The 230,686-nt window shown below is 56.6% G+C and carries 213 protein-coding genes, 3 tRNA genes and 1 other RNA gene (2 of these 217 only partly in view); 74 read left to right on the forward strand and 143 right to left on the reverse strand.

Annotated features, from left to right (window positions below; translation table 11 throughout):
* Positions 1-939 carry the 3' end of a LuxR C-terminal-related transcriptional regulator gene (locus tag Q675_RS20590; RefSeq protein WP_023010341.1) on the forward strand. The gene continues 1,812 nt to the left of window position 1, outside the view, so the window shows 939 of its 2,751 coding nt (coding positions 1,813-2,751); its start codon lies off the left edge, out of view; its stop codon occupies positions 937-939.
* Between the two features lie 250 nt (positions 940-1,189).
* Here the strand turns inward: Q675_RS20590 and dinG are convergent, their stop codons facing one another.
* From dinG to Q675_RS20615, 5 genes are read right to left on the reverse strand one after another with little or no spacing between them, the layout of a single operon-like run.
* Positions 1,190-3,367 (reverse strand): ATP-dependent DNA helicase DinG, encoded by a 2,178-nt coding sequence (gene dinG, locus Q675_RS20595; protein WP_011785070.1) that lies wholly within the window; start codon positions 3,365-3,367, stop codon positions 1,190-1,192.
* Positions 3,367-4,125: a general secretion pathway protein GspB gene (locus Q675_RS20600; RefSeq protein WP_023010342.1), complete on the reverse strand. Its 759-nt coding sequence runs from the start codon at positions 4,123-4,125 to the stop codon at positions 3,367-3,369. The genes dinG and Q675_RS20600 overlap by 1 nt, the downstream gene beginning before the upstream one ends.
* Positions 4,126-4,128: 3 nt before the next feature.
* Positions 4,129-5,817: an ExeA family protein gene (locus Q675_RS20605; RefSeq protein WP_023010343.1), complete on the reverse strand. Its 1,689-nt coding sequence runs from the start codon at positions 5,815-5,817 to the stop codon at positions 4,129-4,131.
* A gap of 6 nt (positions 5,818-5,823) precedes the next feature.
* On the reverse strand, positions 5,824-7,311 hold the full coding sequence (locus Q675_RS20610; RefSeq protein WP_031210938.1) for a DUF3336 domain-containing protein: 1,488 nt from the start codon (positions 7,309-7,311) through the stop codon (positions 5,824-5,826).
* Between the two features lie 23 nt (positions 7,312-7,334).
* Entirely contained in the window at positions 7,335-8,117 is a 783-nt protein-coding gene (locus tag Q675_RS20615; protein ID WP_022991148.1) for a VacJ family lipoprotein, read from the reverse strand.
* Positions 8,118-8,205: 88 nt separating this feature from the next.
* Between Q675_RS20615 and Q675_RS20620 the strand changes: the two genes are divergently transcribed.
* The gene (locus Q675_RS20620) at positions 8,206-8,613 is read left to right on the forward strand and encodes an acyl-CoA thioesterase (RefSeq protein ID WP_014421347.1); all 408 of its coding nucleotides are present in this window, start codon (positions 8,206-8,208) and stop codon (positions 8,611-8,613) included.
* A gap of 6 nt (positions 8,614-8,619) precedes the next feature.
* Here Q675_RS20620 and Q675_RS20625 read toward each other — a convergent pair whose 3' ends face one another.
* The 3 genes from Q675_RS20625 to Q675_RS20635 form a co-directional block, all read right to left on the reverse strand.
* A complete protein-coding gene (locus Q675_RS20625) occupies positions 8,620-9,741 on the reverse strand; it encodes a beta-ketoacyl-ACP synthase III (protein WP_022991147.1) in 1,122 nt (373 codons plus the stop codon).
* 126 nt (positions 9,742-9,867) lie between these two features.
* The gene (hrpA, locus tag Q675_RS20630) at positions 9,868-13,788 is read right to left on the reverse strand and encodes an ATP-dependent RNA helicase HrpA (RefSeq protein ID WP_031210939.1); all 3,921 of its coding nucleotides are present in this window, start codon (positions 13,786-13,788) and stop codon (positions 9,868-9,870) included.
* 127 nt (positions 13,789-13,915) lie between these two features.
* Entirely contained in the window at positions 13,916-15,592 is a 1,677-nt protein-coding gene (locus Q675_RS20635) for a long-chain fatty acid--CoA ligase (protein ID WP_023010345.1), read from the reverse strand.
* 223 nt (positions 15,593-15,815) lie between these two features.
* Between Q675_RS20635 and Q675_RS20640 the strand changes: the two genes are divergently transcribed.
* Positions 15,816-16,301 (forward strand): MaoC/PaaZ C-terminal domain-containing protein, encoded by a 486-nt coding sequence (locus Q675_RS20640; protein ID WP_023010346.1) that lies wholly within the window; start codon positions 15,816-15,818, stop codon positions 16,299-16,301.
* Between the two features lie 13 nt (positions 16,302-16,314).
* On the opposite strand, the gene Q675_RS20645 is transcribed toward Q675_RS20640, so the two are convergent.
* The 21 genes from Q675_RS20645 to Q675_RS20740 form a co-directional block, all read right to left on the reverse strand.
* Positions 16,315-17,280 carry an AgmX/PglI C-terminal domain-containing protein gene (locus Q675_RS20645; protein WP_023010347.1) on the reverse strand — a complete coding sequence of 322 codons (966 nt, stop codon included), beginning with the start codon at positions 17,278-17,280 and terminating at the stop codon, positions 16,315-16,317.
* Positions 17,273-17,761 carry an ExbD/TolR family protein gene (locus Q675_RS20650; RefSeq protein ID WP_011785081.1) on the reverse strand — a complete coding sequence of 163 codons (489 nt, stop codon included), beginning with the start codon at positions 17,759-17,761 and terminating at the stop codon, positions 17,273-17,275. The genes Q675_RS20645 and Q675_RS20650 overlap by 8 nt, the downstream gene beginning before the upstream one ends.
* Entirely contained in the window at positions 17,758-18,288 is a 531-nt protein-coding gene (locus Q675_RS20655; RefSeq protein ID WP_011785082.1) for an ExbD/TolR family protein, read from the reverse strand. Before Q675_RS20655 ends, Q675_RS20650 begins: the two co-directional genes overlap by 4 nt.
* Before the next feature lie 40 nt (positions 18,289-18,328).
* Complete coding sequence (locus Q675_RS20660; RefSeq protein ID WP_022991140.1) at positions 18,329-18,979, reverse strand: MotA/TolQ/ExbB proton channel family protein; 651 nt, start codon at positions 18,977-18,979, stop codon at positions 18,329-18,331.
* A gap of 26 nt (positions 18,980-19,005) precedes the next feature.
* A complete protein-coding gene (locus Q675_RS20665) occupies positions 19,006-19,377 on the reverse strand; it encodes a hypothetical protein (protein WP_023010348.1) in 372 nt (123 codons plus the stop codon).
* Positions 19,374-19,862 (reverse strand): tetratricopeptide repeat protein, encoded by a 489-nt coding sequence (locus Q675_RS20670; RefSeq protein WP_031210942.1) that lies wholly within the window; start codon positions 19,860-19,862, stop codon positions 19,374-19,376. Before Q675_RS20670 ends, Q675_RS20665 begins: the two co-directional genes overlap by 4 nt.
* Positions 19,859-22,633, reverse strand: a complete 2,775-nt coding sequence (locus Q675_RS20675) for a tetratricopeptide repeat protein (RefSeq protein ID WP_023010350.1) — start codon at positions 22,631-22,633, stop codon at positions 19,859-19,861. The genes Q675_RS20670 and Q675_RS20675 overlap by 4 nt, the downstream gene beginning before the upstream one ends.
* Before the next feature lie 41 nt (positions 22,634-22,674).
* Positions 22,675-24,315 (reverse strand): tetratricopeptide repeat protein, encoded by a 1,641-nt coding sequence (locus Q675_RS20680; RefSeq protein ID WP_023010351.1) that lies wholly within the window; start codon positions 24,313-24,315, stop codon positions 22,675-22,677.
* Positions 24,316-24,333: 18 nt separating this feature from the next.
* Positions 24,334-24,798, reverse strand: a complete 465-nt coding sequence (locus tag Q675_RS20685; protein WP_224848565.1) for an AraC family transcriptional regulator — start codon at positions 24,796-24,798, stop codon at positions 24,334-24,336.
* 428 nt (positions 24,799-25,226) lie between these two features.
* On the reverse strand, positions 25,227-26,405 hold the full coding sequence (locus Q675_RS20690; RefSeq protein ID WP_011785089.1) for a vWA domain-containing protein: 1,179 nt from the start codon (positions 26,403-26,405) through the stop codon (positions 25,227-25,229).
* Positions 26,406-26,427: 22 nt separating this feature from the next.
* The gene (locus tag Q675_RS20695; protein WP_011785090.1) at positions 26,428-27,270 is read right to left on the reverse strand and encodes an AAA family ATPase; all 843 of its coding nucleotides are present in this window, start codon (positions 27,268-27,270) and stop codon (positions 26,428-26,430) included.
* An 18-nt stretch (positions 27,271-27,288) separates the two neighbouring features.
* Positions 27,289-29,424: a vWA domain-containing protein gene (locus Q675_RS20700; protein WP_023010352.1), complete on the reverse strand. Its 2,136-nt coding sequence runs from the start codon at positions 29,422-29,424 to the stop codon at positions 27,289-27,291.
* A 39-nt stretch (positions 29,425-29,463) separates the two neighbouring features.
* Complete coding sequence (locus Q675_RS20705) at positions 29,464-29,808, reverse strand: hypothetical protein (protein WP_023010353.1); 345 nt, start codon at positions 29,806-29,808, stop codon at positions 29,464-29,466.
* A complete protein-coding gene (locus Q675_RS20710) occupies positions 29,808-30,254 on the reverse strand; it encodes a YcgN family cysteine cluster protein (RefSeq protein WP_023010354.1) in 447 nt (148 codons plus the stop codon). Before Q675_RS20710 ends, Q675_RS20705 begins: the two co-directional genes overlap by 1 nt.
* The gene (locus tag Q675_RS20715) at positions 30,251-30,544 is read right to left on the reverse strand and encodes a YcgL domain-containing protein (protein WP_023010355.1); all 294 of its coding nucleotides are present in this window, start codon (positions 30,542-30,544) and stop codon (positions 30,251-30,253) included. The genes Q675_RS20710 and Q675_RS20715 overlap by 4 nt, the downstream gene beginning before the upstream one ends.
* Positions 30,541-31,692, reverse strand: coding sequence for a ribonuclease D (locus Q675_RS20720; protein WP_023010356.1), 1,152 nt, complete (start codon positions 31,690-31,692; stop codon positions 30,541-30,543). Before Q675_RS20720 ends, Q675_RS20715 begins: the two co-directional genes overlap by 4 nt.
* Positions 31,693-31,709: 17 nt before the next feature.
* Positions 31,710-32,312, reverse strand: coding sequence for a recombination mediator RecR (gene recR, locus Q675_RS20725; protein WP_011785096.1), 603 nt, complete (start codon positions 32,310-32,312; stop codon positions 31,710-31,712).
* A gap of 33 nt (positions 32,313-32,345) precedes the next feature.
* Positions 32,346-32,669 carry a YbaB/EbfC family nucleoid-associated protein gene (locus tag Q675_RS20730; protein WP_011785097.1) on the reverse strand — a complete coding sequence of 108 codons (324 nt, stop codon included), beginning with the start codon at positions 32,667-32,669 and terminating at the stop codon, positions 32,346-32,348.
* A gap of 4 nt (positions 32,670-32,673) precedes the next feature.
* Entirely contained in the window at positions 32,674-34,587 is a 1,914-nt protein-coding gene (dnaX, locus tag Q675_RS20735; protein WP_023010357.1) for a DNA polymerase III subunit gamma/tau, read from the reverse strand.
* Positions 34,588-34,711: 124 nt separating this feature from the next.
* Positions 34,712-34,808: signal recognition particle sRNA small type (gene ffs / locus Q675_RS37780), an RNA gene on the reverse strand.
* A 71-nt stretch (positions 34,809-34,879) separates the two neighbouring features.
* The gene (locus tag Q675_RS20740; RefSeq protein ID WP_023010358.1) at positions 34,880-35,641 is read right to left on the reverse strand and encodes a 2OG-Fe(II) oxygenase; all 762 of its coding nucleotides are present in this window, start codon (positions 35,639-35,641) and stop codon (positions 34,880-34,882) included.
* Positions 35,642-35,750: 109 nt separating this feature from the next.
* Between Q675_RS20740 and Q675_RS20745 the strand changes: the two genes are divergently transcribed.
* From Q675_RS20745 to Q675_RS0118930, 9 genes are all read left to right on the forward strand, one after another.
* Positions 35,751-36,671, forward strand: a complete 921-nt coding sequence (locus Q675_RS20745; RefSeq protein ID WP_023010359.1) for a D-hexose-6-phosphate mutarotase — start codon at positions 35,751-35,753, stop codon at positions 36,669-36,671.
* Between the two features lie 30 nt (positions 36,672-36,701).
* Entirely contained in the window at positions 36,702-37,517 is an 816-nt protein-coding gene (locus tag Q675_RS20750) for a lysophospholipid acyltransferase family protein (protein ID WP_022991126.1), read from the forward strand.
* Positions 37,517-38,464 (forward strand): SDR family oxidoreductase, encoded by a 948-nt coding sequence (locus Q675_RS20755; RefSeq protein ID WP_011785102.1) that lies wholly within the window; start codon positions 37,517-37,519, stop codon positions 38,462-38,464. Before Q675_RS20750 ends, Q675_RS20755 begins: the two co-directional genes overlap by 1 nt.
* A gap of 124 nt (positions 38,465-38,588) precedes the next feature.
* The gene (gene prsK / locus Q675_RS20760) at positions 38,589-40,727 is read left to right on the forward strand and encodes an XrtA/PEP-CTERM system histidine kinase PrsK (protein ID WP_023010360.1); all 2,139 of its coding nucleotides are present in this window, start codon (positions 38,589-38,591) and stop codon (positions 40,725-40,727) included.
* Between the two features lie 135 nt (positions 40,728-40,862).
* Positions 40,863-42,233: a PEP-CTERM-box response regulator transcription factor gene (gene prsR, locus Q675_RS20765; RefSeq protein ID WP_014421323.1), complete on the forward strand. Its 1,371-nt coding sequence runs from the start codon at positions 40,863-40,865 to the stop codon at positions 42,231-42,233.
* Positions 42,234-42,283: 50 nt separating this feature from the next.
* Positions 42,284-44,986 (forward strand): tetratricopeptide repeat protein, encoded by a 2,703-nt coding sequence (locus Q675_RS20770; protein WP_031210947.1) that lies wholly within the window; start codon positions 42,284-42,286, stop codon positions 44,984-44,986.
* Between the two features lie 120 nt (positions 44,987-45,106).
* Complete coding sequence (locus tag Q675_RS20775; protein WP_023010362.1) at positions 45,107-47,071, forward strand: PA14 domain-containing protein; 1,965 nt, start codon at positions 45,107-45,109, stop codon at positions 47,069-47,071.
* Positions 47,072-47,219: 148 nt separating this feature from the next.
* The gene (locus Q675_RS20780; RefSeq protein WP_023010363.1) at positions 47,220-47,900 is read left to right on the forward strand and encodes a PEP-CTERM sorting domain-containing protein; all 681 of its coding nucleotides are present in this window, start codon (positions 47,220-47,222) and stop codon (positions 47,898-47,900) included.
* Positions 47,901-47,967: 67 nt separating this feature from the next.
* Positions 47,968-49,038 (forward strand): glycosyltransferase, encoded by a 1,071-nt coding sequence (locus Q675_RS0118930; protein ID WP_031210948.1) that lies wholly within the window; start codon positions 47,968-47,970, stop codon positions 49,036-49,038.
* Here Q675_RS0118930 and xrt read toward each other — a convergent pair.
* From xrt to Q675_RS20950, 35 genes are all read right to left on the reverse strand, one after another.
* Entirely contained in the window at positions 48,980-50,533 is a 1,554-nt protein-coding gene (gene xrt, locus Q675_RS20785) for an exosortase (RefSeq protein ID WP_031210949.1), read from the reverse strand. The two genes, Q675_RS0118930 and xrt, sit on opposite strands and share 59 nt — an antisense overlap.
* Before the next feature lie 12 nt (positions 50,534-50,545).
* Positions 50,546-51,667, reverse strand: coding sequence for a GNAT family N-acetyltransferase (locus tag Q675_RS20790; protein WP_023010366.1), 1,122 nt, complete (start codon positions 51,665-51,667; stop codon positions 50,546-50,548).
* Positions 51,664-52,563: a glycosyltransferase family 2 protein gene (locus Q675_RS20795; protein ID WP_023010367.1), complete on the reverse strand. Its 900-nt coding sequence runs from the start codon at positions 52,561-52,563 to the stop codon at positions 51,664-51,666. Before Q675_RS20795 ends, Q675_RS20790 begins: the two co-directional genes overlap by 4 nt.
* A 35-nt stretch (positions 52,564-52,598) precedes the next feature.
* Positions 52,599-53,480: a glycosyltransferase family 2 protein gene (locus tag Q675_RS20800; protein ID WP_023010368.1), complete on the reverse strand. Its 882-nt coding sequence runs from the start codon at positions 53,478-53,480 to the stop codon at positions 52,599-52,601.
* Positions 53,459-54,526: a GNAT family N-acetyltransferase gene (locus Q675_RS20805; RefSeq protein WP_023010369.1), complete on the reverse strand. Its 1,068-nt coding sequence runs from the start codon at positions 54,524-54,526 to the stop codon at positions 53,459-53,461. Before Q675_RS20805 ends, Q675_RS20800 begins: the two co-directional genes overlap by 22 nt.
* On the reverse strand, positions 54,519-56,450 hold the full coding sequence (gene asnB, locus Q675_RS20810; RefSeq protein WP_023010370.1) for an asparagine synthase (glutamine-hydrolyzing): 1,932 nt from the start codon (positions 56,448-56,450) through the stop codon (positions 54,519-54,521). Before asnB ends, Q675_RS20805 begins: the two co-directional genes overlap by 8 nt.
* Positions 56,451-56,453: 3 nt before the next feature.
* Complete coding sequence (locus Q675_RS20815; RefSeq protein WP_023010371.1) at positions 56,454-57,968, reverse strand: oligosaccharide flippase family protein; 1,515 nt, start codon at positions 57,966-57,968, stop codon at positions 56,454-56,456.
* Positions 57,965-59,095: a glycosyltransferase family 4 protein gene (locus tag Q675_RS20820; protein WP_023010372.1), complete on the reverse strand. Its 1,131-nt coding sequence runs from the start codon at positions 59,093-59,095 to the stop codon at positions 57,965-57,967. Before Q675_RS20820 ends, Q675_RS20815 begins: the two co-directional genes overlap by 4 nt.
* Positions 59,096-59,475: 380 nt before the next feature.
* A complete protein-coding gene (locus tag Q675_RS20825) occupies positions 59,476-60,840 on the reverse strand; it encodes an O-antigen ligase family protein (protein ID WP_023010373.1) in 1,365 nt (454 codons plus the stop codon).
* On the reverse strand, positions 60,840-61,901 hold the full coding sequence (locus Q675_RS20830; protein WP_023010374.1) for a polysaccharide deacetylase family protein: 1,062 nt from the start codon (positions 61,899-61,901) through the stop codon (positions 60,840-60,842). The genes Q675_RS20825 and Q675_RS20830 overlap by 1 nt, the downstream gene beginning before the upstream one ends.
* A gap of 6 nt (positions 61,902-61,907) precedes the next feature.
* Positions 61,908-63,029, reverse strand: a complete 1,122-nt coding sequence (locus Q675_RS0118935; protein ID WP_031210952.1) for a glycosyltransferase — start codon at positions 63,027-63,029, stop codon at positions 61,908-61,910.
* Positions 63,029-63,919, reverse strand: a complete 891-nt coding sequence (locus Q675_RS20835) for a glycosyltransferase family 2 protein (protein WP_023010377.1) — start codon at positions 63,917-63,919, stop codon at positions 63,029-63,031. The genes Q675_RS0118935 and Q675_RS20835 overlap by 1 nt, the downstream gene beginning before the upstream one ends.
* 25 nt (positions 63,920-63,944) lie before the next feature.
* Complete coding sequence (locus tag Q675_RS20840; protein WP_023010378.1) at positions 63,945-65,216, reverse strand: glycosyltransferase; 1,272 nt, start codon at positions 65,214-65,216, stop codon at positions 63,945-63,947.
* A gap of 47 nt (positions 65,217-65,263) precedes the next feature.
* On the reverse strand, positions 65,264-66,613 hold the full coding sequence (locus tag Q675_RS38035; protein ID WP_152525337.1) for a hypothetical protein: 1,350 nt from the start codon (positions 66,611-66,613) through the stop codon (positions 65,264-65,266).
* 244 nt (positions 66,614-66,857) lie between these two features.
* Positions 66,858-67,841 carry a glycosyltransferase gene (locus tag Q675_RS20855; protein WP_023010381.1) on the reverse strand — a complete coding sequence of 328 codons (984 nt, stop codon included), beginning with the start codon at positions 67,839-67,841 and terminating at the stop codon, positions 66,858-66,860.
* 1 nt (position 67,842) lies between these two features.
* The gene (locus tag Q675_RS37655) at positions 67,843-69,000 is read right to left on the reverse strand and encodes a sugar-transfer associated ATP-grasp domain-containing protein (RefSeq protein WP_023010382.1); all 1,158 of its coding nucleotides are present in this window, start codon (positions 68,998-69,000) and stop codon (positions 67,843-67,845) included.
* Complete coding sequence (locus Q675_RS0118940) at positions 68,997-70,259, reverse strand: CoF synthetase (RefSeq protein ID WP_152525338.1); 1,263 nt, start codon at positions 70,257-70,259, stop codon at positions 68,997-68,999. Before Q675_RS0118940 ends, Q675_RS37655 begins: the two co-directional genes overlap by 4 nt.
* Positions 70,256-71,389: a glycosyltransferase family 4 protein gene (locus Q675_RS20865; RefSeq protein WP_023010384.1), complete on the reverse strand. Its 1,134-nt coding sequence runs from the start codon at positions 71,387-71,389 to the stop codon at positions 70,256-70,258. Before Q675_RS20865 ends, Q675_RS0118940 begins: the two co-directional genes overlap by 4 nt.
* Before the next feature lie 53 nt (positions 71,390-71,442).
* A complete protein-coding gene (locus tag Q675_RS20870) occupies positions 71,443-72,504 on the reverse strand; it encodes a glycosyltransferase family 2 protein (RefSeq protein WP_227499480.1) in 1,062 nt (353 codons plus the stop codon).
* A 92-nt stretch (positions 72,505-72,596) separates the two neighbouring features.
* The gene (locus Q675_RS20875) at positions 72,597-73,496 is read right to left on the reverse strand and encodes an XrtA system polysaccharide deacetylase (protein ID WP_031210958.1); all 900 of its coding nucleotides are present in this window, start codon (positions 73,494-73,496) and stop codon (positions 72,597-72,599) included.
* A gap of 28 nt (positions 73,497-73,524) precedes the next feature.
* The gene (locus Q675_RS20880) at positions 73,525-74,757 is read right to left on the reverse strand and encodes an outer membrane beta-barrel protein (protein WP_023010387.1); all 1,233 of its coding nucleotides are present in this window, start codon (positions 74,755-74,757) and stop codon (positions 73,525-73,527) included.
* 46 nt (positions 74,758-74,803) lie between these two features.
* Positions 74,804-75,709 carry a polysaccharide biosynthesis protein gene (locus Q675_RS20885; RefSeq protein WP_023010388.1) on the reverse strand — a complete coding sequence of 302 codons (906 nt, stop codon included), beginning with the start codon at positions 75,707-75,709 and terminating at the stop codon, positions 74,804-74,806.
* Entirely contained in the window at positions 75,709-77,226 is a 1,518-nt protein-coding gene (locus Q675_RS20890) for an XrtA system polysaccharide chain length determinant (protein ID WP_023010389.1), read from the reverse strand. The genes Q675_RS20885 and Q675_RS20890 overlap by 1 nt, the downstream gene beginning before the upstream one ends.
* Before the next feature lie 39 nt (positions 77,227-77,265).
* Positions 77,266-77,868, reverse strand: a complete 603-nt coding sequence (locus tag Q675_RS20895) for an XrtA/PEP-CTERM system exopolysaccharide export protein (RefSeq protein WP_223268763.1) — start codon at positions 77,866-77,868, stop codon at positions 77,266-77,268.
* 106 nt (positions 77,869-77,974) lie between these two features.
* Entirely contained in the window at positions 77,975-79,387 is a 1,413-nt protein-coding gene (locus Q675_RS20900; protein WP_023010391.1) for a TIGR03013 family XrtA/PEP-CTERM system glycosyltransferase, read from the reverse strand.
* 143 nt (positions 79,388-79,530) lie between these two features.
* Positions 79,531-81,009: a 2-methylcitrate dehydratase gene (prpD, locus tag Q675_RS20905; protein WP_023010392.1), complete on the reverse strand. Its 1,479-nt coding sequence runs from the start codon at positions 81,007-81,009 to the stop codon at positions 79,531-79,533.
* Between the two features lie 33 nt (positions 81,010-81,042).
* Positions 81,043-82,221 carry a 2-methylaconitate cis-trans isomerase PrpF gene (gene prpF / locus Q675_RS20910; RefSeq protein ID WP_011785146.1) on the reverse strand — a complete coding sequence of 393 codons (1,179 nt, stop codon included), beginning with the start codon at positions 82,219-82,221 and terminating at the stop codon, positions 81,043-81,045.
* 73 nt (positions 82,222-82,294) lie between these two features.
* Positions 82,295-84,919 (reverse strand): Fe/S-dependent 2-methylisocitrate dehydratase AcnD, encoded by a 2,625-nt coding sequence (acnD, locus tag Q675_RS20915; protein ID WP_023010393.1) that lies wholly within the window; start codon positions 84,917-84,919, stop codon positions 82,295-82,297.
* Between the two features lie 8 nt (positions 84,920-84,927).
* Positions 84,928-86,061 carry a 2-methylcitrate synthase gene (gene prpC, locus Q675_RS20920; protein WP_023010394.1) on the reverse strand — a complete coding sequence of 378 codons (1,134 nt, stop codon included), beginning with the start codon at positions 86,059-86,061 and terminating at the stop codon, positions 84,928-84,930.
* Positions 86,062-86,108: 47 nt separating this feature from the next.
* Positions 86,109-86,996: a methylisocitrate lyase gene (gene prpB / locus Q675_RS20925; protein ID WP_023010395.1), complete on the reverse strand. Its 888-nt coding sequence runs from the start codon at positions 86,994-86,996 to the stop codon at positions 86,109-86,111.
* A 17-nt stretch (positions 86,997-87,013) separates the two neighbouring features.
* Positions 87,014-87,694 carry a GntR family transcriptional regulator gene (locus tag Q675_RS20930; protein WP_023010396.1) on the reverse strand — a complete coding sequence of 227 codons (681 nt, stop codon included), beginning with the start codon at positions 87,692-87,694 and terminating at the stop codon, positions 87,014-87,016.
* 92 nt (positions 87,695-87,786) lie between these two features.
* Positions 87,787-89,892: a glucans biosynthesis glucosyltransferase MdoH gene (gene mdoH / locus Q675_RS20935; protein WP_023010397.1), complete on the reverse strand. Its 2,106-nt coding sequence runs from the start codon at positions 89,890-89,892 to the stop codon at positions 87,787-87,789.
* Complete coding sequence (locus tag Q675_RS20940) at positions 89,885-90,142, reverse strand: hypothetical protein (RefSeq protein ID WP_023010398.1); 258 nt, start codon at positions 90,140-90,142, stop codon at positions 89,885-89,887. Before Q675_RS20940 ends, mdoH begins: the two co-directional genes overlap by 8 nt.
* A 14-nt stretch (positions 90,143-90,156) precedes the next feature.
* A complete protein-coding gene (locus Q675_RS20945; protein WP_023010399.1) occupies positions 90,157-91,695 on the reverse strand; it encodes a glucan biosynthesis protein G in 1,539 nt (512 codons plus the stop codon).
* A 120-nt stretch (positions 91,696-91,815) separates the two neighbouring features.
* Positions 91,816-93,021 carry a ShlB/FhaC/HecB family hemolysin secretion/activation protein gene (locus tag Q675_RS20950; RefSeq protein WP_023010400.1) on the reverse strand — a complete coding sequence of 402 codons (1,206 nt, stop codon included), beginning with the start codon at positions 93,019-93,021 and terminating at the stop codon, positions 91,816-91,818.
* A 319-nt stretch (positions 93,022-93,340) separates the two neighbouring features.
* Here Q675_RS20950 and galU point away from each other — a divergent pair, with 319 nt between their 5' ends.
* On the forward strand, positions 93,341-94,177 hold the full coding sequence (gene galU, locus Q675_RS20955; RefSeq protein WP_011785155.1) for a UTP--glucose-1-phosphate uridylyltransferase GalU: 837 nt from the start codon (positions 93,341-93,343) through the stop codon (positions 94,175-94,177).
* Between the two features lie 16 nt (positions 94,178-94,193).
* On the opposite strand, the gene Q675_RS20960 is transcribed toward galU, so the two are convergent.
* A complete protein-coding gene (locus Q675_RS20960; RefSeq protein WP_023010035.1) occupies positions 94,194-94,610 on the reverse strand; it encodes a helix-turn-helix domain-containing protein in 417 nt (138 codons plus the stop codon).
* Between the two features lie 118 nt (positions 94,611-94,728).
* On the opposite strand from Q675_RS20960, the gene Q675_RS20965 reads away from it, so the two are divergent.
* Positions 94,729-95,595, forward strand: coding sequence for a RibD family protein (locus Q675_RS20965; RefSeq protein WP_023010034.1), 867 nt, complete (start codon positions 94,729-94,731; stop codon positions 95,593-95,595).
* On the opposite strand, the gene Q675_RS20970 is transcribed toward Q675_RS20965, so the two are convergent.
* The 4 genes from Q675_RS20970 to Q675_RS20985 are packed head-to-tail and all read right to left on the reverse strand — an operon-like array spanning position 95,596 to position 99,847.
* Entirely contained in the window at positions 95,596-96,567 is a 972-nt protein-coding gene (locus Q675_RS20970) for a lysylphosphatidylglycerol synthase transmembrane domain-containing protein (RefSeq protein WP_023010033.1), read from the reverse strand. It abuts the gene before it with no gap.
* Positions 96,549-98,468: a glycosyltransferase family 4 protein gene (locus Q675_RS20975; RefSeq protein WP_023010401.1), complete on the reverse strand. Its 1,920-nt coding sequence runs from the start codon at positions 98,466-98,468 to the stop codon at positions 96,549-96,551. The genes Q675_RS20970 and Q675_RS20975 overlap by 19 nt, the downstream gene beginning before the upstream one ends.
* Positions 98,455-98,853 (reverse strand): 6-pyruvoyl trahydropterin synthase family protein, encoded by a 399-nt coding sequence (locus Q675_RS20980; RefSeq protein WP_023010031.1) that lies wholly within the window; start codon positions 98,851-98,853, stop codon positions 98,455-98,457. The genes Q675_RS20975 and Q675_RS20980 overlap by 14 nt, the downstream gene beginning before the upstream one ends.
* Positions 98,831-99,847 carry a zinc-dependent alcohol dehydrogenase gene (locus tag Q675_RS20985; RefSeq protein ID WP_023010402.1) on the reverse strand — a complete coding sequence of 339 codons (1,017 nt, stop codon included), beginning with the start codon at positions 99,845-99,847 and terminating at the stop codon, positions 98,831-98,833. The genes Q675_RS20980 and Q675_RS20985 overlap by 23 nt, the downstream gene beginning before the upstream one ends.
* Before the next feature lie 111 nt (positions 99,848-99,958).
* Between Q675_RS20985 and Q675_RS20990 the strand changes: the two genes are divergently transcribed.
* The 6 genes from Q675_RS20990 (at position 99,959) to Q675_RS21015 (ending at position 104,816) form a co-directional block, all read left to right on the forward strand.
* Positions 99,959-100,714, forward strand: coding sequence for a CDP-alcohol phosphatidyltransferase family protein (locus Q675_RS20990; RefSeq protein WP_023010403.1), 756 nt, complete (start codon positions 99,959-99,961; stop codon positions 100,712-100,714).
* The gene (locus Q675_RS20995) at positions 100,695-101,297 is read left to right on the forward strand and encodes a YceI family protein (protein WP_023010404.1); all 603 of its coding nucleotides are present in this window, start codon (positions 100,695-100,697) and stop codon (positions 101,295-101,297) included. Before Q675_RS20990 ends, Q675_RS20995 begins: the two co-directional genes overlap by 20 nt.
* A gap of 129 nt (positions 101,298-101,426) precedes the next feature.
* Entirely contained in the window at positions 101,427-102,491 is a 1,065-nt protein-coding gene (locus Q675_RS21000; protein WP_023010405.1) for a hypothetical protein, read from the forward strand.
* Positions 102,492-102,531: 40 nt separating this feature from the next.
* The gene (locus Q675_RS21005) at positions 102,532-103,620 is read left to right on the forward strand and encodes a hypothetical protein (RefSeq protein ID WP_011785165.1); all 1,089 of its coding nucleotides are present in this window, start codon (positions 102,532-102,534) and stop codon (positions 103,618-103,620) included.
* Between the two features lie 116 nt (positions 103,621-103,736).
* A complete protein-coding gene (locus Q675_RS21010) occupies positions 103,737-104,696 on the forward strand; it encodes a DMT family transporter (RefSeq protein WP_023010406.1) in 960 nt (319 codons plus the stop codon).
* 43 nt (positions 104,697-104,739) lie between these two features.
* Positions 104,740-104,816: transfer RNA gene (locus Q675_RS21015), tRNA-Val, on the forward strand.
* Between the two features lie 185 nt (positions 104,817-105,001).
* Here Q675_RS21015 and Q675_RS21020 read toward each other — a convergent pair.
* The 12 genes from Q675_RS21020 to Q675_RS37785 all read right to left on the reverse strand — a co-directional run bounded on the left by Q675_RS21020 (position 105,002) and on the right by Q675_RS37785 (position 115,121).
* Positions 105,002-105,277: a hypothetical protein gene (locus Q675_RS21020; protein ID WP_023010407.1), complete on the reverse strand. Its 276-nt coding sequence runs from the start codon at positions 105,275-105,277 to the stop codon at positions 105,002-105,004.
* A complete protein-coding gene (locus Q675_RS38180; protein WP_023010408.1) occupies positions 105,274-105,414 on the reverse strand; it encodes a hypothetical protein in 141 nt (46 codons plus the stop codon). The genes Q675_RS21020 and Q675_RS38180 overlap by 4 nt, the downstream gene beginning before the upstream one ends.
* A gap of 3 nt (positions 105,415-105,417) precedes the next feature.
* Entirely contained in the window at positions 105,418-105,960 is a 543-nt protein-coding gene (locus Q675_RS21025) for a hypothetical protein (protein ID WP_023010409.1), read from the reverse strand.
* Positions 105,957-107,366 carry a hypothetical protein gene (locus Q675_RS21030; protein WP_023010410.1) on the reverse strand — a complete coding sequence of 470 codons (1,410 nt, stop codon included), beginning with the start codon at positions 107,364-107,366 and terminating at the stop codon, positions 105,957-105,959. Before Q675_RS21030 ends, Q675_RS21025 begins: the two co-directional genes overlap by 4 nt.
* Complete coding sequence (locus Q675_RS21035; protein ID WP_023010411.1) at positions 107,363-107,722, reverse strand: hypothetical protein; 360 nt, start codon at positions 107,720-107,722, stop codon at positions 107,363-107,365. The genes Q675_RS21030 and Q675_RS21035 overlap by 4 nt, the downstream gene beginning before the upstream one ends.
* Positions 107,723-108,166: 444 nt before the next feature.
* The gene (locus tag Q675_RS21040; RefSeq protein ID WP_023010412.1) at positions 108,167-110,980 is read right to left on the reverse strand and encodes a hypothetical protein; all 2,814 of its coding nucleotides are present in this window, start codon (positions 110,978-110,980) and stop codon (positions 108,167-108,169) included.
* Positions 110,980-111,153 carry a hypothetical protein gene (locus Q675_RS38185; RefSeq protein WP_023010413.1) on the reverse strand — a complete coding sequence of 58 codons (174 nt, stop codon included), beginning with the start codon at positions 111,151-111,153 and terminating at the stop codon, positions 110,980-110,982. The genes Q675_RS21040 and Q675_RS38185 overlap by 1 nt, the downstream gene beginning before the upstream one ends.
* A complete protein-coding gene (locus tag Q675_RS21045) occupies positions 111,150-111,350 on the reverse strand; it encodes a hypothetical protein (protein ID WP_023010414.1) in 201 nt (66 codons plus the stop codon). The genes Q675_RS38185 and Q675_RS21045 overlap by 4 nt, the downstream gene beginning before the upstream one ends.
* Positions 111,347-111,697 (reverse strand): helix-turn-helix transcriptional regulator, encoded by a 351-nt coding sequence (locus Q675_RS37660; protein WP_023010415.1) that lies wholly within the window; start codon positions 111,695-111,697, stop codon positions 111,347-111,349. Before Q675_RS37660 ends, Q675_RS21045 begins: the two co-directional genes overlap by 4 nt.
* Before the next feature lie 230 nt (positions 111,698-111,927).
* Complete coding sequence (locus tag Q675_RS21050; protein ID WP_023010416.1) at positions 111,928-113,373, reverse strand: tyrosine-type recombinase/integrase; 1,446 nt, start codon at positions 113,371-113,373, stop codon at positions 111,928-111,930.
* Between the two features lie 349 nt (positions 113,374-113,722).
* Complete coding sequence (locus tag Q675_RS0118950; protein WP_023010417.1) at positions 113,723-114,676, reverse strand: hypothetical protein; 954 nt, start codon at positions 114,674-114,676, stop codon at positions 113,723-113,725.
* Positions 114,677-114,947: 271 nt separating this feature from the next.
* Positions 114,948-115,121, reverse strand: coding sequence for a DUF2897 family protein (locus Q675_RS37785; protein ID WP_011785168.1), 174 nt, complete (start codon positions 115,119-115,121; stop codon positions 114,948-114,950).
* A 157-nt stretch (positions 115,122-115,278) separates the two neighbouring features.
* Here Q675_RS37785 and Q675_RS21055 point away from each other — a divergent pair, with 157 nt between their 5' ends.
* Positions 115,279-116,082: an RluA family pseudouridine synthase gene (locus Q675_RS21055; protein WP_023010418.1), complete on the forward strand. Its 804-nt coding sequence runs from the start codon at positions 115,279-115,281 to the stop codon at positions 116,080-116,082.
* A gap of 53 nt (positions 116,083-116,135) precedes the next feature.
* On the opposite strand, the gene Q675_RS21060 is transcribed toward Q675_RS21055, so the two are convergent.
* Genes Q675_RS21060 through dapA form a run of 5 tightly spaced genes read right to left on the reverse strand, consistent with a single transcriptional unit; the run spans position 116,136 to position 120,723 of the window.
* Positions 116,136-117,143, reverse strand: coding sequence for an NAD-dependent epimerase (locus Q675_RS21060; protein ID WP_011785170.1), 1,008 nt, complete (start codon positions 117,141-117,143; stop codon positions 116,136-116,138).
* 52 nt (positions 117,144-117,195) lie between these two features.
* The gene (locus Q675_RS21065; RefSeq protein ID WP_023010419.1) at positions 117,196-117,933 is read right to left on the reverse strand and encodes a TIGR04219 family outer membrane beta-barrel protein; all 738 of its coding nucleotides are present in this window, start codon (positions 117,931-117,933) and stop codon (positions 117,196-117,198) included.
* Positions 117,934-117,966: 33 nt separating this feature from the next.
* Positions 117,967-118,680, reverse strand: a complete 714-nt coding sequence (purC, locus tag Q675_RS21070; RefSeq protein ID WP_031210967.1) for a phosphoribosylaminoimidazolesuccinocarboxamide synthase — start codon at positions 118,678-118,680, stop codon at positions 117,967-117,969.
* A 41-nt stretch (positions 118,681-118,721) separates the two neighbouring features.
* On the reverse strand, positions 118,722-119,813 hold the full coding sequence (gene bamC, locus Q675_RS21075; protein WP_023010421.1) for an outer membrane protein assembly factor BamC: 1,092 nt from the start codon (positions 119,811-119,813) through the stop codon (positions 118,722-118,724).
* Positions 119,814-119,844: 31 nt separating this feature from the next.
* Complete coding sequence (gene dapA / locus Q675_RS21080) at positions 119,845-120,723, reverse strand: 4-hydroxy-tetrahydrodipicolinate synthase (RefSeq protein ID WP_011785174.1); 879 nt, start codon at positions 120,721-120,723, stop codon at positions 119,845-119,847.
* 74 nt (positions 120,724-120,797) lie between these two features.
* On the opposite strand from dapA, the gene Q675_RS21085 reads away from it, so the two are divergent.
* Positions 120,798-121,265, forward strand: a complete 468-nt coding sequence (locus tag Q675_RS21085; protein ID WP_011785175.1) for a peroxiredoxin — start codon at positions 120,798-120,800, stop codon at positions 121,263-121,265.
* Positions 121,266-121,269: 4 nt separating this feature from the next.
* Here Q675_RS21085 and Q675_RS21090 read toward each other — a convergent pair whose 3' ends face one another.
* Positions 121,270-122,346 carry an AI-2E family transporter gene (locus Q675_RS21090; RefSeq protein ID WP_023010422.1) on the reverse strand — a complete coding sequence of 359 codons (1,077 nt, stop codon included), beginning with the start codon at positions 122,344-122,346 and terminating at the stop codon, positions 121,270-121,272.
* A gap of 15 nt (positions 122,347-122,361) precedes the next feature.
* Complete coding sequence (locus tag Q675_RS21095) at positions 122,362-122,589, reverse strand: sulfurtransferase TusA family protein (RefSeq protein WP_011785177.1); 228 nt, start codon at positions 122,587-122,589, stop codon at positions 122,362-122,364.
* A gap of 156 nt (positions 122,590-122,745) precedes the next feature.
* Between Q675_RS21095 and Q675_RS21100 the strand changes: the two genes are divergently transcribed.
* Positions 122,746-124,218 carry a M48 family metalloprotease gene (locus Q675_RS21100; RefSeq protein ID WP_023010423.1) on the forward strand — a complete coding sequence of 491 codons (1,473 nt, stop codon included), beginning with the start codon at positions 122,746-122,748 and terminating at the stop codon, positions 124,216-124,218.
* Positions 124,219-124,235: 17 nt separating this feature from the next.
* On the opposite strand, the gene nadA is transcribed toward Q675_RS21100, so the two are convergent.
* The 14 genes from nadA to aspS all read right to left on the reverse strand — a co-directional run bounded on the left by nadA (position 124,236) and on the right by aspS (position 135,492).
* The gene (nadA, locus tag Q675_RS21105) at positions 124,236-125,297 is read right to left on the reverse strand and encodes a quinolinate synthase NadA (protein ID WP_011785179.1); all 1,062 of its coding nucleotides are present in this window, start codon (positions 125,295-125,297) and stop codon (positions 124,236-124,238) included.
* A 191-nt stretch (positions 125,298-125,488) separates the two neighbouring features.
* Positions 125,489-125,564 (reverse strand) — tRNA-Lys (locus tag Q675_RS21110).
* Positions 125,565-125,626: 62 nt separating this feature from the next.
* Positions 125,627-125,702 (reverse strand) — tRNA-Lys (locus Q675_RS21115).
* Between the two features lie 113 nt (positions 125,703-125,815).
* Positions 125,816-126,592 (reverse strand): tol-pal system protein YbgF, encoded by a 777-nt coding sequence (ybgF, locus tag Q675_RS21120; RefSeq protein ID WP_023010424.1) that lies wholly within the window; start codon positions 126,590-126,592, stop codon positions 125,816-125,818.
* Positions 126,593-126,615: 23 nt separating this feature from the next.
* Entirely contained in the window at positions 126,616-127,185 is a 570-nt protein-coding gene (gene pal, locus Q675_RS21125; RefSeq protein WP_023010425.1) for a peptidoglycan-associated lipoprotein Pal, read from the reverse strand.
* Between the two features lie 54 nt (positions 127,186-127,239).
* Positions 127,240-128,562: a Tol-Pal system beta propeller repeat protein TolB gene (tolB, locus tag Q675_RS21130; RefSeq protein ID WP_051995584.1), complete on the reverse strand. Its 1,323-nt coding sequence runs from the start codon at positions 128,560-128,562 to the stop codon at positions 127,240-127,242.
* 14 nt (positions 128,563-128,576) lie between these two features.
* A complete protein-coding gene (tolA, locus tag Q675_RS21135; RefSeq protein ID WP_206769660.1) occupies positions 128,577-129,605 on the reverse strand; it encodes a cell envelope integrity protein TolA in 1,029 nt (342 codons plus the stop codon).
* Positions 129,606-129,623: 18 nt separating this feature from the next.
* A complete protein-coding gene (tolR, locus tag Q675_RS21140; RefSeq protein WP_011785184.1) occupies positions 129,624-130,070 on the reverse strand; it encodes a protein TolR in 447 nt (148 codons plus the stop codon).
* A 33-nt stretch (positions 130,071-130,103) separates the two neighbouring features.
* Positions 130,104-130,793 carry a protein TolQ gene (tolQ, locus tag Q675_RS21145; protein ID WP_011785185.1) on the reverse strand — a complete coding sequence of 230 codons (690 nt, stop codon included), beginning with the start codon at positions 130,791-130,793 and terminating at the stop codon, positions 130,104-130,106.
* A gap of 38 nt (positions 130,794-130,831) precedes the next feature.
* Positions 130,832-131,251 (reverse strand): tol-pal system-associated acyl-CoA thioesterase, encoded by a 420-nt coding sequence (gene ybgC, locus Q675_RS21150; protein ID WP_011785186.1) that lies wholly within the window; start codon positions 131,249-131,251, stop codon positions 130,832-130,834.
* The gene (ruvB, locus tag Q675_RS21155; protein ID WP_011785187.1) at positions 131,244-132,275 is read right to left on the reverse strand and encodes a Holliday junction branch migration DNA helicase RuvB; all 1,032 of its coding nucleotides are present in this window, start codon (positions 132,273-132,275) and stop codon (positions 131,244-131,246) included. Before ruvB ends, ybgC begins: the two co-directional genes overlap by 8 nt.
* Before the next feature lie 160 nt (positions 132,276-132,435).
* The gene (ruvA, locus tag Q675_RS21160) at positions 132,436-133,065 is read right to left on the reverse strand and encodes a Holliday junction branch migration protein RuvA (RefSeq protein ID WP_031210969.1); all 630 of its coding nucleotides are present in this window, start codon (positions 133,063-133,065) and stop codon (positions 132,436-132,438) included.
* 30 nt (positions 133,066-133,095) lie between these two features.
* On the reverse strand, positions 133,096-133,623 hold the full coding sequence (ruvC, locus tag Q675_RS21165; protein ID WP_011785189.1) for a crossover junction endodeoxyribonuclease RuvC: 528 nt from the start codon (positions 133,621-133,623) through the stop codon (positions 133,096-133,098).
* 69 nt (positions 133,624-133,692) lie between these two features.
* The gene (gene aspS, locus Q675_RS21170) at positions 133,693-135,492 is read right to left on the reverse strand and encodes an aspartate--tRNA ligase (protein WP_014421259.1); all 1,800 of its coding nucleotides are present in this window, start codon (positions 135,490-135,492) and stop codon (positions 133,693-133,695) included.
* A 204-nt stretch (positions 135,493-135,696) separates the two neighbouring features.
* On the opposite strand from aspS, the gene fabR reads away from it, so the two are divergent.
* Positions 135,697-136,323, forward strand: coding sequence for an HTH-type transcriptional repressor FabR (gene fabR / locus Q675_RS21175; protein WP_014421258.1), 627 nt, complete (start codon positions 135,697-135,699; stop codon positions 136,321-136,323).
* An 11-nt stretch (positions 136,324-136,334) separates the two neighbouring features.
* Here fabR and Q675_RS21180 read toward each other — a convergent pair whose 3' ends face one another.
* The 4 genes from Q675_RS21180 to tadA are packed head-to-tail and all read right to left on the reverse strand — an operon-like array spanning position 136,335 to position 139,643.
* A complete protein-coding gene (locus Q675_RS21180; protein ID WP_023010429.1) occupies positions 136,335-136,745 on the reverse strand; it encodes an HIT domain-containing protein in 411 nt (136 codons plus the stop codon).
* Between the two features lie 18 nt (positions 136,746-136,763).
* A complete protein-coding gene (locus Q675_RS21185) occupies positions 136,764-138,110 on the reverse strand; it encodes a UDP-glucose dehydrogenase family protein (RefSeq protein WP_023010430.1) in 1,347 nt (448 codons plus the stop codon).
* Between the two features lie 33 nt (positions 138,111-138,143).
* A complete protein-coding gene (galE, locus tag Q675_RS21190) occupies positions 138,144-139,133 on the reverse strand; it encodes a UDP-glucose 4-epimerase GalE (protein WP_023010431.1) in 990 nt (329 codons plus the stop codon).
* A gap of 6 nt (positions 139,134-139,139) precedes the next feature.
* On the reverse strand, positions 139,140-139,643 hold the full coding sequence (gene tadA / locus Q675_RS21195; protein ID WP_011785195.1) for a tRNA adenosine(34) deaminase TadA: 504 nt from the start codon (positions 139,641-139,643) through the stop codon (positions 139,140-139,142).
* A gap of 272 nt (positions 139,644-139,915) precedes the next feature.
* Here tadA and Q675_RS21200 point away from each other — a divergent pair, with 272 nt between their 5' ends.
* A complete protein-coding gene (locus tag Q675_RS21200) occupies positions 139,916-140,947 on the forward strand; it encodes a zinc-dependent alcohol dehydrogenase family protein (protein ID WP_011785196.1) in 1,032 nt (343 codons plus the stop codon).
* 67 nt (positions 140,948-141,014) lie between these two features.
* Here Q675_RS21200 and guaA read toward each other — a convergent pair whose 3' ends face one another.
* Together guaA and guaB are read right to left on the reverse strand one after the other, a co-directional pair.
* A complete protein-coding gene (gene guaA, locus Q675_RS21205) occupies positions 141,015-142,592 on the reverse strand; it encodes a glutamine-hydrolyzing GMP synthase (RefSeq protein WP_023010013.1) in 1,578 nt (525 codons plus the stop codon).
* Between the two features lie 65 nt (positions 142,593-142,657).
* Complete coding sequence (gene guaB, locus Q675_RS21210) at positions 142,658-144,121, reverse strand: IMP dehydrogenase (RefSeq protein WP_022991076.1); 1,464 nt, start codon at positions 144,119-144,121, stop codon at positions 142,658-142,660.
* Between the two features lie 190 nt (positions 144,122-144,311).
* On the opposite strand from guaB, the gene xseA reads away from it, so the two are divergent.
* The 3 genes from xseA (at position 144,312) to Q675_RS21225 (ending at position 148,202) form a co-directional block, all read left to right on the forward strand.
* Positions 144,312-145,691 carry an exodeoxyribonuclease VII large subunit gene (gene xseA, locus Q675_RS21215; RefSeq protein WP_036192778.1) on the forward strand — a complete coding sequence of 460 codons (1,380 nt, stop codon included), beginning with the start codon at positions 144,312-144,314 and terminating at the stop codon, positions 145,689-145,691.
* Positions 145,692-145,753: 62 nt separating this feature from the next.
* Positions 145,754-147,679 (forward strand): propionyl-CoA synthetase, encoded by a 1,926-nt coding sequence (locus Q675_RS21220; RefSeq protein WP_264673077.1) that lies wholly within the window; start codon positions 145,754-145,756, stop codon positions 147,677-147,679.
* 313 nt (positions 147,680-147,992) lie between these two features.
* On the forward strand, positions 147,993-148,202 hold the full coding sequence (locus Q675_RS21225; RefSeq protein WP_011785214.1) for a cold-shock protein: 210 nt from the start codon (positions 147,993-147,995) through the stop codon (positions 148,200-148,202).
* Between the two features lie 100 nt (positions 148,203-148,302).
* Here Q675_RS21225 and leuA read toward each other — a convergent pair whose 3' ends face one another.
* The gene (leuA, locus tag Q675_RS21230; RefSeq protein WP_011785215.1) at positions 148,303-149,997 is read right to left on the reverse strand and encodes a 2-isopropylmalate synthase; all 1,695 of its coding nucleotides are present in this window, start codon (positions 149,995-149,997) and stop codon (positions 148,303-148,305) included.
* Positions 149,998-150,139: 142 nt separating this feature from the next.
* Here leuA and Q675_RS21235 point away from each other — a divergent pair, with 142 nt between their 5' ends.
* A complete protein-coding gene (locus Q675_RS21235) occupies positions 150,140-150,637 on the forward strand; it encodes an Lrp/AsnC family transcriptional regulator (protein WP_023010434.1) in 498 nt (165 codons plus the stop codon).
* Here the strand turns inward: Q675_RS21235 and Q675_RS21240 are convergent.
* Positions 150,625-151,248: a TetR/AcrR family transcriptional regulator gene (locus tag Q675_RS21240; RefSeq protein ID WP_023010435.1), complete on the reverse strand. Its 624-nt coding sequence runs from the start codon at positions 151,246-151,248 to the stop codon at positions 150,625-150,627. The two genes, Q675_RS21235 and Q675_RS21240, sit on opposite strands and share 13 nt — an antisense overlap.
* 126 nt (positions 151,249-151,374) lie before the next feature.
* Here Q675_RS21240 and Q675_RS21245 point away from each other — a divergent pair, with 126 nt between their 5' ends.
* Positions 151,375-153,108: a proline--tRNA ligase gene (locus Q675_RS21245; RefSeq protein WP_023010436.1), complete on the forward strand. Its 1,734-nt coding sequence runs from the start codon at positions 151,375-151,377 to the stop codon at positions 153,106-153,108.
* A 65-nt stretch (positions 153,109-153,173) separates the two neighbouring features.
* Here the strand turns inward: Q675_RS21245 and murB are convergent, their stop codons facing one another.
* From murB to Q675_RS21290, 9 genes are all read right to left on the reverse strand, one after another.
* A complete protein-coding gene (gene murB / locus Q675_RS21250; RefSeq protein ID WP_014421246.1) occupies positions 153,174-154,205 on the reverse strand; it encodes a UDP-N-acetylmuramate dehydrogenase in 1,032 nt (343 codons plus the stop codon).
* The gene (locus tag Q675_RS21255; RefSeq protein ID WP_023010437.1) at positions 154,202-154,681 is read right to left on the reverse strand and encodes a low molecular weight protein-tyrosine-phosphatase; all 480 of its coding nucleotides are present in this window, start codon (positions 154,679-154,681) and stop codon (positions 154,202-154,204) included. The genes murB and Q675_RS21255 overlap by 4 nt, the downstream gene beginning before the upstream one ends.
* Positions 154,674-155,459, reverse strand: a complete 786-nt coding sequence (kdsB, locus tag Q675_RS21260; protein WP_023010438.1) for a 3-deoxy-manno-octulosonate cytidylyltransferase — start codon at positions 155,457-155,459, stop codon at positions 154,674-154,676. Before kdsB ends, Q675_RS21255 begins: the two co-directional genes overlap by 8 nt.
* A 20-nt stretch (positions 155,460-155,479) precedes the next feature.
* Positions 155,480-155,668 carry a Trm112 family protein gene (locus Q675_RS21265; RefSeq protein WP_011785222.1) on the reverse strand — a complete coding sequence of 63 codons (189 nt, stop codon included), beginning with the start codon at positions 155,666-155,668 and terminating at the stop codon, positions 155,480-155,482.
* Positions 155,661-156,722: a tetraacyldisaccharide 4'-kinase gene (lpxK, locus tag Q675_RS21270; RefSeq protein ID WP_023010439.1), complete on the reverse strand. Its 1,062-nt coding sequence runs from the start codon at positions 156,720-156,722 to the stop codon at positions 155,661-155,663. Before lpxK ends, Q675_RS21265 begins: the two co-directional genes overlap by 8 nt.
* A complete protein-coding gene (gene msbA, locus Q675_RS21275) occupies positions 156,719-158,488 on the reverse strand; it encodes a lipid A export permease/ATP-binding protein MsbA (RefSeq protein WP_023010440.1) in 1,770 nt (589 codons plus the stop codon). The genes lpxK and msbA overlap by 4 nt, the downstream gene beginning before the upstream one ends.
* Positions 158,488-158,913, reverse strand: a complete 426-nt coding sequence (locus Q675_RS21280; protein ID WP_014421240.1) for an ExbD/TolR family protein — start codon at positions 158,911-158,913, stop codon at positions 158,488-158,490. Before Q675_RS21280 ends, msbA begins: the two co-directional genes overlap by 1 nt.
* Positions 158,914-158,918: 5 nt before the next feature.
* Positions 158,919-159,545, reverse strand: a complete 627-nt coding sequence (locus tag Q675_RS21285; protein WP_014421239.1) for a MotA/TolQ/ExbB proton channel family protein — start codon at positions 159,543-159,545, stop codon at positions 158,919-158,921.
* A 72-nt stretch (positions 159,546-159,617) separates the two neighbouring features.
* Positions 159,618-162,038, reverse strand: coding sequence for a DNA internalization-related competence protein ComEC/Rec2 (locus Q675_RS21290; RefSeq protein ID WP_031210972.1), 2,421 nt, complete (start codon positions 162,036-162,038; stop codon positions 159,618-159,620).
* Positions 162,039-162,121: 83 nt separating this feature from the next.
* Here Q675_RS21290 and Q675_RS21295 point away from each other — a divergent pair, with 83 nt between their 5' ends.
* Positions 162,122-162,667 (forward strand): DUF2062 domain-containing protein, encoded by a 546-nt coding sequence (locus Q675_RS21295; RefSeq protein ID WP_022991069.1) that lies wholly within the window; start codon positions 162,122-162,124, stop codon positions 162,665-162,667.
* On the opposite strand, the gene Q675_RS21300 is transcribed toward Q675_RS21295, so the two are convergent.
* Together Q675_RS21300 and Q675_RS21305 are read right to left on the reverse strand one after the other, a co-directional pair.
* Positions 162,655-163,353, reverse strand: coding sequence for an ABC transporter ATP-binding protein (locus Q675_RS21300; protein ID WP_022991068.1), 699 nt, complete (start codon positions 163,351-163,353; stop codon positions 162,655-162,657). The two genes, Q675_RS21295 and Q675_RS21300, sit on opposite strands and share 13 nt — an antisense overlap.
* Entirely contained in the window at positions 163,346-164,590 is a 1,245-nt protein-coding gene (locus Q675_RS21305; RefSeq protein WP_023010442.1) for a lipoprotein-releasing ABC transporter permease subunit, read from the reverse strand. The genes Q675_RS21300 and Q675_RS21305 overlap by 8 nt, the downstream gene beginning before the upstream one ends.
* A gap of 154 nt (positions 164,591-164,744) precedes the next feature.
* Here Q675_RS21305 and Q675_RS21310 point away from each other — a divergent pair, with 154 nt between their 5' ends.
* The 9 genes from Q675_RS21310 (at position 164,745) to infA (ending at position 171,601) form a co-directional block, all read left to right on the forward strand.
* Entirely contained in the window at positions 164,745-165,329 is a 585-nt protein-coding gene (locus tag Q675_RS21310; RefSeq protein WP_022991066.1) for a PilZ domain-containing protein, read from the forward strand.
* Between the two features lie 104 nt (positions 165,330-165,433).
* Positions 165,434-165,739 (forward strand): hypothetical protein, encoded by a 306-nt coding sequence (locus Q675_RS21315; RefSeq protein ID WP_022991065.1) that lies wholly within the window; start codon positions 165,434-165,436, stop codon positions 165,737-165,739.
* 100 nt (positions 165,740-165,839) lie between these two features.
* The gene (locus Q675_RS21320; RefSeq protein WP_081698825.1) at positions 165,840-166,892 is read left to right on the forward strand and encodes an agmatine/peptidylarginine deiminase; all 1,053 of its coding nucleotides are present in this window, start codon (positions 165,840-165,842) and stop codon (positions 166,890-166,892) included.
* Positions 166,889-167,812 (forward strand): carbon-nitrogen hydrolase, encoded by a 924-nt coding sequence (locus tag Q675_RS21325; RefSeq protein WP_022991063.1) that lies wholly within the window; start codon positions 166,889-166,891, stop codon positions 167,810-167,812. Before Q675_RS21320 ends, Q675_RS21325 begins: the two co-directional genes overlap by 4 nt.
* A gap of 7 nt (positions 167,813-167,819) precedes the next feature.
* Positions 167,820-168,731: an AAA family ATPase gene (locus Q675_RS21330; protein WP_022991062.1), complete on the forward strand. Its 912-nt coding sequence runs from the start codon at positions 167,820-167,822 to the stop codon at positions 168,729-168,731.
* Positions 168,732-168,905: 174 nt separating this feature from the next.
* Positions 168,906-169,859: a thioredoxin-disulfide reductase gene (gene trxB, locus Q675_RS21335; protein WP_022991061.1), complete on the forward strand. Its 954-nt coding sequence runs from the start codon at positions 168,906-168,908 to the stop codon at positions 169,857-169,859.
* A gap of 15 nt (positions 169,860-169,874) precedes the next feature.
* Positions 169,875-170,591: a leucyl/phenylalanyl-tRNA--protein transferase gene (aat, locus tag Q675_RS21340; protein ID WP_022991060.1), complete on the forward strand. Its 717-nt coding sequence runs from the start codon at positions 169,875-169,877 to the stop codon at positions 170,589-170,591.
* On the forward strand, positions 170,588-171,301 hold the full coding sequence (locus Q675_RS21345; RefSeq protein WP_014421227.1) for an arginyltransferase: 714 nt from the start codon (positions 170,588-170,590) through the stop codon (positions 171,299-171,301). Before aat ends, Q675_RS21345 begins: the two co-directional genes overlap by 4 nt.
* 81 nt (positions 171,302-171,382) lie before the next feature.
* A complete protein-coding gene (gene infA, locus Q675_RS21350; RefSeq protein WP_014421226.1) occupies positions 171,383-171,601 on the forward strand; it encodes a translation initiation factor IF-1 in 219 nt (72 codons plus the stop codon).
* 62 nt (positions 171,602-171,663) lie between these two features.
* Here infA and Q675_RS21355 read toward each other — a convergent pair whose 3' ends face one another.
* The 3 genes from Q675_RS21355 to clpS all read right to left on the reverse strand — a co-directional run bounded on the left by Q675_RS21355 (position 171,664) and on the right by clpS (position 175,565).
* A complete protein-coding gene (locus tag Q675_RS21355; protein WP_023010444.1) occupies positions 171,664-172,707 on the reverse strand; it encodes a putative solute-binding protein in 1,044 nt (347 codons plus the stop codon).
* 209 nt (positions 172,708-172,916) lie between these two features.
* On the reverse strand, positions 172,917-175,187 hold the full coding sequence (gene clpA, locus Q675_RS21360; RefSeq protein WP_022991058.1) for an ATP-dependent Clp protease ATP-binding subunit ClpA: 2,271 nt from the start codon (positions 175,185-175,187) through the stop codon (positions 172,917-172,919).
* A gap of 18 nt (positions 175,188-175,205) precedes the next feature.
* Positions 175,206-175,565, reverse strand: coding sequence for an ATP-dependent Clp protease adapter ClpS (gene clpS, locus Q675_RS21365; protein ID WP_011785238.1), 360 nt, complete (start codon positions 175,563-175,565; stop codon positions 175,206-175,208).
* A gap of 432 nt (positions 175,566-175,997) precedes the next feature.
* On the opposite strand from clpS, the gene Q675_RS38550 reads away from it, so the two are divergent.
* The 8 genes from Q675_RS38550 to Q675_RS38515 all read left to right on the forward strand — a co-directional run bounded on the left by Q675_RS38550 (position 175,998) and on the right by Q675_RS38515 (position 182,951).
* The gene (locus Q675_RS38550; RefSeq protein ID WP_011785239.1) at positions 175,998-176,309 is read left to right on the forward strand and encodes a cold shock domain-containing protein; all 312 of its coding nucleotides are present in this window, start codon (positions 175,998-176,000) and stop codon (positions 176,307-176,309) included.
* Positions 176,310-176,467: 158 nt separating this feature from the next.
* Positions 176,468-177,076: a pseudouridine synthase gene (locus tag Q675_RS21375; RefSeq protein WP_022991057.1), complete on the forward strand. Its 609-nt coding sequence runs from the start codon at positions 176,468-176,470 to the stop codon at positions 177,074-177,076.
* Positions 177,073-177,522 carry an NUDIX hydrolase gene (locus Q675_RS21380; protein ID WP_011785241.1) on the forward strand — a complete coding sequence of 150 codons (450 nt, stop codon included), beginning with the start codon at positions 177,073-177,075 and terminating at the stop codon, positions 177,520-177,522. The genes Q675_RS21375 and Q675_RS21380 overlap by 4 nt, the downstream gene beginning before the upstream one ends.
* Before the next feature lie 48 nt (positions 177,523-177,570).
* On the forward strand, positions 177,571-178,749 hold the full coding sequence (gene mnmA, locus Q675_RS21385; protein ID WP_011785242.1) for a tRNA 2-thiouridine(34) synthase MnmA: 1,179 nt from the start codon (positions 177,571-177,573) through the stop codon (positions 178,747-178,749).
* Positions 178,746-179,366: a high frequency lysogenization protein HflD gene (gene hflD, locus Q675_RS21390; protein WP_011785243.1), complete on the forward strand. Its 621-nt coding sequence runs from the start codon at positions 178,746-178,748 to the stop codon at positions 179,364-179,366. The genes mnmA and hflD overlap by 4 nt, the downstream gene beginning before the upstream one ends.
* A gap of 79 nt (positions 179,367-179,445) precedes the next feature.
* The gene (purB, locus tag Q675_RS21395) at positions 179,446-180,813 is read left to right on the forward strand and encodes an adenylosuccinate lyase (RefSeq protein WP_011785244.1); all 1,368 of its coding nucleotides are present in this window, start codon (positions 179,446-179,448) and stop codon (positions 180,811-180,813) included.
* Positions 180,814-180,827: 14 nt separating this feature from the next.
* Positions 180,828-181,979, forward strand: a complete 1,152-nt coding sequence (locus Q675_RS21400) for a cupin domain-containing protein (protein WP_011785245.1) — start codon at positions 180,828-180,830, stop codon at positions 181,977-181,979.
* A gap of 3 nt (positions 181,980-181,982) precedes the next feature.
* Positions 181,983-182,951 carry a GNAT family N-acetyltransferase gene (locus Q675_RS38515; protein WP_011785246.1) on the forward strand — a complete coding sequence of 323 codons (969 nt, stop codon included), beginning with the start codon at positions 181,983-181,985 and terminating at the stop codon, positions 182,949-182,951.
* Here Q675_RS38515 and Q675_RS21410 read toward each other — a convergent pair.
* Positions 182,940-183,950: a LysR family transcriptional regulator gene (locus Q675_RS21410; RefSeq protein ID WP_011785247.1), complete on the reverse strand. Its 1,011-nt coding sequence runs from the start codon at positions 183,948-183,950 to the stop codon at positions 182,940-182,942. The two genes, Q675_RS38515 and Q675_RS21410, sit on opposite strands and share 12 nt — an antisense overlap.
* 227 nt (positions 183,951-184,177) lie before the next feature.
* Here Q675_RS21410 and Q675_RS21415 point away from each other — a divergent pair, with 227 nt between their 5' ends.
* Positions 184,178-184,948 (forward strand): hypothetical protein, encoded by a 771-nt coding sequence (locus Q675_RS21415; protein ID WP_011785248.1) that lies wholly within the window; start codon positions 184,178-184,180, stop codon positions 184,946-184,948.
* 44 nt (positions 184,949-184,992) lie between these two features.
* Positions 184,993-187,341 (forward strand): ATP-binding protein, encoded by a 2,349-nt coding sequence (locus Q675_RS21420; protein ID WP_023010445.1) that lies wholly within the window; start codon positions 184,993-184,995, stop codon positions 187,339-187,341.
* Here Q675_RS21420 and Q675_RS21425 read toward each other — a convergent pair.
* The gene (locus Q675_RS21425; protein WP_011785250.1) at positions 187,292-187,759 is read right to left on the reverse strand and encodes a MarR family winged helix-turn-helix transcriptional regulator; all 468 of its coding nucleotides are present in this window, start codon (positions 187,757-187,759) and stop codon (positions 187,292-187,294) included. The genes Q675_RS21420 and Q675_RS21425 overlap by 50 nt on opposite strands.
* 2 nt (positions 187,760-187,761) lie before the next feature.
* Entirely contained in the window at positions 187,762-188,247 is a 486-nt protein-coding gene (locus tag Q675_RS21430) for a glutathione peroxidase (protein WP_011785251.1), read from the reverse strand.
* Positions 188,248-188,502: 255 nt separating this feature from the next.
* On the opposite strand from Q675_RS21430, the gene Q675_RS21435 reads away from it, so the two are divergent.
* The 3 genes from Q675_RS21435 to htpX all read left to right on the forward strand — a co-directional run bounded on the left by Q675_RS21435 (position 188,503) and on the right by htpX (position 191,178).
* On the forward strand, positions 188,503-189,717 hold the full coding sequence (locus tag Q675_RS21435) for a pyridoxal phosphate-dependent aminotransferase (RefSeq protein ID WP_011785252.1): 1,215 nt from the start codon (positions 188,503-188,505) through the stop codon (positions 189,715-189,717).
* 12 nt (positions 189,718-189,729) lie between these two features.
* On the forward strand, positions 189,730-190,203 hold the full coding sequence (locus tag Q675_RS21440; RefSeq protein WP_011785253.1) for a hypothetical protein: 474 nt from the start codon (positions 189,730-189,732) through the stop codon (positions 190,201-190,203).
* 93 nt (positions 190,204-190,296) lie between these two features.
* A complete protein-coding gene (gene htpX, locus Q675_RS21445; RefSeq protein ID WP_011785254.1) occupies positions 190,297-191,178 on the forward strand; it encodes a protease HtpX in 882 nt (293 codons plus the stop codon).
* A 62-nt stretch (positions 191,179-191,240) separates the two neighbouring features.
* Here htpX and pdxB read toward each other — a convergent pair whose 3' ends face one another.
* Genes pdxB through Q675_RS21460 form a run of 3 tightly spaced genes read right to left on the reverse strand, consistent with a single transcriptional unit; the run spans position 191,241 to position 194,250 of the window.
* Entirely contained in the window at positions 191,241-192,395 is a 1,155-nt protein-coding gene (gene pdxB, locus Q675_RS21450; protein ID WP_022991801.1) for a 4-phosphoerythronate dehydrogenase PdxB, read from the reverse strand.
* A gap of 23 nt (positions 192,396-192,418) precedes the next feature.
* Entirely contained in the window at positions 192,419-193,690 is a 1,272-nt protein-coding gene (locus Q675_RS21455) for a DEAD/DEAH box helicase (RefSeq protein WP_014421207.1), read from the reverse strand.
* Complete coding sequence (locus Q675_RS21460) at positions 193,687-194,250, reverse strand: elongation factor P hydroxylase (protein ID WP_227499482.1); 564 nt, start codon at positions 194,248-194,250, stop codon at positions 193,687-193,689. Before Q675_RS21460 ends, Q675_RS21455 begins: the two co-directional genes overlap by 4 nt.
* A gap of 146 nt (positions 194,251-194,396) precedes the next feature.
* Between Q675_RS21460 and dsbD the strand changes: the two genes are divergently transcribed.
* Positions 194,397-196,274 carry a protein-disulfide reductase DsbD gene (dsbD, locus tag Q675_RS21465; protein WP_152525341.1) on the forward strand — a complete coding sequence of 626 codons (1,878 nt, stop codon included), beginning with the start codon at positions 194,397-194,399 and terminating at the stop codon, positions 196,272-196,274.
* Between the two features lies 1 nt (position 196,275).
* On the opposite strand, the gene tusA is transcribed toward dsbD, so the two are convergent.
* Entirely contained in the window at positions 196,276-196,521 is a 246-nt protein-coding gene (gene tusA, locus Q675_RS21470; protein WP_011785259.1) for a sulfurtransferase TusA, read from the reverse strand.
* Positions 196,522-196,605: 84 nt separating this feature from the next.
* Between tusA and Q675_RS21475 the strand changes: the two genes are divergently transcribed.
* On the forward strand, positions 196,606-196,899 hold the full coding sequence (locus Q675_RS21475) for an antibiotic biosynthesis monooxygenase family protein (protein ID WP_011785260.1): 294 nt from the start codon (positions 196,606-196,608) through the stop codon (positions 196,897-196,899).
* A gap of 9 nt (positions 196,900-196,908) precedes the next feature.
* Here Q675_RS21475 and rlmM read toward each other — a convergent pair whose 3' ends face one another.
* Positions 196,909-197,985, reverse strand: a complete 1,077-nt coding sequence (gene rlmM / locus Q675_RS21480) for a 23S rRNA (cytidine(2498)-2'-O)-methyltransferase RlmM (RefSeq protein ID WP_031210493.1) — start codon at positions 197,983-197,985, stop codon at positions 196,909-196,911.
* Between the two features lie 209 nt (positions 197,986-198,194).
* Between rlmM and Q675_RS21485 the strand changes: the two genes are divergently transcribed.
* Positions 198,195-200,006: a diguanylate cyclase gene (locus tag Q675_RS21485; RefSeq protein WP_227499483.1), complete on the forward strand. Its 1,812-nt coding sequence runs from the start codon at positions 198,195-198,197 to the stop codon at positions 200,004-200,006.
* Here the strand turns inward: Q675_RS21485 and Q675_RS21490 are convergent.
* A complete protein-coding gene (locus Q675_RS21490; RefSeq protein ID WP_011785263.1) occupies positions 199,979-200,626 on the reverse strand; it encodes an alpha/beta family hydrolase in 648 nt (215 codons plus the stop codon). The genes Q675_RS21485 and Q675_RS21490 overlap by 28 nt on opposite strands.
* 234 nt (positions 200,627-200,860) lie before the next feature.
* Here Q675_RS21490 and ccoN point away from each other — a divergent pair, with 234 nt between their 5' ends.
* The 9 genes from ccoN (at position 200,861) to Q675_RS21535 (ending at position 209,541) form a co-directional block, all read left to right on the forward strand.
* Positions 200,861-202,291, forward strand: coding sequence for a cytochrome-c oxidase, cbb3-type subunit I (gene ccoN / locus Q675_RS21495; protein ID WP_011785264.1), 1,431 nt, complete (start codon positions 200,861-200,863; stop codon positions 202,289-202,291).
* Between the two features lie 14 nt (positions 202,292-202,305).
* Complete coding sequence (gene ccoO / locus Q675_RS21500) at positions 202,306-202,914, forward strand: cytochrome-c oxidase, cbb3-type subunit II (protein WP_011785265.1); 609 nt, start codon at positions 202,306-202,308, stop codon at positions 202,912-202,914.
* A gap of 4 nt (positions 202,915-202,918) precedes the next feature.
* Positions 202,919-203,104, forward strand: a complete 186-nt coding sequence (locus Q675_RS21505; RefSeq protein ID WP_011785266.1) for a CcoQ/FixQ family Cbb3-type cytochrome c oxidase assembly chaperone — start codon at positions 202,919-202,921, stop codon at positions 203,102-203,104.
* On the forward strand, positions 203,101-203,991 hold the full coding sequence (ccoP, locus tag Q675_RS21510) for a cytochrome-c oxidase, cbb3-type subunit III (protein ID WP_011785267.1): 891 nt from the start codon (positions 203,101-203,103) through the stop codon (positions 203,989-203,991). Before Q675_RS21505 ends, ccoP begins: the two co-directional genes overlap by 4 nt.
* A 131-nt stretch (positions 203,992-204,122) precedes the next feature.
* On the forward strand, positions 204,123-205,556 hold the full coding sequence (gene ccoG, locus Q675_RS21515; protein ID WP_011785268.1) for a cytochrome c oxidase accessory protein CcoG: 1,434 nt from the start codon (positions 204,123-204,125) through the stop codon (positions 205,554-205,556).
* Between the two features lie 51 nt (positions 205,557-205,607).
* Positions 205,608-206,123, forward strand: a complete 516-nt coding sequence (locus Q675_RS21520) for a FixH family protein (protein WP_011785269.1) — start codon at positions 205,608-205,610, stop codon at positions 206,121-206,123.
* Positions 206,120-208,567, forward strand: coding sequence for a heavy metal translocating P-type ATPase (locus tag Q675_RS21525; protein ID WP_011785270.1), 2,448 nt, complete (start codon positions 206,120-206,122; stop codon positions 208,565-208,567). Before Q675_RS21520 ends, Q675_RS21525 begins: the two co-directional genes overlap by 4 nt.
* A gap of 36 nt (positions 208,568-208,603) precedes the next feature.
* Positions 208,604-208,840, forward strand: coding sequence for a cbb3-type cytochrome oxidase assembly protein CcoS (ccoS, locus tag Q675_RS21530; protein ID WP_014421195.1), 237 nt, complete (start codon positions 208,604-208,606; stop codon positions 208,838-208,840).
* 11 nt (positions 208,841-208,851) lie between these two features.
* Complete coding sequence (locus Q675_RS21535) at positions 208,852-209,541, forward strand: sulfite exporter TauE/SafE family protein (RefSeq protein WP_011785272.1); 690 nt, start codon at positions 208,852-208,854, stop codon at positions 209,539-209,541.
* A 3-nt stretch (positions 209,542-209,544) separates the two neighbouring features.
* On the opposite strand, the gene ttcA is transcribed toward Q675_RS21535, so the two are convergent.
* On the reverse strand, positions 209,545-210,453 hold the full coding sequence (ttcA, locus tag Q675_RS21540; RefSeq protein ID WP_011785273.1) for a tRNA 2-thiocytidine(32) synthetase TtcA: 909 nt from the start codon (positions 210,451-210,453) through the stop codon (positions 209,545-209,547).
* A gap of 73 nt (positions 210,454-210,526) precedes the next feature.
* On the opposite strand from ttcA, the gene Q675_RS21545 reads away from it, so the two are divergent.
* From Q675_RS21545 to Q675_RS21555, 3 genes are read left to right on the forward strand one after another with little or no spacing between them, the layout of a single operon-like run.
* Positions 210,527-211,183: a TetR/AcrR family transcriptional regulator gene (locus tag Q675_RS21545; RefSeq protein WP_022991796.1), complete on the forward strand. Its 657-nt coding sequence runs from the start codon at positions 210,527-210,529 to the stop codon at positions 211,181-211,183.
* A gap of 19 nt (positions 211,184-211,202) precedes the next feature.
* On the forward strand, positions 211,203-211,871 hold the full coding sequence (locus Q675_RS21550; protein ID WP_227499484.1) for a DNA-J related domain-containing protein: 669 nt from the start codon (positions 211,203-211,205) through the stop codon (positions 211,869-211,871).
* Between the two features lie 38 nt (positions 211,872-211,909).
* On the forward strand, positions 211,910-212,944 hold the full coding sequence (locus Q675_RS21555; protein WP_014421192.1) for a polysaccharide deacetylase family protein: 1,035 nt from the start codon (positions 211,910-211,912) through the stop codon (positions 212,942-212,944).
* Between the two features lie 9 nt (positions 212,945-212,953).
* Here Q675_RS21555 and Q675_RS21560 read toward each other — a convergent pair whose 3' ends face one another.
* The 6 genes from Q675_RS21560 to Q675_RS21585 form a co-directional block, all read right to left on the reverse strand.
* The gene (locus Q675_RS21560; protein WP_023010449.1) at positions 212,954-214,027 is read right to left on the reverse strand and encodes a MalM family protein; all 1,074 of its coding nucleotides are present in this window, start codon (positions 214,025-214,027) and stop codon (positions 212,954-212,956) included.
* A gap of 19 nt (positions 214,028-214,046) precedes the next feature.
* Complete coding sequence (locus Q675_RS21565; RefSeq protein ID WP_014421190.1) at positions 214,047-215,672, reverse strand: OmpP1/FadL family transporter; 1,626 nt, start codon at positions 215,670-215,672, stop codon at positions 214,047-214,049.
* Between the two features lie 39 nt (positions 215,673-215,711).
* The gene (locus Q675_RS21570; protein WP_022991794.1) at positions 215,712-216,722 is read right to left on the reverse strand and encodes a hypothetical protein; all 1,011 of its coding nucleotides are present in this window, start codon (positions 216,720-216,722) and stop codon (positions 215,712-215,714) included.
* Positions 216,723-216,777: 55 nt separating this feature from the next.
* Entirely contained in the window at positions 216,778-217,578 is an 801-nt protein-coding gene (locus Q675_RS21575) for a C39 family peptidase (RefSeq protein WP_011785280.1), read from the reverse strand.
* 188 nt (positions 217,579-217,766) lie between these two features.
* Complete coding sequence (locus Q675_RS21580; protein WP_023010450.1) at positions 217,767-219,230, reverse strand: SLC13 family permease; 1,464 nt, start codon at positions 219,228-219,230, stop codon at positions 217,767-217,769.
* A 30-nt stretch (positions 219,231-219,260) separates the two neighbouring features.
* Complete coding sequence (locus Q675_RS21585; protein ID WP_023010451.1) at positions 219,261-219,581, reverse strand: TraR/DksA family transcriptional regulator; 321 nt, start codon at positions 219,579-219,581, stop codon at positions 219,261-219,263.
* Positions 219,582-219,726: 145 nt separating this feature from the next.
* On the opposite strand from Q675_RS21585, the gene Q675_RS21590 reads away from it, so the two are divergent.
* The 5 genes from Q675_RS21590 to glpD all read left to right on the forward strand — a co-directional run bounded on the left by Q675_RS21590 (position 219,727) and on the right by glpD (position 226,831).
* Positions 219,727-220,083: a phasin family protein gene (locus Q675_RS21590; RefSeq protein WP_011785283.1), complete on the forward strand. Its 357-nt coding sequence runs from the start codon at positions 219,727-219,729 to the stop codon at positions 220,081-220,083.
* 70 nt (positions 220,084-220,153) lie between these two features.
* Entirely contained in the window at positions 220,154-221,953 is a 1,800-nt protein-coding gene (locus tag Q675_RS21595; protein WP_023010452.1) for a PHA/PHB synthase family protein, read from the forward strand.
* An 80-nt stretch (positions 221,954-222,033) separates the two neighbouring features.
* Positions 222,034-223,758 (forward strand): diguanylate cyclase domain-containing protein, encoded by a 1,725-nt coding sequence (locus tag Q675_RS21600; RefSeq protein WP_023010453.1) that lies wholly within the window; start codon positions 222,034-222,036, stop codon positions 223,756-223,758.
* Positions 223,759-223,954: 196 nt separating this feature from the next.
* Entirely contained in the window at positions 223,955-225,205 is a 1,251-nt protein-coding gene (locus tag Q675_RS21605) for an ABC transporter substrate-binding protein (protein ID WP_022991788.1), read from the forward strand.
* An 84-nt stretch (positions 225,206-225,289) separates the two neighbouring features.
* Positions 225,290-226,831 carry a glycerol-3-phosphate dehydrogenase gene (glpD, locus tag Q675_RS21610; RefSeq protein ID WP_023010455.1) on the forward strand — a complete coding sequence of 514 codons (1,542 nt, stop codon included), beginning with the start codon at positions 225,290-225,292 and terminating at the stop codon, positions 226,829-226,831.
* Here glpD and Q675_RS21615 read toward each other — a convergent pair.
* The 3 genes from Q675_RS21615 to edd are packed head-to-tail and all read right to left on the reverse strand — an operon-like array spanning position 226,815 to position 230,190.
* Positions 226,815-227,411 (reverse strand): uracil-DNA glycosylase family protein, encoded by a 597-nt coding sequence (locus tag Q675_RS21615; protein ID WP_023010456.1) that lies wholly within the window; start codon positions 227,409-227,411, stop codon positions 226,815-226,817. The genes glpD and Q675_RS21615 overlap by 17 nt on opposite strands.
* The gene (gene glk, locus Q675_RS21620) at positions 227,408-228,373 is read right to left on the reverse strand and encodes a glucokinase (protein WP_011785308.1); all 966 of its coding nucleotides are present in this window, start codon (positions 228,371-228,373) and stop codon (positions 227,408-227,410) included. Before glk ends, Q675_RS21615 begins: the two co-directional genes overlap by 4 nt.
* Positions 228,370-230,190: a phosphogluconate dehydratase gene (gene edd / locus Q675_RS21625; protein ID WP_011785309.1), complete on the reverse strand. Its 1,821-nt coding sequence runs from the start codon at positions 230,188-230,190 to the stop codon at positions 228,370-228,372. Before edd ends, glk begins: the two co-directional genes overlap by 4 nt.
* Positions 230,191-230,465: 275 nt before the next feature.
* On the opposite strand from edd, the gene pyk reads away from it, so the two are divergent.
* Positions 230,466-230,686, forward strand: the 5' end (the start) of a protein-coding gene (gene pyk / locus Q675_RS21630) for a pyruvate kinase (protein ID WP_011785310.1). 1,228 nt of this gene lie beyond the right edge of the window; the window shows 221 of its 1,449 coding nt (coding positions 1-221); the start codon lies at positions 230,466-230,468; its stop codon lies off the right edge, out of view.

The following is a 230,686-nucleotide window of genomic DNA, read 5'->3' on the forward strand; positions in this document are numbered from 1 at the left end:
CCCCTGCTCGATCATGTACGAAAGGGTACCGAACCGGGCCAGCATGTGGTGATCCAGTACGTACGGGGACACCTCGCCTTTACCCGGGGTGACCTGGAAACGGCGGTTGAGGCACTGGAAGATGCCGTGACCACCGGCCGGCGCCGGAGGGAACACATTGTATTCGAGCCCCCGGCCGCTTCCGCGTTGCTGGCAAGGTGCTACCTGAGTTCCGGCCATGCCGAAAAAGCTCGCGCCTGTTTGCAGCCCACCCTGGATCAACCAGCCACCAACCCGCTAAACCGGGAGCAGAACCAGATTGCCCTGGCCCGGGTACAGAATGCACTGGGCGAATATCAGCAAGCCCAGGACACCCTGTCCGCTCTGATTCCAACGGCGGAACGCAACGCCCACAACCGGCATCTGGTGGAGATTCTTCTGGTGTACGCCGAGGCGCTCGCCCACGAGGGCCGTGCCGACGAGTCCGATGCCATGCTGGAGAAAGCACTGGACCGGGCCGAAAACGCTGGCTTTCTGCGCCTGTTCGCGGAAGAGAGCACTGCACTGCGGGAGATGCTACTGGATTTTCCCAGACTACGAACCCCGGGGCGGTGGAACCGGGAGTTGCTCGCAATGCTGCGGGAACTTGCTGCAGAGCAGCCTGGCGAACCGTCTTCCAATGGTGCCCAGGAAACCAGTCGTACCAACGAGACTGCCCGTTCGGGGGGTGAGGCTGCAAATGTTCTGGCGGAACCGTTGAGCCAGCGTGAGCAGGAAGTTCTCGTGCTGATCCACCAGGGGCTGGCCAACAAAGAAATTGCTGAGCGCATGTCCGTTGCCCCGGCTACCGTAAAAGCGCACATCAGGAACCTGTACGGCAAGCTCGGCGTGAGCCGGCGCACCGAGGCGCTGGCGAAAGCACGGGAGGTGGGGTTGCTGGAGGATGTCGCGAAAACGTGATGGACATCACATTTGACACCAATTAAGCCTGGTCACTACGCCCTTTGGACGATCCGTTTACGCCCCTTTAAGCCCTATCATTTAACCATGGTGAGGTTAACGCCTTACCTCGAAATCTGAAATTCAGGCCTTCAGACTTCTTGTTCCGCGTTGTTTCGACGCCCGGGTTCGTTAAGAACCCCTTCCATGAGAGCCACCCCTTGCGGGCTGGCTCTTTTTTTATGGGTCAGTTTACAGGTTTGCGAGAAATCTAGTGTTCAATGATGCGGCGAAACGGCGGGAGTGCATCCAATAGCAACTGCCCGTAGCGTCGAGCCACAATCCTGCGGTCCAGAATGGTGACCCGCCCCGTGTCCTGTTCCGTTCGCAGCAGGCGGCCAACGGCCTGCACCAGTTTGACAGAAGCGTCCGGCACCGTGATTTCCATAAAGGGATTGCCTCCGCGCTGGGTCACCCACTCGGCCAGACTGGCTTCAATGGGGTCATCCGGTACCGAAAAGGGCAATCGGGTGATCACCACGTGGTGCAGATAGCGCCCCGGCAGGTCAATGCCCTCTGCAAAACTGGCCACACCAAACAGTACACTGGGCTTACCTTCGTCAACCCGGCTGCAATGCACCCTGAGCACCTCATTCTTGGCCATATCGTCCTGGGTCAGGATCAGTTCCGGGTATTCAGGCGCCAGCGCATCACGAACCTGCTGCATCTGACGGCGCGACGTAAACAGCACCAGTGTCGCCTTTTCTCCGGCCCAGAGCTCCGGTAAACGCTTAACCAGGGCATCGGCGAAACCATCGTCGGTAGGCATCGCGACCATGGCCGGCACTTCCACCGTCGCCATTTCGGCGTACCGGAACGAACTGGGCACTACCAGATAACGGCTGGCCTCAGGCAATCCGGCCCGTGAACGAAGGCGATCAAAGCGCCCGAGCGCCGTCAGCGTGGCGCTGGTAAGTACCGCTCCGTAAGCCCTCGACCACAATCTCGAATACAGCAGGTTATCGGCCAGTACCGGCGAGCTGAACAAGGTAATGTCTTCAGCATGGTCCCAACGCTGGCGCACTGCCCACCTTGCCGCCGGTGGGCCTTTACGGGCAGGAGCTTCGACCACCGGCTCCTCTTCATCACTGACGATGGCGACACCTTCGCTCCAGGCAATCCACAACCGCAGCTGATCTTCCGCCCTTGCATGAAAGGAACCTACTACCGGATACCAGGAATCTGCTGTGTCCCGGTCCAGCTCGGGATCCTTGCGCTCATCGAATGCGCTCTGGAGTTCATCGACCAATGTTCCGAGGTGCCGACACAGCCCTGCCGTGGCGATTCGTGTTTCCCCAGCCAGTTCGGCCAGCTTCTCGGGCAAGGCACCATCCGGATACCGCCACTGGGCACTGCGGCGCTCTTCGTTGAATTCCCAGCCGGTATTCTGCTCAACCTCTTCGTACACGCGAGTGAGAGCCAGGTCCAGGTCCCGGCCCGCGGTACTGATCTTTTCAACCGCTTTGGCGGCCTGGGAGCCCGCTGGAAGCCAGGGCTGCATCTTGACCAGCGCCTGGGAAAGCTGTTTCAGCCATTGCCGGGTGGAGTTCAACGGCACTGACGCGGCGAAATGGTTCAGGGCCTTGTCTGGCAGGTGATGGGCTTCATCGAAGATGAACAGCGCGTTCTCCGGCTCCGGAAGAATGGCGCCACCGCCCAGGGCCAGATCCGCCAGCACCAGGTCGTGATTGGCCACCACCACATCGGCATCGTCCAGATCCTTGCGGGCATCAAAGAACGCACAACTGTCAAAGTAGGCGCAGTGCCGGTTGGTGCACTGGCGATGATCAGTCGTCACCTGACGCCAGATTTCATCGGGAATCTGTTCCGGCCAGTGATCCCGGTCGCCGTCCCAGTCCCGGGAACCATAACTGGCAAGCATGTTTTCAAAGGTGGCCCGGCTACGGGCTTCGTCGTCTACCGGCTGATCCAACAGGAACAACGGCATGGTATCGCTGTCACCATGGCCCTCATCGTGCAGCCTCGCTTCCAGTCGCGACATACACAGGTAACGACCACGGCCTTTGGCAAGAGTCCAGCTGAAATCCAGCTTGCTGTGTTTACGCAGGTCTGGCAGATCTTTCAGAACGATTTGATCCTGAAGCGCCACCGTGGCGGTGGAAATCACCAGAGTCTTGCCAAGGGCTTTCGCCACCGGAATGGCGGCGATGAGGTAGGCCAGCGTTTTACCTGTACCGGTACCAGCCTCCACCACGCAGGTAGCCGGCGGGGAAGTGCGCTGGCCATCGTTATCGGTGATTTCCCCCATATACCGGGCAATCTCCGCAATCATCAAGCGCTGGCCATAACGGGCACGGATATCCTTGCCCGCCAACACATCCCGATAGGCTTGCTGAATCTGCTGTTTAACGTCCTCTGTCAGCGCCATTATCTCGGGCTCACCCAGTCACGTACGGTACCTACACGGAAAAACTGGCCGTTCTTGCTGAGCACCACGCCGTCTTCGGTAATACGTTCTACCAACAGCGGCCCAAAGCCATCTCCCGGCCTCAGGTAATGGCCATTGATCATGACACGACTGGCAGAGGGATCGGATGCAAATATGTGACTGTTAAAGGTCAAATCAGGGACACTCTTCTGAAAAGAAAGGGGTAGTTCCACAAGGTGAGGCACCCTGCCCTGCGGCACCCGTTCCGTCAAGGCAGATTGTGGCAACGGCTCACTTTCGGACCGACTTGGAACAATGACGACAGGTTCGTCCCAGGACTGCTGGTTGACGCCGGGCTCATCTGACATGGCATCATCACCTGCCTCAGTGACCACGCCCGTACCTTTTGCCTGAGACAGGTCCTGCCCTCCGGAAACCCGGACCGGATCCGCTATTTCAGTCTCTGGAAGCGGCTCAGGCTCAGGCTGAGCCGCCGGCACATCGGGTACCGGTTCGGACTGTTCCTGGGCTACAGCAGGAGCCTCCTGCACCGTCACGATCTTTGCGTCACGCTCCGGCCAGAACAACCAGGCAAGCACACCCGCGTTCACTAACAAGGCCAGTGCAATCCACACCACGGCCGATACCGGCTTACGTTTAGGGCGGTATACCATCTGTACCGGTTGTCCGAGATCAGGCGCTTTGCCCTGTCGGCGCTCCGCTTCGGATTTTCGGAGCGCATCGAGAATATACGACATACGCTACCCGCTCCTGGCCATCACCGACGAAACCAGACGTGGAATATTCTCGGCCAGATCGTTGTTCATCTGGATAATGGTCATGGCGCCTGCAATACCATCCACAGTGAGCCCACGTTTTTCCTGATACCAGCGCACCTGGTCCGTCATCTCCATACGCTTCACCCGGGCCGCCTCCTGCCCACCACTGCTCAGACGCTCTGCCAGCTCCATCATCCGGGCACCGATCCATAACTGCTGGCCAGAGTCATCGCCGTAGAAACCATCGCCGGTCATGAATTCAGGAATTCGCCAAAGTACCCTGAAATCACCGTACCAGTATTCCTCAATCTCGCGAAACGGCACTTGTTGGCTGCCCACCGGCGTCGCAATCATGGCCAGCTCACCATCCAGCTGTTCCACAACTACCTGGCGGGTACGACCGCGTTCATCCCTTAACTGAAGGATGGCCGGCCGATTGATAAACTCCAGGCTTCTCCGACTCCCCTGGCGTTCCAGGCAGGCCAGCCCCACCGTTGCGGCGTAATCACAGGCGATCGGGTTGGCCGACGGTTCATAATTCTTGCCCCACAGATCAAACAAAGCGCCGAAGGCCTCAGCCAACGACTGGGTGTGCTGGTTAAACACGAACCCCGGCGCTGTTGGCTCCGGCGCCACGATTACCGGCTGGTCAGAATCTGATACCGTTTTCGGCTCAGGCTCTGCCTCCCGTTCAATCACACCTTCAACGGACCGTTCTGCCTTGGGCTCGGCGAGTGCCGGGGTCGGTGAGCCAGGAAATTCAAGCAGCCACAAGGTGCCAATGATGGCCAGTATGACCGAGGCGACAACCAACCATACATGACTGCCCCGGCTTCGGAACGTCCCGCCGGCCGGGGCCATCGCCAGCCCGCCATTGACCTCTTTTGCCGCTTTGCGAATGTGGGTGACGGAGATCAGATGATCTCCCTCCGCATAGGCGCCGAGCAGTGCCCGGTCGCTGATCAGATTGATAAGCCGGGGTACGCCCTGACTTTCCCGATACAATCTACGGACCGCCCCGGGGGTAAAAATATCACCCCGCATACCGGCAACATTAAGCCGGTACTGCAGATAGGCAGGCAATTCCTGCCGGTCTATTGCATCCAGGTGGTAGCGTGCCGTGACCCTTTGATTAAGCTGGCGAAGTTCCGGCAGAGCCAGGATCTCCTGCAATTCCGGCTGGCCAAGCAGAACAATCTGCAGCAGTTTCTTTTCCGAGGTTTCCAGGTTGGTCAGCAAGCGCAGCTGTTCGAGCACCTCAGCGGAGAGGTTCTGGGCCTCGTCAATAATCAAAACCTTGTGCCGGCCCGCAGCGTGGGCTTTCAACAAATCCTGGTTGATGCTGTCGACCAGGGTTTTGATACTGGCATCAGGTTGATGCGCTATTTCCAGCTCATCACAAACGGACGACAACAGTTCCCTGGCGGACAGGCGCGGATTCAGGACCAACGCAATATCCACATGTGCCGGCGCGTTTTCTATGAAGCAGCGACAAACCGTGGTTTTACCAGTGCCCACCTCGCCAGTGATCACAATGAAACCGCCCTGCCCCTGCACACCGTACATCAGGTGCGCCAGTGCTTCCTTGTGGCGATCGCTGAGGTAGAGATATCGGGGGTCGGGAGCGATTGAAAATGGCGGCTCACGAAAGCCGAAGAAATCGTAGTACATGGTTCCTCAGGGCCTGGCCGGGGTATCACCGCTTACCAGTTTGAGTTCCGCTGCGCGCCGGTTTTGCTGTTTCAGGCGGCGAACGCAACGCTCCAGGGTTTTCGAGATCCGTGCGTGGGAGCGGATCATGGATATCTTGGGCCAGGTCGCCCGCTCACCTTCCAGAATCATCTCACGAACATACTCAGGGCTCGGGTTGGCAAGCATACGCCGAAAATGTCGCAGGGAATAGTTTGGTGCGATGGTCACATCGCCGGAGTATCGCTGAGCCATAATGGTATACATCTGGCCGGAAAGCTGCCGCAGGATCTCTGGCCGAACACGTTTTCGAAGGTAATCGAATACGCCTTGCCCGTGGAACTGTATCTCGGATTTCAGCAAGTGGGACGGCAGATTGGTCAGCGACAGTTTTTCATCCTGGCCACGATCCGTCAGAAACGGCACCACGTGAGGGTTGGTCTGGCTGACAATGGTGAAATTCACATCATAAAGGTGCATCAGTCGTTCAATAGGCAGATCGCTCACAACAGAGCCGTCTACAAACTTGAGCCGCGGCATGTAGGGCAGCGAATTACCGTTAAGATCTTTTTTCATCAGCGTTACTGGCGGGAAAATACCCGGTACAGCGGCACTGGCCAGGGCGGCACTCCACACCAACAGGTACGGTGACGTGTAACCGCACAGCAAGCGGGCTTTCTGATGCGCCTGCACCGGAGACACACTGACATTAATACTGCGCCCCGTGCGCTGGTAGGCTTCCTCAAAGGTATAGTCGCCAATATTCTCCCGCAGGCATCGGCGCAATGTGTCCTGGTCCATCAGACCGGTTCCGCGCATGGCGCTTAACAACCCCCGCCATTTCCATGCTTTCAGGTTATGGCTTTCAGGCACCAGCATTTCAGGAATTTCAGCATCGGTATGAACCCCCAGAATGCCGGCGATAATGGCGCCGATGCTGGAGCCGGCAATCACCTGCGGCAACAGGCCTTTCTCCCACAGCGCCTTGATAACCCCGAAATGGAACATGCCCAGGCTGGCGCCCCCACTCAACAGCAAGGTGGGCCGCCCGTAGCTTGTCAGGGTGTCGCGGAAAAACTGCAGTTTGTCATACACCGGGAAACCAGGGACCGGGTGGTCACACAGGTAATCCAGCGACTCACAGACCTGAGTGATGTATTCTTCAATTAGGTGTTTGGTACCGACGCGGGAGCGGGTGTACAGCGCCGGATTCCCCATGTTGCCAAGGTCGTGATGCAACCCTTCCCTGAGCGCGCGCTTCAGGCGCTCGAAATCATTCTGTTGGCGATACTGCTTGAGATTGGACAGGCGATCATAGATCAGCTCGTAATGGTAAAGATCGGAGGCAAAATCCTCTTTCCATTCGGCATTGCCCTCAAGAAAATCCAGCTCCAGTGCGGCCGCTTTCCACTGTTCATAATTCGTGGCCTGCGCCAGCATTTTTCGGAAACGGGTTATTCTCGGGTCCTTGATCACCTGTCGCCTCCCGGCTTGTACACTCAGAAATCGTCGAGCATCAGATCGTCATCATCACTCGCGAAAGGATCTTCGGTGATCTTACCATCGTTAATCAGGAATTCACGACGCTGCAGGAAGGCATTGCGCATAAACGTGTACCGATCCCCGGAAATGAAATTCTCCGCCGGGATCAGGTCTGCCCGCTTATCCACAATCTGGAGCATTCGCAGGTAATACCATTCGGGATTCTCGACCGAGTCCCACGCCGAAGGCAGCATGAACCCGTCCGCCGCCATACCCGTGAAATACCGGGGCGTGGACGGCCCAAGCAACGGCAGCATCAGGTAAGGACCGGAATCCACTCCCCAGGTTGCCAGGGTCTGGCCGAAATCCTCCGGCCGCTCGGGCAGCTCGAAGGCGTTGGCAACATCAAAGAAACCACCAAGGCCGAAAACCGTGTTGTAGGTAAAACGGCCAACCGCCACAACCGCAGACTCACCCTTCAGCTGCAGAAGGCTGTTGGTGAAGTTACGGATTTCGGTCAGGTTATTGAAAAAATTGGTAATCCCCCGGTCCACCAGATCTGGTGTGACGGTGCGATAGCCCTTGGCTACCGGCCGGAGAAACCACCGGTCAATAGCATCATTAAAGGCGAAGACCTTTCGGTTCCAGTTTTCATAGGGATCGCCGGTTTCAACCGGCATAGTCTGTTCACCCGGGGGCTCCTGGAGATTCTGGGCCGTGGCCGGATTAAAGACCGCCAGGGCCGGGAAAACTGCGATGACCATCCAGGATGACCAGCGCCGGGACTTACGCTCTTTCATGTCGCTCTCTTGGGTTGTTTAACCTGTTCAGTTTCGTCAACAATACCGGCGCTTTATTATTATTTTTCAACCTTCCGGAGGAAATCCGATGTCAGTACCGGGAAATCCCGTCAGCTCCCTCACCATGGCACTGCGATGGGGTGATATGGATGCATACGGCCACGCCAATAACACAGTTTACTTTCGTTTCTTTGAAGAAGCCCGGATTGTCTGGCTTGCCTCACTGGAACTCGGTGGTGCCGAAGATGCCACCGGGCCGGTCATTATAAAGACCAGCGCCACATTCCTGAAGGAGCTGACTCACCCCGCCAATGTGGTGGTGGAAACTTACGCGGACAAAGCCGGAAATACCAGCCTGGACACTTACCACCTGTTGAAAGACAAGGATACCGGAGATATCTACGCGGAAGGCTATGCGAAAATCGTCTGGACGGACCGGGCGACACGCAAATCCACCCCGCTGCCAGACACCTTGCGGGCGCTGGCAGCGAGATAAACCTGCTCAGCGGTGGCGGACCACAACGCTGCCAATGGAATAGCCGGCGCCGAATGAGCAGATCACGCCCAGATCGCCGGCTTTCAGATCGTCCTTGTATTTGTGGAACGCGATGATGGACCCTGCGGAACTGGTGTTGGCGTATTCGTCCAGAATCACCGGAGCCTCTTCCACAGTGGCATCACGGCCCAGCACCTTGCGCGCGATCAGCTGATTCATGTTCAGATTGGCCTGATGCAGCCACATCCGGGTGAGATTACCCGGGCTAAGGGAAAGGGATTCCAGATGGCCCTGAATGGTCTCGGCCACCAGGGGTGAGACTTCCTTGAACACCTTCCGCCCCTGCTGGACAAACAGTTTGTCTGGCTTGCCAATGCCGGATTCATCGGCACGATTGAGGAAGCCGAAGTTGTTCCGGATGTTATTGGAAAACTTGGTTTTCAGACGAGTACCCAGAATTTCAAAACCCTGGCCGGCTTTGGTGTCTTCCTCACGCTCAACCAGTATCGCCGTGCAGGCATCACCGAAGATAAAGTGGCTGTCCCGATCCCTGAAATTCAAGTGGCCGGAGCAGATTTCCGGGCTGACAACCAGCACCGAACGTGCTGCACCATTTTCGACCGAGTTGACTGCCGCCTGCAGGCCGAAAGTGGCAGAACTGCACGCCACGTTCATGTCATAGGCAAAGCCTTCAATACCCAGGGCTTCCTGAACTTCAATGGCGATGGCCGGATACGGCCTTTGCAGGTTGGAACAGGCAACAATGACGGCATCGACATCGGCCGCCGTTTTACCCGCCTGGGCCAGGGCTTCCTTGCTCGCGGCCACAGCCATATCGCACTGTACCGACGGTTCATCGTTGCTGCGCTCCGGAATGTAGGGGGTCATCCGGTGGGGATCAAGAATACCATCCCGATCAATAACATGCCGGCGCTTGATACCGGAGGCTTTTTCAATAAAGGCAGAAGACGAGGGTTGCAGGGCAGCGACCTCACCACGGGCAATTTCGTCGGCATGCTCGTTGTTGAACAGCTCCACGTACTGATTGAACGCTTCAACCAGTTCATCATTCTCGATAATGGCGGGCGGCGTATACAGGCCGGTTCCGCTGATGACGGCTTTAATCACAATAACCCCACGTCACAATTATAAAAACGGTTTCTGACATCACGATGTCAGAAATACTAACACAGTCCGGCAGAATTGCCCGTGGGACTATCGTCCAGTGGCCCCGTTATAGTGCATCCGAAAACGTTATATACGGGTCTTTTCCCATTGTTTATCCAACCGCTTCGCCGAAACCGTCATTACCGTGCCCAGTTGTTGGGCAAAAAACGACACCCGGAACTCCTCCATCATCCAGCGGTAGGTTTCCAGCTCCGGGTCTCGCACGCCCTGGCGCTTCTGTTGCTCCAGTTTCGCGGCATACCGCGCCCATAATGGCTCAATGGTGTGAAGAAATTCCCGCTCACGCCCCATTTCCCGCGCCATTTTTTCCAACCGGATGTCCGCCGCTTCAAAGTAGGTGCCGAACCGTTCCAGCCACTGAGCCGGGGTATTGACCAGGAATCCCGGGTACACCAGATGTTGCAACTGGAATTTGAGGTCGGCCATGCTTGCCGCCAGCGCCAGATTGATCTTGCCCTTGAGCTGTTTCGCGACTTTCTGGTAGCCGTTCATAGCCTGAAACAGACGCTCGTCAGCAGCTTCCAGAGCAGGAATGAAGTCCCCCCGGTGGCGGTCGAACAGCTCTGCGAACGCCTGTTCGGTTCTGGGCAGTTGATCCGCCAGAAAATGCTGCATAACCGTCGACAACACCAGATCATCCAGCAGTCCCTTTGCCTGGCCGATCGGTGCAAACATCAACGCAGACTGCTTGAACCGGGGCAGCTTTCGTTCAAGATCCGCCAGGGTATTGCCGAACCGGTTCACAATCAGCCGCGCAACGCCGCGACGATGGGTATCCTCTGCGGTGAGCTTGTCCAGACAACGAGAAGCCCGCACCTTATTACCCAGATCTTCCAGAGCCGGGTAAACCGTGACCTGCATACCGCCTTTTTCTGTTTGAACCTGCTCCGGGAAGGTGCCGAATTGCCAGTCGGTGTATTCACCCGCCTGTTTTTTCCCGGGTTCATCTCTCGTCGCCGAGGCCAGCGCTTCTTCGGCCCGGCCCTCCAGTCTGGCCTGGAGCTCATCGGTGTCTCGGCTTTCGGCGATGACCTTGCCTTTATCGCCGGTCACCCTCAGGTTCATCCTCAGGTGGCGGGGCAGTTCCTCCTCCGGCCAGGCATCCGGATCAATCTGGACCCCGGTCATTCGTCGCAGCTGTTCACCCAGTTTGATCGCCAGAGGCTCGTTGCCCGGCTGCAGGTTGGCCAGAGCCGCGTCGACAAAGTCCGGTACCGGCACAAAATTCCGGCGCAACGCTTTCGGCAATCCCTTGACCAGGGCAATGCATTTTTCCCGAAGCAACCCTGGCACCAGCCACTCCAGACGCCGGGCGGGGATCTGTCGCAAAGCCATCAAGGGCACGTTGAGGGTGACACCGTCACGCTCACTGGTGGGTTCAAATTCATAACTCAGAGGGTATTTCACCCCTTCCCATTCCAGGTAGTCGGGGTACTGCTGGGCCGAGGTCTCATCCAGAGGCCTTTGCAGAACGTCGGTCTCTGTCAGCTCCAGCTTCTTCAATTCTTCGGCAGATAATCCTTTCCACCAGGACTCAAAATGTCGGCCACTAACGATATCCGATGGCAGTCTCTGGTCGTAGAACGCCACTAAAACTTCATCATCCACCAGAAGATCCCGCCGCCGGGTTTTCTTCTCCAGATTTTCGACGGTATCCAGCATTTCGCGGTTACGGGCAATAAACGGCGCCCTGGACTGGAAATCCCCCTCAACCAGGGCACGGCGAATAAACAGATTCCGGCACTCGGCGGGGTCTACCTTGGCGTAAGGAATGCGGCGCTTGGGCACCACATCCAGGCCATACAGTGTGACCTTCTCATACCCCATCACCTGCGCACGCTTCTGCTCCCAGTGGGGCTCAAAAAAGTGGTGCTTTACCACGTGGCCGGCCAGCGGCTCCACCCATTCGGGCTGAATGGCCGCCACCATTCGGGCAAACACCTTGCTGGTTTCGACGATCTCAGCCGCCACAATCCACTTGGGTGCCGTCTTGCCGACTTTGGAACCCGGGAAAATCATTACCTTGCGGTTTCGGGTGGCCAGATACTCCCGCTTTTCCACTTTCACCGCCACCTGGCCAAGCAAGCCGGCCAGAATGGCTTTATGCACTGCGTCGTAGTTGGCCGGCTGGCTATTCAATGTCAGCTTCTGCTCCCGGCAGATCAGAGTGAGCTGGCGGTGTATGTCCCGCCACTCACGCATTCGCATCCAGCTCAGGAAGGTTTTCTGGCACAGTTTTTTGAGCTGGTTCTGGGACAATTCCTGGCGCTGCTCTTCGAACCAGTTCCAGATATTCAGCAGGGTGGCGAAATCCGATTCCTTGTCGTTGAACGGTGCGTGTGCCTGGTCGGCCGCCTGCTGCTTGTCCTGTGGGCGTTCCCTGGGGTCCTGAACGCTCAGGCCGGCAATCACAATCAACACTTCCGCCAGACTGCCCTGCTCCGCTGATGTCACCAGCATACGGGCTAACCGAGGATCCAGTGGCAAGCGGGCCATGGTGCGCCCAAGCCTGGTAACTCGGCGTTTGTCATCGACGGCGCTGAGTTCTTCCAGCAGCTTGTAACCATCGTTAACCTGGCGACGATCCGGCGCCTCAAGGAACGGGAAGTGCCGGATCTCGCCCAGTCCGGATGTGGCCATTTGCAGGATAACGGAGGCCAGGTTGGTTCTCAGGATTTCAGGATCGGTGTATTCCGGGCGGTTCAAAAAGTCCGTTTCGTCGTACAGACGGAAACAGATCCCCGGCGCCACACGCCCACACCGGCCTGCCCGCTGGTTGGCACTGGCCTGGGAAATCGGTTCAATCGGCAGACGCTGTATTTTCGAGCGCACACTGTACCGGCTGATGCGGGCAACGCCGGTATCAATCACGTAGCGAATACCGGGCACCGTCAGCGAAGTCTCAGCCACGTTGGTGGACAACACAATCCGCCGGCCCTTGTGGCCCTGGAACACCCGGTTCTGTTCCTGGTTACTCAGGCGGGAATACAGCGGCAACACTTCGGTGTGACGCAGATCTGCGTGACGCAGCACCTTGCTCAGGGCCCGGATCTCCCGCTCGCCCGGCAGGAAAACCAGTACATCGCCCGGAGGCTGCTTTTCCTGCCGTTCATGCTGTTCAATCTCGTCCAATGCCGAGAGCACCCCGTCGGTCCAGCCCTGATCCCGGTCGTCCTCGTCCCCAACCAGGGGGCGATATCGAATATCCACCGGGAAGGTACGACCGCTGACTTCGATCACGGGCGCTTCGTTGAAAAACTCACTGAAGCGTTCCACCTCAATCGTGGCCGAGGTGATGATGACTTTCAGATCTGGGCGCTTCGGCAACAGTTGCTTCAGGTAACCGAGCAAAAAATCGATATTCAGGCTGCGCTCATGGGCCTCGTCGATAATCAGCGTGTCATAGCGATCCAGAAAACGGTCGTGCTGCACTTCCGCCAGCAGGATACCGTCGGTCATTACCTTGACCCGAGACGATTCCGAAGTGTTGTCGGTAAACCGTACCTGGTACCCGACCTGCTGGCCTACCGTCTCACCCAGCTCTTCGGCAATCCGGCTGGAAACACTGCGCGCGGCGATACGCCGGGGCTGGGTATGGCCAATAAGCCCGCGGATACCCCGCCCCAGGTTCAGGCAAATCTTCGGAATCTGAGTGGTTTTACCGGAACCGGTTTCACCGGCAATGATCACCACCTGATGGTTGTTGATGGCATCACTGATGTCCTCGACGCGATCGCTGACCGGCAACCCTGGGGGAAAGGTCGCCGGCTTGTGCAATGCCTGACGCTTACGCACCTTGTCGAGCCCCTGATCCAGCCATTGCGCCATCTTTTCCAGGTCCTTGTTACCAGGGTTACCCTTGCAACGGCTTACACGGCGAATGATGCGGGCGGCCTCCTGCTGGTTGCAGGCGTCCAGCTGGCTCATCATCGCTTTGACGGCGGCCCGGGGATCAACAGGAGTATCGGAACGAGTGTTGTCAGTCATTAACAGCTGCAGGCTCATCAATGGATAGGTGGAACATCAGGGCGAAACAGTCTAACGAAATCCGGAGCCAAGAAACACAAAGACCCCGCCGAAGCAGGGTCTTTGGTTGGCATGAGGGCCTCGCCTGTTACTTGGCGTTAGCCTCGTCCCGCAGTTCGCGGCGCAGGATCTTGCCCACGTTGCTCTTGGGCAGTTCATCGCGGAACTCAAAGTGCTTGGGTACCTTGTAGGCGGTCAGCCGCTCACGACAGAACTCCTTGAGTTCGTTGGCGGTCACGCCCTCTTTGGTGGGTACCACGTAGACCTTCACCGCTTCACCGCTCTTGGCGTCGGCAATACCCACGGCCGCACACTCCACCACTTTCGGGTGCGTGGTGACCACATCTTCGATTTCATTCGGGAACACGTTGAAACCGGACACGATGATCATGTCTTTCTTGCGATCCACAATGCGGATGTAACCGTCTTCCTGGATCAGCGCCACATCGCCAGTTTTCAGGAAACCGTCATCGGTGAACGACTTCTGGGTATCATCGGGACGCTGCCAGTAACCGCGCATCACCTGCGGGCCTTTCACGCACAGTTCGCCCGGCTCGCCGACCGGTGTTTCGTTGCCGTCGTCATCAATGGTTTTAACCACAGTGGACGGAATCGGCAGACCAATGGTGCCGATCTGGATGGCGCTGCGGGGATTGAAGGTAACCACCGGAGAAGTCTCGGTCATGCCGTAGCCTTCGCTGATTTCGCAACCCGTCACACGCTGCCACATTTTAGCGGTATCGCTGGTCAGGGCCATACCACCAGAGGCAGTCAGCTTGAGGCCAGAGAAGTCCAGATCCTGGAAGTCCTCGTTGTTGCACAGGGCCACAAACAAGGTATTCAGGCCAATAAAGGCAGAGAACTTCTGCTTCTGCAGCTCTTTAACGAAGCCGGGGATATCACGCGGGTTCGGAATCAGAACGTTATGGGCACCTGCTTCCAGCATAATGCCGCAGTTCAGGGTGAAGGAGTAAATGTGGTACAGGGGCAGCGGTGCAATCACCACTTCCTTGCCCTCTTCCACCTGATCTTCCAGCATCGGCCGGACTTGCGTCAGGTTGGCCACCAGGTTGGCGTGAGTCAGCATGGCACCCTTCGCAACACCAGTGGTACCGCCGGTGTACTGCAGCACGGCCAGATCATCCAGCTTGATATCGACCGGGGTAAACTTTTCACGGGCACCGGCGCTGAGTACCGCCGGCAGCTTATGAGCACCCGGAATGTTGAACGCCGGAACCATCTTCTTGAGGTGCTTCACCGCGGCATTCATCAGGGTACGCTTGATGGGAGAATGCATATCGGCAATCTCGGTCACGATCACGTGCTCGATGCCGGTATGGGGCAACACCTTCTCCGCGTTGTCCGCCATATTAGCCAGAACAACCAGTGCCTTTGCGCCAGAATCGTTAAACTGGTGCTCCATCTCACGAGTGGTGTACAGGGGGTTGGTGTTCACCACAATCAGGCCAGCCCGCATGGCCCCGAACACAACCACCGGATACTGGGTTACGTTCGGCATCTGCACCGCAATGCGGTCGCCCGGTTTCAGGTCAGTTTTGTTCTGCAGCCAGGCCGCGAAGTTACGGCTCTGAGTATCAAGATCCCGATAGGTCAGGGTAACGCCAACTGCTGTAAACGCAGGCTTGTCTGCAAACTTCTGTACCGCCTGCTCAAAAACATCCACCATGTTCTTGTATTTATTGAGATCGATTTCCCGGGGGATGCCAGCTGGGTATTTGTCTTGATAGAACTGCTCAAAATCCATCACCATCTCCTGTCTGATTGGCGCTGTGGGGTATTACCGGATGGGTTCAGAAGCCCCCTGATTGTAATGTTTTGCCAAGACCGATCGCTCGGGAAAATCAACCCGACGAAAGTATCAGCCTCAAAAAAGTGGGGAGAGAATAGCAGTTTTGTTAACGATGAGGTAGTTTTCAGATCAGCAAACGGTACAACCGTACTTGAACACTGAATCACCGGAGCCTGTGATGAGCGACACCCTGGATACGCTGGAAAACATTACCTACGACGAACTGAACGAAGGCGATTCAGCCACCTTCACACGCACCCTCACCGAAGATGAGCTGGTGCTGTTTGCTGCGGTATCCGGGGACGTAAACCCGGTGCACCTGGATTCGGAGTTTGCCGCAGAATCCATGTTCCGGGAGCGCATCGCTCATGGTATGTGGAGTGGCTCACTGATTTCTGCCGCCCTGGCCACGGTCATGCCCGGCCCCGGCACCATCTACCTGGAACAGAGCCTGTCGTTCAAACGACCGGTCAAGCTGGACGACACACTGACCGTCACCTTGTCGGTGCTTAGCAAGGAACCTAAAAACCGTGTCTCTTTTGGCTGCGATGTGCGCAATCAGAACGGTGATCAGGTGGTTACCGGCGAGGCCAAGGTGATTGCCCCCACCGAAAAGATTTCGTTGCAAAAACCCCGCTTGCCGAAAATCACCATCGAAAGCTGAGTTTCGGCCGACATTACCCCGGAAGGAAATCGATGGGGAATCGTACCTTCCGGGTTTCCACATTGGCTGCCCCGAAATTGAACATCTGTACGCGCAAAGCAATGCGCTTCTCCAGCATCGGGTGGCCCAGCTCCGAGCCCACCACGTCACAGGCTGAGACACTGCCATCCGGCTCAATCACCAGTTCCAGGGTAACCTTACCCTCAAGGGTTGGATCCTGCCTTAACTCCCGCTGGTACAGGGAATAGAGCACGCTCTTCTGGGCATCAAATACCTGCCGGATATTGCTCATGGCACGCTCGCCCACTGACGGCCGGGCGGGTTCCGGCTGGCTTGCCACCTGAGGTGCGGTTTCCCGGGGCGCGGCTACGTCACTGGTTTCGTGCTTAGCCAGTTCGACTTCCCTAACTGGCCCTTCGCGGGTTTCAACACCGCCGCTGCCTTGCAGTACCGAATCATTCGGCGTTTCCGGTGCCAGGCCAACCGCCTGACTGTTATTGACATTCGCGACACGCTGCACCTCAGGTGCCGGAGTGTCCACAGACGTCAGAGCGCTGAGCCGGTCTTTCATGGCAAACAGGCCGGAACGTGAGGCGGTTTCGCGAGCCTGCTCGGTCGTCTGCGGCGCTGGCTTCGGCTCCGTTTTTGCGACAGTCGGCTCAGGCCGGGTCTGTGGCGGCTCATCAACCTGCGTCGGTTCCGGCTCTGGCTCTGGTTTGGGTTGCTCAGGCTCTTGCTCCACAACCGGCTCGGGTGGCTCAACCGGCTTCGGTGGCTGTACCAGCTTCGCCAGCCGAGGCGGCAATTGCTCCGCCTGTTCTCGCTCAGGTTCCGGTACCTGCAGGCCCGGAATAATGAGGGCAGGAATCAGAAACAGCGCCAGCATCAGCCCGGTTATCAGGCCGAAGCGGCCTGACTCTGCTCTGTCCCTGGACCAGGGCAGCCGGGAAGGTTGCGACAGCTCCCTGTGATCAACCATTACGAACCTCCGACTCCACCGCCAGTCGTACCTGCCGGAACTGCTCATCGACACAGGTCTGCATGATCTTTCTCAGCAACCGGTAATCGGTATCTTTCGCTGCCATAATCGTAACTTCAAGACCGTTTTCCGGTACCTCAGCCCAACGGTTCCTTCGGTACGCCAACTCTTCGGACAAGCCGGCAATGCGAGTATCCGTAGCTTCGATGCCGTCCAGGCGCGCCACTTCCCGGCCCTGGACCAGAATGGACTGGCCGACCACCTGTACCGTCAGATTTTCCACGGCTTCCTGTTGGGCGGTCGAACTGGGCAGGGGAACATCCGCAGTGTTCTGCATGACCTTAACATCCGAGGAATTCACCATCAGGAAGAACACCAGGATGGTAAAGATATCCATCAGTGACACCAGGTTCAGGCCACCCGCCTTGTGCATCCGGCCATAGTGTCGCTGGCGCAGTCGGGCTCGTCTCGACAACTTCACGCGCCTTCTCCTTTGCCTTCCATCGGTCGCGCGGCCAGATTGCGATCCTCACCAGCATCCATCAAAGACACATCCGGAAAGAGCTCTGCTTCCACAACGCTCGCTGCCACCACCGCCTGGTAAGAGCGCACCGTATCCATAACCGACACGAGAGTCTGGTAGTCAACGTCTGGTCCGACTTCCAGGATCACGTCCGTCTTGTCGGGCATCCGGGATTTAATCCGCTGCAACAGTTCACTCAGCCGTGAATAGGCCTGGCCCTGCCCGGTAACAGGCAACACATCAATGAGGCCGCGGTCGCTGTCCGCCACCTCAATACCCTCCGGGAGGACCGTCACCACCAGCCGGAACGATTCGGCATCCGGCGCCTGGCCGGCTTCCATGCCCGGAAAGTTCAGCTCGATCATCCGGATCTGGCTGAACACCATGCCCAGCAGCAACACCGGTACCAGCACAATCATCAAATTGAGAAAGGCGGTAATGTCGAGGTCTGCCGAGGCCGTCAGCCTGCGATGTCGACGTCTCATGTTCGGCTACTCCTGATCAGATCCTGGAATGCCGGCACAATCAGGCGGCCGCCGCCGGCCGGTTTGCGGGCTCAGACACCATATTAAGGAGCTTGACCCCCGCCATTTCAAAACTGTCGACAATCTCGTTGGTGCGGGTCTGCAGTACCGCATGGAACAGGAGCAGCGGAATGGCCGACATCAGGCCAAAGGCGGTGGTATTCATGGCCACGGAAATACTTTCCGATAACAGCGATGCCTTCTGCGCGGGGTCTGCGGCAGCAACCGCGGTGAATGCCGCAATCAAACCAATGATGGTGCCAAGCAAGCCCAGCAAGGTGGCGATGTTGGCCAGGGTGGCAAGATACTGCGTGCGCTTTTCCAATCGGGGCAGCACTTCCATCAGCCCCTCTTCCATCGCGTATTCGATATCTTCACGCCGGCAGTTATTGATCAACCGGGCAATGCCAGCGCCAAGCACTGAGGCAATTGCGCTGTCTGAGCTGGACGCCGCCTTCATGGCGCGCTGGTAATCACGTTTTTGCAGGGCGGGCAGAATGCCGCGCTCAAATGCCACCCGGTTTCGACGGCGAACCGCTCCGAGATACAGGAAACGTTCCAGAGTGATCGCCAGCCCCAGTGCAAGCACAATGGCAATCGGGTACATGAAGGGACCACCCTCCTGGAAAAAGCGGATAACGGTATCAAGCATGGTGTAGTTCTCCATCTACTGCGACGTTAGGGTTGCGACTCGACTGGTGCGGCGCCCTGCCCTGCAGAAAGCGTTGGTGTCAGCACAAGGGGGTTAAGGGTTTCGCGGAACTGGCGATGGTTCTCCAGAACCGGTTGAGGTACCGGATGCAAGAGTTCCGGTGCCTGTTGATTGAGTTCGGTTCTCGGGCGCCGGGGCAGGCTCGGCGTTTGCCAGGGCAATATGTACAGAATTCTCGGATCGTCTTCGCCGGTGCCAGCGGAGAGCCCCCGTACCTGCAGAACGTTCTGTTGGCTCTGCCCACCGTTACTGATGCCTTCTGCGGAATAGCCGATGACCGGCCAAAGCAACAGAACAGACAGGGGGAAACCGCAGCACGTTAACCTGGACAGTATCATTCCAGCCTCCTTTCAAGATCTGCGATCCAGCCGGCAACCTGCGAGCCTTCCTCCCCCACCAGGGACTGATATTGCTGGTAATGTTCCAGCGCCTTGTCGAGGTCCAGCAGGTAGAGCTCCGATATCACCGCCAGGTTGTAATGCAGTTCCGCCACCTTCGGCGTCACCTTCAACCCCGCTTCCAGCATCTCGGCGGCTTCCTCAAAGCGCTCCTGCTCTTTAAGAAGCAGTGCCAGATTGTTGCGGACCCTCACGTTGGCAGGATCCGCCGCAACCGCCTGGTGCCAGGCCTCCAGCGCCATCTTCCGGTCACCGGCTTCGTAGGCCTGCCGGCCCTGCCGCTCCCACTCTTTTGACTGTTCCGGCTGATACACCGGCGCCACTTTTTCAGGTGCCGGCGCTTTGGAAGCGCAGCCAGCCAACCCCGCAAGAACCAGAAGAAGTAAAAACCGGAAAACCTGGGGTATCCCTCTCAACCTCATCATGAGCCTCCCTGATTGGTGTCCGTCGTCCAACTCATCCAGCGAAGCTGTCGGTCGTAGCGCCCGGGGTGCATGGTGGCCAGGGCCTCCAGGCTGCGCTGAATCCACTCATCGAAACCCTCCGTGGGGATACGTTCGTGGTTGCGGGCGTGCAGCGCCATGGCCTCTTCCTCAAGTGGAAACGCTTCCTCTTCCAGGAGCATCTGATACTGCATGGCTTCCATTTCGTTCAGTTCCGCAGGTACTTCAGAGGACATGAGGTCAGACGCCAGTGTTCGATAGAGTTCAGCACGGCGATATAAAACCTCCGAACGTACTCCATCGCCGGCAAAGGACTCTGCCTCCTGGAGATACTCCTGAGCCTGCTGCATGGCCGCCTGTTTTCGTGCAAGGGCCTGCTCCAGCGGGTGAACCAGTGCAATGCCGGCAAAACGCTCTGCCGTCTGGGCACCAAAGAACAGTGCAGCATCGGCAGCCCATTTCAGGGTGCCATCGGAATGCCACTGGCTGGCTCTTTCCCGAGCCAGCAGTTGTTCACGTACGGCAATCACCGAGTCTCCCGATTCGATCAGCCGTTGGCGCATGGTCTGATGTTGAACATGCTCGTCGGCGGAATCGGGCGTGGGTGCAACCGCCAGCCAGTTTTTGTAGAGCTGGTTTCTGGAAGCGCTGTCACCCTCTGCGTGGAAAATGGCCGCAGCACGCAGTCTGGTGGGCCACGGGTCCGCAAGCGTTTCTGAGCGATTCAGCAGCTCCTCCGCTGCTTTTAGACCCTGGCCAGATTCCTGATAGGCAAGAACCAGCTTCTCACTGGTTTCAGGCGTAAGCTCATGACTCGGATAATCTATCCGGAAGCGTTGGAGTTCGTTGATTGCAGCCAGCCAGTCGGATGCCCGAAGCAGGGTATTCGCGGCATCATAACGAGCCTTGATCGCAATTTCAGAGCCCGGCATAACGCCCTCAACCCTCTGGAAATGCGCCACGGCCAAAGTTGCGTCGCCGGCGCGAGCAGCCTTTTCACCCTGCTGATAGATGGCGGACGCAAGTTGTTCCAGAAGACTGCGCCTCTGGCTTTCTGCATCCTGGCTGGCTTCGTCAGCCAATGGCAAAGCCTGGCGCCACGCACGTTCAGCTAGCCCAAATTCGTTGTTTTTCTGTCGAATACGCGCGGTCACCAACCACGCGGCATAACGCTCGGTAACCCCAGCCCGCTCCCAGGTCAGTGTAGAACTGGCGTAATGCAGGGCACGCTCGAATTCGCCCAGGTCGTACCAACGGTTGGCAAGGTCGGCACGGAGCCCCGACAGACGTTGATCCGGGCCAAACGCCTCTGCATATCGCTGCTCTTCGTTGCTCAGGACGAGCAGCGTCGCGGTTCTGTTCTCTCCTGATGCCAGCTCAAGATCCTCACGAACAATTCGGATAGCGGCCCAGGCCGAATCCCGGGAATCCCCATGGCGATGGTCGTAGGCTGCGGCCCGGAAATTCCTGACGGCTTCAGTCCGATCGCCAGCCAGTAACCGGGCATCGCCTGCGAGATGGAGCAGTTCCCCGGCTTGTTCCGAGCGAGGTGCAAGCCGCTCGTAATAGTGGGCGGCTTTGGCCCAGGCTTCACTGGCGGCAGCCGTTTGGTTCCGGCTACTGAGATCTGTACCGGTGGCGTAGTAGTGATCAGCGAGGAAGCGGCTGTATTGCGCCCAAAGCCCCTTTTGCTCAGGAGTCATCGTCTGGAATCGGGCCTCTGCCCCCAAACGCTGGATGTAATCATCCCGCGCCGCCAGAGCTTTTGAGGTATTACCGGCCAGTTGCCAGTAGGACACACTCTGGGCCAGGAAATCCGGGCTCGCTGTGTGGCCCGGAAACTCGGACACAAAGGCGTTGTTGACCAACACCGCCCGTTCATAACGGCGTTCCACCGCATGCAGATCCGCAAGCCGGTCGTATAACAGATGCTGCCATGCTGATGACTCACGACCATCCAGCCAGTCGGCAAGGGTCCGGGCATCACTCTGGCGGGACGCCATCAAGGCCAGCACCCGGAAGGTGTCCTCCAGCATATCCATGGAGTGCGCCGGCGGGTTGGCCAGGGCGGAGTGGTCTGGTAACTGCTGGTCCAGTACCGCCGTGAAGCTGGCTGACGCACGGGCCCAAGCGGGATTACCCTGTTTGAACTGACTCCAGCCGAGCATGTAGCGAGCTTTGGCGGCGAGTTCCTGATGGCTGTCATGCTCCAGCAACTGTCGGTAACCGGCCTCTGCCTCCGCGTAGCGCCCGGCCGAGAAAGCCGCTTCCGCAATGCGGAAGCGGGCCTCAGGTACCAGTCCCGAGTTCGGGTAAAGCCCAACAAGCTGTTTCAGTCTTGCGATGGACTGCTCCGGTTGCCCGGTCAGCGCGTGGGCCTTGGCCATCTGGTACAGCAACTCGTCGAGACGCCCGGAAAAGGACCCTTTTGCCAGAATGCTTTCGTAGCTCTCGAGCACTTCCTCATAGATGGCCGCTTCCCGCTCTTCGGAGAACCCGACGTCCTCTCCCGACCTATCACGGATGTTGTTGAGCCGGTTCAGGGCGTCTATCCGCACTTCAGGCTCATCCGAGGACTCAAACAGCTTCTGATAACGGCGAGCCACTTCCAGAGGCGAAATCGCCGGCAGTGGCCGGCTCTCAAATTTCAGAAACACCGGGCGCATATCCCCCAGGGTTTCACCATCCCGCCCCAACTCCACGCGGAACGATTCCTGCGCAAAAACCGGCGCATGGGCCAACGTCATAGCCATTACAAGGAGTGCCGCGAAGGACTTCGGAGCAAAAGGCAGATTCACTGTGCACCCTCCCCGAGATTTTCCAGAGCGAGATACTCGTAGAGATGGGCGATTTGCTGCTCGGTTTTGTCCAGCGCGTGAGTCATGCGCTGGGTCTGCGTTTTAACAAACGCCAGTGCCAGTGCATCCAGTTCTCGCGCAGCCTGCTCCCGGAGACTGAGGGTCTTGTAACGTAAATCCTTGGTGGCGTCGCTCAATGCACGAGCTTCGTCCAGAACCGTCTCCAGGCGCTCAGGCCTTTGGAGGATCTGCTGATTCAACGCGCCCATTCGGCGGCCCGCACCTGCCAGGGACTGTTTTAGCTGACGCAACTCTGCGACCTGGGCAGGCGTAGCCGCCTGCTCCACCAACCCATTCAATCTGGATTCCAGATCACTCTGCTGTTGCTCAAGTACCAGGGTTTGTGACGCCGCCCCCCCTGAACCGACCGAGGCCATATAGCCTTCAAGGGCCTGGATGAAAACCTCCAGGTTATACTTGCTCCCATCCAATGTTGCTTCCATCTCATCAAGGCGCGCCACCCTCCGCACCGCCACCTGGGCCCCGGGTTCTTCCATGAAGCGCAGAAGATACGCCATTCGTGGCTGGGTTAACGTTCGGTTATCGGCCAAAAACCATTGAATGTCGTCACTACGGGCATCCTGAACCAGAGCTTTGTAGGCTCCTTCAGCCGTGATCCTTTCGGACAACTTGCCAAGGGTAACCCGTTCTCCCTCATAGGCCGCGTTGGCTGCCAACCAGGATTCTCCCGCCTGGCCCGGGTACCCGGAAAGATCGTAACCACGGCCCATACCAATCCACGCATCTGAAACACCGGGAAACGCCAGCGGAAATTTCTTGGCACGGTGCCAGCTCTGCATGGCGGCACGGTGGTTACCTTTGCGCGACAGCGCCAGTCCATGAAGGTAGAGAGCCTGAGGTGTGTGATAGCTTTCCAGAGAGACCTTCTCCAGGAAATCAATCGCTTTGTCGTAATCTTCGCTACCCAATGCAAGATAGCCGGCCCGGAGATTGAGCTGATCTAGCAGTGCCCGGCTCCGGCTGGTGTCGGTATCCTTGGCAGCCATGGCCACGGCAACCCGGAGCGAAACCAGGGCCCGTGACGAATCGAGATCATCGCGGGCGAAATCCGCCGCCAGGTTCATATAGCCCACGGCCGCCCAGTAGCCATCTTCCATACGCGCAAGGTATTGACCGGCCGCGTCGGTCTTCCCTTGTATTCTCGCCAGCTCCGCCAGACCAAGAAGCGCTTTTTGAGCCACTTCGCCATAGCCGGTTCGGCGCGCCTGTTGGTACCAGTTTTCCGCACCGGTGAGATCGCCATCTTCCTGTGCCATTTCAGCCAGAGCCAATGCCGCTTCGCCACGGTGAGACGCACCGTTAAATACACCCTCAAACCCAGCCCTGGCCTCGTCATGCTGCCCCGAGGCCAGCATAAGCCGGGCCTGAAGGTAATCGGCCGATTCGCCTTCGAGCTTCATTGCCAACCCGACAACCGAGGAAGCCTCACCGGTATCCAGCGCAAAGCGAACCACACCAGATGCCAACGAGTTATCCATGGCATTTGCTACCGGCGTTGCCACACCTGCCAGCATCGCTGCCATGACACCAATACTGTTTCGGAGGAACAGAGACATGCGCCCATTCATGGCCGGTTATTTCCACTCAACAAATGAGACTTCCGGTTCATAGTCCGGTGCCTTGGCGTTCAGCGTCATCTGCAGGCGCAAAGTGCCGGGCTGTTTCCGGAAATCGTGGACAATCTCCCGGCGCACGAAACGATTGTTGGCCGCCCGGGCGTTGATCACGGCCTTGAGAGTATGTCTTCCGTCCGCGAGGTTGCCGATAAACAGTTGATGTACACCGCCCTGGCCCAGTGAGCTCCGTTCGTTTTCTGTGTACAGATGAGCGGTAACCGGCTGCTCATTGACGAACAGTTCTACCGAATCCAGCTCAAGGGCTTGCCTGTTCGCCAACGACAGAAAGACCGCCACCCGGGTATTCACCGGGTGCAGCAGTTTCTGCTCGAGGGCATGCACACTTGCGGTATGCCGGGTAATGTCAGCGTTCAGACGCTCGATCTGCTCATCGAGCGACGATGCGTGGGAGGTTGCCGCCATCGCGGCAATGATCATTCCGGATATACAAAGCCCCCTGATCCCTGGGGCAATCCGGCACTTTTGTGGTTTTTGTCTGCCGAACATCACTTTCCTGCCTTGCCGGGCCGCGCTGGTGAGCGGCTCAGGTAACATTTCGAAATAAAGAGTAACACCCGCTAACAACCAAGAACGGTATCCATTTCACCAAATGAGCATTTGGCCGGGTATCGGCAACGAAAAGCGTCGACTAATTTGACAGAAACAAAGAAAAGGGAGGCGGATCACAAAGGACCGGACGGCCCTATGACGAGGCAACTTATTGATATTAAAAGCAGATACAGGGGCATGGCCCCGGAATTGCTCTACCAGAGATGGCGGGAGCGCCTTTCGGGCAACCCCCGCTTGAATATGCCGAGCTTTGCCGATGCCCTCAACCGCATCGGCTTTTTTTATTTACTCAACTGCCTCATGGCCGATTCGAGCCCCTCAATGGTCAAAGGGTACATATGATTATTGACCAATTGCTGGGTAATGCCCAATGAACCACCCGATCCCCAGTAGCTTTCCGGTAACGGGTTGAGCCACACCACCTTTCGGAAATGCTCGGTCACACGCTGGAACCAGGTGGCGCCTGCTTCCTCATTCCAGTGCTCGATCGAGCCACCGGGATGCGTGATCTCATAAGGCGCCATGGTGGCATCCCCGACAAAGATCACCTTATAGTCCGGCGTATATTTATGCAGGATGTCCCAGGTGCTGAGCGTCTCGTTCATGCGACGGATGTTATTCTTCCACACGCTTTCATAAATGAAATTGTGGAAGTAGAAATACTCCATGTGCTTGAACTCAAGACGTGCCGCGGAGAACAGCTCTTCACACACCCGAACGTGAGGATCCATTGAACCACCCACATCAAAAAAGATCAGAACCTTCACGGCGTTGTGCCGCTCCGGAACCATTTTCAGGTCCAGGTATCCGGCATTGCGGGCCGTTGAGCGGATGGTGTCATCCATGTCGAGCTGGTCTGCCGCGCCCTGTCGGGCGAATTTACGCAGCCGGCGCAAGGCGACCTTGATGTTGCGGATGCCGAGGGTGATGCTGTCGTCCAGATCGCGGAATTCACGCTTTTCCCAGACTTTAACCGCCCGGCCGTGGCGACCTTTGTTCTGGCCGATGCGGAAGCCTTCCGGGTTATAGCCGTTGGCACCAAACGGTGAGGTTCCGCCGGTACCAATCCATTTGTTACCACCGGCGTGACGTTCCTTCTGCTCTTCCATGCGCTTCTTGAAGGTTTCGATCAACTCTTCCAGCCCGCCGAGAGACTCGATCTTGGCTTTCTCTTCATCGGTCAGGTGTTTCTCGAATTCGGCGCGCAGCCAATCGTCCGGAATCAGCGCCTCGAGCAGATCATCGAGATTCTCGATGCCTTCAAAATAGGCCTGGAAGGCGCGATCAAACTTGTCAAAGTGCCGCTCATCCTTAACCAGGCACACCCTGGCCAGGTAATAGAACTCCTCCATGTCTGCGAATGCCAGGCGCTGCTGAATGGCCTCCAGCAGGTCCAGGAATTCCCGCAGACTGGCCGGCACCTTGGCCCGCCGTACTTCGAGGAAAAAATCAATCAACATAAAGCAGGGCTCTTGTCGGTGATCAGTTTCGGCGACGCGCCATGAAAGCGAGCTTCTGCAGCAAATGAACGTCCTGCTCATTCTTCACCAGGGCACCATAGAGCGGTGGCAGAGCCGAGCTGGAGTCTTTCTCCTGCAGCGCTTTGGCAGAGAGCTCATCCGCCATCAGCAACTTGAGCCAGTCGATCAGCTCGGATGTCGACGGCTTTTTCTTGAGCCCCGGCACCTTGCGAACGTCAAAAAACACTTCCAGCGCATCCCGCACCACCTGCTGCTGAATTCCCGGGAAGTGAACATCCACGATGTTCTTCATGGTGTCGTGATCCGGGAAGCTGATGTAGTGGAAGAAGCAGCGGCGCAGGAAGGCATCTGGCAGCTCTTTCTCGTTGTTACTGGTGATGACCACAATCGGGCGTTTCTTCGCTTTCACAAACTCCTGGGTTTCGTAAACGAAAAACTCCATTCGATCCAGTTCCAGCAACAGGTCGTTCGGGAACTCGATATCCGCCTTGTCAATTTCGTCGATCAGCAGCACCACCTGCTCGTCCGCCTCAAAGGCTTCCCAGAGCTTGCCCTTCACAATGTAGTTGCGAATGTCTTTGACCTTCTCGTCCCCGAGTTGGGAATCCCGAAGGCGGGACACCGCATCATATTCGTACAGGCCTTGCTGGGCCTTGGTGGTCGACTTGATGTGCCAGGGAATCAGAGTCATTCCCAGCGCCGCGGCCATTTCCTCCGCCAGCAGGGTTTTACCGGTGCCGGGTTCACCCTTGATCAACAACGGACGCTGCAGCGCGATCGCTGCATTGACTGCCATTTGCAGGTCATCGGTGGCTACGTATTTATCGGTGCCGGTAAACTTCATGTGTCTGATTCCTGTTGGTTACTTTTTCGGATTCTCTTTCTTGTCCGCCGGTTTGGATTTTTCGTCCCCCGGAGACTCTTCATCATAATCGGGCAAATCGTCGAATTCGGAGAGGTCGAAGTCTTCCAGACCAAACTCGTCCTCATCAATGTCGAACTCCGACTCGCTGATCTCATCAGCTTCAGAAGGATCTGGCTCCGCCTCGGCGCCAACCGTATCGTCTGCCAAGGGGATGTCATCCTCTTCCGGTTCCAGTTCAGCCGATGGCAGCTCTTCCGTTACTTCGGGTACGGCCTCATCCGGAACCTCGTCCGGTTCGCTGTCAGCTTTCGAGAGTTCCGGAATGTCTTCAGGTTCCGGTTCCGGCTCTTCAGCAGACGCCAGCTCTGGCTCTGTTTCCGGGGCGGGTTCAGGTTCAGCCTCCGCTTCCACCGACTCTGCCGCTACCGGAGGCTCTGGCTCCACCACCGGTGGTTCTTCCGATTCTTCAGCCAGGTCCTCCAGGGTTTCACGCTCGGCCGCTGCCGCCTGCTCCTGTTCTGCCCTGGCCTTTTTCTGGCGCCATGCAAACAAACCAAGGCCCACAATAGCAACCAGCAAGGCTGCGCCTGCACCCCAGGCCCAAACCGGAATACCCAGAAGCGTCCCCTTCTCCGGCTCCTGTTCAGCAATCGGCTGTTCGATCGGCGCTTCAGGCTCCGGCTCGACGACCTGCGCTGGTTCTGGTTCCGGCTCAGATTCCTGCACCGGCGCTTCTACGGGCGGCTCGGCTTCCACTGGCGGCTCCGGTTCCGGAGACTCCGTTCCGCCGTCGAAATCCGGCAGCGACTCCACCTGTTCAGACAGGTCGGGCACCATGGGTTCGGTCACCACCTCCAGAGGTGGCTCTTCCCCTGGCACGGTAAACGTCGTCATGGCGCTGAATTTGCGGGAGAAAGTTCCGCCATCCGCCACCACATCAACCTGATAGCGGCCAGGTGCAGGCAATCTGGGTACGGTGTCCCGATATACGCCGTCTTCCGGCGGGGTATCGGGAGACAAAACCTTGGTACCTTGCCGACCATCACTCGCGGTTATCGACAGGCTAACGTCCATGACCGAGAGAAAATCGGACCCGGTAATCTTTTCGGCTTCCTCAAAAAAAGCCACTTCAATGGCCAGAGGCTGCTCTTCGGTAAACTCAGCGGGAATCGGATTCACGGCCATGCGCAGATCACTGACCACCGTCACGCGGCTCCCCTGGCCAAGATCGCCAATGATACGCCAGCGGCCCGAGACCGGTTCAGTAACGGTGATCAGATCATAGCCCGGCTCAGATGCCCAACGGACATTATCCGGAGCGCTCTCCCGGGTGAACGGCTCACCACCAGGCTGTGCAAGTGCCAACGGCTCTTCCCCAGAAGCATCCTGTCCTGAGAAGATCAGTGCCGTAAACTCGCTGATGCCATCATCAACGGCAAAGCCATCGCCCTCAATGGGAACCTGTTCCTGCGGCACTGCGGTATTCAGCGCATTGGCAAACGCCAGATTCAACGCCTCGGCAGATTGCGCCAGTTGGAAACTGCCACCGGTTTCCCGGGCCAGGTTACGAAGAAACCGGATGTCCGCTTTCTCAGACAGACCAACCGTATGAATCGTGGCGCCCTTGTCTTTCAGCGCTGGCAACAAGGAATCGACTATGCGTTTTTCCTCAGCCTGACTTGCGTCGTCACCGCCTGGCACGTCGACCTTGCCATCGCTGAGGACAATAAGATGGGTGTTCTCGAGGGTACCGCCAGACAACCAGTCGTTGGCGGCTTTCTCCATCGCCAAACCGAGGTTCGTATGCAGAGCTACCGAATTGATCTGCTCGGAACGCTCAATAGCAGTGTCGCGCCAGGACTGGTCAACCACACCGTAGGGCACCAGCATGTTAACGTACTGCCCGAAAGTCCAGAGACCGGCACTGGCACCTTCCGGCAATGTCCGGGCCAGCAGACGAACCGCTGGGCGGCGGAGATTCTGTGGATCGGTTTCCTTCATGGAGCCGGAAATATCCACCACAATGCGCACATCTGCATTGCCGGGCAGAGACAGTGCCGGGTCCTGCGCACATACTTGCCAAGAAATCAGCAGCAAAGCTGCAGCCACCCAAATGCGTTTGAACCCGTTCATTGAACTGCGCCCTTATCTTTTGTAGTTCTCAGAAATCGTCTATTTGCGAACCAGCCGGTACCGAACCAGATCAAGTATCCATACCAGTAGCATAACAATCGCGGCGATGCTGAAATTGAACAGCGCGCGACCGGCGGCATCGGTGTCGCCAAGAATCAGCTCATAGCCCGCAAACAGCCAGGCCGGTATCCACCAGCCGGCCACGTCTGGCGATTCCACGGGGGTCAGCACCAGCACCACAAGCGCAGACAAAAGCAGTGTCCGCAGACCGTAAAAGGGCAATACCCGGAACAGTGATTTCATCATGTAGAAAAACACAACGAAAGCGACTGTATAGGCCGCCCAGAAAACTCCATAAGCGAGTGAAGCGTCTGTATCCATCATTACAGAATCCAGTGAATAATGTGTTCTTCCCAATCCTCTTCCGGCACAGAATCTTCCGACACCACGTTTCCCCGCACCGAAACACGGGCTTGATGAACGGTATCCGGATCTCCGCTGCGAAGCGGGTGCCAGTCCGGCAGAGGCCTTCCCTCAGCGAGGGTCCGGTACGCACAGGTGTATGGTAACCAGTGGTAGCTGAGAACCGTATCGGCGGTCAGTACCGTACACCCCGGTACCTTTTTCAATCGTTGCTCATAGACCGAACAGCCACAGGTATCCAGGTCCATGTAACGGCATACAAGATCGGTGTGATACACCTCCCCCGTATCCTCATCCTCCAGCTTTTGTAAACAGCACTTACCGCAGCCATCACAAAGGGATTCCCATTCCGGCTGAGTCATTTCCGCCAATCGTTTGCGCTGCCAGAAAGGAATCTGCGCAATCATTTCCGGTGCTGCTCAATCTTGCGCTTGAAGTCGACGATGTAGGTTTCCTGTTCTTCCGGCATCTGCAGGAAAAAGTCCTTTTCCTCAATTGCCGCCAACACTTCCTTTCCGGTAGTGCGCGCGAGCTTCTTGTCTGGCGTCAGCAGCAGATCCATCGAGTGGATGGGCGAGCCAAAGATACCTCTCAGCGCCTCCGGTAAATCGTCCCACTTTTGCCCTCGGCGGACAAAGAGATAGGTGTCGCCTTTCTTGCTGCTGCGAAACACCGATACAAATTCGCGTTCAGTCATTGGTTGAGCAGTTCCTCAATATCTTGCTTTACCGGCGCGATAATATCCTCACGCCATCCCTCAAAAAACGTCTGGCCCGCCAGGGTGCCATCCTGGATCAGTTTCTCAATACGTTTACGTGGCGCCAATATTTCCATTGGAATATCAAAGCGTTCGGCTGCATTGCTAAAGTAACGCTTAACCTTCTTGTAAAGCGCTTGCTGATCCCGGCTCAGCGGTCTGGGGATGAGCTCAAGCCCGGAATTATCGGTAGCACGGGCGGCCTGCACAAGTTCAACCAACTGCTCGCCATAGCGTTTAACGAACCCTCCGGGTACGCCCTGAACATCCCTGATCACCGCAGCAGATGACGGCAAACGCTCAGCAATGGCAATCAGCAAGCCATCGTTCAGGACCCTGTTGCGTGGCCGGTCCTGGCGTCGGCACTCCTGCTCGCGCCAGACGACCAGTGCCCGGAGAACCGCTTGCTGTTCCCGGTTCAGGGTCCAGCCGCCCCGGAGTTTCAGGTAATGCTGCTCCGGGTCTTCCTGGGTAGCGGCCTCGTTGGCAAATCGCCGGGACTCATCCGCCAGGGCATGTTCCAGGTTACGCTGCCTGAGGTTAGCCAACACCCATCCGTAAAGTGGCCCAAGAAAACGGATGTCGTCCAGAGCGTAGCGTTCCTGGGCCGGCGTCAGTGGCCGTGACACCCAGTCCGAACGGGTGGCGGATTTATCGAGCGCCTCTCCGAACAGGGTCTCAACCAGGCGGGCATAACCAACGGAAACTCCGGCACCGGCCAGTGCGGCACCGATCTGCAAATCCAGCACACCCGCTGGCTCCACATTCAGCCAATGGCGAAATAACTCCAGATCCTCGCTCATGGCATACAGCAGTTTTGGCCGGCCTTCATCGGCCAGCATGGCCCGGAACGACCCAGCGGCCTCGGCTACCTCCGGATCCACCAGCCAGAACTGTCCGTCAGCGCCTAACTGCACGAGGCCTGGAATCGGGTAGAAGGTGGAAACCCGTTCAAACTCGGTATCAAGTGCAACCGGAATGCCGGGGTCAAGACAGCCGAGCCACTGATCCAGTTGCTCGGGTGTCTCCAGCCAGCGAACGGTATCCGGGGCCGCTGGAATGGTTACGGCCGGGTCGGTATGGGTCATAGACAGAACCTGAGGACTTATTCAGACAGGGGTTTGCGACCCCGGAATGCATGGGTGAGTGTAAAGCCGTCAACATAGCCCAGCTCACCGCCAACGGGAATGCCATGGGCCAGGCGTGTGATCAGGATATTCTGGCCATCAAGGCGGTCAGCAATGTAGTGGGCGGTAGCTTCACCTTCCACCGTGGGGTTGGTGGCCAGGATCAATTCGGTTACGCCTTCACGGCGCACTCTATCAAGCAGACGCTCGATCCCGATCTCCTCCGGGCCCACGCCATCGATGGGAGACAGGTGCCCCATCAACACGAAGTAACTGCCTTTGTAATCGCCGGCCTGCTCAATGGCAAGCAGGTCTGAAGGGCTTTCAACAACACACAGGGTGCCATTGCGGCGCTCGGGTTTTTCGCAGATCTGGCAGATTTCGGTATCCGAAAAATTCTGGCAGCTGTCGCAACGGCGCACGCCGTCCATCGCATGATTCAACGCCGCTGCCAGCCGGGTTCCGCCAGAGCGCCCCCGCTCCAGCAGATGAAAGGCCATGCGCTGGGCCGTTTTCTGGCCAACACCGGGCAGACATCTCAGGGATTCCACCAATTCATCAACCAGGGGGCTGAAGGCCATGACTACTCCTCAAAAAATCGATGGCAGGCCGGCTCAGAACGGCATCTTGAAACCGGGCGGCATCCCCATGCCAGACATCATGCCGGACATTTTGTCTTTCTGGTTTGCTTCTACCCGGCGAACCGCATCGTTCACGGCAGCAGCCAGCAGGTCTTCCAGAATTTCCTTGTCTTCTGACAGCAGGGACGGATCGATATCCACCTTGCGGACATCGTGCCGGCCGTTCATGGTGACTTTCACCAACCCTGCGCCGGATTCACCCGTGACTTCAGCTTTGGCGATCTCTTCCTGAGCCTTCTGCATCTGCTCCTGCATCTGCTGGGCCTTTTTCATCAGGTCGCCCATATTATTCATCATCTGCTTATCTCCTGGCTGTTTCTGCGGGGCGGATACTTTCTTCGACGACCCGCCCTTCAAATCGTTCCACAATACTCTTGACCAGAGGATCCTGCCGGATGGACTCTTCCGCGGCTTTCTGGCGCGCCGCTCGCTGGCGCTCCTCAAAGGCGGCGGGCGTATGCAACCCCGGCACACCCTGCTCTATCTTCAACTGTGTGGCGTCGCCGAAGCGTGATCTCAAGGCCGCCAGTATTTTTTCTTCGTGGCGAGCATTGAGCAGCCGCGCATGCCCCTCATCCAGAGTCAGCACAACCGCCTGCCCTTCCATTCTCATGGACGAATAGCTGGCCAGGTTTCCAGGCATGCCGGTAATACCCAGCGAGCGGAAATCACGTTCCCAGACAAACCCGTCGGAGGTAACCGGTTGCTCGGGCTCGGCAGGGGCTGGCTCAGGCTCGTTCACCAGGGCCTGGTCAGCATTTTGCTCTGACTGCACCGTATCAGGGGCCAAAACTGGTTCCGGCGCTGACTCTGGCTCGGATATCGCGTTTGCGTCCGGCTCAATACTGGAATCCGATTGCGGCACCGGCTCTTGCCATTCCGGTGATTCGGCCTGAACGCCGTAGTCTTCTGGCTCCCAGGGTGGCGGGTCATCCACCATGGGTGGCTGTGGTTCAAGTTCAGCTACCGGCTCCGGACTGGGAGCCGGCTGAAGCGCGGGCTCGGGTTGCGGTGCCGCGGCGACAGCCTGGGTGGGCGCGGTTTGCGAAACCGGGCCAGGCTCAGGTTCTGAATCCGCCGGGCCATTGTTGCTGTTGCCAGAGGACAGCGCCGGCGGTTCCCGGCGATCGGTACCCGGTCGAAACGCCAGCATGCGCAACAAGGTCATTTCAAAGCCCATACGGGCATCCGGTGTCACCGACAGATCTTTCCGGCCAATCAACGCGGTCTGGTAAAACAATTGGGCATCTTCGGCACTCAGACGACGGGCCAGTTCCTGCACCTGGGCAGCATCGCCCATGGCGTTGTCGGCACTGCCCGGCACCACCTGCTCCATGGTGACGCGATGAAACAGGGACAGCATATCGGACAGGATGACTCCATAATCCGGGGCAAAATCCGAGATCCGGTTAATTTCAGACAGCAGGCCGGGGCCATCACGCTCAACCAATGCGTTAACAATGCGCTGGATATCGCGCTGATCGATGGTGCCCAGCATATTGCTGACATCACTGGCAGCCAGGTTCTCGTTGCCGAATGCAATCGCCTGGTCGGTCAGGCTGAGGGCATCCCTCATACTGCCATCGGCCGCCCGGGCCAACAGCCACAGAGCCGGGTCTTCAAACGGGATCTGTTCTTCGGTCAGAACGTGCTTCAGGTGGCCAACAATGTGCTCCGGCGTCATCCGCTTGAGATTGAACTGCAAGCACCGGGAGAGCACTGTCACCGGCAGCTTCTGGGGATCGGTGGTGGCCAACAGGAACTTGACGTGTTCCGGCGGCTCTTCCAGGGTTTTCAGAAAGGCGTTGAAGGACTGGTTGGTGAGCATGTGCACCTCGTCGATGAGGTACACCTTGTAGCGGCCGCGCGTGGGAGCGTACTGCACGTTGTCGGTCAGTTCCCGCATGTCGTCTACGCCCGTGCGGGAGGCAGCATCGATCTCGATCAGATCAACAAACCGGTTCTCAAGAATCTCCTTGCAGCTGTCGCACTCACCGCAGGGATTCGGTGTTATGCCGGTTTCGCAGTTCAAACAGCGGGCCAGCAGGCGACCAATGGTGGTTTTGCCCACGCCCCGGGTGCCGGTAAACAGATAGGCATGGTGCAGGCGTTGGTGCTCCAGGGCGTGAATCAGTGCCTGCAACACATGCTCCTGCCCCACCATGTCTTCAAAGGTACGGGGGCGCCATTTCCGGGCTAAAACCTGATAGCTCATGATCCATCAACTGCTCTGAAAAATGGGAACAACTCTAGCATGGACAGGCAATGAGAAGAAGCATGCGCTTGCGCAACAAACGGGAGAGAAAACGGACAAAACAAGGGGCTGGAAATGGGGGTGACCCCACCAGCAATCCCCCGGCACACACATCCACCGCTTCGGCTGCTCCCTTCCGGGCCTGACCGGGTTCACGGTTTCATGTTGCGGAGGCACCAATGGGGCCACCATAACGGCGTTTCGGGGCAATTCCCTCGAAAGCGGCGCGCATATTAACAGAAGGGTATAAGGACTACAACGGCAAAGGGACTTCGTCCTGCCGGAACCAACAGGCAATGCTGTACCGGGTGCGATTGGCGGGCAATACCTCGTGGGGCACATCCTCACTCAAAAACAGAGCCGCACGCCCTGCTTCCGGCCGAACCAGACCAACCATCTGATCTTCGTTGTCGGGGCTGAACACCCGCAACTCTCCCCCGTCTTGCAGCTGCCATCCTTCATTCAGATACAGCACCAGGCTGACCACTCGGGATGCCCTGCCCCGGAAACTGTCCAGGTGGCGCTTGTAGAAATCGCCAGGCTGGTAGGTGGCATAATGCGCTTCATAGCGCTTCAGCCCAAGAAACAGGCGCTGGTTCAGACCAACCCGCAGGGCATCAAAGAACCGGAACAGCTCCGACTGGGCGGCGGTATAGCCATCAAGCCAGGCGATTTTATCCCGGCGGACGCTGCGATCACGGGTCAGATCGGCACCGCGCCCAATCCCTGCTCGCCCCATGGCTTCGGTACGGTCCAGTATCTCCACCTCGTTACGAAGCGCCGCGATCAAGCCGGCGGGCAAATGCCCTAGCAGATCCAGCTCAATCCAGGCTTTCTCGCTCAGGTTATCGGCCAGCTCATCCAGCCAGTCATCAGGCATCGACACCGAATCACAGCGGCCAGCGTCGCCGATCTTGGCGCTGTCACCAGCCACCTTGTCCAGCTGCCCGGTAGACTGCTCAAGCAGCGGTTCCGGCATCGGCAAGACCGACGCTACCGGATTTTCGGATTCCATGTTCAGACCCTCACAATTTTGGCGTATTGTATTCCTAAACTCGCCGCGCGCACGGTTTTAAATTACTCTGAAGCTACGGAGTTTTACCTAAAGGACGCAGTTTCTGAATATGTCGGACAGCAGTAGCAAGCCGCCAGCAACCGGAGGCCCGGGCAACTGGTCATTCACCCGCTGGAGTACCATCGGGCAACTGGAGGCACTTGAGGTTCATCACCCATTGTTCCAGGCCACGGTGTTTCTGCAGGGCGCACATCTCACTCATTTCGCGCCAAAAGATGAACGTAACTGGCTTTGGCTCAGTGAACTCGCCCGCTTTCAACCTGGCCGGGCAATTCGCGGCGGTATTCCCGTGTGCTGGCCCTGGTTTGGAGACCCACTCCGGAACCCGCCGGAGATCCGCAAGCGAATAGTGTCATCCTCACCCCACGGCTTCGCCCGCACTGCCTTATGGCGACTGGAAGATGTTCGGGAAAGCGCCCATGAGGTAGAGATCAGCCTGTCGCTCAGCGCCAACGACGATTTTGAAGAACACTGGGATGGCCACGCCCTGGCCCTGATCACCTTCAGTTTTTCCGTTCGCGGTTGCCAGATTGCCCTGACAACCACCAATCTCTCAAAAGCGCCGCTGGCGTTCAGCCAGGCGCTGCACACCTACCTGCCCACAGACGATATCCAGCGAACCCGCGTGCTGGGCCTGGGAAACAGCCAGTACATCGACACGCTGAAAGACTGGGACTACGTCTCACAGGAAGGGCCAGTGTATTTCGAAGGTGAAGTGGACCGGATATACGAAACCGGCGAAGCACTGACCGTAGTAACACCTTCCGGCAAGCGAAAGCTTACGTCTGTGGGTAGCGATTCAACCGTGGTCTGGAACCCGGGCCCGGGAAAAGCGCAGCGTCTTTCTGATTTTCCAGACTCTGCCTGGCAGAAAATGCTGTGCGTCGAAACAGCCAATGCAGCATCGGATTATCGGGTATTAAATGAAGGCCAGAGCCACACACTGGGCGTATTCATCGGCCGCGCCTGAGCGGCAACTTCTTTGACAAAGGGAGCGGGCATGGGCCTGGCATCGTATCTGAGATCGAAACTGATACCAGCGGAACTGGACGAACAGGTAAACCGCATTCGCAAACCCATCGGCACACTGGGCTACGATCCCTGGGGTTATAACAACGAAGCGGTGAAATACGGCTTTTCCGTTGCCCGGCAAATCTACGAGAAATACTTTCGGGTCAGCGCCTCCGGCGTTGACAACGTGCCTGCAGAGGGCCCGGTGCTGATTATTGCGAACCACTCCGGCCAGTTACCCATCGACGGCCTGCTCATTGGTTACGCCCTCGCCTCACGGGAAAAAAATCCTCGCATTCCCCGCGCCATGATCGAGCGTTTCTTTCCGACGGTGCCGTGGCTTGGCAACCTCCTGAACGAAATCGGCGCCGTGCTCGGAGACCCGGTTAACTGCGCGAAGATGCTCGCCAACAACGAAGCAGTGATTGTGTTTCCGGAAGGCGTAAGAGGCTCCGGCAAGCTCTACCGGGACAGGTACCAGCTAAAACGTTTCGGCAACGGTTTTATGCATCTGGCCATGAAGTACAAGGCGCCCATTGTGCCTGTGGGCGTAGTGGGCTGCGAAGAGACCATCCCAGCCATTGCCAACATCAAACCCCTGGCCAATGCCCTGGGCGTACCCTACGTTCCTGTCGCCCTGCCCGTGGTGCTCCCCGCCAAGGTACACCTGAATTTCGGGGAACCCATGTATTTTGATGATACCGAAATCCCTGAAGAACAGGTCACCGAACGGGTAGAGGCTGTGAAAGCCGAGATCAGCCGACTGATTGACAAGGGACTGAGCGAAAGGAAAAGGCTGTTCTGATGAGCAAGCACCAAAGACCCCGCATTCTGATCACCGGTGCTGCCGGTGCGCTGGCCCAGCAGGTGATCCGCCGCCTGCGAGAAAGCTGCGACCTGGTGGCCGTCGATTTCCGGGAACAGGTTTATCTGGGCGACGACATCCCCAGCTACTGCATTGACTTCAACAAGCGGGTCTTCGAAGACCTGTTCCGACGCTACGAGTTTGATGGCGTGATACATCTCGGCCGCATCCTCTCCAGCCAACTGACCCGCATGCGCCGCTATAACGCCAATGTACTGGGCACCCAGAAGCTACTGGACCTATCCCACAAATACGGCATACGCCGGGTGATTGTGCTATCCACCTACCACGTGTATGGTGCCGTGGCCTATAACCCGGCGCTGATTGACGAGTCCGCCCCCCTCAAAAGCGCGGGCCTGAGTGCCGACCTGGTGGATTCAGTGGAGCTTGAGAACCTCGCCAACATCTATCTTTGGCGCTACCCGGAACTCAACATCACTATTCTTCGGCCCTGCAACATCGTGGGCCCCGGTGTTCGCAATACCATGAGCACCCTGCTCAGCAGTGAGCGGGCTCCCGTATTGGCTGGCTTTTCGCCGATGATGCAGTTCATCCATATCGACGATATGGCAGACGCCATTGTCGCCGCCTGGGCAAAGCCCGTAAAAGGCGTGTTCAATGTCGCGCCGCAAGACTGGGTCGCCTACCAGCACGCCCTGAAGCTCTGCGGTTGCAAAACCATACCCATTCCCTCCATTCCACCGAGCGTGCCGAAGGCCATTGCCCGGGTTCTGAACCTGCGCAGCTTCCCTCCCTACCTTATGGCATTCTTCAAATATCCGGTGGTGATTGACGGTCGCGCATTCGCCCGGGAATTCGGTTTCGAGCCCAAACGGCCATTGAAAGAGATTTTCCGGTATTATCGCGATAACAAAAAACCGGTGTGAAACTCATCGGTAATTTGAGTATTCGAATAGACGAACGGCCCTTTTCGGCGCTACCCTGTACATATTAAATACAGTACCCGGGCACCGGCAGGCCCGGGATTCCCGGTGTTCAAGGAAAGAGCTAATGTTCAGGGATCTCAGCGTGATCAGTCACGGTGCGGCAGCCGCTGTCTTTGCGGTTCTCGCCGTTCTTGTGGCAACCCGTTATCTTCGCCGCGACATTGATCGTGCTCTGTTCCTTGCCGCCATTGTTACCGCCCTGTGGGCCTCCGTCCTGGTTACCCAAAGCCTCTGGGGATCGCCCGGATTCTTCACCCGCTACCTCCTGGAACTGCTCAGAGACACAGCCTGGTTACTCCTGCTGTTCGCCATGCTTCGCGACGGCTTTCGGCAAGGCCGGTTCACCAGTCAAATAAAGAAGGTATTGGGTGCCGCGACGGCGATACTGATCATCACCTTGCTGGCCCTTGGTACACTGGAGTTCGCCCTCCACATCGATCTGGTCAGCGGTAAGACCAAGGTGATTGGCCAGATCGCCCTGTCACTCCTGGGCCTGTCGCTGGTCGAGCAGATCTGGCGAAACTCTACTGTCTTCGGCCGCTCCAGCATGAAGTACCTGTGCATTGGCGTTGCCACCATCTTCGCCTTTGATTTCTTCATGTATGCCGATGCTCTGCTGTTCGGGCAAGTCGCGGATTCGTTCTGGAATGCGCGCGGTTTTGTGAACGCCGCACTCATGCCCCTTTTTGCCATCAATGTTGTGAACACACGCAAACAACCTGTGGACTTCCAGTTGTCCCGTTCGGCCGTATTTCACGCTGGCACACTCATCTTCGCGGGCGGATACCTGTTACTGCTGGCCATCGGCGGTTACTACGTACGCGCCCTGGGTGGTGAGTGGGGCGAAGCCCTGCAGGTTCTGTTCATCACCGTTTCCCTGGCGTTTCTGGTCACACTTCTGCTGTCGCGGCGTATTCGCGGCCGCCTGATGGTCCTCATCAGCCAGAACTTCTTCGACTACAAGTACGATTATCGCGATGAATGGCTCAAGCTCACCAAGGAACTTGCCAACCTGAGCAACGAACCACCCCTGCCCGAACGAGTAGTGCGCATTCTGGCCGGACTGGTGGAAAGCAATGCCGGCGCGCTCTGGATAAAGGGCGAGCAGAAAGATTTCCACCTGAAAGCAAGCGTCAATATCGCGACTCCGAAGTACACCATCATTGACGAAGACTCGGATATGGTGAAGTTCTTTAAAGATCGTGAGTGGATCATTGATCTGAGTGAATACCGGGAAGACCCGGTGAGCTACAACCTGCTGGAAATACCGGACTCCATCACCAAGACCCCGGAAGCCTGGCTGGTCATCCCTCTGTATCTCGATAACGAACTCTACGGCATTGCCATGGTCGGCGCTCCCTACGCCAGGGTGGAGCTTAACTGGGAGAACTTCGACCTGATCAAGGTGGTAGCCCGCCAGACCTGCAACCTCATCGCCCAGAACGATGCCCAGAACCGGCTCTCACGGGCCATGCAGTTTGAAGCCGTCAGCAAGGCCAGCGCGTTCATGGTGCATGACCTGAAAACGCTGATCGCCCAGCTGTCCCTGCTGGTCAAGAATGCGCCCAAACATCGCAACAACCCAGCCTTTATCGACGACATGATTGCCACCACCGATCATGCGGTCCGCAAAATGTCGAACCTCGTGGATCATATCCGCAAACCATCCTCCGGGGCGGACGAGCAACGTGCTCCCATAGACCTGACCCAACTGGTCCGCGAGCTGATTGAAGACAACAGCCGCCGCAGCCCGGCACCGATGCTACTGGGTGCTCCACCCGCCATCCAGGTATGCGCCGACAAAGAACAGCTGCGCAGCGTGCTGGGCCACCTGATTAGCAACGCCCAGGACGCAACGGCTCCAACCGGGGAAATCACACTGAACCTGAAAACGGCCAAAGGCAGCGTGGTGCTGTTTATCCAGGATACCGGCAGCGGCATGACGGAAGAGTTTATCCGCACCCGGCTTTTCAAACCCTTCGAAAGCACCAAAGGGCTTACCGGTATGGGGATTGGAGCCTATCAGGCCCGGGAATACATACAGGAACTGGGCGGTTCGATTGACGTAACCAGCGAACCCGGCCTGGGCTCCTGCTTTTCGGTACGTATTCCGCTGGCCAATGCAGCGACCGGCGAATCAGCCGGGAACAAGCCGGAACCGACAGATTCTGGTTTGCAGGAAGGCAGGCAAGCCGTCAATTAACCGGCGGAGAAGACTATTTTATTAACCGAGCATTGCAAAGTGTCAATGTTCAGTTAAGAATCAGAATCATGGAATCGCGTTCGCCTCATGGGCGTCTATCCGATATGAACACGGAACAAAGGACTGGTTGTTGTTGTGAAGCAGTTATTGATAGTCGAGGATGATCCTGGCCTCCAGAGCCAGATGCGATGGTGCTTCAGTGAAGACATTGAAGTCTCGGTAGCCGCTGATCGGGAGGCAGCGCTAACGGCACTTCGGCGTCTCGAGCCTGAAGTGGTGACGCTGGATCTTGGCTTGCCACCCGACCCCGGCGGCGCCACTGAGGGTTTCGCCCTGCTGGAAGATATCCTTCGCCTGGCGCCCATGACCAAAGTGATCGTGGTGACTGGGCGGGAAGACAAGGAAAACGCCGTCAAGGCCATAGGCATGGGAGCCTGCGACTTCTACCAGAAGCCGCTGGATGCCGACATCCTCACCTTTGTGGTAAATCGGGCATTCCGCCTCGCGGAACTGGAAAAAGAAAACCGCGAACTGTCCTCGCAAGGCAATGGCACCAACATCAAAGGCATTGTTGCCGCCAGCCCCGAAATGCTGGTGATTTGCCGCACGGTCGAAAAAGTTGCGCCTACCGATGTCACCACCCTGATTACTGGCGAAACCGGTACCGGCAAGGAACTCCTGGCCCGGGCCCTGCACGACCTGAGCCATCGCGCCGACAAACCCTTTGCGGCCATCAACTGCGCCGCCATTCCGGAAAACCTACTGGAAAGCGAACTGTTCGGGTTCGAGAAAGGCTCCTTTACCGGCGCGACCCAATCCAAGAAAGGCAAGATTGAGAGCGCCAACGGCGGCACCCTGTTTCTCGACGAGATTGGCGATATGCCGATGGCACTGCAGGCCAAACTGCTTCGCTTCCTGCAGGAACGAGTGGTCGACCGGGTAGGTTCGGTAAAACCGATTCCCGTCGATGTCCGGGTGGTGTGCGCCACCCACCGGAATGTTCAGGACCTGATTGCCCAGGGCGATTTCCGGGAAGACCTGTATTACCGGATCAGTGAAATCACACTGGATGTGCCTGCCCTGCGTGAACGGGATGGCGACCCACTGGTGATCGCACAATCCCTCCTGAAAACCCTGGGGAAACAAATGGACCGCCCTAACCTCACGTTCTCGGACGATGCGGTTCAGGCCATCAATGCCTACAGCTGGCCAGGCAATGTGCGTGAAATGATCAACAAGGTGAAGCGGGCGATCATCATGGCCGATGGCAAGCGCATCACCGCCGAGGACCTGGTTCTGCCGCTCGAAGGCTGCGACACCGACTTTCAGCTCAACCTGCGCCAGGTACGTGAAGCGGCAGAACGAAAGGCGATTATTCAGGCCCTCACCACCAGTAATTTCAACATGGCTCAGGCATCGCGCCTTCTGGGCGTTACCCGCCCGACGCTATACAACCTGACCGACAAGTACCGGATTGAGACCAACACCGCCCCGAACGAGGCCTGAGACACCCAATGCTGGAACAGAACAAGACCCGACGAAGGAAGGACCAGGGCATGAAGATAAGAACTATTGCGCGTGCATCACTGCTATCCGCTGCCATCGCTTTGGCCGTGACGGGGTGCAACAGCGAACCGGACATGTCTCAGGAAGACATTCAGTACATCAGCCATGTAGACCAGGCACGGTTTTTCCAGCGCCAGGGTGAGCTGAAAGCAAGCACCATCGAGGCCCGAAGCGCCATCGATCTCCAGCCGAATCGCGCCGCCCCCTACTTTGTCATCATCCACAACCTGCTAACTGCCGGTGATGCGGCGAACGCTGAACGGCAACTGGACAAGCTCCTTGAGAAGACGAACATTGAGGAGCTGGGCCAATCGGAACGCAACCAGGCTGCGTTGATCCGGGCTGAAGCCCGTATTCTCCAGGGTAAACACCAGGAAGCCCTGGAATCTCTGGACCAGATTTCATCGTCCTCTCCGGATCAACAGTTGCAGGCAGACAACCTGAAAGGTCGCGCCTGGTTGACCAGCGGCGACTTTGACAAAGCCGAAGAGGCCTACCAGAGCGCGTTCGACAAACACAGCAATAACGTTGTTGCCATGGTCGGCCTGTCCCGGGTTGCCACAGCCAAGGGCGACTTCGACACTGCAAAGGAACGCCTTGAGAAAGCCATAGAAATTGACGCTGAACACGAGGACGTCTGGCTCTGGAAAGCGCAATTCGCCCATGCCCGCCAACAATGGGCCGAAGCAGAACAGGCGTACATACGCGCCCTGGAGACCATTGGCCAGTTCGACGTTATGACCTTCCGGAAATACCAGACCATTTCGGCCCTGATCACCGTTCTGCGTGAGCAGGGCAAATCGGCGGAGGCATTTGTCTATGAGGAAATCCTTGCCAAGTCCGGTCCGGGTACGATCAAAAGCAACCTGGAAGCCGCGGCCTCAGCCTATAATGATGGCGACCTGAATACCGCCGCCAGGTATTTGCAGGAAGTCCTTAACCAGGTTCCCAACCATCAACAAAGCGCATTGATGCTGGGCGTAATACGTTATCGGCAAGGCCGCCCAGAGGTGGCGGAGAAACTGCTTGCACCGCTGGCCGATATGGAAAACGCCGATGAAGTACGCAAACTCCTGGCCGCCACCCGCATATCCATGCGCGACCCGGCTGGCGCAAAATCACTGCTGGAAGACCTGGAAGGCAGCGACGCCGATCCACAAACACTGGCACTGGTAGGCATTGCAAGCCTGGCTTCTGGCGATGACCAGAGTGGCCGTCAGCTACTGGAAAAGTCGCTGGAACTGACACCAGACAACCATAATCTGCGTTTGCGCTATGCGGCTTATCTCACTCAAACCCGAGATTTCGCCACTGCCATCAAACAGGCCAGTCAGATTCCGTCGGATGCCACGGAGGCCCTGCAGGCCACAATCCTGACATCCCAGGCCCAGGCGTTGTCTGGCAATTCGCAGGCGGCAACAGACACCCTCGACACCTGGCTTAAAGCCAATCCGGACAGCATGGCGGCTTTGATCGCCCGCGGAAACCTGGCCAGCAGCCTGAACAACACCCAACAGGCGGCCAGCTACTTTGAGCGGGCGCACAAGCAACATCCGGAAGAAGCAGCTCCTCTGGTAGCTCTGGGCAACCTTGCCCGCGAACAGCAGAACACGGAGCAGGCGATTGCCTGGTACCGCCAGGCGGTCGAAACCAACCCGAACAACCTGCCCGCCATTCAGGCCCTTGCCGGTGTGATGAAGCGCGATCAACTTACCGGGCTGATGCAGGAAATCAGCACGCAACATCCTGAGGCAAACGGACCGCGGCTGATCCTTCTGGAATCCGCGCTGATCAACAACGAGACGTTGCGAGCCGATGAACTTACCGCCCGGTTGATGGAAAGAGAGCGCGAAGACCAGCCCTCACCGTCTGAACCGCTGGTCGCTGCGGTGTATGAAGGCATTGCCACTCAAATGGCACAGCGCGACAACAGCGAGCGCGCTCTGGAGATCCTGAGCCGCGGACGAGCGCTCTTCCCAGAGAACGAGGCCATCGCCCTAAAAGTGGCTGCCATCGAATTCAGCAATGGCAACGCAACCGCCGCGCGCAGCGCGCTGCAGGATGCCAAGCAGCATCACCCGGACTCCCCCGCGCCCTACCAGGTAGAAGCCAGCTATTACGAAAACCAGGGCGAACATCAGCAAGCTGCTGAGCTTTATCAACTGGCGCTGGCCAAGCGACAAACGGCGGAACTGGCCATCGCCCATGCTCGCGCACTCTCTAACGCCGGCCGATCTCAGAATTCGATAGAAGCACTGCAGGAAGCCAACAAACAATTCCCGAACAATTCGTCAATTCTGCTTACACTGGCGCTTCAAACCCAGCAAGCAGGCCAGACGGATGCGGCCATTGAGCACTACCAGCAGGTTCTGCAACTGACCCCGGACAACGCCCTGGCGCTGAACAATCTCGCCTGGCTGTATTACGAGGCCGGCAACAGCGAAGCGGCATCACTGGCCAAACGCGCCTACGAACTGGTGCCCGAAAATGCTGCGATTGCAGATACCTACGGCTGGATCCTGTTCGAGGCTGGTGAACACGAGCAAAGCCTGGCGGTACTGGAAAGAGCCCATTCCCTGGCACCGGATTCCCAGGAAATTGCCATGCATCTGGCCGAAGCTTATCGAGCCACCGGCCGCACGGATGCGGCCCAGCAGATCATGGACAAGTTCAGCGCAGGCAACAACGGCTAATCATTACTCACGCTATAACCAAAGAGAGGACATAACGAAACGTTCCTAGCCGCCGGTGGCAGCCCTGACCCACTGCAACAATACTTTACATATTGTTTCCAATAGCAAGGAAGGTGGGTTATGGCTGCTATCAAAGTGTTGAGCGTAGGCACCGTGGTGGTTCTGCTCAGCGGCTGTCAGAACTGGCAGTTCAGGGATATTGAGGATTTGCCACCGACAGCCGCGATACCAGAGACGAGCGAACCGGGAAAGGTCGATGTCTGGTATTTTGACGGTATCTCCGGGAACTACGTTCAGGGCATGCTGGACGCAGAGAAATATCCGGATTCGCCCGATGAAATCACTGAACTCACCCAACTGCGCCAAGCCACCAGCCGAGCCAATAATTACGGCACGCTGATCCGGGGCTTTATCGAGCCCCCCGAAACGGGCGAATACACCTTTTACATCAGTGGCGACGATCAGACACAACTGTGGTTATCTGATTCCCAGAACCCGGACGGTGCGGTTCAGATCGCCTCCACCATGTCCACGCCCCTCGATAATTTCACCCGCTACGCCTCACAAACCTCCGGCGTACAATATCTGGAGGCCGGCAAAAAATATTACTTTGAATTCAGACACAAGGAAGGTGGATGGGACGACCACTTTACCGTTGCCTGGTCCGGCCCCGGCATCTCTCAGCAAGTGATCAGCGGCAGCGCGCTACACAGCTACGCTCAGAAAGCCCCTGACTCGGCCCCCGAGATGACAACCGAAGATGCCTACCATCTGGGTTACCGAATCGGCTACTTTGACGCTGAACAGGGCCTCTCATTCAACAGCCAGTACCCACCACTTGATGCGGACAGTGATGATCTGTACGACAATTGGGAGATTGTGTACGGGCTGGATCCATCCAATGCGGCCGACGCCAAATCCGATACCGACAATGACCTGCTTACCGCCATGGATGAGTTCTGGGCCAGGACCAATCCCGGCACCGAAGATACCGATAACGACGGTATTCCGGATGGATACGAATACGCCTATGGCACGGACCCCACCAACCCGGGCGATGCCAATGTAGATCTTGACGGTGATGGCTACACCATCCTGCAAGAGTACCAGGCGGGCACCAATCCCACCGATGCCAGCGACTTCCCTGCCCCTCAGGAAGTGTACGCAACCGGATTCGTCGGCCAGTACTTCACAGGCACCGAGTTTGACAGCTTCGTTTACAGTCAGCGGGATGCGACGGTCAACTTCAACTGGAATAGTGGAAGCCCGTCAGCGGAGCTTCCAAGGGACCGGTTCAGCGTGCGTTGGCAGGGATGGTTCACACCACCTCACAATGAAGGAACCCGGGACTACACCTTCACCACCACTACGGATGATGGTGTTCGGCTTTTCCTCAACGGCTCTACCGTCATTGATCAGTGGAAGAACCAATCCCCCACCAGCTACAACGCCACAGCGAGTCTCGAAGCGGGGACCCCCGTTGCCATCACCATGGAGTACTTTGAGTTCGGCTGGGGCGCCACTGCACAACTGGCGATTACCGACGCCGCCACTGGAGATGCCATATCCACGACCAACACCGTCCAGCATCTGGCATTGGACAGCGAGTTCGCCGAAAGCACCTTGAACGACGGCATCGACGATCTTTACAAACTTCGCTACGGACTCCCCCTGATGCAACCATCAGCCAGCCGGGTGCTTAACGATAGCGGCGTGACGGTTCTTGAGGCTTATCAATCGGGCCTGCACCCGTACACGCTCGAAACCGTATCGGAACCAGAATCACCGGTCACCAGTCAGCCCGGTGGTACCGGCGATGCCAGCGGCAGTGTGACATTGTCGTGGACGCCTCCCGGCACCAGGGTAGATGGCAGCAGCATTTCTCTGAGCGAAATTGACCGTTACCGGATCAACTACGGACAGGATGCTGCAAACCTGACTCAAACTCTGGAGGTGCCGGCAGGCACAACCTCAACCACGGTTACCGGCCTGGCGCCCGGCACCTGGTACTTTACGATTCAGGTAATTGATATCAATGGATTGAGTAGTGAACCGTCTGATCCGGTAGAGCATCAGGTTAACTAAGTGAGCATTTTAGTTGTCGAGTTATTTTACAACCAAACAGCAGCAAACAGAAAGGTTCATTAATATTCAATGACTTAAGATCTGGCACGAAGCCTGCTTATTAAAGGATCACGTAACGCAAAGACCACTCACTGGAGGAGTGACTCAAATGAAAAAATTGACTCAAGGCTTGGCATTGGCTGCTGCCGTCGGATTTGCCGGAGTGGCTCAGGCTGCTTACATTGATGCAGTCGCAAACGGCAATGCACCTGGCGCCGCCGCTGAGCAAAGCGTTCCTGGAGATAACGATTACGCTACGCGAAATGCTGGTACCTGGACTTCCGATGCGCCGTTGTACAGTGTTAGCGATTCCGTGCTGTTCGGCCACAACTTGAAGTCCACCAGTTCAGATCCTTTCAAGCTTACCTTTACTTACCTGGGTAAAGAAGCTTCAGATAACAACCAATTCTACTGGGGCGACACGCTGGTATTCGATACTAATAGCTCCGTGGATGACCAATACAGCGCCGTATTCTACGGTGGCCTTGACGCTCTGCTGAACTTCAAGTTCGTCAATGGCAGAGGCGTTACCATTAATAACGACGCTAATAATGGCGGGCAGTTCAACGACATTACCAAGCCCAATTCCAGCACAAACTTCAACCTCTTCTATGTTGAAGATGATTACTTTGTAATCAGCCTGGATGACGGTTACGTAGGCGACGATAACCACGACGATATGGTGATCGCAGTTCGCGCTACCAAGGTTCCCGAGCCTGGCACGCTGGCATTGCTCGGCCTCGGCCTCGCAGGCATTGCAGTTCGAATGAAAGGCCGTAAAAAAGCCTGACATGGACTTCTGTGGTACGCTTTAAAAGCCCTGCGAACGCAGGGCTTTTTCATTCCGGGTCAGGTTCATGGATGTACTGATTGTTTATGCCAATAGCGGCAGGGGGCTCCAGAAAGATGCCAGGATACTGGAAGCAGCCCTGCAACGGCTTGGGCACCAGACCAGACAGGTTCGATTGCCCCCTACTCCCCTATGGCGATCCCGCCTTTCAGTTTATCGATTCAAAGCACTGAAACGATTTTGCCCCGGATTTCTCAGCAAACTCTTCTATCGCAGTCAGGTTGCTTCTCTTAGGCTGCTAAAACCGGGTCAACAATCGGATCTAGTCATTCATCTGGAGAATGTCTGGGTATCTCAATTGACCGCTGGCCGGCATCACTGGCTCATTCCGAATCAGGAATGGTTCATTGAGTCCAGGCTTCCCTACCTCAGTTTTATCAATCGTATACTCTGCAAAACAAACCACGCGGTAACGATTTTTTCCGCCCTACATTCAGACACCCAGTACCTGGGGTTTACCGGCGGTGAGATCGGCGCCCAGACCGGCTCGGAAAAGAAAGACTACCGCCTTGCTTTGCATGTAGCCGGCAACAGCCAGTTCAAGGGTACGCAACGTGTTATGGCATGTTGGCAGAGGCATCCCGAATGGCCAGAACTGGTCATTGTCTCCCAGCATCTGGACACCACCCCCGCCGCCAATATCAGGGTAGAGAAAAATCTTACGAACAATGAACTGAACACACTCTGGGCCCAGGCCGGTTTCGCGGTACTACCTTCTGAGGTGGAGGGTTATGGCCAGGTACTGGCAGAGGCCATGGCTTACGGCTGTATTACAATAACAACTGATGCACCGCCCATGAACGAGCTGGTTGGGAAGGACAGAGGCTTTCTGGCACATGTGGAAAGAAACCTGACGTTTCGCCTGGGCACCCGTTACCTTGTCTCAGAGCAAGCTCTGGAGCGGAGCATTCAAGCTGCGATAGACCAGCCGCCGGCCACGCTGGCCCACATGTCCAGGCGGGCAATCGAATGGTATTCAACCAATCACGAACAATTTCTTTCCCGATTAGAGAGCCAGCTCAAAGATCTGGTCGCACCACCTCTTGATCAATCTGCTCAAGAATCACCGGAAAGGTAGACTCGATAAACTCAGCGAGAGTTGCAGCCACCTCACAGCCATCGCACGCCACTGCAGAGATGAGTAAAGAGGCATCATCACGGCCACTGAAGAACCCACCCACTTGAGCAAGCTTCGCGCGCCACTGATCGGTTTCCCACTGCCCCTGAACAAAGTAGCTATACCCCAGATGCACACGTTGTCCGGAAACACGATGTTTCAGGGTGACTCCCTGCACCGGGATATTCAGGCTGTTTTCAACATCAAAGAAGCCTTCCGGAATCCAGAAATCACGGTCATAAAGGCGGTTACTGTACTGGATGAGTTCCGCACGATGCCTTTGATAGTCATAGGTAAAAGCGCCCAGATAGTAGGTTGTGCCCAAACCTTGCCCTGCGCGGGCCTGCAAACGGTCAAACAGGGTCTGCGCATACACCCTGTCTGGATTGAGAACGTTGGGGCGCCACCCCGCCAGTGCAGATCCGAACACCGGTGAATACCTTTCACTTAAATCAATGGCGTACCCTTCGGGCTCAGAAGCAATGTTGCCTCGCTTGTCCGGCAAAGCGATCCAGGTAACCAGCCCCAGCAGCGCGACAACCGTTACAGCAACCGTAGCTTTACCTGCGGGTTTAGCGTGATCTTGCTTCTCGTCATTGTCCTGGCTGGCAACAACCTGGTCGTCCCGTATCTCAAGCTGACGAGCCAGAAAATAGAGGGGAACAAGCGTGCCCGCAAACACCCACCAGCCAAAGTTTTCATGATCCTCGATCAGGCCGGACTGCATGTTCGTTTCATACCCCATGTAGATGATGACGAACACCCGGATCCAGTTGGCAAGTAGAGCGAATGCCACCCCCAAACAGAATAACGTGACGCGGGATCGTAACCTCGACAGGTATAACTCGCCATAAATCAGAACCAGCGCCTGCCCCACCAGCAGATACCGAAGTCCAGAGCATCCATGAGCAACTTCAAAGGTTCCGACACCGATGAGGTAAACGAATACACCCTCCACCTCAAAATCAATATCGAAAAAACCCAACAGGACCTTATTAACGGCAACAGTAATTACCTGTAGCGTCCAGGCCAGGAAGTCCCACACAGGAATGGTCAGAAACAGCAAACCCAGCGGCACAATGAACCAGCGAGCCTGGCGCCACCCCATCAGCGTCGCGCAGGCAGCAAACAAAAGAGGCACCAACGCCAATTGCTGAAGCGCCTGAAGACGAATCAACCCGCCGACCCAATAGGCAAGCAGACAGGCTATCAAAGGAAGAACCCAAACCGGGGCGAAGCCCGGGGCCACCGGATTGGTCTTCGCCTTTCGCCAGATCAGATACAGCGACACGCCGGCTAACAAAAGACCATGGGAGTATGATTCGTCCCACTTTAACCATCGCGTCACGACTCCCTCCAAAGTAGGGAAAGTAACGAATGCCAGCACACATAAGACAAGCAGGAACGGCCACAGGCGACTCATCAGGCTGATAGACGGCATCCTTTCCATATTCATGACAACACCCGCTCAGAGACGAAAGAAACGATTAATTGAGGACACTAAACGGGGCGGCATACAACCCCTTGCCCCATAAGCCATTTTAAGAATGGGAGAACGAACATACTCAACGGTGGTAAACAACACCTGCTCCCCTCTGAAGTGCTGTTTGTAGAACGTGTTTTTCCCGGACCCGGCCAGCAAGTCGTAACTGACAATACTCGAATCCTGAAAGGATCGCTCAATGGCGTAACCCAAATGGAGCGTGCCCAAGGACAACTTGTTGTGGAAATCCTGCATGAACCCCGCCTGCAGGTTGTATACCCGATTCCCGGCGCGGACATCATAAAGTACAGACACAATCTGATTGTCGGCTCTCAGTACCGACATTCTCGCGGATTGGCCTCCAGAGAGCCGGTTCAGAAGTGCCTCATGGAAGCGAACAGCATTATCGTCAAAGCAGGGCTTTCCCCAACGCTCGCAATGAAAACGATTGAGTAATGCCAGAAACGTTTCCGGGGTCTGCCATTCCTCGAAGGAACCATTCAAAGTACCTTCAAACAACTCTCGCCGATTATAGGCTTTCAGACGGGTATTCTTTCCAAGCCTTGATAACCAGTCCGTAAACTGTCCCTGAGTTGGGATCACCACACCTTCCGACTCACTCCGAACCACCCGGGAGGGAGCCAGCGTGTGGCTCAGGCCAGATTCGATCATACTCATTGATCTCGCGGAGGCATCCGCAATAATCATCTCATCCCACCGGGCCTCAGCGAGATAGCTCCCAAGCGCCTGCAGGATGGCCAGTTGCTCACGCCGATCCACAATGACGCCCACATATTCCGTGCGCACCGTAGGCCCCAGCTTCCAGGCATTGCCTACCACATGCAGCCTTCGAACTTTCCATCCCAGCGGCGTGCTGACGGCACTCAGGTAGAGCGGAGCCAGGCCAACCAGCGTATCGCCCGGGGCGTATACACCAAGCAGCAACAGATCAAGGTTCAGTCTATCGCCCCAGGTTTCCCACCAGGACGTCTGCCAGGCCCAGCTCATGAACAGCGGGTCGGCATTACTCTGCTCCAGCAGATGGTCCCAGCTTTCCTGCAGCCCGAAAAACTCTTTCTCAGACAAGCGACGAACGGTATAAGTCACATTCGCCTCCCTCGGCTGGAAGTTAGCAGCATTTTTACAGCGAACCGCCAGGGGCCCATCCAGAACGGGTCCTTCGACAATGACCGAAGCAAAGAACGAAAGGCCTGGCGACGCTGACCAGACGAGTACTCATATCGCCCTTTCCGAATAAAAAAATAACTCAATCCCCGGCGGGCCTCACCCCGGGTAACCGCTGAAGGATAGGCTTTCAGAAAGCTCTGGACCAACTGCTCGTTCGCTCGAAACCGGCTATCCTTGTCAGAGGAAATCTGGTTTTCCATAACCCGGTAATACCCAAGCACCGCTGGAACATATAGAAACTGATAGCGGGTAGAAAAACGCAACCAGAGCCCGTAGTCCTCCGCCAACCGATCAGCGCTGTCAAAGCCCCCCATTTCGTCAAAGCAGCGCTTGCGGGTCATAGTTGTGTTCATGCTCACGAAATTATCCCGGAGCAACTGTGGCGTGATACGGCCGGAATAGCGAGCCATACGATTCACACCATGTTCGTGCCCTTCCCCGTCTATGGTTATGAAATCACCATAGACGATATCCGCCTCGGGATGTTCCTCAAAGGCCTTCAGACTGGTTTCCAGCTTTGTACTGACCCAGGCGTTATCTGAGTCGAGAAAGCAGATAAACTGGCCACGCGCCTCGGCAATCCCGCGATTTCGGGCCACACTCTGCCCCTGGTTCTCCTGCTTAAGATATCGAATGCGCGAGTCCGCCAGATACCGCTCCATCAGCTCGGCGGTGCCGTCCGTGGAACCATCGTCAATAACGATCAATTCGAAATCAGGAACCGATTGAGACAGAACGCTCTCAACCGCATAAGGCAGGTAGTCAGCCCGATTAAATGTTGGCGTGATGACCGACACCAGAGGATTAGAAGACATGACTGCTTACTTCCCTGTCTTATTCATCGTTGTTTTTATTTCAGCGCTACCGCAAGCAGCGCTCGCCAGACGTTGGTTTCTGCCGGCGCATACTTCAGCGCTTTCATGATTTCTTTGATGCCCGCAAGCTTTTTACCCACGGCGCCCAGGTAACGCCCCTTTCTGATGTAGAAATGGGCAAATCCCTTATCGAATTCACTCGCACTGAGGGCCTCAGGATACTCTCGGCGAAAGTCGCGAATGATGGCTTCATTGACCCGGAACCGCTGTGTTTTATCCGACGAAATCTGGTTTTCCATCACTCGATACCAGGCCCAGTATTCCGGCTCATAGCGAAACTGATACCGGGCGGAAAACCGTAGCCACAAATCATAGTCGTCAGCCACACGTCGTTTTCCACTCATGCCGCCCATCTCATCAAAGCAGCGGCGCCTTGCCATTGTGGTGTTCATGGCAACACAGTTGTCCCGAATCATCCTCGCGGCAATGCGTCCTGAATAACGCGACATATTCTTGCGGCTGATCTCAGCACCCTGTTCGTTGATAATCACATTATCGCCATATAGCACATCCACTTCCGGATGCTGTTCAAAAACCCTGACTTGTTTCTCCAGCTTATCAAGCGGCCAATAGTTATCCGAATCCAGGAAGCATATGAAGTCGCCGGACGCCTCCGCCAGAGCCACATTTCGGGCCACACTCTGCCCCTGGTTTTCCTGCTGGAACAGACGGACGCGTTCATCCTGCAGGTAGGGTTCAAGCAGTTCCACCGTGTTATCCGTTGAACCGTCATCGACGATCAGAAATTCAAAGTTTCCGTACGTCTGCCCCATAACACTCTCAACCGCCTGCAGAATGAACTCTGCACGGTTATAGGTAGGAGTGATAATAGTGATCAAAGGGTCTTTAGCCGACATCCGTCATCGTCCTTGTTAATACGTTCTTCATTCCACGCTTCCCGGGCAGACTGCAGCAGTTCGCCATCAGAATCCCCCCCCATAATGAACCAGCCGCTGGTGCAATCTCCGTTTGACGAAACTCGCTTTGGTGATTCCCACACAAAAAATCGGGGTTGCTCACGGCCTTGATAGAACCCGTGCGCTTTCATGACCTGCTTCAGCTCCAAATCGGACGTCATGGCAGAATAAGAGGCTGCATTCGGCCATTGCCGCAGCATTGCCTCTACAACCGCCGACTTCAGCGCTGCTGAAGCTGCTGGCCCGATGTAATCGACCAGCCGAACCTGTCGGTCATCCGCACGGACAACCCCCAGAGCTTTGAGGGAATCATTCTCCTCCCGTACTTCCAGAAATGAATACTGTGCAAACGGATGCCGCTGATAGCGCCAGTCAAGGTAAGGCCAGTCTCTCACAACAACCTTGTCGTAGCCTTGCGCAACTGCCGCCCACAACTCATCAATCTGTTCTCTGGGTGGCAATTGCTGCAGGAGAGACGCACGCATGTGTCGGCTCTGCACTGGGCGATTAACCAGTCGAGTGCAAAATTGCAGTAGCATCAAAGCCCAGTCACGAGCGCTCCGAGGCTGACGGATTTTACGAAGAAAATGCACCTGGTCGCTGGCACGCCAACCCATCCGCTGCAATACAATGGCGGCGACCGGGCTGATGCCAAACGACATAAGAATAGGAGAGCGTTGTGCCAACTCTACTTTGATCAGCCGACCTACGCCCTTTCCGCGCTGGCGCTCAGACACCTTGAAGTCGCAGCTCCACATGGCCTGTGTTGGCCGGCCATTCCATAGAATACTTACCGGCACCACCCCGTTGAAGCCGACAACCGAACCGTTCTCCTCTGCCACCACCGGAGCAAAGCCACGATCACGCGCACCAGGATTCTCCTGGAACTGATAACTCCAGATATCACGTTTGAACGCCACATCAGCAAACAGGTTCAGCACCTGCTCCCGATGGCGTTGATCATCATAGGGTTTGATTTCAGCCACCCGTGCGCTCCAGCCATGCCAGAAACATCAGAATGCCCCATAGCTCTGCAGAGTAATCCTCCCGCCCTTTGAGGTGCTCCTGCCAATAGGCATTCACAACTGAGCGGTCCAGATAGTCCTGCTTGTCAAAGACAGACGGTTGCAGCAGCGCCTCCGCCCAGGGGCGCAGTGGGCCCCGTAACCATTGCCCCACGGGCACCGCAAACCCCTGCTTGGGCCTGTCCACCAAGGCCTTTGGCACGTGGCGGTACAAAACGCTACGCAGCACCTGCTTGCCAACACCGCCATTAAGGTTATAGCTCAACGGTAACGACAGCGCGAAGGAAACCACCTTCGGGTCTAACATCGGTATCCTGGTTTCAAGGCTACAGGCCATCGCTGCCCGGTCGACCTTCACCAGAATGTCATCGGGCAGATACCAATTCAGATCACGCCACATCAACGCTTTCAATCCGTCGGGGGGAATAGCGTGCGGGATTGCCTGAGTCAGACCATATGTGGGTTCCTGAACGTCCCTCCGAAAACACTCGGGCTCATTCCAGAAAGAGACAGACTGCCGATAGAAATCTGACAGATCCGCGGCCGAGGCCAGCGCACGCTCCGCTTTGAGGCGATGACGAATTGCCAGCGTCGACCGACCTCGCTGGGAAGGCACCAGAGCCCGGATCGCCTGAGCCGTCGCCGCCTCTGGTAAGCGGGATAACCAGCGCCGGGCGACACCGGCCGGCTTGCTTCGGCTCCGCCAACGGTTATAAACCGAGGGATACCGAGTGTAGCCACAGAACAACTCATCTCCGCCATCACCTGACAATGCAACCGTGACATGCTTCCGTGTCATCTGGCTGACAAGAAAAGTAGGCAACTGCGAGGAATCCGCGAAAGGCTCGTCATAGAGATCTGGCAAACGCGGCACGAGGTTAAGCGCATCCTCGGGAGTTACGTACAATTCCGTGTGTTCGGTTCCCAGATGACGGGCAACCTCTGCGGCATGTTCTGCCTCATTAAAACCGGGCTCATCAAAGCCAATACTGAACGTTCTCACGTTCTGGCTTGCACGGGCTTGCATAAGTGCAACCACGGTGGAAGAGTCAATACCGCCGGAGAGAAAAGCACCTAAAGGAACGTCCGATACCATCTGGTCTTCGATCACGTTCCCGAGTAAAGCCTCCAACTGGTCACTGGCAGCCTCAAAGCTTTCCGGCGCCCGGCTTTCTGTAAAGCAATCCTCAAGGCACCAGTAGCGTTGCGGTTCCGGTAACGTAGCCGGTGAGGCCCCATCAAGAGGAAAACGAACCAGTGAGGCAGGCGGTAATTTTAAAATCCCTTTGTGAATACTGATCGGTGCTGGTATCACGTTGTGCCGGAGCAACAGTGCCAGCGCCCCTGGCTCTACACCGCCTTGCCATGCGGGATGTACCCGAAGCGCCTTGAGCTCCGAACCAAACAACAGAGTGTTGCCTTGCCATCCATAATACAGTGGCTTTTCACCCATTCGGTCTCGGGCCAGAATCAGATCCCGGCTTTTCAGATCCACCAGCGCAAAAGCAAACATTCCCGAGAATTTCGGTAGACTCTCTTCCAACCCCCAACGCTCAATTGCGTGGAGCATCACTTCCGTGTCTGAGTGGCCCCGAAAGGTGCATCCCTCCTTTTCAAGCTCTGCTCGCAGCTGCCGAAAGTTATAGATTTCCCCATTGAAGGCAATAACAAAGCGCCCGCTCGCTGACGCCATCGGCTGCGCACCCGCCGGTGACAGATCCTGAATGGCCAACCTGCGATGCACCAGACCCAAACCAAGGTCTGCCTTGAGCCAGATACCTGAATCGTCCGGCCCCCGGTGAGCTATGGCAGCCCCCATACACTCCAGGGTGGCCTCCGGGGTTCTACCCACATCCCTGTTTACGAATCCTGCAAAGCCGCACATGGACTATTTCCTTCCTGCGATGCGAGCTACTCGAGCGCCCACGTAATCTCGTTCTTCTCGGTTCAACACCAGCAGCCAGAAGGCTGCCAGCCAGCCAATACTTCCCAGAAGCGCACCCAACAAAATATGGCGGTAACTGTCGTACATCAGATATTGACCAACACCCAGAATAATAACTGCCATTAACCCAGCCGGCACGAAGCCAGGCAGCACAGACGAGCGCAAATACTCTCTGACGGGAAGTTCGAGATGGCGGCAGGTATATCGGAGATATAAAGGGACAAAGATCAACCCGGGAACGACGGAAGCAAAAGCTACGCCCTCAAGGCCATACGGGTGAACAAGAACAAGGCTCAGGCCAATATTCAGTGCGGCTGCCAAAGGAGTGAGGCGTGCAAAAATCCCGTGTTTGTCAATCGCCGTCAGATAACGACTGGCGAACGGATTGATGAAAGGCAGCACCGTAAAGAACACCAGAAACACGATAAGCCATTCCGCCTTCTCACCAAACTCGGGCCCCAACCATACAGAGATAAAAGGCGCCCCCAACAACAGAGCCCCCGTGCCCATGGCCAAAAGAATGCTGACAACGTAACGGGACGAAATCAGAAAAACCCGCCGGATGGTGTCGTTCTCAGCCCTCGCGCTCAAGCCACTAAACAGCGGCATAAAGGCGTGGGTTAACGTCCAGCCCAGTCCGCGAATATGTTGCGTCAGGTTCGCCGGAATACTGTAGAACGGAACCATAGCAGGTCCCATAATCAAACCAATCACCAAAACATCCGTAGCGTTTTCAACTCGGGTGGCAATACCCTGAACGAATGATTTAAAACCGAAAACAATCAGCTCTTTCAAACGCACCCAGGAGTAGGATCGCCAACGGACCCTGATCGCACCAAAGGCGGGGCGGGACAGCAACCACATGAAGAGGATGTACTTTATGGTAATCCCAATGGCGTTGATGCCTGCCAAGAGCACCAGACCGTTTTCAGGAGTGATAAACAGGTAAAGGAGCGTGGAGCCCACGATCGAATTGATAATCGTGATATTGTTTTTAAGGTAGTACTTCTGGAAACCTTCCAGGTAGCTCTCTGCAACATATCCGGGAAACGAGATTAACAGGTGGGCGCCGATAATGATCAGAAACAGCGTGTACTTCTGATATGGCTCTCCCTCCGGGGCGATCGCACCGGAAAACCATATTCCCCAGCATAGGAAAAAGGCGAAGAGGAGCAGACCGACCATCATCATGAACGCAAAGGCGGACATGTACACAGACTCAAGTGCCTGTGAATCCTGCTCGGCGTGGTGTTTCGCGGCATACCGACTGATGGCCGGCCGCAGGCCCAGGTCCAATATCCCCATGTAGCCAATTACAGCGCCAATCATCTCCCACAGACCGTAGTCGTACTTCCCAAGGTTGTGAACGAAAACGGGGGTCATAATGAAGGTGATGACCAGTTTAACGAGCATCACCAGGACATTTGAGCCGGTATTCACCAATAAAGTACGAATCACCTATTGGACTCCGGCTTATCCACAACGTCATTAAAAAGATCAACCAATTTACTGGAGGTTTGGCCGACATCGAATCTCAAAGCTGCTTCCTGCCGGAACCTATCCGATTCAAGTTGAAAACTGTCCCGATTTGCTGCGAACAACCGGATTTTTTCGAGAAGCCCGTCCAACGATCCGACCTCGAAAACCATTGCCGGGGTATCGGCAACTACTTCCTTCATCCCAATACAATTAGATGCGATGAGAGGTCTACCAGCTATCATTACTTCCATCGGCAGAAGCGGGCACGCTTCCCATTTAGAAGGCATGACAACCACATCCACCCCCCTTATGGCTTCAGCCATCAAATCTGTAGCGGGAAAGAAATGAAAGAATGATTCCAAACCACGGGAACGAATGTCAGCCTGCTCTTCCCTGATAAACCCTCCCCAACCGAAGCAGCATACATGAACCGGTTTTTCACTACTCTCTCGGTTCAATCTATCAACGGCATCAACCAACAGACTAAACCCCTTTTGAGCCATGAACCGCCCAAAAAAACCGAGTACCAGGGCATCAGAGGGAATGCCTGCCTCGTTGCGGAGATCCCTGAAACTATCCACGAGAAAACAATCAGCTTCAACTCCATTTCGAATCCATTTCACGCTCCCGCGGGAATCCAAACCGGGAAACGTGTCTATAAAGTTCGAGGCCGCGTCCTCACCAACTGGATTTATCATATCTGCCAAAGAGAACAACCGACCCATTACCCACTTCTTTAGCTTTCCAAAGCGCCCGTGGAAATACCCCGGCATAAAGACATCGTGAGTAGTTATGACATGAGGTATACGGAGTAACCAAAGCGGCAATGCCGCAATCAGACCAGCTGTAAACCCATGGGAGTGGACCAATTCCGGCCTAACCCTAACAACCTGTTTAATAAGCGCAATTAATAACATGGCGGAGTTATCAGAAGACTGAGCAGCAACTTCAACATTTGCCCGTGAAGCAACAATGGCCTGAAGTGCCTCGGACTTTGGTGTTACCAAGCTAAAGGCATTATTTCTCTGGGCTTTATCGCCATAGACATAGGAAAAATACGTCCTAATACCACCGCCTGGGTGCTTGGCAAAAACGACAATTCTCATCAGTAAATCCTTTTAAAATACCACTTTCAACATAGGCGAAGTGCATTGATCAATTTTAATAAATCTAGTGGATGACCGTACCCAACGAATCGGAAACTCTTCAAACTTAATCATTATTTTAAAAATGACTACACAGCCAGAAAACAATACCAATAAATATAAGGAGCATAACCCACCGAAACTCGATCGTCTCTAACTACAAAATTAGGCTATGAAGAAAGACCTTTTTTGGCACATACAGAAAACCAAAAATCATAAAATAAAAGCTGGGAACAAACACCTATCAGGATATGTTTGCACCTCGTAACTCCAGAGCAGACATCAAACCTTTAATAGAAACGTTTCCAATTTTCATTAAATTCCTACCATACTCATACTTCTCAGAGATGCCTATTTTTAAACCTCGAAGCCAGCCTGTAACGGTGATTTACTGCAGCCTCTCCATTCAAACCCTCGTTTCTCTCGATCTCATCGACAGATGGGATTAGCCTTCCGAAAGCAATCACAAGGCCCGCAAACAGGTACCAGTAATACTGAGAAAGCCCCCAGTAATTAATGCTGTATACAACATACATCCAAAAAACACACAAAAGAACCTTATTTAATCGCAAAAAATAGTTCCCGGAATCAGAGACAATGTCGGTCATCTTCTCCCTAACCGACTTTAGTTTTTTAGCGATTTTCACCAAAAACATCATAAATATGATAAAACCAATAAATCCGAGCTCAATTAAAACTTCAGCATACAAGTTATGGCTTGCCTGTCGTGACCCGAGCTTATGTGTTTTGGCTTCGGGAGTTGTTCCCAAACCATGACCAACAATTGGCCTGCTCAACCCCACTTTAAATTCATTAACCATTCCACGAAATCTGCCTTCCGCCGAAGCCCCACCGGCAGTATCCCTATCGATAAGTGATAAATATCTATCTTTTTGGATCGGTGTCATAACGCTGAACGCACAAACAACAACGATGACACCTAGCGCAATCAATCCCGCCTTTCGCCTTGACTCCTTAAACACAAAAAAGGCGACTACCAGCAAAGCAATAAATCCACCGCGAGACATAGTAAGTATCAGCGCATAGAGAAGCAAAGGAATCAGGACTAAATATACCCCCTTACTAAACCAACCCTTAGGCCAAAGCAGATAATGTAGGAATGGAATGACTGTCGCTATAACAAATCCCAATTCATTCGGATTAATTACATCCGCTGGTGCACCTGAAAGCCTGTTCGCAAACTCAGCACCCTGAAGGTGTGTTGCGCTTCCCCAGTATCCCTGGGTTATATTAAGATACAATGGTTCCAGAACACGAAATATCTGACAAAATACGAATACAGCTACAAACCACTTGAGACGTTTTTCGGTATCTATAGTTAGCGCCGTAAAGAACAGAAAAACCACGGCCTTCAGAAAGGTTTCCCAATTACCTCGTATAACGCTCCCAGGCCACTCTACCAAGGGCAAAGTCAGAATAATGTACCCCACCAAAAGGAAAAACCCACGAAAAACTGGATCATTAAAACGCCCTTTGAATTTCTCTCGTTGAACAAACAATAATGTTGAGAGAATCAGAATCCCTATTAAGGTGGGCCTTAGACTACTGTAGCCGGGAATCCTTGCTGGAAACCGTAGGAAGTAATCCACGATAAAATACAGATAGAATAAAAATGTAAAGGTGCTGACAGTTTGCGTCGAAAGTCTCGCCCTAGAGAGAGTTAACGCTCCAACCGCCAGAACCATTACGCATTTCCTCCGCGGCTTGCGATAACAGTAGCGCCTATATGAGAATCTCTCCGCAGTCTTATTTCCCTCCTTAGCCTATGCCCTAGAAATTCAACGCCAGATGTAGCCTTGAAGAATTGAAACATGTCATCGCCACTCACGTGACGACGCATTAAAAACGGATCTTTTGTTCCATTCGCATCAGGGAATGCCGTCACTGCCCCGAGGAACCCTGAATCTTCAACCAACGCGGGCAGGAAACGCTGGAAATCAGAGGGCTGACCATTTGGATAGCAAAAAGTACGCGAGCGCCGCCCAAGGTTTTCGTTCAATGCATTACGACACCCAACTATTTCTGCTTTAGCCTGAGATTCGCTGACCCTCCCCAACGAGGGATGGGTAACTGTATGGCCTCCAATTTCAACACCATTCTGCTGCATCTCCGCAAGCTCATCCCAGCTTAACGGCTCAAACTCCGGGGGAATCGACTCGGGAAAGATCTTCCCGAGCAGGCGGGCCAACTCATCGATGAACCAATGTTTCTCATCATCAGGCAACGACAAGGCGTGATCGTTCCATTGCTGCCAATAGACTTGACGTGTTTCGGCATTCACCGGCCCCGCCTCACTCCGCAGAGTATCGATCTTTACTGCTTCGTGAATATAGTCTACCTGGCTCAGCAACCAGGTAATCTTATCCGGCCACAGCCAGAGTTTACGCTCTATAAACCCCGTGGTAACAAACAGCGTGGCAGGTACCTGGTACTTCTTGAGGATCGGATAAGCATACTGATAAAAATCGCGGTAACCGTCATCCACGGTAATAACGATCGCGTGACGAGGCATGCGGCCGTGCTCACGCTTATACTGCATTAACCCAACCAGCGAAAACGGATTGTAGTTATCCTTGATGTGTCGGACCTGCTGTTCGAAGAACTGTGGACTTGCCCACCCTTTGACCGGCGGATCCGAAAACCGGTGATACATAAGGATGCGTGGCTGGTTCCGGCAGATCTGCCTGGCTAGCTTATAGCCGCCCCAAGGGCCCAGCGTGCGAATGGTTTTCGAGAACAACCCCATACTGCATTACTCCTTGTTCAGCAGAGAGCCATAAACTTCCTGATGCTGCCGAACCATCGTTTCCATACTGAAGCGCTGTCTTGCATTAACGCTGGCATTTTCTCCCAAACGGGCACGGAGATCACCATCAAAAGCCAATGCTCTGAGGCGTTCCGCCAACTCACTCACATTACCACAGCCATACAAAAAACCGGTTTCTCCGTGGGCAATCGCTTCCGGATTGCCCCCCACGGCGCTACAAACCACGGGCAATCCCGCCTGCATATACTCTACCACGGCGTTAGAAAAACCTTCGGATTCAGAACATAACAAACCGATATCCAGGCCGGCGAGACAACCCCTTACATCCCGACGCGCGCCCAGGAAGTGTACCTGCCCTTCAATCCCCAGTTCTTTTGCCATTGCTTTGAGATCCTCGGGGTCCCCATCTCCAATGATAACCAGATGCAAAGCCGGGCTTTGCCCTGACAGCAACCCTAGCGCTCGTATCGCATCTTCCATCCGTTTTATCGGCCGGATGTTGGCCACAATTCCAGCGAATACTGCATCTGGATGCCCGGCTCGCAACTCCTGTAGCTCCGAAGGTATTGAGGGTTGCACGTCCTCAAATTCGTATCCGTTATAAATCACGTGGGTATTATCTGAAGAAACAGGCTCATGCCGAAGCGTCACCTCCTTAACCGCCTGACTGTTGGTGATCGCGGCGGCAACAAATCGACCACTTAGGTTCAACAGAGCCAGATACTTGCGGGTGTACCAATACCCCATATCCCGCCTGGAGATAATCGTTTCGATGCCAAGCAAACGGAAGATCGGCGGACAGACGACGGAGGAATCATTAAAAAACACATGAGCCAAGCGGCCACCAGAAGCCCGAAACCGCCGGGCAGTTCGCCAAAGCGCATACCAGGTAGCCACAGAAAGAATACGATGCTGCCCCAAAACCGAGTAATCACAAGGGAATCCGCCCATCTGAAGAAACTCCGAATCCCGGAAGACCAGCAGGTGAGGTTTGAACCTGGCTCGATCCAGGCCTTTAACCAACTGGAAGAGCTGGCCCTCAGTACCAGCATTGGGATTACGGAAGTGGTCGATAACAAAGAGAATGGGCTGCGGTGCGGAATCCATTAAACCTGTTCTCGCCCTATGAGAACCTTTAAGGCACGGGTGGGGTCAAGTAAACCTGAAGAGACAAGATGCGGTAGCGCCTTGGCCTTACGCCTTTCTCGCCAATAGGTCTGTCCTAATCTGAATTGAAGCACAGCCTTGCGTTTTCGAATTGTGCTTCTCGTGTAGGGATAACGTTCGTTAGCTCGGCGAAGAATTTCCAGCCCAGTAAGCCAGCGACGTTCGAGCCCTTTAACACTAATGGCGTCGTCGTGTTTGCGGTAATAGAAAGCAAGCTTCGGCAAATAAGCGCATTTAGTCGCTTCCATGATCCGAATAGCCATATCGTGATCCTGGCCGGCCCTAAAAGATTCCTCAAATAAGCCAGCCTTCTCAAATACCGAACGACGAACAAGTGACCCCCCTGGCAGCGCCATGTAACAATCCAGCAGTAGCCGGTTAGGATCACTCAGTTCCTGATGACCATCACCAGGAACTTTGAACAGGAAATTACCATCAGCATCTACTGCATGACCTTGGCCATAAACCATACCTGTTTCGGGGTTAGCTTCCAGGAACGCTACTTGATCGGCCAATTTTTCTTTGGCGAACATGTCATCACTGTCCAGGATTGCAATATAGCTACCGGCCGCTTGCTGAATACCCAGGTTAATTGATGCAGACTGGCCCCGATTCCTTCGTTCAGGGTGAGTCAGAAGTACCAGTTTTCCTCGTTCTTCCCATTGTTGTAACTTTTCATAACTGCCATCCGTCGATCCATCATCCACGACAATAACCTCAACCGGACCGTAAGTCTGATCAAGCGCCGATTTAATGGCAGCATCGATATAGGATGCACGATTGTAAGAAGGGATGATTACGGAAACCAGTTCATTCGATGAAGACGTCACGACACTTTTCCTGGAGGGCATGGTATTACGAGAACCTTGGAAACCGGATACCTAACTCAGATAAATACCGATAATCATCTGCCAGACGATCGCGACTATCATCACTGAAATAGTGAAAGTCCAGGCGTTGGCTGTAGAATGGCTCTATATCAACGGTCCAAGTCTTACCATTGCTGATTGACCAGTCGCGCAGCATATCATTAAGTTTACGGGAATTAGCCTGCGCACTGATATTCTCTAACGAAGTCTGACGAACCTGCTCGTGCCCTTCAAAGTTCCTGTACTCCAGTATCTTCTGCCTCAGCTCCCTGACAGATTTCACCAGCGCGCCCGTATCTTCATTGATAAGGCTTTTCGTACCGATATGCGCATTGCGGAACATCAGTACAGGAGTGCCAGACATCAGAGACTCCGCCACGGCTATAAACGAGCCTTCGCGATAAGACATCGCACAGAACATCTTCGCCCTTCGGAAATATCTTCCCAGCTCTTCCTGGCTGGGATCCTCAACGATCGTTACCTGATCCGATACGCCGTATTCCGCAGCCTCCTGACGGATACTCTCTGCGGTTCGGGAACCCAAAGGAACGCCAACACACGTCACCTTGATATCTTCAGGCAGCCCCTTTAATGCCTTGAACAGCAGCCAATGTCTTTTGAAACTGGCAAAGTTGGCAACCATCAGGCAATCAATATCTCTTTCCTGGACTGGCCCTTCAAAGAAAGTTGGATTAACCCAACTGGCTGCGTTAAATGGGAGAGAATGGCAATTAGTACCAAGGGTTGGAACCAGCTCACGCTCATGACTATGAACTGGCATAACAAAAACGGGTTCTTGCCGGGCTGCGGCCACCAACCTGAATAGCTCTCTGGAGTACAGACCACTCCAGGAAGGGATAAAAATAAGCTGATACCGAGCAAGGATCTCATCAACCCGACCAGAGTCAAGCATCTGTGTTAATTGGTTCTCGAAAGAAACCAGCAGTACTCCTTTCTCGTCTTCTGAGACATATTGTTTCAACACAACGCAGTAACTCAGGGACACTGACCTAGCCCCCCTCACCGCACGATTGGCCAAGTCGGCTAAACCAAGCGCTTCAGGTAGCTGACGTTTATACAGGTAATTCCTTGGAAAGTGCGCCAACACACCTGTAATTTCCTGGAGCCTGGAATCGTTTCCCGACGCCCGTCGTCCGCTAACCGCGCCGCGCCAAAACATAGAAACCAGAAATCGCCAGCCGGCGAGATCTGATTCACGAGCAAGGTTAAACAACTCCCGCTTTAACTTCCTTGTCATCTATCGCTCCACTGAGACCGTGCACTTGAGAAGGCAAAAAGTCTGCCTCAGTTGACTTGTAATTGTATGGGTTCGGGCGGCGAGGGACAGTCGACACTTGCACACAGCGAAAATCCATTCTTATTTGGAACCCCGTTTTCGTCGAAAACATACAGATAAAGTCCTGAAGATGAGTCGAAGGCGCCAAGATTCACCGAAAACTCGATCTCATTCCTCCCCCACCGGACAGGCCTCTGCAGCTCATAGTGTGTCAAATCGTCATAGTTTGAAGCGTTCCCGATTACTACTCGCTGAACACTCTTATCCATGTATATCTCGGAAATATACATATTCTGCAATTGATCCTGCTTGGCATTATTGCCAATTAGCGCAATCGTCGGACTATACGCCTCTTGGTATGCTGCCCTAGGATCAAACTTTGCGATTCCGCCCAACTGTCCATTAAACCACGATTTAAGTGTGCCTTTCGCTACATCTAACTCCACCTCAAAGTGATGCCAAACATCTGGAATCATATCTCGTGACTGATAAACCCTATTGGACGAATAGTTCCTATCTGAGTACGCCACCAAAAAATAATCGGTGTGGGACAGGCTAGTTCGTATTCCCCGAGAATCTGGATCGTCCCATATACGAAGAGTTTTTGTTCCAGGCGTTTCATATCCAACCCCACTACCCGCGCGAAATTCATCAGGAAATACCGTTTTTGCGCCAGATTCAACACCAACTAACTGAGCGCCTTTAAGTTTATTAGCATTCGGATGGCCGGGAAAAACAAAATTCAACAACCCCTCTTTATCTTTCCCAATATATTCTCCGATCACCTCACCACTAGATCTAACGACTTCTCTTTCTTGAAAATCTCCTGACATTTCACTGGGAGTAAAGCGCCAGTAATAAAGAGAGTTATAGTCAACTTTTACCCACCAACTAATATAGAGCTGATTATTATTAATCGGCGTGTCCCAACCTCCAGGTCCACCGTATACAACTGGCCTTCCAAGCCATACATTTTCTCCAAACAAATGATAGCGGGCTTTATCAAAAGGATGTCTAGGCTTCGACTTTGTGTCAAAACGAACAGGCAAATCAGAGCTAACTGCAGCCCAAAGTGAATTCGGATTCACTGATGCCGGTTCAATAACCTCTCCATCGACAAACTCTGAGTAGGCGCTATTCAATTTTCCATACTCATAAGCGTGACTCACGTAGTCGACTAACACAGGACTAGACTCTTCCTTTACCCCAAAGTCGGTTCCACTGATCCTAGCGACTACACCTTGTGCTAGCCTGTCTCCTCCTGTGTCTATGCTAAACACTGCCGGGTCAGCGTAAGCAACAGCTGGAAGCAAAGCGAAACAAACAACAAGTCCATAAAATTTCTTCAGTTTCATCATATGAGTCGATCTAGATCTGAGAATAAGCATTCGATAGCTCCCTAACCCTGTCACAGGCCCTGAATGGTCCAGAGCTCATTAATGACAACCAATCTTCTGGCACACACACCTAAGTTTAGGTGTTTTAGGTCACAGAGCCACAATTACAAACATACTGTTACGCTATTAAAGCGTGAACGATCAACCAACACATGCATAAGCTGAATCCTGATGTTTACGCTTCAAATTCACTGGTTAGCATGCGTTAGGTGCCCAAAATTTCGTTAATGAACCTTTTCCATTGCTCTTCCCATCGCCTATTTTGATACGCCGCGAAAGAGTGCATCCGATCGCTAAAATTGTTTACATTCGAGAGCGTCGTCGAGACAGCTTCCGCTATCGCTGCTGGGTTAGGATCAGTATGGCAAGCATTTCCTGCGTAAAACTCGATAAGCGCATCGGTTTTTGACGTAATTAGCGGCTTATGCGCGGCCGCAGCTTCATAACCACCGCAAACAATAACCCATTCAGAAGTTGTCAACACCATAACTACATCACACGAAAAAATGTAAGCATCGTATTCTTCTTTGGAAACAAAACCAAGCAAGTGAACATTTGAAGGCAGCTCTTCTGATGCGGGATTGAGCCCCACCTTACGGTAGTTACCTGTAATGTGGATGTGACAATCGTTAGGGAGAAGTCGTGCTGCAGATATAACCTCCTCATAAGGCTCATCCGGAGCGTATGTGCAGACAAAAAGTACATTAGCGCCTCGTGGAAGCTCTAGCTCCTTTTCAGGTCGCTTCACGTCCGGAATTTTGTCATGTAAAACCAGGCCCCGACCTCCCTTTCTTTCTACCAGGCCTTTCAGGAAATCATTCGTCACCACCGTCAGGTCGGCCACTTTCAGACTGAATTCGCTGCAAAGAATTACAAACCATATTGCGGGATTTATACTGAATCCTTTTCCGAGACGGAAGTTGGTATGTCTGTCCACAACCAACGGAAAACGAAAAATAAGTTTCATCAGTGCAGCAAGCGCTGCAAGAACGCGGCTTGGATTCTGTACAACAACCAGCCCATTTCTATAGCGATAAAGTAAGGATAATGTTTTAAGTGCCTTGAGTAGATGCCTCAGTATAAAAGTCTCATTTGACTTAACAAAGTGATAGTCGGCGCCCAGCTCCTTTGCCAGTTCAATTGAACGACGGTGGTCTTCCCATGTAATCCAGCAGATTTCTCGATTCACATTAACTGCCTTGTTGACTGTGCTTCAGATTTCTTTGATATTTATTGATCAAAAGATCATATTCTGTATAGGCTTCGTATACTTGTAGGTTTCGCAAAATCGGCCCTTGCGCCTGTTCAAGGTCAACGTTGTCGTACCCAGAATTAATTTCAATAATAACCGGGCCGTGTTCTGTCACCGCAATATCCATACCAAGAAGCGGGTAGAATTCAAACGAACTATGAACCTTTTTGGCTAGATTAATTACTCCGTCCCAAAGTGGTATTTGATAACCAATAAAAGCCAAACCGGAGGTCGGGTGCATCTCAAACACGTGACTCAAGCGATCAAACCCTGACGGAGCCAGCTTACCTGTATTTATATCAGCAGCAACGCAGATGCCTCCCTGACTCAGATTGTCTACCTTACTACTCCCAACGCCAAACCTTGCATAGGTGCCTACAATAAGGACTTCACCATTGCTTCTGCGAATTGTAACTGCCCGAATCGTATTGGTAGAGGCAGATATTTTACTCATATCTTTATGCTGGTTGATGAATTCCTGAACAACCATTTCACCCTTGGCTGCAATCCTTGCTATCGATACTTCCTCACCTCTACTTATCGCTTTCACCTTCCCGTCACGAAACTCCGTACAAATGATTCCACCCCCACCTTTACCGAATCTAGGCTTGAATATGAGGCGTTCAACCCCTTCACGCGCCAAGTCGGCGGCAACACCTTCGATCGGCTGTCCATCTTTTACTACTCTCATAATTTTTGGCGTTGGAATCTGATTTGCCTTACACAGCATTTCAGAAACAACTTTGTCTTGGAAAACAATTTCGTAAGCTGCAGGCTGCACAGCTTTACGCAACTGTCTTCGTTGATAGGGATCATAATTCGAACCGTAGTAGTATACCCATTCTGCTTTGCTCTTCTCCCATAATCGGCACGGAGAGTAATTATCCGGAAAATATTTCAATCGAAAAAATATATAAAGGAAGTCAAACGCCACCTCTATTTTGGTCTTGGTGCACTCCTTCCAGTTCACTTTCGAAAAGCAGTAGGGAAGCGCCAGAAAGCGAAGAATTCGTCGAACATAGGGCACGCCGGCATCCACAATTTTGGATGCTTTCGCCTTACAACATTCGGAAAGCACTTCCAGGTCAAGCTTCACGTCAATGCCACCTCCCTGGCTGGTTGCTGAATTTTTTGCACGAAGTAGGATTTCTCCGCTTGCTGCTCCGGATTTACACCAACGTATATATTTATGACGATATTATTTCCTGTTCTACCGCATATCTTGCGCTCTATGTAGTCTTTCAATGCGGCACATCCAGCCAATGGCTCTGCGCTAACATAGATATCAACTTCACCATATTCTGCCTGGATCAGCCGGAAACTAAAAATTTCCCGTTCTAAGCGCTGGTATTCGTTGATTGCATAGGCCAAATCTACAGAATGGAATCGTGTTTCAGGAGTAACGTAGACAAAACGATGTATTGACCGGCCCTCAAGAACCGAAAGATACTCGGCACTGCCGAGGAGAGCACATTCAGAAACTTCAATTGTGCCGGAATCCCCGATTTCATAGTTGACGAGATTGGCTGACCTTCGAGATATATCTGTGACGAGAAGGGTCCCGTGATGATCTCTAACCAAAAGCCAGGGGTTTACCAGATGGCGGTGCCCGTTCCTGCACTCGAATGCCAAGATATCAAACTCTGTAGCTCCATACTCCTCCGCCACCGGGGCATTAAATACCATAGCCAAGTATTCTTTCTGTGCCGGCATTATTGTTTCCGCAGTACAGACTACACATCTTGGAGGTGTAAATTTAATGTTGTACTTTTCAACCAATACTGCCGCTTCCAACAACAAAGATGCATATCCATAAAGATAATCAGGTTTCCAACTCAGTATCTTGGCGACCGATTTGCACGCGTCCTCTCCCACTGGGAAGCACACTTTCCGATTAAGAAAGAAGTTCTTGAGGCGGCTTTTTACTCCTCCGTCCGCCCTAGCCCAAAAACGTGCCTCTCTATCACCCAAGCTCACACCATAGTGACTAAAGCAATAATCTCGTACGCCCAACATACGGGACAACTCTTCCCGGCGCAGCGTTATCTTTGTCGGCTCGCCAGTTGTCCCCGAGGTTTTCCTATTGAACGTACCTGAAGCTGATGCGGTTAGCTCCGATTCCCGGTATGCGGACTTAGTTAATACCGGAGAGGTGTACACATCACCTGAAGCTGATATGGGAACACCATCCGCATTAAGAGGTTTATGGGTAAGTAGGAAGTCATCGAAGGCACGCACCTGTTCTTCTCTCTCTAAATTCCAAAACTCCACTATATGCTTGCGCCACTTCGTTATCCGGAGGCCCGCGATAATATAAAACAGTCGTGTAAAATAATATCTGGGTCCACGCATCACGGAGCATCTCCCAGTGCCGTGATATAGACATCCCTGTAGCTTTTCTGCATCGCTTCCACAGAGTAGTGTGTGGCAACCTTCTTAGATGATCGGTCCGCCTTTAACTCTCGCTCTCCGTCGCTCAGAACATTTACAATATGTGTGCCAAGCTGTTTAAAGTCCCAATCTTGGGGCAGCACGTACCCCCCTTCACCGCGATCAAGAACAGCCGGCATTTCGCCCACTGGGGATACCAGCACTGGTGTCCCCACCGCCATTGCTTCGAGAAGAGTGATGGGCAACCCTTCAGTAAGAGAAGGCATTACGAGTAGATCAGATCTCCGTTGAAGGCAGGGCACGTTGCTACAGTAGCCGGGCATTAAAACATTATTGCTCAACTTAAGTTCAATAATCCTCGCTTCCAGGTTGTCTCTTTGCTTTCCCTCGCCAACAATCACGAGCCCGGCATTCTCAAATCTCTCGCACACCAGCCGAAAAGCTTCCACCAACCGAAGAAAACCTTTCTCCTGAGACAAACGTCCAACACCCAACACGATCGGTGAATGGCTCTCTATAAACTCCTCGGTTGGCCCATCAACTAACTGATCCGCTTGGAAGCAAATTGCTTCTATATCCAATCCGTTCGGAATTACCCTAACCTTTTGGCTTGACGATAGTCTGGCAGGCAGTTCTTTTTTCATCGACTCACCAACAAGAACAACACCTTGCAAAAACCTTATTGCAAACCGGTCGAGTAACTCATAGCACCACATCTTTGTGAACCTTCTGGCATGCACATAACCGTGCAGGGTGGCAATCATAGGGATTCGTCGTAGCGGTTTGGGATAACTGCCTAGCAGTACATTGAACTTGAAACCATGCGAGTGAAGGATGTCGTAGTCATTGGCAACCGCCCATTTCAGGATTTTACGACTCTCACCAATATTGAAACCCGGCTTCATACGCCAAGGTATAACTGGTAGACCCAAACGCGTCGCCTCAATTTCAAGAGGCTTCTGCGGAATAGTTAACTCCCCTGCACTGAGGATCATGGGCTCCAGTCCCTGACTAAGTTGGGCTTTCACCAATGCAAGCAACATCTTCTCCGCACCATAAAGCCCGCCGCTATCGATCAGGTGCAGAACTTTCACAGAGATACTCCACAGCAAACAACTAACGACGCGAATTCAGGACAAACCAACGACTACCCCTTCCTTGGATTCCAGACAACCTTCTTCTCGCCCTTGGAGAAGGCGACAAATGCCTTAAAGGACGCAAGGTTTAACAACACGAAGTAGTAAGGCAGGGCATAAACCGCAGAAAGCGATTGCCCCTGGCTCTCTTTTTGATAACCCGCCCACGCGAAATAGAGAAACAGCCCATACCCCATCGCCGCCAATGCATACAGGCCTTTCGCCGGTGCCAGGTAAAGCGCTGCAATCGCAAGGGTTACCATGGGCGCAAAAGCGGCATAGCGAAGCAGCTTGTGGGAGATAAGCTGCCAGGCAAAAAGCGGGTCGTTGGCCGGGCTCATCAGCTGCTTCATATCTTTCAGCGCCCAAAGTGCGCGCAGGCTTACCCGCACCCGCATGCTGAATTCACTGCCCCCATCGCTTAACGCTTCTTCCTTGAGCAGCGCCCCAGGTTCATAAACAACGCGGTACCCCTGCTCAACCACTTTGAGTGGCTGAACAAAATCCGGCAACTGATCGGCATTCAGCTCGGAATGCAGTTCTTTACGCATGGCGTCAATGCCACCGTCAACGCCCACCACAGAGCCTACCAGAGTCTCCTGTGCCCTGAGCCAGTTCTCATACTTCATGTAAGCGCTGCAGCCGTCGCCAATCAGGGCGCCCTCCGGGTTCACGTAGACCATTTTTCCGGTTACGTATCCCACCGCTGGGTCGTTGAAGTTACTCACCAGTGCTTTAAGGGCTTGTTGATCCCACTCGGAGTTGGCATCCGAAAACGCCAGGATATCCCCCTCCGCATGCTGTTTGAGCATGTTGAGCCCTGCGGTTTTACCCTGACGGGGTACCTGACGAAACAGTTTGACCGGGAAAGGCGCATTCGCAGCAACCGACTGGACAATCTCGTCGGTTCCGTCCTCCGACTCATCGGAAACCACCAGGATCTCCAATTGCTCCCTGGGATAGTCCAACGCCAGCTTGTTTCTGAGCGTAGCCTCAATATCTTTGGCCTCGTTGTAGGCGGCGATAAGAATCGAGACTTTCGGCTGGTCAGCGCCGCTTTTGTTTACGGGCAAAGGTCGTGCGGATGCCAGTAGTCGGATACAGACGGGATAGCCGAAATAGATGTAAGCCAACAATAGGAAAGATATCCAGAATACTGCGACCATCATGCAATCCCTGCCACAGAGCTGGAACCTAGGGTGTTCGATGAGGGCTCAAGAACCCCTTCGCTTTCCAGAACCTGGCTCATGGTGGTAAACCGGAAATCAGACAGTAATCTGGCCAATCTCTGCTCACACACATCCAGATTGTTGTAATGACGGAAGCGGGAGAACCACTTTACATCCAGACACGGCTGGTCCGGATCTACTTCCCAGGGGTGAAGGTAGAACACAAAAGGCCGTCCCTGCCGGTTGATAGAGCCCAGTCCGTATCGACTGAACCAGTACGGGAAAAGCCGGAAATATCCACCACCAGCAATTGGAAGGGTGTAACCCGGCAACTTGAACGTGCTTAGCGGGAACTCCGCCAACTCATATCCTTTATCGGTGGTCAGCCGATGGGGCCAGCGTGGCGTGCCGGGCATGCCATAGCGGTCGTGATGCACTGGAAAGATGGACGAATCCCAGGTAAACCCCTGCTCGGCAAGGATATCCAGCGCCCAACGCGATTGATTGGTGATGGAATAGCTGGCCGCACGATACCCTGTTACCGGCGCACCGAGAATGTCCTCAAGAATAACCTTCGATCGCCGGGTTTCTTCTTTGAAAACGTCCGGCGTCTGGTTATAGATCAACTGATGACTGTAACCATGGCTGGCAACTTCATGGCCTTGAGCCGCAATTCGTTTCACCAGCTCTGGAGAACGCTCAGCGACCCACCCAAGGGTAAAAAAGGTCGCTTTTACACCTGCCCTCTCGAATAACGCGAGAATGCGATCTGTATTCGCTTCAACCCGATACTCCATGGAGGACCAGTCGTCGTAGCGAACGGCCTCTGCCAACGCAGCTACCTGAAAGTAGTCTTCCACATCAATTGTCAGGGCGTTCTGTATCGGTTCTTTCATGGCCATAGCCTCACACTTCCTGTGTTGATCAGCGCAGTCGGTATTCCAGACCAACCAACACCCAGTTCTCATCGTATTCCCGGCTGGAAATATCGCTGGACTTGGTGTCGTGCCCTACCCTGGCCAACAAACTCAAATCCCTGGTTGCCTGGTGCTCAGCCCCGATCACAAGCCGGGCAACTTCGTCCTGGGTGTCGTCGCGTTCATAACTCAGGTGGTCGAAGCCCAGCGCCAGGTATCCGGTGGTCAGTTCCGAAAACTGGCGAGAATAGCGGGCATTAATGCCGGCTTTGTCTTCTTTCTCGTCGCTTTCCAGGTAATCCGAGCGATAAGCATAGAGGTCAAGATTCAGTGAGGAGGCGTCGGAAAACTGCTTGTTGATGCCGGTCGACAAAACGCTGTTTTCAACGGTGATGCTTTCGCGGAGGTTGAACTCGAACTCTCCGAAACGAAGGTCAAGCGTGGACGTGCGGTCTGTCAGCTCCCTTGAGGCATTCAGGTACCATTCGGTACTCGGATTGATTTGCCGGGTCAGGTTTATCTGGCCTACCAGCCCATCGCTCGACTGGTTGGTATTGGCGTAATCCGTTTCGATTTCACTCACGCCAACAGAACCGGAAAGAGAGGTGGTCGCCCAACGGTTCTCGAAGGTGACCTGGGCACTATTCACATCCACTTCTGCGCCATAGTCGAACTCGGTTTGACTGTGGGAAACGCTCAGTCCCCCGGTGAATGTTGAACTGAACAGGTGGTTCCAGGCGATAGAACCGGTATAGCGCTCACTGTCCGTTTCCTCCGGTTCGTCGTACTCGGTGTTGGCGTAGCGGGCAGAAAGATTGAGCCAGTTGGTGTCATTCAGACGCCAGAGGTATCTGGGGCCAGTGCTGAACACGTTTTTTCGGGTTCGGTTGTCCGGTGTGTCACTCTGGCGAGTGTCCTGGTTCACTTCCCTCAGGTTGTTGTCCACTTCCCAGTAAAGCTGGTTGGCGAGCTCGCAATCGCCCTGGAAGTCCATTTCCGCGAAGCTCTCGCTGTCAAAGCTATCGTCCTGCCACCAGGAATACCTCAGAGTGCCCAGGAAATCAGCGTTGCAGCGCCCGGGATCTGTCTGGTAACCGGCGGTAAGGTAGGCACGGGTCTCGAAATCGCTGTCTTCATTCGTATCTGCTTTGCGGGCATTGTCGGTGAAGCGGCTGTCCAGCCCGAACGTGACCTCACTTTGCGCAAACACGGGGAACGAGCAGGCACCAGCCAGTAACATTACTGGTATTGCCTTTATTGCAACGGGTGTCCCTACCCTCTGCCGATCAGCCATTGATCACCGCTCCTACAAACTTGTCCGGATTGAAAGCCGTCGCAGCTTGTTCGGCCGTCGCCGCAGTGATCTTGCCGTGAGGTACCACCAGCATGGCGTAATCGCAGAGTTCGGTCAGAATGCGGGCATCCGGAGATTCGGATATCGGCGCCGTGTCCAGCACGATGAAACGGTCCGGATAGCGACGACGGATTGCCTGCAGGAATTGCTTCATCCGGAAGGAGGTAAAAAACTCGGCCGGTGTTTCACGGCGACTGCCCGCCGGAATCAGCCTCAGCCTGGGAATACCGGTCGGATAGAGAATCCTGGAAATGTCGTAGTCCGGGTCATCCAGAAAGTCGGTCAGGCCTGTCTCGGGCATCACATCCAGCGTGGAGTGCAAAGACGGCTCGCGCAGGTTGCAGTCGATGATCAAAGCCGTCTTGGCCTGATCAAAGGCAAAGGCTGCCGCAAGATTCAGGGCTACAAACGAGGAACCGGCACCAGAGCTGGCACCACTCACGACCAGCGTGAAGTTATTGCCTCCGGAAACCTCGAGCAGCTTGGTTCTCAGATCCCGGAAGCGGTTGACCAGCGCGCGGTTGCGGGACTCGGGATAGATAATCCGACGCTCGTCGAGGTCGTCGTGCGTGAGCCTTCTGGGCTCCTGCATACGCACGATCTGCTTACTGATAACGTATTTATCAACCGCGCCGGGGCCCAGTTCCAGAGAACTTGGCACCAGCATGCGAGAGTCTTCGTCATCCCGGAAATCCAGCTCTTGTTTCAAACGCTCCTTGCGCTTCAGCCAAAAGGAATGCTCTTCACTGCCCGCCGGGCTGCTGCCGGTTGTCTCATTGCCAGAATTCTGGGAACCCTCGGGATCAAATCCGGACCGATCATTTCGTTGTTCTGGCATCAGATCACTCCCATTTGAGCTAGCACAACGATGGTCACATACACTGTTACCGTGAGCACCGCGAAAATTCCGATCAGTAACGTAACCTTTCGATCCCGTCGCTTTTCATAGGGTGTTCGTACCTCCGGAATCTCAACAAGAACCGGCAAACCAATGTCTTCTTCCAGCTGCTTCCTGGCACGAATTCGGGGATCTACCTGTAGTAGACCCGCAACCGCTCCAAAGGGTGCCGCCAGCCCCAGGAACAACCCAGCCGCAGCAAACATGGAGAACTGGGGACCGGAGGGTGTGCGCGGGAACTGAGCGGTTTCATTGATGCGGTAGTTTAGCCCCTGCCCTTCAATGTCGAGATGCATGGAGACCCGCGCTTTTTCCCGGCGTTTGAGCAGGTCATCGTAAATCTCACGGTTCACTTCCATGTCGCGGGTGAGCTCAGAGTACTGGGCCTTGTTGGCCTGGATGCGCTCCATACGCTTTGCTTGCTGTTCCAGCAGACGGGAGAGCGAAGTAATTCTGGTATCCACGGTGGCCATATCCGCCCGAGTGGTAGAGAGGTTCGCCCGCAGTTCCTGGTAGAGCGGGTTAACGGCTTCTTCGCCCTCAAGTGAACTCACGTCGGTCGGCCGTTCTGCCGCCTGATCTCGTTGTTTGCGCAGTTCCGCCAGCTGTTCCCGGAGTATCACGATATCCGGGTAGGTATCGTGGTATTGCAGCCGCAGACTATCCAGGCGCTCTTCCAGGATCCGGATCCGCTCTCTGTAGGTATCCTCAGTTCGGCCTTGCGTGATCGTGGGCCGGATGCCTCCGAGCTGGCTCTGAAGTGAAGCCGCACGGGTTTCAAGTTCTTTTTTCTCGAGTTCGGCCAGTTCCAGCTGATTGCGAAGCTGCGCCATGCGGGCATTGGCTTCTTGCTCCGTTCCATCGGTGTTTTCAGAGAGGAACTCCTTGAGCCGGTTCTCAGCCTGGGCCAGCTGCTGCTCGTAGCTTTTGACCTGTTTGTCGATGAAATCGTAGGCGTTGCGGCTTTCGGCCCGCTTACGGTCTTTGGTTTCTTCTATAAAGACCTGCCCCAGTTTCTGGGCAACGCGGAATGCTTCCATCTGGGAAGTGGAAGAAAAGCCAATACTGAAATAACTGTCGCCCCGGGGCCTGACCGACAAACCCGAGCGAATGTTCGCAATCCGGTACTCAAGTGCCGCCGGGTCAGAGGGCGCATCCGGATAAATTTCAGGATCCAAAGCCACTTTCTCGATCAGGCTCCGGCTCATCAGCAATTCTTTTGCAGCCGAGGTACGGTCGTTAATCTCCGTGGCCACGGCGCGCCCTTCCATCAACGGCGCAATGATGTTGCGGTCGTCTACGAAGATGATGGTGTCAGACTGATACTTATAGGGCCATACAAAGCCTGCTCCAAGCACAGCAAAACTGACAATCACAAACGCAAGAAACGCGAGGCCCTTCCGGCCCCGGACCTCGCGAATGATCTCCTGCGGTAACTGGGATAACGGTAATGCCATAACCTAACCCGCCTTCAGACCTTTTAGCTCTGCAACCACTCAGAAACTGCGCTCTGGAATGGTAAGAATGTCACCCGGCCGCATGCCGTAGTTGGTTTCAACCCGGCCTTTGTTAAGGATGTCGTCCAGTTTTACGGGAATGGCAACCACCTCGCCCTCAAGCTTCCGATACAGCATGGCGTTGTTCAGCGCGGCAAACTCGTTCGCACCACCGGCATTCAGGAAGATATCCAGAACCGTCATGCCGCTCTGGTGAGGCACTGAAATGGGCTGGCGAACCGCACCGGTTACCCGCACCCGGTCTGTGAATTCATGGCTGCCCATGGAGGTCACAACCACACTCACCTGTGGCTCACGAATGTACTCAGTCAGGGACGTACGAATGGAGCTGGCCAACTCTTCGGGCGTGCGGCCACTGGCCTGCACGTCGCCTACCAGCGGTACGGAGATCTTGCCGTCAGGCCGAACCGGAACGGAGATGCTGAGATCCTCGTTGCGCCACACAGAAACCCGTACGACATCGGTTGCGCCCAGTATGTACTGGTCGACGCTATCGCGGGTATCAACGGCCAATGCACGCTGGATCTGTTCTGAAGAGGAAGCGGAAGGGCCGGCACAACCCGTTGCCAAAGCTACCGCCATGAGGGACACAATAAGCCCTTGGATGAGATACTTCCGTGACATCTTTATTCCTCTCTTGTGAGGTCCGTGCTGTATTCCATGTTCCGGGAACAGCTGACTCCCGAAACTACCTTGATCCTTTTTTGAACAATACCACTTCTACTGTCTGAATTATAATCAACAGATCAAGAAGTAAACTCTGATTCTTGATGTAGTAGAGGTCGTAGCGCAGCTTTTCCCGGGTGTCCTCTTCGTTGTCTGCGTAGGCGAAACACAGCTGGGCCCAACCGGTCAGCCCGGGTTTTACCCGATGCCTTTCTGCATAAAACGGAATTTTCTCAGACAGCTGCTCAACAAACACCGGCCGTTCCGGCCTCGGGCCAACAAAGGCCATGGTGCCATTCAGTACATTAAAGATCTGTGGCAGCTCATCAATCCGCACCTTACGGATAAACTCACCAACGCGTGTCACCCGAGTATCGTTCTTCTGAGCCCAGACCGCGCCATTCTTTTCCGCGTCGGTAATCATGGAGCGAAACTTGTGCACCTTGAACACCTGGTTGTTCAGACCCACCCGCTCCTGGCTGTAGATCACGGGTGCTCTAAAGCCATCTTCCAGTTTGATGGCGATGGCGGTGAGAATCATGATCGGGAACGTGGCCAGCAGAAGCGTACCGGAAGCCAGTACGTCCAGCGCCCGCTTGCCAACGCCATACACCGAAGAAACCGTGAATCCGTCAGAGAACACCAGCCAGCCCCGGGTGATCATTTCCAGAGCCACCTTACGGGATTCACGCTCGTAGAAGTTGGCACCGTCGATAATGTGCACACCTTCCATTTTGCATTCCAGAAGGTCTTCCATCGGCAAGCCCCGACGGCGGTCGTCCACCGCCACCACAATCTCCCTCACCGGGTGTCGAAGAACGTAGTCATGCAAGGAGGTTGGAAGATTAATGAGGTACTGCTCATCCACTTCCACCGTGTCATCCGGCATGGGAACGAAGCCGTCCAGTGAAAAACCTTTACGGTTGAAGGGAGTGGTCAGGTCCTCGAACATCTGTTTTGCCCGGCGGCCGGCACCCAGCACCAGAACCCGGCGCTTGAAGCGGTCCTTGCCGACCACAGCAAAGAACACCACTCTGGCAATGCCCAGCGAAAATATCGCCAGCACAGTCGCCGATGTCAGTAACCCGAAGCTGCCCAGATACCAGAGCCAGTCATCGGCCACGAAATAGGCAAAGCCGTGCAGCGGTATGGCGAGAATCATGGCCATGATAGTGCGTAGCATCATGCCGGACATGCCTTCTTCCACACGGGACTGGTGCACGCCCAGAGCGATCATGACGATCAGATTGAACAACGCAAAGATCGTGATGGAAGGTAGGACAAAAACCAGATTATCGAGGAAGAATTCGAGCTCGCCGAAGAAGCGGAAAAACACCGCCAGTGCGAACGCAAGGCCCATGACGATCAGGTCGATCAGGCCGAGAATAACAAAAGGTAAATGTATATAGTGTCTGAACAACCTGACGTGGGCCACGTCGACTCCTTGTGCGGTTCACACTGCCTGTACTGCAAGCATCCTTTGCTACACACTGTAACAAACCGTTACGGGATTGTACGGCAATTCATTGAAACTGCAATGTGGGCCACTCGCCCATTTCGTTCAATTTTACAAATATTTTATAGTTGCGACACAAACTCGTGCACCGGCATCACCTCAAGCCGCCCCAGACTAGCACAACTGTCCATAATGGCGTCGCATTGCTGGGCAGGAAAGCGTGTCTGAAGATTGGCCCGGAATTTCTCCACCAACAGAGGCATGCCTTCCTTGCGCCGGCGTCGGTGCCCTATCGGGTATTCCACGGCAACCTTGTCGGTACTGGAGCCATCCTTGAAGAAAACCTGTATCGCATTGGCGATTGATCGTTTATCGGCCTCGAGGTATTCGCGGGTATATCGTTCATCCTCGATGACCCGCATTTTTTCTCTCAGGCGGTCGATTTCTGGATGGGCCTGGTGAAAGCTGTCTTCGTAATGCTCTGCCGTCAGGTTGCCAAAGATCAGTGGCACCGCCGTCATGTACTGCAGGCAGTGATCCCGGTCTGCCGGATTGGCGAGTTTGCCCTGCTTGGAAATAATGCGAATAGCCGACTCGTGGGTGGTAATCTCTATGCGATCAATGTCTTCCAGCCGGCCCTTCACTTGTGGGTGCAGTGTTACTGCGGCCTCGGCGGCGGTCTGGGCATGAAACTCTGCCGGGAACGAGATTTTGAACAGAATGTTTTCCATCACGTAGGAGCCGAAAGGCTGTGGTAAGGCGAAGCGGCGTGATGATTCGGGTTTCAGGGCCTGATCGCGATTGGTCTTGCTGAACAGGACGTCGTAGAAGCCCCATTGTGGCGCCGTCAGCACCCCGGGAATGCCCATCTCCCCGCGCATGGCAATGTCTGCCAGGCGAACCCCACGAGAGGTTGCATCCCCCGCCGCCCAGGATTTTCGGGAACCCGCGTTTGGCGCGTGGCGATAGGTGCGCAGGGCCTGGCCATCTACCCAGGCATGAGACAGCGCGGAGAGCATCTGTTCCCGGTTGGCGCCCATCAGTTTGGCACTGACGGCGGTCGACGCCACCTTCACCAGCACAACATGATCCAACCCGACCCGGTTAAAGGAGTTCTCAAGGGCAAGCACACCCTGAATTTCATGGGCCAGGATCATGGCCTCTAGAACGGCTTTCATGGCCAGTGGCGCCTGGCCGTTGGCGACGCGTTTTTGCGAAAGATGGTCGGCAACCGCAAGAATGGCGCCGAGATTATCGGAGGGGTGGCCCCATTCGGCCGCCAGCCAGGTATCGTTGTAATCCAGCCAGCGGACGATACAGCCAATGTCCCAGGCGGCTTTCACCGGGTCCAGTCGGTATGGAGTGCCGGGCACCCGGGCACCGTGGGGAACGATCGTGCCTTCCACCAGCGGGCCCAGGTGTTTGGTGCATTCCGGAAAACGCAACGCCAGCAAACCGCAGCCCAGGGTGTCCATCAGGCAATAACGGGCCGTTTCCCAGGCTTCTTCGCTTTCTATGCGGTAATCAAGGGCATAGTCGGCGATTTGTTGCAGTACGTCGTCGTAGTCCGGGCGTTCGTTGAGATCGTAAGTGGCAGACATATTACGGCCCTCCTGTCCCAACTATAGGAGCCATCAGAAGCTGTCGCCAGGTACCCTCACCCAACCTTCCATGATAATCCGCGCACTGCGGCTCATGATCGCCTTGGTGGCAGTCCACTGACCATTTACTTCCTTCGCTTCCGCCCCCACCCGAAGGGTTCCGGACGGATGCCCGAAAGTCACATGGGTACGGTCTCCGCCGCCAGCTGCCAGATTAACCAGCGTACCGGGAATAGCAGAGGCCGTTGCAATAGCCACCGCAGCCGTACCCATCATGGCGTGGTGCAGCTTGCCCATGGACAGCGCCCGAACCAGTACATCGATATCGGCCGCATTGATCTGTTTACCGCTGGATGACACGTAATCCGAAGGTTTGGCCACAAACGCCACTTTCGGGGTGTGCTGGCGACTGGCAGCTTCCGCGATATCCGAGATCAGTCCCATTTTCACCGCGCCATGGGCGCGAATGGTTTCGAACATGGCCAGCGCCTTGGGGTCGCTGTTGATGTCGTTCTGCAGCTCGGTGCCCTTGTAGCCAATGTCTTCGGCATTGATGAAAATGGTCGGGATACCGGCATTGATCATGGTGGCACTCAGGGTGCCGACACCCGGCACTTCCAGCTCATCCACCAGGTTACCCGTGGGGAACATGGCCCCTTCACCATCGGCGGGGTCCATAAACTCGATCTGCACTTCCGCCGCCGGGAAGGTTACGCCATCCAGTTCAAAATCACCGGTTTCCTGTACTTCACCGTTGGTGATGGGCACGTGGGCCACGATGGTTTTGCGGATGTTGGCCTGCCATATACGAACGGTACAGATGCCGTTTTCGGGAATACGCTCTTTGGCCACAAAGCCGCCGTTAATGGCGAATGCGCCTACGGCGGCGGTGAGATTGCCGCAGTTACCACTCCAGTCAACAAAGGGTTTGTCGATGGACACCTGGCCAAACAGATAATCGACGTCGTGATCCGGTTGCGTGGGCGCTGCCAGGATTACCGATTTACTGGTGCTGGAGGTGGCATTACCCAGGCCATCGATCTGCTTTTCGTAGGGATCGGGGCTGCCAATTACGCGCAGCAAAAGCTTGTCTCGCGCTTCACCGGGTACCTGGCAGGCTTCGGGCAGATCTTGCAGGCGGAAGAAGACGCCTTTACTGGTACCGCCACGCATGTAGGTGGCAGGAATACGAACTTGGGGAGCAAAACTCATTGAGCGAGCCTCACTTGAATGAATGTTTCAGGCGGGAGCCAGGAACAGCTCCCGCCTGACCTTGCCATGGCGATCAGGCTGCGCTTTCAGACGCCAGGAAATCCTGGGCAAAGCGTTGCAGTACGCCACCGGCAGAATACACGGTGACTTCTTCCGCAGTATCCAGGCGACAGATCACCGGCACCCGGTCCACTTCACCACTCTTGCGGTGAATGACCAGTTCCAGCTTGGCGCCCGGTGCGGGCTTGCCTTCCACATCGTAGGTCTCGGTACCATCCAGCTGAAGCGTGTGGCGCGTGGTGCCCTCTTCGAACTGCAGCGGCATCACACCCATACCGATCAGGTTGGTGCGGTGAATTCGCTCGAAGCCTTCGGCGACGATGGTCTCTACACCCGCAAGGGCAACACCCTTGGCCGCCCAGTCACGGGAAGAACCCTGCCCGTAGTCTGCACCGGCAATGATGATCAGCGGCTGCTTGCGTTCCATATAGGTTTCAATGGCTTCCCACATGCGCATGGTCTTGCCTTCCGGCTCCACACGGGCCAGGGAACCCTGCACCACTTCCCCGTTTTCGTCCCGGACCATTTCGTTGAACAGTTTCGGGTTGGCCAGGGTCGCACGCTGGGCGGTCAGGTGGTCACCACGGTGGGTGGCGTAGGAGTTGAAGTCTTCCTCCGGCAGGCCCATCTTGTGCAGGTACTCACCGGCAGCCGAGTCCATCATGATGGCGTTGGATGGCGACAGGTGGTCTGTGGTGATGTTGTCCGGCAGGATCGCCAGCGGGCGCATACCCTTGAGCGCGCGCTCGGCGGCCATGGTGCCTTCCCAGTATGGCGGCCGACGGATGTAGGTGGACTGCGGGCGCCACTCGTACAGCGGGCTCTTGGCCTGTTCGGCTTCATCCAGATTGAACATCGGGATGTACACCTGCTTGAACTGCTCCGGCTTCACGTATTCGCCGACAATGCGGTCGATTTCTTCATCAGACGGCCACAGGTCTTTCAGGGTGACGGGGTTGCCATCCTTGTCGTAGCCCAGGGCGTCCTGTTCAATATCGAACCGAACGGTACCGGCGATGGCGTAGGCGACAACCAGCGGCGGTGACGCCAGGAAGGCCTGTTTCGCGTATGGGTGAATCCGGCCATCGAAGTTCCGGTTACCGGAGAGAACGGCAGTGGAATACAGATCCCGGTCGATGATCTCCTGCTGGATTTTCGGGTCCAGGGCGCCAGACATGCCGTTACAGGTGGTGCAGGCATAGGCCACGATACCGAAACCCAGTTTCTCCAGTTCTGGTAACAAACCGGCTTCTTCCAGGTACAGGCGGGCCACTTTGGATCCCGGTGCAAAGGAAGATTTTACCCAGGGTTTGCGAACCAGCCCCAGCTCGTTGGCTTTCTTGGCCAGCAGGCCAGCCGCCACCACGTTGCGGGGGTTGGAGGTGTTGGTGCAGGAGGTAATGGCAGCGATGATGACCGCGCCATCCGGCATCAGACCCTTTTTCTCTTCTTCCAGTGCCTTGTCCAGATTCACGGCAATGCCGCGATCGTGCAGATCGGACGTGGCGACACGGCGGTGCGGGTTGGACGGGCCGGCCACGTTGCGGACCACGGTAGACAGATCAAACTCCAGCACACGTTCGTACTGGGCCTCGGTCATCTCGCTGGCCCACAGGCCGGTTTCCTTGGCGTACTTCTCAACCAGGTCTACCTGCTCTGGCTCACGACCGGTCAGCTTCAGGTAATCAACGGTCTGCTCGTCGATGTAGAACATCGCGGCCGTAGCACCGTATTCCGGGGTCATGTTGGAAATGGTGGCGCGGTCGCCGATGGTCAGGCTCGACGCACCTTCGCCGAAGAATTCCAGGTAGGCGCCGACCACGCGCTCCTTACGCAGGAACTCGGTAATCGCCAGAACAATATCGGTGGCGGTAATGCCCGGCTGGCGCTTGCCAGTCAGCTTCACACCCACGATATCGGGCAGACGCATCATGGACGGGCGGCCCAGCATCACAGTTTCCGCTTCCAGACCACCCACGCCAACGGCGATAACACCCAACGCATCAATGTGCGGCGTATGGCTATCGGTGCCCACACAGGTATCCGGGAAGGCAATCGGGTGACCGTCTTCATCCGGGCGGTTCTGAATCACCGGCGACATCTTCTCCAGGTTGATCTGGTGCATGATGCCGTTACCAGCCGGAATCACGTCCACGTTCTTGAACGCGGTGCGGGTCCAGTTAATGAAGTGAAAACGGTCTTCGTTACGGCGGTCTTCGATGGCGCGGTTCTTTTCGAAGGCATCCGGGTCAAAACCCGGGGCTTCAACGGCCAGGGAATGGTCAACAATCAGCTGGGTCTGAACCACCGGGTTGACCTTGGAGGGATCACCGCCCTTCTCGGCAATGGCATCACGCAGGCCGGCCAGGTCCACCAGGGCGGTCTGGCCCAGGATGTCATGGCACACCACCCGCGCCGGGTACCAGGGGAAATCCAGGTCGCGGCGACGCTCAATCAGCTGCTTGAGGGAATCCGTCAGAGACTCCGCATCGCAACGGCGCACCAGCTGCTCCGCCAGAATCTTGGAGGTATAAGGCAGCTTGGCATAGGCGCCCGGCTGGATGTCTTCTACCGCCTGGCGGGTATCGTAGTATTTCAGTTCCGTGCCCGGCAGGGCTTTACGGTATTGGGTATTCATAGTCTCTCTCAGCTCCGCTTGTCGATGGGCAACCAGTCCTGATGCTCAGGGCCTGTGTACTCAGCGCTCGGGCGGATAATTCGGTTGTTGGCGCGTTGCTCTTTCACGTGGGCGGTCCAGCCGGATACCCGGGACATCACGAAGATGGGCGTGAACAACTCGGTCGGAATGCCCATGAAGTGATAGGCCGAGGCATGGAAAAAGTCGGCGTTACAGAACAGCTTCTTCTCGCGCCACATGACTTCTTCACAGCGAACGGAAACCGGGTACAGCACGGTATCACCCACTTCCTTAGCCAGCTTTTCAGACCACTTTTTGATAATGGCATTGCGCGGGTCGGATTCGCTGTAGATGGCGTGTCCGAAGCCCATGATTTTTTCTTTGCGTTCCAGCATGCCCATCAGGCCGGCTTCGGCCTCTTCCGGGGTCTTGAACTTCTGAATCAGTTCCATCGCCGCTTCGTTGGCGCCGCCGTGCAGCGGGCCGCGCAGGGAGCCGATAGCACCGGTCACGCAGCTGTGGATGTCAGACAACGTGGAGGCGCATACACGTGCCGTGAAGGTGGAGGCGTTGAACTCGTGCTCCGCGTACAGAATCAGGGAGACGTTCATCACCCGCTCATGCAGCTCGCTGGGCTTCTTGCCATGCAGGAGCTCCAGGAACACGCCACCAATGGAATCGCATTCGGTATTGGCGGTATCAATGCGAATGCCTTCGTGGGCAAAGCGGTACCAGTAGGTGATGATGGCCGGGAACACCGCCAGCATGCGGTCGATCTTGTCGTCCTGCTCGCTGAAATCCTGTTCGGTTTCCAGGTTACCGAGCATGGAGCAACCGGTACGCATCACATCCATCGGATGCGCGTCCTTGGGGATCTGCTCCAGCACCAGCTTCAGCGCTTCCGGCAGGTTACGCAGGCTCTTGAGCTTGGTTTTGTAGGCATCCAGCTCGACCTGGTTCGGCAGTTTGCCTCGCAGCAGCAGGTAAGCCACTTCTTCGAACTGGGCGTTATCCGCCAGATCGGTAATATCGTATCCGCGGTAGGTCAGGCCGGTACCGGTTTTGCCAACGGTGCACAGGGCGGTTTCACCAGCTACCTGGCCACGCAGGCCAGCGCCACCGAGTTTCTTTGCTTCAGCCATGTTGGTCTCCCAGATTTTCTGTTTATATTTTGTTCAGTTTAACGCAATCAGTCTTTTTTCTGAGCGAACAGCTGGTCCAGCTTCTGCTCGAAATCGTGGTAGTTGAGGAAATCGTACAGCTCCATACGGGTCTGCATCAGGTCAACCACGTCTTTCTGGTCACCTTTTTCCAGAATATTCTGGTATACCGTCAACGCTGCCTTGTTCATGGCACGGAAGGCGCTCAGCGGGTACAGCACCATCGCCGCGCCGGCATCCGCCAGTTCTTTCCGGTTGTACAGCGGCGTGGCGCCAAATTCGGTGATGTTGGCCAGAATCGGCGCATCGATCGCCTCGGCAAAGGCTTTGTAGTCACTCAGTTCGTGCACGGCTTCAGCGAAGATACCGTCGGCCCCGGCTTCGATACAGGCTTTGGCACGGTCAATCGCCGCTTCCAGCCCTTCCTTCTGGAACGCATCGGTACGGGCCATGATGAAGAAGTCTTTGTCTTCACGAGCGTCGGCTGCGGCTTTAATACGGTCTACCATTTCCTCTTTGGAAACGATTTCCTTGTTCGGGCGGTGGCCGCAGCGCTTCTGGGCGACCTGGTCTTCAATGTGCACGGCAGCGGCGCCGGCACGCTCCATCTCCCGAATGGTACGGGCAATGTTAAACGCCCCGCCCCAGCCAGTATCGATATCGACCAGCAGCGGAACATCAACCGCGGCGGTAATCCGGCGCACGTCTTCCACCACGTCATTCATGGTGGTCATGCCCAGGTCCGGCAAACCATAGGAGGCGTTCGCTACACCACCACCAGACAGATAAATGGCCTGGTGCCCTACCCGCTCGGCCATCATGGCCGCGTAGGCGTTGATGGTACCAACAATCTGCAGTGGCTGGTTTTCTTTCAGGGCTTTACGAAAACGGGCGCCCGGGGAGAGTTTGTTAGCCATGGGTTTTTCCTCTCTTATCAGATGGTGAGAACGCCTTCTTCGATTTTCTTCTCGATGTTCTGGCGTGCTGCATTAATGTGTCGTTTCATCAGGAATTCGGCGAGTTCGCCATCGCGCTGGGCAATGGCCTCGACGATACGGCGGTGTTCACCCAGCGCCAGATGGGGGCGCCCGGCCGAGGTGCTTAACCGGTAACGGTACATCCGCACCATGTAGTAAAGATCACCCAGGAGCATCTGGGCCAGTTTGGTATTGCGACTGCCGGTGGCAATCCGGTGGTGGAAGTCGTAGTCACCCTCGGCCTGGTAGTAGGCCTGACCCTGGGCTTCCTCAATCATTTTTTCATGACTATCGAGCGTGGCCAGGAGATCATGGATTTCTTCATCGGGCATGCGTTCGGCCGCCTGACGGGCTGCCAGCCCCTCCATGACTTCTCGAATTCGGTACAACTCAAGAAGCTCTGCGGCACTAACGGACACCACCTTCACACCAGCGTGAGGGCGCCTGACCAGTAATCCACGGGATTCAAGGCGGCCCAACGCTTCACGCAGCGGGCCTCGGGTAAGGTTAAAGCGGGAACAGAGCTCGACTTCGCCGATTTTTTCGCCCGGCGCCAGATCGCCCTTCACAATCGCCGTTTGCAGACAATCAAAGGCCTCATCGGCGCGGGTTTGGGTTTGCAGCTGTGCCTGAATCATGCTTTGTTAACAATCCAGAGGTTATTGAGCGTGAAACTACGCCTGCATTCCCTGATTGTCAACAATTGTGAGTTAGGCTTAAGTATGATTGTTTACAGATCCTGCAAACCTTGCGCGTGCAGTACGAGATTGCGAACGCGTTGCCCCCAGAATGAGTCCGAAGGCGCACTCCAGGCTCGCCGATGCAGGGCTGTCAGTGCCTGCGGGTCTTCCAGTAAAAGCGAAAGCCGGCCCTTTTCGATTCCCCGGTAGCCTCGGCTGACGCAGGCATCGAGCTCTCCCTCAATGACTTCTTTCTTCAGGCCCTTGGCGCCACGCCCGGCAAGGTGGCGGTGCAGCCGATTGACCTCAGGGACCAGTACCGCCTGTTCCACCGGCGTGAGAGCAACCTCACTCTCTGCTTCCTCTCGAAAGCCCCTTGCATCATCAAGCAACGGCATACGGGTTCGCTCCTCGGGTGTTAACAATAAGCCCCTGCGACTCAGGGACTCACCGCTGCTTGACCGGCTCAGCCAAACCGTTGTTGGCGCTGCCAGTGCCAGAGGGACAGACACGGGTAATGACCATAAAAAGAACATCGGGTCTAGGGTCCAGGCAAAGGCCGACCAGGCGCTACCGATGATAAGTCCGGGCAGATGTCGCATAGCAGCCTCCCGCCAACCGGTCTCCTCGGTACGATTCTGGCCTGCCCAACTCAGCCGAACGTTTAACAGGGCCGAAACGACGGAATGACTGTGGGCAAGCATCCGGATGGGGGCGAGCAACACTGAGACGACGATTTCGAGAAACACGCTGGACAACAACCTGAAAAAGCCGCCAAATCCACTCAGAGCCCGATGGGCGACGACGTCAACAATGGCCAGAAACTTCGGCAAAAACAACAGCGCCATGGTGCTGACGACCAGGGTGATGGCCCATGTCGGCCGCCATTCTGGCCATAAAGGAAAGGGGCTCTCACGCCCGTCCGGAAAATAATCGATAGGCGCGATGGTCAGTTGCACAGCAGCAATCGTTGTCAGTACCAGGAACAACAACCACAACGGTGACGACGCGTACGCCATGATGCCATTCAAAAAGGCAAAACGATGTGCCAGGCGCAATCGAGGCGAGAAGAGCATCAGCGCTGCGTGCTGCAGATTCCCTTTCGACCAGCGCTGATCTCGGGCAAGTTCGTCATCAAGCGTGGGCGGAGATTCTTCATAGCTGGCCCCCAAAGCCGGTTCCAGCCAGACTTCATACCCTGCTCTCCCCAGAAACGCCGCCTCTACGAAATCATGGCTCATGATCGGGCCTTGCCAGATACCAGCGCCTTTGAGCTTTGGCAAACCACAATGCGCCATAAATGGAGCAACGCGTATCACAGCGTTGTGGCCCCAGAATGCAGCATCCCCCATTTGGATGGCAGCCAGGCCCGTGGCGAAAAGCGGCGAGTAAAGCCGATTGGCAAACTGTTGGATACGAGCAAACGCGGAGCGAGCGTTAATAATGGTAGGAGCAGTCTGAAGGATACCAACCTGCGGTTCCCGGTTCATCACCTGTACCATGGTCCGAATAGTGTCACCGGCGAGGAGGCTATCGGCATCCAGAACGACCATATACTGATACTGACTTCCCCAGCGCCTCAAGAAATCAGCCACGTTGCCGCTTTTGTAGTTGAGATTAACCCGACGCCGGCGATAGAAGAGCCGACCGTGAGCGCCGAGCTCTTCCACCAGTTTCAACCAGACCTGCTGCTCTTGCAGCCAGACATCAGGATCCTGACTGTCTGAGAGAATATAAAAATCAAAATCATCCAGGCGGCCTGATCGCGCCAGATCGAGGTAAATGGCTTTGAGCCCCTTCAGCGTCCAGCTTACCGGCTCGTGATACAACGGCATGACAATTGCGGTTTTCGACAGCGGCGTTGCCGCCAGCTCATTCGGCGTATGGCGCTTCAGTAACGATGCCCGATCTCCGCCCAGTAAACGCAGCAGGAAGCCGTATACTGCGATCCAGAAGCCAAAGGCAATCCAAAGGTAAAGCACCGCGAAAACAGCAACAATCAGCCACTCCACCACGTTGCCCCCGTGATAAGGCAGCACCTGGAGCAGAAACCAGGACGCCAGCCCCGTCTGTCCAGCCACAAACGCAGTCAGCACCAGGCGTCGGATCGTCGCCTGCAGGTGCCAGGAGCGGGACGCAGTCGCTGACTCAGTCATCGGTGAAATACCCGATACTGCTGCGGCGAATCGGCGGAGCTACCGGCGGAAGAGTTGGCTCACCCAACTCGAAGTAGTCAGGAATGCGGGCCAAAAGGTCCTCAAACCGAACGCTGTGTTCGTTTCCGGCAACGCCGTCCGCGAGTAAGGCCAGTGCGCCATTGAACGTTTTACGGTCGTTACTGGCGCCACTCAATTCAAGGTACACCAACAGCTTTCCCAGCAACTGGTAGGAGGTTTGTGCGTCCATACGATCCTCCAGGATCAGGGTTCTGCCCGCAGGCCTGTCCCCGGCGGCAAAGAGTAGCTCCACGTCTCCGTGGCGACCTCATCATCCACCATCAGAAAACCCCGCAGCTGAAGTATCTGATCCGGCGCGGGCTTGGCCAGGATCGACAATCGCCAATGATTCTCTGGCGCTACCCACTCGACAAAGTGTTCAAGCACCTCAACACCCTCGCCCCCGGTCACTTTGCTGACTACGGGAGACTCCGCGTTGAGCTCCGACAAGGGACCGCCGGCAAAATCCACCAGGATCCGATAGGCACCGGCCTGATCACCGCCGCCTATACGATCCCCTGCGCCGACGAAGGTGTTTACCACTTTTCCGCCAGGATGTGGCGCCACGCCGGCACCGCCGAACTGAATCGAGTAGTTCAGATCCCGCGACGTGCCTGCGGACACTTCACCTCCCGGACTCCAGAAAGCGACTATGTTGTCATTGGTTTCGTCGTCCGTAGGAATCTCCACCAGAACCACATTTCCTTTCCCCCAGTCCCCCTCGGCGCTCACCCAGGCGCTGGGCCTGCGCTCATAGCGGGCTTCCAGATCTTCGTAGTGACGAAACTCCCGATCACGCTGAATCAGACCAAAGCCGCCGACACGACGGACACTGTGGAAACTTGCGGCAAGTCGATCCGGGTTCATCAGCGGGCGCCATAGCCACTCGCCGGTTGCATCATCATGGATTAACAATCCGTCTGAATCGTGCACCTGGGGGCGCCACTCACCAAGCGGCCTGGGAGTATGTTCCCCGTAATAGAACATCGAAGTGAGTGGTGCGAGCCCCAGCAACTCGATATCTTCCCGCATAAACAGGCGGGCTTTCACATCTACCCGGGTCTGCTCCCCGGGGTAGACCGTGAACTCATAGGCCCCGGTCAGGCTTGGACCATCCAACAATGCGTAGACACGAACATGGTCGCTGTCGGGAGCGGGGCGCTCCAACCAGAACTCCGTGAAATCAGGAAACTCCTCACCGGTCGGCAAACCCGTGTCTACAGCGATACCCCGCGCAGATAGCCCGAAAGAGGTTTCCTTACTGACGCCGCGAAAATAGCTTGCGCCCGCGAACACCAGGAACTGATTGGCTACGTCGGGACCATCAAAAGGGAACGTCAACTTGAGTCCGGCATAGCCTAGATCGGCCGGCACCCGTTTTCTGAGCGCCTCGTCGTCGACATTGAACAGACTCTTATCGAACGACAGTGGATGGACGCCCTCGCTGTCCACTACGTGGATGCTTACTGGACGGGTGTAAAATTTACCAGCGGGAATGAGCATTACCTGGAAACGGGAATCCCCTTCTCGCCAGAGGCTTTTTGAAGGATCAAAGCGGATAGACTGGTATTCGTCGTAGCTCAGGCCTGCCATGAAGTCGGGAATTCCAGGGACCGGCTCGTACGCCGCACTCGCCTTCGATTTCGCTTTTTCCACAACATCCTGAAACTGGAACGCCTGGGCATAAAGGGGAGCAAACAAGAACAATCCCAGAACCACCAGACCTACTTTCCCTGCGTGCATCGTTTCCTTCCTCGGTTCACGGTTTGTCCATTCAATGTAGCACCGCGCCCGAGGGCTGCTACAAGTGACAAGTTCGTAAGCGAATCGAAATCAAATGAAACGACGTGAGGCAGAGTTGCTTCAGATCTGCAAGCTCATGGTAAAGCGGACATCCGGTTGATCAGGTACGGCTATGGCATCTGTGGTTGTGTTCAGCACCCGCCCCAGGCTGACATCGGCGCTGAACTGCCGCGCAGATAGCCCCCATGAGACCTCTCCCGACGTCACATGCCCCGCCTGATGCTGCTGAAATGACTCATCGGGAATCCAGCCGCGCAGAACAGAAAGGCGGACACTGGACGACAGCCTGGGAAAGAACGGAATATCGAATTCCGGGCTACGGCTACCCAGGCGCAGCCACCCACCTTCGGCTACGCTAAGTGACTGGCCATTGAAACCCGCCACCAGCCCTGACCCGGCAACCCTCAGGTGCTGAGAACCCGGAATATCGGCAGACGCCAACTGGTATTCCCCGTCCAGTCCCCAGTGCCAGGCCAGTAACTCTCGGTCAAGCGATGCACTGAGAACCATGCGCCCAAACTGCTCTTCACGCCGCCCCTGTTCCGAATCGGTCGCACGCTCTATCTCGGCCTCAATACCCGTGACCGCACGCAGTCCGCTGCTCAGGTCAAAACCACCGTACAGATTGTGATGTCCGTTAGCCTCAAACCCCACAGTCGATAACTGGTAACTGGAACGATGCACTTCATCCGTTCTTCGGGTCCAGTACTGGTTTACGGAAGAGTATCCGGCACGGCCGAGGAACTGATAGCCGAACGTAGAGAACAGGGCCCGCCTGCCGGTGATAGTGAGATCCCGGGTGCGTCCTTCTTTCTGAAAACGGGAACCGTCTGCCCTGGACACCTCTTCATAAGCGGTATTCCGGAGTTCAATATCCAGATGGTTACGCCCTACCGGAAGGCCATAACTGAAGCCGAGTACTCGGCGCTCATTGCCCACCCGATAGGTCTTGGCGTCACTGTAGCGGACGCCGGCACGATGATTCGCCCAGAAAAGACCATTCAGGCCCACGTTCAGCGCCCCATCCCGATGATCGGTGTCCCGGTTGGTGCGCCCGGAAAACTTCATTTTGGAGCGCAGCCAATGTTCACGGGTCAGCTTCAGACTGTTCTCGGGAAGCAACGCCTGCCGGCTGGTTTCCGGGGTATCACCATCAAGCGCCGTCTCTGAACCGTAGGCTGGCAGACACCAGCTCGCTGTCGCGCACAAAAACAGTGCAGACAATGAGAAGTGACGAACAGGCAGTTTGAAGATCGATGGCGGCACTCTGGAAAACCCGAAGCAATGTCAATTTCATGTAAACCCATTAATTCGGTGCAACTTTAAAAGATAGGCCGCTCTCAGGCCACCATTATCATCATAAATTTACAAATTTAATGTTACTTAAAATCATGTAGTTAAAAGGGGGAGTGAAACAATTTTCTAGGCATTTCAGTCACCCCGGACAGATCGGAACCAGTCGACAGAATTACCAGAAATCAACACTCGGAAATGAAACCCTCCAACTCGGCATACAACTTGGTTACACTTGGCACGCTTTGTGGGTAAACAAAGCAGTAAACCACCTGATTAAGGACGAACAATCATGATCAAAAAGTGCCTCTTCCCGGTTGCCGGATACGGCACCCGTTTCCTTCCGGCCACCAAGGCCATGCCCAAGGAAATTCTGCCGATCGTTAACAAGCCACTGGTGCAGTACGGGGTGGAGGAAGCCGCAGATGCCGGCATTCATGAATTCGGCTTTGTCACCGGCCGCGGCAAACGCGCCATCGAAGATCATTTTGATATCAGTTACGAGCTCGAGCACCAGATTGCCGGTACCGGCAAGGAAGGCCTGCTTACCTCTATCCGGGATCTGATCAACAACAACTCTTTTGCCTTCACCCGTCAGAATGAAATGAAGGGACTGGGCCACGCCATCCTGACTGGCCGCAACCTGGTGGGCGACAACCCGTTCGCGGTTGTGCTCGCGGATGACTTCTGCGTGGGCCCGGAAGATGGTGACGGCGTTCTGACCCAGATGGTCAAACTGTATAACCAGTTCCGCTGCTCCATTGTGGCCATTGAAGAAGTACCGGAAGACGAAACCCACAAGTACGGTGTGATTGCGGGTGAATCCATGAAGGATGGCCTTTACCGTATTACCGACATGGTGGAGAAACCAGCACCGGAAGACGCGCCCAGCAACCTGGCGATTATCGGGCGCTACATCCTGACCCCGGACATTTTCGACATTATCGAGCGTACACCGCCGGGTAAGAATGGTGAGGTTCAGATTACCGATGCCCTGCTGGAGCAGGCGAAGAATGGTTGCGTGCTGGCCTACCAGTTTAAAGGTCAGCGTTTTGACTGCGGCAGCATCGACGGTTTCGTGGAGGCCACCAACTTCGTGTACGAGAACATCTACAAGAAGGGAAAATAGAGGCGACCCGGGCCCTTTAGCGCCCCAATAGCTGCAACACCATGCGCCGGTTATCTGCACTTGCCTTGCGGAACCGGCGCAACAGCTCGATTTCGTCATCACTGAGCTGGATTCGATTGATCTCCTGCTCAAGCTCTTTCAGCGCCACTGACAGATCATCACTGTTGCTGAACGCCAGCCCCGGCAGTTCCAGTTGCCCATCCTCACCGTCATCGTCCATATCCAGCAGACGTTCCAGAGGTGTTTCGGTTTTCAGGCAAAAATCCAGCAATTCACTAACCCCGGGGTACCCTCTCTGGCGTGCGTCCGTCGCCTCCCAGCTGCGGACACGGGCCTCGTCCACGCCACACATTTCGGCCACATCCCCCAGGGACAACTGGCCCTGCTCCCGAATACGACGCAGACGACGGTTAAAAGATTGCAGGTACCGCATGGCTCCGTGCCCCTGAAAAGTTGGCCGAAAAAGTGAATCAAACCGGAAATGTATCGTACATATAGCTTTGGACACAATCTGCCTATACTGAAACGAACAACGAACGAGCAGGTACCACATGGCAAATGACGCACTGGACACCGATAACGCCTGGGATCTGGTACTCAGCGCGATCAACCGGAGCAATATCACCCTGCCCGTGCCCGGTTCTGATCAACCCGCGGTGAAGATCAACGGCAAAAGCTGGGAACTCGTTCAGCCGGCATCCGAACAGGCGAGGAACCTGCTATCGTTGTTCCTGCCCTTGTGCCAGCCCGTCACCAATAACAGCCGGGTGATCGGCCAGCTTGGCCAGAGCCTGGATGGACGGATCGCCACGGTCACCGGCTGCTCCCGGTTTATCAACGGTGACGACGGCATCACCCACCTGCACCGAATCCGCGCCCTGTGTGACGCCGTGGTGGTCGGTGCCGGAACGGCCAGCACCGACAATCCGCGCCTGACCGTGCGCCGAACCTCTGGCCGCAACCCGGTGCGCGTCGTGATCGACCGCCGGCAGCGGGTGCCTGCCAGCCACCACCTGTTCACCGACGGCGATGCTCCTACCCTGCACCTGATTGCCGGCGATTATCAGCCAGGCCCCAAAACGCTGGATCCGACCGGGGTTACAACAGTGCCTTGCCTGGGCTCCGCAGAAAACGAAACCCCTGCTTCTCCCGAACGTATCCTGCAGGTGTTACAGGATTTTGGACTTCGCAAGATTTTTATCGAGGGCGGAGGCGTTACCGTCTCGTCTTTCCTGAAGGCGGGATTACTGGACCGCTTACATGTGATGGTTGCCCCCATGATCATCGGCAGCGGCCGGCCAGCGTTCTCCCTGCCGGAGATTGACCAGCTGGATGAAGCGCTTCGCCCCAAAGCCCAGCTGGTTAACCTTGGTAGCGACATGCTCTTTGATCTGGCGTTCGACACCGCCAAACCCTGATTACCGGCGGACAAGCAGCGCCAGCGCGCCCGGCAAGCTCACCAGAAACACCGCAGCACCATAGCCAACACTCAGCGCCACGCCCTGCTCTGCGGGCAACCCCACCAATGGCCATAGAATGGCCGCTACACCTTCTCTGACGCCCCAGCCGGACACCGTTACCGGCATAACCATGGCCAAAAGCAGCAGCGGGCACAGGGCCACGACCAACAGCCAGGGTGTGCCGTCGGCAAACAAGTCCATGCCCGTGGCCATTAACATGAACACCGCCATATAGGTCAGGAAAACCAGAACCGAGGTACCAACCTGCACCAGGGCATTCCGACAACCCAGAAAAGCCCGACGCACATCCCCGCTTAATCGTCGGACATAACGCCTGAACCGGGCCCCGAACCCCGTCATAGAGACCAGCAAAACCCCGAGCACGGCCAACGCGGGCAGAATCAGCCAATAGCCCAGGTTCAGGGATACGCCTGCGTCACCGACCTGGCTATTTAACTGCCCGGTCCACCAAAGCCCGGACACCGCAATCAGTACAACCGGTACCAGCACCAACTGGCCTGACAGGCGCTCCAGCACAACCGCATGGACAATCGCTAATTGCTGCAAACGCTTCGCCGAACGGCTGTGGCGCCAGGCTCGATTTACGTCCCCCATCACGCCCCCGGGAAGCACCTGATTCAGAAACCCGGCCAGGTAATACTCCCGAAAGGCAAAGCCAAAGCCCATGACTACACCGAGCCGGTTCGCGGTATACCGCCAGCGCCAGGCCGACAGTGCGATCTGAATCAGCGAGACCACCAATACCGCAAGGACGATCGTTGGCGGAACCATCGCCAGCCTCTGGGCTAGCCTATCGATGTCGACGAAAACAAAAACAATCCCCAGGAGCAGCAAGGTGACGCACCAGCGAAACACCCCTCGCCCAAAGCCGGGGACCGGCCTCTCCGGGTTCAGACCTGCTTCGGCCATGCCAGCAGATCCGTATGGCTCACGGTAATGACGAGGGCGCCGGTATCCAGCTGTTGCCGACGGGTTTCGAGCCAGGATTGGATATCGTTCTCCTGTTCCGGCTGCTGTTCTGTGGCAGCCTCCGCCCAGCCCTCAAGCAACATTGCGGCGAGGCTGGCCTGCTCACCCGTCAATACCCAGGGACTATCTGCCGTTTGGATGTGATAGCCCTTGTTAGACATCAGACGGCTCAAACAGGCCGTGGCGTCCGGGCCGAGCGCAGCGCCACTGCCCTTCTCCCGATGTTGATGGGCATTGACCAGAGCGCGCAGTTCGTCATCGAAGGGATGTGCAGGTTCCAGGGTAAAATAGCCGCTGTAAGTGATGACGACCAACAATGCCGCCTGACGTTTGGCCACCGCTGCAGACAAGGCGCTCAACCAGGGTTCGGAAACCAGGTCGACCAAGGCCGAAGACGTCACCAGGTCCGCGTTTTCGGGCAACGCCGTACTGAGGTTATCTTTCGTCAAGACCATTGTTTCCAGCACAGCCGGTGCATCCAGCTTTTCAACCCGCTGAAGGGCGATCCCGGCCAGGGTTTGGTCCGGCTCAACCAGAGTCCAACGCTGGGGTACCGGTAGTTTCGGGCTAAGGTAGACGGGATTGGAGCCCCGACCGGTACCGAGATCCACAAGGTGAAGGGGCGCCCCCGGTTTACTACCCGACGCCCGACAGTCATATCGTTCGGTAAGCCATTCGGCGAGTCGGGCCGTCAGCCCATCATCACGGGCCTGGTGATCGGCGGGCTCCCTTGCTTCCAGCCAATCCGCGGCAAATTGAACCGGATTACGCGGCCTGCCCTTTTCCAGCCCGGCAAGGAAATCTTGCGCGGTTTCAGACCAGCGACGGATCTCGCACCGGGACTGCATGGCGCCGGCGACCAGTGCTTCAACGTCATCCGGTTCGGCAATCAGCCGGGTCAATCTGGTGGCCAGAGCCGCTACATTGCCCGCTTCATACAACTCAACCCCTGGTTTGGCGCCAGTCAAAGCCAGCGCGCCACCGTCGGAACTCAACACCGGCAGACCGGCTGCGAGGGCCTCATCGATTACCATGCCATAGCCCTCGTAAAGCGAGGGAAACACAAACAGATCGGCTTGCTGATAAGCCTTCAGCACATCTGCTTCTCCCAACTCGCCAGCAAACTCAACGCGGCTTTCCAGCCCGGATTCACGGACCAGGGCACGAACCCCCGAGGCATAATCCGTGGCTCGCCCGGCACTGCCAACCAGCCTCAAGCGCCAGTCCAGATGTGTGAGTTGAGCAAGCGCCTGAATCAACTGATGCTGCGCTTTTCGTGGCGACAGATGACCGACACACAACAGGTGAATCGCCCTGGTGGCATCACGCCGGCCAATCCGGGGCGACTGCTGAAAAAATGCGTCGTCGACAGCGGGCAAGGCGGTGGTCACCCGCGCCGGCGTCACTCCGAATGCCTGCAGCCGTTCCGCCGTGTAATAGCTGGTGGTGAATACGGCGCCAACACAGGCCAATGCCGTCGTTTCCGAGTGCTTGAACCAGGCTTGCTCCTGCTCACTCAGGCCGTTCTCATCCGCCAGCGGGTGATGCACCAGCGCAATCAGGTTCAACCGGCTCTGGTGTCGCTGTAAAACCTCAGGCAGGCCGCCCATCGCCAGGCCATCCAGCACGACCCGGGTTCCGTCTGGCAAACCCGCAAGGAACCGATCCAGCGACTGCCTGGCAAAGTCATCCGGTTTGGGAAACGCTCCCTCCAGCCCGGCCAGCTTTACCGGAATGCCCGCCTTGACCAACGCCTCGACCAGGCGCCGAACATAACGGTAACCGCCGGTGTTCTGGCCGGGGTCTCCCGGCACCACGAACCAGAGTTCAGATGCCGGCATGGTAGCTGGCCCACGCGATGTGCGACTCGCTGAGGGTCACTTTCAAGCTGACCACGCCTTTACCGTCCTCACCCAGACGCCCGGCGTGAATGGCCGCTGCCATGCGGTCGAACACAACCTTGGCCATGAACTCTGTGGTGGTGTTTCGTCCCGCAAACTGGGGAATATCATCCAGGTTCTTCATGTTGAATTCCGACAACACGTCCTTGAGCAACGCCGAAGCCTGCCCGATGTCGACAATCAGGTCGTTGTTGTCGAGTACGTGGCGCTCGAAAGTAACATCCACCACATAGGTTGCCCCGTGAACGCCCTGGGCAGGCCCGAAAATCTCACCGTTAAAGCTGTGGGCGATCATCATGTGATCACGAACGGTCAGGCTGAACATAGTCTCTCCCTGGTAAGTAAACGATTCGGTGGCAAAGCGCATCGGCGCCCGGCATCAGGATATCTCTGGCGACTTGCGGAAGCTGGTCAAAGCTCGACTCTCCACTGATCAGCGCATCCAGAACCGGCTCTGACAGCAGGGAAAGCGCCAGCTCCATGCGGCGGCGATGGTTCCAGCGCGGCCTCCGCTCCGGCGATAGCTGCCCCACCTGGCTTGATTTCAGAGTCAGCCGGTTCGGGTGAAACGCGTGGCCCAGCGGCACGGAAACAGGCGTGTCGCCATACCAGCTCAGTTCAACCACACGGGCATCCGGCCCCGCCAGCGCCAGGGCTTTGGCCAACCCAGAGGGGTGCCCTGAGGCATGAAATACCAGGTCACAGTTCTGGATGTCCGGCTCGGTAGTGAAACGTACTCCAAGGGCTTGAGCCACCGATCTTCGCCCTTCATTGGTATCAACTCCGATCAATTCCACGCCGGGAATGCGATTGACCAGCCAGGCCACCAACAAGCCCACCACGCCAAGACCAATCACCGCAATCCGGTCACCAACCGCAGGCTGCCCGTCCCAGACGCCGTTGATGGCGGTCTCCATGTTGGCCGCCAGCACTGCTCGCTCGGCTGGAACCTTGGCTGGCAAAGGCAGAACCGCGGATGCGGGCACCGCGTATCGCTGCTGGTGAGGATAGAGGCAGAATACGTTCTGCCCCAGCAGGGCTTCCGGCCCGTCCACAACCTCTCCTACACTGGCATAGCCGTATTTCACCGGAAACGGAAATTCGCCTTCCTGAAACGGTGCCCGCATTCTCTGGTATTCGTTTTCAGGAACCTGGTTGTTGTAGACGAGGGATTCCGTCCCCCGGCTGATGCCGGAATAGCGGGAACGAACGATCACATACGGTGTTTCAGAAGCGGGAAATGTCGGCTCGGGCACTGGCCCTAACCTGGCCTCCTGATACCCGGTAATCCAAAAGGCAGTGTTGTTCTCAACGTCCATGAATAGTCCATTTGATGAATGGCCGCGTACGCAAAAGCAGTCTCTCCAAACTATAGTCATAGAATGGGAGCTTGCTAACGCCACTCACAGGCTATACGGACGCAATGGCGTATGGATTCCACCAGCACCTCAATGAAAGGAAGTTTCAGCCCCATCAGTGATCTGATCCTGGGAATGCTGGGCCTGGCTGGCGTTTCGTTTTTTCTGGCCAAAGCCTTTGATCTGCCAACCGGCTTCTGGTTAATCACCTTTGCGTTCTATCTCGGGCAAAGTGTCCTTGTCCTCCGGCACTGGCGTTGGAGAGCCGACTTCGGCTGGGCCAACCGCGCCACGCTGCTGCGCTCGGTTTTGGTGCTGGCACTGGTTGGCTGGGCTCCGTTCCTCGGTGACCACTCCTCTTCAGCAGCCTCACCCGCGCTCTGGAGTTATGCGGTTATCAGCCTGATCGCTCTGTTGTTGGACGGTGTCGACGGCAAAATCGCCCGGGCAACAGGAAGCCATAGCGCCTTCGGTGCCCGTTTCGATATGGAGCTGGACGCGCTCTTTATCCTCGGGCTGTGCGTTGCCACACTGGCTCTGGAGAAAGCCGGTAGCTGGGTACTTGCCCTGGGCCTGATGCGCTATCTGTTCATATTGGCCAGTTGGCCGCTGCCCTGGCTGAATAACCCGCTGCCAGACAGCTTCCGACGGAAGACCATCTGTGTCTGGCAGGTGGTCACACTGATGGTCGCCGTTGTGCCCATTACCCCTGCATTGTTCGCCAGCCTGACGCTCGGGCTCGCTCTGGCGTTGCTTGCCTGGTCCTTTTATCTGGACGTGCGCTGGCTCTACCAAAGGAGACAAAATCATGAAACTGTCATTTCCTGAAGCTCTGACAACCTCAATCCTGCTGGCCACCGCTACCAGTGTGTCTGCAGAGCCGGCTAAGTTCGAAGTGGACGAAGAGCACTTTTCCATGAGCTTCGAAATCATGCATATCGGTTATGCCCCGGTGATGGGCATGTTCCGGGATATTGAAGGCCAGTTTGAATACAACGAAGAAACCGGAGAACTGAATTCCGGGAAGCTGGTTTTCAAAGCCAGCAGTGTCTTTACCAACCACGATAAACGGGACGACCACCTCCGCAAGCCCGATTTTCTGGACGCCAGCAAATACCCGGAGATTACCTTTGTGGTGAGTGACTTTAAAAAAACCGGTGACAATACTGGCGTAGTGACCGGCGACCTGACCTTGCTGGGGCAGACCCGACCGGTCGATGTGAATGTCACCCTGAACAAGGCCGCGGAGTATCCCATCGGCCATGAAGACTACACCCTGGGCATAAGCGCGGAGGCTGTCATCAACCGCAGCGATTGGGGCATGACCTACGGCCTGGAAAACGGGCTGGTGGGAGACGAAGTGCGGTTGCGCTTCGGCTTTGAGGCCATCAAAGACAGTGGCTGGTTCTGACTTTGAGAACCGCCTCTCAAAACGACACAAAACCTCCGCAATTTCGGCCTAAATTTTTGCCGTTTAGAACAATCCGACCCTATGGTTAAAAGTTAACCCAACCATCAACAACAATAACGGGGTCTGACAATGCCGTACCGGGCATTAAGCCTAACCCTGGCCATCACCGCCGGTGTGGCCGGCACCGTGTGGCTGCTCTCTGCCGAGAACGAGGGCAGCTTCCGGGGCCCGCTGCAAGACACCAACTCTTCCGCGCCCCAAATGGTTGCTAACCAGGATACCGTAGCTCCGGCCACACCTGCCGGGCCTGTTCCCGAGCCACCCTCTGAAAATGCGCTGGGCTTCATGCTGGCAAGTGTTGCAGAGGAATACCAACAGACTATTCGGTACCCGGATTATTCGGTGCCGCTGACCAAAGCTCAGGCAGAGGCTTACCAGGGCAACCGCTACCACCCGGTCGTGCTCCCGCTCGAGGGTGATGGCCGCTTTGTGGTGACGCTGGACAAATTCCGCTTCAGCCAGGGTGAGCCGATTCTGGTGGTGGCGTCCCTGAATGGTCGTCAGGTGTTCGGCCAGTCTCTGTCCGCCACCCTGGAGACGGCCGGAGAGCGGGGCCGGGTAGCCTCTGCCGAGCTGGAGAATGCAGACCCCGGTTATTACCAGGGCACCGTCAGTTCCGATCATCCCCCCGGCGAGTACCGGTTGATTGTGGAGGCCCGGGTAGACGGCAAGCCCGTTCGACATGTGTCTTCACTGACCATCGAACCCGATCTAGGCAGCTTCGAGGGCCTGGAGACCGCCTATGTGTCTGGGAACGACCTCGTCATCCCTGTGCGCTTCGACCCGGAACAGTCCGGCTATTACGCCCTCTCTGCACAGCTCTACAGCGGAGAAACCCCGCTGGCCCAATTGCAACAGGAAACGTCTCTGGGCAGCAGCTCGGCCGTCATTCGCCTGAAAGCCCATGGCAGCGTGTTAGCCAATCGCGACATTCAGGGCACCCTGCAACTTAGGCATTTGCAGATACGCCGGTTACCCGCCGCCCCGGGCGACCGCACCGACTACGCCTTCGGTCCCGAGGAAGGCTATGAATTTTCACCGCCGGATCTGGACGGCCTCCAAAACCAGCCGGCGATGAATCCCGAATCAGAACAACGGGCTGCCCTGCTACGGCAGCTGGCGGACAAGTTCTGATAACACCACAACAATAAATCGGAAAGAAACGGAGCAACCAATGACAATGAAAAGAAGAGGATGCCTGACGAAAACCGCCCTCGCGACAGCGCTGGCTGGCGGCCTGTTTGCCACTGGCGCAAGTGCGCAGTTGGCCGGCCACAATGTGATTCTGGTTCACGGCTTCATGATGGATGATCTTTCCAATCCACCGGCCAACTTCCAGGAAGTCCAGCAGGCCGGCGAAGATAACTGGCGGGAATACTGGCTGAACCGGGCCGAAGCCCGTATCGACTGGGCCAGCAATGGCCGGGTAGAAGGCCAGATCGCCCAGCAGGCTTTTCAGCAACTGCGGCAGATCAGTCAGCAAGGGCTGTGTAATGACTACTGCGTTGTTGTTACCCACTCCACCGGCGATCTGGTAACCCGCCATCTGCTGGAAAACCAGGCGCGCTGGCTGCAATCGGAAGGCCTGCAACCGCTGAAAATCCTGGCAGTACTGGACATGGCCGGTGCCGGTGGTGGCACGGAACTGGCCGACCTGGCCGTGAGCATTGCCTACAACGACAGCTGGTACAACTGGCCGGTGAAACAGGCGGTCAAAGCCTTTACCGGCATTGACCCGGAGCCGGATAATCTGGGTGTGGTCAACGACTTGCAGACCAACGTTGCCCGCAACCTGGCCGTCAGCCCCAACAGCATTCCGCGCCTGCGGTTCGTTGGCGGTGGCTCATCCTACGGAGGTATCACCAAACCCTTTATTGATGGCACCGACGATGGCGTGGTTCCCACCCATTCAGCCTGCGGAGCAACCAGTGCCAGCGGTATTGATTCCTGCTCCAACAGCATCAGCCTGGCCGGTAAAGTCAGCGGACAGAACGGCCCGTCCGGGTTGTATTACAACCACTACCCGGTGCTGATGAGCGAGGGCGCCAACCATGGCGACGTGATCAATACCCAGACCGGCAACACCGCTGTCCCCGTGGTGAACAACACCACCCTGAACGGCCTGCGTGTGGACTTCGCCAGCCGCACCTACAATCAGCGTGCGTGGTGGCAGTTCTGGGGCTCTGGCGATCAGTACATTGAAGTGCCGAACTCCAGCCAGACCAGTCTGTCCAATCTTGTCTACACCACACTCAACAACTGATCGATCGTTGTTGCAAAGGCTCAGGGATGAGCCACTCCCTCGGTTTTCGCTGCTATCTTTTTTAGTTCGCAAACTATAGATTGAGCCCTCTGATTTCTATTGATGCCGGTTCAATCATGTCTGACGCCCACAAATCTGATCTTTACCTGGTACTCGTTACCCTGCTGGCGGCGATTGGCTGGATGCTGTCTAAAGAGGCGGTTTTAATGATGCCGCCCCTGATGTTCATGGCGGCTCGCTTTCTGATTGCCGGCGCCTTTCTCGCCCTGCTGGCCTTACCCTCACTGTTAAGGCTTACCCGGGACCAGATACTCCGAAGCCTGGGCGTGGGCTTTGTGTTCGGCATTGCCATGACCTGCTGGATCATGGGGCTGTATCACACCGACAGCATGGGCGAGGGCGCGTTTCTGACCAGCCTGGGCGTGGTGATTGTCCCGATCATTGCCCGCACAGTATTTGGCGAACAGCAGCCTTTGAGCACCTGGCTGGCGATACCGATTGCGGTGGCCGGTCTGGCGCTTTTGTCCCTGGAAAACGGCTTCAGGCCAGACCCGGGGCAGCTCTATTTCGTTCTGGCGGCAACCATCTTTGCCCTGTACTTCACGCTCAATACGCGCGCCGCCAACCAACGCATCGTGGTCGACAAGCAAGGCAAATCGGTGGAGAAAAAGAAAGTACCGGCACTGCCGCTGACGGCCATTGCCCTGCTTACCGTTGGGACCGTGACCTTGGCGGAGTCCGCCATCAGCGAGCGTTGGACTCACACACTGACCAACCCCGAACCCATGCTCTATATCTGGGTACTGGCCAGTGCCTTGATTGCCACAGCGGGACGTTTCCTGTTGCAGACCTATGCCCAGAGCCTGTCGGTTAACAGCCACGGTGTAGTGATACTGGTACTGGAACCGGTGTGGGTTGCTGTCTTCGCGGTTGCCTGGTTCGGCGAGACCATGACCCTGCTGCAAATAGCCGGCTGCGCGCTGATTTTTGCCGCGCTTCTGGTCAATCGCTGGAACGCCCTCAGCCGCGCCATCAAGGCCCTGATGAAAGCGAAAAATCCCCCGCAAAGAGGTTGACCAGGGCACCCGAAATCCGTATATTTCCACCCCGTTGCAGGACAGGACCATAGCTCAGTTGGTTAGAGCGCTACCTTGACATGGTAGAGGTCCGCGGTTCGAATCCGCGTGGTCCTACCAATTTCTGCAACAGAAACAGTCACTTAGGGCGAAAGTCGAGTGGCTTTTTTTATGCCCGAAAGAAAATTTCAGCAATTTACAGCCGATTTACAGCAATACAGCGGCGTTTTTCCGTGCTGTAATTCCGTGCTGTAAATTTGAGGGCGGCCATCCACCGGCTTCACCTCTATAGCGGTTCCCCGGCTTCAGGCCATATCACACCAGCGTCTAAACGCCTCCGCCAGAATGTCAGCATCATGGCCAGTCATTGCACATAACCGCCTTGTCTGCGGCCCTGCGTGCCTTAGATCCTGATAAGCCTGCTCCATTTCTGCGGCTATTGCCTTGCGCTTAATGCCCTTGTGGTGGCTCATGGCATCATCAAGAAACAGCCGCAATGCAGCGCCCCATAGTTGCCGCTCTGGCATTTCATCCGGGGGCTGTAAGGGCTGCTCTATCAATTCCAGATCCGGTTCTGTCATTCACCGGCTTTCTGTTTCAGCTCGGCAATTTCCTGTTTTAGCCTGGCTGCTTCCTCACGGCGGCGGGCTTGCTCTGCTTCACGCTCTGCGCGCTTGCCGGTTACTGCGTCGTGAATATGCTTTGTTACCTGATCCATTGTTCAGCCCTCTAGGTCAATTTGCTGTTTGTTGAGTTGTGAACCGTCGCGGCGGTGGGGGTTCAAGCTGGCGGCAATCCGGCGCTCTAGTTGGTAGAACTCGCCACTGCCGATACCCGTTAGCGGAACTGGTTTTGATAGACCGGCCTGGCTGGCGGTCATGTTTGCGTCATAGCCTGCCTGTTCAGCATCAGCGGCGGCGGCTTCCCACTGGCTGATAGCTTCAGTGAACGCGGTCACGGCTTCATGGCTTGCCTGTAGTGCCTTTCTGGCGGCCTCTATGGCCTTCTCCCGTGCCTTTTGGTGCTGGGCTACCGCTGGGCCTGCCTCTGCCTTAATAGCCGCTGAAAGCTGTTTCTGTAGTGCATCGGCCTGAATGGCTAGGGTACGGCGGCGCTTGTCGGTCTGGGCTGCCTGCTCTACCAGTTCGTCAGCATTGCCACCGGCGGCAACTTGCGCGGATAGCTCGGCATCAGTGACAGGGTTCAGGCTTTCTAGCTCGGCTTTTATGCCCTGTAGCTGGGTTCGGATTTCATCGGCTTTCATGCGTGTTCTCCGTTCATTCGAATAGTGACTTTCGGCATTTCAAAGGGTGGAAGGGCGGCGCAATCCACGGCCCCGGCTACGGCGTTGGCCAGATCATCATGGCCACCGGGCGGGTGGTCGATACTGTCCTTACCGGCGCGGCTTGTCCGACGCTCAAGGCTTACCAGTTCGCTCTGTAGTTGCTTGTTGTCCAGCAGTTCCACGCGGTCGCTGTTAATCAGCGGTAGCAGATCCCGGTATAGGTCGCTCCGGGGCTTCGGTGCTAGTTCGTATTTAATGCCCTGCTTTCGGAAGGGTTCGCGGGCGAACTCCCCGGCGTACCTGTCCCCGGTAACGGTGTCTATCCGGTATTTCTTCAGCAGGTTGCAGAACTCCAGAACCACGGATTCAGGGCTGAAGGGCGGCTTCACGGCTCGCACTACGTCCAGAATGATCTGATCCCCTTCCCGGTGGGTAATGGCTAGGGTCATGGCATCCTTTGAGCCGCCGGAAGGGTCAACAAAACCGAAATAGTGGCGGTCTGACAGGGGCGGCAACTCTAGCCGGTCTGGTGCCGTGCAGGCCTCTACCGCTTCCAGGCTGATAAAGGTTTCCACGTCCGTCCTGAACTCTGCCATGTATTCCGCTTTGGCTGCGGCGGGGTCGCGTTCCATTGCCTCCCGGACTACCTTTTCGGGTAGTGTCGGGTTCATGGTGCGGCTAGGTGCCTGGGCCACCAGAATAGAGCCTTCCTTGCCGTAGTATCGGCTGTAGGCATCCCATAGCGCGCCCCGGCGGCTGTAAGGGCTGGAAAGGGCAATCAGCGGGCCGGTCAGGGTGGCCATTGCCGGGCGTATCGCGCTGACTACTTCCCGGTCTGGGTTCGCGCTGTCGTCGGATCTCCAGAACGCTATTTCATCGGCAATACAGCAGGCCACGGTATAGCCCCGAACGGCCCGAAAGCTGGCGGTGTGAACCTCTATGGCTGCCCGGTTCGATAACTCCAGGCTTTCGGTGGTTTCCCGCGTGATAAGCCGTTCCAACATGGCGTTAGAGTGGAACAGGCCACTGATATAGCGGAACACTGAACGGGCCTGTTTGCGGTCTGCGGCCAATACCATAACGGTAGCCACTTCGCCGGGGCTTAGGCGGTCGCTGTAGTCCATGAATGCAGCATGAAACACGGCCAGCAGGGCGGCGGCCTGAGACTTGCCACCACGGCGGCCAATGGCCAGCCATAGTTCATCGTGTACGGCCTCTGGGGCGCTTTCACGGCCTGTTAGTTCCTGCCAGTGGGGTAGCTCATCCTCTGCCAGTTCTAGCCCGTAAAAGCCCGCCAGCAGTGTCCGCCATGCCTTGAAGCTATCGCCCCCGAATTGATCCCCGAACAAGGCGGGATCTGTCATCAGGTCGCGTATGGTTATCACTTGCCGCCCTCCCGTTGCTTCAGGAAGGTGGCTAGGTCTGGTACGTCACGGGCTTGGCGATCAAGACCAACGGTTTTAAGCAGTCCAATTAGCGTATTCACCGCCTGAGTAAGCCGCCCTTGGTCTACTTCCTCGCCACGGCTTAGGGCTGCTTCCTGTTGCTCGATGACACATTCCATGTAAACAATCCGCTTGCACAATGACCGGCGCTGATAGCTCATCCGATCAATACCGCCTAAGTCCTGGGTCAAATCGTGGTAACGATCATTAACCGCACGGGCTAACGTGGTGCGGCCATCCAGCTTTTCCAGCCAGTCCGCTGAATACTTAGGAGGGATTGCGGCTTGTTTGGTCATATCGCTGGCCTATATAGGCGGTATCTATGCTGTAAATATGGCTCCATTTTAACAGTAATTGCTGTAATTTTTGGCATTTACAGCACCGACATGAAACTAAAACGCTATATTTCAATGGTTTAATCGTTATAAATTCTACCCTGTTATGGTAGATAGCTTTGGATCAATGGGTACTGGGGTTTGTATTGCAGGGATTCGCGGCTATCTATAAGAGATTTTTAATAGACAAAAACTATATTAAGAGATGAGGGTAATTTTGTGCGGGGAGTGTCTTTTTTTTGCATTGCGGCTGTTATGTCGTCGTGTGCTGGCCTAATTATTGAGCAAACGGGGGTTAAGGGGGTTAAGGGGGTTATATTCCCCTCACTAAATAATAAAGAGTAAGTACTCTCAAAGTTTCAGCGGTAGAAACAAACCCCCAAAACCCCTTAAACCCCCGCCTGATTACTCTATGACCTCCACTTGCCAGAGTTGAGCGTGCTTGCCGCCGGTCTGGATCTTCCTTAACCGCATTCCGTTAACTAGCCGGTCAGCTCTGAATTGCAGGACTTTGCCAAGCGAACGAGCGGAAAGTGTGCGGCCCGGCTTGTACTCGTCCAACGCCTCGAGCAACCGCTGCTGATTGCTCTGCTCGCCGCAACGGTACGCGCTGTTGTACTGCTCTAATACATCCCTACAGGTCACGGCCTTGTCACCAAAAATGGCGCGCCAGACCTCGAGCAACTCCCCCCACATTTCTTGTTCAGGGTCTTGCGCCTGGGCATCATCCACAGCCCTCATCACGTCGTCATACTCACCAAAGGGCATAACATGGTTGGCAATCCATGCCACCGGCTGGCGGACAAGTGTGTCCCACTGCTCGAACGAGGCCATGCTCCCGTCAGCCCTTGGGCAACCAGCCGCAAACCAGCCGCGTATGATGGTCAGCGCATCCGCTGCCATGCGTTGCCGGTTCTTTAAGGTGTAGTCCTCCGGGTCAAGGTCGAATTGACGGGCAAAGGGCCGTTCGGTTTCGGGATCAATCCGGCACTTCAAAACACGGCGCGGCATATCGCCTGCCAGGGTCAGGTTGTTGCCGGTCAGCAACCAGATAGCCCGGTTTGGCACCTCGGCACTTTTGCTAACCCCCAGAATGCGGTCAGTGTATGTACTCGAGGTCAGCAGGCCCGCCAGTGAGGCACTGTCGAATACTCCAATGATGTTATCCCACACCACACAGCGTGGTGACTCGAGCAAGATGGTCATCAGCCGCTTGCGGATTTCTTCTTCCTCCCGGCAGTGTGGTTGCACCTTGGCATTGTGCCCACTGGCCAGCGCCGCCACACATTTCGCTAACAGCGTTTTGCCGCTGCCTTGAACTGGCGCATCAAACCCAAAGGCCGGGGCGGTTGGCACCACCGGACGAACTACAGCCGTCAGCAAGGACGCCAACAGGACAGACCTGTCCAGCATGTCCACCAGCGGGAAGTCCGCAAACGGGCGCATCAGGCGTTCGAGTGCGGCCTCGACCTCTGCGGTCGTCGGGTTCAACGGCACCGGATAGAGGTCATCCTCGTTAACGTCCAATAGCAGGCCGGTCAGCTCATCAAATCCCGGACGGGTCAGCAGTGAGCCATCAGGCCGGACTGTCGGGGCGGTGATGACCGCTTCCAGCCGTTTGAGGTGGCGGCGGTTGCCCAATGCCAGCAGTTGGTCTGCAATCTTTACAGGCGGATCTTCGAGAACTGGGTATTGCTTGCCCTCCGCCCCTGACCATTTCCAGAACTGGGTCATACCGCCAAGCCAATGCAACAGGCCATGCTTGTCGAGCGGGTGAACCTGCCCATGCTCAACCAGGACAAGCGGCCCGCCAAAGTCGAACGAGGCCGGGGACTGGCGCATCAGCCGGAGAACCTGCTCCATTGCCTCGAAAGTCTTACCCCGGACAAGCTCGACCATTTCCGGCGGGCGCGTCAGCTTGTAATAACGACCACCGTGAGCGAACGAATTAATACCAGGCGTTGCGCTCATCAGGTACAGCTTGCCAACAGGACGGCCGCCGTCATAACCGGGTTCGATAGGATCAAGGGTTGTCAGGCCGTGATACGTCTCCCGGTCGTCCAATATGGCCCCGACGGTTGTGTCGAATTGTTGACCGCTTGGCATAACGACGGTTATCGGAAAGTCACCGGCAAGGGTTTGATGACTGAGGGCGCGCTCAACCAGCCGTTTTGCCTGTTCGAGCCTTTCCTCGTCGTCGCCATTCTCACCAACGATACGATAGGCCATCTGTTCGATGTACCCATGCCGCACAAGCTGGGCTTCCTCGTCAGCTTCCTGCATTTCTGCCTGGATGTTGGCTTGGGCTTTCGTGCGGGTGGCCTCGTCGGGTGGCGGTATGACCTCCATGGTGTCCAATACCTCGAACTCGCCTTCGATCAGTACCGGCTTGCCCCGCTTTTGCGACAATAGAGCCGCACACGATGCACCGGCTGCAAAGTCGAGCCGGTTGGTCTGCCAAACGCTGTTATCAAAGGTGGTGCGTTTGAGTTTCGAGCCTGCCGTACTGACCATGATGTAACCATGACCAGCCGCCCACAGATAGGTTTGCAGATCCTTTCCGGCGCGCTCTATGTCACCCCCACGGCGGACAGTGAAGTACAACCGCTGGCCTTTCAGGCCGGTCAGGTCAGCTCCGGTATCGTCGTTGATAATATGACTCGACGACGAGGGAAACCACAAACACGCCACACGGCCCAAACCAGGCACCGCTTCCCTCAAAGCCGCCAGAAGGCCGTCACGGTCGAGCGGCTGGGTATTTTGTGCCGGGTCATAATCGAGCATCATCACGGCATAGTCAGACGGCCAGAAAAACGCCTCTTTGATTCTGGGGATTGCGGAGTCAGGCTTGCCCATCTTCTGCCATGCGTCACGGGTTACAACGTCCACAGAATCACGCTCGGGCACTCCGTAGCACAACGCCTGATTCGGTTTAAGGCTCGCCAGCAGATCCGCCAGACCTTGCAGACCGTCTACCTCTACAACGTCAGCATGGCCGGTTGCCATGTTGCCGCCGCCAGCTTTTTGCAGCTTGTCCGCTTGCAGGCTGTAATGCTTGGTCAGCCTTTGGGGCTTAGTTGAGGAAATAACAGTCAGGCGCGGCTTGATGGTCAATTTCTGACCAGCGGTGTTATAATCACCTTGCCCACTCTCCTGAATGCTCTGGCCCTCGTTCCCGGCTGCCACCGGGGCGGGGGCTGTTCGGTTTAGCTGTTCCATTATTTCGCCCCCCGTTTTGATGCCTTTCGGGCTTTCTTGCGCTCTTTTCGTTCAATGGCTGCAAGTACCCGGCGCATTTTCCGAGTACCTGGCATTCCAGTCGGCCCGCCGTCAACACGGGCAGAGGGGACATTAAAGGCAAGGGCCTGCTGTGCTGAAATTTGCTGTTTCATTCGCCGCCCTCCATCATCCACCGTTCCAGGTCTTCGGCGGAAATAGCCTTGCACCCTGCAACCTCGATTACTTCCAGCTCTTCGGCTGCAATCGCGTCATAAAGCGTGAACGGGTGCGCCTGAGCGCGGTAGCTGGCTTCGGAAATGGAAAGGTACTCTTTCCCGCTGCGGTAAAAACTGCCGGGCAATACTCTCATGCCATCACCTCCCGGCTCTTGAGCCAATCTTCGAGGTCACTTTTCCGCCAGCCAACGCGCCGCGCGGAAAGGCGGATTTTTGCCGGGAATGAGGGGTCGAACTCTGCCAGCCGCCAAAAGGTTGTTTCTGATACTCCGATCAGTGGCGCGGCTTGTTTGCGAGGGAGGATTGCATCAGGTCTGGCAATGATTGCCTTCACTGCTTCACTATTTTTTTGTTGCGTCAGCGTGTGGCGCTGGGTTACGTTCTGCGTCTGCATTAGCGGATCTCCAAAGAGCCCGCCGGGGTTATAAAAACGAATATCCTTATGAAAATATCGTATTTCAGGTATTCGCCACTTTCCCATAACATGAATTTGCGGAATTCTATGTACGGGCAACCCCGGCGTAGTCTAAAAAATCCGGGCTTTTGGGTGGTGAGAGACCTTCTAGCCCGGTGCTTACCCCTAATTCGTTTCAGGGATGTGCATAGTATACCCGTTCATATGACTGCACTTACAGGGCAGGAACAGGGCGGGAAAAATATCAGCCAACCATCTGATATAGTTGATATTTTTTGAGTATCGACGGATATTATTTATTCCCGGCCTATCGCTTTTGCATTCTCAATAGTTTTATTTTTTTGTGGTGCGACTTTTCTCCGCCCCGCCATCAACTTCATCGCTTCGTCTTTCCGCTCTGGCAGAATATGGCCGTAGTTGCGCTCTATCATCGCGGTTGATTTATGGCCTACAGCCTCCGCCACCAACTTCATCGGCTGGCCCTTGTCTAGCAGGTTGCTGATAAAGTGATGCCGCAAACTATAGAATTCGATTTCTTCGGGTAATCCGCCCAAAGTCTTAACCGTGCTCCATCTTCCGTCATGTGCCTGGCGGCCTAACCGCACGCCATCCTTTTCAGTGAACACATAACCGGAGTCAGGTTTCCCGCACTGAATCCACCACGCTCTGATTACCTCTTCCGCGTCCGGGTGTAACATGATGTCCACTTGCGCGGGGTCTGCATGGTGGCGGGTTTTTTCCGGTACAAACCGGAGACGAGAACCGCCGATCTCTGCAAAGTGAATGTTTGGCCAGCGTAGCCCGTAGAGGTCGCCGGGGCGTATGCCGGTGAAGTAGGCAAGGGTTACAGCAGGCTCGAACCAATCCACAAACCGCACATCAGAAAGGTCCGGCAAGTAATCCTTGCCATGCTTGCGACTGTTCGCACGCTGTTGGCGTCTCTGCTTGTCGTACAACTCCAGGCCGCGCCAAAGAGCATCAAGCTCTGTGTCGGTGAGCATACGGCGCTTTTTTCGGGCCTCTTCTTCCTGCCGGTGTATCTCCTGCTCTTTCAGATCCGCGCGCTGCGGTGCCAATGCCTTCGAGGTGAACGGCATTTCCTGCAATACACCATCGGCTACAGCCTGATTCATCAAAGTACGCAACGCTCCAAAGGCGCGCTTCAAGGTCGAATACGCCTTGCCCTCGGCTTCCTTGTCGTGCTGCCACTCTTTTATGTCCGCGGCTCTGATACCGTCTAAGGGGCGCTCTAGCAGGTGCTCGAAATTGCTCCGGATGATATTGATAGTGTGCTTGCCCTGCCCCTTCTTGCGGCTCTGGTTGGCCGCGAACGGACCTTCCAGAAACTTGCCGAGCGTAGACTCCGCGGCGCGCTTCAATTCCTGATCTTTTTGGCGTGCCTCCTGCTTCTGAGCCTCGCGGATAGTGTGCGGATATTCGCCCTCTTTGATCCTCCCCTGCCATTTTTCCGCTTCACTGATCGCGGTAGTCCTGCTCATGTGCCTGGGGTCGATGCCTGCCGTGTCGATAGAGCCGGACTTAATGTTGCCGATCCTGAATACTCGCTTCTTACCGTCCGCATCTCGGTATCGGTAATTCCAGGTGCCGCCGGTCTTCCCCTTCATCAGAAAGAAGCCGGGAATATAGTCACACGACAATTCAGCGCGGACGGCTACAGCGTCGTTAGTGAGGTGCTTTCGCATTGCGGTATCGGTAATCGACGAGGCGGATTTTCTGGCCATTGCTCATTACTCCCCAAGGTTGCCCCGTGCTGTAATTCAGATTTACAGCACGATTTACAGCAATTATAGGGGAATAAACTGAAACGTAAAGGACACAGTGAAACGAACGGGAAAGGGGTTAAGCTGCTGTTTTTAGGTGGCTTTATGTTCTACGGCGTTGTTTTCAAAGGATAATCAGAAAGGGGCTTTTTCTACCTTGACATGGTAGAGGTCCGCGGTTCGAATCCGCGTGGTCCTACCAATCCTGCAGAAGAAGTCGCTTACAGCTTTGCTGGGCGGCTTTTTTTGTGCCTCGCATTTGCTGTTAGCAGTCGTAGAGGGCAGACCAGAGAAGCCTGCCCTCCTCCGGTCAGAAGTACAGAACCACACCTATTTCACTGCAATCGTCATAACTCTCGACAACGGCACCATCAACCCAGACCGCAACTGCCTTGGCGGTACCGCCTGCGCTGCTACCAAAGCGAACCTCGGCCTCACCGTTGCTGGACAGTTTTACGATTCCGGACACCGGGCACTCCAGGTTGGAGGAAAACTCCACCGGATCCGGGGTCTCCAGCTTCATGTAACCACCAATCGCCGAGCCGACAATGGTGGCGCGAACCGAATACTCCGAGTCTGCATCCGTTCCCGAATCCCGGTTCTGAGCGTCGGCAATGGCGACGTAGCGCTTACCCAGCATCATCTCGTATCGTTTGATATCCCGAACGTAGCGCCAGCTCGTGACTCCACCATTCTCATTCAGATAATCGCTCATACGAAGTGCGCCACTGAAACGAAGCGACTCACCCGTGCGCTGGATTGTTCCGGACAGATCGTCCATGTAAGAACTCTTCCAACTGGCAGCGGTTTCCGATTCGGCGATCAGGACGCTTTCGTAGATGGTGCTGCCACTGATCATAATAGGGCCATGGGTCGGGGTATCCAGTACGCATCTGCTGAATCGGGTGGTCTCCTCCAGGGAGTTCTCAGTCTCTGTCCAGCGGATTTCCAGGTTACCACCACCCGCACATGGGTAAGTGCCCTGCTCCAGGACCGACATATCTTGAATAGCCGACGTGTACTCATCAATAATTGACCACCCCAACGCAAGATCGTCGCGGAGGCGTATCAAGCCTTCAGCACCGCTATCTCTGGTTATCGATACTGATTTTTGGGCAAAGTTCTTGTTGTCGTAGCTCAACTGAGGCCCAGTCTGCTCTTCAGGCTGATCATTACCTCCACCCCCGCTTCCGCCACCGCAGGCAGATAATACAAGCACCATGGGCAACACGGGCCCCCATCCAATACGGCTCAACTGGATCATGTTCTTTCCTTTTTTCTTATGATTTCAGGCTTATTCTTCAGGCGCGATCACTGCCATTCCCGAGGCGATACAGTCTGTGCGCTTCTGGTTGCGGCATTGATGAAAAAGACGGGATAACTCTTGCAGGAATTGCGCACTCGTAGCGGCGACATCCGGTGTCGTCTAGTCCATATCCGGGCAGTGATGTCTAATCATGCGACATATCGTTAGGTCGCGAAAGGTTCAGGCGGGGGCAGACTCAAAAGTCGTGGACTGGTTCATGGTTCTGGCGCTACCAGCTATCCCCCTCTTTTTTATCTTTCGCGTCCTGTTCTGCTTTGCGCTGACGAATCTTCTCAAGCTTTTCTTTGGGGATTTTCATATTGGCCCCATCTCTGAGTAACAGTAGGCTTCCCACAATCATCGCAAATGCGGCGAGTATAAACAGCCAGCCAATCATTGGCATGTCGATATCTCCTTGAGGTGGCTTTTCATCAGTGTACACCCTCAGAGCTCACTGTCATCAATGTGCCTTGAGGTACAAGCGCCTTGTCGATACATTCCCCGCTCCGTATCATTGCCGGCAATCATCTTGGATCTTCTCCTTCCGGATAAAAACGCCGATGCGCAAACAGTTTGATGTCACCGTAGACCAGAGCACGACGGCTGTGGATGCGCTTGCAGGCGCCTCGGGCCTGCCCAAGCAGCGCATCAAGGATGCCATGGCCAAGGGCGCGTGCTGGTGGACACAGAAGGGAAAGCAGGTACGTTTACGCAAGGCCAAGCGGGAACTGAAACCCGGCACCCGTATTCAGCTGTTCTACGATGATCAGGTGTTGGCGCGCAAGCCGGAAACACCGACGCTGCTGGAGAACAAAGGACGTTACAGTGTCTGGTTCAAGCCCCACGGGCTTTTATCACAAGGGTCTCAATGGGGCGACCACTGCAGCCTGCTGCGCCTGGCGGAAATTGAACTGAACACACCCTGCTTTCTGGTACACCGCCTGGACGCCGACGCTGCAGGTCTGATGCTGATTGCCCATGACGGCAAGGCTGCGGCGGCCCTTTCAGAATTGTTTGCCGGGCGAGCCATGACCAAGATCTACCGGGCGCGGGTCGCCGGCAACCTGATGGCGGATGATCTTCGCCTCGACACACCACTGGATGGCAAGGACTCAATCAGCCGCGTGACGAAACTGAGCCGGGATGAGGAATCAGACACAACGGACGTGCAGGTACGAATCGAAACCGGCCGTAAACACCAGATCCGTCGACACCTGGCCGGCATTGGCCACCCGATTGTGGGAGACCGGCTGTATGGCGCGGCATCTGCGGGTGGCCTGCAACTCACCGCCGTTGAATTGGCTTTCCAATGTCCTGTTACCCGGAAAGCACAGGTATTCAGGCTTCCGGAACAGCGACCATAATACAAATAAGGCCAGCGTCTCGGCTGGCCTTATTCATAAGCGATGATGGACGCTCAGGCGTTGTAAAAATCCCGATACCAGTCCACGAAGTTGGCAATGCCCTCTTCCACCGTGGTAGACGGCTTGTACCCCACATCGTTGATCAGGTCATCGACATTGGCGTAGGTGGCCGGCACGTCACCCGGTTGCAACGGCAGCAGATTCTTCTCAGCTTTCTTGCCCACCCGCTCCTCAATAATCTCGATAAAACGGGACAACTCCACCGGGTTATTACTGCCGATATTGTAGATTCGGTAAGGCCCCTTGCTGGTGCCCGGATCCGGCTGGGCACCGCTCCAGTCCTGGTTCGGCTGGGCTACGTTGTCCAGAGTGCGGATAACGCCTTCGACGATGTCGTCGATGTAGGTGAAGTCCCGCTTGTGATGCCCGTGGTTAAACACGTCGATGGGCTCACCGGCCAGGATCTTTTTGGTAAAGATAAACAGCGCCATATCCGGCCGGCCCCAGGGGCCGTAAACAGTAAAGAACCGCAGCCCGGTGGTGGGCAGGTTGTACAGATGGCTGTATGTATGGGCCATCAGCTCGTTGGCTTTCTTGGACGCCGCGTACAGGCTCAGCGGATGATCCACGTTATCGTGCACGGAGAATGGCATGGTCTCATTGGCCCCGTACACGGAGCTGCTGGAGGCATACACCAGGTGCTTGACCTCGTTATGACGGCAACCCTCAAGGATGTTCATGAAGCCGACCAGATTGGCATCCACATAGGCATGAGGGTTCTCCAGGGAATACCGGACTCCGGCCTGGGCTGCCAGGTGCACTACCCGCTCGGGCTTGTGTTCACGAAAAACCGCTTCCATGGCCTCGCGGTCGGCCACGTCCTGGCGTACTTCGGTGAAACCGGGCTTGTTCAGCAGCCGGGCCAGGCGTGCTTCCTTGAGATTGACGTCGTAATAGTCGTTGACGTTGTCCACGCCAATCACTTCATCGCCACGATCGAGCAAACGGTGAGCAAGATGCGAGCCGATAAAGCCGGCGGTTCCCGTAACGAGGATTTTCAAGATCTGTTCTCCATGAAAAATGGCGCCCGAAGGCGCCTTTTAGCGGTCCTGGTCAGAACGCCACGCCAACACTGGCGAAGGGTCCGGACATTTCGACATCCAGTTTGTCGTCATCATCTTCATAGTCGATGGCCATCTGACGATAGCCCGCCCGCAGCTGCAGCATGGCGAATTCGTACTGGCCATAAGCGTTGAAGTCGTGCAGAGAGTCGCCGCTGTAGCTGATGAAATTGCCCTCTGCACCTACGGACACGCCAGTTAACGGCAGGTCAAAACGGGCGGCGAGGTAGCCCATAGGAACGACGGCGTCGACGGAGGTTTTACTGACATTGGCAATATCATTCACGTCCCGTAAAACCAGCTCACCATCAAAACTTCTGGCGGTCAGGCCCAGATCGAGGTTCACCCAGTTATCAAGTACTTCGTAGTACAGGGTGACGTCCAGTTGGTCGATATCCAGATCCGAACGAACAGGAGCCCCTGGCAGAATTCCATCAAATGCTTCCAGCCCGATCTCACCACGCCCACTCTGGGAAATGCTGGTGTAATTCAACCTTACGTTCGGCAGCACCGGAATCGGATGCTCGAAAAACGCCGTGAAGTTCGCGTTGCTGTCGCTGTCGAGGTTGAGATCCTTTTCAATATCAACGGCCGAATCCTTGTTGACCACTTCGCCAGAGAAATCGGAATCCCAATAGCTAACGTTGGCGCCAACGCCCAGTACATCAGCATTGGCCAGCGGCGCGGCCAAAGCCAGTGAGCCACCTACAACAATCATCAGTTTACGCATAACGCACCCGTTTTTTGTGGTTGTATTGCCCGGTCAGTCAAACTTTATGCCGAGACGACGACCGACTTCTTCATAGGTTTCGATCACTTCGCCAAGGCCCTGGCGGAAGCGATCCTTGTCCATCTTCTTGCGGGTTTCCTTGTCCCAGATACGACAGCCATCGGGGCTGAATTCGTCACCCAGAACGATCTGGCCACCACTGCGGCCGAATTCCAGCTTATAGTCCACCAGCAGCATGCCGGCGTCGTCAAACAGTTTTTTCAGTACGTCGTTGACCTTATAGGTCAGCTCTTTCATCCGGGCCAGCTCATCGGCCTTGGCCCAGCCGAAGCTGACCGCCAGGGATTCGTTCACCATCGGATCGTGCAGCGCGTCGTTTTTCAGAAAGAGCTCAAAGGTGGGCGGGTTCAGCTCCTGACCCTCTTCCACGCCAAGGCGACGGCACAGGCTGCCCGCAGACACATTGCGCACCACGCATTCAACCGGGATCATCTCGAGCTTCTTGACCAGGGACTCGGTATCAGAGAGTAGCCCTTCGAAATGGGTAGGTACGCCGGCCGCTTCCAGCTTTTCCATGATGAAGGCATTGAACTTGTTGTTCACCATGCCCTTGCGGTTCAGCTGTTCTTTTTTCTCTCCGTCAAAGGCAGAGGTATCGTCACGGAATACCAGAACAAACCGCTCGGGATCGTCCGTGCGGTAAACCGATTTTGCCTTGCCGGCGTAAAGCTCTTCGCGCTTTTCCATTACTTTCTCCAAACGGCCGGTGGCCACGGCCACCCCGTTAATCAATACAGATGTTCAAAGAGTTGGGTGAGCAGATCTGCAGAACTGCGTTCACCCTCGTAGCTGTCATGCTGCTCGGCGGTAACGCTCATGGCGTCGGCACCCTGCTGAATCCGGATTGTGTGGGTGTGGACCGGCTTTTCAGCATCACTGAACCACGAGAACCAGCCCGGACTACGCTCGTCTTCCGTGCGGAAATCCACCTGCAACCAGCCTTCACTGCGATTCAGATCCAGTACCGGCAGCCCCATTTCCTCCAGGGACCGATTGACCTCTGCCCAGGTGCGGCCGAAATCCAGTTCCACTCGAATGGCAACCGCTTCATCCTGCTCCGACTGCAAGCGCACCAGCGGCTCGGATACCATGCCTGAGGCCGCCCGCGAGAAGGATTTGTTGTCCTCACGCTGCTTGAGGAAATCCCCCAGCTCGGCCAACAGCGCCCGTTGTTGCTCGGAGGGTGCATCCGAAACAGTGCCACTGTCCCAGGGCAGAAGCTCTTCCGGAGCTTGCTCCAGCTCCAGAATACGCACGCGGATTTCGGTGGTTTTACGCCGGATGCCAGGGGCCAGGCGGGCCTGCATCACCACCTTGGGTTCTGCTGCGGTCGGATTATCGGCGAGCCCCAGCAGTGTTCGGCTGCGCTTGCTGAAATTCGCCAGTTCACTCTGGATAATCCCCAGTTGCGGGCTGTCATGGGCAATGCCCAGGCCGCTCTCATTCATCCAGGCACTGACCACGGGCCAGAGCCGTCCTGGCACCTCATTGACCAGCAGCCAGATACGGCCGTCCAACTCTTCAATCACATAGTTTTCGTCCAGAATCTCGGATGTCATATCCGGCGGACGGGGAATCGACGACGGGTAAAGATTGCGGGAATCGGCGGTGTTGATTGACCGTATCGGCATGGTCTCGCTCAGCCGGGAGCTGTCGAGGCCTTCAGGCACCTGAATCGGCTCGCCTTCCGGTGCGTTGACGTAGCCTTCGGAACGATCATCGATCAGGCTGCAACCGGCCAGGGCACTGGCAAGCACCAATGCCGAAACAGGTCGAGCGAACAAAACGGTTTTCTTACGGGCTCTTGCAGGAACCTGCATCGGGTTACTCCGGTTAACGGTAACGGTGGCCTCAGAGAACACCTGAGGCCTTGAGCGCGTCTTCCACCTCGCCGTGGAACTTTTCGCTGAGCGGCGTCAGAGGCAGACGAATGCCCTCACCGATCATGCCCATGCGGTAAAGCGCCCATTTTACCGGAATAGGGTTGGCCTCCAGAAACAGCTTGCGATTAAGCGGCATCAGCAGTTCGTTCAAGCGGCGGGTTTCGTCTTCGTTGCCCGCAATGGCCGCTTCACAGAGCTCAGCCATGGCCTTCGGAGCGACGTTGGCCGTTACCGAAACATTACCTTTCGCACCCGCCAGCATCAGATCTGCCGCCGTGGCGTCGTCACCGGAGTAAACCGCAAGGCGTCCATCCAGGGCTTCGATCAGCTCGGCGCCACGGGGAATGTTCCCGGTCGCGTCCTTGATACCAACGATATTGGGGATATCGGCCAGGCGGACGACCGTCTCGTTGAGCATATCGCAGGCAGTGCGGCCCGGTACGTTGTAGAGAATCTGGCTCATGCCCGGTACCGCTTCCGCGATGGCCTTGAAGTGCTGATACAGGCCTTCCTGGGTCGGCTTGTTGTAGTAGGGCACTACGAGCAGACAGGCATCGGCACCGAGTTTGTGGGCTTCGGTGGTCAATTCGATGGCTTCGCGCGTACTGTTACCACCGGTACCTGCAATAACGGGAATCCGGCCGTTTACACGTTTTATGATGTGCCCGATCGTCCGGATATGTTCCTCCGGATCCAGGGTTGCGGATTCGCCAGTGGTGCCCACAGCAACAATGCCATGGGTGCCGTTTTCGATATGAAAGTCCACCAGCTTGTCCAGATCCTCCCAGTGAATATCACCGTTTGGATACATGGGCGTGACCAGTGCGACAAGGCTACCCGTAATCATAAAAGCTCCGTCCGAATAAAACCGATATGGTAATGTTGGGCTCGAACTGACACAAGGGAATTAAAGGAGATGTCATGTCATCCGTAGCATTGAATCAACCCGTGCCAGAATTTCAGGCTGAGGCCACTGGCGACCAGACCGTTCGCCTGAGCGACCTGAAAGGCCGGAACATCGTTATTTACTTCTACCCGAAAGACAATACACCGGGCTGCACCACCGAGGGCCAGGACTTCCGGGACAGAATGGAAGCCTTTGCTGCCGAGGACACCGAGATTTTCGGCGTCTCGCGGGATGGCCTGAAAGCCCATGATAACTTCCGGGCAAAATATGACTTTCCGTTCCACCTGATTTCCGACAAGGACGAATCCCTGTGCAAGCTGTTCGACGTCATCAAGCTCAAGAAGCTTTATGGCAAGGAGCACCTTGGCATTGAACGCAGCACCTTCCTGATCGACAAGGAAGGCGTGCTGCGCAGGGAATGGCGCGGCGTCAAGGTAAAAGGGCACGCCGACGAGGTGCTGGAAGCCGTCAAAGCCCTTTAACGCCCTATTCCGCAATGGCTGGTGGCGGAGGCGACTCCTTCACCGGCCAGGCGGCGAAGACCGCTTTCAGCATCGTCGCCAGCGGAATCGCAAAAAACACGCCCCACAAGCCCCAGATCCCGCCAAAGAACAGCACGGCGACAATAATCGCCACCGGGTGCAGGTTATTCACTTCCGAGAACAGTATCGGTACCAGGACATTGCCATCAAGCGCCTGAATAATGCCGTAGATCACCATGACCCAGATAAAATGGCTGCCCCAGCCGAACGCAAACAGGGCGATCACTGCCACCGGAATGGTGACCACCGCGGCACCAATGTAGGGAATCACCACACTCAGCCCCACCAACAGGGAGAGCAGTGCCGCATAGGGCATACCGAGGAACTTGAAGGCGACATAGGTGACGCCACCGACAATCAGAATTTCCACCGCCTTGCCGCGGACATAATTGGCGCACTGCAGGTTTACTTCATGCCAGATGCGAACCATCATCGGCCGCTGCGGAGGCAGCAGACGGGCGAAAGAGTTCACCAGAACCCGGCGGTCTTTCAGGAAGAAAAACACCAGGATAGGCACCAGAACCATGTAGATCAGCAAGGCCACAAGGTCCGGAATGCTGGACAGCGAGAAGGACACCAGCCATTGAGTCAGGTGCCCTACTTCCGCCGAGATCTGCTGATACATGGTGTTCACAGATTCGACTGAGACCAGATGGGGGTACTGCTCGGGCAGGACTTCAAGATAGGACTGGAGCTCCCTGATAATCCGGGGCGCTTCGCCGGCAAGGGTACTCAGCTGAGTCCAGATCAACGGCAACAGGCCGAAGATAAAACCCACCAGCACGCCCAGGAACACCACAAACACACCTATCACGGCGATCAGCTCAGGCACACCCATCCGGTTCAGTTTCGACACCAGGCCCTGCAGAATGAACGCCACAATCAGGGAAGCGATGGCTGGCGCCAGCATGGCCCCGAACCAGATGATAAAGACGGTGCCAGTCACCAGCAGCAAAAACAGGATGACGGCTTCTTCGTCTGAAAAATATTTGTGGGCTAGACCGCGTAGAATTCTGACCATGAATAACTCCGGAAATTAACCGCCGCACTTTATCACGAAACGATATTCCCCATTACTCTCCGATTGGCTGACAAGCGTATGGGCCGACAACGCCAGCCAGGCAGGTATGTCCCTCAGTGAGCCGGTATCCGTGGCGACAACCACCAATTCCTCCCCGGGCGTCATGGAATTGAGTTCCAGCTTGGTTTTCAGCAGCGGCATGGGACAACGCAGGCCGCTGGCATCCAGGGTTCTGTCAGCCATAATCAGCATTTACCATTACGTTTCATACAGTAATCAGGCAGGCATTATGCCGCTGGTGTTACTCTAATGCATCACAAGAGTTGGTAATACTCCGGAGAACTTGCCGGCTGCCGCCTTGTCAAACCGGCAACACGAATTCGAGGCATCCTCAGACATATGAAGTACCAGAACGAAGGCCAACACCGCTCCCCCTGGGCCCTGATCGTTTTTCTGGCCCTCACCATGGCGGTCACCAGCCCGACCACACGCGCGCAGTCGTCAGACCTGCCAAGCATCGGCGGTAGCGGCGGCCTGATCTCCGGACAGATGGAAGCCGATATTGGCCAACAGGTTATGGCCTCCATTCGCCGTTCAGCCCCGCAACTTCAGGACCCACTGGTCTACGACTACCTGAGCGCGATCATTTATCGTCTGGTGCCGTCCGCACCGCTGGATAACCGCGACCTGAAACTGGTTCTGATTGACAGCCCGGCCATCAACGCCTTCGCCGTGCCCGGCGGCGTAGTAGGCGTAAATGGGGGCCTGTTTCTGAACGCAGCCACCGAGCAACAGTTTGCCTCGGTCCTGGCCCACGAACTCGCCCACCTCAGCCAGCGCCATTTTGCTCGCCGAATGCAGCAACAGGAAACCAGCGCTCCGTTAACCCTGGCCGGCATGATCGCCGGTATCGTGCTTTCTGCGGTTACCCAGTCAGACATTGGCATTGCCGCCATCGCCGGCACCCAGGCCATGGCTGTGCAGAACATGCTGGCCTACAGCCGCTCCCACGAACAGGAAGCCGACCGGGTTGGCATGGACATCCTGGCCAGTGCCGGCATGGACCCGAGAGGTATGCCCGAGATGTTCGAAATCATGATGAGACAGAACCGCCTGCAGGGAAATCGCCTGCCGGAATACCTTTCCACTCACCCGCTGACCCAGAACCGGGTTGCCGACACCCGCAACCGGGCCGAACAATACCCTGATACCCGGGTGCAGGACGGACAGGAATATCACCTGGTTCGCAGCCGCCTGCAGGTGCATTACAGCGAATCGCCGGAAACGGCGATAGAAACGTTCGAGGCTTACCTGGCCCGGGAAGACGCCCAGCGCAACGATGCCATTCGCTACGGCCTGGCGGTGGCTTATCAGGAAAGCCGGCGCTATGAGAAGGCGGAGCAGCTAATGCGGGAATTATTGAAAGCCAACCCTGGGCGCATCACGTTCCAGGTATCACTGGCGGAAGTTCTGCTCAGCCAGAAACGGTATGCCGACGCCAGAGCGCTTATGCAGGAGGCCCTGGCGCGCAATCCCGGCAACTATCCAATAACATCCACGCTGGCGGCCATAGAGATTGCCGATGGTAACGGCGCCGCCGCTGCCGACTACCTGAGGGAGCTGACTCGCCGCCTGCCCAGCCAGGAGCAACTTTGGCTGAGACTGGCCGAAGCCGAAGGTATGGCGCGGAATATTGTCGGCGTACACCGGGCAAGAGCGGAATACGATGTACTGATGGGCGATCTGAAATCAGCACAGCGACAATTGCGCCAGGCCCAGGAGAAACTGCCGGCCGGCTCCGCCGAACGCCAGGTGGTGAGTGAGCGCCTTGGTGAGCTGACTAACCGACTTCAGGCGCGCGAAGCCGGTTAGGAATAACCCCGAAGCCTTCAGGCGTTGCCGGCAGCCTTGAGGTTCATGTTGGCGGTGAAGTCCAGCATCCGGCGCAGCGGGCGCAGCGCGTCTTCTCGCAGCTCGTCATCCACATGCACTTCCTGGTCGCCATGCTCAAGCACGTGCAGCAGATTCTCCAGACCGTTCATGGCCATCCAGGGACAATGGGCACAGCTTCGGCAGGTTGCGCCGTTGCCCGCGGTGGGCGCCTCAATCAACGTTTTGTTGGGCGCCAGCTGTTGCATCTTGTAGAAAATGCCGTTGTCTGTTGCAACGATAAACTCTTCGTTCGGAAGCGTTTGCACCGCATGAATCAGTTGCGAGGTTGAACCGACCACATCCGCCATCTGTACCACCGCATCGGGTGACTCCGGGTGCACCAGGATTGCTGCATCCGGGTACAGAGCCTTGAGGTCTTCCAGGCCACGGTACTTGAATTCCTCGTGCACGATGCAGGAGCCGTCCCACAGCAGAACGTCTGCGCCTGTGGTTTTCTGTACATAGCCGCCCAGGTGTTTGTCTGGCGCCCACAGGATTTTTTCACCTTTGGCGTCCAGATGCTCAACAATGGCCTGGGCGCAACTGGAGGTGACCACCCAATCGGCCCGGGCTTTCACCGCAGCCGAGGTGTTGGCATAAACCACGACGGTGCGATCCGGGTGCTGATCACAGAACTCGGAGAACTCGTCTGCCGGGCAACCAACATCAAGCGAGCAAGTTGCCTCCAGAGTCGGCATCAGAACCTTTTTCTCCGGATTCAGAATCTTTGCCGTCTCTCCCATGAAACGAACGCCGGCAACGACAACGGTGGAGGCCGGGTGTTGGTTACCGAAGCGCGCCATTTCCAGGGAATCCGCCACACAACCACCGGTCTCTTCTGCCAGCCGCTGGATGTCCGGGTCGGTGTAATAATGCGCTACCAGAACGGCATCCTTCTCCTTCAGAGCCACCTTGATCCTGGCCTCGAGATCAGCTTTCTCTGAGGCGCTCAGGGGCTTGGGCTCCGCCTGATGGGCGAGATGTTCCTGAACCAGAATGCGGTCTTGCGCTTTAGTCATCACTTATTCTCTGATTGACGTTAACGGCCAGAGTATATCACTTCTGCCTTTGGTTTCATGATCCTGCAATGTGGGTATGCCAGGTTGCAGGATAGCGTCCGTCCTGTGGGTATAGGTGGGTTCTTGCGGGCAAAAAAAAAGAGCCTTTCGGCTCTTTTTTCCGCAAACCCCGTGGTGACGGTTTGCCTTGTTGGTGGGTCGTGAAGGATTCGAACCTTCGACCAATTGGTTAAAAGCCAACTGCTCTACCAACTGAGCTAACGACCCCTAACTGGCTGTGCTGGCTTTTCATCCAGCGAACGCGCGGCCAAAACCTCGCACTCTAAATTTGGTGGGTCGTGAAGGATTCGAACCTTCGACCAATTGGTTAAAAGCCAACTGCTCTACCAACTGAGCTAACGACCCAAACGAGGCGCACATATTACTGATATTTTTTTGGTGATCAACCCCTTTTTTTCATGGTCGACCAACTTTTTTCAATGACCGATCAAGATCCGTGCAAGTTGACCAGATACCGATCAACCCTGGGCGGAATCAAGATACTTCTTCGCCAACTCTGCCGCCCCTGAATCGGGGTACTGCTCGACAACGGAGGTCATCCGACGCCGCGCCTCGTCTTTTTCGCCCAGGCGATCCAGAGTCACCCCCAGCTTGTACACAGCGTCCGGCGCCTTGCGATGATCACCATAGCGCGTCGCAACGATGGTAAAAGCCTGACGGGCCTGCTCCAGCTGGGGTTTCGCCAGATAGACTTCACCAAGCCAGTAATAGGCATTAACGGTGAGGTCGCCCTCGGGATAGGTATCCACAAACTCGTACAGGCGGGTTATCGCCGTGTCGTAGTCTTTCTTGTTGCGGATAAGGTCGATAATGTCGTTATAGGTTTTCTGCTCTTCCGGTTCCGGCGAGCGATACACCCGGGTCGGCTTCAGTCTTCCACTGTCTGCTGAAGCTCCCGCTGCAGCCGGCTGCTGTGCAGCACTGGCCCCGGACTCGACGGCCTTGGACAGCTCCAGTATCCGCTGATCCAGATCCACATAGCGGTCCCTGCCCTGCTGTTGCAGGCGACCAATCTGGTGCTGATGTTCTTCAACCTGGCCACGCAGGTCTCGCACTTCGCGCTGCAGTTGCTGAATCATGTAGAACAGCTCTGCCGTGGCCTGGTTGTTGCCAGCCTTACGCTGGGCCTCGGAGCTGTTGTTCTGGAATGCGGGTGTGGACGACTGTGCATGGGCGACTCCCGCCAGGCCAAGGCCCAGCGGGATCAGCACGGCCGCCATGAGCTGTTTTCTCATGGATACGTCCGTCTAGGTCGGTTTTACTGGAATACCAGCTCTACGCGACGGTTCTGTGCCCAGGCACTTTCAGTGGAACCACGCACGGCCGGCTTTTCTTCACCATAGCTTACGGTTTCAATCTGGCCACGGGAAGCGCCGTTTACGATCAGGAAGCGCTGTACGGCATTCGCGCGGCGCTCACCCAGAGCCAGGTTGTATTCCTTGGTGCCACGCTCATCCGCATGGCCTTCCAGGCGTACCTGCTGACGCGGGTTGTCCGCCAGGTAGCGAGCGTGGGCAACCAGCACGTCACGGGCGTCCGGCTTGATTTCGGACGTATCGAAATCGAAGTAGAAGGTGGTGATGTCACGCAGGGCTTCCTGCTCGGCTTGCTCCTGAGCGGCCCGACGCTCGTCATCAGTCAGCTCGGAGGCGGAAACGCCGGAGCCATCCGCACCACCGTAAACGGTAGAACCGCCATCCTGATCAATCGCGGCCACGTCAGAACCGTAAGTACCCTCTTCCATGTTTTCACCGGTGGAGCTACAACCAGCAACCAGGCCGGCGGACAGGAGCATGGCAAACGCTTTTGCAGAGAAAGACATCTTCATCACGTTATTTCCTCTTTTCAGGTCTTCGTTGAATTAATTCAGTTCAGTGCATTTTCAGCGGGTAACCGGCCCCCAGGCCGGCTCCCGCACTTCGCCCTCAGAGGCCGGCAGGCTATACGCCGCGCCTCCGTCTGCGGATACCACGGTCAGTACGCCTTCCCCATTCTGACGGGTTGCGTAGATCAGCAACCTGCCATTGGGAGCCACACTGGGTGATTCATCGGAGCCGGTTCGGGTAATAACCGTCTCTTCGCCGGTCTCCAGGTTCGTTCTGGCAATATGGAAGGCACTGTCGCGCTGATGAACGTAATAGACATAGTCACCCGTGGGGCTCGGTCGCGGCCTGGCGTTGTAGCGACTGCCAAAGGTAATTCGACGCGGCTCAGCCCCCGGGCGTTCCATGTGATAGATCTGCGGCCCACCGGAGCGATCAGAGGTAAAGTAGATACCCCGGTCGGCATGGTCCCATGCGGCTTCGGTATCAATCGCCCAATGGTCGGTCAAACGCGTCAGATTGCGGCTGGCAAGGTCCATTCGGTAAATCTCGGCGTTACCGTCACGGGAAAGCGTCATCAACAGGGAACGGCCATCGGCCGACCAGGCCGGTGCCGAGTTCAGCCCCGGGAAGTCTGCGACCTTCTGGCGCTCACCGGTAGCCAGTTCGTGGACAAAAATAACCGGCTTGCCCGTCTCAAAGGAAACATAGGCCAGTTTCTTTCCATCCGGCGACCAGGCCGGTGACAGAATCGGCTCCCGGCTTTCCAGCCGGACTTTGGAGCGCTTACCATCCACATCGCTGACCTGAAGCCGGTAACGGGTCTGCTCGCCCTCACCAGACACGGTGATGTAAGCCAGCTTGGTGGAGAATACACCGGGAGCTCCGGTAATAGCCTCATACACCCGGTCACTGATGTGGTGGCCCAGCGATCGCAGGTTAGAGGCAGGAACTGCCGCCGTTTCACCAAGAATCCGCTTCTCCTGGTTAACATCAAACAACTCGTAGCGGGCCTGAATCCGATCGCCATTGCGGGTCAACTGACCTACCAGCACATAGCGCTGTCCCAGCATGCGCCAGTCCCGGAAATACACCTCGGAGCGTTCAGAGGGAAGGCTCAGCATTTTCGATGGTTCTAGCGGGCGAAACTCACCACTCATGGTCAGATCTGCCTGCACGATACTGCCCACCTTGTCCCCGGCGGGCATACTGCCACTCTCTGCGAACGGTACAACGGCAATCGGAATGGCCGACCCCGCACCTTCGGTAATGCGGATCAACAGTTCCGCCCGGGCGCCCAGGGATGCCGTTAAAAACAGCACCAGGCAGGCAATAACCGGTGTCTTCAGAAAGCTACCAGAGCAACGGGATCTGCTTTTCATAAACATTATCAACCTCACCGCAGTCTTTGCGGGTTGAATTCAATCGTGAACTGGCGGAAATAACGCTCAAACGTGTCACGATTATCCGGAATGGGATAGCGGTTCAATGATCGGACCGCACTCAGGGCCGAGTTATCAAACGCAGTGTTGCCACTGCTACCGACCAATTTCACACTGGCCAGTTCACCGGTGGGCAACAGTGTGATCTGCAACCTCGCCGTCATGTTTTCAGTCGCTGAGGACGGCGGATACCACGCCTGGCTTAACCGCTCGCGAATCAACGCCTGGTATTTCTCACTCTCGCTCAGCATCTGTGCTTCTCTGGCACGTGCTGCCGCGGCTTCCTGCTGGCGGCGGGCTTCCGCTTCACGCTCTTGCCTGGCCTGATCCGCCAGCGCTTCCAGTTGCTGTTCACGCAGGCGCCTCTCAGCCTCAAGACGTTTCCGCTCCGCCTCTTTGCGAGCTTCCTCTTCGCGGCGCTGGCGTTCAGCCTCTTCTTTCTTTCGCTGCTCTTCCTGGCGGCGCTTTTCTTCCTCGGCCCGGCGCTTAGCTTCTTCTTGCCGCTTGCGCTCTTCCTCAGCTTTCTGCCGCTCCCGCTCTTTGGCTTCGGCTTCCGCTTTCTGGCGCGCCGCTTCACGCTCTCTGGCTTGCTTCTCTGCCAGTTCCTTAGCCTGCGCCTCTTGCTGACGACGCTCTTCTTCGCGCCTGCGAGCCTCTTCCTGAGCCTTCCGTTCCGCCTCCTGCCGGGCTTTTTCTTCAGCCTGGCGCTGGCGTTCGGCTTCTTCCCGCTCGCGCGCCTGTGCCTGCTTGCGCTCCTGCTCTTTATCCGCCTCGTCCTGCTCTTCCACCACCGGTGTCGGCCTTGGTTCAGGACTGATCAGCCGGGCCGAAATACTTCTGGGCTCCGGTTCTGGTGGCGTATTCCACGACCACCCGGCCAGAGCAATACCGAACACCAGCAGGTGCAGCCCTACCGAGACCGCCACCGGCGATTTCAGAGGTGCTTTTCCGGTACTGACGATGTCCCGCTTGTGGCCCTTCAAAATGTCACCATCATCCAATTACTGATTATCATTGGGCGCGTCGGTAATCAGGCCAATCCCGGTGGCCCCGGCAGCCTGAAGCTCAGCCATCAGGCGCACCACCACACCGTAGTCCACGTACTCATCGCCCCGGACGAGCACTTCACCGTTGCTCCGTTGGGACAGAATCTTTGCCACCTGGTTGCGCACCTCGTCCAGCGCCATCGGCTCGCTGGCGTCGTCACCCACTTCCAGGTAGTAGGCGCCATTGCTATCGACAGACACGGTGATGGACTCCACGTCTTTGTCCTGCTGAATCGGATCGGAGGTTGTCTCCGGCAGATCCACCTTCACGCCCTGGGTGAGCATCGGTGCCGTCACCATGAAGATCACCAGAAGCACCAGCATCACATCGATGTAGGGGACTACGTTGATCTCAGACATCGGCTTGCGCCGTTGCTGAGGCATCATTCCCATACCTTTCATCTCGCTACACTCCTGTTACCGCCAGATGGCAACTTATGCTGCAGCCTGATCGCTGTTGTGGACCCGGCGATGCAGAATGCTGGAAAACTCTTCCGCAAAGGTTTCATAGTTCTTCAGCAAGGCGTCGGACATGGCCGAAAACCGGTTATAGGCAATGACCGCAGGGATGGCCGCGAACAGGCCCATCGCCGTGGCAATCAACGCCTCAGAGATACCCGGCGCCACCGTGGCCAGCGTGGCTTGCTGCACCTGGGCCAGCCCGCGGAAGGAGTTCATGATGCCCCACACGGTACCGAACAGGCCAACGTAGGGACTGGTGGAACCGACCGTCGCCAGGAACGGCAGATGGGTTTCCAGGCGCTCTTGCTCCCGGGAAAAAGCCACGCGCATGGCCCTTTGGGTACCTTCCATCACGGCGTCGGCATCCCTGCTCTGCTGACGAAGGCGGGAGAACTCCTTGAACCCTGCCCGGAACACAGACTCCATACCGGAAAACGGCGTTGGCTCCGCACTCACTTCTTTGTAAAGCTGGCCCAGATCCATGCCGGACCAGAACCGGTCCTCAAATTCCAGCTGAGCCTGACGGGCTTTCCGGAAGACCTGCAGGCGCTGGAAAATCAGTGCCCAGGAGACGACCGATGCCAGCATCAGCAACAGCATGACCAACTGCACCAAAATCCCTGCATTCGCAATCAGATGCCAGACTGACAGTTCCGTTTCCACTGTTCACTCCCAAGTAGTTTTGTAAATCTTTCAACAAATTATACGAAATTCTTAAGAATTTCCTGCATATTTTCCGGAAGACGCCGGGGTTTGCCGGTATCCAGTGCAACACAGGCCACACGAACGTCTGCATCACACAGCAACTGCCGATCATCCGCGCGATACACGCATTGCCGAAAGCCCATCCAGACCCGGGATGCCGCTTTCAGCTCAGCCGTAACCAGCAACTGATCATCCAGCTTCGCGGGCATCCGGAAGTGCAGATTCATCTTTTGCACCACGTAGCTGATGTTGTGCTCCAGCCCCGCACGAAGCCCGACACCCTGGCTACGGACCCACTCCGTTCTGGCACGCTCCATGTAGTGCAGGTATTTGGCATGAAAAACAATGCCACCGGCATCTGTATCTTCTATGTAGACCCGAACCGGCAATTCAAAGCTGGCAGAGGGATCACTCAAACAGGTCGTCCTCCCGGCCGGATCTGGGCGGCACCACTCCGAAATGCTGGTAGGCATTCGACGTTACCATACGCCCTCTCGGTGTACGCACCATGTACCCCTGCTGAATCAGGAACGGCTCCAGTACGTCCTCAATGGTACCCCGCTCCTCACTGATTGCGGCCGCCAGACTCTCCACACCCACCGGGCCACCATCAAATTTCTCGATCATGGCCAGCAACAGGCGACGGTCCATGTGGTCGAAGCCCTGGCTGTCCACCTTCAGCATGTTCAGTGCCTGGTCGGCAATATCCGCCGTGATATGGCCATTGGAGCGCACTTCCGCAAAATCCCTGACTCGCCGCAACAACCGGTTGGCAATCCTCGGGGTTCCCCGGGACCGGCGGGCAATCTCGAACGCCCCAGCCTCGTCGATTTCCACCGACGACAGCCGGGCCGAACGGGTAATAATATGGGTGAGGTCCTGGTGATTGTAGAACTCCAGGCGCTGGACAATGCCGAACCGGTCTCTCAGTGGCGACGTCAGCAGACCAGCACGAGTGGTTGCCCCAACCAGCGTAAACGGCGGCAGATCCAGCTTGATAGACCGTGCAGCCGGCCCTTCACCAATCATGATATCCAGCTGATAGTCTTCCATGGCCGGATAGAGCACTTCCTCCACCGCCGCACTCAAGCGATGGATCTCGTCGATAAACAGGACGTCACCTTCCTCGAGGTTGGTGAGCATGGCAGCCAGGTCTCCGGCCTTTTCCAGTACTGGGCCGGACGTCGTCTTGATCGAGACACCCATCTCATTGGCAATGATGTTGGCCAGAGTGGTTTTACCAAGCCCGGGAGGGCCGAAAATCAGCACATGATCCAGCGCTTCCTGGCGGCCCCGGGCAGCGGAGATAAAAATCTCCATCTGTTCGCGTACCGTAGGCTGGCCCACATACTCGGAAAGCAACGTCGGACGGATGGCCCGATCATGCACTTCCTCATATTCTCCGGCCTTGGCCGATATCAATCGGTCCGATTCAATCATGGCATTATCCGCTTGCTGGGAATAAACAACATGCCCGCTGGCTCACCCTGTAAGTCAGGTTGCACCAATTGTACAAAGGGGCGCTTGTGAGTCACGTTACGCTCTATACACATTGGTGTCATGGTTCTGTGGCCATAGCCGACACAAAAACGCCGGGTTGTTACCCGGCGGGAATCATATTCTTCAGGGCCAGACGTATCAGCGTTTCGCTATTCATATCCGGGCCGGCCACCTTGCTGATCGCCTTGGCCGCCTCCTGGGGCTTGTAGCCAAGCGCAATCAATGCGGCCTCAGCCTCCTCCCGAGGGTCAGGCCCAGCCTGATTCGCGGTAGCCGCCCCGGCTCCAGTCGGCACATCGGGCTGAGACGGGACGAACTGCCCTTCCAGCTGCCCTATCCTGTCGGCCATTTCAATCAACAGCCTCTCGGCCGTTTTTTTGCCGACACCGGGCAGTTTGACCAGCGAATTCGCGTCCCGAGCCTCGACACAGCGGATGAATTGCTGTGCATCCAGGCCCGACAGAATGCCCACCGCAAGTTTGGGGCCAACACCGTTAACCTTGATCAGCAGCCGGAACAGATTTCGATCCAGACGGGAGGCAAAACCATAAAGGCTCTGGGCGTCTTCACGAACGGCGAAATGGGTATGAAGGGTCACTTCCTGCCCGGTCTCGGGCAGATGAAAAAACGTGGTGTAGGGAATGTCAATTTCGTAACCCAGGCCGGAACATTCCACCAGCGCCTGCCCGGGAGACTTTTCAATCAGCATTCCTCGGATTCGACCAATCAAACGGGCTCTCCTGTCGCGGCAAACCGCCGCTTATGGTTGGCGTACGCGGCCGCTTCTGACCTTACCTCCGGTCCTGGCCATACGTAATACACTCTGGTTCATATGGGCATGGCAGAGGGCAATGGCCAGGGCATCGGCGGCATCCGCCTGTGGTTTTCGGGACAGCCCCAGAAGCGCCTGCACCATGTGCTGCACCTGGGATTTATCCGCTCCACCAGTACCCACCACCGCCTGCTTCACCTGCCGGGCAGAATACTCATGGACTGCCAGGCCGCTGTTGGCGGCACTGACGATTGCAGCTCCCCTTGCCTGACCGAGCTTCAGGGCCGAGTCCGGGTTGCGCGCCATGAACACCTGCTCAATAGCGAACTCCTCCGGGCGATATTCGCCAATCAGCACGGCGAGACTGTGGAAAATAGTCTGCAGCCTCTCCGCCATTGGCTTTTCACCTACTCGGATGCAGCCACTGTCGAGGTACTCAAGAAGCCGGCCTTCAGAACGAATAAGACCGTAACCGGTGATGCGGGAGCCGGGGTCTACCCCCAGGATGATTGCCATCCGCCTACCCTCGGAAGTGAGAGAGTCTGGCCGTGCCGGAGATGGCGCGCCACCTCCGGCATCGTGCCTTTACTCTTTATTTTCTGCCTTGTTGCCTTCAACGGCTTTAGCAGAACGGCGCAGACGAATATGCAGCTCCTTCAGTTGCTTCTCGTCTACCTCGCCCGGCGCCTGAGTCATCAGACAGGTGGCGCTCTGGGTTTTCGGGAAAGCGATGACGTCGCGGATTGACGAAGAACCGGTCATCAGCATCACCAGACGATCCAGACCAAAGGCCAGACCACCGTGAGGCGGGCAACCAAATTTCAGGGCATCCAGCAGGAAGCCAAACTTGGCACGAGCCTCTTCCTCTCCGATACCCAGGATACGGAACACCGCTTCCTGCATTTTCTCGTCGTGGATACGGATAGAACCACCGCCCAGCTCGGTACCATTGAGCACCATGTCATAGGCGCGGGACAAGGCGTTCGCCGGGTCTGCTGCCAGCTCTTCCGGGCTGCAGGACGGCGCCGTGAACGGGTGGTGGATAGCGGTCAGATTGCCATCCGGCAGTTCCTCGAACATCGGGAAGTCAACAACCCACATTGGTGCCCACTCGCAGGTAAGCATGTTGAGGTCGTGACCTACCTTGATGCGCAGGGCGCCCAGGGCTTCATTCACGACGGTAGCCTTATCGGCGCCGAAGAAGACAATATCGCCGTCTTCTGCACCTACGCGTTCCATGATGGCCAGCGCAACGTCGTCACCCAGGAACTTCACGATTGGCGACTGCAGGCCTTCGGCACCCTTGGTCAGTTCGTTTACCTTGATGTAGGCCAGGCCCTTGGCACCGTAGATACCAACAAACTTGGTGTAGTCATCAATCTGTTTACGGGTAAGCTCGGCACCCTTGGGCACCCGCAGTGCGGCGACACGGCCCTTCGGATCTTTGGCGGGACCTGCGAACACCTTGAAGTCCACGCTTTCCACCAGATCACCCACATCCTGAAGTTCCAGAGGGATACGCAGGTCCGGCTTGTCGCTGCCATAACGCTGCATGGCTTCAGAATACGGCATGCGCGGAAACTCCGGCAGCTCAACATCCAGCACATCCTTGAACAGGGAACGAATCATTTCCTCGTTCAGGCCCATCAGGGTTTCTTCATCGATGAAAGAAGCCTCGATGTCCACCTGGGTAAACTCGGGCTGACGATCGGCACGCAGATCCTCATCGCGGAAACACTTGGCAATCTGGTAGTAGCGATCTACACCAGACACCATCAGCAACTGCTTGAACAGCTGCGGCGACTGTGGCAGAGCGAAGAAGGAACCTTCGTGGGTACGGCTCGGTACCAGGTAGTCACGGGCACCTTCCGGGGTGGCACGGGTCAGGATCGGGGTTTCCACATCCATGAATCCGCGGCTGTCCAGGAAGTTCCGGATGTAGCTGGTCACACGGGAGCGGAACCGCAGACGGTTGATCATCTCCGGACGACGCAGATCTACGAACCGGTAGCGGAGGCGAACATCCTCGCCCACGTCGACGTGCTCATCCAGCGGGAACGGCGGGGTGGCGGCTGCGTTCAGAATGACCAGCTCTTTGCCCAACAGCTCGACCTGGCCAGTGGGCATGTTGTTGTTCTCGGTACCCGCGGGGCGACGACGAACGCGGCCGGTCACCTTGATAACAAATTCGCTGCGGACTTTCTCCGCCAGAGCAAAACTTTCAGGGGTGTCCGGATCGACCACAACCTGAGACATGCCATCCCGATCTCGCAGATCCAGAAAGATGACCCCACCGTGGTCACGGCGGCGGTGTACCCATCCGCAGAGTGTGACTTCCTGATCGATGTGAGATTCGTTAATCCCACCGCAATAATGGCTGCGCATATCGGTTCCCGTTCGTTCTGAATGTGTTCGCGTTGAATCAAAGAATTTGGGCGGCTATAGCCGAAAAGCCGCCCATTATAAACACAATGACTTTGAAAATCAGGCGTCCGGAAACAGAATTGACACCGGATATCCGGCAGCGGGATGACTATCAAAAAACCGGGGGCTAGAATGCATGGTTTGACCGGACCATGGAGTAAGACGTTGGCCACCCGAGCGGAACAGAAACTGAAAACCCGTCGAGCACTGATGGACGCTGCCCTCGCCCAACTGAGCGCAGACCGGGGCTTTGGCAGCCTGAGTTTGCGGGAAGTCGCCCGGGAGGCCGGCATTGCCCCCACATCCTTTTATCGGCACTTCGCCGAGCTGGACGAGCTTGGCCTGGCCCTGGTGGACGAAGGCGGCGTGGCTCTGCGACAGCTGATGCGCCAGGCCCGTAAACGTATTGCCCGGGACGGCAGTGCGATTTCCACTTCGGTGGACACCTTCATGGAGTACCTGGGTAACAACGCCAACCTGTTCCGCCTGATGCTGAGGGAGCGCACCGGCGTATCCAAGCCTTTCCGGACGGCGGTGAAAGCAGAAATCGACCATTTCGTAACGGAGCTGGCCGACGATCTTGGCCGGTTTGCCGACGAACAGAACAAACCCCTGGCGGAAGCCAGGATTGTCGCCGAAGCCATGGTCACACTGGTCTTCAATCAAGGCGCCGAGGCGCTGGATGCAACCCCGAAAGAGCGAGAAGAACTCAAGCAGAAATTGAAAACCGAGCTGAGAATGATTCTGGTGGGTTCCCAGACCCTGGCCCAGTGGCAGCAGGGTCTGGATTGAGCTACTAAATCTTAGGCAAGTTGCTCAAGTAGCGGCTGCAGCTTTGCTTTCACACTGGCTAGCTGCTCTTCTGTGTAAGGTACAGGAGGCTGCTTGCCCCACACCGGGCCCGGCCAGGCCGGGTCGCCCTGATAGCGGACAATATAATGCAAGTGCAACTGGGGCACCATATTGCCCAGCGCTGCCACATTCATTTTGTCGCCACCGAACAGTTCCATCATCCCCTCACTCAATGCAGAGGACTCGAACAGCAGACGTTGCTGCTGCTCGTTCGGCAACTCATAGATTTCCCGAATGCCTGATACGCGGGGTACCAGGATAACCCAGGGCCAGGTGTTGTCGTTCATCAGCAAGACATCGCAGAGACGACTCTCTCCCAGCTTGTGGGTATCCGCCGCCAAACGCTCATGAAGCTGGAACATCAACACCCTCCCCGACCATCAGACCGCTGAATGAAACTGGTTACGGCCGCGGCCAATGGCGTAGTAGATCAGGCCATGACGCTCCAGCATTTCCGGCTCGTACAGGTTGCGGCCGTCAAACACCACCGGCTCACTCAGGGTGGAGGCAATCACATCAAAGTCCGGTGAGCGGAACTCTTTCCACTCGGTGCAGATCACCAGTACGTCAGCACCCTTCAACGCCTGTTCCTTGGTACCGCACAAAGTCAGTCCGTCGTGATCCCCGTAGATGCGCTGGGTTTCCTCCATGGCTTCCGGATCGAAAGCCTGCACCTTCGCACCGGCTTTCCAGAGATCTTCCATCAGGGTGCGGGAAGATGCTTCGCGCATGTCATCTGTGTTGGGCTTGAACGCCAGACCCCAGAGCGCCACGGTCTTGCCCTTCAGATCACCCTGAAAGTAGTGCGAGACCTTGTCGAACAGCACATGCTTCTGGGCATAGTTGACGGCTTCCACGGCATTCAGCAGCTTGGATTCGTAATCACAGTCTCGGGCGGTGCGGGCCAGGGCCTGCACATCTTTCGGGAAGCAGGAACCGCCGTAACCGCAACCCGGGTAAATAAAGTGATAACCGATACGCGGGTCAGAACCGATACCCCGGCGAACTTCTTCAATATCCGCACCCAGCCGCTCGGCCAGGTTTGCCACTTCGTTCATGAAGCTGATCTTGGTAGCCAGCATGGCATTGGCCGCGTACTTGGTCAGCTCAGCAGAACGGATGTCCATGAAGATCATGCGATCGTGGTTACGGTTGAACGGGTAATACACTTCCCGCAACACATCCGCCGCCTTTTCGCTCTCGGTACCGACCACAATCCGGTCCGGCTTCATGAAATCGTTGATGGCAGCGCCTTCCTTCAGGAATTCCGGATTGGACACAACATCAAAATCCAGTTCCAGCCCCCGCTTGTCCAACTGGGCACGAACCGCCGCCTTGACCTTGTCACCAGTCCCGACCGGTACGGTGGACTTATCCACCACCACCTTGTAATCCTCCATGTGCTGGCCGATTGATTTTGCGACTGCCAGGACGTACTGCAGGTCCGCAGAACCATCTTCATCCGGCGGCGTGCCAACGGCGATAAACTGAAGGGTGCCGTGTTTGACCGCTTCCTCAGTGTCCGTGGTAAACGAAAGGCGACCAGCCTCTACGGTGTGCCTGACGATGTTGTCCAGGCCTGGCTCGTAAATAGGAATCTGGCCGTTCTTCAGCTTTTCGATCTTGCCTTGATCCACATCCATGCAGAGCACCTGGTGTCCGACATCCGCCAGACAGGCGCCAGTCACAAGGCCGACATAACCGGTTCCGAAAATCGTAATCTTCATGCAACTTTTCCTGAAAATTTAGAATGAAAACTGTCAGTGGCCTGCTTTCTTTTGCTGCCAGATCTTTTCCCAGGCCAGCGCGGTCCGCACAATGGTGTTCAGATCATCAAAATCCGGCTGCCAGCCCAGGACACTCTTGATCCGTGTATTGTCAGCCATCAGCGCCGCCGGGTCACCGGCTCGGCGTCCGGTTTCCTGTACCGGGAAGTCAACACCGGACTCGGCTTTCACCACATCAATCACTTCACGCACGGTGAAGCCACGGCCATAGCCGCAATTGAGCACCTGAGACTCGCCGCCTTTGGCCATATAATCCAGCGCCATAACATGGGCCTTGGCCAGATCTTCCACATGGATGTAGTCGCGGACACAGGTGCCGTCACGGGTCTCGTAGTCGGTGCCAAACACGCTCATGCCATCTCTCTGCCCGGTCACGCACTCGCAGGCAACCTTGATCAGGTGCGTTGCCTCCGGCGTTGCCTGCCCCAACAAGCCGTCCGGGTTGGCGCCGGCCACATTGAAATAGCGCAGAATCACGTAATTCAGACTGCTGGCAGCGGCGAGGTCCATCATCATGCGCTCGCTCATCATTTTCGAGGCACCGTAGGGATTGATGGGCGCCAGCGGAAGGTCTTCCGTCAGTACGGTTTGTTCGGGCATACCGTAAACCGCTGCGGTGGAGGAAAACACCATGTAGGGAACCTGATAGCGCTCAACCATCTTGAGAAGATTCAGGGTGTTCCGGGTGTTGTTGCTGTAGTACTTGAGGGGGTTGGAAACGGATTCCGGTACCACGATATTGGCGGCAAAGTGCAGTACCGCCTCGAACTTATGCTGCGAAAAAACCGCACTGAGGGCTTGCTCATCGGCAAGGTCGCCCACCACCAACTCGCCGGCGGTCACGGCCCAGCGATAACCGGTAGACAGGTTATCAAAAACGACAATGTCATGACCTGCCGCCGCCAGCTGACGCACAACGTGACTGCCGATATATCCGGCACCGCCGGTAACAAGTACTTTCACGCAGAGTTACTCCTTCCCTGAATTCTGTTTACGCCGCCGCCGAATCTCTGCCCGCCGCCGGCTGAAAAAATCACTGATAACCTGGCCGCACTCGCCTTCCAGGACACTGCCTTCCGCTTCTACTTGCCAGTTAAGGTGGGCCTCGTCCAGCGTACGCCGGGCAGATTCTACCGCACCCGCTTTGGGCTCGCGGGCACCATAAACAAGGCGGCTGATTCGGCTGTGCACAATGGCGCCCACACACATGGTGCAAGGCTCAAGGGTGACGTATAAAGTTGCCCCGGTCAGCCGGTAGTTCCCCACCCTGGCGGAGGCATCCCGCAAAGCCCGAATCTCCGCGTGGGCTGTGGGATCACAACCGGTAATGGGCGCATTGTAACCCACGCCCAGCTCCTTACCATCACGGACAACAATCGCGCCAACGGGCACTTCGCCTATCGAGGCCGCCCGCTCCGCCAGCATCAGTGCACGGGCCATCCAGTATTGATCATTCTTTGGTGAATCCGACATAAATGCGGCTCTACTGATAGCGCCCTATACAACTACGATAGTGGCCAACCCCGAAAGCGCCACGAAAATACCATTATTCGCCGTCTTAACCAAGCGACGGCCCCGGGCGCACCCGCACTGAAAGAAGATTTTTTACTCAGACAACTGTCATACCGTTTTACCTTTCGGGGCCTATACTGACATACGTCATGTTTCAATCAGTGCAGTCCGTGCAAGACTTACAAGGACCTGAATCGCATCTGCAGCCGCAGATCCTTCAAGGAGAGAACATTATGAAAGCATTGGTATTTCACGGACCAGGAAAGCGTAGCTGGGAAGACAAGCCACAGCCTGCAATCGAGAAACCCACAGATGCCGTGGTGCGCATCACCCATACCACCATTTGCGGCACCGACCTGCACATCCTGAAAGGCGATGTGCCAGCGGTCACGAAAGGTCGCACTCTCGGCCACGAAGGCGTGGGAGTGGTCGAAGAAGTGGGTGACGGAGTAAGTAACATCAAGGTTGGCGACAAAGTGTTGATTTCCTGCGTCACCTCCTGCGGGCGTTGCGACTACTGTAAGCGCGGCATCTATGCCCACTGCCGGGACGGCGGCTGGATTCTGGGGCATTTGATCGATGGCACCCAGGCCGAGTATGTACGCATCCCCCATGCCGACAACAGCCTGTACCACCTGCCTTCAGGAATGGACCCAGCTGCCGCGGTGATGCTCAGCGACATCCTGCCCACAGGACACGAGATTGGCGCTCTCGCCGGCGAAGTCAAACTGGGGGACACAGTCGCCATCATCGGCGCCGGCCCCATCGGACTGGCCGCCGTAATGACCTCCCGCTTCTACTCACCGGCGCGTATCATCATGATTGATCCGGACGAGAACCGCCTGGCAATGGCCAGGATGCTGGGGGCCACAGACACCATCGCCCGAGACCCCATCGAAACCATCAAAGAACTGACCAACGGTGAGGGTGTAGACGTTGCCATGGAGGCGGTCGGCATACCTGAGACCTTCGATATCTGCCAGAGCATCATTCGCGCTGGCGGCAACATCGCGAACATCGGCGTACACGGCAAAAGCGTGGAATTCCGGCTGCAGGACCTGTGGATCAAAAACATCACGGTACGCACCGGCTTGGTGAGCACCAACACCATTCCGGTGCTGATGAAGGTCGTCGAGAGTGGCGATGTGAAGCCGGAGGACCTGGTCACACACCGCCTCAAGCTCAACGATATCGAAAAAGCCTACGACATCTTCAGCCAGGCGGCGAAGGAGAAAGCAGTCAAGATGTTGCTGACCGCCGAATGACGACCTGAAAACGAAAAAAGGCGGCAAGCATCCCTGCTTGCCGCCTTCCGGCTCTAGCCTGCCCGACTCATTCCCATTCAATGGTTGCGGGCGGCTTGGACGAAATATCGTAGGTCACCCGTGATACACCGGAAATCTCGTTGATAATCCGGTTGGATACGGTTTCCAGCAGTTCGTACGGGAGCCGCGCCCAGCGTGCGGTCATAAAGTCCACGGTTTCCACGGCACGGATCGCGATCACGTATTCGTAGCGGCGGGCATCACCCACTACACCCACGGATTTCACCGGCAGGAACACGGCAAAGGCCTGGCTGGTCTTGTGGTACAGGTCAGCACGATGCAGTTCTTCCAGGAAGATCGCGTCGGCACGACGCAGAATGTCCGCATACTCTTTCTTGACCTCGCCGAGGATACGAACCCCCAGCCCCGGCCCCGGGAACGGGTGGCGGTAGACCATGTCGTACGGCAGGCCAAGCTCGAGGCCGATCTTGCGGACTTCGTCCTTGAACAGCTCGCGCAGCGGCTCTACCAGTTTCATCTTCATGGTTTCCGGCAAGCCACCCACATTATGGTGGGACTTGATGACATGGGCTTTACCGGTTTTGGACGCAGCGGATTCAATCACGTCCGGATAGATGGTGCCCTGGGCCAGCCAGTTCACATCCGTGATCTTCGCGGCTTCCGCATCGAACACATCAATAAAGGTATTACCGATGATCTTGCGCTTCTGCTCCGGATCGTTCACGCCCTTGAGCTTGGACAGGAACAGGTCTTCAGCGTCTACACGGATAACCTTAACGCCCATGTTACTGGCAAACATGTCCATCACCTGATCGCCTTCGTGCAGGCGCAGCAGGCCGTTGTCCACGAACACGCAGGTAAGCTGGTCACCGATGGCTTTATGCAACAACGCCGCCGTAACCGAAGAATCCACACCACCGGACAGGCCCAACAGCACCTTGTCGGAACCCACCTGCTCGCGAATCTGCCGAACGGCATCGTCGACGATCTTGGCCGGGGTCCACAGAGCCTCACAGCCGGAGATGGTCAGGACAAAGTGCTCGAGGATGCGCTTGCCCTGCAGGGTGTGAGTCACTTCCGGGTGGAACTGAACGCCGTACAGGTTGCGGCTCAGGTCCTGCATGGCAGCAATCGGCGCGCTCTCAGTGGAGGCCAACAGCTCGAAGCCTTCCGGCATGGCGACCACTTTGTCGCCGTGGCTCATCCAGACGTCCAGCAGGGAATCACCAGCCGGCGTCAGGTGGTCGGTAATGTCTGCCAGCAGCGGGCCCTTGGCACGAACCTTCACCTGGGCATAACCGAACTCGCGCTTCTCGGAGCTGGCCACCCGGCCACCAAGCTGCTCGGCCATGGTCTGCATGCCGTAGCAGATACCCAGCACCGGGATGCCACGATCAAACAGCCCCTCCGGGGCACGCGGGCCACCCAGCTGGGTTACCGATTCGGGGCCGCCCGCCAGAATAATACCCTTGGGATTGAACTCGTTAAGTTCGTCATCGGTGATATCGAATGCCTTGATCTCGCAGTAAACCCCGATTTCACGAACGCGGCGAGCGATCAACTGGGTGTACTGGGAACCGAAATCGAGAATCAGGATACGGTGGTCGTGAATGTTCTGGGCCATGGAGTCCTCGGGCTGTAAAGAAACAACGCGGCCCGGAAACCGGGCCGCGTCTGATCAGGCAAAGATTAACCGATTCGGTAGTTGGGCGCTTCTTTGGTGATGGTCACATCGTGAACGTGACTCTCACGCATACCGGCATTGGTAATGCGAACAAACTCGGGCTTGGTACGCATTTCGTCCATGGTGGCGCTACCGGTGTAGCCCATGGAAGCGCGGATACCGCCAACCAGCTGATGCACGATATTACGCATCGGGCCTTTACAGGCCACACGGCCCTCAATGCCCTCCGGCACCAGTTTCTCGATGCCTTTGCTGGCATCCTGGAAATAACGGTCGCTGGAACCCTGCCCCATGGCGCCGATAGAGCCCATGCCGCGATACGCTTTGTAGCTGCGACCCTGGAACAGTTCGACTTCACCCGGAGCCTCATCGGTGCCTGCCAGCAGGCTGCCGATCATGACGCAGTGAGCGCCAGCAGCAATGGCCTTGGCGATGTCTCCGGAGAAGCGGATACCGCCGTCTGCAATCAGTGGCACACCGCGGTCCTTCAGGGCAGCGGCGACATTGGAAACCGCAGAAATCTGGGGCACACCAATGCCGGCGACGATCCGGGTGGTACAGATGGAACCGGGGCCAATACCTACCTTCACGGCGTCTGCGCCAGCTTCGGCCAGGGCGATGGCAGCATCACTGGTGGCGATATTGCCGCCAATGACCTGAACATCCGGGTAGTTTTGTTTCACCCAGCGAACCCGATCGATCACGCCCCTGGAATGGCCATGGGCGGTATCCACCACGATCACATCCACCCCGGCTTCTGCCAGTGCGGCTACGCGAGCTTCGGTGTCACCACCGGTGCTGACCGCCGCGCCAACTCGCAGGCGCCCCTGCTCGTCCTTGCACGCCAGCGGATAGTCCTTGGCTTTCTGAATGTCTTTTACCGTGATCAGGCCACGAAGCTGGAACTCATCGTTTACCACCAGAACTTTTTCAATGCGGTGACGATGCAGAAGCTCTTTTACTTCTTCCAGATCGGCGCCTTCCTTGACGGTAACAAGCTTGTCCTTGGGCGTCATGATATCCCGGACGGGGGTATCCATGCGGCTTTCAAAACGGATATCACGGCCAGTCACGATACCGACAAGGTCATTGCCATCGACAACCGGGAGGCCGGAGATATTGTTGGCCATGGTGATATCGACCAGCTCACGCACGGTGGTACCCGGAGATACGGTGATCGGATCCTTGACCACACCACTTTCGAACTTCTTGACCTTGCGGACCGCAGCCGCCTGCTGCTCCACCGTCATGTTCTTGTGCATGATACCGATACCGCCTTCCTGGGCCATGGCGATGGCCAGCTCCGCCTCGGTTACCGTATCCATGGCCGCCGAGACCAGCGGAATATTCAGGGTAATACCCTTGGTCAGCTGGGTTTTCAGGTCGACCTGGTGAGGGAGAACTTCAGAATATCCGGGCACGAGCAGAACGTCGTCAAACGTGAGGGCTTCTTCGGCAATACGCAGCATTGGGATCCGCCTTTTGAACATGCTAAGTTGGGAATTTCCGTGCCGCACCCGCGGCGGTGCGACAAAGCAAAATCCTTAATCGATCTATTATAAAGTGGTGCGTAAGGACAGTAAACCGCGCGGTTTTTGCCATTTGGTTGCATCTTTTTGAATTTCCGTTATTTTTGGCCATCTCTTTCGGCTATTGCTTATGAATAATCCTGGAGCCCGCCCTGTGAGCACCCCTTATCCGGACACCCGCCCACGAGCACTCACAGTCAGTGAGCTCAACCACCAGGCGCGCCACCTGCTGGAATCAAGCTTTATGCAGGTCTGGGTGGAGGGAGAACTCTCGGGCTTTTCCAGACCATCCTCCGGGCACTGGTATTTCTCACTCAAGGATCAGAAATGCCAGATCCGCTGCGCCATGTTCCGTGGCGCCAACCAGCGCATCCGCACCCTGCCCCGGGAAGGTGACCAGATCCGGATTCGCGGCAAGGTGACCCTGTACGAGAACCGCGGGGATTTCCAGATCATCGTGGAACACCTCGAGCCCGCTGGGTTGGGCGCCCTCCAGCAGGCTTTCGAGGCCCTCAAAGCGAGACTCCAGGGCGAAGGCCTGTTTGACCCGGCCCGAAAGAAACCGATTCCCGCCACGCCCAGACATATTGGTGTGGTTACCTCGCCAACTGGCGCCGCCATCCACGATATTCTGACGGTACTCAAGCGGCGCTGCCCGGCTATTCCGGTCACGCTCTATCCCACCGCCGTCCAGGGCCAGCCGGCCACCGCCGATATTGTCCAGGCCATTGACCGGGCGCAGCAGCATGGTCTGGCCGATGTCCTGATCATCGGCCGGGGTGGCGGCTCCCTGGAAGACTTGTGGTGCTTCAACGAAGAAGCCGTCGCGCGGGCCATTGCCGCCTGCCCCATCCCGACCGTCAGCGCCGTTGGCCATGAGGTCGACGTCACCATTGCTGATTTTGTCGCGGACTTGAGAGCCCCCACGCCGTCGGCCGCCGCTGAGAAGATCTCGCCCGACCAGCAGGACTGGCTCCGTCGACTGACCGAGCAGCAGGGGCGTCTTGGCCAGTCTGCACGCCGCTTATTGCAAAGGCTGGATAACCAGTTGGGGCACCTGTCTGCCCGGCTCAGGGATCCTCGACGGGAACTACTGGAAAAGGCGCAACGCATGGATGAGCTTGAGCTGCGACTGAACAAGGCCATCCGTAACAGACTGGACCAGCAGAAGCAGAAAACCGATTACCTGCTTCAAAGGATGAGCGCACAATCCCCACGCCGAACCCTGAAAACGGTAAGAGAACAGACCCAACGTCTCGAGGAACGCCTGACACTCGCGACCCGTCACCAGCTGCGCCAAAAAGACGAGCGATTACAGCACATTGCACAAACCCTTCATGTTGTCAGCCCCCTGGCCACCCTCGGAAGAGGCTACGCCATCGTCAAGGATGACAATGACCGGATCGTTCGCAAGGCTGGTGATCTGGAAACTGGCAGTCAGATTACCGCAAGACTTGGCCATGGCTCGGTGTCCGCCCGGGTGACAGAGATCAATTCTTCGAGCGAATAGCGCCACAGAGCCTGGCAACTACGCCTATGGTCTACTAGCCCCGGATTTCAAAGCTCCTAAAGTTGTCGATAACAACGATAAAACAACAACACGGACAACCGAGGTGGAGCACAATGAGCTACAACTCCGAATTTCGCCGGTCCATTGACCAGCGGGATGATTTCTGGCGTGAGCAGGCGCAGCACATCGACTGGATCAAAGCCCCGAATACGATCTGGCGCGCCCTCGATAACGGCCATGGCGAATGGTTTCCGGACGGTGAGCTGAACACCAGCGACGTAGCCCTGGACGCCAATATCCGTGCCGGCCGCGGCGACCAGAAAGCCCTGATTTATGACTCCCCGGTCACCAGCACCAAACAGTCATTCACCTACAACGAACTGCGTGATGAAGTTGCCCTGTTCGCCGGCGCCCTGCGTGCCCGCGGAGTAGAAAAAGGTGACCGCGTAATCATCTATATGCCGATGATTCCCCAGGCAGCCATCGCCATGCTGGCCTGCGCCAGGCTGGGCGCAGTCCATTCGGTGGTCTTCGGCGGTTTTGCAGCACACGAACTGGCCGTTCGCATTGAAGATGCCAAACCCAAGGCACTGATTACCGCCTCCTGCGGCATCGAAGTTACCAAGGTGATCGAATACAAACCGCTGGTAGACAAGGCTATAGAGCAATCCAGCCACAAACCGGACGCGTGCGTGGTATTCCAGCGGCCACAGGTCAAGGCAACCATGCAGGAAGGCCGAGACTTTGACTGGAACGAGATCGTGGCCAACGCCACCCCGGCCGAACCGGTACCCGTCAAAGCCAACGACCCACTTTATATTCTCTACACCTCCGGTACCACCGGGAAACCCAAAGGCGTCGTCCGTGACAACGGGGGCCACGCCGTTGCCCTCACTTACAGCATGAAGCTGGTCTACGACGCCAAACCCGGAGACGTTTACTGGGCGGCCTCAGATGTTGGCTGGGTGGTAGGCCATAGTTACATTGTTTATGCACCGCTCTTTACCGGCTGCACCACCATTTTTTACGAGGGCAAACCGGTAAAAACCCCGGATGCCGGCGCATTCTGGCGCGTGGTTCAGGACCACAAGGTCAATATGCTGTTTACCGCGCCCACCGCATTCCGTGCAGTGCGCAAGGAAGACCCGGAAGCAGATCAGTTGAGCCGCTACGATGTTTCCTCCCTCAAACGGATTTTCCTGGCCGGCGAGCGCCTGGATCCACCCACCTATGAATGGCTGAAGGAGCATACCGGGCTGCCCATCCTCGATCACTGGTGGCAGACCGAAACGGGCTGGGCCATATGCTGCAACCCGGTCGGCATTGAAATGATGACTACGAAACCCGGCTCTGCAACCGTGCCCTCACCCGGCTTCAACGTTCAGGTAGTGGACATGGAAGGCAGCCAGGTACCCGCGGGCGAACAGGGCCAGGTTGCAGTCAAACTGCCATTACCGCCGGGCTGCCTGATGACCGTATGGGGCGACGACCAGCGCTTCCAGAACAGCTACCTCAAGCCAATCCCTGGCTTCTACAGCTCCGGCGACGGTGGTTTTATCGATGATGACGGCTATGTCTTCATCATGGGGCGGACGGATGATGTAATTAACGTCGCCGGGCACCGGCTCTCTACCGGCGAGATGGAAGAAGTCGTTGCATCCCACCCGGCGATCGCGGAATGCTGCGTAGTGGGCGCTCATGACGATATGAAGGGTCAGATTCCGGTTGGCCTGGTGCTGATCAAAGATGGCGCCACCATTGACCAGGATGAACTGGAGGAGGAGCTGGTAGAGATGGTTCGCGAGAAGATCGGGGCTATTGCCTGTTTCCGCCGGGCTATCGTTGTTGACCGTTTACCCAAAACCCGCTCCGGCAAGATCCTGCGACGTATTATTCGCCAGATTGCCGATGGCGAGGAGTACACGGTACCCAGCACCATCGACGACCCGGCCATTCTGGAAGAAATCAGCGAGAAATTCGGTCGCTGATCAAACCTCCATCCGCTGAGCCACAGAACACCCGGGGCGCTCTTGGTCGAGAGCAGCCCCGGGTTTCACTTTGATTACAACTTATTGTTTTTTATCAATTAAAAAACACTTGCTGATCATAAAAAAAACAATTGACGCCTTTCAAAGTCGGTCTATACTGAAAATTGCTGTGTACTTCTGCAGCGTTATTTGGCGAATGCGTTACAACGTCCTGCCCTTGGCTTTTCGTTGCCCCTTCCTCAGTGCGCTCCGGATGTCCCAGCTCGAAAGAAGGTCCCGTGAGGGAAAATTATCAGTAAGACAGGAAAGATCGATGTCCGATACCAAAACCGGCCACGTAAAGTGGTTCAACGAATCCAAGGGCTTTGGCTTCATCGCCCAGGAAGGCGGCAGTGACGTTTTCGTTCACTACAGTGCAATCAACGCAAACGGTTTCCGTACTCTGGCCGAAGGTCAGCAGGTACAGTTCACCGTAACCCAGGGCCCGAAAGGCCCGCAGGCCGAAAACGTAACGCCGCTCTAAGCCGTTATGTTAACGTCCTGATGCCCCTCACGGGCAGAAACAAGAAAGGCCGGTAATCCTGGGATTACCGGCCTTTCTGTTTGTTTAAGGGATTATCCGTTCAGGCAGTCTCGGCTGCTTCTGCAGAAACAGACTCGGACCGACTATCATCGAGCACCTGGGCTACAGCCGAGAACAGAGCTTGCAACGTTGCCGAGGTGGTATCCTCTGCCAGGGCTGCCGCACTGCAGTGCTTGCCATTGGCTGTGAGCCGTATGCATGCCAGAGCATTGGCATTGGTACCCTCGCCCAGCGCAAACTCATCATAGGCTTCAACCGCCACCGAGACCCCAAACTGCCGGGACAGTGCATCGGAAACGGCCTCAACGGCTCCCAACCCACGACCTTCAAGGGTAACCGGCGCGGCATCACCCCCAACAACCACCTCGGCCCGCACCCCATTGTCATCCCGATGCAGGTCATAGGAGCGAAGAGCCCAATCGCTGTGCACCTTCAGATATCGCTCTTCAAACAAACGGTGAATGGTGTGTGAGTCGATCTCGCCCCCATTGGTTTCAGCCTCGCGCTGAACCACCTTGCTGAACTCGATCTGCAGCCACCGCGGCAAGGTAATGTCGTAGTCGCGCTCGAGTACGTAAGCGACGCCGCCTTTGCCGGACTGACTGTTGATACGAACCACTTCCTCGTATCGGCGACCGACATCGAACGGATCGATGGGCAGGTAAGCCACGTTCCAGGCATCGCCCTCTTTCCGACGGGAGAGACACTTGCGAATGGCGTCCTGATGGCTGCCGGAGAAAGCGGTAAAGACCAGCTCACCGGCATAGGGATGACGCGGATGAGTGGAAATTTCGGTGCACGCCTCCACCACTTCGGTGATTTCGGCCATGCCGGACAGATCCAGGGTAGGGTCAATCCCCTGGGAATACAGGTTCATAGCCATGGTGACCAGGTCCATGTTACCGGTGCGCTCGCCGTTGCCCATCAGGGTGCCTTCCACCCGATCTGCCCCGGCCATCACGCCGAGTTCGGCAGCGGCCACCGCGCAGCCCCGGTCATTGTGGGTATGCAGGCTGATGCTGATGTGCTCCCGATAGCGAATGTTGTCACAGATCCACTCCACCTGATCTGCGAAGACATTGGGCGTTGCCATTTCAACAGTCGCCGGCAGGTTAATGATAACCGGTTGCCCCTGGTCCGGGCGCCAGACATCGTTGACGGCATCAATCACACTGGCCGCAAAGTCCAGCTCCGTACCGGTAAAACTCTCTGGCGAATACTGGAAGGTCCACTCCGTGTCCGGATAGCGGGCGGCGATGTCCCGCACGATGGTGGCGCCGTGGACCGCGATATCGCGGATACCGTCCCGGTCCAGACCGAACACCTGTTCCCTCTGCACGGTCGAGGTGGAATTGTAAACGTGCACAATCGCCCGTTTGGCGCCCTCAAGGGCCTGATACGTCCGCTCGATCAATTCAGGGCGAGCCTGGGTCAGCACCTGGATCTTTACATCATCCGGAATCCTGTTTTCTTCGATCAGCTTGCGACAGAAATCAAAGTCCGGCTGGCTGGCTGCCGGGAAACCGATTTCGATCTCTTTGAAACCCAGCTTGACCAGCAAATCGAACAAACGCTGCTTCTGGGCAACAGACATGGGTTTGACCAGGGCCTGGTTGCCGTCCCGAAGATCCACAGCGCACCAGGCCGGGGCTTTCTGGATAACCTGATCGGGCCAGCGACGGTCTTTCTTGGCGACCGGCTGGAATGCAACGTATTTGCGATGGTCAAAAGCCATGATGAAAATTCCTTCCGATATCAAACAGTGATTGGAACACACACAGTGTAAAGGCTGGAGCGAGCTATTTGGTTGCCATTTTCTGGCCGCACAACCAGATAATGCCATATAATTTCACAAATCCTTTAATAAGAGACAGAAAATGCCCGATACCGAGAAAACGCTTGTCAAAATTGACAAGCTGGACCGAAAAATCCTCGAACAATTGCAAAAAGACGGCTCACTGACCAATCAGCAACTGGCCGAGAAAGTCGGGCTATCCCCGTCCCCCTGCCTTCGGCGAGTTCGCGCCCTCGAAGAGGCGGGCATTATCGTGCGGACGGTCACCATTCTGGATCACAAAAAACTGGGGCTGTCGCTGACCGCCATTATTCTCATTGGCATGGACCGGCATACACCAGAGCGCTTTGCCGCGTTTGAGGAACAGGTGGGGGAATACCCGGAGGTTCAGGAGTGTTATCTGATCACTGGTCAGAGTGCGGACTACATGCTCAAAGTGGTCGTGCCGGATATGGACCACTACCACCACTTCCTGTTGAACAGGATAACCCGTATTCCCGGCGTTAGCGGTGTTCACTCCAGCTTTGTTCTCCGGCGCGTCATCCACAGCACCGCGCTGCCGCTGGGCTATTTGTCCTGAGCCACCAGGTTGTCCAGATAAGCGCGGGCCATGGTTTTCATTTCCTGTACCAACAATACGCCCTGCTCATCCGGCAGGGTGGCCGCCAGCCGAAGAATCGTGCCGGCAGAACGGGGTAACAGCAAACTGGCTGTCCAGCGACGATCTGCCGGCAAATCGGGATACTCCTCCTGCAGACGGGCATCCAGGTCCCGGGCGTTGCTGTAGAGTTCGCGAAGATCCAGCTGCCTCAGTTCCGGCATGGCTTCCACACCGCTCCAGATCGCGGAATAGGCGGGCTCGGTGCGGTAGAAGTCGTAAAACAGATCAATCAGGACATCCACCGCGTCGCTCAGGCTCAGCTGCGGGAGCTTGGCCCTCAGCGCCTGCTCCATCTTCTCAACATGTCGCTCCGCAATAGCATTGACAATCGCCGCTTTATTCGGGAAATAGCGGTAAAGCGATGCCAGAGACATGCCGGACTGCCGGGCGATGGCCGACATACTGGTGCTGTCGACGCCCTGCTCGTGAAAGATCCCGGCAGCATGCTGCAGTATGGTGTTCACCCGTTCCCGGCTGCGGGCCTGAACCGGGCGCCGGCGGGGTGACACATCGATGGATTCGTCAGTCATTATCTGTACCTTGTGATGCAGGCTCCGTACAATAACGCCCACTCTACGACAATGAAAGGCTGTGGCGGGCATCCCGCCTTGCCAATTAGTCTGACTCCCACTTTTCTGATGACAGCGGAAGACACGATGCGAGCGAGCCGTTACCTGATAGCTACCCAGAAAGAGACCCCTTCCGACGCCGAAATTATCAGCCATCAGCTGATGCTGCGGGCGGGCATGATCCGTAAACTGGCCGCCGGCCTTTACACCTGGTTGCCGTTAGGGTTGCGCACCCTGCGTAAGGTGGAGCGAATCGTCCGTGAAGAAATGGACAAGAGCGGCGCCCAGGAAGTTCTGATGCCGGCGGTACAACCCGCCGAACTGTGGCAGGAATCCGGCCGCTGGGAACAGTACGGTGGAGAACTGCTGCGCCTGAACGACCGCCATGGCCGCGATTTCTGCTTCGGCCCTACTCATGAAGAAGTTATCACCGATCTGATCCGGAACGAACTGAAAAGCTACAAAGAGCTGCCGGCCAACTTCTACCAGATCCAGACCAAGTTCCGCGATGAGCGCCGGCCGCGGTTTGGCGTGATGCGCGCCCGCGAGTTCATCATGAAGGATGCCTACTCGTTCCATCTGAACGCGGAATCCCTGGATGAAACCTATAAGGTGATGCACCAGACCTACTGCAACATTTTCGACCGGCTGGGGCTCGACTACCGCCCGGTACAGGCGGACTCCGGTTCCATTGGTGGCAGCTCCTCCCATGAATTCCACGTGCTAGCCTCCTCTGGCGAAGACGCCATCGTATTCAGCACCAGCGGTGACTACGCCGCCAACATCGAAAAAGCCGAAGCGGTAGCACCTGCCGGCGAGCGCCCTGCCCCCGGCGAGGAACTGAAAGAGGTTCATACCCCGGGTCAACGCACCATCGACGCTGTTTCCCAGTTCCTGGGCCTGCCGGCTGAGCGCAGTGTGAAAACACTGCTGGTAAAGGCAGAGGCGGATGAGAATGGTGAATCCGGCCTGGTGGCCCTGATTCTGCGCGGCGATCACACCCTGAATGAGATCAAGGCTGAGAACCTCCCCGGCATTGCCGAGCCGCTGACCATGGCAACCGACGAGGAAATCGAAAAAGCCATCGGCTGCAAGCCAGGCTCCATCGGCCCGGTCAAGCTGCCGGTGCCGGTTATCGTGGATCGCAGCGCAGCACACCTGGCAGATTTTGTCTGCGGCGCCAACAAGGATGATTATCACCTGACTGGCGTAAACTGGGAACGTGATGCCGAAATCAGCCGTGTGGAAGATCTTCGCAATGTGGTCGAGGGCGATGCCAGCCCGGATGGGAACGGCACACTGGAGATCCGTCGCGGCATTGAAGTTGGCCACATTTTCAAGCTGGGCAATAAGTACAGCAAGGCCATGAACGCCTCGGTTCTGGATGAACACGGCAAGACTTCGATTATGGAAATGGGCTGTTATGGTATTGGCGTTTCCCGCATCGTCGCGGCATCCATCGAGCAGAACCACGACGAGAAGGGCATCATCTGGCCGGATGCCATCGCACCGTTCGAGGTGGCCATTGTTACCCTGAATGGTCACAAATCTCCGGTGGTGGCCGAGGCTGGCGACAAGCTTTACGAACAGCTTCGCCTAGCTGGCTACGATGTTCTGCTGGATGACCGCAACGAACGCCCGGGTGTGAAATTCGCAGATATGGAGCTGATTGGCATCCCCCACCGCTTCGTGGTCTCAGAACGCGGCCTGAGCGCCGGAACCCTGGAATACAAGGGTCGGCGGGACGAGGAAAAACAGGACATTCCTGTGGATGAGGCTCTGTCGTTCCTGGTGAAGGCATCGCCCAAAGGCGGCTTGTAACCCTGAACCATACACACCGGAAGGCTGCCCCCAGCCTTCCGGTGTGTTAACGACGTCTCCGCAGATCAGGCGTTGCCCACAATCCCCGGCTCCATCTCCAGCTCAACGCCGAATTTCTCAAGCACAGACTGGCGCACGTCATCAGCCAGGGACAGCACATCCTGGCCAGTTCCACCGGAATGATTGATCAGCACCAGCGCCTGGCGGTTGTGAACCCCGACCCGGCTGTTACGAAACCCCTTCCATCCCGCCTGGTCAATAAGCCATGCAGCCGCCAGTTTGACCTGACTATCCGCGGGATAGGACACAACATCCGGAAACCGGGCCTGAAGCTCCCGAAACTGAGCCAATCCTATAACCGGGTTTTTGAAGAAACTGCCTACATTCGGCAATACCGCAGGGTCCGGCAGTTTGCGATGACGGACAGCCATCACGCCCTCGGCCACCGCCAGGGGTGTTAACTCAGCCTCGTTAACGTCGCCAAAGTAATCCTGAAGATCCCGATAACCAATCTTCAAAGGCGCATTACGGGACAACCGGAGCCGGATTTCAAGGATGATGTAGAGGCCCGGCCGGTGCTTGAACAGGCTGTCGCGATAACCGAATTCGCAGGCGCTTGCAGGCAGGGTTTCAACCTTCAGAGTCTGGCGGTTCAGTACCGTGACACTGTCAAGACAGTCACCCAATTCGGTGCCATAAGCCCCGATGTTCTGTACCGGGGCGGCACCGGCGGTGCCCGGGATCAACGCCAGGTTCTCGATCCCGCGATAACCGGAACGAGCGGCGTAAAGCACAGCCTCGTGCCAGTTCTCACCGGCTTTCAACACCAGTACCGCGCCGTGATCGTCTACCTGCTCCCAGCTTCGGCCACGCAGTGCCATCCGGATGACCAGGCCGGGATAATCGCCGGCAAACACCAGATTACTGCCACCGCCCAGTACCAGAATGGACTGTTCGTGGTTACAGGCCCAGGAAAGCGCCTGTTTGAGCTGATCCGGATTTTCGACTTCCACCAGGTATCGGGCCGTTACCGGCACAGCCAGGGTATTCAATCCCTGAAGGCTGGCCCACTCCTGAATCTGCAGATCCTGACTCAAGCCAGCCGCCTCCGGATTTCGTCCAGGAGGCCGGAACTGGCGTCATGAATCAGATCAAGCACGTGCTCAAATCCATCCTCTCCGCCGTAGTAAGGATCGGGCACCTCGGCCAACCGGGAGTCACCGTAATCCAGAAACAAGCGCGGCTCCGTGCCCCCATTCTGGTGCCAGACCTCTCGAACATCCGCGAGATTAGACCGATCCATCACCAGCACATAGTCAAATTGATCCAGATCTTCTGCACGGAACTGGCGGGCACGAAGGTCGCTGATGTCGATACCACGGCGCGCCGCGGCGGCAGTTGCCCGCTCGTCCGGAGATTTACCGATATGCCAGTTGCCGGTGCCGCAGGAATCAATATGCAGTCTGCCGAACAGGCCTTGTTCCCGGGCGAGGTGGCGAAAAACGCCCTCAGCACTGGGAGAGCGACAGATATTGCCCAGGCAGACAAACAAGACACTTACGCGATCAGCCATGGGAACCCCCTTTTTCCATCAGCGCCCGCAGACGGGCCAGATCCTCTTCGGTATCTACCCCCGGAGCCGGTGGCCGGTCCGCCACATCCACATGAATAAGAGCGCCGTTATAGAGTGCCCGCAACTGTTCCAGGGATTCCACCCGTTCGGTGGGGGCCGGCAGCCAGGTAACAAACTCACTGAGCACACTGGCACGATAACCATAGATGCCAATGTGCCTGAAATAGCCGATGCCATCCGGAAGGTCCACATCCTGGGTAGCAGCCCCCGCTGGCCAGAAGTCCCTGGCCCAGGGAATCGGTGCCCGACTGAAATAATGAGCCATGCCCCGGGCATCGAAGACCACTTTCACAACATTGGGGTTGAACACCTGGCGGGCATCGTGAATCCGCTCGCACAGTGTTGCGATGGCGGCCTCCTGGTACTGTTCAAGGTTATCGGCAACCTGATTGATCAGTTCAGGCGGTATCAGAGGCTCGTCCCCCTGAACGTTGACCACGCGATGATCCGGATCCAGCTGCAGCTTCCTCGCCACTTCTTCAAGGCGGTCTGTGCCACTGGCATGATGGGGCGAGGTCATGATGACTTCTGCACCAAAACCAAGACACGCCTCCTCGATACGGGCATCGTCGGTCGCGACCACCACGCGGCTGGCGCGGCTCTCATTCGCCCGCTCGCAGACATGCTGGATCATCGGCTTGCCGGCAATCATGGCCAGAGGTTTGCCGGGCAAACGACTGGAAGCGTATCGAGCGGGAATGACAACGGTAAATGACATGGTTGCGTCCTGCGGGTGACTCAGTGTTTGTCGAGGCGCTCGTCTGTGCTGAGGGTGCGGGCTTCAACCGCCAGCATAACCGGAATCCCCTCACGAATGGGGAACGCCATGGCATCCTGGTAGCAAATCAACTCGGTGCGGGCATCGTTGAGCTTGAGCTCACCCTTGCACACCGGGCAGGCCAACATGGCCAGCAGTTTTTTATCCATGATTCGATTCCTCGCTGATATCAGGTTGCAACTGGCCAGAGCAGGCTCTGAGCCGTTCCAGAAAATGCCGTTCAAAAGGTTCCGACAACCGGGCCTGAACCGTCAAGACCCAGGCGTTATCCGGAGCAAAGCCCTGGCACTTCACTGCATCTTTGGCCGTCATTACCAACCATTCGAGAGCGCCCGACGCCAGGTCTTCGGGGCGAAAATGATGATGGTCAGGAAAGGGCACTTCATTGACGTGAGCGCCAAGAGTCCGGAGGGTATCGAAAAATCGACCGGGATTACCGATACCCGCCACCGCCCGTACCGGTTTACCTTCAAGCCGCCCCGGCGACAGGGTCTCACCGGAATTCAGATTCACCAGAGCCGAGGGCACCAGCTCCATGGCATGAATCTCCGGATGATCAACGCCGGCAAAGCTATCGATGGTCTCGCCAGCCTCCGGAAACTCCGCTCCGTTAAGAACGACAAAGTCGACACCGTTCAACCGTTCAACCGGCTCCCGCAGCGGACCGACCGGAATGATGGCACCGTTTCCAGTGCCACGCCGGGCATCAAATACTGCCAGTTCAATGTCTCTGGGCAGACGGTAGTGCTGCAGGCCATCGTCACAGATCAGTACATCGCCCAGGCCATTCTCCAACGCCCAGCGAGCCCCACGACAGCGATCCGGGTCAACCACCACCGGGCATCCGGTGGACCGTGCCAGCATCAGGGGTTCGTCACCACAGATGCCCGCAGGGGTCCCGTCAGCGACCAGTAAGGGGTACTGAGAGCTTTTACCACCGTAGCCACGGCTGAGAATCACCGGTTTCCAGCCATGTTGATTCATGCACTGAACCAGGCTGGCAGTGAGAGGTGACTTACCAGTGCCGCCAGCGGTGATATTGCCCACCACCACAACCGGGACCGGCAGCAATTCGTTTCGCGCATGCCAGGCCTTTCGACGCCTGGACTCAGACACCGCCCGATATAACCAGGCCAGTGGTGTGAGCAGTGCAAGAGGCCTGCCCTGCCCGTACCAAAGCCGGTCAACCAGGCTGGTGCTCATGCGTGCTCGCTGAACTGAATCTGATGCAGCTGGGCATATGCCCCACCCGCAGCCAACAGCTCACCATGACTTCCGGACTCAACAATGCGGCCATTGTCCATGACCAGAATCCGGTCGGCCTTCTCAATGGTGGATAGCCTGTGTGCGATCACCAGCGTGGTACGGCCCTGCATAACCGTTTCCAGCGCTTCCTGAATATGGCGTTCGGATTCCGTATCCAGCGCCGATGTCGCCTCATCCAGAATGAGAATTGGGGCGTCCTTGAGGATGGCCCGCGCAATCGCAAGCCGTTGGCGCTGGCCACCGGAAAGCATCACACCATTGTCGCCAATCATGGTGTCGAGCCCTTCCGGCATGCGGTTGATAAACTCTAGCGCGTGGGCCTTTTCAGCCGCTTCCATAATTTCTTCCCGGCTGCAGTCGCGCAGGGAACCGTAGGCAATGTTGGCGGCGATGGTATCGTTGAACAGCACCACGTTCTGGTTCACCAGAGCAATCTGGGCACGCAGGGACTGAAGCGAAAACTCCTTCAGTTCATGGTCATCAATGCGGATAGCTCCCCCGGTGTACTCGTAGAAACGGGGTAACAGGCTGACCATGGTCGACTTACCACTGCCTGACCGGCCCACCAGTGCGACACTCTGGCCGGCTGGAATATCGATGGTTATCCCTTCAAGCACATTGTCGAGCTGATCCCGGTATCGGAAAGACACCTGGTCAAATGTGATGTCGCCTTTGACCCGCTGCGGGTTGTAGGAGCCCTGGTCCTCTTCCGGCTTTTCATCCATGGTCTCGAACACATCAAACGCAGCCGCCACACCCTTCTGAATCTTGGCGTGCACGGAAGTGACCTGGCGAATGGGCTTGGCCATCGTCGTCGCCGCGGTGATGAACGCAATCAGCTGACCAGTCGACATCTCACCCCGAATCTCCGGCGCAAGCATGGTCCACACCAGCGCGGCGATAGCAAAAGCCACCAGCACCTGAATGACCGGGACACTGATCGCCTGAGTAGAAGCCATTTTCAGGCTCTGTTTCAGGTTACGGGCACTGACCTCACGAAACCGCTCCCGTTCATAATCTTCGCCTCCGAAGGTGCGCACCACCCGGTATCCGGTGATCGACTCGGAGGCCACATGGGTGATATCGCCCATGGAACCCTGAATACGCTTACTGATTCGACGAAACCGTTTGCTGGCATAATTCACGACCAGACCAATGACCGGACCGGCCGTAAGAAAAATCAGGGTCAACTTCCAGTTGGTGTACAGCATGAAGCCGAGCAGACCCACTATGGTCAGCCCTTCGCGAAGGGTGATAGTCACCGCATTGGTCGCAGCATCCGCGACCTGCTCAACGTTAAAGGTGAGCTTCGAGACCAGACGCCCGGATGCGTTTTCATCATAGTATCGTGACGGTAAAGACATCAGGCGATCAAACACATCGTTGCGTAAGGCGTTGATCACGTTGCGCCCGACGTAGCTGATAAAATACTGGCTAAAAAACGTACCAACGCCTCTGAAGGCAAAAACACCCACGATCAGCCCGGTCAGCAACATCCGGTTCTGGTCGGACGGATTCTCGATCGCCGTGATCACATATTCCATCGCCGCGGCCATCCCGGTGGATGCAGCGGCGTAAATGATGTTTCCGAACACGGCGAGGGAGAACGCAAACCAGAAAGGCTTGACGTACTTGAGCAGGCGTTTGTAGGTGGTCCAGCTACCGGCAGGTGGCGTCTTGAGCGGCTCCGGCCTTGTCTGCATCACTGGCTTTCAGCCTCCCGCTCTGTGGTTATGCTCAGCTTGGCAAACCCCAGGCGACCGGCAACATCCATGGCCCGCACCACAAATTCATGGGGGGTTTGGGCGTCTGCAGTGATGATGAACGGCAGGCTGTTGTCGCCTTCGGCCAGCTCACTGACGCCACGCTCGAGGGTTTCCCGGCGATTGTTAACCAGTGGTCGGTCGTTCAGAAAGTACTGGCCCTCGGCATTGATCACCACATCAATCTGCCGGACCTCAGACGGAGCTGCCGGCTCTGCACTGGCTTCCGGAAGCTCCACCTGCAGATGACTCTCCCGGGTAAATGTGGTCGACACCATGAAGAAAATCAGCAGCAGGAACACCACATCAATCAGTGGCGTCAGATCTACCCCGACTTCCTGGCTTCGTTGGCGCTTGAACTTCACGGCGTTCAGGCTCCTTCAACGTCGATTTCGCGGTCTCCGTGGACCACTTCCACCAGTTTGATGGCTTCCTGCTCCATGTTGACCACCAATTCGTCTACGCGACGGATGAAATAGCGGTGACAGATCAGAGCAGGAATGGCGACACTCAGGCCAGCCGCAGTGGTGATCAATGCCTCGGAAATGCCTCCGGCCAGGTTGCCGGCATTGCCGACGCCGGCCAACTGGATTTCGGCAAACACTTTGATCATGCCGATAACGGTACCCAAAAGGCCCAACAGTGGCGTGATTGTGGCGATAGTGCCCAGGGGATTCAGAAAACGCTCCAGCTCGTGGATAACCTGGCTGGCCTCGTGTTCGATGCTTTCTTTCATGATCTCGCGACCATGTTTGGCGTTGATCAGGCCGCCGGCGAGAATCCGGCCAAGTGGCGAAGATGCCTGCAAGGCTTTCAGCTTGCGACCGTTAAGCTCTTTTTTCTTGATCCAGCGCCAGAGTTCGTTAATAGACTGCGGGGGCGCGACCCGAGAGGCCCGCAAGGTCCAGATTCGTTCCAGAATGATGGCAAGTGCCAGGATGGAACAGGCAACAATGGGCACCATCAGGATGCCACCGGCTTTCAACAGCTCGAACACGCTTGATCTCCCTGATTAGTTACAAGCCGCGCTACTTTAGCATAGCTGTCGGTGCAGGCCACACCCGGATTGTCACGGTATTTTACATTCACTCCTGGCAAGCCCCGGAGACGCTATCCAGAAAGGCTGTGTCTGCCAGAGCTCACTTATAAGCAGGCCTGAATCTGCGAACCTGAGCGTGATCTGGCCGGAGCAGGCCGTGTTCAATGGCACGGCACCACTGGCGCGGTACCGATCGGTTACTTCCGCATGCGGATGCCCGAAATGGTGCCGGTAGCCCGCCGTATAGATCACCTGATCCGGCGCCACCGCCTGTACCCAGCGTGTTGAAGATGAAGTTTTGCTGCCATGGTGTGGCGCCAGCACCACCCGCTGCGCAACGCGGTTCTCAAGCCACTCTGGGCCGCCGCCACCGAGCATCAGTTGCTCAACCTTCCGGCTGATGTCCCCGGTCAATACGAAATCGCTGTTGCTGGACGGGTGGTACACGCGTATCACGCACGAAGCGTCATTCCCGTCCGCAGGCAACGGATTTTGCCACAGCGACATCACCAGACCCGGCCACCGGATATTCCCCGGGCGACAACCTTCCACCGTCGCCGGCACGCGCCCGGCAATAAGAGCAGGCTCTCCGGAAATCACCCTTTTGATCGCGAAGTGCCCAGACAACGTCTCAAGACCGCCGGCGTGGTCATTATCAGCATGGCTCAAGACCAGCAGATCAATAACCTCGACGCCCATTGCCCGGAGATTCGGCACCAGCACCGAATCGGCGGCGGAGTAGACGCCCGCAACTTCCGGCCCGGTGTCATACACCATCACCCGGCCACCGGCGCGAACCACAACTGACAGCCCCTGCCCCACATCCAACACCCGGACTTCAGGTGCCTGTGTGACGGAATTGCCTATTCCTGCACCTGACCAGGGAACACTGAGCAACAGGAAGGTAACGCCCAGCAATGCCCGCCATCGCCAGTCCCTCCAGCGAATCCCCCAAAGCGCCAGCAACGCCAAACCTGCTGCCAATGGCAGTGGCAGAGGCTGCATCTGCCCTGCCGGGAACCGGGCCACCAGCTCCAGCCACCACCATAGCGCCCCCAGGACAAGGTCAAACCCGGCCGATACCCAGGGCAGGAGCCACCCCCCGGAAAGAAGAGCGATGATGGACCCCAGGAACAGTACCGGCATGACGGCAAACGACACCCAGGGCACCGCCAATAGATTGGCCGCGAAGCCTGCAAGAGGTTGGCCCTGATGCACCAGCATCAACATTGGCCACAACCCGACAAAGACCGCCAACTGGGCTATCAACAAAGCCGATAACCAACCCGACGAACCCAGACGCCCTGAAAATACCGCCAGCAGCACCCCGACAGCGCCAAAAGACAACCAGAAACCCTGGTCCAGAGGCGCAAACGGATCCATCAGAAGCACCACTGCCAGAGCCAGCACAAAGGGCCGCCAGCCGCTCTGTTGTCTTGCCTTGAGCAGATACCAGCCGCCGGCAACCACCATCACCAGGGCCCGCCGGGTTGGTACGGTAAAACCGGCCAATAGCGAATAGGCAAGGCAGCTGAGCACAACCACCAGAAAAACCAGAGAACGCCGGCCCTGCTCACTCAGACCACCAACCGGCAGCAACAGCAAGCCCCAGCGCGCCAACAGACCAACGCCGACCGCCACCAGACCCAGATGCAAACCAGAAATAGCCACCAGATGAATGGTGCCGGTCGACTTGAGTACCTGCCAGTGATGATCTTCCAGAGAACCCCGGTTACCCATTAGCAGAGACGCAATCAGGGGGTAGTATTCCGCTTCACCAAACCAACGCTGCAACTTCTTTGATGCTCGCCAGTGCCAGGCGTGGTACTGACATTGCAGTGCGCATGACAGCTCCGGTGCCGCAGAGACCTGTTTAACGGAACCGGTCGCCCGATAGCCGTGACGGAACAACCAGTCTTCGTAGCGAAACCCATCTGGATTCAGGTTGCCGTGAGGACGCTTGAGAGTGACCTCCAGTGTCAGGCGATGGTCGGGTAGCCTGCGCCCCTCCCTGCCGTACCAGGATAGTCGCAGGACGCGGGGCAAGTTGTTATCTACCGACACGCCAGGTGCCTGCCAGTGCAGGACACAGAATCCGAATCTCAGACTGTCAAAGCTTCCCGGCGTCGGCAAATCACAGAGATAGCCGGATACTACAATGCGCTTGGTTTCCCACTCCGAAGGCAGGCGCTCGGCCAGTCTCATATCGGCATTCCAGCCGGCCCAGACCAACCCCAGCGTCGCAGCAACCACCACGGGCCCGAGCCTCTGTATGCGCTGGTATCGACAGAACATAGCCAGCAACATTAACCCAACCAGCACAAACAGCCATGGATATGGTGGCAAGGTTGCGAGCCGATACAGTAAGATAACGCCGCAAGAGAAGGCGAGAATGCTGGCGAGTCCAACACCGAGCCTGCTGACCCGGTTGGAAACTGGGTTTTCGGACAATCCTTGTCCTCCAATTTTCGATAGCGCTGGCAGCCTCTGGGCTCCAGTGATTACTCAAAGCCAGGAAACAGGCCGAACTTCCTATGCCGAAGAAGTTCATGAAACGGTATTTGCCCACCCCTGAAAAGGTGCAGTCGATGCAATCGCTGCGTTTTCTGGGCGATATCCTCCATGAACCCAACCTGTGGCACATCAACCGGCACTGTGTTGCCAGGGCCTTCCTGGTGGGCGTCTGGTTCTGTTTTATTCCGATGCCTTTCCAGATGCTGGCAGCCGCATTCTGCGCCATCTGGTTTAACGCCAACCTGCCTTTATCCGTGGTTCTGGTCTGGATCAGCAATCCGCTGACCATGCCCCCGATGTTCTACTTTAATTACAAGGTGGGGGCCTGGATACTCAATCGGCCCGTTCTGGCGTTCGAATTCGAGCTTTCCTGGGACTGGATCAGCCACAGGTTGATCGATATCGGCGTGCCGTTGTACCTGGGTTCTCTGGTTCTGGCCACGGTTACCGCCTGCGTCGCTTACCTGATCATCCAGTATCTATGGCGCCGCAAGATCCGCACTGAATGGCAATTACGGCGTCGCCAGCGCAACAAGCGAACGCCCGCGAGCAATCAGGCCTCCTGAACCAATCGCCCCTGCTCCAGTCGCAGCACCCTTCCCAGGCTCCGGGCCATGGTCATGTCGTGGGTAACCATGATGAATGACGTCCCGGAATTATCACGCAGGTCGCCGATCAGGGCACGGATACCCTCCCCTGTGTGTTCATCCAGATTGCCAGTAGGCTCATCCATCAACACACACTCCGGACTGTTAACCAGCGCTCTGGCTATCGCTACCCGCTGACGCTCACCACCGGATAACTCGCCGGGTTTGTGCCTGAGCCGCTCACCCAGCCCCACCCGTTGCAGCAGTTGCTCCGCCTTAGGGCGGGCCTGCCTGGGTGGCATGCCGCCGAGCGCGCAGGGCAACATGACATTCTCAAGAGCGGTAAATTCCGGCAGCAGATGATGGAACTGATACACAAACCCCAGGTGCTGATTCCGGAACCGCGCCCGGCCTGCTTCCGATAGCTGATGAATATCCTTGCCACAGATCCGTATATGGCCTGAGGAAGGGCGATCCAAACCGCCCAGCAGGTTCAGCAAGGTGGTTTTCCCTGCCCCGCTACTGCCCACAATGGCAACCGTCTCGCCGGCCTTAACCTGAAGTGAGATGTCCGAGAAAATCGTCAGTGTTTCCGGCCCTTCACTGTAGGTGCGGGTAACCTTCTGACAATCAATCACCAGAGATGTCGTCTGCCCGTCACTCATAACGCAATGCCTCCGCCGGTTCGACCCGCGACGCACGCCAGGCCGGATAGATAGTTGCCAGCAGGCTCATGGCAAGGCCCGCACCGCTGATAATCAGTACATCCTGCAACTGGAGCTGCGACGGCAGGTAGCTGATGAAATAGACATCAGCGCTGAGAAACTGATGCCCCAGTGCCGATTCAAGCCACGAGATAAAGCCACTGATGTTCAGGGCGCCGAAAATCCCCAATGCAGTACCTGTGAGCGTGCCAAACACACCAATCACGGCACCCTGGATGATAAAGATCCTCATAATGCGCCCGGGCGTGGCGCCCATGGTTCGCAGGATGGCGATATCAGCGGTCTTGTCGGTCACCACCATGACCAGCGTTGACACAATATTGAAGGCCGCCACGGCCACAATGAACATCAACAGCAACCCGATCATGGTTTTTTCCATGCGGATTGCCTGAAACAGGTTGCCGTGGGTGCGGGTCCAGTCCGATACGTAATAGCGGCCTCCCAGGGTCCGGGCAACCTCATTGACAACTTTGGGCGCCGCAAACAGGTCATCCATTAAAAGCCGGATACCCTCCGCGCGGCCACCGGTACGCATCAAACGCGCCGCATCATCCATATGAATCAGCGCGTAGTTCCCATCAAGCTCGGCACCAACGCTGAAAATGCCCTTGACGGTAAAGCGCTTGAGTCTGGGCAACACGCCGGCCGGCGTTACCGAAGCTTCGGGCAATACCACCGTGAGTTTATCGCCTACCCCCAGTCGAAGGCTGTTTGCCATCAACCGGCCAATGATGATTCCGAATTCCCCGGACCGAAGCTCCTCAAGGCTGCCTTCGATGAAATGGTTCTCGATAATCGAAACGCTGGCCTCCTGCTCCGGCAGGACACCGTTGAGCATCACGCCCCGGACGTTACCACCACCGGTTACCATGCCCTGCCCCTGGATAAAGGGAGCCGCCGCCAGCACTCGCGGGTAGGCTTCAACCTTCTGGTCAATCTCCTGCCAGTTCTCCAGGGGACCGGAAGCCCCCTGAATCGTGGCATGAGGCACCATCCCAAGAATGCGCTGCTTGAGTTCGCGATCGAACCCGTTCATGACCGAGAGCACGATGATCAATACCGCAACGCCCAGCATCAGGCCAATCATTGAGGTCAGGGAGATAAAGGAGATGAAGTGATTACGTCGTTTGGCGGCGGTATATCGCAGGCCAATATAAAACGATAAGGGTCTGAACATGTAGGGGTGCCTGTCGCTACCTTGCGGTCCGTCGATTATTGAATCCCCGCTGGCTTCGATCATTACCTGGCCCGGAGATTTGCCAGGCCTCTTACCAGCCGTCGGGAAACTGCTAAACTGTTCTATAATCAATAAAAACCCGTCCGGAGACAGGATGCCAAGCCAGAATAAAACGCCACCGAGCGGAGACAGCCAGCGGGAGCGCCGGGAGTTCTTCCGGATAGACGACCGTATCGGGCTTGAGGTACGCCGCCTGGACGACGCCCATCCCGGCGACGATCCGTTCAATAACTCTCCACTGGAAGCCCTGAAAGCCGAGTTCCGGAGGCTGGACCAGGACGTACGTGCATACCTGGCAAGCCTGGCTGAGCGCGACCGCCTGCTGGCCGGGCTGGTCAAATCCCTGAACAGCAAGGTCGATACGCTGGCGCGCATTATCGCCTTTGAGCAAAATCCGTTGCAACCGGAGGACTGGCAGGATGTAACCCTGAGTGAGGGCGGGCTCTCATTCCGCTGGCCGACAGCAACCTTTGGCGCGGGTGACCGACTGGCCATTCGGATGACTCTACCACCAGAGCTATACCAGCCAAGAGCCATTGCTGAAGTACTGGATACCGAGCACGACAACCAAGGCGGCACACGGGTTCACACGCTGTTTGTTGAACTGGATGACAGCGACCGTCAGCAAATTGCCCGGCATGTGATGCGTTGGCAGATTCGGCAACGCCAAAAAGAGTAAGATACTGAAAAAGTGCTGACTTTTGCTAAGCTTTTCGGGATATTACGTTTTATTCATCTGCCGCAGACAGTGCGCAGTAATCATGCATTATTGGAGACTCCTCTATGACAAACTACCGCAATGTGATGGCTGCCGCCGTTTTGGCTACGGCTGTATTCGCCGGCTCAGCGCCACTGGCCCTTGCTGAGGAACTGAGGGTACCGGTCGGCAGCCAGGCCGACAGAAGCCAGATCAGCCTGCCCGCGAACGGCATGAGTGACGACTCCGTCCGGAATCGCTGGGGCGCCCCCCAGAACATCAAAGGCCCGGTCGGAGAACCCCCCATCAGTCAGTGGCATTATCAGGATTTTGTCGTCTATTTCGAAGGTAACCGCGTAATACATGCAGTGGCAAAGCAACACAAAGACTGATAAACACCCGCTTCATCAAACACCGGCCAAGGAATGACAATGCACGGGCTGCATTGCTCAGATAGAATGGCGGCTTTTGCAAACCAAGGTGACTTATACAGTGACTTCCAGACGTACGTTGCCTGCGGAGTGGGCTTCCCAAAGCGCAGTCATGTTGACCTGGCCTCATCCCGGAACCGACTGGGCAAAGCGCATGGCCGACGTGGAGCCCGTGTTCGAGGCCATTGCCAAAGCGGTCCTCCGTTTTGAACACCTGGTGATCAGCTGCGAGTTCGTGGCACGTCTCCAGCAACTTGGCCAGCAGCTGAACGCTTATGCCGAAGGCAACGGGTTACCAGGTCGCGTAATCACTGTGCCAGCCCCGGCCAACGACACTTGGGCCAGGGACCACGGCCCCATCACCGTGGATACCGCTGACGGCCCCGCTCTGCTGGACTTCCGGTTCAATGCCTGGGGAGACAAATTTCCCTGGGAAAAAGACGATGCCCTCAACCGGCACCTGGCGAACGCGGGCGTTTTCGGCAAACACCCACTGCAGCCAGTGGATTTTGTCCTGGAAGGCGGCTCTATAGAATCCGATGGCGCCGGCACCTTGCTCACTACCAGCGAGTGCCTGCTGACTCCGTCCAGAAACCCATCCATGGATCGGACGGCTATCGAGCAATTGCTGGAGGAAGTCCTCGGGGTCGATCGTATTCTCTGGCTCAACCACGGATATCTGGCGGGCGACGATACCGACAGCCACATCGATACCCTGGCACGGTTCTGCGCGCCTGATCATATCTGCTATGTGACCTGCCCGGATGTTGCGGACGAGCACTACAGCGCCCTGGCGGCGATGGAAGAAGAATTGCAGGAATTCCGTCAGGCCGACGGCACCCCCTATCGCCTGACGCCCCTGCCCTGGCCCGACCCGATTTACGATGAGGACGGCGAACGGTTGCCAGCGACCTACGCCAACTTCCTGATCATCAACGGCGCAGTTCTGCTGCCAGTCTACGATGTGCCGCAGGACGAAGAAGCCGTCCGCATCATGGCGGGCATCTTCCCAGACCGGGAGATTATTCCAATTGACTGCCGCCCGCTCATTTACCAGCACGGCAGTCTGCACTGCGTAACCATGCAAATTCCTGCGGGGATGGTAACGGTATGACCAGCACGAACACCAGCTCCAACCTGAAGGTCGCCGCCATTCAGCAAACCTGCAGTCCCGACAAGAACCAGAGTCTCGCGACATCCGAACGCCTGATACGGCAGGCTGCGGTGGATGGCGCGCAGTTGATTGTCCTGCAGGAGCTGCACGCCACCCAGTATTTCTGCCAGACCGAAGACACCGCCATTTTTGAGCTTGCAGAGCCCATTCCCGGGCCCACCAGCAACTATCTGTCTGGTCTCGCAAAAGAATTAGGCGTTGTGCTTGTGGGTTCTATTTTTGAAAGGCGCATGAATGGCGTTTACCACAACACATCTGTGGTGTTCGACACCGATGGCAGCCTGGCCGGGCTGTACCGGAAAATGCACATCCCGGACGACCCGGGCTTTTATGAGAAATTCTACTTTACTCCCGGTGATGCCACCTTCAATGACGGCAGCAGCGGGTTTACCCCCATCCAGACTTCCGTTGGTAAGCTGGGGGTCCTTGTGTGCTGGGACCAGTGGTACCCGGAAGCGGCCCGACTGATGGCACTGGCCGGCGCGGAAATACTGATCTACCCGACCGCCATTGGCTGGGACGTGACCGACGATCCAGACGAACAGGCCCGGCAACTGGACGCCTGGGTGACCGTTCAGCGTGGCCATGCGGTAGCCAACAACCTTCCGGTTATCGCCCCGAATCGCGTTGGGACCGAGCCAGATCCTTCCGGCCAAAGCGATGGCATCCGGTTCTGGGGGAACAGTTTCATCTGTGGCCCTCAGGGCGAGTTTCTGGCCCGCGGCAACGAGACTGACGAGTGTATCCTGTCGGTAACCCTGAACCGCCAGCGCACCGAATCCATCCGGAGAATCTGGCCGTACCTCAGGGACAGGCGCATCGATGCCTACGGCGACATTCTGAAACGGGTGAGGGACTGAAACCGGCATGAAACAGAAAATGGACACGGTCGTCAGCGCCCTTAACAAGGTACTGCTGGGCAAGGAGAATCAGGTTCGTCTGGCGCTCTGCGGCCTGCTTGCCCGCGGCCACCTGTTGATTGAAGATATTCCGGGCATGGGCAAGACCACCCTCTCCCATGCGCTGGCAAAAATCATGGGGTTAAGCTATCAGCGAATCCAGTTCACCAATGACCTGCTGCCTGCAGACGTCCTCGGCTACTCCATGTATGACAAGCAGGCCGGCGGGCTCGTGTTTCACCCCGGCCCCATCTTCGCCCAGGTGGTTCTGGCAGACGAAATCAACCGCGCGTCACCGCGCACCCAAAGCGCCCTGCTGGAAGCCATGGAAGAAAGGCAGGTATCCATTGAGGGGGAAACCCGACCACTACCTACCCCGTTCTTTGTGATCGCAACCCAGAACCCCATAGAGCAAGGCGGCACCTTTCCCCTGCCTGAATCCCAGCTTGACCGGTTTCTGATGCGACTTCGGCTGGGCTACCCCGACCCGAAAGCGGAACGGGAGCTGCTGGAGGGCGAAGACCGCAAACACCTTACCGATCGTTTGCAGGCCATACTCCCGCACGATGAGCTGGTGGCCTTGCAGCAGGCCGTGGAAAAGGTATCCGCCAGCCCGGCTTTGCTGGATTACCTGCAACGCCTTCTTGAGCAGAGCCGGCGCATGCCCGGATTGCTTTACGGCTTGTCCCCGAGGGCGGGCCTCGGCCTGCTGAGAGCCGCCAAAGCATGGGCACTGATGGAAGGTCGTAATCACGTACTGCCCGACGACGTGCAGGCCGTCTTCCCCGCCGTAGCCGAACATCGCCTGGAACAGGGAGAATCCGGTAAAGCCCGGGAGCGGGTGCGCCAGCTGTTAACGACCGTATCGGTGCTTGAATAATCCGGGTCTGACCACATAGCAACGTTTTATAAGCCACATTGGCGTAAACGAATGGCAGCCCGGTCATTTCATGTTAGCCTTTTGCCAGATTTCAGATGAGCGGCTCCCGTTCTGCCCTCCGAAGGGACAGAGGAGAGCCGTCGAATACGCATACTTCATTTCAGTGAGACACAGATGAGCGAAACCCGACATTCCCGACTGATCATTCTTGGCTCCGGCCCGGCCGGCTACACCGCTGCAGTCTATGCCGCGCGCGCCAACCTGAACCCGACCCTGATCACCGGTATCGAAGTGGGCGGCCAGCTGACCACCACCACTGACGTAGACAACTGGCCGGGCGACAATGACGGCGTTCAGGGCCCCGAGCTCATGCAGCGCATGCAGAAGCACGCCGAGCGTTTTGAAACCAGCATCGTGTACGACACCATCAACGAAGCTGATCTGAACAACCGCCCGTTCCGGCTCAAAGGCGACAACGGCGAATACACCTGTGACGCTCTGATCATTGCCACTGGCGCCTCTGCCATGTATCTGGGGCTTGAATCCGAAGAGAAGTTCAAGGGTCAGGGCGTGTCGGCCTGCGCCACCTGTGACGGCTTCTTCTACCGCAAGCAGAAAGTCGCGGTTATCGGCGGCGGCAATACTGCTGTGGAAGAGGCGCTGTATCTCTCGAACATCGCTGATGAAGTGACCCTGGTTCATCGCCGTGACAAGCTTCGGGCCGAGAAGATCCTTCAGGACAAACTCTTCGAGAAAGCAGAAAACGGCAACGTCAACATCATCTGGGACCACACCCTGGACGAAGTGCTCGGCGATGGCACCGGTGTTACCGGCATGCGCATCCGGAACACCAAAGATGGCAGCACCCAGGATCTGGAGCTGGCCGGCGTATTTATCGCGATCGGCCACAAGCCGAATACCAGCCTGTTTGAAGGGCAACTGGATATGGCTAACGGCTACATCCGGATTCGCTCCGGCCTCGACGGCATGGCCACCCAGACCAGCATTCCAGGCGTGTTCGCGGCTGGCGACGTAGCCGATCACGTCTATCGGCAGGCTGTGACGTCCGCCGGGTTTGGTTGCATGGCTGCGCTCGACGCCGAAAAGTTTCTTGATCAACAAGGCTAACTGCTCAGGAGCAGAATGACGTCGCTACCCTGGCTGGATCCTGATCAATTCTGGTTTCCTCCCGCAGAAGAAGCGCTGGAGGATCCCGATGGCCTGCTTGCCCTGGGTGGCGACCTGTCTCCGGAACGCCTGATTCTGGCCTATCGGAATGGCATTTTCCCCTGGTTCAGTGACGACCAGCCCATTCTCTGGTGGTCACCGAACCCTCGTTGCGTGCTGTTTCCCTCTGACATCCACATCTCCCGGAGCTTGCGCCGGACGCTGAACCAGCGTCGATTCCATATCACCACCGATCAATGCTTTGGCCGCATCATTCGGCTCTGCGCAAACACCCGCGCTGAGGGCACCTGGATTACTGACGACATGATGGCAGCGTATACCGAGCTGCATAAACGAGGTATCGCCCACTCCATTGAAGTCTGGAATCGCAACAATGAGCTCGCAGGCGGCATGTACGGTCTGGCTATCGGCCGCTGTTTCTTCGGCGAATCCATGTTTTCACTGGAAACCAACGCCTCCAAAGTACTGATGGTGCATCTGGCCCACCAGCTCGGCGAATGGGGTTATCAGCTCATGGATTGCCAGGTAGAGAGCGACCACTTGCTGACAATGGGCGCGCGCAGTATTCCGAGGGCGGAGTTTTTATCTATACTCAGGGCATGTGTCGATCGGAAACCGGACCAGCCAGACTGGAACTTCAGCTGGCAATGGCCCTGCCCGGAGGTGAAATGAGTAATCTCAGAACGCTCGTTTTCTTTGCCACTCCTCCTCACGATTGCAGTTACCTGCCAGACCGTGAAGCGACCACCATGTTTGTGGACCCTCGCGCCCACATCGACAGAAAGCTCTACAGCCAGTTAACCGCACTGGGCTTCCGTCGCAGCGGCTCACATTACTACCGTCCGCACTGCGAAAGCTGCAACGCCTGTGTTCCGGTGCGCCTGCAGGTTGGCCAATTCGAGCCAGACCGGAATCAACGCCGGGTGCTTCGCAAAAATGCCGACCTCGACTGCAAGCTGGTGCCAGCAGCATTCAGTGAACGCTATTACCGGCTGTATGCCCACTATATAGAGGAGCGTCATCGCGACGGGGACATGTATCCACCTTCAAGAGAACAATTTACCTCGTTCCTCGTGGAGGGGGCTACCGACTCCTGGTTCCTCGAAATGTCTCTTGATGGTGACCTGGTGGGACTGGCAGCCGTCGACCTGCTGGATGATGGCCTCTCGGCCATCTACACCGTCTTCGCGCCGGAACTGGAGCACCGGAGCCTGGGCACTTTCGCAGTGCTCTGGCAGATTGAGGAAGCCAAACGGCGGGAATTGCCGCATCTGTATCTGGGGTACTGGATAAAAGAATGTCGGAAAATGAACTATAAAACCCGCTTTAAGCCCATTGAGGCCTTGCGGGATGGCCACTGGCGCGAGATGTCGACCGACTGAGTTTTGCCAAACGTGGAGAATTCAGGCAGAATTGCGCAATTTAAAATCACCGAAAAGTATTCCGAACGAGGTTTCTACTGAATGGCGAAATCAGATGTCATTGAAATGGAAGGCGTTATTATCGACACCCTTCCCAACACCATGTTCCGCGTTGAGCTGTCCAACGGCCACGTTGTGACTGCACACATCTCCGGAAAAATGCGCAAGAATTACATCCGCATTCTGACTGGTGACAAGGTCAAGGTTGAGCTGACTCCCTACGACCTCAGCAAGGGCCGCATCGTATACCGCGCCCGTTAATCGGCCAGGCTGACATCTGAAAAGCCCCGCAAATGCGGGGCTTTTTTGATTTATACCATCCGTTATTCCCGGTTCTGATCCGAGCACTCACGACCCCCAGGGTTCGTGTAGCAGCGGATTTTTCTCAGTATGGTCATCATGTCCTCGTGATACACCGCAGCCGCTAACCGGGATTCCGGGTCCGATGAAGACAACAGATCCAGCCGGACCTGCCTGAGCATTTCCTGATAATCCCGCTTATCTTTGGCAGCTATATGGATCCACCTGTCCTCGGGGACACGCTCTTCGAACTGGCGGATGATCCGGATGGCTTCGGGATACAAACGGGCCATCGTCTTTCGAGAATCACGAACAAAGCCGTCGGTAAAGGTCCCTTCCCTGGCAAAGAGCTGCACGGTCACCTGACCAACCGGATAACGAACTATTCCCCCGTTTTCACCTGCGCCGCGAAACATCTCCAACACCTCCCACGCCGCCGCGGGTGCATAACTGATGTCCACCGCGCCGGAATTGAACAGATTGGCAAAATTGGAAATTTTGGCCTCAACCGGCTCAGCACCAACGAAACTCACCATATGGCGGGCATCGTGATGTCCCTGGAAAACACTGAAGCGCTTGCCCTTGAGTGCATCTACATGATCAATCGCCCTGTCTTTCACGAATAGATAAGCAGCGCCCATTGGCGCCACTCCAAGCATTTGATAGCCATTCTGCGTTAAATAAGGTTCGAGCCTTGGTCGCGACAGGCCGTACAACAGAACCCGAAGATCTTCGTAGTATGGTATGGCACCGATTGCGCTGATCGAGCCCGTAAAATCGTTAAAGTTCCGGGCTCCCATATCTGTTAGGGCAACGAGATCACATCGGCCTTCCCGAAAATCCCTGACCGCCGCATCCTCATCGGTATAGGGCCGCATGTTCAGAAGCACCCTGTTCTGAAGTGCACTTCGCTGATACTCCCGAAGCAACTGGTAGACAAATCCGCTGGCCCCGGCAACATCAAACACGCAGAACGATTTGGAGTCAGTTGACGCTTTTGCAGGACTCGCCATAGCAAAAGAAACAAATGCCAATAACGCAAAAATTGAAGGGATATTCTTAGTCATCAACGGCTGCATCCTTATTGTTGTTTGCATACCGCGAGTCGGGCCGCGGACACCTATAAAAATGACAGATGTTCACGACCAATGAATTGACGGTTCCGCCAGCGTTTTATGCAGAATCTGGCCAACGGGCATTCAGGACCAGGAATGATCAGACAAAAAAAACCGCTGGACGGGTAGCCCGACCAGCGGTTTCATGAGGCTCGGAGAGGTCAGACCGCCTCGGCCGGCTCGTCCTCATAATCAAAGGTCAGCTCATCGTCCTTGAGCTGAATGAATACATCACCGCCGTGCTCCGATAACCGACCGAACAGGATCTGCTCCGCCAGCGGGCGCTTGATCTTGTCCTGGATCAGCCGCGCCATCGGTCGGGCACCCATGGTTACGTCATAACCTTTCTCCGCCAGCCAGAGCTTGGCCGCATCATCAACGTGAAGCACAACATGCTTCTCGTCCAGCTGCGCCTGAAGCTCGGTAAGGAACTTGTCCACCACGTGAGTGATGGTGTCCTTCTGCAGATCGGCGAACTGGATAATGCCATCCAGTCGATTGCGGAACTCCGGCGTGAAGGTTTTGCTGATCACCTCCATGCCGTCGGTGCTGTGATCCTGCTCATTGAAGCCGATCGAGCGGCGGGCCATGCTTTCAGCGCCCGCGTTGGTGGTCATCACCAGAATCACGTGGCGGAAATCCGCCTTACGGCCATTGTTATCCGTCAGGGTGCCGTGGTCCATCACCTGCAGCAGCAGATTGAAGACTTCAGGATGCGCCTTCTCGATCTCATCCAGCAGCAACACGCAGTGCGGATGCTTGTTGACCGCTTCGGTCAGCAGACCGCCCTGGTCATAGCCGACATAGCCCGGAGGCGCACCAATCAGGCGTGAGACGGTATGACGCTCCATGTACTCTGACATATCGAAGCGAACAAGCTCGATGCCCAGCACCTTCGCCAGCTGCTTGGTGACTTCCGTTTTACCGACACCGGTCGGCCCGGCAAACAGGAAGGCACCTTCCGGCTTCTCAGGCGCTTTCAGGCCTGCCCGAGCCAGCTTGATGGCGGTTGACAGGGATTCGATCGCCGGATCCTGACCGAACACCACCATTTTCAGATCGCGCTCAAGATTGCGCAGCAGATCCTTGTCGCTGGTGGAAACATTCTTCGGCGGAATTCGCGCAATATTGGCGACCACGTCTTCGATGTCGGTCACGTCAATGGTCTTCTTGCGCTTGTCTTCCGGCTGCAGCCGCTGCCGTGCACCGGCTTCGTCGATCACGTCGATGGCCTTGTCCGGCAGGTGCCGGTCGGTGATGTACCGGTCTGCCAGCTCTGCGGCTACCCGCAACGCCTTGTCGGTGTACTTGAGATCGTGATGTTTCTCGAAGTTCGGCTTGAGACCCTTGAGGATCTGGTAAGTGTCCTCAACGCTCGGCTCGTTGACATCAATTTTCTGGAAGCGACGCGCCAGGGCGCTGTCTTTCTCGAAAATACCGCGGAACTCCTGAAACGTGGTCGAACCAATGCAACGGAGTTCGCCTGAACTGAGCATAGGTTTAAGCAGGTTGGAGGCATCCATCACGCCGCCCGACGCAGATCCGGCACCGATGATGGTGTGGATCTCATCGATGAACAGAATGGCATGATTCTGCTTCTTCAGGTCACTCAAAAGGCCCTTGAGGCGTTTTTCAAAATCGCCACGATACTTGGTACCGGCCAGTAACGCGCCCATATCCAGTGAGTAGACGACGGCATCCGAAATAATCTCCGGCACCTGCCCGTCCACAATCCTCTTGGCCAGACCCTCGGCAATGGCTGTCTTGCCAACGCCGGCCTCGCCCACCAGCAAGGGGTTGTTCTTGCGGCGGCGAACCAGAATCTGTACCACCCGCTCAACCTCATGCTCACGGCCAATCAGCGGATCAATACGACCCTGCCGTGCCTGTTCGTTGAGGTTAGTGGCGTAGCTCTCCAGCGGACGGGAATGACCGCCCTCTTCCGCTGCTTCGTCCTGGGCAGCGTGATCCGCGCCTTCCTGGTCTTCTGCTCCCTGAACCCGGGAGATACCATGGGATACGAAATTAACCACGTCAATCCGAGCAATATTCTGTTTTTTCAGCACATAAACCGCCTGGCTTTCCTGCTCACTGAAGATGGCTACCAGTACGTTTGCTCCGGTTACCTCCTTCTTGCCAGACGACTGCACATGGAATACCGCTCTCTGCAGTACCCGCTGGAACCCCAAAGTGGGTTGGGTTTCGCGCTCACTGTCGGAGCTAGGGATCAGGGGGGTGGTGGAGTCCACAAACTCTACCAACTCTTCCTCAAGGCGCTTCAGGTCTGCACCACAGGCTTTCAGGACACCCACTGCCGATTCATTGTCGAGAAGGGCCAGCAACAAATGCTCGACGGTCATGAATTCATGACGCTTGTCCCTCGCATTTTTGAAGGCCGTATTCAGCGTAATTTCCAGATCTTTACTCAGCATGGGCCACCCCAACGTCTGTCAGTCCGCACGTTCAATCTCGCAAAGGAGCGGATGTTCGCATTCCGAGGAATACTGGTTCACCTGTGCTGCCTTTGTTTCCGCGATGTCTCGGGTATATACCCCACATACGGCTTTTCCCTGCGTATGGACGAGCAGCATCACCTGCGTCGCCTTTTCTTCGTTCATGGCGAAGAACTTCATCAGTACGTCCACCACAAAATCCATGGGTGTGTAATCATCATTCAGGAGCACAACCCGGTAACGCGCCGGGCGCTTCAGGGCAGGCTTCTCCGGCGCAACACTGACCCCCTCATGGCGACCGGGTTGTTCATCCTCCCCCTGATTGAATACTAGTAGAGAATTCTCAATTGTCCGCATGGTTCCATATACCGGTTATTCGGTTCCTGACTTAAATGTGGATGCGTGGCAGCGTGTTTTCAAGCCAACACTGCCCACAAGCGTGCGTTGTTTATCAATACGAACATGATACCGCTTCCAGACCTGCCAGAACCACCTGTTCCGCAGTATCCGGCACTTGACTCAGGCGCCGGTTTGGCCGACAGTTAATGTGCATTGTTAAAGAATGTAAACTCATGCTTCATCGTGTAACCGGAAACCACAGCCAATACCGGTTTCACGTTGTTGGCAACAGTTCAGGCGCCACCAGGGCGCTGTGAATTCAACACACAAGACCAATAATAAGGGAGCACCTGCCGAGCCTCTGGAACTTGCCCGCCATACACGGGCACCAAGTACAGAGGAACAGTCAGCGCCTCCCAAAGTGACAGCAAAGGAACAGGGGAGTTCATCATGCCAAGAGGCAAAGTCAAATGGTTCAATAATGCCAAGGGATACGGCTTCATCATTGAAGATGGCTGCAGCGATGACCTGTTTGCCCATTTCTCCTCAGTCCAGATGGATGGCTACAAAACCCTCAAGGCCGGTCAGACGGTAACGTTCGACAAGAAGCCCAGTGACAAGGGCGTCCACGCCATTAACATTGTTCCGGACGAGGTTCCGGCCAGAGAGTCCGGGGCGAAAACGGCATCGGATTCGTCGGATCAGGCGGCTCAATCCAGCAACAGCAACGAGAGCTACACGCCCCGTGCTGTAAACGGCTGATGCCAGGCGTTGCCTGAAGCCCTCAGCCAACGCCGGCAGCCTGCCATTTCTTTCCTTTTCCCACCGGTTCTGTCGGTGGGCTGGCTTCGTGCTTTTTAATCAACGGTGATTGCAGTAGTCTTGGCGCTTTCGCGCATTTCCGGCACAGGACTTCACCCATGGCGAAGCTGATTCTCTTCAACAAACCGTTTCACGTATTGAGTCAGTTTACCGACGAGCGCGCCAGCCATCCCAGAGCTACCCTAGCCGACTGGATTGATCAACCCGGCGTTTATCCTGCCGGTCGACTCGATTACGATTCCGAAGGGCTTTTACTGCTCACCGACGAGGGCGCATTACAGCATCGTATCGCATCGCCCACCAACAAAATGCCCAAGACTTATTGGGTTCAGGTCGAAGGTGAGCTCACAGACGAGGCCCTGCAAAAACTTCGCAAAGGCGTAGTGTTGAAAGACGGGATCACGCGGCCGGCCAGAGCGGATCGACTTGAAACACCCGACCTGTGGCCCCGCAACCCGCCGGTGAGATTTCGACAGAATGTGCCTACCACTTGGCTGGCGCTGACGATTACCGAAGGCAAAAACCGGCAGGTACGCAGAATGACGGCGGCGGTAGGCTACCCTACCCTGAGACTGATCCGGGTCCGCATCGGGGACTGGACCCTGGATAACCTGAAGCCCGGCGAATACCGAAGTGTTACGGTCAATCTGCCCGACACTCCCCCGAAACTATCAACCAGGCCCAAAAGGAGGCGTCACCGATCATGACCTGGAAACCCCATGCCACCGTGGCGGTGGTTGTTGAAGACGATCAGGGCCGGTTTCTTCTGGTTGAGGAAGTCAGTGGCGGGAAGGTGGTTTTCAATCAGCCCGCAGGCCATATAGAGGAAAACGAGGCCATTCTGGATGCCGTACGCCGGGAAACCCTGGAAGAGACCGGGTGGGAGATAGAACCGGTTTTTTTCCTCGGCATCTACACCTACAAGGCCCCCGCCAATGGTGTCACCTACTACCGGTTCTGTTATGCCGCCAAAGCCCTCCGGCACGCCACCGACAAGCTGGATACCGGCATCATCGGCCCGCACTGGCTGACGCCGGAGGAAATCCGGGAACTCGGTGACCAGCTTCGAAGCCCGCTGGTGCTCCAGTGCATCGAGGATTACCGAAACGGACGCAAATTCCCTCTTGATGTGGTTGTGGATGGACAGACGTAATCACCGGATGATGTTAAAATTCGCGCTTTTGACCGGTTCCCAGACGAAATGACCCAGAATACTGAGCCCCAATCCCCCGCGCACACCCGCGTGATCGTCGGCATGTCCGGCGGCGTGGATTCGTCCGTTGCTGCCTGGCTCCTGAAAGATCAGGGGTACCAGGTGGAAGGCCTGTTCATGAAAAACTGGGACGAGGACGACGGGACCGAATACTGTACTGCAATGACCGATCTGGCAGATGCCCAGGCAGTTGCCGACGCCATCGGCATCAAACTGCACACCGCCAGCTTCGCTGCGGAGTACTGGGACCGGGTATTCGAGCATTTTCTGTCGGAATACAGTGCCGGCCGAACCCCCAACCCGGACATCCTCTGCAACAAGGAAGTAAAATTCCGGGCGTTTCTGGATTACGCCGTTACTCTGGGCGCCGACTATATCGCGACCGGCCATTACACACGCCAGCGCCCGCTCAACGATGGTAGCGGCAAGGCCCAGTTGCTCAAGGGACTGGACCCCAACAAAGACCAGAGCTACTTTCTCCATGCCGTCTCCGGCGAGCGCATCGCCCGCACCCTGTTTCCGGTGGGCGAACTGGAAAAGCCGGAGGTTCGCCGGATTGCTGAAGAGCAGGGGTTCGTTACTCACGATAAAAAAGATTCGACAGGAATCTGTTTTATCGGGGAACGGAAGTTTACCGATTTTCTGAAACAGTACCTGCCCGCTCAGCCCGGCAACATTGAAACGCCCGACGGCACGGTGATTGGCAAACATCAAGGCCTGATGTACCACACCATCGGGCAACGTCAGGGCCTTGGCATTGGCGGTCTTGCGGAGTTTGGCGACGAGCCCTGGTATGTGGCAGAAAAAGACCTCAAGCGGAATGTATTGATTGCCGTCCAGGGCAAGCATCACCCGCTGTTATTTTCGCGGGGACTGGTCTCGGGCCCTGTTGACTGGGTGGCCGGCGAACCTCCGGCACAGAAGTTCCGCTGCAAGGCGAAAACCCGATATCGCCAACCGGATCAGGATTGCGAGGTTACCGTCATAGACGGTGGCGTGAAGGTCGTCTTCGACGACGCCCAGCGTGCCGTAACTCCCGGCCAGTCCGTGGTTTTCTATCAGGGTGAGGTGTGCCTGGGCGGCGGCGTTATTGAACAGACCTGGCGCGATAACGAAGCCTTACCGGCAAGACTTGAGCACCAGGCAAGTGAAGGATCTGACACATGAGCCGCTCCCTGCATGACCAGACCCTGGCGCTGGCCGGCCTGTGTCAGGCTGCGACCCTGGTGCAGCAGATTGCCCATAATGGCAACTGCAATGAAGACAGCCTGGAAACCTGTATTCGCTCATTGTTTGCCACCAACCCGGCCTCCACACTGGATGTCTACGGCGGCGAACTGTCTGACATACGGGAAGGATTGACGGTGCTTTCGACGGTACTGGCCCAGCACGGCCAACCCCAGGACGTAGAAATCCTGCGGTACATGTTCAACCTGATCCAGCTTGAAGCCAAACTCAAACGCTCCCCGGACATGCTGGACGTTATCGGCAACAGGATCGAGCAGGCCCGGCATACGGCCAGCCATTTCGGTTACAGTCACAGCAACCTTCTGGGCAATCTGGCCTCAATCTATGCCGACACCATCAGCACCTTTCGTTTGCGCATTCAGGTAACCGGCAACCCGCAGATACTCCAGCGTAATGAAAATGCAGACAAGGTACGGGCCCTGTTGCTGGCCGGCATCCGATCTGCCGTGCTGTGGAGGCAAAGTGGCGGCCACCGCTGGCAACTCATTTTCACCCGCAAGAAGGTCATCAGCCATGCCCGGGAGTTGCTGCGCTGATTCAGCGAGCCGGCTGGTGTATCATTAGCAGCTTCATTTTCCTGTCCCGCTTTTTCTTTGATGAACTGAGAGGTTTTCGATGGAACTCACCGCCCTGACCGCTATTTCTCCGGTCGATGGCCGCTACGGCAGTAAAGTCAGTGTATTTCGCAGCATCTTCAGTGAATACGGCCTGATCCGGAACCGGGTAACCGTCGAAATCCGCTGGTTGCAGAAACTGGCTGCCCACCCCGCGATTACCGAAGTGCCCGCGTTCTCCGCCGAAGCCAATGCCTTCCTGGACAAGCTGGTCAGCGAGTTCAGCCTGGCCGATGCTGAGCGCATCAAGGAAATCGAGCGGACCACCAACCACGACGTCAAAGCGGTTGAGTACCTGATCAAAGAAAAAATTGCCGACGTGCCTGAGCTGCACGCCGTAACCGAGTTTGTTCACTTTGCCTGCACCTCCGAGGACATCAACAACCTGTCCCACGGCTTGATGCTGCGCGAAGGCCTGGATCACGGCCTGCTGCCGGCCATGGACAACCTGGTCGAAAAGCTGGCCGAGCTGGCCCGGGAGCACGCTGAACAGCCCATGCTATCCCGCACCCACGGTCAGACCGCCTCCCCGACCACGGTCGGCAAGGAACTGGCCAACGTGGTCTATCGCCTGCGCCGCCAGCTGATGCAGATCCGTGAAGTGGAAATCATGGGCAAGATCAACGGTGCGGTGGGTAACTACAACGCCCACCTGTCTGCCTACCCGGACGTGGACTGGGCTGCCAACGCCGAAGAATTCATCGAGAGCCTGGGCCTCGACTGGAACCCGTACACGACCCAGATCGAACCCCACGACTACATCGCCGAACTTTACGATGCCATTGCCCGCTTCAACACCATTCTGATCGATCTGGACAGGGATATCTGGGGCTATATCTCGCTGGGCTACTTCAAGCAGAAGACCGTGGCCGGTGAAATCGGATCCTCCACCATGCCCCACAAGGTGAACCCGATCGACTTCGAGAATTCCGAAGGCAATCTGGGCATCGCCAATGCCCTCTTCAGCCATTTGTCCGCCAAGCTGCCGATTTCGCGCTGGCAGCGTGATCTGACCGACTCTACCGTACTACGCAATCTGGGCGTTGGCTTTGCTCACAGCCTGATTGCCTACGAAGCGACCCTCAAAGGTCTGGGCAAGCTGGAAATCAACCCGGCCCGTCTGAACGAAGACCTGAACAACGCCTGGGAAGTACTGGCGGAGCCGATCCAGACTGTGATGCGCCGTTACAACATCGAGAAACCCTACGAAAAGCTCAAGGACTTGACCCGCGGCAAGGCCATGACACCCGAAGTCATCAAGAATTTCGTGGAAACCCTGGAGATCCCGGAACAGGCGAAGGCCGAACTGCGCGCCCTGACCCCGGACAACTACATCGGTAACGCGATCGACCAGGCCAAAGACATCTAGGCAGGAGCAACACCATGGATATGCTTGGCGGGCTGACAGCCAATGAATTTCTGCGCGACTACTGGCAGAAAAAGCCACTGGTTATCCGCCAGGCGTTTCCCGGTTTTCAGTGCCCGGTCAGCCAGGATGAGCTGGCCGGACTGGCCTGCGAGGAAGCCGTTGAATCCCGCATCGTCATCGAGAACGATGCCGGAAAACCCTGGCAGCTTCACAATGGCCCGTTCACTCCCGATCGTTTCAGCGAGCTGCCGGAGCAGGACTGGACCCTGCTGGTCCAGGGCCTGGACCACTGGGTACCGGAAATCGCTGATCTGCTCGACAACTTCCGGTTCATCCCCAACTGGCGGCTGGACGACATCATGGCCAGCTACGCACCGACAGGCGGTAGCGTTGGGCCCCACTACGATATGTATGACGTGTTTCTGCTGCAGGCCCAGGGCCACCGACGCTGGACCTTCGGCGGACACTGTGACCACAGATCGCCCCGGGTAGAGGGTACACCCTTACGGATTCTGAGCAGTTGGGACGGTGAAGAAACCGTGACCCTGGCGCCGGGTGACATGCTGTACCTGCCACCGGGCGTTGGCCATCATGGGGTGGCGGAAGACGACTGCATTACCCTGTCTGTGGGTTTTCGGGCACCTACCGTCGACGACGTACTGACCAGCTTTACCGACTACCTGAGCCAGAAGGAAAAAGCGGCTGAACATCTGGATGACCCGGATCTTCAGGTTCAGGAGAACCCCGGAACCATCGGCGCCGATGTCGTCGACCGTCTCGACGCCGTGATTCGGGAGCAACTCGGGGATCGCCGCAATCTGGCCCTTTGGTTCGGGCAGTTCGCCACCGCCCCCAAAAGCATGGACATCGTCGTTCCTGCCGACGAGCCGGCTGAGCCTGATGATCTGGCCGAAGCCATCCGGGCCGGCGAACAGCTGCGCTGGAACGAAGGCTCCCGCTTCGCTTACCATGAGCTGAATGATGAGACCGCCCTGTTTGTTGATGGCGAACAGTTTCTGCTCAAGGGCGATGCCCGTCCGCTGGCCCCCCTGCTCTGTGCCCGCTCCCGCATTGATATGGCGACACTGGCGGAATTTGCCGGCGACGAAGCCTTGCTGGGGCTGTTAACTAACCTCTACAACCAAGGCTCGATCTATTTCGAGTAAGCCATGGATCTGAGATTTCGAAAATACAGCTGGCAACTGGCACCCGGGTCGGTTCGCGAGATTCGCCAGCGGGTGTTTATCGATGAGCAGAAGGTGCCGCCAGAGCTTGAGTGGGATGACACCGACGAGATTGCTGATCATTATCTTGCCGTCGATGCGTCCAACCAACCCGTGGCCACCGCCCGCCTGTTTTCCGCCCTGGAAGAAACCGGCTACATCGGCCGCATGGCCGTGTTACCGGAAGCCCGGGGCAAAGGTGTTGGAGAAGCCCTGCTCAGGCACCTGATCGCCGAGTCTGCCGGCCGTTACCAGGAACTCCGGCTCTCAGCCCAGGAACATGCCACTGGTTTTTACCAACGATGCGGCTTCCACATCTGTTCGCTTACCCCCTATGAGGATGCCGGCATTCCGCACCTCGACATGCGCTGTCTGGCACCGGATCTCGCCCATCGGGCCGGTGCAGGACGCAGCAACCCGTTAATCCTGGGAGCCGATGAGGAATCCTGGCTGTTTGACCAGCCCTCATCCTTCATGAACCTGATGGATTCCCTGGTTGGCCAGGCTGGCCAGCGCCTATGGCTTTACGACCGGATTCTGGACCATGAATTCTACGACAGGCATCGCCTGCGGGAATTGGTCTCTGCCCTCGCCCGTCGCCATCGACTGAGCGAGGTCCGTTTGTTGATTCACGACGACAAGCCATTAGTGCAACGACGACACCAACTGGTAGAACTGATGCGCCGGCTCACCAGCCGCATTGAGCTCCGGCTGGTGAACGAGGACTACCCCATGGAGGATCAGCCCTTCCTGCTGGTCGACCGCCAGGGCGTGTTGTACCGACACAGCTTTGACAAGACCGAGGGCTTTGCCGATTTTTCCGCCGGCCGGCGGGTCCGGCTGATGGAAGAGGCGTTCCAGAAAATGTGGGACGCCGCGCGCCCCTCTCTGGAGTTACGCGAACTACCGCTCTGAGTGGGACACCTGAACCGCCTGAGGTGACTCGAAACTGGCCCCGAATGGCGCAAATTCCTCATCCACTTCTTCCGCCACTTCCACAATCAGTTTGCGCAGCCACTGATGGTCCGAGTTGTGCTGCAGCAGCGGGCTCCAGGCCATCTTGAGTTCAAAGGGCGGAATCTCAAAAGGCGGCACCTTAACCACCAGATTTGGATTATCTTTTTGCAGCCAGGCTGCTCTCGATGGCAGCGTGGCGATCAGATCGTGTTGTTCCGCCAGCAGCATCGCCACCTGATAATGGCGCGTAAACACGGAAATCTGGCGCTTGCGCCCCATTCTGCCCAGTGCCTCGTCCACCCAGCCCAGGCGTTGAACATCCTTCGGATTCACCCCCACCCCGACACCAAAACCGGTCTTGCTGACCCAGATATGACTGGCGTCCAGATAGGTATCCAGTGTAAACGGCTCTTTCAGGATCGGGTTCCGGGCGTTCATCAGGCACGCAAAGTATTCCGTCCAGAGGGTTTTCTGATGAAATGACTGGGGAATCTTGTCGAAACGGTTAATCGCCATGTCCAGGCGACCCTGCTCCACATCCAGAAAACTGACATCACTGGGCGTCAGAACATCCAGCGTGACATGCGGTGCTTCCTGTCGGATACGGCGCAACACCCGTGGCATCAGGCAGGATTCCGCGTAATCACTGGCCATGATCCGGAACACCCGCTGGCTCTCACCGGCCGCAAATGGCGTTTTTTCCTGCACCGCCTGCTCGATATCCGATAGAATCCCGCGAACCAGTGGCTGCAATTCCCTGGCCCGCTCGGTGGCCGTCATGCCTTCACTGGTTCGCACCAGCAGGGGATCGCCAAACAGATCCCGCAGCCTCCGCAAACCGTTACTCATGGCCGGCTGAGTGATGCCAAGGTGATTAGCCGCCTTGGTTACATTGCGCTCCCGCAACAGCACATCCAGGTACACAAGCAGGTTCAGATCAACACGGGAAATGTCCATAGGCAGCCAGACCTCACCGTCAGCAGCAGAGTGTATTATTCATTTCCGCAATATACAGGAATCTGAAAATTCACGTAATAAATGAGCCTACTGCCCTGATTACAACCTGAAAAGGACGAGATAGCATATTTCTGCTAGGCTTTCAGGGCGTTACCGAATAATATCAAAACCAATAAAACAAGCCCTCGGGCCAGACGTTCATTCAATCCGGAGCCTAACCCCACACCATGGATACCACTACCATTGTGCTGCTGCTCGCCGCGATCGTCACCGTTTCCCTGGTTATTATCGTTTTCAGCCAGATGCGGGAAAAAGCGAGGATCGAACGCGTTCGCAAAATGACGGCTCAGGAAGATGCCTACAACAAGGCCTACCGCCTGCTTACCGATATTCCCGGCCAATACCTCACGCCAGACCTTAAACTACTGCTGCTCAAGCGCATGGAAGACGCCTGCCAGGAACTGACCGCGCTGAAGAGTGATCAGCCGGTAAAACAGTGGCTGGAGAACATTGCGCAAACCAAAAAGCAGATTCTGGAAAAGAACGACCAGCGCCCACCCGTAAAAGTCGACTCTCCGGAAAAGTCCACCTACATCAAAGAACTGCTCCAGGCCTTGTTCAAGCTGATTGAGGCTATGCATAAAGCCGGCCGGATAGACTCTGCCACCGCCAAGAAGAATCTGAAGTATGTTCTGTTTCTGGTGCACAAAACCCACGCCGACCTGCACGTTTTCCAGGCCCGGGATTTCATTCGCCAGAACCAGATCCGCAAGGCCATTCACGCTTATCACCTTGCCAGTACTGAGATGGGCAAATCCCGGGACAACCCTCTGGCCATGAAAGCGGTGAAGAGTTTCCGTACCCGCATCAAGGAACTTGAGGAAATGAGCACAGAGGGCAAGATGAATGAGGAAAGCCATTCCAAGCTGGACAAGGAATGGGACAACTTTCTGCAGGACGACGGCACCTGGAAGAAAAAAGCGGATTACGACGACTGAACGCAGCTTCGTAAACGCCCATATCTCAAGGATGACGCAACATCGTGTTTAACAGAATCAGGCAACGGCTCTCCTATCGCCTCACCCGGGACACGGTCCTGGTCGCCATGGTGCTGGGCCTGGTACTGAACCTGATCCAGATCACCCTGGACTACTTCACCGCCCGGGAATCGATGGATCGCGAAGTTCGCGCCCTGATTGAAATCAGCCAGAGCCCGGCATCCCAGATTGCCTACAACATTGATGTCCGGCTCGCGGAGGAGCTGCTCGACGGCCTCTTGCAACACCCTGCCACCATAGACGCCCGAATTATTGACAGCGATGGCCAGACCATGGCTGCGGCCAGCCAGAGCAGCCCGGTTTCCCGCTATCGCTGGATCAGCGATCTGCTGTTTGGCGCCAGCCGCGTGTTCAATGAGGAACTGCAGGTGCCGCAATTGGCGGATCTGCCTCTGGGCCAGCTTGTTGTAACCATCGACACCTATCATTACGGCATACAGTTTCTCACCCGGGCGACCAATACCCTGATTATCGGGCTGCTGAAAAGCCTTGCGCTCTCCGGTGTACTGCTCGCCATTTTCTATTTTGTGTTGACCCGGCCCATGATGAACGTCATCAACGCCCTCAGTCAGGTGCGGGCAAGTTCTCCGGAGAAAGTCCGGCTTCCGATTCCGGAAAACCACAAAGGTGATGAAATCGGCACCATGGTGGGCATCATCAACCAGCACCTGGAAAACATGGAAGTGAGCGTAGCCAAACTGCGATCCGCCGAAAGCGCCATGAAAAACTATTCCAGCCAGCTGGAACGGGAAGTGGAGGACCGCACCCGGGAGATTTCGGAAAAAAATGAAGCTTTGCTGCGCGGTAACCGGGCGCTGGTCCGCGCCAAGGAAGACGCTGTTCGCAGAGCTCGCGCCCGGGCCAACTTTCTGGCAAGCATGAGCCACGAAATCCGCACACCACTCAACGGTGTTCTGGGCATGTTGGGTCTGGCACTGGAAAGCGAGAAAGACGCAGGTCAACGCAATCGCCTGGAAATCGCTCTGAATGCCGGTGAGAGCTTACTCGGCCTGCTCAACGACATTCTCGACATCTCCAAGGTAGAGGCTGGCAAACTCTCCCTGGAAAGCATTCCTTTCAGCATGAGAAAACTGATTGAAGAATGCGCAACCCTGCACGCTCAACAAGCCCGGCGCAAAGGCATTAACCTGGTTAACGAGACCGCGCCGGATTTGCCAGAGCATTTTCTGGGGGACCCCACCCGTACCCGTCAGATTCTGAACAATCTGCTCAGCAATGCCATCAAATTCACCGATGCAGGAACCGTAAAGATTCGCACCAGCTGGTCCGGGGGCAGCTTGCGACTGGAAGTCATCGACACCGGGATCGGTATGTCGAGAGAAGGCCTGCACCGGATATTCTCACCGTTTTCCCAGGCCGATACTGACACCACCCGCCTCTACGGCGGAACCGGGCTTGGGCTGACACTCTGCAGACAACTGGTGGAGCGAATGCATGGCCAGATTCTGGTGGATTCCAAGGAAGGCACCGGAACCCACTTTACCGTGACCCTGCCGCTTCCGGTACACCAGGGCGATGAACCGGAGATCGCAGAAGGCGTGCTACGACGCCTGAGCGATATTGGTATTGCCATGGCCCTGCCCCAGAGCAACCCTCACAGACTGGCCATCGAGTCCCAGTTGCGCTCCTGGAACATACCGGTGCGCAGTGCCAGTCGACATCCGGAAGGAATCCTGCTGATTGATGCCGCAAATTCGCCCCGGGAAAGCCTTGCCTTTGCCAATGACTGGCGAGGAGACGGGGTGATTCTGGCCGATCAGTCCGGAACCGCAACCAGCAATCACCCCAGACACTGCGTCGTGGCACTGCCGCTGCGAAGGGACGACCTGTTCCGATGCCTCTGCGCAGCCGGCGGACTGGGTTCGGGTGGGCAATCAACACGCCCGGATCGATCCCTTGGCACAGGCCAGCAACCGATACCGGCCCTAAACATTCTGTTGGTGGAAGACAATCAGGTCAACCAGTTGGTGGCCAGCAGCCTGTTGAAGAAACTGGGGCACCGGGTAGATCACGCGGAGAACGGGCGCAGAGCCCTTGAGGCACTCCAAAACAAAACTTACGACCTGGTACTGATGGACTGCCAGATGCCGGTTATGGACGGTTACGAAGCAACCCGTGCTATCCGCCAGAACCCCCAATGGCAGACGCTACCCGTCATTGCGGTAACCGCCAATGTGATGCAGGGCGATCGGGAAGATTGCCTGGCATCGGGCATGAATGACTACATCACCAAGCCCTACAATCGTGACGAACTCAGGGCGGTTATCGCTCGCTGGGCTCCGCTGTCTCCAGAACCTCCAACAGACTCCTGAGTTCCTGTCGCAGTGACAGCAATCGCTCCGGTTCAATATCCAGACCACACATAAGGCGGCCGGGCACGTTCGCTGCCTTGGCCCGCAGCGCCCGTCCGGCATTGGTTAGCCTCAGCCCAACCACCCGTTCATCCTCGGCGAGCCGAGCCCGTTGCAACAGATCCCGCTGCTCCAGGCGTTTAAGCAGCGGCGTCAAAGTGCCCGAGTCCAGTCTTAATCTGGCCCCCAGGTCGCTGACCCGCGGCTTGATTCCCTCACGGTCCGCTTCCCACATCACCAGCATGACCAGGTACTGGGGATAGGTCAGCCCCAGCTCCTCCAGTAACGGCCGGTACCTGGCAGTCACCGCCCGGTTCGCTGCATACAGTGCAAAACAGATCTGGTTATCAAGCGCCAGTATCTGATCGTTATCTGTCATGGTCAGAGCAATTTCTCGATATCGGCGCGGATGTCGGCCGGCTTCGCCGTTGGCGCATAGCGCCGCACAACCTGACCTTCCCGGTTGACCAGAAACTTGGTGAAATTCCACTTCACTTTCTCAGAACCCATCAGGCCTTTGGCCTCACGTTTCAGGAACCGAAACAGCGGATGCGTGCCGTCACCGTTCACCTCAATCTTGGCGAACATGGGGAAACTGACACCGTAGTTCAGGGAACAGAACTGGCTGATGGCATCGTCGTTACCAGGATCCTGATTCATGAACTGGTTACATGGGAAACCCAGCACCTCAAACCCACGCTCCCCCAATTCGTCATGGAGCGACTGCAGCCCCTCAAATTGGGGCGTAAAACCACATTTTGAGGCCGTATTTACGATAAGCAGAACCTTGCCCCGATAATCGTCCATGGAAACTTCATGCCCTTTGATATCTTTGGCACTGAAGCTGTAAATGGTTTCGCTCGCCATGAAATATCTCTCCTGTATTGGCCGGCTTCGGCCGATTTGTATGAACGACTGATTTACATTGTGCACAATATAATTTCCCACAACAACACCGCAAATTGTCAGTTCGGGTCAGCCTGATGACACATCACTTCAAAGACGGTCCGTAAACTATCCTGATTTGGCCACAATTCCACACAATTGCCCCTGTTACCCCGAGGCGTCCCTCCGCTAGAATAAGGCTTTCGTTCAGAACCTTAGCGAAGGACCCAGGCTCCCATGCAGAACTTTTTCAAATCCGCCAAGCTCGACAATGTCTGTTATGAAATTCGTGGCGTGGTTCTGCGTGAGGCCCGCAGGCTCGAGGAAGAAGGGCACCGCGTTCTGAAGCTGAATATCGGCAATCCGGCAGCCTTCGAGCTCGACGTGCCGGAAGAAATCCAGCAAGACGTCATCTACAACATGCACCAGGCCCAGGGCTACGTGGAATCCAAAGGCCTGTTTTCGGCCCGAAAGGCCGTGATGCACTATTGCCAGCAGCGGGGCATCGCCAAAGTCGATATTGATGACATCTACCTGGGCAATGGCGTCAGCGAGCTGATTGTGATGTCCATGCAGGCATTGCTGAACACCGGCGACGAAGTACTCATTCCGGCCCCCGACTACCCGCTCTGGACCGCCGCCGTCACGCTGTCCAGCGGCAAGCCGGTGCATTACCGCTGCGACGAACAACAGGACTGGTTCCCGGACATTGACGATATTCGCAAAAAGATTACCCGTCGGACCCGGGCTATTGTGCTGATCAACCCGAATAACCCGACCGGTGCCGTGTATTCAGAGGAACTGCTACAGCAGGTTCTGGAACTGGCCCGGGAACACAATCTGATCATCCTGTCGGACGAGATCTACGACAAGATTCTCTACGATGGTACCCAGCACACATCCATTGCCTCGATGGCGGACGATGTGCTGTTTTTCACCTACAACGGTCTGTCCAAGAACTACCGGGCGGCCGGTTACCGTTCTGGTTGGATGATCATCAGCGGAGCCAAACACAAGGCCCGGGATCTGATCGAAGGCATCGACATGCTGTCGAACATGCGCCTTTGCGCCAACGTACCGGCCCAACTGGCAATCCAGACCTCTCTGGGCGGCTATCAGTCCATCAACGATCTGGTGGCACCGGGCGGGCGTCTGTACGAGCAGCGCGAGACCGCCTGGCGCATGCTGAACGACATTCCCGGGGTGAGCTGCGTCAAGCCCAAAGGGGCGCTGTACCTGTTCCCAAGGCTGGACCCCAAGCACTTCCCGGTGGTGAATGACGAGAAGCTGGTTCTGGATCTGCTGCTTCAGGAGAAAATTCTTCTGGTTCAGGGCTCGGCCTTCAACATTGATGACAAGCAGCATCTCCGGGTTGTTTTCCTGCCCAGAGCGGACACGCTGTCGGATGCCATGGGCCGTCTGGGCAATTTCCTTGAACACTATCGCCAGTAAACCGGAGTCAGTATGGCAGACATTCATGTCGAGGAATTCTACAAGGACGTTGCAATTGCTCTGGTTCAGCTCTACATGTCGTTTCCCCGGCGGGTAAACCTGTTCGTGGAGGATATCGCCGGGCCAGACGAGCCCGACGAATTCGGCCTGCACAGCAAACGCCATATGGCCTGTTTCGGTGCCCTGCTCTGGCTGTCCGAAGAAGGCCTGCTCCGTTACGTGGATACCATTCGCCAGGAAGCTCTGGATCAGGCGGTGCTGACCCGGGAGGCATTTGTTCGGCTCAGCGCCCCGGCCCCGCAGGCGCTTCTGAGGGAACTGTCGGCGGTTTCAAACGAGCCCGAATTGCCGCCTTCTGTTCAGAAAGACTTGTCCACCTATATTCATCTGCTGCGCTCCGCCCTGAAAAGCGGCAGCTCCAGCCGCATCAGTCTGGCGGTGCAATCAACCTTCTTCAACGATTCAGGCCTGCAACCCGTTCATTAAATGGCGTTAAGGTTCTTGAACCGCTGAACCGGATCCACATATATCGGTCAGAAAGGCAATACGTTTCCCGGTAAGCTGATACAGGAAAAAACCATGCGTATTCTGTTGTTTCTGGCCACCAACCTGGCCGTTATTCTGGTTGCCAGTTTTACCCTGCGACTGCTGGGGGTCGATAGTTATCTGGCACAACAAGGCATCGACTACGGCTCGCTACTGGCGTTTGCGGCGGTGTTCGGCTTCGCTGGTGCGTTTATCTCGCTGTTTCTCTCCAAGCCCATGGCGAAGTGGAGCACCAAAGCCCGGGTGATCGACTCGCCTCGCACGCCGGCGGAGCGCTGGCTGGTTGAAACCGTCGCGGAGCTGGCAAAGAAAGCCGGCATCGGCATGCCCGAAGTGGCGATCTTCCCTGCTCAGCAATCCAATGCCTTTGCCACCGGATGGAATAAAAACGACTCTCTGGTGGCGGTCAGCGAGGGGCTGTTAAGCCGCTTCGACAAGGACCAGATCCGGGCCGTACTGGGCCATGAGATTGGCCATGTGGCCAATGGCGACATGGTGACTCTGACGCTGATCCAGGGCGTGGTAAACACCTTTGTTATCTTCGCATCGCGGGTGATCGGCTCGTTCGTGGACCGGGTCATCTTCAAGAATGAGAACGGCCATGGTATCGGCTTTTTTGTCGTGAGCATCGTGGCAGAAATCGTGCTCGGCATCCTGGCCAGCACCATCGTATTCTGGTTCTCCCGTCGCCGGGAATACCGTGCCGACATTGCCGGTGCCCAACTGGCAGGGCGAGGCGCCATGATCAGCGCCCTGTCGCACCTGAAAAAGGAAAGCGAGGTTCCGGATCAGATGCCGGACACCCTGCAGGCATTCGGTATCAACCGGGGCGCCCGCGAAGGTCTGGCAGCAATGTTCATGACCCACCCGCCGCTGGAGGACCGAATTGCAGCGCTACAGAACGCCAAACTGTAATCACATGAAAAAGGGCGCCACACAGGCGCCCTTCTCTTTTGACGAGCAAGACATCCAGGGTGTCAGATCTTCAGTTTGAACCCGATGGCCCTGAAGCTATCCTGAATCGACTTGCTGCTACCCTTCAACTGCACTTTCAGACTCGAGCATTCCCTGCGCACCGGGTAGTCCCTGCGTAGCCTGTCGAAGGCCTGCGCCCGCTCTTCAGGATTACCGCGCATGGTCAGCCGCAGGCGGGCATCGTCCCGGCGGGGATCGTAACAGGCGCGCAAAGCAACCTGAACGGCCTCATCCTCATCAGCACTGCTGGTAAAGGACACTTTACTGAGGGCCGGCTCCGGCAGAAACTGTCCGGCTTTCTTGCGCACAGGCAGCCCCAGGTAACGGCACAGGGCCTGGTAGATCATCTCCGTGCCCTGCATCTTGCCTTCCAGGCTGTAGCCGGCAATGTGAGGCGTCGCCAGCCACACCCGGTCTAGCAGATCCGGGTTGATTCTGGGCTCATGCTCCCAGACATCCAGCACCACCGTGGGCGCGTCTGCCTGCTGAAGCCGGGCAAGCAATGCCTCTCCGTCTATCACCTCGCCCCGGCCGGCGTTGATCAACAACTGATCCTGCCCAAGCGCCGCGAGCTCGCTGCCCGCGATCATCCGGTTGGTGGGATGGTCTCCAGTTCGCGTCAACGGCGTGTGCAAGGTTACAACGTCACACTCCAGAGCCTCGGCCAGCGGCACAAACTCCTCTGCGCGCTCTTCTTCAGCTTCCTGCCTGGGCGGATCACAGAGCTTTACCGTGAAATCCAGCCGCTCCAGCATTCGGGCCAACTCACCACCGACATTGCCCACCCCGACAATCCCTACCGTCAGGGATGACCAGTCTTCAATACCCCGCTTTTCTGCGTACAGGGACAATACCGAGAGCACATACTCAGCCACACTGACGGCATTGCAGCCTGGCGCAGCGGCGAAACCGATGCCTTGTTCCTGGAGCCAGGTCTGGTCTATGTGGTCCGTTCCAATCGTGGCCGTACCAACGAACCGCACCCGGGCACCATCCAGCAACTGCCGGTCTACCCGGGTTACCGAACGGACCAGAAGTATATCGGCATCCCTTACCTGGTCCGGAGCCAGCGTCCGGCCATTCACCCGGCGAATCTCTCCGATGTCGCCAAAAAAGGAATCCAGTAAGGGTATATTCTCGTCCGCAACGATCAGCATAACAGTGGTCTCACCAGTGACTCTCAATGACGACGTGGTCTGGGCCCGCGACCGCTGTTGCCCTGCGGCCGGCGACCACCCCGCTTGCGGGTAATCGGCGGGTTATCCATGGCGGCTGTCAGATTCTCATCAGGCACCGCCGTCTTCAGCTTCTGGCTGATGTATTTTTCAATCTCCGGCAGGGCAAACGCGTCCTCTTCACCAGCGAAGCTCACCGATACTCCGGTTTTACCGGCACGGCCAGTACGACCAATGCGGTGAACGTAATCTTCGGCATTGTCTGGCAAATTGTAGTTGAATACATGGGTCACGCCGTTTACGTGGATGCCACGGCCCGCCACATCGGTAGCAACCAGCACCTGGATCTGCCCCTTCTTGAACTGGTCAAGCGTTTTCAGCCGCTTGTTCTGGGCAATCTCGCCAGACATCAACGCCACTTTCACACCCTGGTTTTTAAGATCCTCTTCAAGATCACGGCACTGGTCACGACGGTTGGCAAAAACAATCGCTTTCTCTACTTCCGGCCGCTTCAGGTAATTCACCAGTACCGGCAGCTTTTCGTTATCGGACACCAGGAAAACGGTCTGTTCAACTCGTTCTGCAGTCTTCTGTTCCGGCTCGATTTCGACAAACTCGGCATTGCGGGTCCACATGGATGCCAGGTTGAGGACATCCTGGTTGAAGGTGGCACTGAACAGCAGGGTCTGGCGCTCATCCTTGGGGGTACACTTGCGGATGATGCGCTTGACGTCCGGGATAAAGCCCATATCGAGCATCCGGTCCGCCTCATCCAGAATCAGGATGTCGAGCTGATCCAGAAAAACATCCTGTGAGCCCAGGAAATCGATCAATCGGCCCGGGGTAGCCACCAGGATGTCGACAATTTCGTTCTGCAACTGCTCCCGCTGCTTGTCGTAGTTCATCCCGCCAACCACAGTAACCACATTGTGGCCAGTGTAATGACACAGCTGTTCGGCGTCCTTGGCAATCTGCATGGCCAGTTCGCGGGTGGGCGCCAGCGCCAGAACACGAGGCTCGGAGGCAAAACGCTCTTTCTCGTCGATCGGAGTTTCCAGCAAAGACTGAATCGCGGTAATCAGAAAGGCTGCAGTCTTGCCGGTGCCCGTCTGAGCCTGGCCAATGAGGTCTTCACAGGCCAGGGTCCAGGGCAGCGTTTCTGCCTGAATGGGCGTGCAGTACTCGAAGCCAATTTTGGAAATGGCATCCAGCAGTCGCTTGTCCAGATTGAGGTCGCTGAAGCGTAAATCGCCGGTATGCTTTGGTTCTGATGTCATAGGGGTTCAGGTATCCTTGATTGATCGTATTCCTGCTCTGCAGTTAACAGACGGGTCTTCACTCGAGCCCAGGTTTCATCTATCCGGGCACCAGTGCTGTAAAACTGCAAGAGCGAATCGTAGAACTGCTGTGCACGGCGGGGTAATCCACAGGCAAGGTAATCGCTCGCCTGGTTGAGCACATTCAGGCGGAATGCATCTCCATCGGCAGCGCCTCCGCCGGCGAGGTTGTCGACACTGATGTGAAAGCGGAAGCCGGCCGCCAGGGAAAACAGACACTCTATGGCCTGAGGTTTCACCTCCACCTGCTCAAACGCTTGCTGCTGTTCAGGTGTTCGTCCATCCGGACAGTACCAGTATCCGTAATCGTACATTGTGCGCCGATGCTCACCGGCAATGCACCAGTGGGCAATCTCGTGCAGGGCACTGGCAAAAAAACCATGGGCAAAGACTACCCTGGCAAGACCCTCGGGCTCGCTCACAGGGAGATATTCCGGTTCTTCGCTGCCCCTGACCAGAATCGTCCGGTATGATTCCCGGAACAGGTCATTGAACAGCATGATAAGATCGTCTGGATTGTGATTCATCGGTTGGCTATTGTGCGACTTTAACGCGGCCAATACCAGTGGGAACTTTCGCCACAGCATGGTGTCCACTGGCTTCGAACCGACTTCATGCATACCAGAATCAGGAAATGACCGTATCCATGTCAGCAGTCCAGGCCTTCAGTGCTCCTACGCGAAATCAGTTCTACCATCTTTTGCTTGTGTTGGCAGTGGTTCTGTCGCTGGCGTCTCCCGGAGCCAAGGCTCTGGGGTCCGGCAATGGCAGCCTGTTTGGTAACAGCGAATTTCTGCCGGTAGATGAAGCACTGCCCTTTGATTACACCACTGATAACGGGGCTGTGGTGCTGGCCTGGAATATCACCCCCGGCCATTACCTCTATAAAAGCCGCATACAGATCAATGCCGTAACTGATGGTGTACAGGTTGGCGAACCCGGCTTTTCTTTGCCGGGCACGCTGACTGAAGACGAATTCTTTGGTGAGATCACCGTTTTTTTTGATCCGGTCCAGGCCAGGGTCCCCATCACCCTGCCCGACGGTGTCCGGGAAGCGGAGCTTCAGGTGACGTACCAGGGCTGTGCAGAGGCCGGGCTTTGTTATCCCCCGCAGACCCGGGACATCCTCTATTACCCTGGTGGCGACGCTGCCGAGACCGCTGCCAACAGAGTGACCTCCGATACCGGAAATGCGGCGCCCGCAGATACCTCCACCGCGACCGGCCTCGCCGGCTTTCTGTCCAGCCAGTCGATCTGGATGATCGCCGGCGTATTCTTTTTGCTCGGTCTGGGGTTGACCTTTACACCCTGCGTTCTGCCCATGGTGCCTATCATCTCCTCCATGGTCTCCGGGCGTAATACAAGAACCACCAGCCACGCATTATTGCTGTCGGGCAGCTATGTGCTGGGCATGGCATTGACCTACGCCGCGGCGGGGGTCATTACCGGCCTGCTGGGCGCCAGCTTCAATCTCCAGGCGCAGCTACAGTCGCCCTGGGTGCTGAGTGTTTTCGCTGGCCTGTTCGTGGTCTTTGCGCTGTCGATGTTCGACCTGTTCGAAATCCAGTTACCACGTTTTATTCGGGAACCCCTCAACGATGCCAGCCATCGCCTGACTGGTAGCCGTGTCGCCAGCATCTTCGGCATTGGTGCCCTTTCAGCACTTATTGTCTCGCCCTGCGTGTCTGCGCCACTGGCCGGCAGCTTGCTGTACATTTCCACCACTCAGGATGCCGTGATCGGCGGTGTGGCGCTGCTGGCACTGGGCCTGGGCATGGGAGTTCCCCTGATTCTGGTTGCCGTTGGCGGCCGGAAACTGCTGCCAAGCTCAGGGCACTGGATGACCACGGTGAAGCACTTCTACGGTGTCATGCTGCTGGCCGTGGCTATCTGGCTGGTTGAGCGCCTGGTACCGGTCTGGTTCAGCCTGACCATGTGGGGGCTGCTGATTGCTATTACTGGCGTACAGCTGGGCGCATTCGATGCCGCCAAGGCTGGCTGGCAGCGCACCCGTAAGGGGCTGGGGCTGGTTATGTTTGCCTATGGCCTGGCCTTGCTGGCCGGTGCCGTCAGCGGCGCCAACGACCCGCTCAAGCCGCTGGCGCCCTTTGTCGCCTCCGCGGCGCCGGGACCAGTGGCGGGCGAGCTATCACATGCCAGCTTCCAGCGTGTTGAGGATCCGAACCAGATCCGCGCATTGCTGGCCAATGCCAGTGACCGGGGGCAGCCCGTCATGCTGGACTTCTATGCGGACTGGTGTATTTCCTGCAAAGTCATGGAACGCAATGTGTTCAGCGATCCCCAGGTCATCCAGGCACTGTCACCCTACACCCTGCTGCAGATCGACATGACGGACAACACGCCCGCCCAGCAGGCCCTGCTGGATGAACTCGGCCTGTTTGGCCCCCCGGCAATACTGTTCTATCAGGCGAGCGGGTCAGAGCTCAGCAACGCCCGCGTACTGGGCGAGATGGATCGGGATCAGTTTCTGGAGCACGTGGCCAACGTTGGTCAGAAACTCTGAGTCAGGCGGCCTGACAGCGGCGGATCAGAAACAGGAATTCGCCGCCCGCTTCCTGCTGGCTGAGAAGTTCGTGCCCGAGAAACTGGCAGAACCTCGGGATATCCCGAGTGGTTGAAGGATCGGTGGCCACAACCCGCAGCACCTGCCCAACCTCAACATCGTGGATGCGATTGTGCAGCATCATGACCGGCTCGGGACAGAACAGTCCCCGTGCGTCCAGTTCTGCGTGATAATCATGATCCGACAAGCGTGACCTCCTACAAGTAGCGTGATTTTTCTGAATCCAGTGCTAAATTATTGTTTATAGCAGCGAAAATAAAGGGAGATTGTCATGATTCGGGTACTTATTGAACGCCATATTGCCGAAACTCTGGAGTCGGCCTACGAAGACCGGGCCAGAAAAGTGTTACAGCAGGCCGTCAGTGCCCCGGGTTTTATCTCCGGTGAGACCCTGGTCGACTGCCGCGACCCCAACCATCGCATGACACTGGCAAACTGGCGCTCAGAGGCAGACTGGGATCGCTGGTACCGCTCTCCTGAACGCCGGGAATTAATGGCGGAACTCACCCCCATGATGGACCGGGATGAAGCCATTACCGTGCTCCAGCACAGCGATATGCCGTGAGCCCGGTGATCAGTCCAGGCGCTCGATGAAGCAGGTTATTTCTTCCCGGTCATGGTAGAGGTGCCGGGCCCGGAGCCGGCAATTGAGCTCGGCCTCCGCCAGCCCCTGCAGCAGTATGTCCCGGCAGATCAGCCACTCCTCATAACGTTTCTTCATGGGTAGTTTGAGATTGAACACGGTGTAGCGACACAGCTTGCCGCCTACCCAGTCCAGCGCCAGGCGCGCAGTTTTTCGGGGCTTGTCGACGATATCGCAGACCATCCAGTCCACGGCCCGCTTCGGGCGCCAGGCGTAGCCATCAGCCCGGACATGCTCAACATGCCCCGTGGCCATCAACTCTGGATTCATGGGGCCATTATCGACCGCCGTCACCATCATGCCCTGCTGTACCAGTTGCCAGGTCCATCCGCCGGGAGCGGCGCCCAGATCCACCGCTTTCCGCCCCCCACCCAGGTAGTCCAGATAACGATCTTCAGGAATGAAGACTTTCCACGCCTCTTCGAGTTTGAGCGCAGACCGGCTGGGCGCGGAGGCAGGCAAACGCAAACGGGGTATGCCCTGCGGAAAAGGGGATCGATTATCGGCCAGGCTTAACCCGACAACGGCCGTTTCAAAATCCAGCAACAGCAACTCCAGACGGTCACCTTTGGCACTGTCCGAGTCCTGCGCCAGCAAGCCCGCCTCCCTGAGTCCGCGGGACAGGGGTGCCACCCATTTTCGGGCAAAGTTGCCCAGATCGCGGTCTTCATTGGTTTCCGTAAGCCGGGTTTCCAGTCGTGATGCCAGGCTGCCCTGCCAATCGGCGCCCCGGAGGAACTCGATAACGGCTCCAACCCGGTCCCTGGCCGGCAGCGGGCAATCGCCAATCACCAGAAACCAGTCCCGCACAAAGACCAGCTCGCCCAGCGGTATTCTCTGCATCAATTCAAAGGCGGATTCGGGCCCGCCAAGGGTAAACCGCACGAGCCCTGCGTTCCTGATCGGCTGAAAGTAACCGAACAGGCCACAAGCGGCCGCCGAATCCATCAACTCCTGGCCCGCCTCGGTTTCAAACCCCGGGCGACACATCAGCATTATCTGTTGCATTCCATAACCTTGTTGGTGACCACTGTCAGGATTCTGACGCACTGACAGCGATAAAACTTGAACGTGTTTAACGGCAGCACTTGTTCACGCTGGCTACACTTTCCGCCTCCCAACGTACCGCCTGGTGGAAGATGCTCCGACTCTGGAACCTGCTTACGGCCTGTTTTCTGGCCACAGCTGGCCTACTGTTCAGCGGCCAGCTTGCGGCTATGGAACCGTGTCCCGCTCTTGATGCCGCCAGCCCGGACGCCCGAAGTGCGATCAACCACCACATCTGTTTCTACTCGGCCCGCCCGGGTGAACCGGCCCATTCTGCAACCGCACCGGAGGAACTGCCGGCTGAACTGGCCTGGAAATCAGCCCGGGGCCATGATCTGGTATTCAGTCACACGGATTCCGTGTACTGGATTCAGCTCAATGTCCGCAACAGCAGCACCGAATACGGTCTCTGGTACCTGAAGCTTCATTACCCACTGCTGGATGAGGTGACGTTCTGGCAAAAAAACCGGCACCAAAGCGGTTACAGCCCTGAAGATGCCCGACCACCGCTGGCGACCGGCGACCTGTTCCCGTTTTCCACAAGGGGCATAGATTACCGTTATTTCCTGCTCCCCGTCACACTGGATGCTGGAGAAAGCCGAACCATCCTCATCCGGGTGCACAGCAGTGGTGCACTCAATGTGCCTCTGGGCCTGATGACACCGGGTGAGGTAGTTGCCGAAAGCAACCACCTCACCCTCGTGCACGGGCTGTTTTATGGCGCCATGCTGATATTAGCGGCGTTCAACCTTCTGCTGTTCTTCAGTGCCGGCACCCGTTATTACTTTTACAACGCCTTTTACATCACCTCGCTGGGTATGTTCCTGTTCGCCATGGGCGGCTTCGCCAACCAGTACTTCTGGCCAAACAGCACGGCGCTGGCAAATCTCTCCATTCCACTGACCCTAGCAGTCTGCGCGCTGGCGATGGCCCTGTTTGGCTGGTCCTTTCTGGAGGTCGGCCCCGGCACGCTTTCTGCCAAGGCGTTGAAATCACTGGCTACCGTCGCCGCCGGCGCTGTAACACTGACCTTCATAATTCCCTATACAAAATCCATTCTGATCAATACCGCGCTGGCGCTGACAGTTATTGTGACACTGCAGCTCATCGCCTACGTGCGCTGGCGACAAGACTATAAACCAGCATTCTGGTACCTGGCAGCCTGGATGGTGATGGTTATCGGCGCACTGATCTACGCCATGGCCGCGTTCGGCTATCTTGGCGATTACCCGGCCCGGGAAGTGATGATGCAGGCGGTCGTCGGCGGCCAGGTGATACTGCTGAACTATGCCCTGGTGCAACGCTGGCGCCTCCTTAATCAGAAACTGCTGGATGTGGAGCATCAGGCCCGGACGGAACTGGAATTGAAGGTTCATGAGCGCACCGCCCAGCTCCGTAACACCATGCGGGAACTGGAGCAGGCGAACAGGAAACTGGCGTCTTTAAGCCTCAACGATGCGCTCACTGGCCTGTACAACCGACGCCACATGGACAATCTTCTGCCTGAACTCTGCAGGGAAGCCCGTCGGACCGGGGGCCCATTAACTCTGGCCCTGATTGATGCCGATCACTTCAAGCGAATTAACGATACCTGGGGCCATGACTTTGGGGATCAGTGCTTGAAACAGATCGCGGGCATTCTGGATGAGCACGTCAAACGCCCCAGGGATGTGGCCATCCGGTTTGGCGGTGAGGAATTTGCCCTGCTGCTCCCAGGAACCGATCTGGAGGGAGCTCGCGCGCTCTGTCTCGCCATACTCAAGGCCATGCGGGAAATCGCACTTGTCGCTCCGGACAATGAGTCTTTCCATCTGACACTCAGCGCCGGGATCGCCGAACTGTGCTCGGGTGAGGAGCCAACTGACCTGTTTCGAAAAGCCGATGAAGCACTCTATCAGGCCAAAGGCGCAGGGCGGGATCAGATCGTACTCGCCAATCGTGTTTCAACGCCTGATCAAAGTACGGCATCTTCGGCAAACTGACGCGTCAGAAGAGCAGCCTGCGCAATCAGGTCAGCCTGTTGTTCTGGCTGCCGCGCCAGAGGCTGAAAATCGTGATTTCCGCCGTCCAGCCAGCACAGCCGGGTAAGGCCCGGAATCTGCCCCTGCGCCTTCAGCTCATCCGGTTTGCCGAATGGGTCCCGGGTACCCTGCACCACCAGTAGAGGAACCGCAACCTCACCCAGATGTTCAATCCGCCAACGATCCAGCTTCCCCGGCGGGTGAAACGGATAGCCGTAACAGGCAACGCCATCAACATCCCTGGACCTCCCGGCAGCCAGAAGCGTGGCCATCCGCCCTCCCATTGATTTCCCCCCCACCAGCAGCGGTACCTGACTTCCGAGCTCCTCTCTGGCCAGGGACACCTGATCTTCAAATGCCGCCAGCAAAGCCGGCTGCCGATCGGGCGGTCGTTTTCTGCCATCCTCCCGACGCTTCACCATATAGGGAAACTCGAACCGCACACTTTCGATGCCCTGCCCTGCGAGAGCCTCCGCTAACAACTCCATGAACAATGAATCCATGGGCGCGCCAGCACCGTGGGCCAGTATCATTACGGCTTTGGCATCTTTTCCGTAGCCTTTGGTCTTAATTCTTTTCACCAATTTTCCCTCTCTCGCTCCTGTCGCGGATCAAACCCGGTGACAGAATGGATCTGGCAAGCCATTAAAGCGTCAATAAAAACACATTGAATAGACTTGCAACTTACTGGCCAGCCTACTGATTCCGGCGGATTTGACGGATGTCATAACTTGATCTTGATCATTGCAAAGGAATAATCGTTTCTCCATACTTGCCCCCGCATAATTCCCCATCCTGAACCCATTGGTAAGGCTATGAGCACAGTAAATGCAAACCTGACATACAACTATAAGGTGGTGAGACAATTCGCCATCATGACAGTGGTATGGGGTATTGTAGGTATGGCTCTGGGTGTGCTGATTGCAGCACAGCTGGTTTGGCCATCCCTCAACCTCGACCTGCCCTTTACTCACTTCGGTCGCTTGCGGCCGCTGCATACCAACGCCGTAATCTTCGGCTTTGGCGGAAGTGCCCTTTTTGCAACGTCCTACTACGTCGTTCAGCGAACCTGCCAGGCTCGCCTGATGTCTGACGGGTTGGCGGCGTTCACCTTCTGGGGCTGGCAAGCGATCATCGTGGCTGCTGCCATCACCCTTCCGATGGGCCTGACAACGTCCAAGGAATACGCCGAGCTGGAATGGCCGATTGACATCGCGATTGCGGTTGTCTGGGTCAGCTACGCCCTGGTGTTCTTCGGAACCGTGATGAAGCGTAGCACTCCGCACATCTACGTTGCCAACTGGTTCTACGGCGCGTTCATCATTACCGTTGCTGTACTGCATATCGGTAACAACATGGCGCTGCCGGCCACCGCCTTCAAGTCGTACTCCGCCTATGCGGGTGTTACCGATGCGATGATGCAGTGGTGGTACGGTCACAACGCGGTGGGCTTCTTCCTGACTGCTGGCTTCCTGGGCATGATGTACTACTTCGTTCCCAAGCAGGCCAACCGTCCGGTTTACTCCTATCGCCTGTCTATCGTGCACTTCTGGGCACTGATCGCCACCTACGTATGGGCCGGTGGTCACCACCTGCATTACTCCGCTCTGCCTGACTGGGCACAGACCGCAGGCATGGTCATGTCCCTGATTCTGCTGGCGCCGTCCTGGGGCGGTATGATTAACGGCATGATGACCCTGTCCGGTGCCTGGCACAAACTGCGCACTGACCCTATCCTGCGTTTCCTGGTGGTTTCTCTGTCCTTCTACGGTATGTCTACCTTCGAAGGCCCGATGATGTCTATCAAGACCGTCAACGCTCTGTCCCACAACACTGACTGGACCATCGGCCACGTGCACTCCGGCGCCCTGGGCTGGGTTGCCATGATCAGTATCGGCGCGGTTTACCACCTGATTCCGAAACTGTGGGGCATCCAGGCAATGTACAGCACTGCCCTGATCAACGCTCACTTCTGGCTGGCTACCGTAGGCACCGTGCTTTACATCGCCGCCATGTGGGTGAATGGCATCATGCAAGGTCTGATGTGGCGTGCAGTGAACGAAGACGGCACCCTGACCTACAGCTTCGTAGAAGCGCTTGAAGCCTCCTACCCGGGCTACTTTGTACGCTTCATCGGTGGCGCGATCTTCCTGACCGGCATGCTGATCATGGCCTACAACGTGTACATGACCGTACGCCAGAAAGACGCCGTTGCAGAAGATAATGCTGCGGTTCAGGCGGCGTAAGGGAGAGAGACCAGATGAGACACGAAATAGTCGAAAAGAACCTTGGTCTGATGATCGTGCTGATCGTGCTGACCATCAGTGGTGGTTTCCTTGCGGAAGTAGTGCCCCTGTTCTTCCATAAAGAGGTGAACGAGCCGGTCGAAGGCCTGGAGCCTTTGTCCGCTCTGGAACTGGAAGGCCGGGACATTTACATCCGTGAGGGCTGCCACGTGTGCCATACCCAGCAGATCCGTCCGTTCCGGGCTGAGACTGAGCGTTATGGTCACTACTCCGTTGCGGGCGAGTTCGTTTATGACCGTCCGTTCCTGTGGGGTTCCAAGCGTACCGGGCCGGACCTGGCTCGTGTAGGTGGTCGCTACTCGGATGCCTGGCAGCGCCAGCACCTGTACGATCCACGCAGCGTGGTACCCGAATCCAACATGCCTGCCTTCCCGTGGCTGTTCGAGAATCGTGTTGATCACGGTTCCATTGAGTCCCGGATGAAGACGCTGCAAACGCTTGGCGTGCCATACAGCGACGAGCAGATTGCCAACGCAGCAAATGAGATCGAAGGCAAATTTGAAATCGAAGCGCTGGTCGCATACCTGCAGCAGCTGGGTACTGTGATTTCAGAGAAGCGGTGATCCCATGGATATTAATGAGTTACGCGGCATTCACACGCTGCTGGTAATGGCAGCGTTCTTCGGAATCGTCTGGTGGGCGTACAGCGCCCACCGCAAGAAGGCCAACGACGAGGCAGCACACCTCCCCTTCGATGACGACGAAGTCGAAAAGCGTACTCTCGAACAGGAAAAAACGGAGAAGAAACAATGAGTACCTTCTGGAGCATCTGGGTCAGTGTGATCGTGCTCGGTACCGTTTTCGGCTGCTGGTGGCTCCTCTGGGCCACCCGCAAGAGCCAGACAACCGATACTGAAACCGACCGGACAATGGGCCATTCCTTTGATGGCATTGAGGAATACGATAACCCTCTGCCGAAATGGTGGTTCTACCTGTTCGTAGCAACCTGCATCTTCGCCCTTGGCTACCTGGCTCTGTACCCGGGCCTGGGCAACTTCAAGGGTCTGCTGGGATGGACATCCACCAACCAGTGGGAAGCGGAAGTGGCAGCTGCCGAAGAGAAATATGGCGAAATCTATGCCCAGTTCGGCGACACTGCCATTCCTGAACTGGCGCAGAACGATGACGCCATGAAGATCGGCCAGCGCCTGTTTGCCAACAACTGTTCGGTCTGTCACGGCACCGCCGCTCGCGGCCAGGTGGGCTTCCCCAACCTGACCGACGACGACTGGCTGTGGGGTGGTCAACCAGACCAGATCCTGCACAGCATTGCCCAGGGTCGTAACGGCAATATGCCTGCAAAGGGCGTCATGCCGAATATGACCAATGAGCAGGTCGATCAGGTGGTTAACTACGTGCTGAGCTTCAGTGGACGCGAAGAAGATGCCGAGGCGGCCAAAGCTGGCGCCCAGGTGTTCGCACAGGCCTGCGTTGCCTGTCACGGTCCGGAAGGCAAAGGTATGGAAGCCATGGGTGCGCCCAACCTGACCGACAATGTCTGGCTCTACGGTTCCACCTATGAGTGGATCAAGGAGACCGTGATGAACGGTCGCCAGAACCAGATGCCTGCACAAGGCGGTCGCCTGACCGACGACCAGATTCAGATCCTGGCGGCATACGTTTACAGCCTGTCTAACTGAATCCGACCAGGCCAGGCTCGCCCTGGCCTGGTCTTCTCAACCCTGTATCTGCGCCCGCGGGTACAGGCTTGAGAAGATCAGCTGACCCTCCGAGGCCCGCTCCCAGCTTTACCACTCACCGGGAGGTACCCATGAGCAACGAGATTCCGGTCAAACAGGTTGACCCGAAAGGCGATTCCTCCAATAACAAGAAAAAGCCAGAAACCGTCGACCTGTACGCCAGTCGACAGAAAATCTACGTCAAGGAAGTCAAAGGCTTTTTCCAGCGAATCCGGAATGTCAGCTTGACTCTGCTGATGGGCATGTACTTTCTCTTCGTTTGGCTTACCCTGGACGGGCAGCCCCTGATCCACTTCGACTTGCCTGCACGAGAATTTCACCTGTACGGCGTGACCTTCTTCCCGAAAGATTTCTTCCTGCTATCGGGCATGCTGATCATTTCAGCGTTTGGACTCTTTTTCATCACCACTCTGTTCGGTCGGGTCTGGTGTGGCTATACCTGCCCCCAGACTGTCTGGACCTTTATTTTCATGTGGATCGAGGAAAAGGTTGAGGGCAGCCGCAACAAGCGGATGAAACTGGATAAATCTCCGAACTCCAGGGAGAAACTTGCCAAAAAATCGATCAAACACGCGCTCTGGCTGTTTGTTGCGCTGGCGACTGGCGTCACCTTCGTTGGCTATTTCTACCCTATCCGCGAACTGATCGTTGACCTCTTCACTTTACAGGCCAACGGCTGGGCCTATTTCTGGGTAGCCTTCTTTACCGTCGCCACCTATCTGAACGCCGGCTGGATGCGGGAGCAGGTGTGCCTGTATATGTGCCCGTACGCCCGATTCCAATCCGTGATGTTTGACCCCAACACCCGGGTTGTTTCCTACGACCCCAACCGGGGCGAGCCACGCGGCAGCCGCAAGAAAGGCGTCGAACCCGCCGAAGTTGGCCTGGGTGACTGTATTGATTGCGGCCAGTGTGTTCAGGTCTGCCCCACCGGCATCGATATCCGTGACGGCCTCCAGTACGAGTGTATCGGCTGCGCCCTGTGTATCGACGCCTGCGATGAAGTTATGGAGAAAATGAACTATCCCAAGGGACTGATTCGCTACACCACTGAGAACGAACTGGAGGGTAAAACTTCCAAACTGCTACGGCCGCGTACCTTTGGCTACGGCGCCGTGCTCATACTGATGATCAGCGCGGTGATCTTTACCATTGCCACCCGGGTTCCGGCCAAGATGGATGTACTGCGGGATCGCGGCGCCCTGTTCAGTTTTAACGGCGAAGGGCGGGTGGAAAACTCGTATACCGTCAAGATCCAGAACATGTCAGAAGTACCGCAAACCTTCAGCCTGTCTGTGGACGGCCTTGAAGACATGCGTATTCTGACAGACACCACGGTAACGGTGAGCAGTGGCGAGAATCTCTCATTGCCCACGGTTGTTGATGTGCCACCGGAAGCGCTGGTGGATACCAATAACGACATTCGTTTCTACGCCGAGTCCCAACCGGATTCATTGATTAAACTTGAAACTGAAAGCCGGTTTGTTGGTCCAAGGCCCCGCTAACAAGAGGGCCCGACAACCGGCTCTGAAGCCATAAACCGAGACAAGACCGTAATGACTGATAACGCAACACCTGCCCCCTGGTATCGCCAGCCGTGGTTCTGGTTCCTGACCATTTTCCCGCTGGCGTCGATCATGTGGGGAATCACTGCTCTGACAGTATCGTCCAGCATGGACAACTCGCTGGTAACCGACGACTACTCCAAACAGGGCCGTGGCATCAATATGTCCATTGCCCGTGATGAAAAGGCGGCCGATCTGAAGATGGCGGGTACGCTGAGCCTGAATGGTCGTTCTGCAACACTGGATCTGAGCACCGTGAATGGTGCCGCCGATTACCCGTATCTGGTGTTCAACCTGTATCACCCGACATTGTCTGGTCAGGATAAAACCATCCAGTTTACCCAGGTTGCTCCTGGTCAATACCGGGGCCAGCTCCTTGAGGATGTCAGTGGTCGCTGGTACTACGACCTTCAGGGGCCAGACAACGACTGGCGGGTAAAGGGTGAGGTAAGGCTTCCTTCCTCCACCTCTATACGCATTAACGCAGAAGGCGACGCCCAAGGGTGACCACCCTGAACTGCTTCCATTGCGGAGAACCAGCGGATGGCGAACCCCCGATCACCCTGGAACTGCAGGGACAGCAAAGGCATTTTTGTTGCCAGGGTTGCAAGGCTGTGTGTCAGACCATCCACCAGGAGGGTCTGACCGGTTTCTATGAGTTTCGCACCGAACCCGCCGTTACGCCAAGAGAGCTGACCCGGTCAGAACTCGATCGTATCCGGGAACTGGATCACCCCCTGGTTCAGCAAGCCTTTGTGGCACCAGTCAAGGCTGGCCAGGAGGCACAGCTGCTGATCGGCGGTATTACCTGCGCCGCCTGCATCTGGCTGCTTGAGAATCACATGAAGCAGCAGCCAGGCGTGCAGAGCTTTACCGTAAACCACACCACACAGCGGGCTCGCCTGGTCTGGGCATCGGACAAGGCACGTCTCAGCGACCTGCTGATTGCCATCCACGAACTGGGCTACACCGCCCGCCCCTATCAGGCAGACGAAGCCGAACAGGCGCTCAAGGCAGAGCACCGCTCGATGCTCATTCGTCTGGCGGTGGCCGGGATCGGTTCCTTCCAGAGCATGATGCTGGCCTTTCCCCTGTACTTTGAGCTGGTCAGTGATCTGTCCACAGATTTTGTGGATTTTTTCCGCTGGTTCAGTCTGCTGGTTGCCACGCCGGTGGTGTTCTACAGTGCTCGCCCATTCTTTACCAATGCCCGCCGGGACCTGCTCTCCCGTCATCTGACCATGGACGTACCGGTGGCCATCGCCATCGGGCTTGCCTATGGCGCAAGCGCCTGGATCACGTTGATCGGCGGCGAGGAAGTGTATTTTGAATCCGTATGTATGTTCACCTTCTTCCTGCTGCTGGGCAGATACATTGAAGTTCAGGCTCGCTATCGCGCCGGGCTGAGCGGTAATGCCCTTGCGGGCTTCCAGCCTTCTGTCGCGGCGCGGGTCCTGAACGGTGAGGCAGAAATCATCGCCATTCACCAGGTACAACCGGGTGATGTGATCCGGGTTCGACCAGGGGAAACGCTACCTGTGGATGGCGAAATCGTCTCGGGGGAGTCTACCCTGAACGAAGCCGCTCTCACCGGTGAATACCTTCCAGAAACCCGCAAGCCGGGCGACACGGTTCATGCCGGCAGCGTAAATGGGGAAAATCCGCTCGACATCCGCGTCACCCATGCCGGGGCCCAGACCCGGCTGTCCGGCATCTTGCGAGTTCTGGATCGCGTACAGTCCGAAAAGCCGCCGGTGGCCCGAATGGCCGATCGCATTGCGGGCAAGTTCGTTGGCCGCGTGCTGATACTGGCACCAGTGGTCTGGGCAGGCTGGTGGCTAGCCGGCGCCGACAACGCCTTCGATATCACGCTTTCCGTACTGGTGGTTACCTGCCCCTGCGCCCTGTCGCTGGCTACGCCAACGGCGATCACATCTGCCACGGTGCGCCTGAGAAAGCTTGGTTTCCTGCCTACTCGCGGTCACACCCTGGAATCCATGAACACCATCGATACCGTGGTGTTTGATAAAACCGGGACTCTGACCCGGGGAGAACTCAGCCTGACCGATCAATCGGTGTTCGGCAGTCTGGATCAGGACACCTGCATCCGGATCGCCGCAGGGCTGGAAAAGCATTCAGAACATCCGATTGCCAGGGTATTCCACGAGCAGCCCTCGCTAACCGTCAGCCAGGTGAGTAACCACCTGGGCGGTGGCTTGTCCGGGCTTTACCATGGCCGGGCGGTCTACATCGGGCACAAAGCCTTTGTCGCCGAGCACACGTCGGCAATTGCGCCAGAAGGTGAAGACGCCCAAGGCATGGAAATCTGGCTCGCGACAGACAAGGAATGGCTGGCACGCTTCCGGCTGGATGACAAGATACGGGAAGACGCGTCACAAGCCTTGCAGGCGTTACGGAAATCCGGAATCGAGACCTTGCTGCTTAGTGGGGATCGCTCCGGCCACGTGCAGCAGGTGGCTCATGCACTGGGCATTGACCGAGCCATTGGTGAAGCCTCACCGGAGCAGAAACTGGAAGTACTGGAACAGCTTCGCGCAGACGGGCACCGGGTGATGATGGTGGGTGACGGACTGAATGACCTGCCCTCCATGGCCGGAGCCGGTATTTCAGTGGCTATGGGTACAGCGGCAGACCTGACTCAACTGAAAGCCGACGCGGTGCTACTTAACGGCCAGTTGAATTCCCTGGTCGCCGCGATTGAAACCAGCAAGCAAACCCGGAAAATCATCCGCCAGAATATGATCTGGGCGTTCGGCTACAATGTCTGCGCCCTGCCCCTGGCCGCAGCCGGCCTGGTGCCCCCCTGGCTTGCTGCCATCGGCATGTCCCTGAGCTCACTGATCGTTGTGCTGAACGCCTTACGACTCAGCCGGTCCAACAAGGGCACACCGCCCCCGGAGGCCACCCTTGGCGCACCAGAAGCAGCCTGATACCTTGGGCCATACACTTATGAACAGGAGGTTATCGTGCAGATTGTCATGATACTGGTTCCGCTTATGCTCATCCTGGTGGCGCTGGGCGTCCTTCTGTTTTCCTGGGCCGTCAAGAACGGGCAGTACGATGACATGGACGGCCCCGCTCATCGCATTCTCTACGACGATGACAAGGATATGATTCCCAGAGAAGCCCGCCGTAACGAGTCGAAACCTGACGACCAGAAAGACGACGCGGAGCAAACCGATACCGATACCGACAAGGGCTGACAGGATAGCGGATGCAGCCTGAACTCTATCTGAGCTACCCCAGTGCCTTCCTGATAGGACTGCTCGGTAGTACCCATTGTCTGGGCATGTGTGGCGGCATCAGCGCCTCGCTGTCCATGGCATTGCCGGTAGGCCGGGGCTTCCGCTTTCGGCAGACCCTGCTCTTGCTGGCATTCAATTTTGGCAGGATTGCCAGCTACGCCCTGATCGCAACCCTGATTGCCCTGCTCAGCACCAGTGCCGCCAGCCAGTGGCATGGTGCCGGATTGGCTCTGATGACCCTGGCGGGATTGCTGCTGATCATGATGGGGTTATCCATGGGGCAATGGTGGCAGGGTATTCGCTACATTGAACGGGTCGGGGCGCCGGCATGGCGCTTCCTGTCGCCGCTTACCCGCAAGTTCCTGCCGGTTCACAATGGTGGCCAGGCCCTTGCTCTCGGTGCCTTGTGGGGCTGGCTACCCTGCGGCCTTGTTTACAGCACACTGGGATGGGCGGCGCTTCAACCAACCGTCAGCAGCGCCGCTCTCACGATGATGTTCTTCGGACTGGGAACCCTGCCATCGATGTTGGCTACGGGCTTCGCCGCCAACTGGATAAGAGGGCTGAAAAGCAACCAGAGCTTCCGCAAGCTCAGCGGCCTGCTGTTAATTCTTTTCGGCCTCTGGACACTGCCTTTCCAGGCCCTTCTGAACCACTGACGATCAGAGATTCAGCACGTCCAGCCGGCCAAAATCCTGCTGAGGCTCCGCGGTTTGAACGGCCTGGCGCTTGCCGCCAAGACGCCGACCTTCCCTGAAATCATACAATTCCGGATCAGCCAGGTGCGACGGCTCCACATTGCACAGGGCCCGGAACATCGTTTCCAGACGGCCAGGATGCTGTTTATCCCAGGTCTGGAACATTTCCTTGATGACCTGCCGCTGGAGATTTTCCTGGGAGCCACAGAGGTTGCAGGGAATGATCGGAAACTCCCTGAGTGACGCGTAACGGGCAATATCCTTCTCCCGGGCATAGGCCAGAGGACGAATAACCGTATTGCGGCCATCGTCGCTGTGGAGCACCGGTGGCATGGATTTGAGTTTGCCACCGTAGAACATGTTGAGAAACAGGGTTTCCAGCAAATCATCCCGGTGATGGCCCAGGGCAATCTTGGTTACACCATGCTCCTCGGCGAAATTGTAGAGGATGCCCCGTCTCAGACGTGAACACAGCCCGCAAGTGGTCTTCCCTTCAGGCACTTTTTCCTTAACAATACTGTAGGTGTCTTTCTCGATGATGTGGTACTCGATACCCATCGACTCAAGATAGTCCGGCAGGACATGCTCGGGGAAACCCGGTTGTTTCTGGTCCAGGTTCACGGCAATCAGTTCGAAACGCACTGGCGCACTCTTCTGCAGATTGAGCAGAATATCGAGCATGGCGTAGGAGTCTTTGCCGCCGGACAGACAGCACATCACCTTGTCTCCGGCTTCAATCATCGAGAAATCAGCAATCGCCTGCCCAACTTCACGGCGCAGACGTTTCTGCAATTTGTTAAGCTCCAGTTTCTGGCGACGTTCGTAATCAGAAGCCGGTGTCTTCTCAGGGCTGGCAGTCATTGCTTCGGGCATTCGTTTTCACGCTCACAAGGTAAGTGAGCAGGCAATTATACGCGCCACAAACCATCAGGGACAGGATAGCAACATGGATATGTTGAAATTGACTTCACCACAAGCCACGGGCAAGCGCGCGCTCAACCGTATCCGAAATCGTCACGCCATTCTCAGGGCGGCCAGAGACTGTTTTCAGGAACACGGTTACGACAACACCACCATTCGGGACATTGTCCGCAGAACCGGTCTCGCCGCCGGCACCTTCTACAACTACTTTTCCAGCAAACAGGATATCTTCGCGGCCCTGCTCAGCGATTTCCTGACCTCGCTCAACAACGACATGAGCCAGCAGCGACAATCTGCATCCTCAACCCAGGAATTTGTCTACCGTGCCTATCTGGCGCTCTACAGTGCCACCGCGAAAGATCCGGTGGTGTATGAACTGGCCCATCAGAATCAGCGCGCCCTGAGAAACCTGTTCGGCTCAGATATTCTGGGCCTGACCATGCTGTCCCTTGAGGAAGACGTTCGCAACGCCATGACCCGTGGGCTGCTGCCGGCAGTCGATGCGGACTATCTTTGCGCCGCGTTTTTTGGCGTGGCCTACGACACCAGCATGCTGGTGGCCAGGCGGGCTCACCAGAAGCCGGAACTCGCCCAGGACGAAGCCAGAACAGCGGCTGAGTTTTCCACCCAGCTGTTTCTGGGCGGCTTCCCGGCCCTGACCAGGCTTTCAAGCGAAGGCTGACTGGCATACCATGATGGCCATGACCATCTCCGCAGATAACCAGATACTCGATGACTCACCCGAAGCCCGTGGTGAAGAGCGCAGCTGGCTACAGCAACAGGTGCAGCACCTGTTGGTTGCCGTGGAGCACGAGCTGCGGGCCGCAGGCCCGGCCGGGCTATCCGAGCTGGAGCTAATTCGGGCCTTGCAGGGCGAGCGCTGGAGCCTGATTGGCACCGTCGACTTTCACGAGCCCGATCGGCTGTACCCGGTGCACTTCCTGCTGTTCCACGTACTCTACCGTCTGCGCGATCAGATTGCCCTGGAGGGCGAGAGCCTGAATATCTCTCCGCTTCGGCTCAGTATCGGGCAAATGGTGACGCGCACCGAATCAACGGCACTGCCGGATTCTACCGATGCCCTGCGTGAGTTCTATCTGGATCTGTCACAGTACTTTCTCTCCGAAGCCGCCATTCAGGAAATGATGGACAACTTCTGGGCCGGCAACACCCTGTCCCGGCCCGAGCACTCGGAAGCCGCCGAGGCGGCCAGGACGCTGGGTTTCGATGAATTACCGGGGCAGTTCGCTACCGTCAAGAAGCGCTTCCGAAAACTCGTGATGCGTGCGCACCCGGACCGGGGCGGTGATACCGGAGAAATCCAACAACTGAATCAGGCCTTCTCGGTTCTGAAAGCCCATTACGCCTAAATCATCCTACGAGATCCCGTGTGTCAGGAAACAAGACCATGCTTCGAATAAACAAACTGATTGCGTATCCCCTGATCAGTGCCCTGTTGCTGGCCGGAACACAGGCTCAGGCCGACCTGGTGGTTCTGCAGTATCACCACGTGGATGACAGTACACCTCCGGCGACCAGCACGTCCCGATCATTGTTTGAGGCGCAAATGAACATGATCCGGGATCTTGACCTTGACGTGGTGCCGCTGGAAGCCGGCACCAGGGCGGCACTGGCCGGCGAACACCCTGACACCAATGAAGTGGCCATTACTTTCGATGATGCCTATGAATCCGTCCATACCTTTGCTGCGCCGTTACTGGACAGGCTCGGGCTTCCATACACTGTCTTCGTCAATACTGACGCAGTGGGCGCCAAGGGTTACATGACCTGGAAGCAACTCCGCACAATGGCAGACAACGAGCTGGCAACCATCGCCAATCACAGTACGGATCACGCTCACCTGGCACGCAGACGGGGTGAACCCGAAGAGGCATGGGAAAACCGGATTACCAGCAGCCTGGACGAGGCTCAGCAAGAGCTGAAGAACCGTCTTGGCGTGGAGGAACCTCTGTTCGCCTATCCCTACGGCGAATTCGATCAAGCCCTGGAACAGAAGCTCAGCGAGAGAGGCTGGCTTGGATACGGGCAACAATCGGGAGCTATCGGACAATACTCAGGTAAAACCCGTCTGCCCCGTTTCCCCATGGCCAATGCCTACGGCCAATTGGGCAGTCTGAAAGACAAACTGATGAGCAAGGCTTTTCCGGTACCGGCCAAAGACCTGCCCGACGGGGTGTTCGAGCAGAATCCGCCGCGTTTGAGGTTTACGCCCACCGATGCCATCAGCCCCTCCCGGCTTACCTGTTTCGCGTCCGGACTCGGTCGAATCAATTTTGAAGTGGTGGGAGATAGCATAGAGGTGCAGGCACCCAAAGCCATCAACAGCCGTCGGTTCCGATACAACTGTACCCATCCGGCGGGTAACGGCAGCTTCTACTGGCTGTCCCAGCAGTGGTTGAATCTGGACGCACCGGAAGACTGATGGTCGCCATCACTCCTCAAATGTCGTGATGCCAATTTCTCCGGTTTCAACGTGTGGAATCGCTTTGGGCGTGTCGCCCGCTTCCGTCACCGTTTGCCCAGCCAGGTCTTCCGGGCGGGTGAATACCACCAGCCAGCGCTCGCCCTGGCCGGGAAACGCCGGCACCCAGCTTTCCAGATACCCGCGACGACGCCAGTTTTCCGGTTCGTAGTTCATAACCAGGTCCGTCACTACCCGCACGGGCTGAAAGTCCTTGTCGAGAAATGCCAGGCTTGGTACCAGCACGCCATTGTGGGCGTAGGAACGCAGCCGCATCACAAACCCGGGGACAAAGGTACTGGATGGCAGGGCAATCAGCCGATAGGGCGAATCACCCGTGCTGAAACGGTGGCGGGGCGTGTCTTCCTCAAAATCAACACCAAACTCACGGCCTTCCTGCCACTGCAGGAAATCCCGGGCAGGCAGGGTCTGGCAACAGCTTTCGGCAAATACCCGGAAAAACGAATCCGTTTCCTCAATCCCCAGTATGGCAAAGGCGTCGGGATCATGGCCCTCAACCGGCGTATGGTCATCTACAGTGACCGGCAGGTATACGCTGGCATCGCTGAGCATGACCGGCGCCTGATCCGCCTGTTTCTGCTCTTCGGTTCGCATATCCGGGGTGTAATAGCTGACACGGACAATGCCGTCGGCATCACGCCATGTGAAATAGGGTTGCCGCTGGCCAGGCCGGATAAACCCTTTTTTCGCCAGCTCCTCACCATCCGGATAATTCTCGGTGGTGTATTCGAGGTTTTTTTCCAGCTTTGCGGCGGCGCCCCGGTCGCTGCCAGAGGCCGACCGATAAGCCTCAGACCCGGTGGCTTCGCCTGAGATGGCGACGGACTTGGCATCCGGCTCACCTGGGGTAACGTCTTCGCGCTGGGCGTCGGGAATCCGGGAATAACGCACCCTGCCCTGCTCATCCACCCAGGAAAAGTAGCCTTCCCGCTCGGCAACGCCGCTGCTTCCGGTCTGGCAACCTGCCAGCAACGCGAGCGCAAACACACCGACCGCCAGTCCGCTGTATCGACCAAGTCCCATCACAGCTCCCCTGTCAGGATCAGAATTTGGTTCGGAAGCTCAAGCCTGCCATCACCACCCGCAGGGAAGTCTTGATGGTGAGGTCGGCATAGGGGTTATAGATGATGTTGGTGATGTTGTCGCAGTTCACGTTGCAACTGGTGTCGGCCGGAATGGTCTCAATCGATTGCAGATACGACAGGTTCATATCAATTTCCGTGTCCTTATCCCACTTGTACCCCATGCCAATACTGTACAGGTTCGCGCCCCCGAATGGCGCCATAATCGAGCGCTGGTCGTCCGGAATAACCGAGTCCCGGATTTCCACCCCAGCCCGCAGATCCAGACGAGATGATGCATGGAACTCCACACCAAAAGCCCAGTTCCACTGGCTCTTGAAACCCAACGGCAAGCGCAGGGTATCCGAGGTGGCATTGTCCGGCGACAGAATGCGTGCCGCGTTCAGGAACTCGAGGTTACGATCAAACTGGAAATTGAAGGCATCCCACTGGGCAAAATCCGTCCAGCCCACATCCGCGTTCACGGTCAGCTTGGGATGAACATCCACGCTGATACCGGTCTGAAAATGTTGCGGGTAAACCAGATCCATGCTGACATTGCCCGCCTCCCGCGGTGCGCCGGAGGGCAGGCTCAGAATGGCCGATGATATGGCGCCCAGAATAGAGCCATTCACACTCTGCCAGAATCCGGACCAGTCATCGGTGTACTGTATCTCGAACTGCCCCTTGAGGTTCATGTCGGCTTCTGAGGTATAACTGGCCCCCCAGCGGAACCAGTCCGTCGGCTCCCACATAACGCCCAGGGCGTAGGTGGGCGAGATGGTTTCCTGCAGATTCAGGCTCATAGCCCCGATATCGTCCCAGGGGCCGACATTACCGCCGCACAACGCAAGCCAGGGCTGCAGGGGCTCGTCACCGCTTTCACAGTTAAAGGCATCCTGCAGAACCTCTGCCACCCCCATCAGCAGGTTTGGCGCCCGCATGTACTGGTCCGCTGCGAAGCCGAAATGCGAGAGATGAATGCCCGCGCCGACAGACCATTCATCATTGATCTCATAGCCGACGGTGGGAGACAGGTAGGTGGTCCGCTGGAGGGTGGCCGCCTGGGGCTGGTAGCGACCGGGGTCGTTTTTATCCCGGTAGAAGCCTGCGGCCATCGGCAGATAAAAAGCGTTGGCGAACGTCAGCTTCGAACCCGGCGGCTTGATACTGATACCCGCTGATGGCGCAACGGCAGGGCCAGGGGGCATACGAAGAATGCCGTAACCCGGCACATAAAGCGCCACGTTGTTGGTATGACTACTGCTGTTCGCAATCGGGTCGCGCTGCTTTCCGGTTAAAGGGTCTGTTTCGAGCCCGCTGATTCCGAATATCTCGTAATCTTCGTCTGCATAGAAGTCGGCATCAATATCCAGATAGATACTAAGCAGGTTCACCTCAAGCTGGCGCCCGTCGAGCTTGGTCAGGCCCGCAGGATTATAGTGAATGGCCATCAGCCCCGGGGGATCTGCTGTAACGGCGTTACCCAGTGCCAGCGCCTTCGGATGTATCGTCAGGTTCTGCGTCATCTGTGCCTGGGCCCCGCAGGAAACGCCTGCGACCATGGCGGCGGCCAGAAGATGTCGCTTGTGACTAGCTTGTCCCATGAAATCCTTCCCCTTCCCTTGAAACGTCCTCGACTTCAATCACTCTTTGAGGCCAGAGAAATTGATGGGCAGGGATACACCCAGGGAGAAGTCCGGCGCGTCCTCCGTCAAACCGATCCCGAGGCTGGTATTTACAATGGTCATGTCACTGAGACGGGTGCCCAGCGACATACTGAGGAAGCCAGTCATCTGGTCCTGGGCCACGGCCTGGTCACCGTTGGAGAAGGTCAGCACCGTCTCGTCGCTGTAGCTGAGCTGGCCAGACACGCTGAGAGAGATGTCATAGGAAAGCGAATAAGCAAAACCCAGGGACCCGGACAGGCCAAACCCCGGCTCGACTTCTTCCAGCAACCGGGCGCCCCGAACCTGCTCCAGGCCGTCGACGGTCAGATTGTAGGTCGCACTGACAGAACCGAAGACCACGACAGGGTCCAGTACCTTCGACATACTCAGGCCACCGCCCACGGAGTAATAGCCACTGCCGGTGGACAACTGCTCGTTGATGTCAATTTCGTAGGGACTGACGCCGGTTTTACTGTTCAGGGTGCCAAAGAAGGTGGTCGACATCTTGCCAGGCACATAGGCAAACGGCTGCCAACGTCCGGTGAAGGAGATGTCGCCGAAGTCGTATACGTTCAGCTCGTCCTGGGTGTCGTACTTCACCACCAGTGGAACACGGGTGCCGATCGTCAGGTTATCCAGTAACCCGTAATCGTAGGAAAAGGCATTTGTGAAGTTATGGGTGGCCGATGGAACAACGTCCAGATTACGCACCGAGCCGTTCGATATCGCCAGATCCAGCCGTTGGTCGCCGGTATAGGAATAATCGAACGAATAGTTCAGGGAGTGGGTGCCCTTCTTCTGCAGTGAGTAGTTCTTTTCGGCAGCCTGGAACACTTCCTCCAGCTGTTTGGTAGAATCCTCATCCCCTTCCTGACGCGCCAGTGCCTCCCGCGCCTGATCCACATTCCCTTCCTGAGCCATGGCCATGCCCGGAAGCAGCCCAGCCGCGGAAACAAGGATAAAACCTCGCACAAACCAACGATTCATCCTGACTCCCTACTTTTATTTGTTTTATTCCTGCCCGATCAAACAACCGGGAAAATTAATGACGACGGTAATGGAGCTGTTTGCGGGTATTTTCCACGCTACCGTCCGGATTGTTCTTCTGGCGTTCCAGCAAGTTCTGAATGCGTCTCTCCGTTGACTCGTGGAACGCTGGAATCTGCTGCATGGCCAGCAGAGTCATTGTCTGGTCATCCACAAAGCGCAGGTCTTCCTCTTTCAACTCAAGGTTATCCAGGGGTTTGTCGCTGCCCGGGAAGACAATGAACAGTACGTTGTCGTCCCACTTCTCCTGAAACTGCGCCACGGTGAAGGAAATATTGCCAACCGCCGGGTCTGCAAGGTAAACACGCCCGTCCCGGATGGTTCTCAGCACCACAAAGTGCTTGAAACCGGCGTGATCAATGGGAACGATTGCCGGATGGTCCAACTCCATCAGGTCCTCGATTTCTGCCTTGAAACCGCCAGAGGGATAACCAAGGGCTGTGACCAGCCGCTTCATATCAAGCATGGAGAAAGCGCGGCGCTCAACGATGCGCTCGCTCTCACCGTAGTGCAGCAAACCTTCCATCACCTGGCGTTCGGTCAGAGAACGGCCAACATAGAAGTTGAGCACCGTGGTCAGGGCTGCGCTGCCGCAACTGTAGTCGTACGCCTGACGAACGATATTGCGGAATTTCTGCTCCACCAGGGGTTCGACCCGGGTGTCCCATCGAAGCTCGACAGGGCTGGCATCCACCTTCTGCTCCAGAACAATCGTGCCACGATCGAATGGCTCGACCTCGGTGGCTTCCTGCACCATGGTGAACGTGAGAATGGATCCGGCCAGCACCAGCAGCATTTTGGAAAGTCCCTGTTTTTATTAGACGTGCAACTTATCGGGTTACATGTTGTTACCGTACGATACCGAAATCGCAACTGGCTTAAAGATAACTGTGCCTCAAATCTGTCGCTGCAGAAGGGGCCTCCGGGAACCGGTATGAGAACTGGTTCAAGACCGGAGGCAAAGCAATGAAGTGACGGGAAGTATCAGAGCGTGAATACCAGCCCCAGCAACCCGTAAGTGATGAGAGTGACAACCACAATGCCCATCAGATTCAGGACAAAGCCCGCTTTGATCATGTCCGAAATCTGCATGTGACCGCTTGAGAAAACAATCGCGTTGGGTGGCGTAGCCACTGGCATCATAAACGCGCAACTGGCAGCAATCGCGGCAGGAACCGTCAGGAGCAACGGAGACACGTCCTGAGCCATGGCCAGAGCTCCCAGCAATGGCAGGAAGGCGGCGGCAGTGGCGGTATTGCTGGTCACTTCGGTCAGAAAGATAATAACCGTGGCCACAATCACCATCATGACGATGGTTGGCAATGCACCAGCCACGCCCAGACTGCTGGCAATCCATTCCGCAAGACCGGAGCTGCTGATCACCCCCGCCATGGCCAGGCCACCGCCGAAGAGCAACAGTACTCCCCAAGGCAACTTGTTGGCGGAATCCCAATCGAGCACAAACGTGCGTTCGCGGGTATCCACCGGGATAAGGAACATGGCGATCGCTGCCGCGATCGCGATGCCAGTATCACTCAACCAGGGCATCAGACTGGCAGACAACAGAGGGCGAAAAATCCATGCCGTTGCCGTGATGACAAATACCACGGCCACCAAGCGCTCTCCCCGGCTCATCACCCCGAGCTTGGCGAGCTCATCCCGAATCATCTGGTCGCTGTCCGATGCCTGGCCAATCCCGAAATCCCTCCGGGTCAGCCACCACCAGGTCAGCATCAGCATTAGCAGAGTGACCGGAACGCCCAATACCATCCACTGGGCAAAGCCCACCGAGATGCCCTGATTTTCACTCAGATAGGCCGCCAGCAAAGCATTGGGCGGGGTCCCGATCAGAGTCGCAATACCACCAATGCTTGCAGAGTAGGCGATGGCCAAAAGCAGCGCTGTTGCATACTTCCGAACACCCTCCGGGTTCGCATTGTCCATCATCGCTACCACGGACAAGCCAATGGGCAGCATCATGATGGCGGTTGCGGTATTACTTACCCACATACTCAAAAATGCCGTCGCCAGCATGAAGCCGGCAATCTGTCGCTTGGGCTGATCGCCCATGGCCTTGAGCGTCAGCAAGGCAATACGCCGATGCAGATTCCATCGCTGCATTGCCAGACCCAGGGTAAACCCACCAAGAAACAGGAAGATGATCGGATTAGCATAAGGTGCCGTGGCCTGCCCGATAGTGCCGAGCTCAAGCGCCGGTACCAACACAATGGGCAACAGGGCTGTGGCCGGAATCGGTATCGCCTCGGTGGACCACCAGGTGGCCATCAACAGCATCAACCCCAACGCCGCCCAGGCCTCGGCTCCCATGGAGCCCGGCGCAGGCAAGACCAGCGTTGCCAGGAGGAACGCCGCACCCAGAATAAGACCAATAACCTGACTCTTCGGCAGCCCGGGACGGGATCCATCGTTGCGTTGCACTTCAGCCATTGTTAACCCTCTAAGTTTGCACGGAGGTTGTCAGTCTGACGCGCAATCTACACAAACTGTGGTATACGGCAATACCTGCAGCCGCCTGGGATCAATGTCATTACCACACTGCTCGCACTCGTTGCCGGCGCCCTGGTCTATCCGCTCAAGGGCGTGATCAATCTGCTGGAGTTCCGCCCGGGTTTCCGCTTCCAGGGAATCCACTACTTCATCGTTCTGGGTCTGGCTCGCCTGCTCTTCGAAATCCTTTTCCAGTGCCCCCGCTTCCCTGCGCTGATGCGCCTGGTAGCGGGACAGCCTGGCTTCAAGGTCTGCTTTCAGGGTTTCCAGCTCGGATTTTCGGTTTGCCATCGGATGTCTCCCGGATCTATCTGTTATCGAATTAACTATAGACTAGGAGATAGGGTGAAAGCCGGTTTGACGCCTGTCAAAATCGTGTCATCGAAGCTGAGCTAAACTACCCATTCCGACAATCACTACAAAGGAGTTGTAACGAATGAATCAGGATATGATCAACAAGGCCAACCGCCTCAATGAAACTCTTTTCACCCAGTTCAGCAAGGCCGCCGAGATGCAGATGAATGCGTTTCGTCGTTATGCCGATGTTGCCATGGACCAGGCCCGAAAAGTCTCTGAGGTTCGTGATCTGGACGGTTTAAAGCAACTGACCACCGACCAGGCTGAGACCCTCAAATCCCTGAGCGACCAGTTCACCCAGGACTGGAAAGCCTGGCAGGATTACTTCAGCGAAACCCGTGATCAGGTGCAGAAGGTCTTCGAACAGGATTCGAGCGAACCGGCCAAAGAGAAATCACCAGCCGCCAAGGCCAGCGGCTCCAAATCAGCAGCCTGACAGGCAAGACCAAAACCGGTCGGAATGGCCCCCATTCCGGCCGTTTTTTATTCAGAGGCAGGAGAGCCCCATGTTCGGTCTGGATTTCGTGAGCAAAACCGCTACCCATCTGGTGAAAACCTTTGAGGACAACGTCCGCCAGGGCCAGCAACAGCTGGAAAAGTGGCTCGGTGACACCGGCATGATGGAGGACACCAAACTCTCGACGCTGAGTGAAATCTCGGAAGCCTACCGGGCCATGGCCGAGGATCTGCTGCTGCACCCGCTGCGGTTCGCCAGTGCTGAAATCGATCTTGCCCGAAAACACCTGGGGCTGGCTCGCTATACCCTGACCAGAATCACCGGCAAACCTGTGGAACCGGTCGCCAAGCCGGATCCCGACGACCGGCGCTTCATGGCGGAGGACTGGCACATGCATCTGTCCTTCGATGTGCTCCAACAGGCCTATCTGATCAACTCCCGAGCCTTTCTGAACTGGGTTGAAGGCATGGAGGGTCTGCCCGGCCCGGGTCGTGACCAGATGCTGTTCTACGCCCGACAGCTGACTAGCGCGCTTTCACCATCCAACTACCCGCTGACTAACCCGGAAGTTCTACGGATAACCTGGGAACGCAAGGGCATGAACCTGGTGGACGGTGCCCGCAACCTGGTAGACGATCTACGGCAGAACCCGAACCTGTTCAACGTCGCCATGACCGACCGTTCAGCCTTCGAGGTGGGCGGCAACCTGGCAACAACGCCCGGCAAAGTGGTGTACCAGAATGAACTGATGCAATTGATCCAGTACTCGCCAACAACAGAAACCGTGGCCCAGCGCCCGCTTCTGATCGTTCCTCCCTGGATCAACAAGTACTACATTCTCGACCTCACCGAACGCAATTCCTTCATTCGCTGGCTGGTAGACCAGGGCCAGACAGTGTTCGTGGTTTCCTGGCGGAATCCCGGGCCAGCCCAGAAAAACAGGGGCTGGGACGACTACATGGAGTTAGGCCCGCTGGCTGCCATTGATGCCGTCACTGAAGCGACCGGCGAGCAACAGATGAATGCCATCGGCTACTGCATTGGCGGCACCCTGCTCGGAACCACGATGGCCTGGCTGGCGAAAAAGCAACGTAACCCGATCGTCAGCACAACCTATCTGACCACCCTGCTCGACTTTTCGGACCCCGGCGGCATCGGCGTATTCATTAACGATCACTCGATCCGCGGCATCGAGCGCACCATGGAGCGCAAAGGCTATCTGGATGGTCGCGCCATGGCTTTCACCTTCAACCTGTTGCGGGAAAACGACCTGTTCTGGTCCTACTGGACCAACAACTACCTCAAGGGCCTGAAACCGAAAGCCTTCGACCTGCTCTACTGGAATACCGACGGCACCAACCTGCCCGCCAGAATGCACAGCTACTACCTGCGGGAAATGTATCTGCATAACCGGCTGGTGCAGCCGGATGCCCTGACGATTGCGGGTGAAAGCATTGATCTTTCCGCCATCAGGGTACCTTCCTTCTTCCTTTCCGCCCGCCAGGACCATATCGCTAAATGGAAAACGACTTATCGGGGCGCCGGGGTTTACGGCGGCGATGTGCGATTCGTTCTGTCCGGTTCCGGCCATATTGCCGGGGTCATCAATCCCCCTTACAAGGAAAAATACGGGTACTGGACCAATAACCGATTGCCAGGCTCGCCGGATGACTGGTTTGATAGCGCAGAACATCACCCTGGATCCTGGTGGCCACACTGGCGTGAATGGCTGGCGACATTCGAGGGGGAGCAAGTTCAGTCCCGTCAGCCCGGGGAAGGCCCGCTTGAGGCGATTGAGGACGCGCCTGGAAGCTACGTAAAAGTTAAGGCATCGGAAGCCGGGGGTTGATAGACTTCAATATAAATGAGCGAAGGTTCACTTTTACCGAATTCTTCGCAACAGACAGACCAAGAATAACAGGAGTGCCCATGGGGCAGCCGCTTCCGATATCACGCATTATGCACACGGGCGTCCTGCTTCAGTGTGAGCTGGACACAACCATTGCCGATGCGGCTGCCCGGATGTCCGAAACCTCGGTCAGTTCCATTTTGATTACCGACGGCGGAACGGTTGTTGGTATCTGGACCGAGCATGACGCCCTTGCCATCGACTTTGCAGACCCTGCAAAATTCCGCCAGCCGGTGAGCACAGTGATGAGCTCACCTGTGCTGTCCCTGCCCGCGACACTGGATGCCGGTGAAGCCGCCGTCCGTTTGCGTGACACCGGAAAGCGCCATTTCCTGGTGACCAACAGCAGTGGCGAACCGGTCGGAATCCTGTCCCAGACCGACCTGGCCCTCAATCAGGGCCTGGAACCCTACCTGCGCCTGCGGGAAGTGCGGGCGGCCGTACCGCGCTCGCCACTGGTGGTTCGGGGCGACCAGTCTCTGGCGGAAGTGGCCAGTTACATGCATCGCCATCATGCCGGTGCCGTGGTGGTCGATTGCGACGAAGAAGGTTTGGGGATTCTGACCGAGCGGGATATGGTCCGGTTTATTGCACGCCACACCAGCAACACCCTGGTCAATGAACTGGCTACCCGGCCTCTGCTCACCGTAAACGAAGAAGACCCACTGATTCACGCCCGCGATCTGCTGATAGATCATCGCATCCGACATCTTGCCGTGGTCAATCAGCTTGGAGAGGTTACCGGCCTGATCGGTTTCCACGACATGCTGACCGGGGCTGAGCAGATGTATCTGGACGATCTTCGCGAAGCCCTCGAACAAAGGGATCAGGCCCTGGCCAAATCGAGGCGAACCCTGCAACTGGCGGAGCGGGTCATTGAATCGTCTTTTGAAGGCATTATGGTGACCGACAAAAACGTCTGCATTGAATTCGTCAACCCGGCGTTCACCCAACTGACCGGTTATACCGCCGAGGAGGTCATCGGTCGGTCACCGGATCTGCTCTCATCCGGGCGCCACGACAGCGAGTTCTACCGGCGCATGTGGAATTCCCTGGAAACCCACGGCTACTGGCGCGGAGAAATCTGGAATCGCCGAAAAACCGGTGAGCTTTATCTGGAACTTCTGACCATCACCGCAATCACCGACGATGACGGCAATACCACACATTACGCGGGCCTGTTCACTGATATCACGCAAAATCGCAAGAACGAGGAACAAATCCGCCAGCTCGCTTACTACGATGCCCTCACCGGCGTGCCCAACCGACGATTGCTGGAAGACCGGCTGGATCACGCCATTCGCCATGCCCACCGCAAGGAGATGCTGCTTGCGGTGATGTTTATGGACCTGGATCGTTTCAAGGAAGTGAATGACACCCTGGGCCACGCCGTGGGGGACGACCTGTTGCTTCAGTTCACCGCCAGGGTAAAAGATTGCCTGCGGGAAGACGACACCCTCGCCCGACTGGGGGGCGACGAGTTCATTGTGCTGTTACCGGAGATGGAACAACTTTCTGATGTGTTCGCCGTAGCCGACCGGTTAATCGAGGTAAACAAGCGGCCTTATCAGATTAACGGCAACCATATAAACGTGGGTTCAAGCATTGGCATCAGCCTGTATCCCGAAGATGGCACGACCGTACAGGAACTGATCAACGGTGCTGACATTGCCATGTATCGCGCCAAGCGGGATGGCCGGAACCGTTACAAGGTATTCAACCCAGAAGTCTGCCAGAGCGCCTGAACTCTGGCCGCCCCTCCCAACTCCCATCTTTACTGTTTTATATCAAGCCCCTACAAATTGTTACCAGAACTTCAACTTTAGTCCCATTGTTGCCCGGGCAGTATCCGCTGACACTTGAGTTGCCCAATAAACAATCAAAATAACTGTTTGCAACGCAGCCACACCCGCTGTGCTGCCGTTACGGAGGCCAACGTAAATGAGACCAAGGAACGCGCTGATCTTTGCGACTGTCCTGCTATTATCCAGCACGACCGTCCTCGCCGATACCCTCAAGATAGGTTTGAATTACCCGCAGACAGGAAGATACAAGGACCAGGGCCTTCAACAACGGCTTGGCGCCTATCTGGCGGTAGATGAAATCAACCAGGCCGGCGGCGTTATGGGCCAGCCCCTCGAACTGGTGATTCGCAATACCCGGGGTGAACCAGACCAGGGCGCAAAAAATACCGCCGAGCTGATTGACCGCGAAGGCGCGCAGATGGTTTTCGGTGGTGTCTCCAGTGCCGTTGCCATTGCCTCCGGGAAAGCCGCCAGGGATCGCAACCGCATCTACTTCGGCACCCTCACCTACTCCAACGCCACCACCGGCACCGAGGGGCATCGTTATATGTTCCGGGAGCCCTACAACGCCTGGATGACGGCCAAAGCACTCAGCCAGTATCTCAATCGCAACCACGCCGACCAGAAGTTTTTCTACATCACGTCAGACTACACCTGGGGTTGGTCGGTGGAAGAATCGGTACGAAAGTTTTCCAACACCGAAAACACCGACGTGCACCAGGGTGTAAAAACCCCCTTCCCCCGGGCGCTGATCAATGATTTCCGCGCAGCGCTGGAACAGGCCCAGGAGAGCGATGCCAAGGTATTGATGATGGTATTGTTCGGCGATGACATGGTCCGGGCTCTGAACCTGGCCTATGAAATGGGTGTGACGGAAAAAATGCAGATCGTTGTGCCCAACCTGACACTGGGGATGGTCAGACAGGTTGGCCCGACCATCATGGAAGGTGTTGTTGGTGCCGCCCCCTGGGTCTGGAACCTGCCCTACGAGAACAACTACCAGCGCGGTAAAGACTTTGTTGAGGCCTTCTCAGGCCGCTATGAAATGCGCCCTTCATCATCCGCGGCCTCGGCCTACAGTATCGTTTACCAGTACAAGGAGGCTGTCGAACGGGCCGGCAGCACCAACACAGACGCCGTTATCCGGGCCCTTGAGGGGCATCGCTACAGCTTCCTGAAAGACGAACAGTACTGGCGCGAGTTCGACCACCAGAATGTCCAGACCGTCTACGTGGTTCGGATCAAACCCCGTGAAACCGTGGTGGCAGACCAGTTCAGCTCTGATTACTTCGAGATCATCGACTTCCTGCCCGGTGATGAAGCCGCACAAACCCGCGAAGAGTGGGAGCAGCGCCGCAAAGAGGCTGGTAAGCCCACCCGCCTGTGACCGGATCGCTTTACCGGGCCAGGCAGTTTCCTGATAATCGTTCCATCACAGGCGTTATGGGCGATTATCAGGAGCACTCAGGCAGTGGCAAATAACAAAGGACTGGTTTCAGGCAACCCTCACACTCCCCCCACTCAATGCGATGTACTGGTGGTCGGGGGCGGCGTAAACGGCACCGGGATTGCCATGGACGCCGCAGGCCGGGGGCTTCGGGTCGTTCTGTGCGAGATGAACGACCTTGCCTCCGCCACCTCGTCGAGCAGCAGCAAACTCATCCACGGCGGCCTGCGCTACCTGGAGCATTACGAATTCCGGCTGGTCAGGGAAGCACTCGGTGAGCGGGAGGCCCTGCTACGAAACGCACCCCACATCATGTGGCCGATGCGTTTTCGCCTGCCCCATCAGCCCCACCTGCGACCAGCATGGATGATCCGTACCGGCCTTTTCCTCTACGATCATCTGGCCAAGCGCGAACTGCTGCCCGGCTCCCGGTCTATTACCTTTGGCCCGGACTCGCCCCTGAAACCCGACATCAGCCGTGGATTCGAGTATTCGGATGGCTGGGTTGACGATGCCCGGCTGGTGGTACTGTCTGCTCGCAAGGCCGTTGAAAAAGGCGCAACCGTATTGACCCGCACCCGCTGTAGCCGCGCCGAGCGCCGTAACGGGCAATGGCACGCCACCCTGGACGATCACCACCGGGACAAGCAGTACAACATCCGCGCCAAGGTGGTCGTTAACGCCACCGGCCCCTGGGTCAGCAGCCTGTTCGGTGAAAGCCTGTCTATGCCAGCTCCCAAGCAAATCCGCATGGTCAAGGGCAGCCACATCGTCGTACCCAGGCTCAACCAGGATACCGAAGCCTATATTCTTCAGAATCAGGACGAGCGCATTGTTTTCGTGATCCCCTACGAGGACCGCTTCTCCCTGATCGGCACCACCGATGTCGATTACGTGGGCGATCCGTCGCAGGCATGGATTTCCCCAGAGGAAACCGACTATCTGCTGTCGATCGTCAACCAGTATTTCCGCCGGCAACTGTCCGCCAACGATGTAGTCTGGAGTTACTCCGGTGTTCGGCCGCTGATGGACGACGAGGGTGGCACCGCACAGTCTGCCTCTCGCGACTACTCATTCGAGGTTGATGACGAGGACTCGCTGCCCCCTTTGATCTCGGTATTCGGGGGCAAGATCACCACCTACCGGAAGCTCGCCGAAGCTGTGACCGATCAGGTCAGTCGCTATTTTCCTGGTGCCGGCCGGTCCTGGACCCGAACGGCCGTGCTGCCCGGCGGCGACTTCAACACTCAGGAGCAGCTGGCCACCGAACTCGCGGCCGATTTCCCCTGGCTGGACGATGCTGTAATCCATCGGTTTGTGCGAAGCTATGGCACCAGCAGCTACCACATTCTGGAAGGCTGTCAGAACATGGCCGATCTCGGCCACTGGTTTACCGATACCCTGTCTCGTCGCGAGGTGGATTATCTGATGACCCACGAATGGGCGATCACACCAGAGGACCTGCTCTGGCGGCGAACCAAACAGGGACTGTACATTAACCCGGAACAATACAGCGAGCTATCTGAGTATATGAACCGAAGCGGCCAGGTCAGTCCAGAAGGCTAGCAACTCTGGCCTGAATGGCCGGCACCACTTCCGCTTCAAACCAGGGATTCTTTCGCAACCAGAGGTTATTGCGGGGGCTGGGATGGGGCATCGGAATGACATCAGGCCAGAATTGTTGCCACTGCCGCACATTCTCGGTAACCGCGCGCCTTGCGCCGGGAATATGCCAGGCATGAGCATATTGACCGATCAGCAAGGTCAGGCGAATCTCCGGCAAGCGGTCGAGCAACGCCCGGCGCCAGGCCGGAGCGCACTCGGGGCGTGGAGGAAGATCTCCGGATTTACCGGTGCCCGGATAACAGAATCCCATGGGCAGGATGGCGAGTTTCTGTTCATCGTAAAAGGTGTCGCGGGTAATGCCCATCCATTGGCGCAGCCGGTCGCCACTGGGATCGTTAAACGGCAGACCGGTTTCGTGTACCCGTCGACCCGGCGCCTGCCCGACCACAAGAATGCGGGAGGATTCACTAAGCTGAATGACCGGCCTCGGCTCGTGGGGCAGATCGCCTGCACAAATCTGACAGGCCCGAACACGCCGAACCAGCTCATCAAAGGACAGGTTTATCAAAGAATCGGTCATACCTCAGAATTTCCTAACGCTTCGGCAGCTCCCAGTAAACCGGTATAGGGCTCCGTCACCACGTAAACCGGTGTAAATTCCATTAGCGGACGCATCCGCCCCTTGGCTACAAAGGCTTCACGGAACGGGCTCCCAAGAAAAAAGTCGAGAAACCCTGGCAGCATACCGCCACACAGGTACACGCCGCCCAGACTCCCCAGCGTCAGCGCCGAATTGCCTGCGGTTCGCCCAAGCATTTCGCAGAAATGCTGAAGGACTTCCCCGGCCAAGGCATCGGAAGCGTCCACAGCGGCGGCTGTGATCTTCTCCGGAGCATCGAGTGGGGCCGCCACGCCACGGATTTCGGCATGGGCCTGATACAGGTTCAGCAAACCCTGGCCGCACAGAATCCGCTCGACCGACACCCGCCCAAACCTGGCCCGGAGAAGGCGCAACACGTCCATTTCCGTGTCATCGGTGGGGGCAAAATCCACATGGCCCCCTTCAGTCACCAAAGGCACCCAGCCATTTCGAATCGGAACCAGACCGGAAACGCCCAGGCCCGTTCCCGGACCCATCACCAGTTTCGGCCGGCCAGGGTCTCCCGGGCCGCCACAAACGTGCACCAGATTAGCGTCCGATACATGGGGCACGCCCAGCGCCATGGCGGTAAAATCATTGATGACCTTGAAGGCCGACCAGCCAAAGACCTGTCGCACCGCCTCAATGTCAAAGCGCCAGTGATTGTTGGTCATTGTCACCCGGGTACCGCGCAAGGGGGAGGCCACGGCCAGACAGGCCTGCCTGACCGACGCCACACCTACACGTTCCAGATAGGTGACCACCGCCTGATCCAGGTTCTCGTAATCACGGCAGGGCAAAACTTCAATAGCTTCTGGTTCTATACTGCCCTGCTTCACCAGAGCAAAGCGTGCATTGGTTCCCCCAATGTCCCCCACCAGAGAATAGTGTTCTGCTGTCATGCCTCGTGGTTCCAGAAAAAACTGGCACCTTGTTCAGGGTTGCTTGCCGAACGACGGAACCAACCAAACAGCTCCCGCCCGTAGCCCGTATGATAGCCGGACAAATCCGTCGTTGCAGGCCTGCGGGCGGCCAGCACGTCATCGTCTACCCTGATGCTGAGGGTTCCGTTGCGGGCGTCCAGGACAACGGTATCCCCGTCTTCAACTCGGGCCAAAGGTCCGCCATCTAACGCTTCTGGGTATACGTGGATGGCGGCAGGCACTTTCCCGGAAGCGCCAGACATCCGGCCATCCGTCACCAGGCCCACTTTGTAGCCCCTGTCCTGCAACACCCCCAGATAAGGGGTGAGCTTGTGTAGCTCCGGCATACCATTGGCACGGGGACCTTGAAATCGCACAACCACCACGCAATCCCTATTCAGCTCTCCGGCCTCGAAGGCCGCCTTGAGCTCGTTCTGATCGTTGAATACCACGGCCGGGGCCTCAATGGCATGGTGCTCCGGCGAGACTGCCGAGACCTTGATCACGCCCCTGCCCAGATTGCCCTCCAGCACCCTGAGCCCACCATCCGGCGCAAAAGGCTCGGCCACACCACGGAGTACCTCCGGCATGCCACTTTGCTCTGCTGCAGGCTTCCAGGCGGGCCTATCATCGTCGAGTTCCGGCATGCGGGCGTACTGCTCCAGGCCTGGGCCCATCACTGTGTGCACGTCGTTATGCAGGTATCCGCCAGCAAGCAGTTCGCGGATCAGGAACGGCGTACCACCCGCCTCGTGGAAGGCATTCACATCCTCCTGGCCATTGGGATAGATACGGGTCAACGAGGGCACAACCGCAGAAAGCTCGGCATAGTCATTCCAGTCAATGATGATGCCGGCAGCGCGGGCGATGGCTATCCAGTGAATGGTGTGGTTGGTTGAGCCGCCCGTTACCAGCAGGGCCACCAGAGCATTGACGATGCTCTTTTCGTCTACCATATCGCCCAGCCCCAGATCTCCACCATTAGGTTTCGATAACCGGATAACCTGTTCCGTTGCTGCCCTGGTCAGCGCTTCACGCAGCGGTGTGCCTGGATTCACAAAGGCGGCACCCGGCAAGTGCAGCCCCATCACCTCAACCAACAGCTGGTTGCTGTTGGCGGTGCCATAAAAGGTACAGGTACCGGGACTGTGGTAAGACTTGCTCTCGGCTTCCAGCAACTCCTCTTTGCCAATCCTGCCTTCAGCATAGAGCTGACGGATGCGCTGCTTCTCTTTGTTGGGCAATCCGGACGGCATGGGGCCGGCGGGTACCAGTATGGTCGGCAGATAGCCAAAACTCAGTGATCCGATGAGCAGCCCCGGAACAATCTTGTCGCAGATCCCCAACAACAGCGTGGCATCAAACATGTTGTGGCTGAGAGCAACCGCCGTGCTCATGGCGATCGTGTCCCGGGAGAACAGGCTGAGCTCCATGCCAGGCTGCCCCTGGGTCACGCCATCACACATGGCGGGTGTGCCCCCGGCAACCTGGGCCACCGATCCCATACCATGGGCCGCCTCGCGGATGATATCGGGGAACTGTTGGTAGGGTTGATGAGCCGAAAGCATATCGTTGTAGGCCGTTACGATTGCCACGTTGGCCTTGTTCATCAGCTTGAGCGTGTTCTTATCCGCCTGATTACAGGCGGCAAAGCCGTGGGCAAGGTTGCCACAGGACAGCGTGCCCCGTTGGGGGGAGTTCTTTTTCAGCGCCGCCATACGACGGAGGTACTCTTGCCGCGTGGCTTGACTTCGGGCCACAATTCTCTGAGTAACCTTCACTATGGTTGGATGCATCCTGCAGCCTCCTTTACGGATTCACTCGAACATAGAACAAAGAATAGTAAAAAACGCTTCAAAACATAGACACAGCAAAAAATTATCGCCATTATTTTTGTAACTTTACTACATATCACGAAAGCAGGCATCGGGAGCCCTAGAACATCTAGCGAGGTGAAACCGTGTCACAGAGGGGTCATCAGTAGTTCATATACTGGCACCCGTTTTCATTGACCGCTGGCACTGTCGACTCTTCGACCATACCGGCGAACCCGGAATAAGGACACCCACATATGCTCAGGCGCACGAAAATTGTCGCCACGCTCGGCCCCGCCACAGACACACCGGAGTCACTTGCCGCCATCATCAAGGCCGGCGTTGACGTGACTCGCCTGAATTTCTCCCATGGCAGCGCCGAAGAGCACATGGCCCGGGCCCGCCAGGTTCGCGAAGCCGCTGCAGCAGAGGGCCGCTTTGTTGCTCTTCTTGCCGACCTTCAGGGCCCCAAGCTGCG

Source organism: Marinobacter sp. EN3 (genome assembly GCF_000475315.1).
Taxonomy (GTDB): Bacteria; Pseudomonadota; Gammaproteobacteria; order Pseudomonadales; family Oleiphilaceae; genus Marinobacter; species Marinobacter nauticus.

Excerpts from the sequence above, each read along its gene's own strand:
- Q675_RS21200 (WP_011785196.1), top strand. The coding sequence starts at position 139,916 with ATGAAAGCATTGGTATTTCACGGACCAGGAAAGCGTAGCTGGGAAGAC.
- Q675_RS21485 (WP_227499483.1), top strand. The coding sequence starts at position 198,195 with ATGGAACCGTGTCCCGCTCTTGATGCCGCCAGCCCGGACGCCCGAAGT.
- Q675_RS21475 (WP_011785260.1), top strand. The coding sequence starts at position 196,606 with ATGATTCGGGTACTTATTGAACGCCATATTGCCGAAACTCTGGAGTCG.
- Q675_RS21295 (WP_022991069.1), top strand. The coding sequence starts at position 162,122 with ATGCCGAAGAAGTTCATGAAACGGTATTTGCCCACCCCTGAAAAGGTG.
- Q675_RS20705 (WP_023010353.1), bottom strand. The coding sequence starts at position 29,808 with ATGATGGATACAGACGCTTCACTCGCTTATGGAGTTTTCTGGGCGGCC.
- hrpA (WP_031210939.1), bottom strand. The coding sequence starts at position 13,788 with ATGACTGACAACACTCGTTCCGATACTCCTGTTGATCCCCGGGCCGCC.
- Q675_RS20795 (WP_023010367.1), bottom strand. The coding sequence starts at position 52,563 with ATGTCTTCTAATCCTCTGGTGTCGGTCATCACGCCAACATTTAATCGG.
- Q675_RS21085 (WP_011785175.1), top strand. The coding sequence starts at position 120,798 with ATGTCATCCGTAGCATTGAATCAACCCGTGCCAGAATTTCAGGCTGAG.
- tadA (WP_011785195.1), bottom strand. The coding sequence starts at position 139,643 with ATGTCGGATTCACCAAAGAATGATCAATACTGGATGGCCCGTGCACTG.
- ccoO (WP_011785265.1), top strand. The coding sequence starts at position 202,306 with ATGAGACACGAAATAGTCGAAAAGAACCTTGGTCTGATGATCGTGCTG.
- Q675_RS20770 (WP_031210947.1), top strand. The coding sequence starts at position 42,284 with ATGAAGATAAGAACTATTGCGCGTGCATCACTGCTATCCGCTGCCATC.
- Q675_RS21600 (WP_023010453.1), top strand. The coding sequence starts at position 222,034 with ATGGGGCAGCCGCTTCCGATATCACGCATTATGCACACGGGCGTCCTG.
- Q675_RS21315 (WP_022991065.1), top strand. The coding sequence starts at position 165,434 with ATGACAAACTACCGCAATGTGATGGCTGCCGCCGTTTTGGCTACGGCT.
- Q675_RS0118935 (WP_031210952.1), bottom strand. The coding sequence starts at position 63,029 with ATGGATTCCGCACCGCAGCCCATTCTCTTTGTTATCGACCACTTCCGT.
- mdoH (WP_023010397.1), bottom strand. The coding sequence starts at position 89,892 with ATGACTGAGTCAGCGACTGCGTCCCGCTCCTGGCACCTGCAGGCGACG.
- prpD (WP_023010392.1), bottom strand. The coding sequence starts at position 81,009 with ATGTCTGCCACTTACGATCTCAACGAACGCCCGGACTACGACGACGTA.
- Q675_RS21425 (WP_011785250.1), bottom strand. The coding sequence starts at position 187,759 with ATGACAGATAACGATCAGATACTGGCGCTTGATAACCAGATCTGTTTT.
- ccoP (WP_011785267.1), top strand. The coding sequence starts at position 203,101 with ATGAGTACCTTCTGGAGCATCTGGGTCAGTGTGATCGTGCTCGGTACC.
- Q675_RS20720 (WP_023010356.1), bottom strand. The coding sequence starts at position 31,692 with ATGACCCATACCGACCCGGCCGTAACCATTCCAGCGGCCCCGGATACC.
- Q675_RS20695 (WP_011785090.1), bottom strand. The coding sequence starts at position 27,270 with ATGAAGTTTACCGGCACCGATAAATACGTAGCCACCGATGACCTGCAA.
- Q675_RS37660 (WP_023010415.1), bottom strand. The coding sequence starts at position 111,697 with ATGGGAAAGTGGCGAATACCTGAAATACGATATTTTCATAAGGATATT.
- Q675_RS21325 (WP_022991063.1), top strand. The coding sequence starts at position 166,889 with ATGACCAGCACGAACACCAGCTCCAACCTGAAGGTCGCCGCCATTCAG.
- Q675_RS20715 (WP_023010355.1), bottom strand. The coding sequence starts at position 30,544 with ATGACTGAACGCGAATTTGTATCGGTGTTTCGCAGCAGCAAGAAAGGC.
- Q675_RS20615 (WP_022991148.1), bottom strand. The coding sequence starts at position 8,117 with ATGAAAGAGCGTAAGTCCCGGCGCTGGTCATCCTGGATGGTCATCGCA.
- Q675_RS20880 (WP_023010387.1), bottom strand. The coding sequence starts at position 74,757 with ATGTTACTGGCTGGTGCCTGCTCGTTCCCCGTGTTTGCGCAAAGTGAG.
- Q675_RS21415 (WP_011785248.1), top strand. The coding sequence starts at position 184,178 with ATGGATACCACTACCATTGTGCTGCTGCTCGCCGCGATCGTCACCGTT.
- Q675_RS20710 (WP_023010354.1), bottom strand. The coding sequence starts at position 30,254 with ATGATTGCGCAGATTCCTTTCTGGCAGCGCAAACGATTGGCGGAAATG.
- pdxB (WP_022991801.1), bottom strand. The coding sequence starts at position 192,395 with ATGCTGATCGTTGCGGACGAGAATATACCCTTACTGGATTCCTTTTTT.
- galU (WP_011785155.1), top strand. The coding sequence starts at position 93,341 with ATGATCAAAAAGTGCCTCTTCCCGGTTGCCGGATACGGCACCCGTTTC.
- Q675_RS20640 (WP_023010346.1), top strand. The coding sequence starts at position 15,816 with ATGAGCGACACCCTGGATACGCTGGAAAACATTACCTACGACGAACTG.
- Q675_RS21050 (WP_023010416.1), bottom strand. The coding sequence starts at position 113,373 with ATGGCCAGAAAATCCGCCTCGTCGATTACCGATACCGCAATGCGAAAG.
- Q675_RS20665 (WP_023010348.1), bottom strand. The coding sequence starts at position 19,377 with ATGATACTGTCCAGGTTAACGTGCTGCGGTTTCCCCCTGTCTGTTCTG.
- Q675_RS20895 (WP_223268763.1), bottom strand. The coding sequence starts at position 77,868 with ATGGCGGTAGCTTTGGCAACGGGTTGTGCCGGCCCTTCCGCTTCCTCT.
- dapA (WP_011785174.1), bottom strand. The coding sequence starts at position 120,723 with ATGATTACGGGTAGCCTTGTCGCACTGGTCACGCCCATGTATCCAAAC.
- Q675_RS20690 (WP_011785089.1), bottom strand. The coding sequence starts at position 26,405 with ATGTTGATTGATTTTTTCCTCGAAGTACGGCGGGCCAAGGTGCCGGCC.
- aspS (WP_014421259.1), bottom strand. The coding sequence starts at position 135,492 with ATGCGCAGCCATTATTGCGGTGGGATTAACGAATCTCACATCGATCAG.
- Q675_RS20840 (WP_023010378.1), bottom strand. The coding sequence starts at position 65,216 with ATGACAAGGAAGTTAAAGCGGGAGTTGTTTAACCTTGCTCGTGAATCA.
- leuA (WP_011785215.1), bottom strand. The coding sequence starts at position 149,997 with ATGGCTTTTGACCATCGCAAATACGTTGCATTCCAGCCGGTCGCCAAG.
- Q675_RS20890 (WP_023010389.1), bottom strand. The coding sequence starts at position 77,226 with ATGGCATTACCGTTATCCCAGTTACCGCAGGAGATCATTCGCGAGGTC.
- Q675_RS20965 (WP_023010034.1), top strand. The coding sequence starts at position 94,729 with ATGGCAAATGACGCACTGGACACCGATAACGCCTGGGATCTGGTACTC.
- Q675_RS20875 (WP_031210958.1), bottom strand. The coding sequence starts at position 73,496 with ATGAAAGAACCGATACAGAACGCCCTGACAATTGATGTGGAAGACTAC.
- Q675_RS21605 (WP_022991788.1), top strand. The coding sequence starts at position 223,955 with ATGAGACCAAGGAACGCGCTGATCTTTGCGACTGTCCTGCTATTATCC.
- Q675_RS20820 (WP_023010372.1), bottom strand. The coding sequence starts at position 59,095 with ATGAGAATTGTCGTTTTTGCCAAGCACCCAGGCGGTGGTATTAGGACG.
- Q675_RS21505 (WP_011785266.1), top strand. The coding sequence starts at position 202,919 with ATGGATATTAATGAGTTACGCGGCATTCACACGCTGCTGGTAATGGCA.
- msbA (WP_023010440.1), bottom strand. The coding sequence starts at position 158,488 with ATGCAGACAAGGCCGGAGCCGCTCAAGACGCCACCTGCCGGTAGCTGG.
- Q675_RS21240 (WP_023010435.1), bottom strand. The coding sequence starts at position 151,248 with ATGACTGACGAATCCATCGATGTGTCACCCCGCCGGCGCCCGGTTCAG.
- Q675_RS21020 (WP_023010407.1), bottom strand. The coding sequence starts at position 105,277 with ATGACAGAACCGGATCTGGAATTGATAGAGCAGCCCTTACAGCCCCCG.
- Q675_RS20930 (WP_023010396.1), bottom strand. The coding sequence starts at position 87,694 with ATGATTCAGGCACAGCTGCAAACCCAAACCCGCGCCGATGAGGCCTTT.
- ttcA (WP_011785273.1), bottom strand. The coding sequence starts at position 210,453 with ATGCCCGAAGCAATGACTGCCAGCCCTGAGAAGACACCGGCTTCTGAT.
- prpF (WP_011785146.1), bottom strand. The coding sequence starts at position 82,221 with ATGAGTTTTGCTCCCCAAGTTCGTATTCCTGCCACCTACATGCGTGGC.
- Q675_RS20675 (WP_023010350.1), bottom strand. The coding sequence starts at position 22,633 with ATGGCTATGACGTTGGCCCATGCGCCGGTTTTTGCGCAGGAATCGTTC.
- Q675_RS21045 (WP_023010414.1), bottom strand. The coding sequence starts at position 111,350 with ATGAGAGTATTGCCCGGCAGTTTTTACCGCAGCGGGAAAGAGTACCTT.
- Q675_RS21180 (WP_023010429.1), bottom strand. The coding sequence starts at position 136,745 with ATGTTCCAGCTTCATGAGCGTTTGGCGGCGGATACCCACAAGCTGGGA.
- Q675_RS21245 (WP_023010436.1), top strand. The coding sequence starts at position 151,375 with ATGCGAGCGAGCCGTTACCTGATAGCTACCCAGAAAGAGACCCCTTCC.
- Q675_RS21310 (WP_022991066.1), top strand. The coding sequence starts at position 164,745 with ATGCCAAGCCAGAATAAAACGCCACCGAGCGGAGACAGCCAGCGGGAG.
- bamC (WP_023010421.1), bottom strand. The coding sequence starts at position 119,813 with ATGCAGGTTCCTGCAAGAGCCCGTAAGAAAACCGTTTTGTTCGCTCGA.
- Q675_RS20740 (WP_023010358.1), bottom strand. The coding sequence starts at position 35,641 with ATGGAATCCGAAAATCCGGTAGCGTCGGTCTTGCCGATGCCGGAACCG.
- trxB (WP_022991061.1), top strand. The coding sequence starts at position 168,906 with ATGAGCGAAACCCGACATTCCCGACTGATCATTCTTGGCTCCGGCCCG.
- Q675_RS20700 (WP_023010352.1), bottom strand. The coding sequence starts at position 29,424 with ATGAACGGGTTCAAACGCATTTGGGTGGCTGCAGCTTTGCTGCTGATT.
- Q675_RS21585 (WP_023010451.1), bottom strand. The coding sequence starts at position 219,581 with ATGGCAAACCGAAAATCCGAGCTGGAAACCCTGAAAGCAGACCTTGAA.
- Q675_RS21265 (WP_011785222.1), bottom strand. The coding sequence starts at position 155,668 with ATGGATAAAAAACTGCTGGCCATGTTGGCCTGCCCGGTGTGCAAGGGT.
- Q675_RS21065 (WP_023010419.1), bottom strand. The coding sequence starts at position 117,933 with ATGCGTAAACTGATGATTGTTGTAGGTGGCTCACTGGCTTTGGCCGCG.
- Q675_RS20620 (WP_014421347.1), top strand. The coding sequence starts at position 8,206 with ATGTCAGTACCGGGAAATCCCGTCAGCTCCCTCACCATGGCACTGCGA.
- Q675_RS21455 (WP_014421207.1), bottom strand. The coding sequence starts at position 193,690 with ATGACATCAGAACCAAAGCATACCGGCGATTTACGCTTCAGCGACCTC.
- Q675_RS20670 (WP_031210942.1), bottom strand. The coding sequence starts at position 19,862 with ATGATGAGGTTGAGAGGGATACCCCAGGTTTTCCGGTTTTTACTTCTT.
- hflD (WP_011785243.1), top strand. The coding sequence starts at position 178,746 with ATGAGCCGCTCCCTGCATGACCAGACCCTGGCGCTGGCCGGCCTGTGT.
- Q675_RS21005 (WP_011785165.1), top strand. The coding sequence starts at position 102,532 with ATGACAATGAAAAGAAGAGGATGCCTGACGAAAACCGCCCTCGCGACA.
- Q675_RS21000 (WP_023010405.1), top strand. The coding sequence starts at position 101,427 with ATGCCGTACCGGGCATTAAGCCTAACCCTGGCCATCACCGCCGGTGTG.
- dnaX (WP_023010357.1), bottom strand. The coding sequence starts at position 34,587 with ATGAGCTATCAGGTTTTAGCCCGGAAATGGCGCCCCCGTACCTTTGAA.
- Q675_RS21025 (WP_023010409.1), bottom strand. The coding sequence starts at position 105,960 with ATGAAAGCCGATGAAATCCGAACCCAGCTACAGGGCATAAAAGCCGAG.
- Q675_RS21400 (WP_011785245.1), top strand. The coding sequence starts at position 180,828 with ATGGATATGCTTGGCGGGCTGACAGCCAATGAATTTCTGCGCGACTAC.
- Q675_RS21570 (WP_022991794.1), bottom strand. The coding sequence starts at position 216,722 with ATGAATCGTTGGTTTGTGCGAGGTTTTATCCTTGTTTCCGCGGCTGGG.
- Q675_RS20645 (WP_023010347.1), bottom strand. The coding sequence starts at position 17,280 with ATGGTTGATCACAGGGAGCTGTCGCAACCTTCCCGGCTGCCCTGGTCC.
- Q675_RS20680 (WP_023010351.1), bottom strand. The coding sequence starts at position 24,315 with ATGTCTCTGTTCCTCCGAAACAGTATTGGTGTCATGGCAGCGATGCTG.
- Q675_RS21430 (WP_011785251.1), bottom strand. The coding sequence starts at position 188,247 with ATGGCGAGCGAAACCATTTACAGCTTCAGTGCCAAAGATATCAAAGGG.
- Q675_RS21300 (WP_022991068.1), bottom strand. The coding sequence starts at position 163,353 with ATGAGTGACGGGCAGACGACATCTCTGGTGATTGATTGTCAGAAGGTT.
- guaA (WP_023010013.1), bottom strand. The coding sequence starts at position 142,592 with ATGGCCCAGAACATTCACGACCACCGTATCCTGATTCTCGATTTCGGT.
- Q675_RS20730 (WP_011785097.1), bottom strand. The coding sequence starts at position 32,669 with ATGATGAATAATATGGGCGACCTGATGAAAAAGGCCCAGCAGATGCAG.
- Q675_RS21575 (WP_011785280.1), bottom strand. The coding sequence starts at position 217,578 with ATGCTGCTGGTGCTGGCCGGATCCATTCTCACGTTCACCATGGTGCAG.
- ccoG (WP_011785268.1), top strand. The coding sequence starts at position 204,123 with ATGAGCAACGAGATTCCGGTCAAACAGGTTGACCCGAAAGGCGATTCC.
- tolB (WP_051995584.1), bottom strand. The coding sequence starts at position 128,562 with ATGAAAAGCAGATCCCGTTGCTCTGGTAGCTTTCTGAAGACACCGGTT.
- guaB (WP_022991076.1), bottom strand. The coding sequence starts at position 144,121 with ATGCTGCGTATTGCCGAAGAAGCCCTCACGTTTGACGACGTTCTGCTC.
- Q675_RS20755 (WP_011785102.1), top strand. The coding sequence starts at position 37,517 with ATGAGCAAGCACCAAAGACCCCGCATTCTGATCACCGGTGCTGCCGGT.
- kdsB (WP_023010438.1), bottom strand. The coding sequence starts at position 155,459 with ATGTCATTTACCGTTGTCATTCCCGCTCGATACGCTTCCAGTCGTTTG.
- Q675_RS0118930 (WP_031210948.1), top strand. The coding sequence starts at position 47,968 with ATGGATGTACTGATTGTTTATGCCAATAGCGGCAGGGGGCTCCAGAAA.
- Q675_RS21090 (WP_023010422.1), bottom strand. The coding sequence starts at position 122,346 with ATGGTCAGAATTCTACGCGGTCTAGCCCACAAATATTTTTCAGACGAA.
- prpC (WP_023010394.1), bottom strand. The coding sequence starts at position 86,061 with ATGGCTGAAGCAAAGAAACTCGGTGGCGCTGGCCTGCGTGGCCAGGTA.
- Q675_RS21580 (WP_023010450.1), bottom strand. The coding sequence starts at position 219,230 with ATGGCTGAAGTGCAACGCAACGATGGATCCCGTCCCGGGCTGCCGAAG.
- Q675_RS21550 (WP_227499484.1), top strand. The coding sequence starts at position 211,203 with ATGACCATCTCCGCAGATAACCAGATACTCGATGACTCACCCGAAGCC.
- Q675_RS21380 (WP_011785241.1), top strand. The coding sequence starts at position 177,073 with ATGACCTGGAAACCCCATGCCACCGTGGCGGTGGTTGTTGAAGACGAT.
- Q675_RS20750 (WP_022991126.1), top strand. The coding sequence starts at position 36,702 with ATGGGCCTGGCATCGTATCTGAGATCGAAACTGATACCAGCGGAACTG.
- xseA (WP_036192778.1), top strand. The coding sequence starts at position 144,312 with ATGAATAATCCTGGAGCCCGCCCTGTGAGCACCCCTTATCCGGACACC.
- infA (WP_014421226.1), top strand. The coding sequence starts at position 171,383 with ATGGCGAAATCAGATGTCATTGAAATGGAAGGCGTTATTATCGACACC.
- Q675_RS21440 (WP_011785253.1), top strand. The coding sequence starts at position 189,730 with ATGGCAGACATTCATGTCGAGGAATTCTACAAGGACGTTGCAATTGCT.
- clpS (WP_011785238.1), bottom strand. The coding sequence starts at position 175,565 with ATGCGGACAATTGAGAATTCTCTACTAGTATTCAATCAGGGGGAGGAT.
- Q675_RS20980 (WP_023010031.1), bottom strand. The coding sequence starts at position 98,853 with ATGTTCAGCCTGACCGTTCGTGATCACATGATGATCGCCCACAGCTTT.
- Q675_RS21410 (WP_011785247.1), bottom strand. The coding sequence starts at position 183,950 with ATGGACATTTCCCGTGTTGATCTGAACCTGCTTGTGTACCTGGATGTG.
- Q675_RS21255 (WP_023010437.1), bottom strand. The coding sequence starts at position 154,681 with ATGGCTGATCGCGTAAGTGTCTTGTTTGTCTGCCTGGGCAATATCTGT.
- Q675_RS21355 (WP_023010444.1), bottom strand. The coding sequence starts at position 172,707 with ATGACTAAGAATATCCCTTCAATTTTTGCGTTATTGGCATTTGTTTCT.
- Q675_RS20825 (WP_023010373.1), bottom strand. The coding sequence starts at position 60,840 with ATGGTTCTGGCGGTTGGAGCGTTAACTCTCTCTAGGGCGAGACTTTCG.
- Q675_RS21010 (WP_023010406.1), top strand. The coding sequence starts at position 103,737 with ATGTCTGACGCCCACAAATCTGATCTTTACCTGGTACTCGTTACCCTG.
- Q675_RS38035 (WP_152525337.1), bottom strand. The coding sequence starts at position 66,613 with ATGATGAAACTGAAGAAATTTTATGGACTTGTTGTTTGTTTCGCTTTG.
- Q675_RS21095 (WP_011785177.1), bottom strand. The coding sequence starts at position 122,589 with ATGGCTGACAGAACCCTGGATGCCAGCGGCCTGCGTTGTCCCATGCCG.
- Q675_RS20780 (WP_023010363.1), top strand. The coding sequence starts at position 47,220 with ATGAAAAAATTGACTCAAGGCTTGGCATTGGCTGCTGCCGTCGGATTT.
- asnB (WP_023010370.1), bottom strand. The coding sequence starts at position 56,450 with ATGTGCGGCTTTGCAGGATTCGTAAACAGGGATGTGGGTAGAACCCCG.
- Q675_RS21555 (WP_014421192.1), top strand. The coding sequence starts at position 211,910 with ATGCTTCGAATAAACAAACTGATTGCGTATCCCCTGATCAGTGCCCTG.
- Q675_RS21520 (WP_011785269.1), top strand. The coding sequence starts at position 205,608 with ATGACTGATAACGCAACACCTGCCCCCTGGTATCGCCAGCCGTGGTTC.
- Q675_RS20830 (WP_023010374.1), bottom strand. The coding sequence starts at position 61,901 with ATGGGGTTGTTCTCGAAAACCATTCGCACGCTGGGCCCTTGGGGCGGC.
- mnmA (WP_011785242.1), top strand. The coding sequence starts at position 177,571 with ATGACCCAGAATACTGAGCCCCAATCCCCCGCGCACACCCGCGTGATC.
- glk (WP_011785308.1), bottom strand. The coding sequence starts at position 228,373 with ATGACAGCAGAACACTATTCTCTGGTGGGGGACATTGGGGGAACCAAT.
- Q675_RS21375 (WP_022991057.1), top strand. The coding sequence starts at position 176,468 with ATGGCGAAGCTGATTCTCTTCAACAAACCGTTTCACGTATTGAGTCAG.
- Q675_RS20885 (WP_023010388.1), bottom strand. The coding sequence starts at position 75,709 with ATGCCAGAACAACGAAATGATCGGTCCGGATTTGATCCCGAGGGTTCC.
- Q675_RS21305 (WP_023010442.1), bottom strand. The coding sequence starts at position 164,590 with ATGTTCAGACCCTTATCGTTTTATATTGGCCTGCGATATACCGCCGCC.
- Q675_RS21545 (WP_022991796.1), top strand. The coding sequence starts at position 210,527 with ATGGATATGTTGAAATTGACTTCACCACAAGCCACGGGCAAGCGCGCG.
- Q675_RS20960 (WP_023010035.1), bottom strand. The coding sequence starts at position 94,610 with ATGCGGTACCTGCAATCTTTTAACCGTCGTCTGCGTCGTATTCGGGAG.
- Q675_RS20945 (WP_023010399.1), bottom strand. The coding sequence starts at position 91,695 with ATGCACGCAGGGAAAGTAGGTCTGGTGGTTCTGGGATTGTTCTTGTTT.
- Q675_RS21565 (WP_014421190.1), bottom strand. The coding sequence starts at position 215,672 with ATGGGACAAGCTAGTCACAAGCGACATCTTCTGGCCGCCGCCATGGTC.
- xrt (WP_031210949.1), bottom strand. The coding sequence starts at position 50,533 with ATGAATATGGAAAGGATGCCGTCTATCAGCCTGATGAGTCGCCTGTGG.
- Q675_RS20800 (WP_023010368.1), bottom strand. The coding sequence starts at position 53,480 with ATGTCGGCTAAAGACCCTTTGATCACTATTATCACTCCTACCTATAAC.
- Q675_RS20660 (WP_022991140.1), bottom strand. The coding sequence starts at position 18,979 with ATGCTTGATACCGTTATCCGCTTTTTCCAGGAGGGTGGTCCCTTCATG.
- Q675_RS21035 (WP_023010411.1), bottom strand. The coding sequence starts at position 107,722 with ATGACCAAACAAGCCGCAATCCCTCCTAAGTATTCAGCGGACTGGCTG.
- Q675_RS20940 (WP_023010398.1), bottom strand. The coding sequence starts at position 90,142 with ATGGACGCACAAACCTCCTACCAGTTGCTGGGAAAGCTGTTGGTGTAC.
- tolR (WP_011785184.1), bottom strand. The coding sequence starts at position 130,070 with ATGAAAGGTATGGGAATGATGCCTCAGCAACGGCGCAAGCCGATGTCT.
- Q675_RS20605 (WP_023010343.1), bottom strand. The coding sequence starts at position 5,817 with ATGTACTACGATTTCTTCGGCTTTCGTGAGCCGCCATTTTCAATCGCT.
- Q675_RS20655 (WP_011785082.1), bottom strand. The coding sequence starts at position 18,288 with ATGAGACGTCGACATCGCAGGCTGACGGCCTCGGCAGACCTCGACATT.
- Q675_RS38550 (WP_011785239.1), top strand. The coding sequence starts at position 175,998 with ATGCCAAGAGGCAAAGTCAAATGGTTCAATAATGCCAAGGGATACGGC.
- Q675_RS21460 (WP_227499482.1), bottom strand. The coding sequence starts at position 194,250 with ATGCTGTTCAATGACCTGTTCCGGGAATCATACCGGACGATTCTGGTC.
- Q675_RS20995 (WP_023010404.1), top strand. The coding sequence starts at position 100,695 with ATGAAACTGTCATTTCCTGAAGCTCTGACAACCTCAATCCTGCTGGCC.
- Q675_RS38180 (WP_023010408.1), bottom strand. The coding sequence starts at position 105,414 with ATGGATCAGGTAACAAAGCATATTCACGACGCAGTAACCGGCAAGCGC.
- nadA (WP_011785179.1), bottom strand. The coding sequence starts at position 125,297 with ATGACTAAAGCGCAAGACCGCATTCTGGTTCAGGAACATCTCGCCCAT.
- prpB (WP_023010395.1), bottom strand. The coding sequence starts at position 86,996 with ATGGCTAACAAACTCTCCCCGGGCGCCCGTTTTCGTAAAGCCCTGAAA.
- lpxK (WP_023010439.1), bottom strand. The coding sequence starts at position 156,722 with ATGAGCACCAGCCTGGTTGACCGGCTTTGGTACGGGCAGGGCAGGCCT.
- Q675_RS37785 (WP_011785168.1), bottom strand. The coding sequence starts at position 115,121 with ATGCCAATGATTGGCTGGCTGTTTATACTCGCCGCATTTGCGATGATT.
- acnD (WP_023010393.1), bottom strand. The coding sequence starts at position 84,919 with ATGAATACCCAATACCGTAAAGCCCTGCCGGGCACGGAACTGAAATAC.
- Q675_RS21040 (WP_023010412.1), bottom strand. The coding sequence starts at position 110,980 with ATGGAACAGCTAAACCGAACAGCCCCCGCCCCGGTGGCAGCCGGGAAC.
- Q675_RS20635 (WP_023010345.1), bottom strand. The coding sequence starts at position 15,592 with ATGGATTTTGAGCAGTTCTATCAAGACAAATACCCAGCTGGCATCCCC.
- Q675_RS20990 (WP_023010403.1), top strand. The coding sequence starts at position 99,959 with ATGGATTCCACCAGCACCTCAATGAAAGGAAGTTTCAGCCCCATCAGT.
- ruvC (WP_011785189.1), bottom strand. The coding sequence starts at position 133,623 with ATGGCAATCATCCTGGGGGTAGACCCCGGCTCCCGCATCACCGGTTAC.
- Q675_RS21235 (WP_023010434.1), top strand. The coding sequence starts at position 150,140 with ATGCCCGATACCGAGAAAACGCTTGTCAAAATTGACAAGCTGGACCGA.
- Q675_RS21225 (WP_011785214.1), top strand. The coding sequence starts at position 147,993 with ATGTCCGATACCAAAACCGGCCACGTAAAGTGGTTCAACGAATCCAAG.
- htpX (WP_011785254.1), top strand. The coding sequence starts at position 190,297 with ATGCGTATTCTGTTGTTTCTGGCCACCAACCTGGCCGTTATTCTGGTT.
- Q675_RS20775 (WP_023010362.1), top strand. The coding sequence starts at position 45,107 with ATGGCTGCTATCAAAGTGTTGAGCGTAGGCACCGTGGTGGTTCTGCTC.
- Q675_RS21185 (WP_023010430.1), bottom strand. The coding sequence starts at position 138,110 with ATGAAGATTACGATTTTCGGAACCGGTTATGTCGGCCTTGTGACTGGC.
- Q675_RS38515 (WP_011785246.1), top strand. The coding sequence starts at position 181,983 with ATGGATCTGAGATTTCGAAAATACAGCTGGCAACTGGCACCCGGGTCG.
- pal (WP_023010425.1), bottom strand. The coding sequence starts at position 127,185 with ATGAAGATGTCTTTCTCTGCAAAAGCGTTTGCCATGCTCCTGTCCGCC.
- Q675_RS21560 (WP_023010449.1), bottom strand. The coding sequence starts at position 214,027 with ATGGGACTTGGTCGATACAGCGGACTGGCGGTCGGTGTGTTTGCGCTC.
- Q675_RS21330 (WP_022991062.1), top strand. The coding sequence starts at position 167,820 with ATGAAACAGAAAATGGACACGGTCGTCAGCGCCCTTAACAAGGTACTG.
- ccoN (WP_011785264.1), top strand. The coding sequence starts at position 200,861 with ATGAGCACAGTAAATGCAAACCTGACATACAACTATAAGGTGGTGAGA.
- Q675_RS21535 (WP_011785272.1), top strand. The coding sequence starts at position 208,852 with ATGCAGCCTGAACTCTATCTGAGCTACCCCAGTGCCTTCCTGATAGGA.
- Q675_RS21590 (WP_011785283.1), top strand. The coding sequence starts at position 219,727 with ATGAATCAGGATATGATCAACAAGGCCAACCGCCTCAATGAAACTCTT.
- dsbD (WP_152525341.1), top strand. The coding sequence starts at position 194,397 with ATGTCAGCAGTCCAGGCCTTCAGTGCTCCTACGCGAAATCAGTTCTAC.
- clpA (WP_022991058.1), bottom strand. The coding sequence starts at position 175,187 with ATGCTGAGTAAAGATCTGGAAATTACGCTGAATACGGCCTTCAAAAAT.
- Q675_RS20970 (WP_023010033.1), bottom strand. The coding sequence starts at position 96,567 with ATGGCCGAAGCAGGTCTGAACCCGGAGAGGCCGGTCCCCGGCTTTGGG.
- recR (WP_011785096.1), bottom strand. The coding sequence starts at position 32,312 with ATGGCCTTCAGCCCCCTGGTTGATGAATTGGTGGAATCCCTGAGATGT.
- Q675_RS20745 (WP_023010359.1), top strand. The coding sequence starts at position 35,751 with ATGTCGGACAGCAGTAGCAAGCCGCCAGCAACCGGAGGCCCGGGCAAC.
- Q675_RS20685 (WP_224848565.1), bottom strand. The coding sequence starts at position 24,798 with ATGGCGGCAACCTCCCACGCATCGTCGCTCGATGAGCAGATCGAGCGT.
- prsK (WP_023010360.1), top strand. The coding sequence starts at position 38,589 with ATGTTCAGGGATCTCAGCGTGATCAGTCACGGTGCGGCAGCCGCTGTC.
- Q675_RS21595 (WP_023010452.1), top strand. The coding sequence starts at position 220,154 with ATGTTCGGTCTGGATTTCGTGAGCAAAACCGCTACCCATCTGGTGAAA.
- rlmM (WP_031210493.1), bottom strand. The coding sequence starts at position 197,985 with ATGCAACAGATAATGCTGATGTGTCGCCCGGGGTTTGAAACCGAGGCG.
- purC (WP_031210967.1), bottom strand. The coding sequence starts at position 118,680 with ATGGAAAAGCGCGAAGAGCTTTACGCCGGCAAGGCAAAATCGGTTTAC.
- Q675_RS21100 (WP_023010423.1), top strand. The coding sequence starts at position 122,746 with ATGAAGTACCAGAACGAAGGCCAACACCGCTCCCCCTGGGCCCTGATC.
- ybgF (WP_023010424.1), bottom strand. The coding sequence starts at position 126,592 with ATGAGAAAACAGCTCATGGCGGCCGTGCTGATCCCGCTGGGCCTTGGC.
- purB (WP_011785244.1), top strand. The coding sequence starts at position 179,446 with ATGGAACTCACCGCCCTGACCGCTATTTCTCCGGTCGATGGCCGCTAC.
- Q675_RS21615 (WP_023010456.1), bottom strand. The coding sequence starts at position 227,411 with ATGACCGATTCTTTGATAAACCTGTCCTTTGATGAGCTGGTTCGGCGT.
- Q675_RS20975 (WP_023010401.1), bottom strand. The coding sequence starts at position 98,468 with ATGCCGGCATCTGAACTCTGGTTCGTGGTGCCGGGAGACCCCGGCCAG.
- Q675_RS21055 (WP_023010418.1), top strand. The coding sequence starts at position 115,279 with ATGCGCAAACAGTTTGATGTCACCGTAGACCAGAGCACGACGGCTGTG.
- Q675_RS20985 (WP_023010402.1), bottom strand. The coding sequence starts at position 99,847 with ATGGACGTTGAGAACAACACTGCCTTTTGGATTACCGGGTATCAGGAG.
- dinG (WP_011785070.1), bottom strand. The coding sequence starts at position 3,367 with ATGGCGCTGACAGAGGACGTTAAACAGCAGATTCAGCAAGCCTATCGG.
- Q675_RS38185 (WP_023010413.1), bottom strand. The coding sequence starts at position 111,153 with ATGAAACAGCAAATTTCAGCACAGCAGGCCCTTGCCTTTAATGTCCCC.
- Q675_RS21435 (WP_011785252.1), top strand. The coding sequence starts at position 188,503 with ATGCAGAACTTTTTCAAATCCGCCAAGCTCGACAATGTCTGTTATGAA.
- Q675_RS21345 (WP_014421227.1), top strand. The coding sequence starts at position 170,588 with ATGAGTAATCTCAGAACGCTCGTTTTCTTTGCCACTCCTCCTCACGAT.
- aat (WP_022991060.1), top strand. The coding sequence starts at position 169,875 with ATGACGTCGCTACCCTGGCTGGATCCTGATCAATTCTGGTTTCCTCCC.
- edd (WP_011785309.1), bottom strand. The coding sequence starts at position 230,190 with ATGCATCCAACCATAGTGAAGGTTACTCAGAGAATTGTGGCCCGAAGT.
- Q675_RS0118950 (WP_023010417.1), bottom strand. The coding sequence starts at position 114,676 with ATGATCCAGTTGAGCCGTATTGGATGGGGGCCCGTGTTGCCCATGGTG.
- Q675_RS20600 (WP_023010342.1), bottom strand. The coding sequence starts at position 4,125 with ATGTCGTATATTCTCGATGCGCTCCGAAAATCCGAAGCGGAGCGCCGA.
- ruvB (WP_011785187.1), bottom strand. The coding sequence starts at position 132,275 with ATGATTGAATCGGACCGATTGATATCGGCCAAGGCCGGAGAATATGAG.